This window comes from Aeromonas sp. QDB03, from assembly GCF_027707985.1.
In the GTDB taxonomy this organism is placed as follows: Bacteria; Pseudomonadota; Gammaproteobacteria; order Enterobacterales; family Aeromonadaceae; genus Aeromonas; species Aeromonas hydrophila.
Genome location: NZ_JAPCJG010000003.1, coordinates 118220 through 342260, shown reverse-complemented (window position 1 = coordinate 342260; position 224041 = coordinate 118220). Strand labels below are relative to the sequence as shown.

At 63.3% G+C, this 224041-nt stretch carries 223 protein-coding genes, 1 other RNA gene, 3 pseudogenes and 2 riboswitches (1 of these 229 only partly in view); of the genes and pseudogenes, 142 read left to right on the top strand and 85 right to left on the bottom strand.

Features of this window, described 5'->3' with window-relative positions; genetic code table 11:
- Window positions 1–2520: the 3' portion of a class I adenylate cyclase gene (locus tag PG900_RS10835; RefSeq protein WP_043125655.1), read on the top strand. The gene continues 15 nt to the left of window position 1, outside the view; only the last 2520 of its 2535 coding nucleotides appear in the window; its start codon lies off the left edge, out of view; it ends in the stop codon at window positions 2518–2520.
- A gap of 123 nt (window positions 2521–2643) precedes the next feature.
- Here the strand turns inward: PG900_RS10835 and PG900_RS10830 are convergent, their stop codons facing one another.
- Window positions 2644–3297: an alpha/beta hydrolase gene (locus PG900_RS10830; protein WP_270831449.1), complete on the bottom strand. Its 654-nt coding sequence runs from the start codon at window positions 3295–3297 to the stop codon at window positions 2644–2646.
- Window positions 3298–3311: 14 nt separating this feature from the next.
- Complete coding sequence (cyaY, locus tag PG900_RS10825) at window positions 3312–3626, bottom strand: iron donor protein CyaY (protein WP_043125653.1); 315 nt, start codon at window positions 3624–3626, stop codon at window positions 3312–3314.
- Between the two features lie 73 nt (window positions 3627–3699).
- Between cyaY and lptM the strand changes: the two genes are divergently transcribed.
- From lptM to PG900_RS10795, 6 genes are all read left to right on the top strand, one after another.
- The gene (lptM, locus tag PG900_RS10820; RefSeq protein ID WP_017408874.1) at window positions 3700–3876 is read left to right on the top strand and encodes an LPS translocon maturation chaperone LptM; all 177 of its coding nucleotides are present in this window, start codon (window positions 3700–3702) and stop codon (window positions 3874–3876) included.
- 20 nt (window positions 3877–3896) lie between these two features.
- The gene (gene lysA / locus PG900_RS10815) at window positions 3897–5147 is read left to right on the top strand and encodes a diaminopimelate decarboxylase (protein WP_042066089.1); all 1251 of its coding nucleotides are present in this window, start codon (window positions 3897–3899) and stop codon (window positions 5145–5147) included.
- 65 nt (window positions 5148–5212) lie between these two features.
- The gene (gene dapF, locus PG900_RS10810; RefSeq protein WP_011704447.1) at window positions 5213–6043 is read left to right on the top strand and encodes a diaminopimelate epimerase; all 831 of its coding nucleotides are present in this window, start codon (window positions 5213–5215) and stop codon (window positions 6041–6043) included.
- An 80-nt stretch (window positions 6044–6123) separates the two neighbouring features.
- A complete protein-coding gene (locus PG900_RS10805) occupies window positions 6124–6804 on the top strand; it encodes a DUF484 family protein (RefSeq protein ID WP_016349251.1) in 681 nt (226 codons plus the stop codon).
- Window positions 6797–7774 (top strand): tyrosine recombinase XerC, encoded by a 978-nt coding sequence (xerC, locus tag PG900_RS10800; RefSeq protein ID WP_270831448.1) that lies wholly within the window; start codon window positions 6797–6799, stop codon window positions 7772–7774. Before PG900_RS10805 ends, xerC begins: the two co-directional genes overlap by 8 nt.
- A 40-nt stretch (window positions 7775–7814) precedes the next feature.
- Complete coding sequence (locus tag PG900_RS10795; RefSeq protein ID WP_270831447.1) at window positions 7815–8525, top strand: HAD-IA family hydrolase; 711 nt, start codon at window positions 7815–7817, stop codon at window positions 8523–8525.
- Between the two features lie 98 nt (window positions 8526–8623).
- On the opposite strand, the gene PG900_RS10790 is transcribed toward PG900_RS10795, so the two are convergent.
- Window positions 8624–9025 carry an STY0301 family protein gene (locus tag PG900_RS10790; RefSeq protein ID WP_254197874.1) on the bottom strand — a complete coding sequence of 134 codons (402 nt, stop codon included), beginning with the start codon at window positions 9023–9025 and terminating at the stop codon, window positions 8624–8626.
- A 41-nt stretch (window positions 9026–9066) separates the two neighbouring features.
- Entirely contained in the window at window positions 9067–10593 is a 1527-nt protein-coding gene (locus PG900_RS10785) for a mechanosensitive ion channel family protein (protein WP_039212899.1), read from the bottom strand.
- Window positions 10594–10726: 133 nt separating this feature from the next.
- On the opposite strand from PG900_RS10785, the gene PG900_RS10780 reads away from it, so the two are divergent.
- The gene (locus PG900_RS10780; protein ID WP_161772480.1) at window positions 10727–11122 is read left to right on the top strand and encodes a hypothetical protein; all 396 of its coding nucleotides are present in this window, start codon (window positions 10727–10729) and stop codon (window positions 11120–11122) included.
- 7 nt (window positions 11123–11129) lie between these two features.
- On the opposite strand, the gene PG900_RS10775 is transcribed toward PG900_RS10780, so the two are convergent.
- The 3 genes from PG900_RS10775 to PG900_RS10765 form a co-directional block, all read right to left on the bottom strand.
- Window positions 11130–11900, bottom strand: coding sequence for a gamma-glutamyl-gamma-aminobutyrate hydrolase family protein (locus PG900_RS10775; protein ID WP_270831446.1), 771 nt, complete (start codon window positions 11898–11900; stop codon window positions 11130–11132).
- Between the two features lie 360 nt (window positions 11901–12260).
- Window positions 12261–13070, bottom strand: a complete 810-nt coding sequence (yidA, locus tag PG900_RS10770; RefSeq protein ID WP_118882022.1) for a sugar-phosphatase — start codon at window positions 13068–13070, stop codon at window positions 12261–12263.
- A gap of 104 nt (window positions 13071–13174) precedes the next feature.
- Window positions 13175–14845, bottom strand: a complete 1671-nt coding sequence (locus tag PG900_RS10765; RefSeq protein WP_333563441.1) for a DUF342 domain-containing protein — start codon at window positions 14843–14845, stop codon at window positions 13175–13177.
- A gap of 285 nt (window positions 14846–15130) precedes the next feature.
- On the opposite strand from PG900_RS10765, the gene PG900_RS10760 reads away from it, so the two are divergent.
- From PG900_RS10760 to PG900_RS10750, 3 genes are all read left to right on the top strand, one after another.
- Window positions 15131–16105 (top strand): HlyD family secretion protein, encoded by a 975-nt coding sequence (locus PG900_RS10760; protein ID WP_270802158.1) that lies wholly within the window; start codon window positions 15131–15133, stop codon window positions 16103–16105.
- Complete coding sequence (locus PG900_RS10755; RefSeq protein WP_041217707.1) at window positions 16098–17027, top strand: ABC transporter ATP-binding protein; 930 nt, start codon at window positions 16098–16100, stop codon at window positions 17025–17027. Before PG900_RS10760 ends, PG900_RS10755 begins: the two co-directional genes overlap by 8 nt.
- A 109-nt stretch (window positions 17028–17136) precedes the next feature.
- Window positions 17137–18231 carry an ABC transporter permease gene (locus PG900_RS10750; RefSeq protein WP_270802108.1) on the top strand — a complete coding sequence of 365 codons (1095 nt, stop codon included), beginning with the start codon at window positions 17137–17139 and terminating at the stop codon, window positions 18229–18231.
- A 71-nt stretch (window positions 18232–18302) separates the two neighbouring features.
- On the opposite strand, the gene PG900_RS10745 is transcribed toward PG900_RS10750, so the two are convergent.
- Both PG900_RS10745 and PG900_RS10740 read right to left on the bottom strand, forming a co-directional pair.
- Window positions 18303–19460, bottom strand: a complete 1158-nt coding sequence (locus PG900_RS10745; RefSeq protein ID WP_270802106.1) for a competence/damage-inducible protein A — start codon at window positions 19458–19460, stop codon at window positions 18303–18305.
- A 58-nt stretch (window positions 19461–19518) separates the two neighbouring features.
- A complete protein-coding gene (locus tag PG900_RS10740; protein ID WP_016349264.1) occupies window positions 19519–20757 on the bottom strand; it encodes an HD-GYP domain-containing protein in 1239 nt (412 codons plus the stop codon).
- Window positions 20758–20901: 144 nt separating this feature from the next.
- On the opposite strand from PG900_RS10740, the gene metA reads away from it, so the two are divergent.
- Window positions 20902–21855, top strand: coding sequence for a homoserine O-acetyltransferase MetA (gene metA, locus PG900_RS10735; protein ID WP_011704462.1), 954 nt, complete (start codon window positions 20902–20904; stop codon window positions 21853–21855).
- Window positions 21856–21863: 8 nt separating this feature from the next.
- Here the strand turns inward: metA and PG900_RS10730 are convergent, their stop codons facing one another.
- On the bottom strand, window positions 21864–22382 hold the full coding sequence (locus PG900_RS10730; RefSeq protein ID WP_270831445.1) for a cyclin-dependent kinase inhibitor 3 family protein: 519 nt from the start codon (window positions 22380–22382) through the stop codon (window positions 21864–21866).
- A 159-nt stretch (window positions 22383–22541) separates the two neighbouring features.
- Here PG900_RS10730 and PG900_RS10725 point away from each other — a divergent pair, with 159 nt between their 5' ends.
- The gene (locus PG900_RS10725; protein WP_270831444.1) at window positions 22542–23012 is read left to right on the top strand and encodes an Lrp/AsnC family transcriptional regulator; all 471 of its coding nucleotides are present in this window, start codon (window positions 22542–22544) and stop codon (window positions 23010–23012) included.
- A gap of 57 nt (window positions 23013–23069) precedes the next feature.
- On the opposite strand, the gene PG900_RS10720 is transcribed toward PG900_RS10725, so the two are convergent.
- Window positions 23070–25043, bottom strand: coding sequence for an LTA synthase family protein (locus PG900_RS10720; RefSeq protein ID WP_270831443.1), 1974 nt, complete (start codon window positions 25041–25043; stop codon window positions 23070–23072).
- A gap of 259 nt (window positions 25044–25302) precedes the next feature.
- On the opposite strand from PG900_RS10720, the gene PG900_RS10715 reads away from it, so the two are divergent.
- From PG900_RS10715 to PG900_RS10705, 3 genes are all read left to right on the top strand, one after another.
- On the top strand, window positions 25303–25560 hold the full coding sequence (locus PG900_RS10715; protein ID WP_029304479.1) for a DUF2442 domain-containing protein: 258 nt from the start codon (window positions 25303–25305) through the stop codon (window positions 25558–25560).
- 246 nt (window positions 25561–25806) lie between these two features.
- On the top strand, window positions 25807–27774 hold the full coding sequence (locus PG900_RS10710) for a TonB-dependent copper receptor (protein ID WP_076361619.1): 1968 nt from the start codon (window positions 25807–25809) through the stop codon (window positions 27772–27774).
- A gap of 123 nt (window positions 27775–27897) precedes the next feature.
- Window positions 27898–29517 (top strand): alpha-amylase family protein, encoded by a 1620-nt coding sequence (locus tag PG900_RS10705; RefSeq protein ID WP_175610281.1) that lies wholly within the window; start codon window positions 27898–27900, stop codon window positions 29515–29517.
- Window positions 29518–29571: 54 nt separating this feature from the next.
- On the opposite strand, the gene PG900_RS10700 is transcribed toward PG900_RS10705, so the two are convergent.
- The gene (locus PG900_RS10700; protein ID WP_175610280.1) at window positions 29572–30105 is read right to left on the bottom strand and encodes an MgtC/SapB family protein; all 534 of its coding nucleotides are present in this window, start codon (window positions 30103–30105) and stop codon (window positions 29572–29574) included.
- A gap of 24 nt (window positions 30106–30129) precedes the next feature.
- Window positions 30130–31572, bottom strand: coding sequence for a RimK family protein (locus PG900_RS10695; protein WP_270831442.1), 1443 nt, complete (start codon window positions 31570–31572; stop codon window positions 30130–30132).
- Window positions 31573–31758: 186 nt separating this feature from the next.
- On the opposite strand from PG900_RS10695, the gene PG900_RS10690 reads away from it, so the two are divergent.
- The 3 genes from PG900_RS10690 to PG900_RS10680 are packed head-to-tail and all read left to right on the top strand — an operon-like array spanning window position 31759 to window position 33279.
- Window positions 31759–32217: a GNAT family N-acetyltransferase gene (locus PG900_RS10690; RefSeq protein WP_270831441.1), complete on the top strand. Its 459-nt coding sequence runs from the start codon at window positions 31759–31761 to the stop codon at window positions 32215–32217.
- 13 nt (window positions 32218–32230) lie between these two features.
- Complete coding sequence (locus PG900_RS10685) at window positions 32231–32476, top strand: DUF3624 domain-containing protein (protein ID WP_270831440.1); 246 nt, start codon at window positions 32231–32233, stop codon at window positions 32474–32476.
- Window positions 32477–32532: 56 nt separating this feature from the next.
- Window positions 32533–33279 (top strand): SDR family oxidoreductase, encoded by a 747-nt coding sequence (locus tag PG900_RS10680; protein WP_270831439.1) that lies wholly within the window; start codon window positions 32533–32535, stop codon window positions 33277–33279.
- Window positions 33280–33340: 61 nt separating this feature from the next.
- Here the strand turns inward: PG900_RS10680 and PG900_RS10675 are convergent, their stop codons facing one another.
- Window positions 33341–34813, bottom strand: coding sequence for a C69 family dipeptidase (locus PG900_RS10675; RefSeq protein WP_270831438.1), 1473 nt, complete (start codon window positions 34811–34813; stop codon window positions 33341–33343).
- A 465-nt stretch (window positions 34814–35278) separates the two neighbouring features.
- Between PG900_RS10675 and PG900_RS10670 the strand changes: the two genes are divergently transcribed.
- Window positions 35279–35731: a hypothetical protein gene (locus PG900_RS10670; RefSeq protein WP_202011703.1), complete on the top strand. Its 453-nt coding sequence runs from the start codon at window positions 35279–35281 to the stop codon at window positions 35729–35731.
- Window positions 35732–35929: 198 nt separating this feature from the next.
- Here PG900_RS10670 and PG900_RS10665 read toward each other — a convergent pair whose 3' ends face one another.
- Window positions 35930–36511: a hypothetical protein gene (locus PG900_RS10665; RefSeq protein ID WP_270831437.1), complete on the bottom strand. Its 582-nt coding sequence runs from the start codon at window positions 36509–36511 to the stop codon at window positions 35930–35932.
- A gap of 211 nt (window positions 36512–36722) precedes the next feature.
- Here PG900_RS10665 and PG900_RS10660 point away from each other — a divergent pair, with 211 nt between their 5' ends.
- On the top strand, window positions 36723–37898 hold the full coding sequence (locus tag PG900_RS10660; RefSeq protein ID WP_081086414.1) for an iron-containing alcohol dehydrogenase: 1176 nt from the start codon (window positions 36723–36725) through the stop codon (window positions 37896–37898).
- A 132-nt stretch (window positions 37899–38030) separates the two neighbouring features.
- Here PG900_RS10660 and PG900_RS10655 read toward each other — a convergent pair whose 3' ends face one another.
- The 3 genes from PG900_RS10655 to PG900_RS10645 all read right to left on the bottom strand — a co-directional run bounded on the left by PG900_RS10655 (window position 38031) and on the right by PG900_RS10645 (window position 40369).
- On the bottom strand, window positions 38031–38660 hold the full coding sequence (locus tag PG900_RS10655; protein WP_270802080.1) for a glutathione S-transferase family protein: 630 nt from the start codon (window positions 38658–38660) through the stop codon (window positions 38031–38033).
- 107 nt (window positions 38661–38767) lie between these two features.
- A complete protein-coding gene (locus PG900_RS10650; protein WP_011704479.1) occupies window positions 38768–40036 on the bottom strand; it encodes an O-acetylhomoserine aminocarboxypropyltransferase/cysteine synthase family protein in 1269 nt (422 codons plus the stop codon).
- A gap of 156 nt (window positions 40037–40192) precedes the next feature.
- On the bottom strand, window positions 40193–40369 hold the full coding sequence (locus tag PG900_RS10645) for a hypothetical protein (protein ID WP_011704480.1): 177 nt from the start codon (window positions 40367–40369) through the stop codon (window positions 40193–40195).
- Between the two features lie 100 nt (window positions 40370–40469).
- Here PG900_RS10645 and sgrR point away from each other — a divergent pair, with 100 nt between their 5' ends.
- Genes sgrR through PG900_RS10630 form a run of 3 tightly spaced genes read left to right on the top strand, consistent with a single transcriptional unit; the run spans window position 40470 to window position 43379 of the window.
- Window positions 40470–42203: an HTH-type transcriptional regulator SgrR gene (sgrR, locus tag PG900_RS10640; RefSeq protein WP_270831436.1), complete on the top strand. Its 1734-nt coding sequence runs from the start codon at window positions 40470–40472 to the stop codon at window positions 42201–42203.
- 35 nt (window positions 42204–42238) lie between these two features.
- Window positions 42239–42634 (top strand): acyl-CoA thioesterase, encoded by a 396-nt coding sequence (locus tag PG900_RS10635; protein WP_011704482.1) that lies wholly within the window; start codon window positions 42239–42241, stop codon window positions 42632–42634.
- A 31-nt stretch (window positions 42635–42665) separates the two neighbouring features.
- A complete protein-coding gene (locus tag PG900_RS10630; protein WP_270831435.1) occupies window positions 42666–43379 on the top strand; it encodes a hypothetical protein in 714 nt (237 codons plus the stop codon).
- Window positions 43380–43443: 64 nt separating this feature from the next.
- Here the strand turns inward: PG900_RS10630 and PG900_RS10625 are convergent, their stop codons facing one another.
- Window positions 43444–44187, bottom strand: coding sequence for a lipase secretion chaperone (locus PG900_RS10625; protein WP_270831434.1), 744 nt, complete (start codon window positions 44185–44187; stop codon window positions 43444–43446).
- Window positions 44184–45095: a lipase family alpha/beta hydrolase gene (locus PG900_RS10620; RefSeq protein ID WP_270802072.1), complete on the bottom strand. Its 912-nt coding sequence runs from the start codon at window positions 45093–45095 to the stop codon at window positions 44184–44186. The genes PG900_RS10625 and PG900_RS10620 overlap by 4 nt, the downstream gene beginning before the upstream one ends.
- 290 nt (window positions 45096–45385) lie before the next feature.
- On the opposite strand from PG900_RS10620, the gene PG900_RS10615 reads away from it, so the two are divergent.
- Together PG900_RS10615 and PG900_RS10610 are read left to right on the top strand one after the other, a co-directional pair.
- Window positions 45386–45811 (top strand): hypothetical protein, encoded by a 426-nt coding sequence (locus PG900_RS10615; RefSeq protein ID WP_270802156.1) that lies wholly within the window; start codon window positions 45386–45388, stop codon window positions 45809–45811.
- Window positions 45812–45832: 21 nt separating this feature from the next.
- Window positions 45833–46447: a superoxide dismutase gene (locus PG900_RS10610; RefSeq protein ID WP_270831433.1), complete on the top strand. Its 615-nt coding sequence runs from the start codon at window positions 45833–45835 to the stop codon at window positions 46445–46447.
- A 53-nt stretch (window positions 46448–46500) separates the two neighbouring features.
- On the opposite strand, the gene PG900_RS10605 is transcribed toward PG900_RS10610, so the two are convergent.
- The 3 genes from PG900_RS10605 to PG900_RS10595 form a co-directional block, all read right to left on the bottom strand.
- A complete protein-coding gene (locus tag PG900_RS10605) occupies window positions 46501–47478 on the bottom strand; it encodes a SanA/YdcF family protein (protein WP_270802065.1) in 978 nt (325 codons plus the stop codon).
- A 211-nt stretch (window positions 47479–47689) separates the two neighbouring features.
- The gene (locus PG900_RS10600; RefSeq protein WP_270831432.1) at window positions 47690–50437 is read right to left on the bottom strand and encodes a collagenase; all 2748 of its coding nucleotides are present in this window, start codon (window positions 50435–50437) and stop codon (window positions 47690–47692) included.
- Between the two features lie 504 nt (window positions 50438–50941).
- A complete protein-coding gene (locus PG900_RS10595) occupies window positions 50942–51265 on the bottom strand; it encodes a fimbrial protein (RefSeq protein WP_270831431.1) in 324 nt (107 codons plus the stop codon).
- Between the two features lie 93 nt (window positions 51266–51358).
- Window positions 51359–51444: riboswitch (cyclic di-GMP riboswitch) on the bottom strand.
- Window positions 51445–52471: 1027 nt separating this feature from the next.
- Between PG900_RS10595 and PG900_RS10590 the strand changes: the two genes are divergently transcribed.
- The 6 genes from PG900_RS10590 to PG900_RS10565 all read left to right on the top strand — a co-directional run bounded on the left by PG900_RS10590 (window position 52472) and on the right by PG900_RS10565 (window position 58443).
- The gene (locus tag PG900_RS10590; RefSeq protein WP_029301865.1) at window positions 52472–53014 is read left to right on the top strand and encodes a fimbrial protein; all 543 of its coding nucleotides are present in this window, start codon (window positions 52472–52474) and stop codon (window positions 53012–53014) included.
- A gap of 99 nt (window positions 53015–53113) precedes the next feature.
- Window positions 53114–53503 (top strand): hypothetical protein, encoded by a 390-nt coding sequence (locus tag PG900_RS10585; protein WP_029301866.1) that lies wholly within the window; start codon window positions 53114–53116, stop codon window positions 53501–53503.
- Window positions 53504–53570: 67 nt separating this feature from the next.
- Window positions 53571–56105, top strand: coding sequence for a fimbria/pilus outer membrane usher protein (locus PG900_RS10580; protein ID WP_333563440.1), 2535 nt, complete (start codon window positions 53571–53573; stop codon window positions 56103–56105).
- A gap of 10 nt (window positions 56106–56115) precedes the next feature.
- Entirely contained in the window at window positions 56116–56847 is a 732-nt protein-coding gene (locus PG900_RS10575; protein WP_270831430.1) for a fimbrial biogenesis chaperone, read from the top strand.
- Between the two features lie 4 nt (window positions 56848–56851).
- The gene (locus tag PG900_RS10570) at window positions 56852–57880 is read left to right on the top strand and encodes a fimbrial protein (protein ID WP_270831429.1); all 1029 of its coding nucleotides are present in this window, start codon (window positions 56852–56854) and stop codon (window positions 57878–57880) included.
- Window positions 57881–57891: 11 nt separating this feature from the next.
- Window positions 57892–58443, top strand: coding sequence for a fimbrial protein (locus PG900_RS10565; RefSeq protein ID WP_270831428.1), 552 nt, complete (start codon window positions 57892–57894; stop codon window positions 58441–58443).
- Window positions 58444–58445: 2 nt separating this feature from the next.
- Here PG900_RS10565 and PG900_RS10560 read toward each other — a convergent pair whose 3' ends face one another.
- The 7 genes from PG900_RS10560 to PG900_RS10530 all read right to left on the bottom strand — a co-directional run bounded on the left by PG900_RS10560 (window position 58446) and on the right by PG900_RS10530 (window position 67050).
- On the bottom strand, window positions 58446–59678 hold the full coding sequence (locus PG900_RS10560) for a winged helix-turn-helix domain-containing protein (protein ID WP_259230848.1): 1233 nt from the start codon (window positions 59676–59678) through the stop codon (window positions 58446–58448).
- Between the two features lie 301 nt (window positions 59679–59979).
- The gene (locus PG900_RS10555; protein ID WP_270798270.1) at window positions 59980–61386 is read right to left on the bottom strand and encodes a 2-succinylbenzoate--CoA ligase; all 1407 of its coding nucleotides are present in this window, start codon (window positions 61384–61386) and stop codon (window positions 59980–59982) included.
- 10 nt (window positions 61387–61396) lie between these two features.
- On the bottom strand, window positions 61397–62326 hold the full coding sequence (gene menC / locus PG900_RS10550) for an o-succinylbenzoate synthase (protein ID WP_270831427.1): 930 nt from the start codon (window positions 62324–62326) through the stop codon (window positions 61397–61399).
- The gene (menB, locus tag PG900_RS10545) at window positions 62326–63186 is read right to left on the bottom strand and encodes a 1,4-dihydroxy-2-naphthoyl-CoA synthase (RefSeq protein ID WP_039215084.1); all 861 of its coding nucleotides are present in this window, start codon (window positions 63184–63186) and stop codon (window positions 62326–62328) included. The genes menC and menB overlap by 1 nt, the downstream gene beginning before the upstream one ends.
- Window positions 63179–63949, bottom strand: coding sequence for a 2-succinyl-6-hydroxy-2,4-cyclohexadiene-1-carboxylate synthase (menH, locus tag PG900_RS10540; RefSeq protein ID WP_270831426.1), 771 nt, complete (start codon window positions 63947–63949; stop codon window positions 63179–63181). The genes menB and menH overlap by 8 nt, the downstream gene beginning before the upstream one ends.
- The gene (gene menD / locus PG900_RS10535; protein WP_270798267.1) at window positions 63939–65669 is read right to left on the bottom strand and encodes a 2-succinyl-5-enolpyruvyl-6-hydroxy-3-cyclohexene-1-carboxylic-acid synthase; all 1731 of its coding nucleotides are present in this window, start codon (window positions 65667–65669) and stop codon (window positions 63939–63941) included. The genes menH and menD overlap by 11 nt, the downstream gene beginning before the upstream one ends.
- Before the next feature lie 34 nt (window positions 65670–65703).
- On the bottom strand, window positions 65704–67050 hold the full coding sequence (locus tag PG900_RS10530; RefSeq protein ID WP_270798266.1) for an isochorismate synthase: 1347 nt from the start codon (window positions 67048–67050) through the stop codon (window positions 65704–65706).
- 207 nt (window positions 67051–67257) lie between these two features.
- Here PG900_RS10530 and PG900_RS10525 point away from each other — a divergent pair, with 207 nt between their 5' ends.
- Both PG900_RS10525 and PG900_RS10520 read left to right on the top strand, forming a co-directional pair.
- On the top strand, window positions 67258–68163 hold the full coding sequence (locus PG900_RS10525) for a 1,4-dihydroxy-2-naphthoate polyprenyltransferase (RefSeq protein ID WP_024943656.1): 906 nt from the start codon (window positions 67258–67260) through the stop codon (window positions 68161–68163).
- Window positions 68164–68269: 106 nt separating this feature from the next.
- Window positions 68270–68485: a DUF6500 family protein gene (locus PG900_RS10520; RefSeq protein WP_029304506.1), complete on the top strand. Its 216-nt coding sequence runs from the start codon at window positions 68270–68272 to the stop codon at window positions 68483–68485.
- A 79-nt stretch (window positions 68486–68564) separates the two neighbouring features.
- Here the strand turns inward: PG900_RS10520 and PG900_RS10515 are convergent, their stop codons facing one another.
- A complete protein-coding gene (locus PG900_RS10515; protein ID WP_270798265.1) occupies window positions 68565–69962 on the bottom strand; it encodes a PepSY-associated TM helix domain-containing protein in 1398 nt (465 codons plus the stop codon).
- A 274-nt stretch (window positions 69963–70236) separates the two neighbouring features.
- On the opposite strand from PG900_RS10515, the gene PG900_RS10510 reads away from it, so the two are divergent.
- Window positions 70237–70632 (top strand): hypothetical protein, encoded by a 396-nt coding sequence (locus PG900_RS10510; protein WP_024943653.1) that lies wholly within the window; start codon window positions 70237–70239, stop codon window positions 70630–70632.
- 30 nt (window positions 70633–70662) lie between these two features.
- Here the strand turns inward: PG900_RS10510 and PG900_RS10505 are convergent, their stop codons facing one another.
- Both PG900_RS10505 and dbpA read right to left on the bottom strand, forming a co-directional pair.
- Entirely contained in the window at window positions 70663–70953 is a 291-nt protein-coding gene (locus tag PG900_RS10505; RefSeq protein ID WP_016349308.1) for a YkgJ family cysteine cluster protein, read from the bottom strand.
- Window positions 70954–71025: 72 nt separating this feature from the next.
- A complete protein-coding gene (gene dbpA / locus PG900_RS10500) occupies window positions 71026–72402 on the bottom strand; it encodes an ATP-dependent RNA helicase DbpA (protein ID WP_270831425.1) in 1377 nt (458 codons plus the stop codon).
- Window positions 72403–72966: 564 nt separating this feature from the next.
- Between dbpA and PG900_RS10495 the strand changes: the two genes are divergently transcribed.
- Entirely contained in the window at window positions 72967–74172 is a 1206-nt protein-coding gene (locus PG900_RS10495) for a NupC/NupG family nucleoside CNT transporter (RefSeq protein WP_016349310.1), read from the top strand.
- A gap of 92 nt (window positions 74173–74264) precedes the next feature.
- On the opposite strand, the gene PG900_RS10490 is transcribed toward PG900_RS10495, so the two are convergent.
- From PG900_RS10490 to PG900_RS10475, 4 genes are all read right to left on the bottom strand, one after another.
- Complete coding sequence (locus PG900_RS10490) at window positions 74265–74765, bottom strand: metal-dependent hydrolase (RefSeq protein WP_039215114.1); 501 nt, start codon at window positions 74763–74765, stop codon at window positions 74265–74267.
- Between the two features lie 92 nt (window positions 74766–74857).
- The gene (locus PG900_RS10485; protein ID WP_270831424.1) at window positions 74858–75415 is read right to left on the bottom strand and encodes a cytochrome b/b6 domain-containing protein; all 558 of its coding nucleotides are present in this window, start codon (window positions 75413–75415) and stop codon (window positions 74858–74860) included.
- Between the two features lie 48 nt (window positions 75416–75463).
- The gene (locus tag PG900_RS10480; RefSeq protein WP_011704515.1) at window positions 75464–75733 is read right to left on the bottom strand and encodes a PepSY domain-containing protein; all 270 of its coding nucleotides are present in this window, start codon (window positions 75731–75733) and stop codon (window positions 75464–75466) included.
- A gap of 121 nt (window positions 75734–75854) precedes the next feature.
- A complete protein-coding gene (locus PG900_RS10475) occupies window positions 75855–76307 on the bottom strand; it encodes a YaiI/YqxD family protein (protein WP_011704516.1) in 453 nt (150 codons plus the stop codon).
- Between the two features lie 105 nt (window positions 76308–76412).
- Between PG900_RS10475 and zntB the strand changes: the two genes are divergently transcribed.
- Both zntB and PG900_RS10465 read left to right on the top strand, forming a co-directional pair.
- Window positions 76413–77405: a zinc transporter ZntB gene (zntB, locus tag PG900_RS10470; RefSeq protein WP_168967975.1), complete on the top strand. Its 993-nt coding sequence runs from the start codon at window positions 76413–76415 to the stop codon at window positions 77403–77405.
- Window positions 77406–77414: 9 nt separating this feature from the next.
- Complete coding sequence (locus PG900_RS10465) at window positions 77415–77933, top strand: mechanosensitive ion channel domain-containing protein (RefSeq protein ID WP_043162330.1); 519 nt, start codon at window positions 77415–77417, stop codon at window positions 77931–77933.
- 42 nt (window positions 77934–77975) lie between these two features.
- On the opposite strand, the gene PG900_RS10460 is transcribed toward PG900_RS10465, so the two are convergent.
- The 11 genes from PG900_RS10460 to PG900_RS10410 form a co-directional block, all read right to left on the bottom strand.
- Window positions 77976–78224: a hypothetical protein gene (locus PG900_RS10460; RefSeq protein WP_011704519.1), complete on the bottom strand. Its 249-nt coding sequence runs from the start codon at window positions 78222–78224 to the stop codon at window positions 77976–77978.
- A gap of 63 nt (window positions 78225–78287) precedes the next feature.
- Complete coding sequence (locus PG900_RS10455) at window positions 78288–78863, bottom strand: DNA-J related domain-containing protein (protein ID WP_270798258.1); 576 nt, start codon at window positions 78861–78863, stop codon at window positions 78288–78290.
- Entirely contained in the window at window positions 78860–80647 is a 1788-nt protein-coding gene (locus PG900_RS10450; protein ID WP_270831423.1) for a cation:proton antiporter, read from the bottom strand. Before PG900_RS10450 ends, PG900_RS10455 begins: the two co-directional genes overlap by 4 nt.
- A gap of 176 nt (window positions 80648–80823) precedes the next feature.
- Window positions 80824–81345, bottom strand: a complete 522-nt coding sequence (locus PG900_RS10445; RefSeq protein ID WP_005308438.1) for an MltR family transcriptional regulator — start codon at window positions 81343–81345, stop codon at window positions 80824–80826.
- 114 nt (window positions 81346–81459) lie between these two features.
- Window positions 81460–82605: a mannitol-1-phosphate 5-dehydrogenase gene (locus PG900_RS10440; RefSeq protein ID WP_270831422.1), complete on the bottom strand. Its 1146-nt coding sequence runs from the start codon at window positions 82603–82605 to the stop codon at window positions 81460–81462.
- Window positions 82606–82642: 37 nt separating this feature from the next.
- Window positions 82643–84565, bottom strand: coding sequence for a PTS mannitol transporter subunit IICBA (locus PG900_RS10435; RefSeq protein WP_270831421.1), 1923 nt, complete (start codon window positions 84563–84565; stop codon window positions 82643–82645).
- Window positions 84566–85019: 454 nt separating this feature from the next.
- The gene (locus PG900_RS10430; RefSeq protein WP_270831420.1) at window positions 85020–86066 is read right to left on the bottom strand and encodes a DUF418 domain-containing protein; all 1047 of its coding nucleotides are present in this window, start codon (window positions 86064–86066) and stop codon (window positions 85020–85022) included.
- A 21-nt stretch (window positions 86067–86087) separates the two neighbouring features.
- Window positions 86088–86681: a TetR/AcrR family transcriptional regulator gene (locus tag PG900_RS10425; protein WP_270831419.1), complete on the bottom strand. Its 594-nt coding sequence runs from the start codon at window positions 86679–86681 to the stop codon at window positions 86088–86090.
- Between the two features lie 188 nt (window positions 86682–86869).
- Window positions 86870–88891, bottom strand: coding sequence for an exoribonuclease II (locus PG900_RS10420; protein WP_139392106.1), 2022 nt, complete (start codon window positions 88889–88891; stop codon window positions 86870–86872).
- A gap of 100 nt (window positions 88892–88991) precedes the next feature.
- A complete protein-coding gene (locus PG900_RS10415) occupies window positions 88992–89891 on the bottom strand; it encodes a LysR family transcriptional regulator ArgP (RefSeq protein ID WP_011704527.1) in 900 nt (299 codons plus the stop codon).
- Between the two features lie 267 nt (window positions 89892–90158).
- Window positions 90159–90782, bottom strand: a complete 624-nt coding sequence (locus PG900_RS10410; RefSeq protein ID WP_270798135.1) for an acyl-homoserine-lactone synthase — start codon at window positions 90780–90782, stop codon at window positions 90159–90161.
- Window positions 90783–90844: 62 nt separating this feature from the next.
- On the opposite strand from PG900_RS10410, the gene PG900_RS10405 reads away from it, so the two are divergent.
- The 3 genes from PG900_RS10405 to PG900_RS10395 all read left to right on the top strand — a co-directional run bounded on the left by PG900_RS10405 (window position 90845) and on the right by PG900_RS10395 (window position 94567).
- Window positions 90845–91627, top strand: coding sequence for a LuxR family transcriptional regulator (locus tag PG900_RS10405; protein WP_005315931.1), 783 nt, complete (start codon window positions 90845–90847; stop codon window positions 91625–91627).
- A gap of 212 nt (window positions 91628–91839) precedes the next feature.
- A complete protein-coding gene (gene lysE / locus PG900_RS10400) occupies window positions 91840–92460 on the top strand; it encodes an L-lysine exporter (protein WP_011704530.1) in 621 nt (206 codons plus the stop codon).
- Between the two features lie 127 nt (window positions 92461–92587).
- A complete protein-coding gene (locus PG900_RS10395) occupies window positions 92588–94567 on the top strand; it encodes a bifunctional 2',3'-cyclic-nucleotide 2'-phosphodiesterase/3'-nucleotidase (protein WP_270798278.1) in 1980 nt (659 codons plus the stop codon).
- Window positions 94568–94641: 74 nt separating this feature from the next.
- On the opposite strand, the gene PG900_RS10390 is transcribed toward PG900_RS10395, so the two are convergent.
- From PG900_RS10390 to hslR, 8 genes are all read right to left on the bottom strand, one after another.
- Window positions 94642–95118 (bottom strand): glycine zipper 2TM domain-containing protein, encoded by a 477-nt coding sequence (locus tag PG900_RS10390; RefSeq protein ID WP_005308463.1) that lies wholly within the window; start codon window positions 95116–95118, stop codon window positions 94642–94644.
- Window positions 95119–95255: 137 nt separating this feature from the next.
- Window positions 95256–95708 (bottom strand): GNAT family N-acetyltransferase, encoded by a 453-nt coding sequence (locus tag PG900_RS10385; protein ID WP_039215349.1) that lies wholly within the window; start codon window positions 95706–95708, stop codon window positions 95256–95258.
- Between the two features lie 119 nt (window positions 95709–95827).
- Window positions 95828–96223: a nitrous oxide-stimulated promoter family protein gene (locus PG900_RS10380; RefSeq protein ID WP_244089522.1), complete on the bottom strand. Its 396-nt coding sequence runs from the start codon at window positions 96221–96223 to the stop codon at window positions 95828–95830.
- Between the two features lie 112 nt (window positions 96224–96335).
- Window positions 96336–98138: an aminopeptidase P family protein gene (locus tag PG900_RS10375; protein ID WP_270798128.1), complete on the bottom strand. Its 1803-nt coding sequence runs from the start codon at window positions 98136–98138 to the stop codon at window positions 96336–96338.
- 33 nt (window positions 98139–98171) lie between these two features.
- Window positions 98172–98837 (bottom strand): GntR family transcriptional regulator, encoded by a 666-nt coding sequence (locus PG900_RS10370; RefSeq protein WP_270831418.1) that lies wholly within the window; start codon window positions 98835–98837, stop codon window positions 98172–98174.
- 175 nt (window positions 98838–99012) lie between these two features.
- A complete protein-coding gene (gene pckA / locus PG900_RS10365) occupies window positions 99013–100638 on the bottom strand; it encodes a phosphoenolpyruvate carboxykinase (ATP) (RefSeq protein WP_011704536.1) in 1626 nt (541 codons plus the stop codon).
- A gap of 155 nt (window positions 100639–100793) precedes the next feature.
- Window positions 100794–101678, bottom strand: coding sequence for an Hsp33 family molecular chaperone HslO (hslO, locus tag PG900_RS10360; protein ID WP_024943636.1), 885 nt, complete (start codon window positions 101676–101678; stop codon window positions 100794–100796).
- 108 nt (window positions 101679–101786) lie between these two features.
- Complete coding sequence (gene hslR / locus PG900_RS10355) at window positions 101787–102185, bottom strand: ribosome-associated heat shock protein Hsp15 (protein WP_206819274.1); 399 nt, start codon at window positions 102183–102185, stop codon at window positions 101787–101789.
- 214 nt (window positions 102186–102399) lie between these two features.
- Here hslR and exeC point away from each other — a divergent pair, with 214 nt between their 5' ends.
- The 12 genes from exeC (at window position 102400) to exeN (ending at window position 113956) form a co-directional block, all read left to right on the top strand.
- Complete coding sequence (gene exeC / locus PG900_RS10350) at window positions 102400–103248, top strand: GspC family type II secretion system variant ExeC (RefSeq protein WP_272481873.1); 849 nt, start codon at window positions 102400–102402, stop codon at window positions 103246–103248.
- A 21-nt stretch (window positions 103249–103269) separates the two neighbouring features.
- Window positions 103270–105306: a GspD family T2SS secretin variant ExeD gene (gene exeD, locus PG900_RS10345; RefSeq protein ID WP_227290201.1), complete on the top strand. Its 2037-nt coding sequence runs from the start codon at window positions 103270–103272 to the stop codon at window positions 105304–105306.
- Window positions 105306–106811, top strand: coding sequence for a GspE family T2SS ATPase variant ExeE (gene exeE / locus PG900_RS10340; protein WP_016349336.1), 1506 nt, complete (start codon window positions 105306–105308; stop codon window positions 106809–106811). The genes exeD and exeE overlap by 1 nt, the downstream gene beginning before the upstream one ends.
- Window position 106812: 1 nt before the next feature.
- Window positions 106813–108033: a GspF family T2SS innner membrane protein variant ExeF gene (gene exeF / locus PG900_RS10335; RefSeq protein ID WP_010635230.1), complete on the top strand. Its 1221-nt coding sequence runs from the start codon at window positions 106813–106815 to the stop codon at window positions 108031–108033.
- A gap of 116 nt (window positions 108034–108149) precedes the next feature.
- On the top strand, window positions 108150–108581 hold the full coding sequence (exeG, locus tag PG900_RS10330; RefSeq protein WP_270831417.1) for a GspG family T2SS major pseudopilin variant ExeG: 432 nt from the start codon (window positions 108150–108152) through the stop codon (window positions 108579–108581).
- Window positions 108582–108744: 163 nt separating this feature from the next.
- Window positions 108745–109296 carry a GspH family T2SS minor pseudopilin variant ExeH gene (gene exeH, locus PG900_RS10325; RefSeq protein WP_270798121.1) on the top strand — a complete coding sequence of 184 codons (552 nt, stop codon included), beginning with the start codon at window positions 108745–108747 and terminating at the stop codon, window positions 109294–109296.
- Entirely contained in the window at window positions 109293–109652 is a 360-nt protein-coding gene (exeI, locus tag PG900_RS10320) for a GspI family T2SS minor pseudopilin variant ExeI (RefSeq protein ID WP_073348808.1), read from the top strand. Before exeH ends, exeI begins: the two co-directional genes overlap by 4 nt.
- A 44-nt stretch (window positions 109653–109696) precedes the next feature.
- Window positions 109697–110344 (top strand): GspJ family T2SS minor pseudopilin variant ExeJ, encoded by a 648-nt coding sequence (gene exeJ / locus PG900_RS10315; protein ID WP_270798275.1) that lies wholly within the window; start codon window positions 109697–109699, stop codon window positions 110342–110344.
- Window positions 110334–111347 (top strand): GspK family T2SS minor pseudopilin variant ExeK, encoded by a 1014-nt coding sequence (gene exeK, locus PG900_RS10310; RefSeq protein WP_270798120.1) that lies wholly within the window; start codon window positions 110334–110336, stop codon window positions 111345–111347. The genes exeJ and exeK overlap by 11 nt, the downstream gene beginning before the upstream one ends.
- A gap of 119 nt (window positions 111348–111466) precedes the next feature.
- Window positions 111467–112651, top strand: coding sequence for a GspL family type II secretion system protein ExeL (gene exeL / locus PG900_RS10305; protein ID WP_011704547.1), 1185 nt, complete (start codon window positions 111467–111469; stop codon window positions 112649–112651).
- Complete coding sequence (gene exeM / locus PG900_RS10300) at window positions 112648–113139, top strand: GspM family type II secretion system protein ExeM (protein ID WP_270831416.1); 492 nt, start codon at window positions 112648–112650, stop codon at window positions 113137–113139. Before exeL ends, exeM begins: the two co-directional genes overlap by 4 nt.
- A 61-nt stretch (window positions 113140–113200) precedes the next feature.
- Window positions 113201–113956, top strand: coding sequence for a GspN family type II secretion system protein ExeN (exeN, locus tag PG900_RS10295; RefSeq protein WP_011704549.1), 756 nt, complete (start codon window positions 113201–113203; stop codon window positions 113954–113956).
- A gap of 60 nt (window positions 113957–114016) precedes the next feature.
- Here the strand turns inward: exeN and PG900_RS10290 are convergent, their stop codons facing one another.
- Window positions 114017–114832: a helix-turn-helix transcriptional regulator gene (locus tag PG900_RS10290; RefSeq protein ID WP_270798119.1), complete on the bottom strand. Its 816-nt coding sequence runs from the start codon at window positions 114830–114832 to the stop codon at window positions 114017–114019.
- Between the two features lie 191 nt (window positions 114833–115023).
- On the opposite strand from PG900_RS10290, the gene tyrS reads away from it, so the two are divergent.
- Window positions 115024–116292 (top strand): tyrosine--tRNA ligase, encoded by a 1269-nt coding sequence (gene tyrS, locus PG900_RS10285; protein ID WP_270798118.1) that lies wholly within the window; start codon window positions 115024–115026, stop codon window positions 116290–116292.
- Window positions 116293–116462: 170 nt separating this feature from the next.
- Here the strand turns inward: tyrS and yrfG are convergent, their stop codons facing one another.
- On the bottom strand, window positions 116463–117119 hold the full coding sequence (gene yrfG / locus PG900_RS10280) for a GMP/IMP nucleotidase (protein ID WP_270798273.1): 657 nt from the start codon (window positions 117117–117119) through the stop codon (window positions 116463–116465).
- Window positions 117120–117256: 137 nt separating this feature from the next.
- Here yrfG and nudE point away from each other — a divergent pair, with 137 nt between their 5' ends.
- From nudE to PG900_RS10265, 3 genes are all read left to right on the top strand, one after another.
- Window positions 117257–117865, top strand: a complete 609-nt coding sequence (nudE, locus tag PG900_RS10275) for an ADP compounds hydrolase NudE (RefSeq protein ID WP_270798117.1) — start codon at window positions 117257–117259, stop codon at window positions 117863–117865.
- 37 nt (window positions 117866–117902) lie between these two features.
- Window positions 117903–118715, top strand: coding sequence for a 3'(2'),5'-bisphosphate nucleotidase CysQ (gene cysQ / locus PG900_RS10270; RefSeq protein ID WP_270798116.1), 813 nt, complete (start codon window positions 117903–117905; stop codon window positions 118713–118715).
- Between the two features lie 412 nt (window positions 118716–119127).
- A complete protein-coding gene (locus PG900_RS10265; protein ID WP_201886967.1) occupies window positions 119128–120399 on the top strand; it encodes an aromatic amino acid transport family protein in 1272 nt (423 codons plus the stop codon).
- 77 nt (window positions 120400–120476) lie between these two features.
- On the opposite strand, the gene PG900_RS10260 is transcribed toward PG900_RS10265, so the two are convergent.
- The 3 genes from PG900_RS10260 to metJ all read right to left on the bottom strand — a co-directional run bounded on the left by PG900_RS10260 (window position 120477) and on the right by metJ (window position 122011).
- Entirely contained in the window at window positions 120477–120815 is a 339-nt protein-coding gene (locus PG900_RS10260; protein WP_010635217.1) for a tRNA-binding protein, read from the bottom strand.
- Window positions 120816–120899: 84 nt separating this feature from the next.
- Complete coding sequence (locus PG900_RS10255; RefSeq protein WP_270798115.1) at window positions 120900–121652, bottom strand: AraC family transcriptional regulator; 753 nt, start codon at window positions 121650–121652, stop codon at window positions 120900–120902.
- 35 nt (window positions 121653–121687) lie between these two features.
- Window positions 121688–122011: a met regulon transcriptional regulator MetJ gene (gene metJ / locus PG900_RS10250; protein WP_005308521.1), complete on the bottom strand. Its 324-nt coding sequence runs from the start codon at window positions 122009–122011 to the stop codon at window positions 121688–121690.
- A 294-nt stretch (window positions 122012–122305) separates the two neighbouring features.
- Here metJ and metB point away from each other — a divergent pair, with 294 nt between their 5' ends.
- Together metB and PG900_RS10240 are read left to right on the top strand one after the other, a co-directional pair.
- Window positions 122306–123469: a cystathionine gamma-synthase gene (gene metB / locus PG900_RS10245; protein ID WP_270831415.1), complete on the top strand. Its 1164-nt coding sequence runs from the start codon at window positions 122306–122308 to the stop codon at window positions 123467–123469.
- Window positions 123469–125937, top strand: a complete 2469-nt coding sequence (locus PG900_RS10240) for a bifunctional aspartate kinase/homoserine dehydrogenase II (RefSeq protein WP_270831414.1) — start codon at window positions 123469–123471, stop codon at window positions 125935–125937. Before metB ends, PG900_RS10240 begins: the two co-directional genes overlap by 1 nt.
- 658 nt (window positions 125938–126595) lie before the next feature.
- Here the strand turns inward: PG900_RS10240 and ppc are convergent.
- Together ppc and argE are read right to left on the bottom strand one after the other, a co-directional pair.
- A complete protein-coding gene (gene ppc, locus PG900_RS10235; protein ID WP_270831413.1) occupies window positions 126596–129229 on the bottom strand; it encodes a phosphoenolpyruvate carboxylase in 2634 nt (877 codons plus the stop codon).
- Between the two features lie 215 nt (window positions 129230–129444).
- Window positions 129445–130590, bottom strand: coding sequence for an acetylornithine deacetylase (gene argE, locus PG900_RS10230; RefSeq protein WP_270798112.1), 1146 nt, complete (start codon window positions 130588–130590; stop codon window positions 129445–129447).
- A gap of 268 nt (window positions 130591–130858) precedes the next feature.
- Here argE and argC point away from each other — a divergent pair, with 268 nt between their 5' ends.
- The 6 genes from argC (at window position 130859) to PG900_RS10200 (ending at window position 137251) form a co-directional block, all read left to right on the top strand.
- Complete coding sequence (gene argC, locus PG900_RS10225; RefSeq protein WP_270831412.1) at window positions 130859–131866, top strand: N-acetyl-gamma-glutamyl-phosphate reductase; 1008 nt, start codon at window positions 130859–130861, stop codon at window positions 131864–131866.
- A 23-nt stretch (window positions 131867–131889) separates the two neighbouring features.
- Entirely contained in the window at window positions 131890–132669 is a 780-nt protein-coding gene (argB, locus tag PG900_RS10220; protein ID WP_016349359.1) for an acetylglutamate kinase, read from the top strand.
- A gap of 25 nt (window positions 132670–132694) precedes the next feature.
- Window positions 132695–133606, top strand: coding sequence for an ornithine carbamoyltransferase (locus tag PG900_RS10215; RefSeq protein ID WP_268029622.1), 912 nt, complete (start codon window positions 132695–132697; stop codon window positions 133604–133606).
- A 54-nt stretch (window positions 133607–133660) separates the two neighbouring features.
- Window positions 133661–134896 carry an argininosuccinate synthase gene (locus PG900_RS10210; protein ID WP_011704563.1) on the top strand — a complete coding sequence of 412 codons (1236 nt, stop codon included), beginning with the start codon at window positions 133661–133663 and terminating at the stop codon, window positions 134894–134896.
- A gap of 209 nt (window positions 134897–135105) precedes the next feature.
- Window positions 135106–136488 (top strand): argininosuccinate lyase, encoded by a 1383-nt coding sequence (gene argH / locus PG900_RS10205; protein ID WP_270798109.1) that lies wholly within the window; start codon window positions 135106–135108, stop codon window positions 136486–136488.
- 127 nt (window positions 136489–136615) lie between these two features.
- A complete protein-coding gene (locus tag PG900_RS10200) occupies window positions 136616–137251 on the top strand; it encodes an FMN-binding negative transcriptional regulator (protein WP_270798108.1) in 636 nt (211 codons plus the stop codon).
- Window positions 137252–137324: 73 nt separating this feature from the next.
- Here the strand turns inward: PG900_RS10200 and PG900_RS10195 are convergent, their stop codons facing one another.
- The 5 genes from PG900_RS10195 to PG900_RS10175 all read right to left on the bottom strand — a co-directional run bounded on the left by PG900_RS10195 (window position 137325) and on the right by PG900_RS10175 (window position 140579).
- Window positions 137325–137786, bottom strand: a complete 462-nt coding sequence (locus PG900_RS10195) for a hypothetical protein (RefSeq protein ID WP_270798107.1) — start codon at window positions 137784–137786, stop codon at window positions 137325–137327.
- Between the two features lie 200 nt (window positions 137787–137986).
- On the bottom strand, window positions 137987–138199 hold the full coding sequence (locus tag PG900_RS10190; RefSeq protein ID WP_016349365.1) for a hypothetical protein: 213 nt from the start codon (window positions 138197–138199) through the stop codon (window positions 137987–137989).
- A 108-nt stretch (window positions 138200–138307) separates the two neighbouring features.
- Window positions 138308–138649: a DUF1294 domain-containing protein gene (locus PG900_RS10185; RefSeq protein ID WP_043168168.1), complete on the bottom strand. Its 342-nt coding sequence runs from the start codon at window positions 138647–138649 to the stop codon at window positions 138308–138310.
- A complete protein-coding gene (locus tag PG900_RS10180) occupies window positions 138646–139236 on the bottom strand; it encodes a sugar O-acetyltransferase (RefSeq protein WP_270831411.1) in 591 nt (196 codons plus the stop codon). Before PG900_RS10180 ends, PG900_RS10185 begins: the two co-directional genes overlap by 4 nt.
- Window positions 139237–139316: 80 nt before the next feature.
- Window positions 139317–140579 carry an MgtC/SapB family protein gene (locus tag PG900_RS10175; protein WP_016349368.1) on the bottom strand — a complete coding sequence of 421 codons (1263 nt, stop codon included), beginning with the start codon at window positions 140577–140579 and terminating at the stop codon, window positions 139317–139319.
- A gap of 209 nt (window positions 140580–140788) precedes the next feature.
- On the opposite strand from PG900_RS10175, the gene PG900_RS10170 reads away from it, so the two are divergent.
- The 6 genes from PG900_RS10170 to cbl all read left to right on the top strand — a co-directional run bounded on the left by PG900_RS10170 (window position 140789) and on the right by cbl (window position 146648).
- Window positions 140789–141790, top strand: a complete 1002-nt coding sequence (locus PG900_RS10170) for a sulfate ABC transporter substrate-binding protein (RefSeq protein WP_029304545.1) — start codon at window positions 140789–140791, stop codon at window positions 141788–141790.
- A 56-nt stretch (window positions 141791–141846) separates the two neighbouring features.
- The gene (locus PG900_RS10165; protein WP_270831410.1) at window positions 141847–142422 is read left to right on the top strand and encodes an RBBP9/YdeN family alpha/beta hydrolase; all 576 of its coding nucleotides are present in this window, start codon (window positions 141847–141849) and stop codon (window positions 142420–142422) included.
- Window positions 142423–142701: 279 nt separating this feature from the next.
- Window positions 142702–143541 carry a sulfate ABC transporter permease subunit CysT gene (gene cysT, locus PG900_RS10160; protein ID WP_005308571.1) on the top strand — a complete coding sequence of 280 codons (840 nt, stop codon included), beginning with the start codon at window positions 142702–142704 and terminating at the stop codon, window positions 143539–143541.
- Window positions 143538–144434 (top strand): sulfate ABC transporter permease subunit CysW, encoded by an 897-nt coding sequence (cysW, locus tag PG900_RS10155; protein WP_270831409.1) that lies wholly within the window; start codon window positions 143538–143540, stop codon window positions 144432–144434. Before cysT ends, cysW begins: the two co-directional genes overlap by 4 nt.
- A gap of 22 nt (window positions 144435–144456) precedes the next feature.
- Window positions 144457–145524, top strand: coding sequence for a sulfate/molybdate ABC transporter ATP-binding protein (locus PG900_RS10150; protein WP_011704575.1), 1068 nt, complete (start codon window positions 144457–144459; stop codon window positions 145522–145524).
- A gap of 176 nt (window positions 145525–145700) precedes the next feature.
- Window positions 145701–146648 (top strand): HTH-type transcriptional regulator Cbl, encoded by a 948-nt coding sequence (cbl, locus tag PG900_RS10145; RefSeq protein WP_011704576.1) that lies wholly within the window; start codon window positions 145701–145703, stop codon window positions 146646–146648.
- Window positions 146649–146720: 72 nt separating this feature from the next.
- Here the strand turns inward: cbl and gbpA are convergent, their stop codons facing one another.
- Window positions 146721–148145, bottom strand: coding sequence for an N-acetylglucosamine-binding protein GbpA (gbpA, locus tag PG900_RS10140; protein WP_242796386.1), 1425 nt, complete (start codon window positions 148143–148145; stop codon window positions 146721–146723).
- 62 nt (window positions 148146–148207) lie between these two features.
- A riboswitch (cyclic di-GMP riboswitch) is annotated at window positions 148208–148293 on the bottom strand.
- A 265-nt stretch (window positions 148294–148558) separates the two neighbouring features.
- A complete protein-coding gene (locus PG900_RS10135) occupies window positions 148559–150256 on the bottom strand; it encodes a methyl-accepting chemotaxis protein (protein ID WP_270831408.1) in 1698 nt (565 codons plus the stop codon).
- A gap of 295 nt (window positions 150257–150551) precedes the next feature.
- On the opposite strand from PG900_RS10135, the gene PG900_RS10130 reads away from it, so the two are divergent.
- The gene (locus tag PG900_RS10130; protein WP_270831407.1) at window positions 150552–152399 is read left to right on the top strand and encodes a M3 family metallopeptidase; all 1848 of its coding nucleotides are present in this window, start codon (window positions 150552–150554) and stop codon (window positions 152397–152399) included.
- A gap of 76 nt (window positions 152400–152475) precedes the next feature.
- On the top strand, window positions 152476–153267 hold the full coding sequence (locus PG900_RS10125) for a substrate-binding periplasmic protein (RefSeq protein WP_270831406.1): 792 nt from the start codon (window positions 152476–152478) through the stop codon (window positions 153265–153267).
- A 13-nt stretch (window positions 153268–153280) separates the two neighbouring features.
- Here the strand turns inward: PG900_RS10125 and PG900_RS10120 are convergent, their stop codons facing one another.
- Window positions 153281–155476 carry a glycoside hydrolase gene (locus PG900_RS10120; RefSeq protein ID WP_270831405.1) on the bottom strand — a complete coding sequence of 732 codons (2196 nt, stop codon included), beginning with the start codon at window positions 155474–155476 and terminating at the stop codon, window positions 153281–153283.
- A gap of 332 nt (window positions 155477–155808) precedes the next feature.
- On the opposite strand from PG900_RS10120, the gene PG900_RS10115 reads away from it, so the two are divergent.
- Both PG900_RS10115 and PG900_RS10110 read left to right on the top strand, forming a co-directional pair.
- On the top strand, window positions 155809–156471 hold the full coding sequence (locus tag PG900_RS10115; protein ID WP_270831404.1) for a hypothetical protein: 663 nt from the start codon (window positions 155809–155811) through the stop codon (window positions 156469–156471).
- A gap of 20 nt (window positions 156472–156491) precedes the next feature.
- Window positions 156492–157835 (top strand): zinc-dependent metalloprotease, encoded by a 1344-nt coding sequence (locus PG900_RS10110; RefSeq protein WP_270831403.1) that lies wholly within the window; start codon window positions 156492–156494, stop codon window positions 157833–157835.
- Between the two features lie 95 nt (window positions 157836–157930).
- Here the strand turns inward: PG900_RS10110 and PG900_RS10105 are convergent, their stop codons facing one another.
- Window positions 157931–161101 carry a S41 family peptidase gene (locus PG900_RS10105; protein WP_270831402.1) on the bottom strand — a complete coding sequence of 1057 codons (3171 nt, stop codon included), beginning with the start codon at window positions 161099–161101 and terminating at the stop codon, window positions 157931–157933.
- A 260-nt stretch (window positions 161102–161361) separates the two neighbouring features.
- On the opposite strand from PG900_RS10105, the gene PG900_RS10100 reads away from it, so the two are divergent.
- The 6 genes from PG900_RS10100 (at window position 161362) to PG900_RS10075 (ending at window position 166098) form a co-directional block, all read left to right on the top strand.
- On the top strand, window positions 161362–161838 hold the full coding sequence (locus PG900_RS10100) for a L,D-transpeptidase family protein (RefSeq protein WP_024944607.1): 477 nt from the start codon (window positions 161362–161364) through the stop codon (window positions 161836–161838).
- A gap of 148 nt (window positions 161839–161986) precedes the next feature.
- Complete coding sequence (locus tag PG900_RS10095; protein WP_270831401.1) at window positions 161987–162706, top strand: AzlC family ABC transporter permease; 720 nt, start codon at window positions 161987–161989, stop codon at window positions 162704–162706.
- A 2-nt stretch (window positions 162707–162708) separates the two neighbouring features.
- On the top strand, window positions 162709–163050 hold the full coding sequence (locus PG900_RS10090) for an AzlD domain-containing protein (protein WP_010635181.1): 342 nt from the start codon (window positions 162709–162711) through the stop codon (window positions 163048–163050).
- A gap of 116 nt (window positions 163051–163166) precedes the next feature.
- Window positions 163167–164693 carry a YjjI family glycine radical enzyme gene (locus tag PG900_RS10085; protein ID WP_270831400.1) on the top strand — a complete coding sequence of 509 codons (1527 nt, stop codon included), beginning with the start codon at window positions 163167–163169 and terminating at the stop codon, window positions 164691–164693.
- 37 nt (window positions 164694–164730) lie between these two features.
- Window positions 164731–165582, top strand: coding sequence for a YjjW family glycine radical enzyme activase (locus tag PG900_RS10080; protein WP_270831479.1), 852 nt, complete (start codon window positions 164731–164733; stop codon window positions 165580–165582).
- Window positions 165583–165774: 192 nt separating this feature from the next.
- Entirely contained in the window at window positions 165775–166098 is a 324-nt protein-coding gene (locus PG900_RS10075; protein ID WP_011704589.1) for a DUF1820 family protein, read from the top strand.
- A 42-nt stretch (window positions 166099–166140) separates the two neighbouring features.
- On the opposite strand, the gene PG900_RS10070 is transcribed toward PG900_RS10075, so the two are convergent.
- From PG900_RS10070 to PG900_RS10060, 3 genes are all read right to left on the bottom strand, one after another.
- Entirely contained in the window at window positions 166141–167064 is a 924-nt protein-coding gene (locus PG900_RS10070) for a LysR family transcriptional regulator (RefSeq protein WP_017408990.1), read from the bottom strand.
- A gap of 60 nt (window positions 167065–167124) precedes the next feature.
- Entirely contained in the window at window positions 167125–168321 is a 1197-nt protein-coding gene (locus PG900_RS10065; RefSeq protein WP_270831399.1) for an amino acid aminotransferase, read from the bottom strand.
- 169 nt (window positions 168322–168490) lie between these two features.
- Window positions 168491–168766: a metal/formaldehyde-sensitive transcriptional repressor gene (locus tag PG900_RS10060; RefSeq protein ID WP_005308614.1), complete on the bottom strand. Its 276-nt coding sequence runs from the start codon at window positions 168764–168766 to the stop codon at window positions 168491–168493.
- Window positions 168767–168837: 71 nt separating this feature from the next.
- On the opposite strand from PG900_RS10060, the gene dmeF reads away from it, so the two are divergent.
- Window positions 168838–169794: a CDF family Co(II)/Ni(II) efflux transporter DmeF gene (gene dmeF / locus PG900_RS10055; RefSeq protein WP_270831398.1), complete on the top strand. Its 957-nt coding sequence runs from the start codon at window positions 168838–168840 to the stop codon at window positions 169792–169794.
- A gap of 63 nt (window positions 169795–169857) precedes the next feature.
- Here the strand turns inward: dmeF and PG900_RS10050 are convergent, their stop codons facing one another.
- A complete protein-coding gene (locus PG900_RS10050; protein ID WP_103828475.1) occupies window positions 169858–170268 on the bottom strand; it encodes a hypothetical protein in 411 nt (136 codons plus the stop codon).
- Between the two features lie 281 nt (window positions 170269–170549).
- On the opposite strand from PG900_RS10050, the pseudogene pulA reads away from it, so the two are divergent.
- A pseudogene (gene pulA, locus PG900_RS10045) lies at window positions 170550–173036 on the top strand (pullulanase-type alpha-1,6-glucosidase); the annotation flags it as partial.
- 242 nt (window positions 173037–173278) lie between these two features.
- Here the strand turns inward: pulA and PG900_RS10040 are convergent.
- Entirely contained in the window at window positions 173279–174142 is an 864-nt protein-coding gene (locus PG900_RS10040) for a helix-turn-helix domain-containing protein (protein ID WP_270831397.1), read from the bottom strand.
- A 173-nt stretch (window positions 174143–174315) separates the two neighbouring features.
- On the opposite strand from PG900_RS10040, the gene PG900_RS10035 reads away from it, so the two are divergent.
- From PG900_RS10035 to PG900_RS09770, 54 genes and pseudogenes are all read left to right on the top strand, one after another.
- Window positions 174316–174591, top strand: a complete 276-nt coding sequence (locus tag PG900_RS10035) for a helix-turn-helix domain-containing protein (RefSeq protein WP_187593171.1) — start codon at window positions 174316–174318, stop codon at window positions 174589–174591.
- A gap of 11 nt (window positions 174592–174602) precedes the next feature.
- Window positions 174603–176624 (top strand): transposase domain-containing protein, encoded by a 2022-nt coding sequence (locus PG900_RS10030; RefSeq protein WP_270831396.1) that lies wholly within the window; start codon window positions 174603–174605, stop codon window positions 176622–176624.
- Between the two features lie 55 nt (window positions 176625–176679).
- A complete protein-coding gene (locus PG900_RS10025; protein WP_270831395.1) occupies window positions 176680–177618 on the top strand; it encodes an AAA family ATPase in 939 nt (312 codons plus the stop codon).
- On the top strand, window positions 177618–177875 hold the full coding sequence (locus tag PG900_RS10020; protein WP_270831394.1) for a hypothetical protein: 258 nt from the start codon (window positions 177618–177620) through the stop codon (window positions 177873–177875). The genes PG900_RS10025 and PG900_RS10020 overlap by 1 nt, the downstream gene beginning before the upstream one ends.
- Window positions 177875–178096: a hypothetical protein gene (locus tag PG900_RS10015; RefSeq protein ID WP_270831393.1), complete on the top strand. Its 222-nt coding sequence runs from the start codon at window positions 177875–177877 to the stop codon at window positions 178094–178096. Before PG900_RS10020 ends, PG900_RS10015 begins: the two co-directional genes overlap by 1 nt.
- A complete protein-coding gene (locus PG900_RS10010) occupies window positions 178093–178416 on the top strand; it encodes a hypothetical protein (RefSeq protein WP_270831392.1) in 324 nt (107 codons plus the stop codon). Before PG900_RS10015 ends, PG900_RS10010 begins: the two co-directional genes overlap by 4 nt.
- A 15-nt stretch (window positions 178417–178431) precedes the next feature.
- The gene (locus tag PG900_RS10005) at window positions 178432–179040 is read left to right on the top strand and encodes a DUF3164 family protein (protein ID WP_270831391.1); all 609 of its coding nucleotides are present in this window, start codon (window positions 178432–178434) and stop codon (window positions 179038–179040) included.
- Window positions 179041–179048: 8 nt separating this feature from the next.
- Window positions 179049–179297: a hypothetical protein gene (locus PG900_RS10000; RefSeq protein ID WP_270831390.1), complete on the top strand. Its 249-nt coding sequence runs from the start codon at window positions 179049–179051 to the stop codon at window positions 179295–179297.
- Window positions 179287–179571: a hypothetical protein gene (locus PG900_RS09995; protein ID WP_017410073.1), complete on the top strand. Its 285-nt coding sequence runs from the start codon at window positions 179287–179289 to the stop codon at window positions 179569–179571. Before PG900_RS10000 ends, PG900_RS09995 begins: the two co-directional genes overlap by 11 nt.
- Entirely contained in the window at window positions 179564–179794 is a 231-nt protein-coding gene (locus PG900_RS09990; RefSeq protein WP_270831389.1) for an ANR family transcriptional regulator, read from the top strand. The genes PG900_RS09995 and PG900_RS09990 overlap by 8 nt, the downstream gene beginning before the upstream one ends.
- Entirely contained in the window at window positions 179794–180489 is a 696-nt protein-coding gene (locus tag PG900_RS09985; RefSeq protein WP_270831388.1) for a DUF2786 domain-containing protein, read from the top strand. The genes PG900_RS09990 and PG900_RS09985 overlap by 1 nt, the downstream gene beginning before the upstream one ends.
- A gap of 108 nt (window positions 180490–180597) precedes the next feature.
- Window positions 180598–180735, top strand: coding sequence for a hypothetical protein (locus PG900_RS09980; protein WP_270831387.1), 138 nt, complete (start codon window positions 180598–180600; stop codon window positions 180733–180735).
- Window positions 180736–180820: 85 nt separating this feature from the next.
- A complete protein-coding gene (locus tag PG900_RS09975) occupies window positions 180821–181117 on the top strand; it encodes a hypothetical protein (RefSeq protein WP_270831386.1) in 297 nt (98 codons plus the stop codon).
- An RNA gene (locus PG900_RS09970) (hammerhead ribozyme type II) lies at window positions 181116–181180 on the top strand. The genes PG900_RS09975 and PG900_RS09970 overlap by 2 nt, the downstream gene beginning before the upstream one ends.
- Before the next feature lie 39 nt (window positions 181181–181219).
- Window positions 181220–181471, top strand: a complete 252-nt coding sequence (locus PG900_RS09965; RefSeq protein ID WP_270831385.1) for a hypothetical protein — start codon at window positions 181220–181222, stop codon at window positions 181469–181471.
- Window positions 181447–181695 carry a hypothetical protein gene (locus PG900_RS09960; protein WP_270831384.1) on the top strand — a complete coding sequence of 83 codons (249 nt, stop codon included), beginning with the start codon at window positions 181447–181449 and terminating at the stop codon, window positions 181693–181695. Before PG900_RS09965 ends, PG900_RS09960 begins: the two co-directional genes overlap by 25 nt.
- The gene (locus PG900_RS09955) at window positions 181692–181949 is read left to right on the top strand and encodes a hypothetical protein (protein ID WP_264098375.1); all 258 of its coding nucleotides are present in this window, start codon (window positions 181692–181694) and stop codon (window positions 181947–181949) included. Before PG900_RS09960 ends, PG900_RS09955 begins: the two co-directional genes overlap by 4 nt.
- On the top strand, window positions 181939–182445 hold the full coding sequence (locus PG900_RS09950; RefSeq protein ID WP_270831383.1) for a hypothetical protein: 507 nt from the start codon (window positions 181939–181941) through the stop codon (window positions 182443–182445). The genes PG900_RS09955 and PG900_RS09950 overlap by 11 nt, the downstream gene beginning before the upstream one ends.
- On the top strand, window positions 182435–183061 hold the full coding sequence (locus tag PG900_RS09945) for a gp16 family protein (RefSeq protein ID WP_270831382.1): 627 nt from the start codon (window positions 182435–182437) through the stop codon (window positions 183059–183061). The genes PG900_RS09950 and PG900_RS09945 overlap by 11 nt, the downstream gene beginning before the upstream one ends.
- A 1-nt stretch (window position 183062) precedes the next feature.
- The gene (locus PG900_RS09940) at window positions 183063–183494 is read left to right on the top strand and encodes a hypothetical protein (protein ID WP_270831380.1); all 432 of its coding nucleotides are present in this window, start codon (window positions 183063–183065) and stop codon (window positions 183492–183494) included.
- A gap of 88 nt (window positions 183495–183582) precedes the next feature.
- Window positions 183583–184056, top strand: coding sequence for a Mor transcription activator family protein (locus PG900_RS09935; RefSeq protein WP_270831379.1), 474 nt, complete (start codon window positions 183583–183585; stop codon window positions 184054–184056).
- Window positions 184057–184212: 156 nt separating this feature from the next.
- Window positions 184213–184689 (top strand): glycoside hydrolase family protein, encoded by a 477-nt coding sequence (locus PG900_RS09930; RefSeq protein WP_270831378.1) that lies wholly within the window; start codon window positions 184213–184215, stop codon window positions 184687–184689.
- 1 nt (window position 184690) lies between these two features.
- A complete protein-coding gene (locus tag PG900_RS09925) occupies window positions 184691–184999 on the top strand; it encodes a hypothetical protein (protein WP_126882419.1) in 309 nt (102 codons plus the stop codon).
- Window positions 184984–185595: a hypothetical protein gene (locus tag PG900_RS09920; RefSeq protein ID WP_270831377.1), complete on the top strand. Its 612-nt coding sequence runs from the start codon at window positions 184984–184986 to the stop codon at window positions 185593–185595. The genes PG900_RS09925 and PG900_RS09920 overlap by 16 nt, the downstream gene beginning before the upstream one ends.
- Entirely contained in the window at window positions 185592–185834 is a 243-nt protein-coding gene (locus tag PG900_RS09915) for a TraR/DksA family transcriptional regulator (protein WP_042007613.1), read from the top strand. Before PG900_RS09920 ends, PG900_RS09915 begins: the two co-directional genes overlap by 4 nt.
- Entirely contained in the window at window positions 185824–186147 is a 324-nt protein-coding gene (locus tag PG900_RS09910) for a DUF2730 family protein (protein ID WP_005301745.1), read from the top strand. Before PG900_RS09915 ends, PG900_RS09910 begins: the two co-directional genes overlap by 11 nt.
- 11 nt (window positions 186148–186158) lie before the next feature.
- On the top strand, window positions 186159–186455 hold the full coding sequence (locus PG900_RS09905) for a VpaChn25_0724 family phage protein (protein ID WP_005301742.1): 297 nt from the start codon (window positions 186159–186161) through the stop codon (window positions 186453–186455).
- Between the two features lie 17 nt (window positions 186456–186472).
- Window positions 186473–186721, top strand: a complete 249-nt coding sequence (locus tag PG900_RS09900; protein ID WP_270831376.1) for a hypothetical protein — start codon at window positions 186473–186475, stop codon at window positions 186719–186721.
- Complete coding sequence (locus tag PG900_RS09895; protein WP_270831375.1) at window positions 186718–186849, top strand: hypothetical protein; 132 nt, start codon at window positions 186718–186720, stop codon at window positions 186847–186849. The genes PG900_RS09900 and PG900_RS09895 overlap by 4 nt, the downstream gene beginning before the upstream one ends.
- Before the next feature lie 2 nt (window positions 186850–186851).
- Window positions 186852–187436 (top strand): DUF3486 family protein, encoded by a 585-nt coding sequence (locus PG900_RS09890; protein WP_005301732.1) that lies wholly within the window; start codon window positions 186852–186854, stop codon window positions 187434–187436.
- Complete coding sequence (locus tag PG900_RS09885) at window positions 187436–189025, top strand: terminase large subunit domain-containing protein (RefSeq protein WP_270831374.1); 1590 nt, start codon at window positions 187436–187438, stop codon at window positions 189023–189025. Before PG900_RS09890 ends, PG900_RS09885 begins: the two co-directional genes overlap by 1 nt.
- Entirely contained in the window at window positions 189022–190602 is a 1581-nt protein-coding gene (locus PG900_RS09880) for a DUF935 domain-containing protein (protein ID WP_270831373.1), read from the top strand. Before PG900_RS09885 ends, PG900_RS09880 begins: the two co-directional genes overlap by 4 nt.
- Complete coding sequence (locus tag PG900_RS09875) at window positions 190595–191386, top strand: phage head morphogenesis protein (protein WP_270831372.1); 792 nt, start codon at window positions 190595–190597, stop codon at window positions 191384–191386. The genes PG900_RS09880 and PG900_RS09875 overlap by 8 nt, the downstream gene beginning before the upstream one ends.
- A gap of 369 nt (window positions 191387–191755) precedes the next feature.
- The gene (locus tag PG900_RS09870) at window positions 191756–192703 is read left to right on the top strand and encodes a phage protease (RefSeq protein ID WP_270831371.1); all 948 of its coding nucleotides are present in this window, start codon (window positions 191756–191758) and stop codon (window positions 192701–192703) included.
- A 15-nt stretch (window positions 192704–192718) separates the two neighbouring features.
- A complete protein-coding gene (locus PG900_RS09865; RefSeq protein ID WP_270831370.1) occupies window positions 192719–193618 on the top strand; it encodes a Mu-like prophage major head subunit gpT family protein in 900 nt (299 codons plus the stop codon).
- Window positions 193619–193730: 112 nt separating this feature from the next.
- Window positions 193731–193985 (top strand): hypothetical protein, encoded by a 255-nt coding sequence (locus tag PG900_RS09860; protein WP_270831369.1) that lies wholly within the window; start codon window positions 193731–193733, stop codon window positions 193983–193985.
- A gap of 3 nt (window positions 193986–193988) precedes the next feature.
- A complete protein-coding gene (locus PG900_RS09855; RefSeq protein WP_270831368.1) occupies window positions 193989–194501 on the top strand; it encodes a tail needle knob protein in 513 nt (170 codons plus the stop codon).
- A 34-nt stretch (window positions 194502–194535) separates the two neighbouring features.
- A complete protein-coding gene (locus PG900_RS09850) occupies window positions 194536–195084 on the top strand; it encodes a hypothetical protein (protein WP_270831367.1) in 549 nt (182 codons plus the stop codon).
- A gap of 3 nt (window positions 195085–195087) precedes the next feature.
- Window positions 195088–195522, top strand: coding sequence for a gp436 family protein (locus PG900_RS09845; protein ID WP_270831366.1), 435 nt, complete (start codon window positions 195088–195090; stop codon window positions 195520–195522).
- Window positions 195522–196079 (top strand): phage virion morphogenesis protein, encoded by a 558-nt coding sequence (locus tag PG900_RS09840; RefSeq protein WP_270831365.1) that lies wholly within the window; start codon window positions 195522–195524, stop codon window positions 196077–196079. Before PG900_RS09845 ends, PG900_RS09840 begins: the two co-directional genes overlap by 1 nt.
- Window positions 196076–196690 carry a hypothetical protein gene (locus PG900_RS09835; protein WP_270831364.1) on the top strand — a complete coding sequence of 205 codons (615 nt, stop codon included), beginning with the start codon at window positions 196076–196078 and terminating at the stop codon, window positions 196688–196690. Before PG900_RS09840 ends, PG900_RS09835 begins: the two co-directional genes overlap by 4 nt.
- Window positions 196691–196698: 8 nt before the next feature.
- A complete protein-coding gene (locus tag PG900_RS09830) occupies window positions 196699–196878 on the top strand; it encodes a DUF2635 domain-containing protein (protein ID WP_264098352.1) in 180 nt (59 codons plus the stop codon).
- A 2-nt stretch (window positions 196879–196880) separates the two neighbouring features.
- Window positions 196881–198371, top strand: a complete 1491-nt coding sequence (locus tag PG900_RS09825) for a phage tail sheath subtilisin-like domain-containing protein (RefSeq protein WP_270831363.1) — start codon at window positions 196881–196883, stop codon at window positions 198369–198371.
- 10 nt (window positions 198372–198381) lie between these two features.
- Window positions 198382–198738 carry a phage tail tube protein gene (locus PG900_RS09820; protein WP_270831362.1) on the top strand — a complete coding sequence of 119 codons (357 nt, stop codon included), beginning with the start codon at window positions 198382–198384 and terminating at the stop codon, window positions 198736–198738.
- A 2-nt stretch (window positions 198739–198740) separates the two neighbouring features.
- Entirely contained in the window at window positions 198741–199112 is a 372-nt protein-coding gene (locus PG900_RS09815) for a phage tail assembly protein (RefSeq protein ID WP_270831361.1), read from the top strand.
- Window positions 199113–199251: 139 nt separating this feature from the next.
- On the top strand, window positions 199252–201006 hold the full coding sequence (locus PG900_RS09810) for a phage tail tape measure protein (RefSeq protein WP_270831360.1): 1755 nt from the start codon (window positions 199252–199254) through the stop codon (window positions 201004–201006).
- Window positions 201007–201017: 11 nt separating this feature from the next.
- Complete coding sequence (locus PG900_RS09805; protein WP_270831359.1) at window positions 201018–202424, top strand: DNA circularization protein; 1407 nt, start codon at window positions 201018–201020, stop codon at window positions 202422–202424.
- A complete protein-coding gene (locus PG900_RS09800; RefSeq protein WP_270831358.1) occupies window positions 202417–203496 on the top strand; it encodes a phage baseplate assembly protein in 1080 nt (359 codons plus the stop codon). Before PG900_RS09805 ends, PG900_RS09800 begins: the two co-directional genes overlap by 8 nt.
- The gene (locus PG900_RS09795; RefSeq protein WP_270831357.1) at window positions 203490–204044 is read left to right on the top strand and encodes a phage baseplate assembly protein V; all 555 of its coding nucleotides are present in this window, start codon (window positions 203490–203492) and stop codon (window positions 204042–204044) included. Before PG900_RS09800 ends, PG900_RS09795 begins: the two co-directional genes overlap by 7 nt.
- Window positions 204045–204050: 6 nt before the next feature.
- A complete protein-coding gene (locus PG900_RS09790) occupies window positions 204051–204503 on the top strand; it encodes a phage GP46 family protein (RefSeq protein ID WP_111588212.1) in 453 nt (150 codons plus the stop codon).
- A complete protein-coding gene (locus PG900_RS09785) occupies window positions 204493–205560 on the top strand; it encodes a baseplate J/gp47 family protein (protein WP_270831356.1) in 1068 nt (355 codons plus the stop codon). The genes PG900_RS09790 and PG900_RS09785 overlap by 11 nt, the downstream gene beginning before the upstream one ends.
- Window positions 205545–206126, top strand: a complete 582-nt coding sequence (locus PG900_RS09780) for a YmfQ family protein (protein WP_270831355.1) — start codon at window positions 205545–205547, stop codon at window positions 206124–206126. Before PG900_RS09785 ends, PG900_RS09780 begins: the two co-directional genes overlap by 16 nt.
- Window positions 206127–206128: 2 nt before the next feature.
- Window positions 206129–208702 carry a tail fiber domain-containing protein gene (locus PG900_RS09775; RefSeq protein WP_270831354.1) on the top strand — a complete coding sequence of 858 codons (2574 nt, stop codon included), beginning with the start codon at window positions 206129–206131 and terminating at the stop codon, window positions 208700–208702.
- A gap of 118 nt (window positions 208703–208820) precedes the next feature.
- Window positions 208821–210380, top strand: a pseudogene (locus PG900_RS09770) (alpha-1,6-glucosidase domain-containing protein); the annotation flags it as partial.
- Between the two features lie 192 nt (window positions 210381–210572).
- Here the strand turns inward: PG900_RS09770 and PG900_RS09765 are convergent.
- Window positions 210573–212990, bottom strand: coding sequence for a zinc/cadmium/mercury/lead-transporting ATPase (locus PG900_RS09765; protein WP_257685461.1), 2418 nt, complete (start codon window positions 212988–212990; stop codon window positions 210573–210575).
- A 217-nt stretch (window positions 212991–213207) separates the two neighbouring features.
- On the opposite strand from PG900_RS09765, the gene tpx reads away from it, so the two are divergent.
- Window positions 213208–213708: a thiol peroxidase gene (gene tpx / locus PG900_RS09760; protein ID WP_016349389.1), complete on the top strand. Its 501-nt coding sequence runs from the start codon at window positions 213208–213210 to the stop codon at window positions 213706–213708.
- Between the two features lie 63 nt (window positions 213709–213771).
- Here tpx and PG900_RS09755 read toward each other — a convergent pair whose 3' ends face one another.
- Window positions 213772–214590, bottom strand: coding sequence for a transporter substrate-binding domain-containing protein (locus PG900_RS09755; protein ID WP_257685462.1), 819 nt, complete (start codon window positions 214588–214590; stop codon window positions 213772–213774).
- Window positions 214591–214759: 169 nt separating this feature from the next.
- On the opposite strand from PG900_RS09755, the gene PG900_RS09750 reads away from it, so the two are divergent.
- On the top strand, window positions 214760–215980 hold the full coding sequence (locus PG900_RS09750; protein WP_257685463.1) for a DEAD/DEAH box helicase: 1221 nt from the start codon (window positions 214760–214762) through the stop codon (window positions 215978–215980).
- Window positions 215981–216155: 175 nt separating this feature from the next.
- On the top strand, window positions 216156–217649 hold the full coding sequence (locus PG900_RS09745) for an alkaline phosphatase D family protein (RefSeq protein ID WP_257685464.1): 1494 nt from the start codon (window positions 216156–216158) through the stop codon (window positions 217647–217649).
- A gap of 73 nt (window positions 217650–217722) precedes the next feature.
- On the opposite strand, the gene PG900_RS09740 is transcribed toward PG900_RS09745, so the two are convergent.
- The 6 genes from PG900_RS09740 to PG900_RS09715 form a co-directional block, all read right to left on the bottom strand.
- Window positions 217723–218511 (bottom strand): hypothetical protein, encoded by a 789-nt coding sequence (locus tag PG900_RS09740; RefSeq protein ID WP_257685465.1) that lies wholly within the window; start codon window positions 218509–218511, stop codon window positions 217723–217725.
- On the bottom strand, window positions 218508–219824 hold the full coding sequence (locus tag PG900_RS09735) for a sphingomyelin phosphodiesterase (RefSeq protein WP_257685466.1): 1317 nt from the start codon (window positions 219822–219824) through the stop codon (window positions 218508–218510). The genes PG900_RS09740 and PG900_RS09735 overlap by 4 nt, the downstream gene beginning before the upstream one ends.
- Before the next feature lie 207 nt (window positions 219825–220031).
- Complete coding sequence (locus PG900_RS09730; protein WP_257685467.1) at window positions 220032–221591, bottom strand: methyl-accepting chemotaxis protein; 1560 nt, start codon at window positions 221589–221591, stop codon at window positions 220032–220034.
- Window positions 221592–221828: 237 nt separating this feature from the next.
- On the bottom strand, window positions 221829–222659 hold the full coding sequence (locus PG900_RS09725) for a CPBP family intramembrane glutamic endopeptidase (RefSeq protein WP_106553402.1): 831 nt from the start codon (window positions 222657–222659) through the stop codon (window positions 221829–221831).
- A 163-nt stretch (window positions 222660–222822) separates the two neighbouring features.
- The gene (locus tag PG900_RS09720) at window positions 222823–223113 is read right to left on the bottom strand and encodes a hypothetical protein (RefSeq protein WP_011704604.1); all 291 of its coding nucleotides are present in this window, start codon (window positions 223111–223113) and stop codon (window positions 222823–222825) included.
- A 63-nt stretch (window positions 223114–223176) separates the two neighbouring features.
- Complete coding sequence (locus tag PG900_RS09715) at window positions 223177–223551, bottom strand: YacL family protein (protein WP_029304568.1); 375 nt, start codon at window positions 223549–223551, stop codon at window positions 223177–223179.
- A 182-nt stretch (window positions 223552–223733) separates the two neighbouring features.
- Here PG900_RS09715 and PG900_RS09710 point away from each other — a divergent pair, with 182 nt between their 5' ends.
- Together PG900_RS09710 and PG900_RS09705 are read left to right on the top strand one after the other, a co-directional pair.
- The gene (locus tag PG900_RS09710; RefSeq protein ID WP_270798084.1) at window positions 223734–223886 is read left to right on the top strand and encodes a sugar diacid recognition domain-containing protein; all 153 of its coding nucleotides are present in this window, start codon (window positions 223734–223736) and stop codon (window positions 223884–223886) included.
- Window positions 223873–223983: pseudogene (locus PG900_RS09705) on the top strand (sugar diacid recognition domain-containing protein); the annotation flags it as partial. The gene PG900_RS09710 and the pseudogene PG900_RS09705, both read left to right, overlap by 14 nt.
- Window positions 223984–224041: the final 58 nt, after the last annotated feature.

The window sequence follows — 224041 nt, the reverse complement described above, 5'->3', positions numbered from 1 at the left end:
GACACGCTGGTGGCGCGCTACGACGAACTCAATCGTCTCAAGACGCAACGGGCGCTAGGTCTCATGAGTCGCTACGGGCAGCAGGTTTTTCAGCTGCTACCCGTCATGCTGCACTTCAATCACCCCCTGTTGCCCGGTTATGTGGCGGGGGATGTGCCGCACGGCATCTGGAGTTTTACCGCCAACGAAGCCCAGCAGGCCTTCATCGAGGACCTGTGCCAGAACGCCAACTGCCTGAACGGCCTCACCACCCATGACAAGTCGATCCAAGGGCTCTACTCCATGGGCAGCACCTCGTCCATCGGTCAGTGCTGCCACTCGGATCTCGACATCTGGGTCTGCCACGTGGCCGGTTTGTCGCAGGAGCGGCTCGAGCTGCTGGATCTCAAGTGCCAGCAACTCTCCAAGTGGGCCGAGCAACGCGGGGTCGATCTCAACTTCTTCCTGATCCCCGAGGACAAGTTCCGCCAGCGCAACGATGCCCAGATGCAGGGTGAGAGCTGCGGCAGCGCCCAGCACCTGCTGCTGCTCGACGAGTTCTACCGCAGCGCCATGCTGATCGCCGGCAAGCGGCTGCTCTGGTATCTGGTGCCCAGCGAGTATGACGACCACTACGACGACTATGTCAACGGCCTGTTCGCCCACGGCAAGCTGAGCCAGGATGACTGGCTCGATCTCGGTGGCTTCAACCGCATTCCGGCCGAGGAGTACTTCGGCTCCGCTCTCTGGCAGCTCTACAAGGGCATCGACTCCCCCTACAAGGCGGTGCTCAAGTCGGTGTTGATGGAGGCCTACTCCCACGAGTATCCCAACACCCGTCTGTTGTCGGTGACCAGCCGCGACTGGTTCCAGCACAACGAGGGGATGCACTACCGGCTCGACAACTACTGCCTGATGCTGGACAAGGTGACCAACTACCTCAAGTCCATCGGCGACATGCAGCGGCTCGATCTGGTGCGCCGCTGCTTCTATCTGAAGGTGTGTGACGGTCTCAGCCATCCGAAGGAGGAGCACTCCCCGGCCTGGCGCCGCGAGCAGATGACCCAGCTGGTGGCCTACTGGGGCTGGAGTCAGGAGCGGTTGCACCATCTGGATCACCGCCAGGAGTGGAAGGTCGAGGACGTCAAGGTGGCTCACGCCGAGTTGCTGGAAGCCCTGATGCAGAGCTACCGCAACCTGATCCAGTTTGCCCGGCGCAACAACATCAGCGAGTCCATCAACCCGGAAGACATCGGCATCCTGTCGCGCAAGCTCTATGCCGCGTTCGAGAGCCTGCCGGGCAAGGTGCAGCGCATCAACCTCAAGATTGCGCCGGACTTGAGCGAGCCGGATCTCAGCTTCGTGCAGGTGCCGCACGGCCGCTTGAACCGCGCCGGCTGGTATCTCTACAAACATTCGCTGGAGCCGGCAGACATCATCGGCCGGGCGCCGCTCGAATATAACGGCTACATCAGCAAGCTGGTGTCGTGGGCCTACTTCAACGGTCTGTTGACGCCCCAGTCCCGGGTGCACCTGTTCAACCAGGGCTCGGATCTGCACATCGACAACCTGCACCAGTTCTGTCGCGATCTGTCCGGCACTTTCCCGGTCAAGTATCCTCGCGCCACCAACCTGGCCCTCAGCCGGCCGTGCGAAATTCGCCAGCTCTCCATTTTCCTCAACCTGGAGACGGACCCGACCAGCCACTGGGTGGGCCAGGTGATTGAATTCGACGCCAATGCCGCCGACGTCTTCTCGTTCGGCCGCAACCAGGAGTGCCTGGTGGGCTCGGTGGACCTGGTCTATCGCAACTCCTGGAGCGAGATCCGTACCCTGCACTTCCAGGGGGACGAGGCGGTGGTGGACGCTCTCACCACCATCCTCGGCAAGATGCACCAGGATGCTGCCGCCCCCGAGATGATCGAGGTGTTCTGCTACAGCCAGCACTTCCGCTCTCTGGTGCGTACCCGCTTCCAGCAGCTGGTGGCCGAGTGTATCGAGCTGCGTCTGGCCCGCGACAAGCAGCAGCTGGTCAAGACGCTCGCCCTCGGCAAGGAGAAGTACGGCATCTTCTTCGAGCGGCGCGGGGTGTCGGTCAAGAAGCTGGAGAACGCGGTCGACTTCTATCGCCACATCTCCCACAACAAGCTGGATCACCTGCCGCTGCGGCTCGACAAGACCCACAGCCAGCACCTGCCCGGTATCGTCGACGCCTATGCCAGCGAGGGGCTGGTGCAGTTCTTCTTCGATACCCGGGATGCGGGCACCAACATCTATATCCTGGACGAGGCGAACCGGGTGGAGATCTACCAGCACTTCGCCGGCAACAAAGATGAGCTGGTGCAGGGGGTGAACCGCTTCTATACCTCCAGCCACGAGCGCTTCAGCGACGCGGGCCAGTTCAGCAACTTCAACCTGCCCCAGTACTACGAGATAGTGCAGATCAACGGCGAGCTGGAAGTGATCCCCTACCGCAGCCAGGGCCAGCTGCGCGACGGTGGTCAGGGGCGCGAGCTCGGCTCCGCCGCAGGCGCGGGGTAGGGCAGGGGCCGGTCCGGCGTGCGCGCAAGCGCCCTGGTCTCGGCCCCCTGCTGCACAGGATCATCGCTCATATCGAATGAAAACGGCCTGCATCTGCAGGCCGTTTGGCTATCCGCGGTTGGCTCAGCCCGCGAGGCGGGCCAGCAGCCACTGACGGATGTCGTCGAGTTGCGGGCGGCAGATCTCGTGGCGCATCGGGTACTCGTGCCACGCGGGGGAGAGACCCGCCGCCTCCAGCCGGTTCTTGGCGTCCCAGCCCATGGAGAGGCTCACCACGTCGTCATAGATGCCGTGCATGTAGCAGATGGGCAGGGCGCGGGCAGCCTCGCTCATCTCGCCGAGCAGGGCGTCGGGCGCCGCCAGGTAGGTGGACATGCAGAGCAGGCCCGCCAGTTGCTGCGGCAGGCGCAGGGCGGTGAAGGAGGCAATCACGCCCCCCTGGGAGAAACCGGCCAGCACGATGCGCTCGGGGGCGAAGCCCTCGGCCACCAGCTGCTCGATCAGCGCGGCGATGCGGGCCGCGGACTCCCTGACGTGGGACTCCACGGCGCGATCCGCCGGGTTGTCGAAGCTCTTGATGTCGTACCAGCCGCGCATCTTGTAGCCCATGTTGATGGTGATGGCGCGCTCCGGCGCATCCGGCAGCAGATGACGCACCGGCAGGTCGGCGGGCAGCGCCAGCGCATCCACCAGCGGGGCGAGGCCGGCGCCGGAATCCCCCAGCCCGTGCAGCCAGATCACCGCGTGACGGGCGCCTTCAGGATGCAGATCGATCATGGCGGGCTGCACCATCATGGGAACTGGACGGGTTCGCCCGCCTGGGTGGTGCAGGCCTTACTCAGCAGTGTCTTGAGCTCGTGACCGAAGCGGTTGTCGATCCAGGTTTCCCCTTGCAGCTCGAAGTGGAAGCCGTTCTCGCGGGTGGCGACCCAGATCTGGTGCAGGGGTTCCTGCTTGTTGATGATGACCTTGGTCTTGTTCTCGAACGACAGGGTCAAGACCCCGCCGGCACGCTCACAGTCAATATCCGGATATCCTGCGTCGACGGTGTCCTCCACATATTGGAAAAAGGCGTCGGTCAGGGCGTGATACTCGTGATCCTTCATCGGTTTATCCTGTTGCTTTTAACAATGTGAGTGCGATTATAGAGGGCCAAAAATTTTTTCGCAGCGAACCATTATGATTACCCAGCTTACCAAGTGTCTGCTTGCCACTCTTCTGTCTCTTGGTTTGGCCGCGTGTGGCCTGACGGGACCGCTCTACATGCCGCCCCCCGAGCAGCCCCAGACCCAGAGTACACCGCAAGCACAGACGCCTGCGACCGCCGAGGCTGCCCCAGAGGCCGCGCCGCAATAATTTAGGAAGGAACCGCCCCCTTGGATCACTTTAACTACGACGCCGACGGCCAGCTTCAGGCCGAACACACCTCGCTGCAACAACTTGCCGAGCAGTACGGCACCCCGCTGTACGTCTACTCCCGCGCCACCCTTGAACGCCACTGGCACGCCTTCGACAAGGCGGCGGGCGACATCCCCCATCTCATCTGTTATGCGGTCAAGGCCAACTCCAACCTGGCGCTGCTCAACCTGCTGGCTCGCCTTGGATCAGGCTTTGACATCGTCTCCGGCGGCGAGCTGTCGCGGGTACTGGCGGCGGGCGGCGATCCGGCCAAGGTGGTCTTCTCCGGGGTGGCCAAGAGCGAAGCCGAGATGCGCCTCGCGCTGGATAAAGAGATCCTCTGTTTCAACCTGGAGTCGGAAGCCGAGCTGGAGCGTCTGAACCGAGTGGCGGGCGGCATGGGCAAGAAGGCCCGGGTGTCGGTGCGGGTCAACCCGGACATCGACGCCGGTACTCATCCCTATATCTCCACCGGCCTCAAGCAGAACAAGTTCGGCATTCCCATCGAGCAGGCGCCCGCCATCTACCGCAAGGCGGCGGCCATGGCCAACATCGAGATCGTCGGGGTGGATTGCCATATCGGCTCGCAACTCACTGAACTCAATCCGTTCATGGAGGCGGCCGACAAGCTGCTGCGGCTGATCGACGGCCTGGCGGCGGAAGGCATCCACATTCACCACCTGGACGTGGGCGGGGGCCTGGGGGTCAATTACGGCGCCGAGCAGCCGCCTCATCCCAGCGAATATGCCGAGGCGCTCAAGCAGAAGCTGGCGGGCCGGGATCTGACCCTGTTGTTCGAGCCGGGCCGCGCCATCGTCGCCAACGCCGGCGTGCTGCTGACCCGGGTGGAGTACCTCAAGCCGGGCGAGACCCGCAACTTCGCGCTGATCGACGCCGGCATGAACGATCTGCTGCGTCCTTCGCTCTACGGCGCCTGGATGAACATCATCGAGGTGGACAGCCGCACTACCCACGAGCCGGCGCTGTACGACGTGGTGGGCCCGGTCTGCGAGACCGGTGACTTCCTCGGCAAGGAGCGCACCCTGGCGATCGCCGAGGGCTCCTTGCTGGCGGTGCGTTCCGCCGGTGCCTACGGCTTTACCATGTCCTCCAACTACAACACCCGTCCCCGCGCCGCCGAAGTGCTGGTGGACGGAGCGCAGTCGTTCCTCATCAGAGAGCGCGAGCAGTTGGCCGATCTCTGGCGCGGTGAGCATTTACTGCCCTGATTGTTAATGGATTTCTCTAAGCGTTCCTCCAGGTGAGAGCGTGAACAAGGGTACAGGAACGCACGATGTTGATAGATTTTTCCAAGATGCACGGGCTGGGGAACGACTTCATGGTGGTGGATGGCGTCACCCAGAAGGTGTTTTTCAGCAATGAGGTCATCAAGAAGCTGGCGGATCGCCACTTCGGCATCGGCTTCGACCAGCTGCTGCTGGTGGAGCCGCCTTATGATCCCGAGCTCGACTTTCACTACCGCATCTTCAATGCCGATGGCAGCGAGGTGGAGCAGTGCGGCAACGGTGCCCGCTGTTTCGCCCGATTCGTGCGCCTCAAGGGGTTGATCAACCGGGATCGCATCGCGGTGAGCACGGCGCGCGGCCGCATCGTGCTGCAGCTGGAAGGGGAGAACCAGGTCACGGTCAACATGGGGGTGCCCCAGTTCGAGCCGGGCAAGATCCCGTTCCGGGCCCAGAAGGCGGAAAAGACCTACCTGCTGCGGGCCCAGGAGCATACTGTGATGTGCGGGGCCGTCTCCATGGGCAATCCTCACTGCGTCATCGAGGTGCCCTCGGTGGCTGATGCGCCGGTGGCGACCCTGGGTCCCATCATGGAGCGACACGAGCGCTTTCCCGAGCGGGTCAACGTCGGCTTCATGGAGATGGTCAACGCCAGCGAGATCAAGCTGCGGGTGTTCGAACGCGGGGTGGGCGAAACCCTGGCCTGCGGCACCGGCGCCTGCGCGGCCGTGGTGGTGGGCATCAGCCAGGGCAAGCTCAAGGAGCGGGTCACCGTCACCCTGCCGGGAGGCAAGCTGACCATCGCCTGGAAGGGGCCGGGTCAGCCGGTCTATATGACCGGGCCGGCCGAGCACGTATTTGACGGTCAGATAGAGTTATAGGCACGGGCGGGGAGGCCCCCGCTCTGCCAAGCGCTAATGTCGGGGCCTTGTGCCCCTTTTTCGGATGGACCAACCAAGTTATGAGCGAACTCAAACGGCAGGAACCACTGGTGGATGAAGCCACAGTGCTGGAGTACCTGGCCCGTTATCCCGAGTTTTTCCAGCGCCACGCGGCCATGCTGGACCGGATCCGTATTCCTCACGAACGCAAGGGCACCGTCTCGCTGGTGGAGCGCCAGCTGGACAGACAGCGCGAGCGCATCGAACAGCTGGAGCAGGAGATCACCGAGCTGATGGGGATCGCCAGCGAGAACGAGCGGATCTTCCGGGTCTATGCCGATCTCTACGGCGAGTTGTACGGCTGTCAGAGCCTGTTCGAGGTGAGCGCCGTGATGGGCAAGGCGTTCGTGCAGCGGCTGCGGCTGACCGGCCTGCGGCTCTGGCTCAGCCCGAAAAAATTCCAGTTGAGCGGCCCCGAGCAGAAGTTCATGGCGGAGGGTCGACAGCTCGAGCAGCTGCTGGGCCAGCGCCTGCCGGGCCAGGATTACTACTTTGGCCGGCTCAACCAGAGCGAGAAGCAGGCGCTGTTCGGCCATGACGTGCTGGTCAACTCGGTGGCCCTGATGCGGCTCGGCGATCTCGGCGTGCTGGCCTTCGCCAGCTCGGATCCGAGCCACTTCACCCCCCACAATGACACCCTGCTGCTGGGCCAGCTCGGCCGCCTGCTGCAGCTGCGTCTGCCCGAGCTGGCGCGTGGCTAAGACGCCGGCCAGATCCCCCGCCAAGGCGCCACCAGCCGCCGAGCCACTGCCGGCTGCGCTGGCCGACGAGCTGGCGGCCTTCATCGAATACCTGCGGGTCGAGCGCCAGCTCAGCCCGCACACCCGCAGCAACTACCAGGCCCATCTGGAAGGCATGACCGCCAAGCTGGTGAAGCTCGGGGTCGACGACTGGGCCCGGCTCGAGGCGAGTCAGGTGCGCAGTCTGGTGACCCGGATGCACAAGGCGGGGCTGGCGCCCCGTTCGCTGGCCACCAAGGTCTCCGCCCTGCGCAGTTTCTGCGACTGGCAGGTGCGCCAGGGGCGACTGGTGGCCAATCCGGCGCGCGGCATCGTCACCCCCAAGCAGGGGCGGCCGCTGCCCAAGAATCTGGATGTGGACGAGATGTACCAGCTGCTCAACATCACCGACGAGCAGGATCCGCTGGCGGTGCGGGATCGCGCCATCATGGAGCTGATGTACTCCTCCGGTCTGCGGCTGGCCGAGCTGGTGGGGCTCAATCTGGCGGACGTGAAGCTCGACGAGCGCCAGCTCAGGGTGACCGGCAAGGGCTCGCGGGAGCGGGTGCTGCCGGTGGGGCGGATGGCGGTGGAGTGGCTGCACAAATGGCTCAAGCTGCGCCCCCTGCTGGCCGGCGATGAGCTGGAGGCGCTGTTCGTCTCCAAGCGCAAGCAGCGGCTGTCGGCCCGCTCGGTGCAGGAGCGGCTCGACGGCTGGGGCAACAAGCAGGCGCTCAACGCCCACGTCCATCCCCACAAGCTGCGCCACAGCTTTGCCACCCACATGCTGGAGTCCTCCGGCGATCTGCGGGCGGTGCAGGAGCTGCTGGGTCACGCCGATCTCTCCACCACCCAGATCTACACCCACCTCGACTTCCAGCATCTGGCCAAGGTGTATGACAGCGCCCATCCAAGGGCGAAGCGGGATCCCGCTACTCCGGACGACGAATGAAGAGGGCCGGGCACGCCCGGTCCCGACAAGAGGAGACACCATGCAGTTCTATCGCCGCTGGCAGCCGGTGGCCGCCATCTCGTTTGATCTCGACGATACCCTCTATGACAACGGCCCGGCCATCGAGCGGGCTGAACAGTGGATGCTGAGCCACCTGCGCAGCGAATACCTGGCCACCGCCATGCTGGACAAACCGCGCTGGCAGGCGCTCAAGCACAACCTGCTGCTGGAGCAGCCGGCACTGCGCCACGACGTCAGTCTTGCGCGCCAGCACGGCATTCAGGCCGCGCTGATGGCGGGGGGGATGGCGCAAGGGTTGGCGGAACGTGAGGCAGCGTCGGTGTTCGCCGGCTTTCTGGCCGAGCGCTCGAAGATTGAGGTGAGCGACCAGACCCACGCCCTGCTGGCCCGGCTGGCCGAGCGCTACCCGCTGGTGGTCATCACCAACGGCAATCTGGACCTGACCCGGGCAGGTCTCGCGGATTACTTCACCCTGGTCTGCAAGGCTGGTCTCGGCAGCAGGATGAAGCCGGCAGCGGACATGTTCGTAGAGGCGCAGAGGGCTCTCAAGCTGGCGCCCGGCCAGATCCTGCACGTGGGGGATCATCCACAGACTGACGTGCTGGGGGCCCGGCTGCACGGTTTCAAGGCCGCCTGGCTCAATGAGCGCGGCCAGCCCTGGCGAGAGTTGCAACTGCTGCCGGACGTGGAGCTGACGGCGCTGGACGAGCTGGCGGAACTGCTGCTCTGATCAGACCTCCCCACACGCCGGTTCGCCGCCGGCATGCATCCCCTGTCGGCCGATCATGCACCGCAGGCAGCAGTCATCGTTGGGTCGTGCCGGAGTTGTCACTCGTTGCGGCAGATCAGCCCGCGCAGTTGGTAAGGCTCGGGCTGGTTGACCCGGCAGTAGCTGATGCCGGCGGGCAGCGCCTGCTGCAGGGTGATGGCGGTCTCCCGATAGTGGCAGACCAGATAGAAGGGGCGAGGGTTGCGGCGATCCAGACTCCAGTAGTGCAGCGCGTCGCTGTCGCCGTTGTCCGGCTTGAGCTGGGCTCGCTCATCGGGGTCGCCGTCGAACAGGGCCAGGTTGTCCAGCCGGTGGCTGAGGGGCTGGTGTTGTTCCCCTTGATCGTTGCGGGTGACGGCCTGCCACCCCGGGCTGGCCCCCAGCAGCTGCTGGCGGGTTTCAATGGTCGCGGGGCAGTCAAATTGCAGGGTGGCGCTCAGGGCCAGTGCGGTCAACAGCATGAAATGCATCTCTGGTAGAAAGCCTGAGCCGCCATGCTACGTCATCGACCGCCAAACAGCGCCATCAGTTTGTCCAGCAGATCCCGTGGCGGGGTGATCTGCTTCATGGCTTCCGCCTCGCGCGCCAGCAGCTCCTGCTGCTCCTGCTGACGGGCGCTCAGCACCTTGTAGAGCGGCTCGAGCAGGGAGCCACGCTGGGCCACCAGCTCCTGGAACATGGCCTGATTGATGCGATAGGTTTCGACGGTCCCCAGGGCCCGCACCGTGAACGGGCTGGGCTCGCCGGTGAGCAGGCTCAGCTCGCCGAAGAAATCGCCGGCATTGAGGGTGCCGAGCGGCAGCTCGCGCCCTTCCACCTCCACCAGCATCTGGGCATCCCCCTTCACCAGCACGAACAGCCAGCCCGAGACCTCCCCCTGGCTCAGCATCCGATCGCCGTTGACGAAGGGGGCGAACTTGACCTGATCCGCCAGCCGCAGCAGCTCCTCCTCCTGCAGCATGGCGAACAGCGGCAGGCGGCGCAGGGTGTCGGTGCGCTCGGCGGTATGCCGCTTGTGGCGCTGATCCTTGTGATCCTGATCCGTGGTCATGAAGACGTTGAAGATGGGCGGGGTGAGGCGCCGATCGTTGCGGCGCAGGGCGGCATCGATCAGGGTGCGCACCGCCGAGTCGGTGGGATCGTCCACCGCCAGATCGGTGAGCCAGTAGCGCACCGCGTAGCGGGCGATGCCGTTTTCCACGTTCATCAGCAGGCAGTCCGGCTGCGGGCTGGCGGAGACGTGACGGATGCGGGTCTCCCGCAGAGACTGTTCCACTAGGGCGATGATCTGGGTGGGCAGGGTATCCAGGGTGATGTCGAACCAGACCCAGCGGCGCCACTGCAGGGGGGCGTTCTGCCGCCGTCCGAGCACGGTGAAGCGCTGCTTGAGCAGGTGGCTGTTGGGGATCACCACGGTCTCCCAGTTGCGGGTCTCGATGGTGGTGGCGCGCCAGTTGATCTCCACCACCCGGCCCTGGGTGGTCTCCACCTGCAGCCAGTCGCCGATGGCGATGGAGTTGTCGAGCTGGATCGAGACACCGGCCAGCAGGTTGCCCAGGGTGTCCTGCATGGAGAAGGCGATGACGGCGGTGATGACGGCGGAGGTGGTGACGATCTCGCCGAGGGCCATGCCGGAGGCGTAGAGGCGGAACAGGCACCAGCCGATGTAGCCGACCGTGATGACGATGTCGGCGATGATGCGCGGGATGCGGATCTGGCACAGGGGCAGCAGAAACTGGAACAGCAGGATCCCCCAGATCTTCACCAGCACCAGCCCGGCCAGCAGGCTGGAGATCTCCACCAGCCAGTGGTGGGGCAGCGGCAGACGAAACCAGCCCCCCTCGAACTGGATCAGCAGGATCACCACCAGGCTTATCATCACGAAACCCAGCTCGCTCACCAGCTCCCGCCGACGGCCGGGGCTGCGCAGGAAATGGGTGAAGAGCAAGAACAGGGTCAACAGGGTCCAGAACGGGTGTTCGCCAATCCACAGCAGGGTAGGTAGCGCAACGAGGTTATCGCTAAACATAGCAGCCCCTTATCATTGGTTATTTCCAGCATAGTTGGTTTCAACCCGCTAAATGGGTGCGGGGCGGGGGCAATTTATTTATGCTGGGCGCCGGTCTGACGAGGGAGTAGTACGAGTGCGCACGCTGAACAAGATGGTCTGGATTGCCGGGGCCTGGTTGCTGACGGGCTGTGATCAGCTGGCCGACAAGTATCGGGTCGAGTTTCGCGATGGCTCCTGGCGCGAGATCGCCATCACCCCCTTCGCCGACGAGGCGCGCTGGCGCGAGGGCTGCGCCACCGGCGAGGTGCTGAGCGACATGATGCTGCCGCTCAAGCGCGGCAAGACGGTCAACGGCCGCGAACAGCTGCTGATCGGCGGCGAGCTGTTCGAGCTGGACGACAGCGCCCTCTATCGCAGCAACGGCATGGTGTTTGGCCACACGCCGGATCACATCCAGCGCGGGCTGAAGGGGCTGGAGGTGTGCCGAACCCTGCGCCCGGATCGCGGTGCGCTGCCCAAGCTCAAGGCGCGCGGGTTCGGCGACTAGCCGGCTGTCAGACGCCGCTCAGGCGGGCCCGGCAGGCGTCGCCAAAGGCCTCGAAAATCTTGATGGAGTGAGGGTTCTCGTTCGCCTTCCACTCCGGGTGCCACTGCACCGCCAGCAGGAAGGGGGAGAGCGCGGGGGCGTGGATCGCCTCGATCAGCCCGTCTTCGGCATGGGCCAGCGGCTCCAGCCCCTTGGCCAGCGTCTTGATCCCCTGGCCGTGCAGCGAGTTGACCGGGATCGACGACTGTCCCATCAGCTCCGCCAGCCAACTGCCCGGCACCAGCTCGACCTGATGGCTCTCGCCATACTGATCGTCCACCGGATCATCAGCATCCTCCCGATGATCGTCATAACCCGGCTCGCTGTAGACCTTCTGGTGGATGTCTCCCCCCAGCGCCACGTTGATCTCCTGCATGCCGCGGCAGATCCCGAGGATCGGCAGGCCGCGGTCGAGGGCGGCGCGCACCAGCGGGATGTCGAACAGATCCCGGTCTCTGTCTTGCTGCTTCTCCGGGGTGAGGTTCTCCTGGCCGTAGAGGGCGGGATCTATGTTGGAGCCGGCGCCGCTCAGATAGACGCCATCCGCCAGATCCAGATATTGCGCCAGATCCTCGGTGCCGCAGCAGGTGGGTACCAGCAGCGGCACGCAACCGCTGATCTCCACCAGCGGCTTGATGTATTTGTGGGTCATCACCTGATAGGCGTGGCCATTGCGGGGCTGGGCGCCCGTGGTCATCAGTACGACGGGTTTACGCGGGGTGTGGGGGCTGCGAGTCATGATTCACCTTGGCTGTCCTTAGCGGTCCTGCGCCTTGGGCAGGCCCTTGCCGTCGTCAGCGGGGCAAGGGCATGCCTCAAGGCATGGTCGTGGGATCGGAGGTGCGTTGCACAGCCAGAATCGTCGGTCAGCCTGGGCAACGACAGCCTGGATCCTGATCCCAGTCTGCCAAGGCCGTTCAATATGTCAAACGAAATGATGCCAACATGTTAAATATATTTGCGCTCGACTGGCTTGAGTCCCATTAAAAGGGGCCTGCAGCGAGGAAGGGGAGAGAGAAGGTCGTTGTTGTGGTGGATATATTAAACATGTGGCTCTGGCGGCCGGATAGCAGAAGGGGCCCGCAGGCCCCTGGTCGTGTCAGGCGTTCAGGATGAAACGCTCGATCACCTGAGCGACCCCGTCTTCATCGTTGCGCCCCGTGGTGTGCTGGGCCAGTGCCTTGATGTCGTCGGTGGCGTTGCCCATGGCCACCCCCAGCCCGGCGTACTCGATCATGTGGTGATCGTTGCCCGCATCCCCCACCGCGATGACCTGGGAGGCATCCAGCCCCAGGTGCTCGGCCAGGGCGGCGACGCCGGTCCCCTTGTTGCTCTGCTTGTTCATGAACTCGAGGAAGTAGGGGGCGCTGCGCACCACGGTATAGCGCTGGTAGAGCTCGGCCGGCAGCTTGGCGATGGCGGGGGAGAGCAGCGGCTCGGGATCGATCATCATCACCTTGAGGATCTGCTCGTCGGCGGGCAGGGTGGCGAAGTCCAGCAGCTTGATGGGCATGTCGATGAGGCGGGATTCGTGCTCGGTGTAGGGGCTGACCCTGGGGCTGATGAGCCCCCGGCTGACCGAGAAGCCGTGCACGTTGACGCCCAGCTCGTCGGCCAGGGCGGCGATAGCGCTGGCATCGCTGCCGGTGAGCAGCTGGCTGCGGATGATGCGCTGATCGGCCACCTGCTGCACCAGGGCACCGTTGTAGCAGATGACGTAGTCATCCTGACCGGTGAGGCCGAGCTCCACCAGATAGCGGCTCATCCCCTCCAGCGGCCGGCCCGAGGCCAGCACGACGGTGACGCCCTTGGCGCGGGCGGCGGTGATGGCCGCGTGGGTGCGGGGGGAAATCTGGCCCTGGGAGTTCAACAGGGTGCCATCCATATCCAATGCGATCAGCTTGTACATCTCTCACTATCCTGCGGTCTGGCTGGCCCGCCCGATGGGGCCAATGGGAGGCCGAGTGTAGCGAAATTCGCCGCCCGGATCACGACTGACGGGTCACTCTTGCGTCACTTGTGGGGTTCGTAGGGGGTCAGCTGCAGCTGATCTTCACGGATGGCGAAGTGGATGGGGCCGTGTTCGATGTCGACCCGGTAGTGGTGGTGGGCCATCTCCACCTCGACCCCGGGGAAGGCGTGCAGGGTGGCGATGATGTCCATCTCCGCCATCAGCTTCTGCAGCTCCTCCTGGGCCGCTTCCAGCTGCTCATCCAGCAGCTTGCTCTCCTCGAGACGCTGGGTCCGGATCAGCTTGATCTTCTGCAGGGTCTGGGGATTGCGCTTGTCGCTTGGCAGTTGCAGCAGCTTGAGCAGCAGGTCCTGCAGCTTGTCCAGCTGCTCCCGGCACTCCTGCTTGCGCTGGCGCAGCGCCTGCTCCTGCTCCTTGTGGGTGAAGTAGCCGCCGAGGATCTGCAGCCGGGTCTGGTTGTGGGCCGAGGCCCCCAGGATCGGCGCCATGATGAGGCGGTTGGCGATGCTGATGCCCCCCAGCAGGTGGCCCTTGCGCATGCCGCTGTCACCCACCTTGAGATCCTGGCCGCTGCGGCTGTAGCAGTGGCTGAGCTGGGTCTGGATGTGGATGTCGCCGCCGGCCTCCAGCTTGGCGTACTGGGCATAGCTGGCGTGGATCTCGCCCTGGGCGTTGAGGTGGCAGAGGAACTCGTCACTCTGTTCGCTCTTGCGCCCTATGATGCCGTTGCGCACCGTGATGGTGCCGCTCGATTCGATGTAGCCCCCCTCGACGAAGCCGCCGATCACCACGTCGCCGCTGGTCTTTATCTTCATGCCCGGGGTGACGTCGCCCGCCACGATCAGAGCCCCTTCGAAGATGACGTGGCCGTGGCGGATATCCACCTGCTTGACGCTCAGCACGTCATCCACCTTCATGCCGTTTTTCTCCTGGCGCGGCAGGCCGGGGCGGCTGGCCAGCAGCAGATCGGGGTCATCCGGTGAGAGGAAGGTGCCCTCGCCGGCCACCATGGGGCTGTCCTTGCCATGTTTGGCGGGCAGCTCCTGGCCGGTGACGGTGAAACCCGGCACCCCTTGGGTAGCGGGGTGGCGGCGCATCAGCTGGGCGCCGGCCTTGACGGTGAGGATGGTGCCGAGGTCGCGCATGTCGACCCGGCCGTGGTCCAGCTCCTGAGGCTTGAGGATCCGTTCGGCCGGGGTCTCCACCAGTCGCTCGAAACGGGTGTCCTGACCGTTGACGGCGGCCTTGCCCTGCGCCACCGGCAGCCTGAGCAGGGTGCCCGGCGTCGCCTCCTTGGCGGCCAGCACGGCGGCGGCGATGAGCGGTGCCTGCACCCCCTGACTGATCTCGCTGCTCTGGATCGCCTGCTCCAGCTGTTCGCTGGTGAGGTATTTGCCGCCCCAGTCGGCGGTGATCTGGGCGGTGGCGCTCATCCGGTCCTTCTCCACCACCAGCAGGACGCTGGCATCGTGGCGCTGGGCGATGGGCACCGGGTTGCCGGGCAGGGGGGCGGTCGGGTTGCTCAGCAGGGTGTTGAGCAGGCTGATGGCCTGCTTGATCCCCTCCGTCAACGGTTGATAGCGGCGGCAGTTGGAGGCCAGCAGCAGCGTCTGGATATCGCTCTCCGAGATGGGGTTGGTCAGCCCGGGCACGATGCGCAGGCAGGCGTATTCCATATCGGCTGACAACAGTAACCACTCTTTGCTTAACACCCGGATCCCTTCCTTCGTCCGCATCCCAATTGGAACGGCTGCTTGTTTTCAGTTAATCGGCATTTTGTTAAAAATGCGAATCATCAACATGGTGCTGGTCTGCAGTATCCAGACATTTCTCCTTTTTGGTCAATGAGCTAAGCACAAATGGGTGAACTGGGACGAGGAAATGAAAAGTAACAGGGAGTATGCTGACGGCACCATGAGCCCGTCTGCCAGCCGCTAGCGGCTGCCGTCCGGCGGGTGAAGGGAGTGCCCCCGGGCGGATCCGCCACCGTGAGAGGAGTGTCGACCTTGCGTCATTGTCTGCTGCCCCTGGCCCTGACGGGCCTGCTTAGCGCCTGCCAGCCACAGGCATCCACCACGGCCCTCGGCACCCTGGAACGAGACCGGGTGCTGCTGACCGCCACCGCCGGCGAGATCATCCGCGCCCTGCCGGTGGCGGAGGGCAGCCGGGTGGAGGAGGGGACCCTGCTGGCCCGGCTCGATGACCGGCGTCAGCAGGCGGTGCTGGCCCGTGCCAGGGCCCAACAGGCACAGGCGCGGGCCGCCCTCGCCCGGCTGACCAATGGCGAGCGGCCGGAAGACATCGCCGCCGCCCGCGCCAGCCTCGACAAGGCGCAGGCCAACGTCAGGGAGAGCGAGCGCAACTTTGAGCGGATCGACCGGCTGGTACGCCGCAAGCTGGTGAGCCCGGCGGATCTCGACAAGGCCCGCGCCCAGCGCGACAGCGCCCTGGCCGAGCAGGACGGCGCCCGCCAGCAGCTCGACAAGCTGGCACGCGGGGTGCGGCGCGAAGATATCGACGAAGCGCAGGCCGCCCTGCTGGCCGCCACTGCCGAGGTGGCGCTGGCGGAGCGGGAGCTGGCGGATCTCTCCATCGTCGCCACCCGCAGCGGCCGGCTCGACAGCCTGCCCTATCACCTCGGCGAGCGCGTCGCGGTCGGCGCCGTGCTGGCTGCGATCCAGGCAGACGAGGCGCCTTACGCCCGGGTCTATGTGCCCGAGCCCTCCCTCGCCGGTTACCGGGTCAGCCAGCCGGTGCGGGTGCAGGTGGACGGGGTGGCGGAGCCCTTCACCGGCCGGCTGCGCTGGATCTCGAAAGAGCCCGCCTTTACCCCTTACTACGCCCTCAACGAGCAGGACAGGGCCCGGCTGGTCTATCTGGCCGAGATCGATCTGCCGGCGGGGGCGCAGGATCTGCCGAGTGGCCTGCCGCTGCAGGCCGAACCCGCCGCGCAAGGAGAGGGCCATGAGTGAGCTGGCGATCCGGGCGCTGGGGGTGAGCCGCCGTTTCGGTGATTTTCTGGCGGTGGACGGGCTGGATCTCTGCGTGCCCAAGGGGCAGATCCACGGTTTCCTCGGCCCCAACGGCTGCGGCAAATCCACCACCCTGCGCATGTTGACCGGCCTGCTCACCCCCTCGGCAGGAGAGGTGGAGGTGCTTGGTCTGCACATCCCGCGCGAGGCCGAGACCCTGCGCCGGCGGATCGGTTACATGACCCAGAAGTTCTCCCTCTATGACGAGCTGACGGCCTGGGAGAACCTGGAATTCATGGGCCGGATCCACGGCATGGGCGGCGCCGTGCTGGCTGCCCGCCTGCACGAGCTGCTGGCCACCTATGAGCTGGCGCCGCTGGCCCGGCAGCGGGCTGGCGCCATGAGCGGCGGCCAGAAGCAGCGGCTGGCGCTGGCGGCGGCGGTGATCCACCGGCCGGCGCTGCTGCTGCTGGACGAACCCACCTCGGCGGTGGATCCGCAGAACCGGCGCGATTTCTGGGAGAAGCTGTTCGATCTGAGCGAAGGGGGTACCACCATACTGGTGACCACCCACTACATGGACGAGGCGGAGCGCTGCCATCAGCTCGCCATCATGGAGGCGGGCCGGGTGCGCGCCCAGGGGGCGCCGCAGGCGCTGATGGATGCCATGAGCACCCGGGTGGTGGAGGTGCTGGCCGCCGATCTGCGGCTGCTCAAGCAGCAGCTGGTACAGCTGGCGCCGGTGCGCTCCGCCGCCCAGCTCGGCCAGCGCTTGCGGGTGCTGGTGGACAAGGAGCTGGCAGAACCGGTGGCCTGGCTGCAGCAGGCCTGCCCGGCGCTGGCCGGGGCCAGCCTGGCGCTGGTCAGACCCAGTCTGGAAGATGTGTTCGTCAGCTGCACCGGCCAGGAGCCGAGGGCATGAACAGTCTGCGACGACTCTGGGCTATTACCCAGAAAGAACTCAGGCAACTGGCCAGAGACAGGTTCACGACCTTGGGTATGGTGGTGATGAGCCCAGTGGAGGTGAATCGATGAACAGTCTGCGACGGCTCTGGGCCATCACTCAGAAAGAACTCAGGCAACTGGCCAGAGACCGGTTGACCTTCGGCATGGTGGTGATGATCCCGTTGATCCAGCTGCTGCTGTTTGGCTACGCCATCAACACCGACGTGCGCCAGATCCCGGTGGGACTGGTGGAGATGAGCCAGAGCGCGCCGGGCCGGCTGCTGGTGGAAGCGGTGAAGGCGAGCCAGGTGGTGCAGATCAAGCAGCAATACGTCGGAGTGCAGCAGGCCGAGGCGGCGCTGACCCGGGGCGAGGTGCGCGCCGTGCTGGTGCTGCCCGCCGATCTGAGCCGCCGGCTCAGCGCCGGCGAGACGGCGGGGCAGTGGCTGGTGGATGGCTCGGACACCATGATCGCCGGAGCCCTGCTCGGCCTTCGCAACATGCCGCTCTCCGATCTGAAACCCGACCTCAAGACGGCCCCCCCCACCTTCGAGACCGTGCTCTACTTCAACCCGGCGCGCCGTTCGGCGGTCAACATAGTGCCCGGCCTGCTCGGGGTGATCCTCACCATGACCATGATCATGTTCACCTCTGCGGCCATCGTGCGCGAACGGGAGCGCGGCAATCTGGAGCTGCTCATCACCACCCCGGTCGGCTCGATGGAGCTGATGCTGGGCAAGATCCTGCCCTATATCGGGGTGGGGCTGATCCAGGTGGCCATCATCCTCGGACTCGGCCACTTCATCTTCGATGTGCCAATCAACGGGGCTCTGAGCCAGGTGCTGCTGGCGACCTTGCTGTTCATTGCCGCCAGCCTGACCCTGGGGCTGCTCATCTCCACCCTGGCGCAGACCCAGCTGCAGGCGATGCAGATGACGGTGTTCATCCTGCTGCCCTCCATCCTGCTGTCGGGCTTCATGTTCCCCTACGAGGGGATGCCGCTGCCGGCCCAGTGGATTGCCGAGGTGTTGCCGGCCACTCACTTCATGCGGCTGATCCGGGGCATAGTGCTGCGCGGTGGCGAGCTCGCCGAGCTGCTGCCTGACGTGCTCTGGCTGGCGGGGTTCACCCTGCTGGTGCTGACCCTGGCTGCCCATCGCTTCAAGAAGAGCCTGGATTGATGCCCCGCGAGGGGTGAGAACCTGGCTGCTTGCTGCTTGCTGCTTGCTGCTTGCTGCTTGCTGCTGGCCTGTCAGCGGCTGGCGGTACGGGCCAGGGTGCGGTAGTCGCCTAGCACCGGCAGCCCCTGCAGTTGGCGGCGCAGCATGTCGAGGGCGGCGAAGGCGAGGATCCGGCGGCCGCTGTCGGGATCCGGGTGGCTGACCTTGAGGGTCTGGCCGTGCAGTTGCCCATCGACGCAGAGCAGCAGCGGCACGCCGTCCGGGCCTGCGCTGCCTATGGTCAGGCTGAGGGGGGCTGCGGGCGCCGCCAGCTGCGCCAGCTCGCTGGTCAGGGCGTGGCTGAAGCTGGCCGTCAGGGCCGGATGCGGGTGGCACATGGCCAGCAGGGCGCCCCGGCTCTCTCCCTCCTGCAGCGTCAGCGGTTTACCCCCCAACAGATCCAGGATCTGCCGCGCCGGCTCCTCATCGCCCCGCCCTACCAGCCAGGGCTCGATGGCGGCGAGCAGCCGCGCCTCGGCGGTGTCCATGTCCGCCGTGCTGGCGCCGTGGCCGATAAGCTTCAGCTCGATAAGCGGCATGGAGGAGCGGTAGCCGAGCTCGATGCCGGCGGGCCAGGGCGCGGCATCCAGCATGTCGCTGAGGGCCGACTCCGAGACGCCGAAGGTATAAAAGCGGCGCAGTTCGGTGTCGGTCTGCGCGCCGGCCAGCGCCTTGAGGCGCGGCATGATCTGCTCGCGCACCATCTGCTTGAATTCGAACGGCACGCCCGGGGTGAAGAAGAGCCGGCTTGGACCCTGATGGCCTGTGTGGGTGACCACAAAGCCGCAGGCGGTGCCCACCGGGTTGTCGAGGATCTCGCACCCCTGTGGCAGCCAGGCCTGCTTGGCGTTGCTGGCGGGCATGGGCCTGCCGCGGCTGGCGTAGCGCGCTTCGATGGTGGCGAGCCAGTCCGGGAACAGGGTGAGCGGCTGGTCGAAGGCCTCGGCCGCCGCCTGGGCGGTGAGATCGTCGGCGGTGGGGCCGAGCCCACCGCACACCAGCACCACCTCGGCACGGCTGGCGCTCTCTGCCAGCACGGTTTTCAAGTCCTTGAGGTTGTCCCCCACGGTGACGCGGCGGCGCACCTGCCAGCCCTGCTCCAGCAGCAGGGCGCTGAGCCAGGCAGCGTTGGTGTCCACCACCAGACCCGTCACTATCTCGTCTCCGGTGCTGATGATTTCGATGCGCATGGCGGGCTCCTCGGGGCTGACGGCTGGGCTTGGGGGGCCACCTGGGTGGCCGGGTCGATCAGGGCTTGGTGTGTTCGAAGTAGTAGCTGATGCGGGTGCGCGGGTTGAGGTACTCAAACACCGCCGGCGGCAGCCGTTTGGGATGGATCACCTTGGCGATGGAGAGCTCGGCCTGCTGCAGGTCGATAATGGCGGCCTCCTGGCGCGGGATGCGTGGATCGTACACCAGTACCGAGGGGTAGAGCAGGCGGGAGGCGTTGACCGACATCACCAGCCCCACCTGGCCGTTGGAGAGCTGCACCACGCTGCCGGGCGGGTAGATCCCCATCAGCCGGATCAGCATGCTGAGGTACTCAGGATTGAACTGGGCCTTGCGCTGCTTGTAGAGGCCGCTCAGGGCCGAGTAGGGCACCTTGGCCTGCATGTGGCAGAGGTTATCGTACTCGTTGATCAGCGACACAATCTGGGTGAGCGGATCGAGCTGCCCCTTCTTGAGCCCCTCCGGTCCGCTGCCGTCCAGGTATTCGTGGTGGTGCAGCACTATCCCCTTCGCCTCGGCCGGGAAGTCCTTGGCCAGATTGAGCAGATCCAGCCCGTAGCGTGGGTGCTGGGCCATCAGGTTCTGCTCCGGCTTGGTGAGCGGCTCGGTCTTGCGCAGGATCTGGCTCGGGATCTTCAGCTTGCCGATGTCGTGGAACAGGGCCCCCATGCCGACCTGGCGGATCTCGTCGGCCGACATGTTGCACTCCTTGGCCAGCAGCATGCTGAGCACGCTGACGTTGAGGGAGTGGAAGTAGAGGTTGTTGCCATCCTCGCTGTCGGAGACCAGGTGCAGCACCATCTCGTCCACCGACAGCAGCTGCTCGGTCATGGCGTTGATCAGCTCCTGCGCCTCGCCGATGGCGTTGAGGGGGCGGGACTGGATCTTGCTCATCACGTTGCGTACCTGGGCCAGCGACTGCTGGAACTGCTTCTCGCACTGCTGCAGATCGCGGCGATACTGCTGCAGCTGCTCGATGCGGCGCTCTTTCTCCAGCTGCATTTCGGCCTGACGCTGGGAGGTATCCGGCGCCTCCACCGGCTGGGCCTGGATCTGGTTCAGCGGTTTGGGCGGGGCGTCGCTCTTGTCGGGGATGATGGTCACGAGTTTGAGACCGAGCCGGCGAATGAGCTCGATCTCCTCTTCATTCTTGAGTTTGAAGCTGGAAAACAGGAAGGGGTGTTCGCGCCAGCCAAGTGGCAGAGAAACGTAATTGCCGACTTGCAGCCGGTCTACTGAAATCTTGATACCTGTCATTGTCTTGGATGCGAGAGACACACTGAGCCGTATGCTAGTCAAAGGTGGGGGTGAATACAAAAGGTATCTGATGACAGGGTGGGTGCTTTATTATAGGCTTCTGGATGTCCAGACATATTTACCGATGCAGTACAGGGAGTAAGCATGCCGATCAAGATCCCGGATCAGTTACCCGCCGCCGAAGTGCTGGGGCAGGAGAACATCTTCGTGATGACGGAATCCAGGGCCGTCACCCAGAACATCCGCCCGCTGCGGGTGTTGATCCTCAACCTGATGCCCAAGAAGATTGAAACCGAGATCCAGCTGATGCGGATGCTCTCCAACTCGCCGTTGCAGGTGGACGTGGATCTGCTGCGCATCGACGATCGGGAGTCGAAGAACACGCCCCAGGCGCACCTGGAGAACTTCTATCACGACTTCGAACAGGTGCGCGGCAACAACTACGACGGCATGATCATCACGGGGGCGCCGCTCGGGCTGGTGGAGTTCGAAGAGGTGGTCTACTGGCCGCGCATCGTCGAGATCATCGAGTGGTCCCATCAGCACGTGACCTCCACCCTGTTCCTCTGCTGGGCAGTGCAGGCGGCGCTGAAAGCCCTGTACGGCATGGAGAAGCAGACCCACGGCGAGAAGCTGTCCGGGGTCTATCGCCACCACCGGCTCGACGAGCACGAACCGCTGCTGCGCGGCTTCGACGACGAGTTCGTGGCGCCACACTCCCGTTACGCAGCGTTTGATGGGGATCTTATCCGCGCCCACACCGATCTGCAGATCTTTGCCGAATCGGCAGAGGCCGGGGTCTATCTGGCGGCCACCAAGGATTGTCGTCAGGTATTCGTCACCGGTCACCCGGAATACGATGCGCTGACCCTGGATGGTGAATACCAGCGGGATCTGGCGGCCGGGCTTGAGCCCGTCATTCCGGTCAACTACTACCCGGACAACGACCCGACCCGGACCCCGCGCGCCAGCTGGCGCAGCCACGGTCACCTGCTGTTTTCCAACTGGCTCAACTACTACGTCTATCAGCTCACCAGCTATCGCGTCGAGGATATCGGCAAGGTGTTTACCTATCAGCAGAACTCGCCGTCGAGGTAGGGACTGGCTCAGTCGCCCTCGGCCAGCCGCGCCGCCAGCCCGTCGAGCCACTGGCGGTGGCAGGCCAGGGTGAAGGCCTTGGGGCGATGGGCCCGGATGGCGGTCATCGCCTCCTGCTGGGGCTGGCCCAGACTCATCAGCAGGGCCGCCGCCACCAGCCCGGTGCGGCCGCTGCCGCCCTTGCAGTGGATGACCAGGTGCTTGCCGTCCCGCAGCAGTCCGATAAGGTCCGGCAGAGTCTTATGCCAGGCGGCCTCGAAGGCGGCATCGGGAGCCTGATCGTCCTCGATGGGCAGCTGGAACCAGCGCATGCCGGTGGCCTCGATCTGCTGGCCAAGCCTGCCCAGTTCGAGGCGGGCCAGCTCGGCGTCGGTCATCAGGGTCAGCACGCCGTGCGCCCCGGCCAGCTTGAGCTGGCTCAGCGCCAGCGGCAGCGCCACCTGCTGGGTGCCGGGGCAGGGGGTCAGCAGCAGCTGGCCATCGACGCGGGGGACTTCCTGGCTCCAGAAGGGGTGAGACGGGTGCATAAAGATCCTTATGACGCCAGCAACGGCGGGGCAAGCCGGGCCTGACCCGGTTTTTGAGTGCGCCAAAGCATAGGGGGCGCGGCCCCGATGTCAATCTGCGTTGTGTTCGGCCCGGTTTACGGGCAGAGTCTAAAAAATTGAGCGGTTCAAGGAGTAAAGATGAGAAACCTGGATCAACTGGATTTGGATATCCTGGCCCATCTGTTTCGCGATGCGGGCATGACCAACAAGGATCTGGCCGCGCTGGTCGGGGTGGCACCGTCCACCTGTCTGGAACGGGTACGCAAGCTGCAGCAGGACGGGGTGCTCAAGGGCGCCCACTGCGAGGTGGATTACCAGGCCCTCGGCGGCCACATCCAGGCCATTGTGTCGCTACAGCTGGCCCGCCACAGCCGCCAGATCATCGATGCGTTTCGCGACGCCATCCTGGCCCTGCCCGAGGTGATCAGCCTGTTCCACATGGGCGGCAAGGATGACTTCCTGGTGCATCTGTGCGTCGCCGATACCGAGCACCTGCGCAACTTCGTGTTCGATCACTTCACCTCCCGCGAAGAGGTGGTGCACCTGGAGACCTCACTGGTGTTCGAGCACAAGTTCAGCCGCTCGCTGCCCTGCTTCCTCAACACCTGACCCCCCGTCTGCCTCCTACAAAAAACCCGCCAATCGGCGGGTTTTGTTTTATTGCGCTCAGTTCAGCACGGTGCGGGTATCCGGCGCCGTCCGGTAAAGCCCCTGCTTGTAGGCGAGGCTGCCCCACAGCGCCAGGCCGAGGGCCGCATCCTTCATGGTGGCCGGCTGCGGCGCTGGGGTGAGCGTCTCTGTCGCATCCTCATAGATGAAGCCTTCCGGCGCCCGCTCCGGCTGCAGGATCACCACGTCCTTGCCGCGCATCAGGGCAAAATTCTTGTCGTACTGCATGATGGCGCGCCCCGGCCAGTCGGCGGGCATGCGGGTCAGATCCTTGCCGAGCATGGGGTAGTCGGCGCTGATCCCCATCAGGGAAAGCAAGGTCGGCGCCATGTCGATCTGGCTGACGATGCGCGGATCCTGTCTCGGCGCTATGCCGTCACCCACGATGACTCCCGGAATGTGGAAGCGGGGGATGGGCACCAGGCTGGCGCCGCTGGCGCCGCTGACCCGGCTGTCGTGATCGGCGATGACCAGGAACAGGGTGTCCTTCCAGTAGTCCGACTGCTTCGCCTTCTTGAAGAACTCGCCGATGGCGTAGTCCGCGTACTTGGCGGCGTTGTTGCGGGTCTGCTTGGGCTGTTCATAGAGGGCGATGCGATCGTCGGGAAACTCGAACGGATCGTGGTTGCTCGAGCTGAACACCAGGCTGAAGAAGGGTTTGCCCTGCTTGCTGAGCGCCCGGAAGGTCTCGTCGGCCTTGGCCATCAGATCTTCGTCAGAGGCGCCCCAGGAGCCCTCGAACACCGGGTTCTTGAAGTCCTTCTGCTCGACGATGGTGGTGAAGCCGTTGCCGAGGAAGAAGCTGCGCATGTTGTCGAAGTGGCTCTCGCCGCCGTAGATGAAGCTGGTGTCGTAGCCCCGCTGCTTGAGCAGATCGGCGATGGTGAAGAAGTTGGTCTGGCTGCGGCCGAGCTTGACCACGGCCTGGGCCGGGGTCGGCGTGAAGCCGGTCAGTACCGCCTCGATGCCGCGTACCGAACGGGTGCCGGTGGCGTAGAGCTGCTCGAACGCCCAACCCTCTTTCGACAAGGCATCGATGTTCGGGGTGAGCGGCAGGCCGCCGAGGGAGCCGACGAACTGGGCGCCCAGGCTCTCCTGCAGCAGGATCACCAGGTTCTTCGGCTTGCCGCCGTAGCTGGCCTCGTTGAAGGTCTGGCTGGGCAGGGTGTCGGAGCTGAATTCATGGGATTCGCGGCCGCTCTCCTGGCGAACCAGATCCAGAATGCGCTGGCGGGGCAGCTCGCCGTAGAACTGGCTGGCATCCTCCTCGGCCCGCATCTGCTTGATGGCGAAGAACAGGGAGTAGGAGGAGTTGACGGTGAGCGCATTGACCAGCGGATCGCTGGCAAACGCCACCATGGCCGGGTTGAGGGCGCGGTGACCCAGGCTGGAGCGGGCACCGAGAAAACCGATAGCCAGAATGAGCAGGGCGAAGGCGGGCCGCCAGTACCAGCGCGGGAAGCTGATGCCGCGCAGCAAGCGGCCACTCAGCCACCAGCCGCCAGTCAGCACGGCGCCGCTGAACAGCAGTGCCAGCAGCAGCTCGCCCTTGCGGCCGGCCCACAGCATGGCGAACACCTCTTTGGGATAGATGAGGTATTCGATGTAGAGGCGGTTGGGCCGCACCCCGTACTCGGTCACGAAGGAGGGGGTGGAGATCTCCAGGAAGAGCAGCAGCCAGAGCCCCAGGGTCAGCCAGACCCGGATGAACTGCAGCCAGACACGGCCCACGGCATGGGGGCCGGCCAGCAGCAGGGTGAACACGGCGGGCACGCCCCACAGCCAGCAGAGGGTGGCGAAGTCGACCCGCAGCCCCTGCAGCAGCATCTCCTGCCAGCCGGCGACGGCGTCGACCCGTTCCAGCTGCCAGAGGCCGAGCGCGAGCCGGCTAATGGAGAGAGAGACGAGTGCGATCAATGAAAAAACGGCGATGGGCCAAAACGGTCCCAGCCATCGTCTGATAGTGGTCATTGTTGTTCCTACAAGCCTGTTTGCACCCGTCCACGGGCGCATTGTTTTTATATTGCAGGGTTATGACAGCGGGCCCGAGGAAAGGTTGCGTGTAGGTGCTGTTTAAAAGGATGTTTTGGCACGATTTATGATTTTTATGTGAGGGCGCGCAGGGATCGAAGACAGCATAAACGGCTGGAGAAACTGTGATCCTGCCGGCAAAGCGGTGCGGGGGGCTTATCTATAATGGCGCCGAATTTTCTCAATCGGAGCCGAAGGGATGCCGGTCTTTATCGATGTGGAATATTTGCAAGGGTGGAGCCTGTTCGTGGTGCTCTCGGACGGTACCACGGGGGCGCTGGACCTGACTCCCTGGCGCACCCAGCCGCTGTTCGCGGCGCTGGATTCGGAGCGGCGCTGCGCTCGGGTCTTCATCAATCGCCACCACCAGCTGGAGTGGCCCGCCGGCTGTACCCTGTCGGCCCACGAGGTCTATCACCTGATCAAGCCCATCGACGAGCGGGAAGCGTTCAGCTAACCCCCTGTTTTTGTGAACCATCCCAAGATTCCTGTGACGGGAATGTTTGAACGTTTGCCTTCCTTACCCAATTTGGGTAAAACCTGCGCAACATTTTGCCAACCCTAGCTTGGCTTCGCCTCAGAGGGCTTGCCGCCACTGCGCCGCAGGCCTTTTTTGCAGCCTGACGGCAAACCTTCCAGCAGCTGCATGGTTTTGGCGGTTGGAATTAAAACAACAATATAAACAGAGAGATAAGGAAAGAGTATGGCTTGTCATATGCGCACCCCGCTGGCCCTGCTGGTGGGCGGTTTTGCCTGTCACGGCGCCGCCGGCCAGGAGCCGGTCCAGCAACTGGAGCCCATGGTGGTGGTCGCCAGTCGTCCCGCCAGCACCCTGGAGGTGACCCTGGATCCCAAGAAACCGGGCTCCCCCATGCCGGCGGCCGACGGTGCCGGTTACCTCAAGAACGTCACCGGCATGAGCATGGTGCGCAAGGGGGGCTTGGGTGGCGATCCCGTACTGCGGGGAATGGGCATGTCCCGCCTCAACGTGCAGATGGATGGCGGCATGCTGGCCGGTGGCTGCGGTGGCCGGATGGACCCGCCCACCGCCTACGTCTTTCCTCAATCCTTCGACCGGATCCGGGTGCTGAAGGGGCCGCAATCCCTCGAGCAGGGGGCGACCCTGGCGGGCACCGTGCTGTTCGAGCGGGACAGGCCAGAGTTCACCGCCCCCGGCGTCAAAGCCGAGGCGTCGGCGCTCTATGGTAGTTTCGGGCGCGACGACCAGATGCTGGATGCCACCGTGGGGGCGCCGCAGGGCTATCTGCGCGGCCAGTTCACCCACTCCGACAGCGATGACTATCGCGACGGCCACGGCGACAAGGTGCGCTCTTTCTACCGGCGCGAGAACGGCACCGCCCAGCTTGGCTGGACTCCCAGTGAGCACACCTGGCTCGAACTCACCGCCGAGCGCAGCAACGCCCGCGCCGCCTATGCGGATCGCACCATGGACGGCCCCATGTTCGATCGGGAATCCTTCGGCCTCAAGCTCAGGCAGGAGCAGATCAGCCGCCACTGGCAGCGCAGCGAATTGACCCTGTGGGACAACGACATCGACCACATCATGGACAACTTCAGCCTGCGTCCGAACAGCGGCATGAAGATGCTCTCCAACCCGGACCGGCGCAACACCGGCGGGCGCTGGGCCAACGACATCGCCCTGCCGGCCGACTGGCTGCTGACCGCTGGGCTCGACAGCAACCGGGATCAGCACCGCAGCCGGGGCGGCGTCGACTATGCCACCAAGGATCGCCAGCGCACCCTGCGCTTCGAGCAGCAGGGCGGCTTTGCCGAGTTGGGCCGCCAGCAGGGGGCTCACAGTTACAAGGGGGGGTATCGGCAGGACAGGGTTGAGACTACCCGTTACGGCGCGGGGGATCAGACCCTCTACAGCGATACCCTGACCCTGGACAGCGGCTTTGGCCGCTACGAATACCAGTGGTCGCCGGCCTGGTCGAGCTACCTGGCCTGGGGCCAGGCGAAACGGGCTCCGGACTACTGGGAGCGCAGCAAGGACAGCGTGCCCTTCATCCTCAACCCCGAGCGCAGCCGCCAGTGGGACGCTGGGCTGGCCCTGCGCAGCCGCGAATTGGATCTGACCCTCTCCCTCTTTAGCGCCGACATTCAGGACTATCTGCTCTATAACAACAAGTCGAACAAGGTGCGCAACATCGACGCCCAGACCCGTGGTGGCGAGCTGGAAGGACGCTGGCAGTTTGCCGAGCAGTGGCGCCTCGACGGCGGTCTGGCTGTGGTCTACGGCGAAAACCAGAGCGATCACCTGCCGCTGGCCCAGATGCCGCCGCTCGATGGCAAGCTGGCGCTGGGCTGGCAACCAGCCGAGGCGTGGAACCTGACCCTGCTGGGCCGCGCCGTGGCCGCGCAGGATCGGGTCGATGTGGGCTCCGGCACCGTAGCCGGTCAGGATCAGGGGGAGACCCCGGGCTTCTTCACCATGAACCTGAGCGCCGCCTGGCAGTTCCAGCCGGGCTGGCAGCTGTCGGCCGGGGTCGACAACCTGTTTGACACCTTCTACTACGAGCACCTCTCCAAGTCGGTACACGCCAGTCAGGCCGGGCTGGGCTACGAGCAGGTAGGGCGGATTCCGGAGCCGGGCCGCGCCTACTGGCTCTCGGTCAGTTACCGTTTCGCCTCGGCCGGCGTGCTCTAGGTCGGCGCGCCAACCGACTGAGCCAGGTAACGTTTTCAGTCACAGACCCGTGCGGACGGGGCCGCTATCATGGCCCCAGTGCGGCGCTTTGGGCGCCGATACCACCACAGCGGGAACATAACAATGAAACAAGGAACGTTGCGCCATGGCGGCCTCATCGGGGCCGCCCTGTTATTGACGGCTTGCGGCAGCGGAGGCGGGAGCGGCTCCAGCGAGCCCCTGCAGCCCCCGGTCACCAACCCGCCGCCGGCCACCGCCAGCCGCGCCTGCTACGGCAATGATCAGCCTGCCTGCAATCTGCGCACCTATCAGGTGATGGTGGAGTCGTTCGTCGACGGCGACGGCAGCGCCAACTACGGCGTCGGTTACGGCCCCTCCCAGCACAACGGCGATCTGCAGGGGGTCATCGACAGCCTGGACCATATCAAGAGCCTCAACGTCAACGCCATCTGGCTGACCCCGGTGTTTGACTCCTGCGCGGGACAAGGCGGTGACGACAAGCTCGATGCCACCGGCTACTTCGCCTGCGACTTCTTCAACGTGGACCCCAACTTCGGCAGCAACGTCCAGCTCAAGAAGCTGGTGGACGGAGCGCATCAGCGCGGCCTCTACGTCTTCCTCGACGGGGTGTTCGGCCACGTCAACAAGGTGGGGGTGAGCAAGCCTTCGCCCGAGGGACGGCTGCCCGCCCTCAAGAGCGGCGGAGCCGGTTATCCCGGTCAGCTGGTGGATTACAGCCAGCCCCAGAGCCTGGCCTACTTCAAGGAGGTGGCCCGCTATTGGGTCGAGCAGTACGGCATCGACGGCTGGCGCCTCGATCAGGCCTATCAGCTCGGCCTCGACGACTGGCGCGCCATTCGCAGCGAAGTGGAACGGGCCAGCGCGGCGCGCAAGGCCGCCGGTCAACAGTGGGGCACCCTCGGCTACATGGTGGGCGAGGTGTGGAAGGGCGCCGACGAGATCCGCGCCCAGGCGTATGGGCCGAGCGACAACCCGGCGCTCTCGTCGGCGTTCGACTTCCCGCTGCGCTACGGCCTGGTGCAGGCGCTGGCGGTGGAGGAGTCCGGCAAGGGCGGGCAGGGGGCCAGCGTGCTCGACGCCAGCTGGAACAAGGTGGAGAACTACCCGAACCACGCCATGCCCAACCTGATGCTGGGCAACCACGATCTGGTGCGCTTCGGCGATCTGCTGGAGCGCGGCAACTTCAATCCGGCGGACTACTGGCAGCGCCACAAGGCGGCCTTCAGCTTCCTGGCAGCCCGCTCTGGCCCCATCACCCTCTACTACGGCGAGGAGTTTGGCGACGAGGTGCCAGGCTTTGCCAAGCAGGTGGGAGGCGACTGTGCCGCGCAGGGGCTCTGTGACGATCACGTGGCCCGCAGCGATGGCAAGGTGCCCGGTGTCACCGGCTTCGTGCCGAGCAGCGAGCAGAGCGAGCTGAAACAGTGGCTCAGCCAGCTGCTGGCCCTGCGCGCCGCCCACCCCGCCCTCTATCAGGGGGAGCGGGTCAAGCTGGTGGCCGAGGGGAGCGTCTATGGCGACATCAAGCAGACGGCGGCAGAGCAAGTAGTCTACCTGCTCAACGTCTCAAGCACGCCCCAGAGCTACGCGGTGCCGGTCGGCAAGCTGCGCAGCGGCAGCGCCCTGGTGGATCTGCAAAGCGGCGAGAGCCTGGCCATCGGCGGCAGCAGCGTGACGGTGGACTTGCCACCGCTGAGCGGTCGCTTCCTGCTGGTGCGCTGAGCGAGGTTGGCAACAAAAAGGGCTCCGTGATGGAGCCCTTTTTCGTGGTGGAAGTTACTTCTCGATGCCGCTGCCGAGCTCGTCCTGATGGGGGGCAGCCTGTGCGTGGCCATTGCCGTGCCGCCAGCTCTCCAGCCGGTTGTGCACCCCGCGGCGCAGGCTCTTGAAGCTGGTCTCCAGATAGTCGACACCGACCAGAATGGAGAGGGTGACGCCGGTGAGCAGCAGCGCTTGGTGCAGCATCTGCATGCCGATGAGGGCGCCGAGGGCGGCCAGCATCCAGACGGTGGCGGCGGAGGTGACCCCCAGTACCTGACCATCCCGGGTCATCATCACCCCGGCACCGAGAAAGCCGATACCGGTGATGAGCTGGCCCAGCACCCGCGCCTGATCGGCGCTCTGGGGGCTGAGGGCGGCGCCGATGGCGAGAAAGCAGTAGGTGCCGAGGATGATGAGCGAGGAGGTGCGGATGCCGACCGGCTTGCCGCGTAGCTGGCGCTCCAGCCCTACCAGAGTGCCGCACACCAGACAGACCAGGATGTTCTCCCAGCCAAGGGGCGCTATGTCCCACCAATCAGTCGTCATCATATCCACCTCTGCTATCGATGCTTGTTATCCGGCCGCGCTCTGCCCCCGGTTTTCCAGCCGCTGGCGGAAGGCCCGGGCGAGGCGCTCGTAGAGGTCCTTTGCCTCTCTGTCCTCAATATCGCCACGTATCCAGGGATTGTCGATGATTTCCAGCAGCACGCAGTCCCGATCCTGCTGGCGCAGATCCACCCCGAACAGGCCGTTGCCGAGCTGATGCACCGCACGGCGGGCGGTCTGCAGCACCCGCTCCGGCACCTCGTTGAGCGGCAGCGCCTCGATGCGGCTCATGTCGAGGGGGTGCTTGCGGCGGCGGATGCGGTTGCCGGGCTCGGGGCGGAAACGGCGGCAGGCAAACAGCGGCGAGCCGTCGAGAAAGCCGATGCGCCAGTCGAACTCGGCGGGGATCCGGCTCTGCACCAGCAGCAGGGCGGAGCGGGCCAGCCCCTCGTCCAGCAGGCGGGCCAGTTGCTGCTCGTCGCTGGCCATGGCCAGATCGCGCCCCTGCGCCCCGTCGGGCACCTTCACCATCAGCGGCAGGCCGAGCCGCTGTACCAGTTCGTCCACGTGGTGGCGGCCGCGGCGGGTCACCACCATGGTGGGCGGCATGGGCACGCCGCTGCGTACCATCAGCTCGTAGAGGTAGAGCTTGTTGCTGCAGGCGAGGATGGCGCGGGAGCTGTCGATCACCGGCATCTTGAGCTGCTCGGCGCGGCGGGCAAATTCGAAGGTGTAGTGGCCGACTGCAGTCTCCGAGCGCAGCCAGAGGGTATCGAACTCCGGCAGCCGTTCGATGGCGGACGGCGCCAGGATCTCGGCCCGGATCCCCTGCGCGGCGGCCGCCAGGATGAAGCGCGTCAGCGCCAGCGCATCGCTGCTGGCACGGCCGTCGTTGGGGTCGACCAGAATGGCGAGCTGGTAGAGCGGCGCCGCCTGCTCCTCGTCGCCGGTGCCCACCAGTGCCTGGGCGTGGTGCAGCATCAGCGCCTTCTCGCTCGTGCTCAGCGCCAGCGGTGACAGGCTCTGCTGCTGGCGCACCGACCAGCCGTGGCGGCCGCGCTTGAGGGTCAGCTCCTGCAGCGGCAGCTGGCTGAGGCCGTAGTAGTAGCGGGCCAGCCCCGCCAGCTCGCTCTGTTCGCACTGGCCGAAGATGGCGCGTACCCGGATTCGGTCCTCGCTCTGCTGGGCCAGCCAGCCCTGCAATTTTCGCCACAGCTTGGCCGGTGGCTGCTGCGGCTGCAGTTGGCTGATGGCTTGCAAACCCGGCAGGCAGTGGTGGCCGCGGGCCTGGGCCAGCAGCGAGCAGTAGTAACCGGCACTGAGGTGCTCCAGATTGCGACAGAGGTTGATGATGCGGGGGCGGCCGCCGGTGGTGGGCACTCCGTGTTGCAGGTAGGTGCGGGCGGTCAGCAGATAATCGGCATGGCAAGGCCAGTCGCCCGGCTCTTCGACGATGACGTAGGTACTCATTTTTTCGGCTCCACAGATGAAACTGCCTTAAACGGCAGGATCCCCAGTGGGCTTCGATGCACCGACAAGCACGACAATGGCGCGAGGGGAAACAAGAGGTTACAGTGCCTAATATGCCGCCTTGGTAACTTGTGATACAAGTCGCATTTTTGGTGATGAAGATAAATAACCGAACAAGGACTCCCCGTGTTGACCGTGCGCGCGGCCCGGACCGATGATCTGGGCGCCATCGTTAAGCTGGAACGCTACTGTTTTCCCCCCGAAGTCGCCTTTGGTCGCAGCCGCTGGCACTATCTGCTGACCCACGCCAAGGGGCGTACCCTGCTGGTGCTGGACCAGCAGGAGCAGCTGATGGGCTACCTCTGCCTGCTGGAGCACAGGGGCTGGGATCGGCTGATCATCCAGACTCTCGCCATCCGCTGGACCATCCGCCGGCAAGGCTGGGCCCGCCGCCTGCTGGAGCAGGTGATCCAGGAGGGCAAAGAAGCCGGCTGGGGAGCGATCCGGCTGGAGGTCGGCGATGCCAATGAAGAGGCGCAGGCCCTCTATCGCGAGCTGGGTTTTCGGCCCAGACAGAAGCTGCCGGACTATTATGGCCACGGTCAGCACGCCCACCGGCTGGTGCTGGCACTGAAGCCGGCCTGAGAGAGGAGAGGGGATGAGCTGCGACAACTGCCTCGCCACTGCCATCAAGGCCAAGCTGGGGCGCTGCCCGGTTTGCGCCTGCCAGACCTTCGTCATCGGCCTGATCGGCTGGCTGGTCTGGTGGTGGTGTGGCGCCGACACCTCGGTCAACGCCCTCACCGGCCTGCTGTTCGCGCTGGGGGGATCGGGCCTCTTTCTGCTCCACCTGCTGGTGTTTGTCTGGCGCAAGGTGACCGGACGTGAATTGAGCGATGAATGAATCAGATTGATTTCAAACAGGTAAATAACAATAGCGCTGTAGATATGGAGGTTCAGATGATAGCAATGGTAACGGGCGCCTCGTCCGGATTTGGTGAGTCCATCAGCCGTCAGCTGGTGCAGGCGGGCTACCGGGTGATCGGTACCGGCCGCCGCGGCGAACGGCTGGCTGCCCTGGCCGACGAGCTGGGCGCGCAGTTCCTGCCGCTGGTGTTCGACGTGCAGGACAAGGCGGCCACCCGCGCCGCCATCGACGGGCTGCCGGCCGAGTGGCGCGAGGTGGATCTGCTGGTCAACAACGCCGGGCTGGCGCTGGGGCTGGAGCCGGCCCACAAGGCGGATCTGGAAGACTGGGAGCAGATGATCGCCACCAACATCAGCGGTCTGACTCTGCTCACCCGATTGCTGCTGCCGGGCATGGTGGTGCGCAATCGCGGCCACGTCATCAACATCGGCTCCATCGCCGGCACCTACCCCTATCCGGGCGGCAACGTCTACGGCGCCACCAAGGCGTTCGTGAAGCAGTTCAGCCTCAACCTGCGCGCCGATCTGGCGGGCACTGCCATCCGCGTCACCAACGTGGAGCCAGGCCTGTGCGGCGGCACCGAGTTCTCCAACGTGCGCTTCCACGGTGACGATGCCAAGGCGGCTTCCGTCTATCAGGGGGTGCAGGCGATCCAGCCACAAGACATCGCCAATACCGTGCTCTGGGTGAGCCAGCAGCCGGCCCACGTCAACATCAACAGCATCGAGATCATGCCGGTGGCGCAGACCTTCGGCCCGCTCAATATCAGCCGCCGCTGATGGCGGTAGTTGACGAAATGAAAGAGGCTCCCTTGGGAGCCTCTTTGCGTTGGTGAGCCGATTACAGGCTCATGATCTTCTTGAACTCTTCCGGCGAGTACTTCTGCTCGGTGCGCTTGGTGAGATCCGTCATCAGCTTGTAGCGCAGCTCTTTGGCCATCTGATAGGTCTGCTCCAGCTGGCCATAGGAGTAGTCGGCGGCCAGCCCGATGGCGGTAGCCTTGTCGCTGGCATAGGCCTGCTTCAGGCTCTTGTCGAGCAGGGCCACCTCCTTGTAGAGCTTGCTGCTCTCCTTGCTCCAGACGCCGCGCAGCAGCGGCAGGTACTTGTCCGGATCGGCGCTGGCCAGCGCGGTCAGGCTGCGGAACTGCCAGTAGGCGGAGTCATCGGAGTAGCTGTCGCTGCCGGTGCGATAGGGCAGGGGGTAGGACTCCAGGGTGTTGTAGAGCGGCACCATCACGGACTCGGCCAGCACGCCGTAGCTCTGCCAGATAAGCCCCTGCAGCTCTTTGGGCATCTCCTTGCGCAGCTGGATGACGTGGGATTCCAGCTGGCGATCGATGCGGATCGGCCGCTCCGCCTTGCCCGCCAGCGGCGTGCCGTCATAGGTGGCGCTCAGCAGCCTGGCCACGTCCGGCACGGCGATGGGGGCATCCGGCTTCATAAAGAGCGGATATTGCGCCTGCCGGGTCGGCTGCGGGTGGCTGGCGGTCAGCATCTTCTGGCCGAGCCACTCCCGATCCACGTTGTAGGGGTCGGCGATGACCCCGAACGCCTTGGCGAAGTTGAACTCTTTCGGGTCGGCGTTATCCAGCAGTTTGTGTTCGCGCACGAACTCCAGCAGCCTGGGCGAGTGCAGTACATCGGCGCCGTCGAGATTGACGCCGTGGATGCGCAGGCCGTTGGCCACCATGGCATAGCTGTCGTCCGGCACCCGCACCGCGATCCAGTGGTGGCCGGAGCCGATCTCCATCAGCCAGGCCTCGTTCACATCCGCCAGATAGAGGCTGTTACCCTCACCGGCGCCATATTGCTCCACATAACGGCCGAGCAGCTCGACCCCCTCCTTGGCCGTCCTGGCCTGCGGCAGGATCAGGGTCGGGATGATGGCCTCGATGACCCCCTTCTCAATCAGCGGATCGGCTTTCTGGGCCTTGTCGTTGACCTCGGCGCTGGTGGTGGCCGAGATGGCGACGTTGAATTCGTTGATGCCGCGCTCTTCATAATATTTGCCGGCCGGGTCGCTGGACGTCGCATCCCAGTCGCGGATGGCGGAATAGGCGAAGAAGGCCTTGGGCATCGGTACTTCCAGCCCGTTGCCCAGTTTCCAGACCTTGCCCTCGTTCTGCTGGGCGGGCCGGAAGGCGAGGTACTTGTTCCAGTTGTTGACGCCAAAATCCTCGTTTCTGGCGATCATCACGCTGCCATCGGCACTGGCACCCTTGCCGACGATGAGGCCGGTACAGGCGTCGGCACTGGTGCCAAGCAGGGTGAGCAGGGTGGCGGAGAGAAGACTCAAGGTGTGTTTTTTCATGGGATTGCCCGAAGCGTAACTGTGGGTGAAAGCCAGGCGGTGGGATGCAGGTCTGCCGCAGTGCGATCAGCCGCCGATAAGCTGCCGGGGGATCGTGCTGCTCATGGTCGATGACGCAAACATTTCATCCATAACACTGCTTGCTGGTCGTTTTGTGCGCCGAAATTGTATGCCTCGCTGGTTGTTTGTTTTGTGATCTATGAGTCGTTCCTTTGCTTTGTCTGGTAAAGCGTGAAAAAGGCAGCGATATGCACCAGAAGCTGCCGATTGGGCAGCGCAGCGTCATGATTCTGACGTCGAGATGGTCATGGATCAGCTCGCGAGCCCGTGCGAGCCGGGATCTGCACCAATCTGGCAAGTTGGCCTGCAACTTGCTGGTTTTATTGCCAATGATGGGGCCTGGCGCCTCATGCCATCGAATCAGCGACCTCGTCATGCCGGATCGGCATGCAGACTGGAGCCCCCATGGATATCAAACCCTACAGCCAGCAGCTTGCCCAGAGCGCCTCCAACAACCGTGCTCTCGCCACCCTCAGCAGTGCCGACAGCGGCCAGGGTGGCGGCTGGGAAGATCTGGTCAACCTCTCCTCCCAGCGGATCACTGGTCAGGCCCAGCAGGCGCTGACCTATGAACACCTGGCCAAGAACAGCAAGCTGCCGCCGGCGCTCGACATCGGCTCCGACAAGGGGGGCGTGATGCAGCAGCTGGTGGACAAGGCGCTCGGCTTTGATCGCAAGAAATTCAACGAGATAGAAGAGAAGCTCAAGACGATTGCCGACAACAAGCAGCTGACTGCCGAAGAGCGGGCGGCGCAGAGCAAGCCGCTCAACGAGCAGCGGGACGCCATGTTGCAGGATGCGATGGACCGCCTCACCGGCAAGAAGAGCAGCGCCAAGGAAGAGACCAAGAGCGCCTGAACGGTGGGATGACTCGAACGGCAACCCATGGTCGGTGGGGGCAATCACTTGCCCCTGTCCGGGCACCATGAGTGGGTTGCCGATGCGGCGCAGCACGGGCCGCTCTGCGCCGCCACCACGGCAGCAAAAAAGGGAGGGCGGCTGCCACTCCCTTGGTGACCGGACGGCGTCCGGCCGCTGCATCGGCTCAGGCCGTCGCTACTTCTTCTCGGGCAGGATGCCGATCCCCACCGCCTGGGTCTGCACGGCCTTGATCTGGTCGCCCTTGGCGATGAGCGCAAACTGGGCCGGGTTGTGCACCTTGAGCACCAGGGTGTGATCCACCCCCTTCACCGTGATGGTCTGCTGCCCCTTGTCGACCGCGATGACGTCGCCATAGAGAGTGACCTTTTTGCCGATCCCGGCGCCCGGCTTCTCACCTGCTTCGGCCTTGTCGGCCGCCACTTCCACGATGCGTTTTCTCACCCCGGCGGTGCCCTTGAGCAGCTCCAGATCCAGCATCTGCAGGTAGCGGAGTGCCACCACGTCGCCCACCTTGAGGTTGGCCAAGTTGGTGACCTGCTCACCGGCGACGATGTCGAACTCCTCGCCGGCGGCATTTTTCAGGCTGACCTTGCGGCTGGCCATGTCGATGGCGGTGACCGTGGCCTGGGCCGAGACGGCTTCCACCAGGTTGGCCTTGCCAGGGGCCGTGGTGACTTCGGTTGCCACCTCGGCAGCCTGCGCCAGACAGGTCGAGAGGGAAAGCAAACCGGCAATCCATGCATGCTTGAGTTTCATGTGTCAGACCTTATGAACAAAAGAGTGGGGAGGGCAGGAGCGGGGCGATGAGAGTGGAACACCCGGTTCCCAGAGAGACCATAGCAGAGCGGCACAGAAACAGGAGTGGCGCCGCATCACATCTTTCCGCTAGCCCGGCCCCCACTGTGCAATTTGATAGCCGGCTCCCGTTTTTTGACCTGCCGGAGCCACAGGCGCACAATTCCCCTGCATGCATTCAACCGAGGGCTCTGCCGTGTACAACTTCCAATATGCCAATCCTACCCGCGTCTGTTTCGGTGAAGGCCAGATCGCCAGGCTGCCGGAGCTGATCCCGGCCGGCAGCCGTCTGCTGGTGCTCTACGGCGGTGGCAGCATCAAACAGAACGGGGTCTATGAGCAGTTGACTCAGGCGCTGGCGGGACGGGAGTGGCTGGAGTTTCCCGGCATCGGCGCCAACCCCCAGTACGATCAGCTGATGGAGGCGGTGGCCCTGGTCAAGCGCGAGCGCATCGACTTCCTGCTGGCGGTCGGCGGTGGTTCCGTGGTGGATGGCAGCAAGTTCGTGGCCGCCGCGGCCTGCTTCGAGGGGGCGGATCCCTGGGAGATCCTGCTGCACAAGGCCCCCATCAAGGGGGCGCTGCCACTGGGCTGCGTGCTGACCCTGCCGGCCACCGGCTCGGAAAGCAACCCGGCCGCCGTGGTGAGCCGCGGGGAGGCCAAGCTCTCCTTCATGAACCCGCTGGTGCAGCCGGTGTTTGCGGTGCTGGATCCCACGACCACCTACAGCCTGCCGCCGCGCCAGGTGGGCAACGGGGTGGTGGATGCCTTCGTCCACATCATCGAGCAGTACCTCACCTTCCCGGTGGGGGGCGAGGTGCAGGACCGGCTGGCCGAAGGCCTGCTGCAGGTGCTGGTGGACAACGGTCCGCGCGCGCTGACGGAGCCCACCAACTACCAGGTGCGCGCCAACCTGATGTGGGCGGCCAGCCTGGCGCTCAACGGCCTCATCGGTCGCGGTGTGCCGCAGGACTGGTCTACCCACGCCATCGGTCACCAGCTCACCGCCCTGCACGGGCTGGATCATGCCCAGAGTCTGGCGGTGGTGCTGCCCTCCCTGCTGCGGGAGCAATCGGCCCAGAAGCAGGAGAAGCTGGCCCAGTTCGCCGAGCGGGTATGGCACTCCAGCCGCGAGGACAAGGCGCTGCGCATCGAGGAGGCGATCATCCGCACCGAGCAGTTCTTCCAGCAGATGGGAGTGGGCACCCGCCTCGCCGACTACGGTCTGAGCGAGAGCTGCATCCCCGGCATCTGCTCCAACCTCAAGCGTTTCGGGCTGACCGCCCTCGGGGAGCAGCAGGACATAGATCCGGACAAGGTAGCCAGGATCCTGTCCCACGCGCTTTAAGTCAGGGGACTCGCGCCTCGCAATCAGAGTGGCGCGGATCCTTTCTCACACGCCCTGATCATCTGGCTGTCGAGCAGAAAAAAACGCCCCGATCATCGGGGCGTTTTGCATGGTGTCACCAGGCGCGGCCGTTTATCCGGCGCTGCGGTCCAGCTCGCGCTCCAGCGCTGCCGCCTTCTGGCGGGCCGGGTGAGTGTTGAGTCGCTGCCAGTAGGCCTCAAGGTGCGGGAACTGGGCCAGCTGGCCGCTCTGGGCCAGTAGATCCACCAGGAAGGAGTTCAGGATGTCGGCGCCGGTGAGGCGATCGGCCACCAGATAGCGGCGGCTTGCCAGCACCTCATCGAGGTAGCCCAGCACCTTGGCGCACTCGGCCTTGGCGTAGTCCGGCAGGAAGCGCATCGGGCTGCCGTCCTTGCGCACGAACATGTCGAGCAGCAGCGGCAGAATACCCGAGCTCTCGGCGAAGTGGAGCCACTGCAGATACTCGGCATACTCCGGGCTATCGGTAGCCGGTGCCAGCCGTTCCGGGGCGTGGCGGGCGATCAGGTACTCGGTGATGGCACCGGATTCCGCCAGCACCCGGCCGTCGAACTCGATGACCGGCGACTTGCCGAGGGGGTGGATGGCCTTGAGCTCGGGCGGCGCCAGAAAGGTGGTGGCATCGCGCTGATACGCCTTGATCTCATAGGGCAGGCCCAGCTCTTCGAGCAGCCAGATGATGCGCTGGGAGCGGGATTTGTTCAGGTGGTGCAGGACTATCATGGAAACCTCGACGCAGTGACGGAAGGCGGTGATACGCAGCGGTGCGGTGGCAGGTTCACCGCTGGCCAAAAAGAGCGGGCTGGATGCCCGCTCCTGCGTTGACTGACTCAGGCCTCCAGCGCCTGATCCAGATCCGCCAGTATGTCCTCGATGGCCTCGATCCCCACCGACAGCCGGATCATCTCAGGCTTCACTCCGGCCTTGGCCTGCTCCGCCTCGCTCAACTGGCGATGGGTAGTGGAGGCGGGGTGGCAGGCCAGCGACTTGGCGTCACCGATGTTGACCAGCCGCTTGAAGATCTTGAGCGCATCGTAGAAGCGCACGCCCGCTTCATAGCCATCTTTCAGACCAAACGAGAGGATGGCCGAGGGGCGGCCGGCCATGTATTTCTCCGCCAGCAGGTAGTGGGGGTGACCCGGCAGACCGGCGTAGCTGACCCAGGCCACCTTGGGGTGATGCTTGAGGTGATGGGCCACCCGCAGGGCGTTATCCACGTGGCGCTCCATGCGCAGGCTCAGGGTCTCCAGCCCCTGCAGCAGCAGGAAGGCGTTCATCGGCGCCAGCGCCGCGCCGGTATTGCGCAGCGGCACGGTACGCACCCGCCCGATGAAGGCGGCCGGGCCAAAGGCCTCGGTATAGACTACCCCGTGATATGAAGGTTCGGGTTTGGTGAGTTGGGGGAAGCGCTCGGCGTGATCCGCCCAGGGGAACTTGCCCGAGTCGACGATGACGCCACCCAGCGAGTTGCCGTGGCCGCCGACGTATTTGGTCAGGCTGTGCACCACGATATCGGCGCCGTGTTCGATGGGTTTGCACAGCACCGGAGTGGCGACCGTGTTGTCGACGATGAGCGGCACGCCACGGGCGTGGGCCACCTTGGCGAAGGCCGCCAGATCGACGATGTTGCCGGCCGGGTTGCCGATGCTCTCGCAGTAGACCGCCTTGGTCTTGTCGTCGATGAGGGCGGCGATGGCCTCGGCACTGTCATCCTTGGCGAAGCGCACCTCGACCCCGAAACTCGGCAGCATGTGGGCGAACAATGTGTAGGTGCCGCCATAGAGCTGGGGTGTGGAGACGATGTTGTCACCGGCGGCGGTCAGCGCCTGGATGGCGTAGGTGATGGCGGCGGAACCCGCCGAGACCACCAGGCCGGCGATGCCCCCTTCCAGCGCGGCCATCCGTTGCTCCAGCACATCGTTGGTGGGGTTCATGATGCGGGTGTAGATGTTGCCTGGTACCGCCAGATTGAACAGATCCGCCCCGTGCTGGGCGCTCTCAAACTCGTAGGCCACCGTCTGGTAGATGGGCACGGCAACGGCCTTGGTGGTGGGGTCGCTGGTAAAGCCGTGGTGCAGGGCCAGGGTCGCATCTTTCATCACACACTCCTTGTTGGATGTTGCTGGGTAGCAGTTATAGATGGATAGACGTCCAATCTATCAGGCCCAGCGTCGATGTAAACCACCCAATCCGGCAAAGCAATTGCGCCCGCTGGTGAACTGCGTTCTCCCTTGCGCGATCCGGGCGAGAGGGGCTCAGAGGCGGCGGCGATACTCCCGATCGTCGATCTGGTTCATATCCCACTGCATCAGGCGGTTTAGCTGGCTCATGGGATCCTCGATCAGGGTCAGCGGCCTGGGCAGGATCCGCTTGAAGTAACGGCGCAGGATCTGCTGGATCCGGTTCGGTTTGATGGGGTTGGCATGGCTCATGATGGTGCTCCTCTGCTGTGGTTCTCACGTTCGCCAGCAGTATTGAGCTAAAATGCGGAAGTAAAAACTGATGACTTTCAGCAACAGGATTTCCCCTTTTATGCCCACCAGTCGCCTCTACCAGCAATTCCAACGGCTCGCCCAGCAGCTTGGCTGCGACGAGCGGGAAATAAGCCTCGCCGAGGTGGCGGATCTGCTCTGCTGCACCCCGCGCAATGCTCGCCTGCTGCTGCGCCGCATGCAGGATCAGGGCTGGCTCAGCTGGGCGGCAGAAGCCGGGCGGGGGCGGCGCTCCCGGCTCACCCTGCTCGACAACCAGGAGAGCCTGACCCGGCGCCGGCTGCGGGATCTGCTGAGCCAGGGCCAGCTGGCGCAGGCGGTGCGGCTGGCCGGAGATCGCCTCGATCTGCTCACCCCGCTGCTGATCGAGCAGCTCGGCCAGGCCACCCGGGAAGGGCGCCAGATCCTGCGGGTGCCCTACTACCGGCCGCTGCCGCGCCTGCTGCCCACCGGCCCGCTGCGCCGCTCCGAAATCCACCTGAGCCGCCAGATCTTCAACGGCCTGACCCGGCGAAATGAGGAAAATGGGGAAATCGAGGGGGATCTGGCCCACCACTGGGAATGTCTGGGCCCCTGCCACTGGCGCTTCTACCTGAGGCCGGCGGTGCGCTTTCACCATGGCCGCGAGCTGGTGGTGGAGGATGTGGCGGAGAGCCTGCTGGCCCTGCGGGATCGCCCGCTGTTCGCCCATCTGGCGCGGCTGGAGAGCCCCTGGCCGCGCACCCTGGATCTTCATCTCGACAGCCCGGATCCTCTGCTGCCCCAGCTGCTGGCCGAGCCGGTGGCGGCCATCCTGCCGCGCGAGCTCAAGGGGGAGGCGGGCTTTGCTCTGCAACCGGTGGGTACCGGCCCCTACCGGGTGACCGCCAACGATCCACTGCAACTGTGTCTCGAGGCATTCGACGACTACTTCGGCCTGCGCGCCCTGCTCGACGAGATCGACATCTGGATGCTGCCGGAGCTGGCGGAGCGGCTGGAGAGCCACCTGCAGCTGGGGCGCGACAGCCCCGAGCTCGGCACCATGCGCGGCGAGTCCGAGCTGGAATCCGGTTGTTACTTCCTGCTGCAGGACGACAGATCCGCATCCTTGCAGGATCCCGCCCTGCGCCAGTGGCTGGCCGGCCTGCTCAACCCCATCGCCCTGATGGCGCGGGTCGCCCCCGAACTGCAGCGGGGCTGGACCAGCGCGCTCGGCCTCTTGCCCCACTGGCGCGAGGCGCAGCCGGCCCCGCTGCCGATGCCGGAGCAGCTGCCGCGTCGGCTGGTGCTGGCCTGCTTCAACCAGCACCTGGAGTTCAACGAGTGCGCCAACGCCATGAGCAGCCTGCTGGCAGAGCAGGGGATCCGGCTCGAGGTGCGCACCCTGGACTACGGCCGCTGGGTAAGCGGGGTGGACGAGGATGTGGATCTCTGGCTCGGCACCCTCAACCTGGAGCACGAACATGCCTTCGCCCCCTACGCCTGGTTGCAGGGCACCCCGCTGCTGAGCAAGGTGTGGGGCAGCCAGCAGCGTCTGTGGCAGGGGCTGACGCAGTGGCGTGCCAGTGGCGAGGAGCCGGGGCCGCGCGCCCTGCTGGCAAGCGTGCAGCAGCAAGGCTGGTTCGTGCCGCTGTTTCACCACTGGCTGGAGCTGGAGAGCCGGGTCGGCGTGCACGGGGTGCGGATGACGGCGCTCGGCTGGTTCGATTTTCGCAGCGCCTGGCTGCGCCCGGAGCTGGCCGTCGGCGCCGGCGATACGACGGGGGAGCTTGAGTCCAAAGGCGGGCCGCGTTAGCCTGAGCGCGGTCCAACGACAAGGAGTCGATATCCATGCTGGAAATGCAGATCCAACCCCGTTTTCAAGAGACAGATGCCCTCGGCCACATCAACAACACTGTGCCGGCGGTCTGGTTTGAATCGGCCCGCGACCCGCTGTTTCGCATCTTCTCCCCCGAGCTGGATGTGCACAACTGGCATCTGATCATCGCGGGCTACACGGTGCAGTTCAAACGGGAGCTGTTCTACGGCCAGCAGGTATTGATCAAAACCGGGGTTCGCCGCATCGGCTCCAGCTCCTTCACGCTCTGGCAGGAAGCCTGGCAGGGGGACGAGCTGGCGGTGACCGCCGAAACCACCCTGATCCATTTTGACTACCAGTCCCGCCAGTCCATCCCCCTGAGCGATCGCCACCGGGAGGGGCTGCGGGCCTGGCTGATAGAAAGCTAACCTTGGCCCACCGGCCAATCACAGGACACTTATGCGCAATACCGTGATCGCCCTGAGCCTCGGCTTGGGACTGGGGCTCTGCTCCCTGCCTTCCGTGGCGGCCTCCCTCGCCGAGCAGTTCTCCCTGATGGAAAAGGGGGCCGAGAGCGCCCTCGATACCCGTCTGTTCAGCCACGATGGCGTCGACATCAAGGCCTGGGTGGATGGCGTTCCCGTCATCATCGCCGTGCCCATCATGAACGAGCAGGGCAAGCTGGAAGGGGAGAGCCGCTACTACTTCAAGGGCGGCAAGCTGTTCGGGGTGAAGGAGCCCGCCGCCCAGTTCGCCTTTGACGACGGTGGCAAGCTGACCCAGTGGCTGGACGAGAAGGGGCAGCCCGCCGAGTTCGTCAGCAAGATGAGCATGCAGCAGCGGGAAGTGTGGCTCACCAAACGGGCGGCCGAGCTGGGCCAGCTGTTCGCACCGAGCGCCGCCGAACAGAAGGCAGCCAAGGGGGGCGTCAAGCTCAAGGGGGCGGAGCTGGCCCACTGGCTCTGCAACGGCAAGCTGATGGCGCTGGCCGGGGGGGACAAGGTGACCTTCGAGCAGGCCAAGCTCAAGACCCGCGCCGAGGGCATCGAGGGGGAAGTCTCCCTGCGCCAGGAGAAGGGGTGGCAGAATCTGAGCCTCAAGTGCGAGGTGCAGGGTACCCAGGTGACCCGCCTCACCTGGCAACCGCTGCCGGGTGCCAACAAGCCGCAGTAAGCGCGGCAGTATCAAAGCAAGGGGCCCAGATATGGGCCCCTTTTTATTTTGGTTATTGTGGCGGTTACTCGCCCAGCCTGAGCCGGGTGAGGGCTTCCACCCGCCGCCATTGGTCGGGCTCGAACCAGCGCGCCAGGATCTCCGGCTGCTGTTCGGCCCGCCGATCGGCGGGCAGGGACTTGAGTTCGGCCAGATAGCCGGCCAGCTGCTGCTCGAACCCCTGCTGGTTTTGCGTCAGTTGATGCAGCCGGTCCGCTGCTTCCGGCCCCAACTGCTCGCGCAGCACGGTGTCGCGCTCGGCCGCGGGCAGCCGCTCCAGACTCTGCAGGTCGCCGAGCAGGCGACTGTTGGCCTCCGCCTCCCGAAACCACTGGGGCTGCTCCGCCAGCCAGAGCTCGAGCTCGCTCGCCAGCAGCTGCTTGTCGGCATCGCCAGCCTCCGCCAGCGCCTTGCGGCGCAGGGTCCACTGCTCCATCAGTCGATCTTCGGCAAACAGCTGCTCCTGCTCGGCCGGGGTGAAGCTCTGCTGGCGCAACTGCTCGCGCTCGTCGAACAACACCTGCAGGCTGGCCAGGCCCGGATCGGTCGGTACCGTCAGGCTGCCCTCGGCGGCGAGAAAGGCTTCATAGCGGGCCTGCAGTGAGTTCTCATCGGGCGAGGGGGCAGCCTGCCTGGGCAGGGGGGAGCTCGACCCGGCCTCTTGCACCGGGGGAGCGGCCGAGGTGGGGCTTGGGGTGGGCCACAGCTGCCAGCCGCCCAACAGAAGGGCCGCTCCCAGCGGAGCGGCCATCAGCCATGCCTTGCTCATAGTCCCAGTCTCTGCAGGCGGTTGGCGTGCTGGCGATAGAGGCTGACCGGGTCGGTCTCAAACAGGTGGCGAATGCCGAACGACTGGTTCACCTCGTCCAGGTGGTTCATCCGGTAGTCGGTGCCGATCACCTTGCCGAGGTGGCTGCTGCACACCCCGACCAGGCCGTCGTTGGGCTCCTTGAAGAAGCTGCCGGTCAGCGCCAGCGCCGGATCCACCGGATCCAGGATGTTGGTCATGGTGCCGCGCCCGCTCCAGGAGAAGTAGTAGACCCCGTTGGCGGCCTGCATGGGCCCTTCGCCGCAGTACTGGCTGGGCAGCCCCTCCGGGTAGCGCTGGTTGAAGCGCTGGGCGCCGGCGCTGGTGAGGGCGTCGAGGGCGGCGAGGGGATCCTGCGGCAGCTGGCTGCCCCCGGAGAGCAGCGAGATGACCCCGGACAGGGCGGAGGCGGCAGCCACCGCCAGCTTCTCGGCCACCGAGCCCGGTGCCACGTTGGCGCGCACCAGATCGGCGATCTCCGAGCCGTAGTTGACCCCGCCCACGCTGGTGGCGGAGGCAACCAGCTCGGGGGCGACCGAGGCGACGTAGCGAATGGTGGGGCCGCCGTGGGAGTGGCCGATGAGGTTCACCTTGTCGGCCCCCGTGATGGCGAGCACCTGCTGTACCTGCTTGAGCAACTGCTCGCCGCGCAGCTCGGAACTCTGGGTGGCGGAGACCTGGGCCACGTAGACCATGGCGCCATCCCGGGTCAGCGCCTGGGGGATGCCGTAGAAGTAGTCGACCCCGAGCAGCTTGTCGAAGCCGAACAGACCGTGCACCAGCACTATGGGGTAGCGGGTCTGGGTATAACCTGCCGCCTGGCCCAGCATGGGCAGGGCGCACAGCAGCCCCAATAGCCATTTTTTCATCTTGTCCATCCTTGTGAATAAGGTTGCCGCAGCGGCAACCACCGGCCTCATGCCAGTACCGACCAGCATGACGGAGCGGGACGTTTGCATCTGTGCAAATGATCACCAAACAGACAGATTCAAAAAAGCCCTACCCATATGGGCAGGGCTGTTGGCGGTGCCGGCACAACTATCCCTTGTGTTCGCCGCTCACATAAGTTAAATAATAATTATTATCATTTGCGGTGTTGAGGATCATGGCGGCGAGCTGGGTAAGAGGATGGGTGGGGACGGAGGAGAGCGACAGCAGCATGGTGCACTGGAAGGTGCAGACCATGAGCGGCAATCGCCACTTCGATGCCGGTGAACATGGCAAGGCACTCTCCTGCTATCAGCAGGCGCTGTGGCTGGCCCGCCAGCAGTTTACCGGCTGGCACGACGTGGACGAGGCGGTCGCCGCGCTGGTGGTGGCCCACCACAATCTGGCGGATCTGCTGATTGCCATGGCGCGGCCGGAGCGGGCGGCCGACCTGCTGTGCCACATCCACGACTGCCTGCTCGCCACCAGCCAGTCGCCGGCCAGCCCCGATCCTCTGCGGGATGCGGCCCTGCGCCACACCCGCAGCACCCATGCCGAGCTGCTCGCCTTCCTGCGCAAACACGGCAACCACGACGGCATCCGCCGCTGCCTCGGTCAGTGCCTGTGCCAGACCGGGTCCGCCCGCCAACTGCATTAATCACAATAAACAGAGGTGACCATGAGCCATACCCTGCCAGCCCTTGCCTATGCCTATGACGCGCTGGAACCCCATATCGATGCGCTGACCATGGAGATCCATCACAGCCGTCACCATCAGACCTATATCAACAATCTCAATGCCGCCCTGGCCGATCTCCCCGAGCTGGCGGCGCTGCCGGTGGAGGAGCTGCTTGCCCGCTTCGACAGCCTGCCTGGCAAGGTGCAGGGGGCGGTGCGCAACCACGGCGGCGGTCATGCCAACCACAGCCTGTTCTGGCAGGTGATGAGTCCGCAGGGCGGCGGCGAGCCGGCCGGCGAGCTGGCCGCGGCGATCGATCGGGACCTGGGCGGGCTGGAGGCCTTCAAACAGGCCTTTACCCAGGCGGCGCTGAGCCGTTTTGGCAGCGGCTGGGCCTGGCTGGTGGTCGATCAGGGCGGCAAGCTGCAGGTCGTGAGCAGCGCGAACCAGGACAGCCCCCTGCAGGATGGACTGGTGCCCATTTTGGGGCTGGATGTGTGGGAGCACGCCTACTACCTCAAGTACCAGAACAAGCGTCCCGACTACATAGCCGCGTTTTACAAGGTGATCGACTGGAACGAGGTGGCGCGGCGTTACGTGGCGGCACTGGCCTGATCGCCGGAAATACCGAGTCCAATGAAAGAGACCCGCCTGTTGGCGGGTCTCTGCTATTGAGGGGTCGGCGCGCTGCTAGTTGGCGGCGCCGCACTGGCAGCCGGATTATCCATGGGCGTTGGCTTGCTCGGTGCAGCTTCGCTGGTGGCCGAGGCACCGCTGGTTGGTGTTGCCGCACTGGCGGCAGCCGGATTATCCACGGGCGTTGCCTCGCTCGGCACGGCGGCGCTGGTAGCCAAGGCACTGCTGGTTGCAGCCGCCGCACTGGTGGCGGTGGCAGCGCTCACTGCCGCTGCTGGCTTGGCCTTCGGCTTATGAGGGGGCGGTGCAATGGGCAGGCAGGGCTGGCTTGCCCCTATGGTGCTCAACGCCTGGCAGGGGACCGGGCCGCCGATGACGATGGGCTCGCCGAGGAACTTGGGACCCTTGTCCAGCACGTAGAGGTCGAGCAGCCCCATCAGGCGGGCGAACACCTCGCGCACCCGGGTCTTGATGCCCTGATAAGCGCTGGGGTCCACGGCGTTGAAGCCGACCGCCTCGATGCCGAAATGGCGGGCGATGAAGATGGCGCGCTCGTTGTGAAAGGCCTGCGAGACCACGGTGAAGTGGGCCTGACCGAACACCTCCTTGGCCCGCACGATGGAGTCCAGAGTCCGAAAGCCGGCGTAGTCGCTGTAGATGGCGTTGGCCGGGATGCCGGCCTGGATCAGGGCTCGCCGCATCTGGCGCGGCTCGTTGTACTGCACGGTGGCGTTGTCGCCGGAGACCAGGATGTAGTCCACCTTGCCGTTGTTGTAGAGCTCGGCGGCGGCCTTGATCCGGTACTTGAAGTAGTGGTTCGGGCTGCCGCCAATCAGGTACTTGGAGGTGCCGAGCACCAGGGCGACCCGGTTGTAGGGCACCGCATTGACGTCGTCGTAGGTGTAGTGACGGGCGTCCGAGACGGTCCACTCGCTGTAGCCCAGCAGTGTGGCGACGGAGGCCAGCAACAGGCAGAGGCAGGCGAGCAGGATCTTGGCAAACTTCTTCATGCGCGGTGCGGTTCGGGTCTGAAGTAAGAGGTGACAGAGGGTCATTCTATTACAAGTTGCCGCCGTACGTCAGGCTTGATGACCGCCGAAGACGTCACTCGGGCAGAGGTTGTCGCAGGGAGAGGTCGGCTAACTGCTTGATCCTGAGCCGATTAAAATCGTTCATAAGCAGGGGCGGCCATGGCCGCCCCTTGTCATACCCGTCTCGTCCTCAGTGGGAGGAGTCGTTGGCCTTGCACTCGTCGGAGTCCTTGTTGGCTTCCCACCAGGGCAGCAGCTCGCGGCCGAGCCACTGCTGGTAGGCCTCGCTGTCATTGGCAATCAGCTGGTCCAGCTCGGCTTCGAAGGCACTCATGGCCTGCTGCTGATCCGGGTTGCGCAGGGCCTGGGCCATGGCCAGCCAGCTGGCGCCGCGACCGGTCTCGTTCAGGAAGCGGTGCACCGTGTAGGACCAGGAGTAGACCATCTCGCCGCCCTTGTCGTAATCCAGATGCAGGATGTCGGCCAGGGCCGGACGATCGTTGGCCGGGCGGCCGGCGACGTTGTCCAGACCGCGGGCGAAGCACTGGCCGTGGGCAACGAACTCCGCCAGCCCTTCCGACCACCAGGTGGTGCGGTTGAGCGGGTAGTGGCCGAAGCTGCCGTACTGGTTGAAGCGGCCGTCCAGGTAGTGCACGTACTCGTGGCGCAGGTTCCACACCTGGAACGCTGGGCGCTTCCACTCCGCCTCGTAGGCGAAGAAGCGGGCCTGGTTGCCGGGGCGAGCCGGATCCCCTTCGAGGTAGATGCCACCGTTGTCGGTGGAGACGCCGCCGAACAGGGCACTGCCGTAGCGTTTCCAGTCGGCGGAGGAGTTGAAGACCACCAGTTCCAGCGCCTCGTTGTGATCATCCGCCACCGGCTGCCAGCCGGTTTCCATCTGCTGGTGGAACTGCTGTTCTTCGGCACCCAGTTCACGGCAGATCCCCTCGGCCTGAGCCATGGTCAGATCCTGGCCCCGCAGGCGCAGGGTCGGCGAGCAGGTGTGCTCGAACGGCAGCACGTCCTCCACCCGGACGGGGGTGCAGAGCCCGGCAAAGTCACCGCTGATGCAGGCTTCGCTAGTGCGGTCCGTGTAGGTCAGGTAGTAGGTGGAGAGGGTCAGTGACATGTCTTCCAGCAGATCCTGGCTCTGCTGACCACCGGGGATCAGGTCGTGGTGGCGAACCAGTGCGATGACGGAGTCATCCAACAGCTTGCGGTAGCCGTCAAGCTCGTCCGGGCGGGTATAGCGGGCGACCCGGTAGAGGCGGGTGTAGGCATCCAGCACGTTGTTGAGCAGGAACAGGTCTGCACCATCCCGTCCCTTCCACAACGCGAGTTCGCTCATGCCGAGGGCGTGCAGCTGCTTGCGCAGCTCGCCATCCTGCTGGCGGAAGTCGTTGGCGAAGGGGTCGCTGTAGTCGCTGGCGAAGTCGAGGAAGTTGAGCAGATTGAACAGGCCGGTCGCCCAGGCGTGCTGACCGTTGATCTCGCTGGCATGGCGGGTGCTGTAGGCCAGCATCTGGTTGAACTCGCCGAGCAGGGTGCCAAAGCGGCTCTGCACTGCCGGGCTCTTGAACTGACCGTGCAGGGCGATGCTCCAGGCACCCATGACGGCACCTACCTCGTCGCTGGCCTGCTCCGGGAAGAGCCGCGGATGGGTGCCCAGCGCCGTCAACGCCTCGGCCAGCGCCTCGGCGGCGGCCGGGCCGTCTTCCTTGTGCTTGCCGTAGTTGTGGTAGTTGTGGGCACGCACGTATTCCAGCAGCAGCTTCATGGCCGGATGGGCCGGCTGATTGGCCGCCAGCAGGCTCTGGATGCCTCGCGACACGGCCAGCAGCTTGGTGTCATCGTGACCATAGTTCTCCTGCCAGACCGGTGCGGGCTGGCCACTGGCATCCTGCACTATCTTGGCCGCTTCGGCGTCCAGCAGCTCGGTGCCCGGCAGATCCGGCTCGGAGCAGGCACGGCCGTCGGCGCGACGACAGTCGAGCTGCTCTTCCTTGCTAGCCAGCACGATGGGGCGGTTGAGCACCCGGCTCTCCTGCCACTCGGTTGTTTCCGGCAGGGTCTGCCATTCGCTGCCCCCCACCGGGTATTGATAGCCGGTGTCCTTCAAGACCACCTGCACTTCGCTGCCGGCGGGCAGGGTCTGGCGGCACACCCGGTAGCTGATGGTCTTGTCCCCTTCCTGACGGGTCTGGGGTTCATCGCACTCTTGCTGGGTCTTGGCCTGTTCCAGCAACCAGGTGTACTGGCGCCAGACGTGTAGCTCGCTCACCTGACGGGCGGCCTGGCTGCCCGCGATGGGCTGCAGGCGGAAGAAGATCTGCTCGAGGCGGCCATCCCGTTCATTGGGGGTCTCTTCCAGCACCTTCAATTGCTGCCAGTTTTGCGGCTGGTACTGCCATGCCTGCTCGGCGCAGCGACCTTCGGCGTTGAGCTCGCAGCGATCCAGCTCCTGCTCGCTGTGACCCAGGATGACCCGCTCCGCCAGCGGCAGACGATCCTGACGCGGCGCGGTCGGGGTGCCTGCCAGCGGCTCCCAGCGGCCCTGCTTCATGCCGTAGCCAAAGTCATAGCTGCTGGCCGGGACGGCCTTGCCGGCCGGCACCACCTCTTCACAGCTGAGGTAGCGGATCTGCCAGCCCTGCTCGATCTTGAGTTGCGGCTCGCCGCACTGCTGTTCTGCCAGCGCAGCCAGGTTGGCATCGCTCCAGTCGAAGCGGCGATACACCCTCAGCTGCTGATAGGGGGCGCCGCCATTGCGGGCGCTCAGCTCGTAGGTCACTTCGGTGAGACGATCCCCCAGCTGACGGCTGGATTCACCTTTGAGTTGATACTGTTGCCAGTCGGAGGGGGAGTAGTTGGCCAGCGCCGAAGTGGCAAACAGGCCCGGTACTGCCAGCAGCAGCAACCTGGTACCCAGATTGTTCATTTTTATCCCTTTGCTTGATTGTCTGCGTGATTGACGCGTGCAATCTAGTCAGCCCCAAAGGGATATCAACCCACCAATCAGGCCATATAAATCATTTATTTAGATTAAATCAAAACAAAGTGAGCCCCATTGGGGGCCTGGTTGATAGCAAGGACTCATCTGCCATCTGGGGGGGATCTCAGTCTGAGACCGGCAACTGTGATCAACGTCTCGTTTGAGGTTCTTTTGCCAAGCGGGGATGCGACAGTAGCAAGCTGGGGATCAAGCAGGGAAAGTGCTGATCTGCCTGTGTAGAAAGCCGAGTGTCGCAGTGAGTATCGCAGTGAAAAGGCGCCGGGCGGCAGTTGGCATGGAAATAGAGAAAAACGGGAGGGGGATTGGTGGATGGAGAGCAGTGATTAACGATGCCAGCCTAAGTGAGGCTGTGGGGGCTCATTCTTTAAAAGGCGAGCAGATCCGCCCGAGGTAATGAACAACCTCGGGCAGATGGCAGGAATGACCCGATCAGAGGTAGCTGACGGTAACGATGGCCATGTTGCTGCTGCCGGCAGACAGCTTGTACTGCATGGTGCTGCTGATGGTATTGAGGCTGCCGGCTTGCTGCAGGCTGGCCAGATCCATGGTCTGGCGCTGAGTGCCGGAATAGCAGGTCACGCTGTTGTCGGCGAAGTCGCAGGGCGCTTCGTAGATGGTTCCGGTGAAGGTGACGGAGCCATCGGCGGCGGAGGCAGTGGCAGGCAGCAAGGCTGCACCCAGCAGCATGGCTGCGGCGGCAGAAGAAGCGAAACGGATGGCGCTGTTGCGAACGGAAACGGTGGAAGTGTTCATTTTTATGTCCTTTTCGTCACATGTCGTTGTACGAAAAGGGCAACGCAATCAAAGAGAATGACACAGATACAACTGATGACATCGCTCTTCTCAGATGGCAGCTCCGCTGTCTTAGGTTATGAACCCTTAGACCGGTGGCTTTGCGTCCCGACCTTTCGACCGGTTTGCCCTTTACTCTATGTTTAGATGATAACACCCCACTTTGAGAAATCAATCGCCATAAAAAAGTGTGGGATATCAGTCACAAATAAAATTTTATATATTACCGTGACAGGAACTATATGGCCTGGTCCATATTAGGTGATGCATATCCAATTTTGTTTATCATTATTTTACACTGTCTTTCAACGAAGCCTTATCCTGTAGTGAACATGCATGACTGCCATCCGCTGAATTAAAATCAGGGCCACACTGGATGGTGGCAAGAGCAGATATATCAGCTTTTCCCCAAGTCTAATGGGTTAAAATGATTACCTGATTACCTGATTACCTGATTACCTGATTACCTGATTACCTGATTACCTGATTACCTGATTACCTGATTACCTGATTACCTGATTACCTGATTACCTGATTACCTGATTACCTGATTACCTGATTACCTGATTACCTGATTACCTGATTACCTGATTACCTGGCGATATGAGCAAGCCGTTTTAGCTATTGCTTTATGGGTATTTTTAGAATCGCCTGAAATACTTCTAAAATATTATTTTGTTGTGTTTTTGTTAATGGTTGTTAAGTGATTAAAAATATCCGATTTCAAATTATGCAATGGGTGTTTGCTATATGAGCGTTATTTATTTCATGGCGTTCGCGAATGTTCGCAATTTCTTTTAACTTGTTGTTTTATAGGTGTTTATATCTGAGTTTATAAAAATCAAAATGTATTTGATGTGCATCAAATGAGTCGTTAATTTGTCCATCAAGCAAAAGCGGAACACGGCTTTCTGCACAGACGACAAGGATGTATGTAGTTGTGCAGTTGAGGTGTAGCGGGAACTGCCCCTGATGCGGTGTGCTGCTTTTGCTTATTTAAATAGACCTTAAAAGGCACAGCTGATTATTGGCATGACCTCTCACCGGCTTAATGAGAGGTTGAGCACCAGCAGTTGCTGTGCAGTATATCGCGGCATCACTGAAGATCGTGACTCCAGCATGATTGGAGTGATGCAGTACAACACACGTTAATGTAGGTATAAACGAATGAAAGCTAACAAGATTCTGGTTGCTATGGGTGTTGGTTCCATGTTGCTGTGCGGCTCCGCTGTTGCTGCCGGTGGCGCTGGTTCAGGCAAAGTCACCTTCAATGGTGAAATCATCAACGCTCCTTGCTCCGTTGCTCCTGAGTCTGTTGACCAGGTAGTTGAAATGGGTCAGATCAGCACCAAAGAGCTGGCCAGCGGTGGCGAGTCCAACTCCAAGCCGTTCAGCATCAAGCTGCTGAACTGTGAAATCACCCCTGATCAAGACGCTGTAAAAGTAACCTTTAGCGGTGCCAAGGACCCTGTTGATCAGAGCCTGCTGGTTATCGGTGGTGGTCAAGCTGCTGGTGCCGGTATCAAGATGACCGCTCCGGGTGGTGCCCCGATCGTACTGGGTACTCCGACTGCCGCCTTCGGCCTGGTCAACGGTGACAACGAGCTGCCCTTCAGCGCCGTGCTGAAAGGTTATTCCGATCAAACTGACCACCCGCTGACTGCTGGTGCGTTCACTGCAGTGACCAACTTTACTCTCTCCTACGAGTAATAGAGTGCCTTAACGTGTGATCAGGGTTGTGGTGGTGCGAGCCACCACAACCTCACACATTCTGTCTCCTCACATCGAACCTTGATCATGAAAACTTCAATGATGGCAGCCATGGCGCTGCAGCTGGTGATGATGGCGGGGTCAGTCCACGCCAACGAACTCACGGATGGACTGGCCGAATCGGGCTGTACGCTGGAGGTGCTGCACAGCATCCCGCTGCAGGCTCGGCAACCGGGCACGCTGAAAATCAGCGGCTGTCAGGTTGAAGGGGCGACGGAGGCATCACTGCCTTTTATTTCCATGTCCGTGCGCGGTGCCATGAGCGATGAGCTCGGTATTCTTAACAACGGCCAATATCACAAGGTATCCGGCGAACGCTTTATTGTTTCGGATATCGTCAACAGTGATCTGGAATTCAATTTGGGGCTCACCAGCAGTCAGCTGTTTTTTCCGGACAGTACGACGCTGTTTGAACTCAATTATATGTAAGCAAGCCAATTGCTTAGTGTAGATACCTCATTACGTGAGACCGTTATGCAATTCCTAGAGTGAAAATATGAGCGTTTCAACATCAGACTCTGTGAGAAAAAAACATTATTCAAAAATGGTTTTCATGCTATGCGTGCCCGGCCTGATGGCGGTGGCAAATCACGCATGGGCAGAAACGGAGTTTAATATTGATGCGCTCGATCTGGACGAACGGACCAAGATCGACCTCTCCCAGTTTGCCGACGAAGGTTACATCCTGCCCGGCGACTACTACCTCGAGATCGAGGTCAACAAGAACAAGCTGCCTCTGCAGAAGATCCCTTTCTACGAGACCGATACCGGCAAGGGAAAGGGTGGGGTGGCCTGCCTGCCGCAAGAGGTGATCCCCAAGCTGGCGCTGACCGACGAGGCCATCGCCAAGATCGATACCTGGCACGATGGCCAGTGTGCCAACCTGCTGGCGCTGGACGGCGTGGTAATCGCGAACGACATAGGTAACGGCTTGCTGCGCATCGCCGTGCCCCAGGCGTGGATGAAGTACAGCGATCCCAACTGGATTCCACCCGAACAGTGGGATGAAGGGATCCCGGGGATGATGCTGGATTACAACATCAACGCCCAGGTCAACGAAGGGGATGGTTACTCCAACCGCAACATCAGCAGCTACGGTACGCTGGGGTTCAACTATGGCGCCTGGCGCCTGCGGGGCGACTACCAGGCCAACGCCTACTGGGGTGACAACGAGCGAACCACGTCCGAGCTGAACCGCATCTATGCCTATCGTCCGCTGCCAAACATGGCCGCCAAGCTGACGGTGGGTGAGCAGCAACTCAACTCCCAGCTGATCGACGGCTTCCGCTATACCGGCGTCAACCTGGCCAATGACGAGCGCATGCTGCCACCGAGCCTGCAGGGCTATGCGCCGGAAGTGAGCGGCATCGCCAAGACCAACGCCAAGGTCACCATCTCCCAGTCCGGCCGCATCCTCTATGAGACCAACGTGCCGGCCGGTCCGTTTCGTATCCAGGGGCTGGACAGCTCGGTACGCGGCCGTCTCGACGTGCGGGTAGAAGAGCAGGATGGCAGCGTCAACTCGTTCCAGGTCGACACCGCGACCGTCCCCTATCTGACCCGTCCCGGCTACGTCCGATACAACCTGGCGGTCGGTGCCCCTTCCGAACAGACGGATTCGGTGCACGATGTGCACGGCCCGGCCTTTGTGACCGGTGATTTCTCCTGGGGGGTGGCGAACTCCTGGTCGCTGTACGGTGGCAGCCTGGTTGCGGGTGAATACAACTCCATGGGGCTGGGTATCGGTCGCGATCTCTATGCCTTCGGCGCCATCTCGGCTGACCTGACTCAATCCATTGCCAAGCTGCCGGGCCTGTCGACCAAGATTGGCCAGTCGGTGCGGGTGAACTACGCCAAGCAGTTTGATGAATACAACAGCTCGATCACCTTCGCCGGTTATCGCTTCTCCCAGCACAACTTCATGACCATGTCGCAGTTCCTGAGCAACAAGGAGCGGCTGGAGAAGAACGAAACGACCTCGAGCGATGACTACAACACCTGGGGTGACAAGGAGCTCTACACCATCACCGCCAACAAGACCTTCTGGGCGGAGGATGCGGCCAAGGCGCTGACCGTTTATCTGGACTACACCCACAGAACCTATTGGGAGCACGATGCCGAGGATCGCTACGGCCTCACCATCAACAAGAACGTGAACATCGGCAGCTTCAAGGATGTCTCCGTCTATGTGTCGGCCTACAAGACCAAGACCGAGAACTACGAGGATGACAAGAGCGTCATGCTGACCCTGAGCATGCCAATCGGGGACAGAAAGAGCGCGGGATACAGCGTGCAGTCCTCCAATGGCAAGATCACCCATCTGGCCACCTATCAGGATTACAGCCGGCCGGATGATACCTATCAGCTGGGGGCGGGCGTGCAGAGCAACGGCCACGCCGTGGCGCGGGGTTACTACAACCACAACAGCGACATCGGGGCGGTCAGCCTCAATGCCTACAGCGTGCAGAGCGAATACACCTCGGTCGGGGCCAGCCTGCGTGGCGGTCTGACGGCGACCCAGCATGGTGCGGCCCTGCACCAGGCGACCCGCCGTGGCGGTACCCGCATGATGGTGGATACCGACAAGACCTCCGGCGTCTCCTTCAACAATGGCCGCGCCGTAACCAACCGCTTTGGCGTCGCGGTGATCAGCGACATGACCGACTATCGCAAGAGCGATACCCGGGTGGACGTGGATCAGCTGAGCGACGACATCGATGCGATGAACGCCATCAAGCAGGGAACCCTGACCGAGGGCGCAATTGGGTATAATGCCTTCGAAATGGCCGAAGGGTTCAAGCTGCTGGCCAATGTCAGGCTGCCCGACGGTTCAGTGCCGCCGTTTGGCGCCACCGTCGTCAAGGATTCCGGCCGGGTGCTCTCGGTGATGGATGAAGATGGCCTGGTCTATCTGACCGGGGTGAAACCGAATGAAGCGTTTGAACTCTCCTGGGGCGGGGCCCGCCAGTGCAAGATAGTGGCGCCGCAACAAGTAACCGATCTGTCGATGAAGACTCTCACTTGCAAGTAATGGGATACCGATGAAAAAGCTGCTCTCTTATACCTGTCTGGCCGTGCTGGGCATGACCTCGCTCAACGTCAGCGCTGCCATCGTGCTGGACCGTACTCGCGCCGTCTATCCGGGTGGTGCCAAGTCCATCAGCCTCAACATCAAGAATGAGAACCAGAAGCTGCCCTACCTGGCGCAGTCCTGGATTGAAGATGCCCAGGGCCAGAAGATCACTTCTCCCTTCGTGGTGCTGCCGCCGGTACAGCGGGTGGACGCCAACCAGAAGTCCATCGTGCGCATCGCCAGTGTGCCGGCCATCGACAGCCTGCCCAAGGATCGCGAGTCGATCTACTACTTCAATCTGCGCGAGATCCCGCCCAAGAGCGAGAAGAGCAACGTGATGCAGATTGCCGTGCAGTCCAAGATCAAGCTGTTCTACCGCCCCGAGGCCATCCTGCCCGAGCGTGGTGCCATCTGGCAGGATCAGGTGCTGATCACCAAGCAGGGCAAGGCCCTCAAGGTCAACAACCCAACTCCTTACTACATCACCTACGTGGGCCTCGGCCATCCGCAGGGCAAAGGGAGAACCGCGATGAAGGGCTTCTCCGCCTTTATGGTTGCCCCCAAGTCAGAGCAGATGGTCACCATCCCGGAAACCCTGGGCAATGAATTTGTGATCAGCTATGTCAATGACTACGGCGGATATATGGATATCAAATACCAGTGTACAGGTAATGCCTGTAAAGCCATCAAGAGCGAGTAACGTTATGTATCGTTTCATTATCTGTGCCGGGATGATGGTTCTTGCTGCGCCAGCATTGGCGGTCAATGGTGCCGTGGTGCCAGATGCGACTCAAACATATAATATAAATCTTGATAAGGCTGATATTGTCAATAAGCCTGGAGAGAAGACTAAGCCTTTCAAGTGGGAGCTAGGTACAACCTATGGTGGTACCGTATATTGCCCAGAGCAGACTATCCCAACATCTCCAATTTATTACCGAGCTGTGATAAGTGATGGTTTGCCACAAGTTGGTGAGGGTTTTGTAAAACTCAATGAATTTCTAGATATGAAAGTTGAAATATATATAGCGGGTGAAAGGAGGGAGCTTGTCACCGCACCATTCAACAATGAGACCAATAAAGGCCGGTACGGGCCTTGTTATAAGGGGGGGAAGGTTCGCTTCAATTTTGAGAGTGGGAGTCACGGGCAGGTCACTTTTCGGGTAAGAAAGCCCATTATCAATGGTGTTCATATTGCCGACCACCAAATAGTGGAAATGTTTGGGCGATTGGGAATGACCGACTCTGGCTTCAGTGGCGACGTAATGTCACGAATCGTAATCCAGTCATCCATTCTCTATGTGCCGGAAGAGTGTGTGATCAATGGTGGTCAGACGATAGAGGTTGAATTTGGTGATCTGCCGGGTAACGGGCTGGATGGAAATAACTTTGAAAAAGTTCTGCCATTGACCTTCCAATGCAAAGGTGGTGCATTTGAGGGAAATGCACTGAAAATCAACCTCGGTATTTCTGGAAGACCAGCATCCTTTAATCAAGAGTATTTGCGAACCACCAAAGATGGCTATCAGGGGGGGGCAGTTATCCCTGATCTGGGGATCAAGTTCAAGCAGCTGGATGGTTCTCCATTGAGGTTGAATGAATTCTATCCTGTTTCCATGCAGGGCAATATCGGTGACTGGGGTTTTATTGCTGCGCCGATAACACCGGTAGGTGCTGATATTCCTGCGGGTGACTTCTACGCCACCGCCACCATCGTTGCCGAATTCCAGTGAGGAGTTGTCATATGTTGCGGACATTGTGGATAGGCCTGGCGCTGTGCCCGCTGTTGGTGGTGACGGCGGCTCCCCGTGCCGGCGATGACCTGGAGTTGCTTGGCAATACGGTCCATCTCCATGGCCGTATTATCGATCAACCCTGTGTAATTGCCCCCGAGTCGCTCGATCAGGCGGTGGACATGGGAGTGGTCGATGTCAGGGAACTCTATGCCAACGGGACCGGGGCTCAGGTGCCCTTTGTCATCCGGCTGACCAACTGCAAGCCGGGTATCTTCCGCATGGCCAAGGTGACCTTTACCGGTTCGCAGGACGCTCAGCTCAGCGGTGGCCTGGCGTTTTCGGCAGGCTCCGCCAAGGGGGCCGGCATCCGCCTGTATGACGTGACCCAGTCCCCCTTGACGCTGGGAACGCCCTCCCGTGGTTATCTGCTGGGCGGCACGACGGAGAATGAACTGCAATTCTCTGCCCGGGTGGAAGGGCACCCGGACGCGTTGGCGGCCAAGAATATCCAGCCCGGTGACTATACCGCCGTTGCCAATTTCATCGTGGCTTACGAATAAACTCAAAGGTCGTTGCGCTGAACGACCTTTGAATTGCCTAGGCTGGGCCAGGTGATAACGCCACCCAGATAATTGGAGAGGTAAATGCCGCCCGGCAGCTGAATAAATTGTGCCGTTTGTTTGGGGGGCGTCAGCGCCGCCACCAGGGTTGCCACCATGCCATTGCTGGTCAGCGCCTGCTGATCAATGAAATTGACGATGGTATTTTTTACCTCGACCGAAATATCGCCGTCATCCCGCTCTATATCTCCGACAGAATCCAGATTGAACAGTGTCTGAGCCTTGTCGTCAGTCGCAATAACGGTCGCCACCACAATTTCTCTGTTCATGGTGACAATGAACTTGCTCTTTCTGGTCATCTCCACCCAGTTGTCCGGCGCCTGACAACTGCTGTGGTATCTGACGGTCGTGTCAGCATTATGGTAATAGTTGTGGGATACATTTTTCCCCTGCTGCGCCATGGTCGTGATCACACACTGCAGCTCTTCGGCGATAGGGTGACCATTGCGCAGCATGAAGATGTTTTCCGACAATTGCTGGCTTTTATTGTCGATCGAGAAATAACTGATGGCTTCCTTGCCGACCAGAATGGATACCTGTTCGTCAGCATAATGAGGAATGCGTTTTATCGGTGGTAAGAGATCGTCAATCTTCAATTTCAGCGCATTTTCCGTATCGCTGGTCATATAAAGCGAGACATGGCTGAGATTGATGGTCCGCAAGGTGTTGGCAGTGGCATAGCTATATATCACCACTGCCAGCGAGGTGAGTGATACCAGCAGCAGCAGCAACAACACGATACGCTTTGGGCTGAAATACCTGTCATATTTTCGGCGTGTATATTGGCGGCGGATCTGGGGCGCATTGGCTGGTGCCGTCTGATTATCCGCGGGCACGGCCGATTCTTCTGTCTCGCCGACGACCTCGATAGGGGCGCAGAAGATATATCCCACGCGTGGAATGGTATCGATCGCATCCATCAAACCGAATGATTCCAGCTTTCTTCTCAATGAGAGGATCTGCCGGTTCAGGTTGGTATCGGTATTGTCCTGGTTTGGCCACAAGGCATCTTGCAGTTTGCTTCTTGGAATGACACTGCCAGCCTCATCACACAGCATTTCGAGCAGCTCGGCTTCTTTGTTGCTGAGCTTGATGTCCTTTTCTCCCTTAGAGAGTCGGAATATTGCCGCGGAGAAAAATATCTCCTCTGCAATTTTATAATTTTTGTTACTCATGTGTGACTCGCCTTACTGCCAAGGAGAGCATTTTACCACCATGCAGTCTTTGTTCAAATAATGCAAAATTGACAATATCGTTAACTATCAAACGGTTACCTTTCCATTGAAATGCATGATGGCGGATATGGTACTACAGGTAATTAATTCAGTTCAAAAAACGTGCAAAAAAATAGCCATTTATGTAATCGTTCTCACTTACTTGGGCCTGTGAGGGGGATTTTGACACCGCCAGCATTTTCTTTCGAATAATGTGCGTATTTGGATGACTCCTGCATGCCAGGTCCTGTCGCAGGAGTGATTATTGCGCCTTAAGAATATTCTGATATTGCCTGCGCTGCGGCTTGAGGTGACCACCCAGATCGGGCCAGGGGTGCCACTGGTCCGGCACCATGAAACCGGGCAGGGTTTGCCGGATCCAGGCCGCCAGATCGGCAGGGGGCACAGGTTCGCCATGCCAGTCGATGAAGGCGGCCGGGCGCTGCCCCCACTCATCGCTTGGCACCGGCACCACCAGCGCCTGCGCCACGGCGGGGTGATCCACCAGCCGCTGCTCTATGGTCTCGGGCTGGATGTTCTCACCCCCGGAGATGAAGAGATTGTCGAGCCGCCCCTCCACCACCAGTTCGCCATCGACGGTGAAATACCCCTTATCACGGGTGTGGAACCAGCCTGCCTCATCGAGCGGCCGCTCTAGCCCACCTGCTTTGAAATAGCCGGCAAACAGGGTGTCACCGCGCACGCAGATCTCCCCCTGCTGGATGCAGACCTCCCGTCCCGGCAGCGCCTTGCCCACCACGCCGGCGGTGGACGGCCGACCGGTGCAGACCTGGCTGCCCATCTCGGAGAGGCCGTAACTCACCTTGGGCACCAGCCCCATGGCGCTCAGCCGGTTCACCAGGGGCTGGGGAATGGCGGCGCCGCCGAGCAGCAGCTCGCGCAGCCGGGTACGGGCTGGATCGAAGCCCTGCGCCAGCAGCCGCCAGAGCTGGGTCGGCACCAGGGAGAGATGGGTGATGGGTTGCTGTTCGAGCCGCTCCCTGAGCGGGCGGCTGCGATCGTCCAGCACCAGGGCTGCACCCGCCAGAAAGACCCGGAACAGGATGGCGTAACCGCCGACATGAAACAGCGGCAGGGAGAGCAGCCAGCCGCACTCGGTGTCGAGTGGGATCACGGCGGCCGAACCCCGCGCCGAGGCCAGATGATTGGCCAGCCGGTGTACCACGGCCTTGGGCGTGCCGCTGGAACCCGAGGTGAGGATCATGTTGTTGAGCCGGGCAGGATCCAGCATGCAGTCACCTTCGTCCGCCACCAGCTCATGGGTGAAGTCGAGCCGCAGTGGCTGCCAGTTGCCGGTCGGGATTTCGCCTGCCGACCAGCAGGCCTTGACGGCGAGCAGGGCCGCCAGCTCCGCTTGCCGCGCCAATGGAAAGGCAGGATTGAGCGGGCAGAAGACGATGCCGCTGCGCACGCAGGCCCAGGCCAGCAACAGGTCGGGCAGGGCGCCGCGCACCACGGCGGCGAGGCGATCACCGGCCTGCAGGCCCGCCAGCGCCAGCTGCCGGCACAGGCCGTTGAGTCTGGCATCCAGCTGCTGGTAGGTGAGCGGGTCGGCGGCGTGAATGGCGATGCGGTGTGGGGCGGACCTCGCCCAGTGACGCACCGGGCAGGGTTGTTGAGGGTGGTGATGGTCAGATAGCGGTGGCATGCAGGCCCCTTCAATCACGGTGAAACAGGGGCTCCAGCAGGCTCAGGTCGGGTTTGCCGGCCGCGTCCAGCAGATCGGCGGCCAGCCAGCGCCGGGTATCCAGGCCGGGGGCCTGATCCGGCGCCCATTCACCCGCCAGATGGAACAGCTGGTTCAGGCCGAGGCCGGATTCGAAGCAGGAGGAGACGATCACCTTGAGGCGCAGCTCGCGAGCGCGGGCAACCAGCGCCTCGCAGTGGGCCAGGGAGCCGAGCAGGGTGGGCTTGAGCACCAGGGCGCGCAGCTGGGGAATGGGCTCCCACGGCTTGCCCTGGGCCAGCAGCTCGTCGATGGCCACCGGCATGCCGGTACGGTTGGCCACGAAGGCGATGTCGGCAAAGTCGGCGCAGGGGTCTTCCAGGTACTCGATCCGGTTTGGATCCAGATGGCCGCAGAAGGCCCAGGCCTCCTCGCGGGTCCAGCCCTGGTTGGCGTCCAGCACCAGCTTGAGGGTAGGGATGCGGTCGCACAGCAGGCGGATCAGCGCCAGCTCGTCGCGCATGGGATAGCGGGCCACTTTCAGCTTGGCCTTGCTGGGGGTCTTGTGCAGCCAGTTCTTCCAGTGTTTGAGCAGCTCCTGGGGGGAACCCTGGATAAGCGGATAAGGCTCCGGCAGCGGGGTGGTCTGGGCAGGCCAGCAGCGGCGGGCGCAGTCCAGCCCGAATTGCACCGAAGGGAGTTGCGGGGTGATCTCCTGCCCCGCCGCCAGCAGTTCCAGACAGGCGATGGCTTCGGCTTGCGCCTCGGCCAGGCTCTCGCGGGAGAAGCCGGGCAGGGGGGCGATTTCCCCCCAGCCGTCGTCAACGCGGACCAGCAGGCCCTCTCGCGCCACCTCCACCTTGCCGTGAAAGGCCAGGGGCTGGGTAAAAGGCAGTTGGTAGCGATAGAGAGCGAGTGTCATCAGGGATTCCGCTTGTATTTGGAGAAGTCGGGACGGCGTTTCTCGTTGAACGCGTTGCGCCCTTCCTGACCCTCTTCGGTCATGTAGAACAGCATGGTGGCATTCCCCGCCAGCTCCTGCAAGCCGGCCTGGCCGTCGCAGTCGGCGTTGAGAGCGGCCTTCAGGCAGCGCAGCGCCATCGGGCTGTTCTGCAGCATCTCGCGGCACCAGCGCACGGTTTCACGCTCCAGCTCCGCCAGCGGCACGACGGTGTTGACCAGCCCCATGTCGAGGGCTTGCTTGGCATCGTACATGCGGCACAGGAACCAGATCTCGCGGGCCTTCTTCTGGCCGACGATGCGGGCCATGTAGGAGGCACCCCAGCCGCCGTCGAAGGAGCCCACTTTCGGACCGGTCTGGCCGAACTGAGCGTTGTCGGCGGCGATGGTCAGATCGCACATCATGTGCAGCACGTGGCCGCCACCGACCGCGTAGCCGGCCACCATGGCAACGACCGGTTTCGGGCAGGTGCGGATGTCGCGCTGGAAGTCGAGCACGTTGAGGTGATGGGTCCCCTCGTCATCGCGATAGCCACCGTAGTCGCCACGGATCTTCTGGTCACCGCCGGCGCAGAAGGCCTTCTCGCCAAAGCCGGTCAGGATGATGGTGCCGACCTGATCGTCGTAGCGGGCATCGGCCAGCGCCTGCAGCATCTCTTTGACGGTGCGGGGGCGGAAGGCGTTGCGTACCTGGGGGCGGTTGATGGTGATCTTGGCAATGCCATCGTCGGACTTGTGATAGAGGATATCCTCGTAACCGGCGGAGCAATCACGCCACTCGACGGGGGCATAGAGTTCCGCTTCAGTCATTGCTTCAATCATGACGCTTCTCTTCTTGTTGTTGGTTGACCCACTCCGCGAGGAGCCGGGCAAAAGTCTCAGGCTGGTGGGCATGCAGATTGTGGCCGCCATCCAGCTCCAAGTGGTTGATTTTGCGATGCTGACTCGCCATGAGGCAAGCCAGCTGATGGAATTTGTGATCCCGCTTGCCGCTCACGTAGGTGACCGGCAGCGCACCTTGCACCAGCCAGTCGCCGAGATCCGGCTGCTGGCCCAGGGAGGTGGCGCGCAGCATGGCGGCCACGGCCTTGCCGTCGTTGCCAAGGCGGCGGGCTATCTGGCGGGCGCGGGCATCCTCGCCCAGATCGGCGAACACCCCCTGCCGATACCAGTCGGCCAGCACGGTCGCCAGGGGCTCCTGCTCGAAGCGCCGGGCCCAGCCCTCATCGTGGGCGAGACGGGCGGGCCGCTCTGCCGGTGGTAGGCCGGGGTGGCAGTTCTCCAGCAGCAGGGCCTGCAGCCCAGCCGGCGACTGGCTGGCGTGATAGAGGGCGAGCCGCCCGCCCAGCGAATAGCCCACCAACAGGTAGCGACAGATGCCGCGCGCGGCCAGCTCGTCGCACAGCCAGCGATGGGCCTGCTCGAACCCCGCTACCCGCACTGCCTGGTTGCTGCCGTGGCCCGGCAGATCCAGCTCCAGGCTGGGGAGGTCGGCCAGGGCCGCCTGCACGGGTTGCCAGTCGTTGGCATCGCCGAGCAGGCCGTGCAGCAGCACCAGCGTCGGCTGGTCGGCACTAGCTGCCACGGATCGCGCTTCCCAGTGCCTTCAGATCCTCGGCGACTTCGCTGCTGGGGACCTTGATTTCAATCAGCGTTACCCCCTTTTCCAGTGCGGCGGCGTAATCCCGTTCAAAGTCGGCGAGGGTGGCCGGCGCCCGGTAGTGGAGGCCGAACATGGCGGCAGCGTGTTCGAAGTGCAGGCCGTGGGGCAGGCAGTAGTAGGTCTCCAGCAGCGCGTCCTGGGTCGGCACCGGCAGCATGCGAAAGATGCTGCCGCCGTCGTTGTTGAGCAGGATCACCACCAGCGGCCGGCTCGATTTGCCGAGCAGCGCCAGGCTGTTGAGGTCGTGCAGGGCGCTGAGATCGCCGAGCAGCAGGGTGGTGGGCTCATTGTTGCCCGATCCGACCGATTGCGCGAAGCCGTAGGCGGTGGCGATGAGGCCGTCGATGCCGGAGGCGCCGCGGTTGGTCATCACCCGGCTGGGGCCCTTGCCCACTTCGCCGAGCATGTCCATCAGCCGGGCCGGCATGCTGTTGCCGACAAACAGCTGGCCCCTGATCAATTGGTTCAGGCGGTGGCACACCCCGAGCTCGGAGAAACGCTCGCAGGCACTGCGCACCTGCTGGCTCACGGCCTGCTGGCGCTCCGCCAGCCGGTGCCAGGGCAGGTGCGGGTGCGCCACCGGATGGGCGGCGGCAAAGGCGCCGGGTTCGCACAGCAGGCGGCGGCGCAGCCGGTAGTCCGGGTCGAGCCGGGCTGGCTGCGGGTCGATGAGCCAGTATGCCTGCCAGGGCTGCTGCTTGATGAACTGACCGAGCCGCTTGGAAATGAGGCGGGCGCCAAATTGCAACAGCACCTCGGCCCGGGCCAGTTCGGCCACGAAGCCGCTGTGTTGCAGGGCGAGATCGGCGTGCACCAGGTTGCGGCCATCAAAGCGCAGCTGGCTCTGCAGGTCAGCCAGCAGTGGCCAGCCGAGCCGCTCGGCCAGGGCGGCGACCGCCTTGGCCTGGGCGGGATCCTGGATGCGGCCGGCGATGATGAGGCCGCGCTTGCCCTGCAGCTCGTCCCAGTCGGGCTGATGCGGGCAGGGGGCCTGCGCCAGTTGCCAGGGGCTCCAGGGCTCGGACGAGCGGAGCCAGTCGCCGAGGGGGGCCAGGTAGGCGGAGAAGTCCAGATAGGTGTCGCCCGGATAGAGGGGCTCCGGGTACATGCAGTTGAAGTGCACCGGCCCCGGCGTGCGCGCCTGCTGGGCCAGCGCCTGATCCACCGAGCTCAGCACGAAGGCGGCCGGGATGGTGGCGGTGGGGCTCGGCAGGTTCTGCTGATAGACGGGGTAGCGGCCGAAGATCCCCTGCTGATCGATGGCCTGGTTGGCGCCGTTGTCGATGAGTTCGGGCGGCCTGTCGGCAGAGAGGATGATGAGCGGCACGCCGGTGAGTTGCGCCTCGGCCACCGCCGGCCAGAGGTTGGCCACCGCGGTGCCCGAGGTCATGATCACCGCGACCGGGCGGCCGCTGCCCTTGGCCAGCCCCAGCGCCATGAAGCCGAGGCCGCGCTCGTCAAAGTGCAGATGGCGGCGAAAGCCGGGGTGGGCGGCGGCCGCCATGGTGAGCGGCGCCGAGCGCGAGCCGGAGGCCAGCGCGATGTCGCGCACGCCGAGGCGAAAGAGCTCCTCCAGCAAGAGGGAAGACCAGACGTGGTTGAAGGTGGCATGGTGGCTGGCAAACTCTTGACGCGCGGACATGAGGCTCTCGCAGTGAGGAAACGGTGAGAAAACGCTATCCCAGCAGGGAGAGCACGTTGGCGATCTTGTTGTCGAGTTCGGCCCACTCGGCGGCAGGCTCTGAACCCGCGACGATACCGGCGCCGGCAAACAGGGTGATGGCCTGTGCCGTGATGCGGGCGCTGCGGATGGCGACCGAGAACTCCGAGGTCTCCCGGCTCAGCATGCCGCAGGCGCCCGCATACCAGCCGCGATCATAGGGCTCGCGCTCGCGGATGAAGGCCAGCGCCGCCTCGCGCGGGGCACCGCCCACCGCGGGGGTGGGGTGCAGCGCTTCCAGCAGTTGCCAGTCGCAGACACCGGGCTTGAGCTCGGCCTCGATGTCGCACTTGAGGTGCTGCAGCAGCCGCAGTTTGAGAATGCGCGGCTCGGTCAGGCTGGCATCCGTGGTGAGCGGCGCCAGCCGGCTGAGGATGTCGGCGTGTACCAGCCGGTTTTCCAGCCGGTTCTTGCTGTCGGCCAGCAGCTCGGCGGCCAGTTGGGCATCAACCTCTTCGTCGCCGGAGCGGCGGATGGTGCCCGCCAGCGCCTCGGTGAAGAGGTGCTGATGTTCACGGCGATAGAGCCGCTCGGGGGAGCAGGCGATGAAGCTCTGCTCGGGCGAAAACTGGAAGCCGAAGTGAAAGCAGTCCTGACCGTGCTGTGCCCAGCTGGCCAACAGCGACCAGGGGGCGACGGCCTGCGGGTCGACCGCGTGCGTCGCACCGTCATGGGTGAGCCGGCTCTGGCGCGACAGCACCACCTTGGGGGTGTGGGCCTGGAAGTCGGGGGCGGTAACCTGCTCGACCAGGGTCTGCCACTGTGGCTGGCTCGGGCAATCTTCCCGCTGCCATGAATGACGAGTCAGCGGCGGCAGAGGGGCTTCCGGCCGAAGGGCGTCGAGGGCAGCGGCGGCGGCCTGCAGTTCGGCCTCGAAGGCGTCGCTGCCGGTCTGCTCTGGCAACCAGAGGTTGAGGCAGAGGGTGACGCACTCGCCACGGCGCACCAGCTCGATGCGGGGCAGCACGAAGCGGCAGGGGCCGAACCCCTGCCAGCCGGGCTGGGTGGGGTCGAACGCCAGTCCGCCATAGTAGCGGGGGCTGTCGTCATGGGGCTGGCTGGTCTGTTCGCAGACCTGACGGATCGCCTGGGATTCAGTCAGCTCGCTCAGGCAGCCCAGCGCCACGTATTCGGGACGGTCGTGTCCTCTGGCATGCCAATAGATACGGGGATAGAGGGTCTGCGCCGCGAGCCAGCCCAGAAAGGAGCCGACCTCGATTGCCACGCGCAGCCGTACGAAGCCGCTGGCATTGCCGTGACGCAGGGCGTCCAGTTGTTGCTTGATATGGGTCTGAGCCAACATGGATTTCGTCTATGAGCCGATAGTGACGGTCCATCCTGCAGAAGGATGCCGTTGGTTTATGCCAAAGGAGCGATTATTCCTATATATTATCTGCCCATTCGTCCATGTAAATCGCCCGGGGAGCTACCTCCCGAGGGGCCAAGTATACCGAAATCCGGTTCGATAACCCTTAACACGATCAATATCTGATTGTTTGGCCATCACAATATGACAAATACCTTATCTATTTGGTTGCTGGCGGCGCGTTTGCGAACGTTGCCGCTGGCGTGCTCCTCCATTTTGCTGGGTTCCGGGCTTGCGGCCAGCCGCGGTGCCTTCGACGGCACCATCATGGCACTCTCCCTGCTGACCGCCATTCTGCTGCAGATCCTCTCCAATCTGGCCAACGATTATGGGGATGCGGTATCCGGGGCGGACAATGGCGAGCGGATCGGCCCCCAGCGCGCCGTGGTCTCCGGCCTCATCACCCGCCGGCAGATGTGCGTGGCCATGGCGCTGACCGCGCTGGCCGCGGTGGTCAGCGGCCTCGCCCTGCTGGGCTGCGCTTTTGGCGATCAGTGGCTGCAGATCCTCACCTTCGTGCTGCTCGGCGGCGCCGCCATCGTCGCCGCCATCACCTACACGGTGGGCAAGACCCCTTACGGCTATCGCGGCTTCGGCGACATCTCGGTGTTCCTGTTCTTCGGCCTGCTGGGGGTGCTCGGCTCTTACTACCTGTTCACCAAGACCCTGCAGTGGGATCTGCTGCTGCCGGCCACCGCCTGCGGCCTGCTGGCCACTGCGGTGCTCAACATCAACAACGTGCGCGACATCGAGACCGACGCGGTCAGCGGCAAGATCACCCTGGCGGTGCGGCTCGGTCGCAACCGGGCCATCGCCTACCACTGGGTACTGCTGGGGGCGGCGTTGCTGACCACCATCGCCTTCCTGCTGACCCAGCCCGCCAGTTTCTGGCCCTGGATCTTCCTGCCGGCTATGAAGCCACTCACCGATGCCGCCAAGACCCTGCGCCAGAGCTTCGATGGCGAGGTGCTGACCGGCGCGCTCAAGAAGACCGCCATCAGCGCCTTCCTCTACAGCCTGTTGCTCTCCATCGGGCTGGCGCTCTCCTGACCGGGTGTCATGTGATCGGCAAGGCAAAAGGGCTCCCGGACGGGGGCCCTTTTTGTTGGTTGAGGTATGCTGGCCGGCCAATCACTCATCAGGCCGGAACGCCGCCATGCGCGACTCGCTCAAACAGAAAATCATTCAGGTGTGCCATCAGAAAATCGCGCAGAAGGGGGAGACTGTCGGCGTCTCCTTCTATGCGTTTTTTGCCAACCGCAATGACGACCCCGAGTTGCTGATGGAGGCGGCGACCTGGTGGATCCAGACCCAGCGCCTCGATCACTTCGAGAAGGCGAGGAAGATCCTCCAGCTGGTGGAGCAAGCGTAAAGGCGCGCTGAAACCAGGAGGGCTCCCGTGTGGGAGCCCTCCTTGATTCGCTGCTTGGTGCGGTGCACGGTGCCGGCGACTAGCTGACCCGTGCCAGCCGGGGTGCCCGACGGCGGGCGAAGAGCAGGCAGTCCAGCAGCCAGATCACCAGCATGGAGCCGCCCACCAGCGGGAAGCAGATACCGAGCAGGATCAACAGGGCAATGGCACCGCGCATGGGGGGCAGGCTGGCCGGCAAGGGCGGGGCGGCGAGGCGACCACTGGGGCGGCGGCTCCACCAGATCCAGAGCCCGCTCACCGAGCTCAGCAACACCAGCAGGCAGATGAGCAGCATGGCCAGCTGGTGCGGCCAGCCGTAGAGCTTGCCCATGTGCAGCATGACGCCGGTTTCCACCGTCTTGGCGACCGGGCCGTAGTCTTGCCAGCGCACGTCGGCCAGCACCTTGCCGCTGTATTGATCGATGTGCAGGGTGGCATCGTTGCGCGGATCATCGGCCGAGATGGCGATGGTGTAGACGCCGCTCGCCCCGGCCGGTGGCGTGATGCTGTAGCCCGGCGTGACCTGGCGCGCAGCGGCGATCTCCACCACCTGTTGCAGCGGGATGCGGTGCTCCGCCATCACCATGCCGTCGTGCTCGCCGCCGTGACCCATGGCGCTGTGGTCGTGGGCCTTGGGCTCGGCCGAGCTGGGGATGGGGGTGTTCTCGACCGCCCAGGGGACTGTCTGTTGATGGGAATGGTTGAGGCTGCGCGCCAGGGGAGCCGACTTGGGTACCTCGTTCCACATGGCGGCCGGGAAGCGATTCCAGACGGCGGCAAACTGATCGCCCCAGAAGCCGGTCCAGGTCATGCCGCTCAAGAGCAGCAGCAGCAGGAAACCGGCTCCCCAGAAACCGACCACGGCGTGCAGGTCGCGCCACCAGAGCCGCCCGCGCTGGCTCCAGCGCGGCCACAGGATGCCGCCGACTCCTGGCCCCTTGCGTGGCCACCAGAGATAGAGCCCGCTGATGAGCAGCACTATGCCCCAGCCGGCGGCCAGCTCGATCAGCCGATCCCCTATGGTGCCGAGCAGCAGGTCGGCGTGCAGGGCGCGCGCCACCGCCTGCAGATTCCACTTGTTGTCCAGAGTGCCGAGCAGGGCGCCGCTGGCGGGATCGAGGAACAGGGTCAGCTCGTTGCCGCCCTGGCGGACGATGAACTGGGCGCTGGCCTCCGGGCTGACCGGTGGCAGGTACTTGCTCAGGCTGGCATCCGGCATGGCCACCATCGCCTTGACCAGCAGCTGATCGGCGCTGAGCGGCTGGCTGACGGGGGCGACCTTCATCAGCTCGGGGTACATCAGGTTGTCGAGCTGGGGCTTGAACAGATAGACGATCCCGGTCAGCGAGAGCAGGATCAGGAAGGGGGCGACGAAGAGACCCGCATAGAAGTGCCAGCGCCAGATGCGCTGATAGTGGTTCGCGTCCCGATTTTTCATCTCTGTTCCTTGCGCCGTGAGTTAACGTTTCAGTTGGTGGAATGTTGGTGGCGGCGCGGATGATAGCAGCAACGTTTTGTTAACTGCAACAGAACATGGCGGCTGGCCGATGTGGCGGGCAAGGGCGTGCTGAGCCGGCGGCCAGTGGGTCAACCGGTGACGCAGTCCATCCAGGCTAGCGTCTGGCAGAATGGACTTTTTGCAGAGAAATCCTTACCTTGTTGCAACATAAAAGGGTGCTTGCGCGACGAAAAATCCAGGGAAGGAGGCAGACGTGAAGTTGCAACCACACGGCCATTTCGAGATGCAGCGACGCGGTCAGGTGCTGATCTGCCGCCCGAGCGGCCCCTTCAATCTGGCGGGGGCCATGGCCTATGAGGCCCAGTTCAGCCAGCAGATCGCCAGCCTGCGCGACGCGCCCTGGGGCATTGTCGAAGTGGCGACCGAGTTCGAGGCAGCGGGCCCCGAGGTGCTGGCCCGCTTTCGCCGCCAGTTCGGCTGGTGCGCCAGCAACGGCTGCGCCTTTCTGGCGGTGGTGCTGGCGGGCAGCTTCAAGCAGTATCTGGCGGATCAGGTGTTCAGCGGTTTGCCGTTTCAGGGCGTCCGCTACTTCGAGCAGACCGACGAGGCGCTGCAGTGGCTGGAACGGCAACTGGCCGGGCTGGTCTGACGGCACGGCAGGCTGATTATTACCCCCAGCTCAATTGAGCTTGATAAACCACTTGTCCCGCTCGTCGACGCAGTCGGGTTCGCCCATTTCAAATTCACGGCATATCAAGGGGCGGACTTCGTAGATGCGGCACATCATGGTGTTGCGGTCGAGCGCCGCGCACCAGCCATCTTCCAGCCGGTGCATCACAGGCACTTCACCTTCTCGCTCTTCCACATAGCGATCCGGTACGCCGGTATCGGTAAACAGCATCACCTCGAGGCGGCAGCAGCAGGCTTCGCAGTTCTGGCAGCTCACTTCGGGTCGGGTTGTCTGGGTCATGGCATCTGCCTTGTTCTCATGGGCACGGATAAATATGAAACAGGCGCCGAACCGGCGCCTGTGTCGTGAACCTTAGCCCAGCTTGCGAGCGCGGTAGCTGCGCCCCTTGATCTTGCCTTCCTGCAGCCGCTTGAGGGCGGCGCTCGCCACCTGGCGCTTCACCGCCACGTAGGAGTACTGCTCGGAAATCTGGATCTTGCCCACATCGGCCCCGGCAATGCCGCCTTCGCCAGTCAGGGCGCCGAGGATGTCACCGGCGCGCACCTTGCTCTTGCGGCCCGCATCGATGGAGAGGGTCACCATCTGCGGTGCGATCGGCTTGATGTCGCGGCCGATCCCGGCCAGGTCGCCCTGGGGAATGGGGGCCTGCTGGTACTCCTCGATGAAGTTGACGCGCTGGGCCTCGTTCGGCTGGTAGAGGCTCAGTGCCAGGCCCTGCTGGCCGGCGCGGCCGGTACGGCCGATCCGGTGCACGTGCACCTCGGGGTCGTAGGTCAGCTCGTAGTTGATGACTGCCCCCAGTTCCTTGATGTCGAGACCGCGGGCGGCCACATCGGTAGCCACCAGGATGGTGGCGCTGCCGTTGGCGAAGCGCACCAGCACCTGATCCCGCTCGCGCTGCTCCAGGTCGCCGTTCAGCGCCAGCGCCGAGAAGCCCTTGGCGGCCAGGTGATCGGCCACGTCGTTGCAGGCCCGCTTGGTGTTGCAGAACACCACGCAGGAGCTCGGCTGGTAGTGGCTGAGCAACCAGCCGAGGGCGTCGAGGCGCTGGCCGGCCGGCACTTCATACAGCTTCTGCTTGATGGCGCTGTCTTCGTGCAGGGACTCCACGCTCACCTCGACCGGGTTGCGCTGCACACCGCGGCTCATCTGGGCGATCCCCTCCGGATAGGTGGCGGAGAACAGCAGGGTCTGCCGATCGCGCGGGGCGTGGCTGATGACCCGGTTGATGTCTTCGCCAAAGCCCATGTCCAGCATGCGATCCGCTTCGTCCAGCACCAGCGTCTTGAGGCCGTCCAGCTCGAGGGTGCCCTGCTCCAGGTGCTTGAGGATCCGGCCCGGGGTGCCGACGGCGATGTGGGCGCCAAAGCTCAGGGTGGCGGATTGCGGTGCGGTCGGGGTGCCGCCGCACAGGGTGACCAGCTTGACGTTGGGCAGGGTACGGGCAAGACGGCGGATCTCGGTGGCAACCTGATCGGCCAGCTCGCGGGTCGGACAGAGCACCAGCGCCTGCACCTCGAGTCGGTTGACATCGAGGTTGGCAAGCAGGCCGAGGCCGAAGGCGGCGGTCTTGCCGCTGCCGGTTTTTGCCTTGGCGATCAGGTCTTTGCCATCGAGTACCAGGGGCAGGCTCTGGGCCTGGATCGGGGTCATCTGCAGATAACCCAGGCTGGCGAGGTTGTCCTGCAGGGCGGGGGAGAGGTTCAGGCTGCTAAATTCGTTGTTCACAAAAAGACTCTATATCGGAGAAAACGGGCTGCGCCGTGCGCAAGGGCGCGCATTGTACCAGAAAGCGCTGCCGGGTGTGGCGGATTTTTGAACGACTGGACGGCGACGGTGGCGAGGCTGCGGCCGGGGGAAAACGGTGGCGGCATGTTGTCCGGCTCGCCTGAAAATACCCCACTGCCTTTCGGGAATTAGCTGAAAGAAGCCGGGCCATTCATCGCAAATAAGATAAACGTTTGTCATTTTGATTTGATTAAATAAATTCGCCGTAAATTTAACCTCACCGCTATGACGCCATTCGCCAGGTTTTAAATAAATGTGAGAAAGCTGTGAAAATAGCCCTTTCAGACGGAGTGGTTTATTTTCAACTTGCTGTTTATTAATGGTTTTTATGTTTATTGAACAACGATTAGATGCTTGCGTGAGCGTTTAATTAATTTAAAAACGTTTGTATTATCCAGCATGCATATTTTTACCGCAGATTGTGATGGCTATCTGATTTTTAAATATGCAAATGTCTATGATGGCGCCGGTCAAAAAATTACAAATTACTCAGGTGCTACTGGTATGGAATACGTTCACTTTGTGCTCGGACTCGTGATGGTCCTCGCTCTTGCTTTGCTGGCCAACCGCCACAACTGGAAACAGATCAAACTGCGTTATATCGGCCAACTGCTGGTGGTCGAACTGGCGCTGGCCTGGTTCATGCTGAACTCCGAAGTGGGTCTGGCGGTGGTGGGTGGCTTCGCGGCCGGCTTCACCAAGTTGATGGAGTTTGCCAAACAGGGTACCGACTTCGTGTTCGGCGGCCTGGTCAATGAAGGGGCCTTCTCCTTCTTCCTGATGGTACTGATGCCCATCGTCTTCATCTCCGTGCTGATCGGTATCCTGCAGTACATCCGTCTGCTGCCGCTGGTGATCCGCGGCATCGGTACCGTGCTGGCCAAGATCAACGGCATGGGCAAGCTGGAGTCCTTCAACGCCATCAGCTCCATGATCGTCGGCCAGTCCGAGAACTTCATCGCGCTCAAGAACATCCTGCCGCACCTGAACGAGAAGCAGATGTACACCCTGGCCGCCACTGCCATGTCCACCGTCTCCATGTCCATCGTCGGTGCCTACATGCAGCTGATCGAGCCGCGCTACGTGGTGGCCGCGCTGGTGCTCAACATGTTCAGCACCTTCATCGTGCTGTCGCTGATCAACCCCTACGAGCCGGACAACACAGTGACCGATGCCAAGGCGCTGGCCGAAGGTGACGAGCACCACAGCCCGAAGAAAGAGAACTTCTTCGAGATGCTGGGCGAGTACATCATGGCCGGTTTCACCGTGGCGGTCATCGTGGGCGCCATGCTGGTCGGCTTCATCGCCCTGATTGCCCTCATCAACTACCTGTTCGAGATGGCATTCGGCGTCAACTTCCAGTTCGTCATGGGCTACCTCTTCTACCCGATCGCCTGGATCCTGGGCATCCCGAGTGGTGAGGCGCTGCAAGCCGGCTCCATCATGGCGACCAAGCTGGTGACCAACGAGTTCGTGGCCATGATGGATCTGGGCAAGATTGCTGCCCAGCTCTCTCCGCGCACCATCGGCATCCTCTCCATCTTCATGGTGTCGTTCGCCAACTTCAGCTCCATCGGCATCATCGCCGGTGCGGTGAAGGCGCTGAACGAAGAGAAGGGCAACATGGTCTCCCGCTTCGGTCTGAAGCTGGTGTACGGCTCCACCCTGGTGAGCCTGCTCTCCGCCGTGATTGCCGGTGTGATGCTGTAATACAGCCACCCGCTCTTACCATGACAAACCCCTGCCTCGGCAGGGGTTTGTTTTTTGGGGCAACAGCAGGCGCTAGCTGGCCTGACGGACCGCTAGCCTGGCCAGTGGGCCCAGTAACCGGCGGCCAGCAGGGTGAGAGTGCAAAAGCCGGTCTCGACGGCGCCGCCGCTTTTGAGCGGCCAGCCCGGCAGCCGGTAGCGGCGCTTGCTGGGCCATAGCAGCGGAATGCCGGCCGGGGTGAGCCAGTCTCCCAGCAGGTGGCTGAGGTAGCCGATGATAAGGGCATCCTTGACGCCGGTGGGCAGCAGGGCGGGAGCCAGGCTCTGATCCAGTCCCCAGATGGCGGCGGCCACCGCCAGCAGGCTGTGGGTGAAGCCGCGATGGCCGAACAGCCGCGACAAGGGTTTGGAAATCCAGGGCAGGCGTTGCCCCAGCACCGACTTGGGGTGGTCGAGGTCCGGCAGCAGGGCGCTGGCCAGTGCGGCAGGAATGGTGTGCCACAGGCTGGCGTCGGCCAGGGCCGGCGTCAGCTGGAGTTTGTGGGCGAGCAGGGTGCAGGTAACGGAGAAGAGCAGGTGCCCTTGGGCGGTCATGATGGCTACGACATGGGGAAAATGGCGGCGCATCTTACCAGTGTCGCGGGCCATTGCAGCAAAAAACCGGGGCCCGAGGGGCAGCCCGGTCATTAACTGCGCGGATCTTCCACCTTGGCGTCGGCGGGTACCCGTTTTTTGCCCAGCACCATGGCGCGCACCAGGTCGCTGCGGGTGAGGCGGTCGGTCAGGATCACCACGGCCGCATGGACGCCAACGGCGGCCATCAGGGTGTTGGCGGCGACCTCGTGCAGCTCCTCCAGCCAGTCTTCGCCCCAGAAGGCATCCCAGGTGGTGAGCCAGCCGGTGACCACGGTGCCGACCAGCGACAGCAGCAGCAGCCAGATCATCAGGGCGCCGACCGGGTTGTGGCCGAGGTAGTAGGGGTGACGCCTCTGGGCCAGTTGACGCAGGTAGTAGCGCACCCGGGCCGGGGTCGGCCACCACTGGCCGAAGCGGGCGTAATGGGGACCGACCAGCCCCCACAGCAGGCGGATGATCAGCAGGATGCCCACTGTGTAGCCGGAATATTTGTGGGGCTTGCTGCCCTCTTCCAGCACGAAGAAGTTGAGCAGGCAGAGGGTGACGGTGGCCCAGTGAAACACCCGGATGAGGGGATCCCAGACTTTCACTTCAGACGAGGTTGTCATGGCGTGGCTCCATAGAAAGGGCCGGCAGGAGACCGGCCCATGGCCGGATTATTCGTCGATCTCTTCTTTCACTTTCTTCAGGTCGGTCGGATCGAAGTAGATCTCGACTTTGCGCTTCTCCTTGTCCCAACCGTAAATCTCGTAGCAGTTGGTTTTGGTGACCTTGAACTTCTTGATGTCGTAGCCCATCGCCTTGATCTGCTGCTGGGCGTCGGCTTCGCTCATCCACTTGCTCTTGTCGGCCTGGGTACATTGGGGATCGGCCAGGGCTGCGCCGCTCAACAGGGGGATCAGTAACAACAGGGGGGTCAGTTTCATTGCTTGCTCCTTGCGGGTGGTTGGGTCAACAGCCACAAGGTTAGTTCACCTGCCTTAAGAAAGAATTAAGCGCAAAGGGAAATGAATGGGTCTCCCCGGTGGCCGACCGGGGAGGGGGTAATCAACTCAGCTTGCCCCGGATGAGCCACTTGTCGAGGGCGTTGGCGAAGCGCTGCTTGTCGGCCGCGTTGAGGGGGGCCGGGCCGCCGGTCTGCACCCCGGCCGAGCGCAGCTCCTCCATGAAGTTGCGCATGCCGAGCCGCGCCTTGATGGTCTCGCGGGTGTAGATCTCGCCGCGGGGATTGAGCGCCTCGCCGCCGGCATCGATCACCCAGGAGGCGAGCGGAATGTCGCCGGTGATCACCAGATCGCCGGGTTTGACCTGCTGGGCGATGACATGATCTGCCACATCGAAGCCCTTCTCCACCTGCTGGGTCTTGATGAAGGGGGAAGGGGGCACCCGCAGCCCCTGATTGGCCACCAGCGTGGTCACCACCTGGGCACGGTGGGCGGCGCGGTAAAGGATCTCCTTGACCGGAATGGGGCAGGCATCGGCATCGACCCAGATGGGCATGGCAGGGCTTCCTGTGTCTGAAACGAGTGGCGCATCTTAACACGGCCGGCGCGGGGCGGCTGCCCCGGGGCTGAGTCGGGCCCGGCTTTGGTGTAAGCTGGGCCGATGAACATGAGCGAAAAGGACGAGCAGATGGATCGGGTGCCCAGTGACGTAATTTATGGCCTGACCCTGGATGGCAGGGGTGGCATGCAGCCACTGGTGGTGGGCAGCGAGATACCGGCCAAGCAGCCGGGCTGGCTGCATCTGGACTACGGCAATCCGGAGGCGGCGCGCTGGCTGCTGCAGACCCCGCTGCTCAATGATGCGGCGCGCGAGTCGCTGCTCGGCCAGAGCAATCGCCCCAAGCTGGTCCGGATGGGGGAGACGGTGCTGCTGATCCTGCGTGGCATCAACCACAACAAGGATCACAGACCGGAAGAGATGGTGGCGCTGCGCATCTACATCACCCCGGATCTCATCATCAGCAGCCGGCGCCGGCCGCTGCTGTCGGAACAGGACGTGTTCAACCAGCTCAAGCTGGGGGGCGGCGCCGATACCCCGGCCGACTGGCTGGTGGAGATCTGTGACGCCCTGACCGACCGGGCCGGGGAGTTCGTCGAGGAGCTGCACGATCAGATCCTGGATCTGGAGGAGATGGTGCTGATGCGCGACCTGCCTGCCAACGGCAGGCTGGCGCTGATCCGCAAGCAGCTCATCATGATCCGCCGCTACCTCTCGCCGCAGCGGGATCTGGTGGCGCGCCTCGCCAACGAGAAGATCAGCTGGCTGGATGAAGATGACCGCCGTCGTCTGCTGGACATCGCCGACCGGTTGCGGCGCTGGCTGGACGATCTGGATGCCGGGGTGGCGCGTACCGCCGTGCTGGCAGACGAGATCAACAACCTGATGGCGGAGGCGACCAATCGCCGCGCCTACCAGATGTCGGTGATGGCGCTGCTGTTCCTGCCCGCCAGCTTCCTGACCGGCCTGTTTGGCATCAACCTGGGGGGCATTCCCGGGGCCGAGAGCCCGACCGCCTTCTGGATCTTCTGCGGCTCCCTGGTGGCGCTGGCGACCGGGCTGGCGGTCTGGCTCAAACATCGGCGCTGGTGGTAAGGAGCAGACATGACGACATGGGAATCTTTTGGCGTGACCCTGCTGTTGCTGCTGGGCCATACCCTCATTCGCGGGCTCATTCACAAGAGCCTGCTGGCGCTGGCCCAGACCCGGCAGGTGAGCGAGAACCGGGTGCTCTACGTGGAGCACGTGTTCCACTTCCTGCTCGGCTGCGCCACCCTGCTGATCCTGGCCGGGGTGTGGGGGCTCGACTTCTCGCGGCTGGTGGTGCTGGCCTCCTCTTTCTTCGCGGTGCTGGGCGTCGCCATGGTGGCGCAGTGGTCGATCCTCTCCAACATCACCGCCAGCATCACCATCTTCTTCGCCTTTCCCTACAAGATTGGCGACCGGATCCGGATCCTCGACAAGGATGACTCGGTCACCGGGGTCATCACCGAGATTGGCCTCTTCTACGTGCGGGTGCGCGATGACAACGGCGATCTGGTCACCTATCCGGCCAACCTGATCCTGCAAAAGCCGGTCAGGCGGCTGGAGGGCAAGGGGGCGGAACCCCTGCAACCGGAATGAGAAAAGGCTCCCGCGGGAGCCTTTTTTGAGCCTGCCGATCCCTCAGCGTTCGAAGAAGCGGTAGAGGTGCTCGACCTGGATCGGGCAATCCGCCACCAGGTGCACGTGCTGGCGGGCCTCCTCGACCGAGCCGAAGTAGCGGGGGCAGCCCAGGGTGTCGGTCATCTCGTACAGCTTGCCGTCCTGACCCCTGAACTCCACGATCCAGCCGGGCAGGATGGCGTCCTGCAGGATCTCGGCTTCCTTGAAGGCTTGCTGCTGATAGAGCTGGCGAAGTTCGCTGACTGTCATGACATCCTCCCGTGACGCTTGATGCCACTTCAAGTCTAGTGGCTGCGGTCGGGGTCGGCCGGCTCATTTGGCCGATTTGAGGTGCTCCCAGGCCCAGCGCAGGCGGATGAAGGTGTCGGCATCGCCCCCGCGATCCGGGTGGTGTTGCAGCGCCAGCTCCCGCCAGCGGCGGCGGATGGCATCGGGTTGTGCCCCGGTCGGCAGGGCGAACAGGGTCAGCGCCTCGGCCCTGTGTTCATCCCGCTCACAGGCCCGCCAGAAGCTGCCGAGCAGCGTCTCCACCTCCTCCCGGTCGGTCTGCCAGAACACCTGCCAGTCGAGGTAGTAACTGCGCAGCGCCTCGCCCCGGGCGAGGGCGCTTCCCCCCTCGCGGGTGGCGAGCGGTTCGAGCCGGATATCCAGGGTGCTGATCACCAGCCACCACCCTTCGCCATGAAGTTCGGCCTGCAGCTGGTAGAGAGCGTTCATGATGAGGAAGTTGAGCCGGAACAGCTGCAGCTGCTCATCCCCCGGCAAAGGCGGAATGGCCTCCTGGCGGCGCAGCTCGGCCAGCAGTTCGTGCACCTTGTAGCTGCCGCTTGCCTGCCGCAGCAGTGTCAGCAGTGGGGCCAGCAGCGGGTTGGGCCGGGTCTCGCTCATGGGATGGCCGTCTCCTTCGGCGGCTGCAGGGCGATCAGCAGCTCCCCGGCCAGCGGCTCGACGGGGCCGGTGACGATGCGGGGCCGCCCCTTGCCGTCCAGCACAAACAGCGGAATGGCGCCCGGGTTGGCCTCCTGGTACTGGGCCCAGTCGAACGCCTCGCTCAGCCGGGTCGCCTTGATCTGGCCGCCCCGGCTCAGCAGGCCGCTCAGCCGGGCGTAGTTGATGTCGGGACCGAACAGGTTCTGGCGGGCGCGGAAGGTGGCACTCTCCCGATTGGCCTTGCCGTGCTGCTCGCTGGAGCGCAGGGAGTAGACCTTCTCCTCGCCGTAGAGGTGGGCGAAGTGCAGCACGCCGAGGGCGTTGTTGTGGCGGTTGGGGGAGAGCGCCAGCACTGTGCTGATGCTGGTGAGCGGCAGATGCAGCTCGGCGTGTTCGGATTGCGGATTGCCGAAGTAGCAGGGCAGGTTGCTCATCCGTGCCTGACGGCAGAACTCCCAGGCCGGATCGCAGAGCTGGACCGGCACCCCCTGATCCGCCAGGGCCCGGCCGATGGCCCGCGCCACCGAGTTGGCCCCGATGATGAGCCAGGTGTTGGGGGCGCTCTGGCGCATCTTGAGCAGACCGGCCAGCGGCGCCGAGGTGAGGCTCTGCAGCACCACGGTGGAGATGATCACCGCAAACACCAGCGGCACCAGCTTGTCGGCATCGGGAATGCCGGCCTGGTGCAGGCTGATGGCGAAGGAGGCGCTGACCGCCGCCGCGACGATGCCGCGCGGTGCAATCCAGCCGAGCAGGGCGCGGGCCCGCCAGGAGAGATCCGATCCCCAGGTGGAGACCAGGATGCAGAGCGGGCGTGCCACGAACTGCACCACGCACAGCAGAGCCAGCACCATGGGGCCGAGCTGCCAGAGCTGGGCCAGATCGAGGCGGGCCGCCAGCAGGATGAACAGGGAGGAGATGAGGATGACGGCGAGATCCTCCTTGAAAGCCAGCACCTCTTCCAGATCCAGCCCCTCCTGATTGGCGAGCCAGATGCCGAACACGGTGACGGCCAGCAGGCCGGATTCGTGGCTGAGCCAGTTGGAGAGGCTGAAGGTGACCAGTACCAGCGCCAGCACCCCGAACTTGTGCAGGCTGACCGGCAGCCAGTCCTTGCGGATCAGCAGGGTGGTGAGCCAGCCGGCGCCGACCCCGATGAGCGACCCTACCCCCACCGTCTTGGCCAGCGCCAGCAGGGTGTGGCCGATGAGATCCCCCTGACTGCCGAGGCGCACCGCCTCGAACACCAGCACCGCAAACAGGGCGCCGATGGGATCGATGACGATCCCCTCCCAGCGCAGGATGCGGTCCACCTCCCGGGTGGGGCGGATCACGTTGAGCATGGGGGCGACCACGGTCGGGCCGGTCACCACCAGCACGGCGCCGAGCACCATGGCGACCCGCCAGTCCAGCCCCAGCAGGAAGTAACCGGCGCTGCCGATGACGGCGAAACTGGCCAGCATGCCCACCGAGCAGAGGTTGCGCACCACCTTGCCGATCCCTTTCAGCTCGGCCAGGTGCAGGGTGAGCGCCCCCTCGAACAGGATGATGGCGACCGACAGGGAGACCAGCGGAAACAGAAGGTCGCCGAGCAGGGCGTCGGGGTCGAGCAGGCCGCTGACCGGGCCCAGCAGCAGGCCGGTGAGCAGCAGAAACAGGATGGCGGGCACCCGCAGCGACCAGGCCAGCCATTGGGCCAGCACTGAGACCAGGGCGATCCCGGCCAGGGAGAGAGCAAGCATGCAGACCTCGATTAAGGCGATGAACCTGGAGGAAGTGTAGTGGGGAAGATGGTCAGATTGACACCGGCCGGCGGCGGGAACAAGGGGGGACGCGGATCGCGCGACAGCGGGCGTCACGGCGGCATGGCCGCGGGAGAGGGGCGGGGTGTGGCCGCTGGCTGCGGCCACCAGCCGGATTAGATGGGGCTCTCCTTGTGGAGTTCGGTGACGCAGTCGGCCACCGCCAGCACCAGCGCCGAGCGCACCACCTGATCGAGCCGGTTCAGCTGCATCTGGTAGAAGGGCCAGTCCTCCTCGTTGGCGGGGGCCTCCTGCGGCATCATGCCGCCCTGGCTGACGCCGTGCAGACGTGCCAGCAGATCGCGGATGGGCTTGTCGCTGAAGCGGTAATCCTTGGGGTCGCGCACCAGAAAATCGCGGATCTTCAGGTAAGCCTCGAGATCCTGATAGCGTTCGAGAGAGATGAGGCCGAGGGCGAAGATGAGCTTGAGGCGCACCTCCAGCTGGCCGAGAGGGCCGCTCTGGTTGAGCAGGGGTTCGATGGCGTATTTGACGGCATACTCCTCCTGACGGAACGCGCGTCGCATCAGAGAGTCGACCGCCTCTTCCAGGATGGTCACGACCTCGAGAAAGAAGCCGCGAGGGCCATCCTGCTCGTTCAGTCGCTCCAGTACTTCATCTTCCTGGTGTGTGGTCATAAGTGCATTGGGTCCAGCTGACAGGGAGAGAGTGGGCCTCTCTCCCGGTTTTTATCGTGTGAGGCGCTTTGGTGGCCGGCCTTAGTGGGCCGGCGGCGACGGCGCCTCATCAGGTCACTTCAAATTGCCATAACGGGTGACGATGGCGCTGACGATGTCGCTGTCGGCAGCCAGGCCGGTGATGCGGGCCAGAGCCTGGGTCGGGCCCAGCTCCGCCAGCAGCTGTTGCAGTTCCACTGCCTGCGGGTCATCGGCGTTGCGATAGTGCAGCGCTGCGGCGATCCCCTCCTGCAGGTGATCGCTCGGCAGGCCGTACTCCAGGGTGCCGAGCAGCGGCTTCACCAGCCGATCCCCCGCCGCCAGCTTGCGCAGCGGTTGACGGCCGACCCGATCAATCTCGTCCACCAGATAGGGGTTGGCGAAGCGGGCCAGGATCTTCTCGATGTAGGCGGCGTGCAGGCGCGGGTCGAAACCGTAGCGTTGTACCAGCACGGCGCCGCTCTCCTCCATGGCGCGGCGCACCTTGCTGCGGATCAGCGGATCCTCGATCGCCTCGCGGATGGTGCGATAGCCCCTCAGCTTGCCGAGGTAGGCGGTGACGATGTGGCCGGTGTTGAGGGTGAACAGCTTGCGCTCGACGAAGGCCATCAGGTTGTCGGTGGGCTCCATGCCCGCCACCTGCGGCAGCTCGCCCTTGAACTGGGTCTGGTCGACGATCCACTCGCTGAAGCTCTCCACCGTCACTTCCAGCGGATCATCGTTGGCCGCTGCCGGCGGAACGATACGGTCCACCGCCGAGTCGACGAAGCCGATGCAGGCGTCGAGGGTGGCATGATACGCGACCGGCAGGTACTTGAGTACCTCCTGCTTGAGATGGCTGGTGCCGCGCACCATGTTCTCGCAGGCGATGACGTTGAGGGGCGTCAGGTTGCCGGCATCGAAGCGGGCCTGCAGCCCCTTGGCCAGGGTGCTGGCAATCTTGTCCAGAATGTTGGGGCCGACTGCGGTAGTGACCAGATCGGCGGTGATGATGCGGGCGATCACCTCGTGGCCGGCGGAGCTCACCGCCGCCACGTTGCGCACCACGTCCAGCTTCTGATCCGCTCCCACCACGTGCACCTTGTACTCCTGGCGGTGGTTGAGCTGGTCGATCAGGGTCTCGTTGACGTCGGCGAAAGTGACCTGGTGGCTGGCGTCAGCCAGCAGTTTGCCGATGAAGCCGCGACCGATGTTGCCTGCACCAAAATGCAATGTTTTCATGATATTAACCTCTTGAACCAAAGACGATGAAGGACGATCAGGCAGCCTGTTCGGCACCCAGCAGATCCAGGAATTCCTGGGGATCCTGAGTGCTGGCCAGCCGGTCGATGAGGCCGGGTTCGTCCAGTGCATTGGTCAGGCGGGTTATCACCTGCATGTGTTCGTCGTTGCGGGCGGCGATGCCGATCACCAGCCGCGCCACTTCATCGGCCGCCTCGCCAAAGGCGACCCCGGCCGGGTATTGGCAGATGACGATGCCGGTGCGCTTCACAAACTCCTTGGCGGCGATGGTGCCGTGCGGCACGGCGATGGATTCGCCGAGGTAGGTGGAGACCAGCTGTTCGCGCTCCAGCATGGCGTTGACGTAGTCGGGCGCCACGTAGCCCCGTTCCGCCAGCAGCTTGCCGGCAGCCCGGATGGCGGCCTCCTTGTTGTCGGCCTTGAGCCCAAGGTGCACGTCATGACGGCTCAGGGTGAACACCTCAGCGGCCTGCGGCTCGTAGCTGTCGTCGTTGGCGGCCACCAGCAGCTGCGGGTTGGCGACGTCATCGTTGGCGGCCTGGGTCAGGCTCTGTACCAGCTCCTGATAGAGACCGTTGTCGAGGAAGTTGGTGAGCGAGATGTGGTGGGCGTGCGGCGCGTGGCGACGGGCCCGCTCGGTCAGATCCTTGTGGGTGATGACCCAGTCCACCTGACCGTCGAGCTGATCGATGGCGCGGTTGGTGACGCTGATGTCGAGGCCGGCGGCCTGCACCCGCTTGCGCAGCAGGCCGGCGCCCATGGCGCTGGAGCCCATGCCCGCATCGCAGGCGACGACGATGTTGCGCACTGCCATCAGTTCACCGCCCGGCTTCTTGGCCGCTGAGGTCTCGGGCTTGGCACCCTTCATGGCTTTCATCTTGCGGGTAGCTTCACCGAGGGCATCGGCCTCGTCGGCTTCCGGCTGCTGGGCACGCACGAACACGGCGGCGACCAGGAAGGAGACGGTGGTGGAAGCGACGATGGAGAGCAGCACCCCGATGAGGGAGGCTTTCGGTGTCATCAACAGCACGGCGAAGATGGAACCCGGTGAGGCGGGGGAGACCAGACCTGCGTTGAACAGGGTCAGGGTGAACACCCCGGTCATGCCGCCGGCGATCACCGCCAGGATGAGGCGCGGGTTCATCAGCACGTACGGGAAGTAGATCTCGTGGATGCCGCCGAAGAAGTGAATGATGGAGGCACCGGCAGCAGACTGCTTGGCGGCGCCGCGACCGAACACCATGTAGGCCAGCAGCACGCCCATGCCCGGGCCCGGGTTCGCTTCGATCAGGAAGAAGATGGAGCGGCCGTGCTCGGTGGCCTGCTGGATCCCCAGCGGCGAGAAGATGCCGTGGTTGATGGCGTTGTTGAGGAACAGGATCTTGGCCGGCTCAACGAAGATGGAGGTGAGCGGCAGCAGGTTGTTGTCCACCAGGAAGCCGACGCCACCGGCCAGTACGCCGGAGAGCACCTTGACGAAGGGGCCGATCACGAAGAAGGCGAGGATCGCCAGCAGCATGCCTGTGATGCCGGCGGAGAAGTTGTTTACCAGCATCTCGAAGCCGCTCTTGACGCGACCTTCCATCGCCTTGTCGAAACGCTTGATGGCCCAGCCACCGAGCGGGCCGACCATCATGGCGCCCATGAACATGGGGATGTCGGTCCCCACGATGACGCCCATGGTGGTGATGGCACCGACCACGCCGCCGCGCTCACCGCCCATCAGCTTGCCGCCGGTATAGCCAATCAGCAGCGGCAGCAGGTAGGTGATCATGGGACCGACCAGCTTGGCCAAGGTTTCGCTCGGCAGCCAGCCGGTGGGGATGAAGAGGGCGGTAATAAAGCCCCAGGCGATGAAGGCGCCTATGTTGGGCATGACCATATTGGACAGGAAGCGTCCAAAATTCTGTATCTTGACTTTGGTATCCGGTGATAACATGTCGGGACCCCGTTTTAAGCCTGTTTGATTAAAAGTGGTAGTCGGGCTGGCCGGTTTTGCCGAACCGCCATCCCTGTCGTCTAAGCAACTTCAATCTACCAGCTTGTGATCAAATTAGGCTGAAAACGGGGTGTCTTGTGACGCAGCTCTCAAATACCCCGACCTCCCCCCTCTATTAATAGTGATGTCGATCACATTCACTCTCTGTATTTCGGCTACATTTCGATCTTTTCTGCCGCCAGCATCGTTTTTATGTGACCAGAATCACTCTTTGCTGTTTGCGCAAACTTGATGTCAATGTGATCCATTTCTCACTTTCATTATTTGTATTCAATTGGAGCAATTCGCCTGACCTGAAAAGTGAGGGTATTGACGATGGATTGGTTGAATTCACATTAAAATAACCAATGAATCAATTATTTTGTAACCCACTTTCAGTTTTTCATGATGCCCTTCAGCTGCAAAGCCGACGCATCAGCCATTCCAGCGGGCCTCGCTCGAAGCGCAGGCTCCAGAGATTGGCAAACAGCAGCGCCGCCAGGGCGAAGAGGGTGGCGGCCAGCACCACCTCAGGCAGATCCTGCCCCTGCAGCCAGCCGATCGCCTCGAGTACTCCCATGCCGAGCATGATGTGGGCCAGATAGAGGGTCAGGGTCTGCCGGCCGACCGGCAGCCACACTCGCCACCAGCGGGCCTCGGGCAGGGCGCGTCCCAGCCAGAGGCAGAGGGCGATCAGGGTGCTGGCCGCGCCCATGCCGAACAGCAGGTAGAGCGGCGCCGGGGGAATGGGCTGGGTCGCCAGCAGTGGCGCCAGCGCGGGGTTCGGCAAGAGGGTCGGCAACCAGAGCGACAGCCCCTTGGCCAGCGCCATGGCACTCACCCCGCCGGCCAGCAGCCAGCGCTGGGTGACCGGATTGGCCAGAGACTGACGGCTCAGCCAGAGGCCGTAGAGCAGGAAGCCCAGCCAGGGCACCACCGGGTGCCAGCCGTTGAACAGCAGATTGCGGATGAAGCCGGCCAGGGTCCAGAACTCGGGATAGCTGAAGCTGTGCCACTGCCAGCCCCGATCGTAATCGAGCAGGAACAGCAGGCCGACGAAGCTTGCCGCCAGCAGCGGGATCAGGGCCAGCAGCAAGGGGGAGGGAAGCCAGAGACAGCAGGCCCCCAGCAGAAAGTAGACGGCGTAGTAGTGGATGATGTCGGCCGGAAAAACCAGGTAGTTGAGCAGCCCCACGATCAGCAGGAACAGGGCCCGCCTGGCGGTATGGCTCATGGCCGCCGACCACGCCAGCTTGCGGGTCGACAGCCCCAGCCCGATGCCGGCCAGTACCACGAAGCTGGCGGCGGAGCGCCCCTCCAGCGCATCCAGCAGGGGCTTGAGCCAGGTCGGCCCCCCCGCCAACACCCCCATGGCGATGCGAAAATTCACCAGCACCATGCCGAGCAGGGCCATGGCACGGGCCAGATCCAGTCCTTCCAGTCGATTGTGCGGGGTAGTCATGGTGGTGGCTCCTTGGGGTGATCAGCGGGCCGGGCCCAGCAGCTGGTCCAGCAGGGACGGCAACCTTTGTTCCACCGGTGCCTGCTCTGGATGCAGGGCGAGGGCGTGGCGCACCGCCTGCCCCTCCAGTGCGTCCAGCAACAGCTGGGCGGTGAGGTCCGGCAGCAGGTGTGCAGCCAGCTCCCCCGCCTGCTGACCACGGCGCACTGTCGCCGCCAGGGCATCGCACAGCTGGCGCTGGTTGCTGGCGAAGGTGGCGGCCATCTCGGGGTGGCGGGTCAGCTCGGCCAGGATCTCGGTGCCGAGCAGCAGGTTCTCCGGGGTCAGCGACCAGGCGAGGTAGCCGGCGGCGAAGCGGGCCAGCGCCGCCCGGGCCGGCCCCTGGATCAGCTCATCCAGCAGGGGTTGCAGCTCGGCCGCCTCCAGCGAGGCGATCAGGGCGATCAGTTCTTCCTTGCGGGCGAAGTGGTTGTAGAGGTTGCCGAGGCTCACCCCGGCGGCGGCGGCGATGTCGCGCATGCCGGTCTGGTGGAAACCTCGCTCGATAAAGCAGCCGAGCGCCGCCTGGATGATCTGCTCGCGCCGCTGCTCCAGCCGCAGGTTGTTGGTGGTCATGGGGATGCCTCTTGCCTGAAAATTCACTGTGAGCGAACGTTCGTTCATTTGTGGATTCACTCTATGCCCGTAACGAGCAACTGGCAAGCTCGGCGCGTACAAAAAGTGATCGGCGGACTCGGCGGGCGGCATGGCCCAATAAAAAAGCCCGCAGGGTGCGGGCTTTTTGCAAGGTGGGGAAGCCTGGCTTATTCGGCCTTGGGGGCCTCGTCGGCAGGCGCAGCATCGGCTTCGCTGGTCGGGGCGACCGGCGCCGGGCCCGGCACCAGTTCCACCGCCGGCTTGGCGATGAGGGAGCGGGTCTCTTCCACCGCTTCGGTCAGCTTGACCTCGATGATCTGGCCGAGCTCGTAGACCACCTCGGTCTTGTCTAGATAGACGCGGCCGTTGTCCCAGTTGCACTCCAACCGATCCTTGTTGTCGAGGATATGGCGGGCGGGCATGAACACCACGGCGCCGTTCTCGCGCAGACGCAGCTTGAGGCCGGCGCGCATCACGTCGATGATCTCGGCGTTGAACACCTTGTCGGTGCCGGCATCGGCCTTGAGGTAGCGGACATAGAGCCAGTCGCCGATGTCGCGCTCCACCATGCGGTGCAGGCGGCGGCAGGCGGTCAAGTGCTCGGTGAGCTCTAGGTTCGGGCGCTCACCCGGGGTCTTGCCGGCGATGACGGCTTTGAGCAGGCGATGGTTGACCATGTCGCCGTACTTCCGAATAGGTGACGTCCAGGTGGCGTAAGCATCCAGCCCCAGGCCGTAGTGGGCGCCCGGCTCGGCGGACATCAGCGCATAGCTCTGGAAGCGGCGGATCTTGCCATCCAGCCAGCGGGTGTCCAGGTTGTCGATCCAGCGGCGCAGGGCGCAGAAGCCGGACAGGCTGGCGATCTCTTCCTTCTCGAACGGGGCCTCGGCGCTTTTCAGCAGATCGATGGCGCCGTCGAGGGACTCTTCGTCAAAGCCGGTGTGGACGTTGAAGATGCCGTAGCCGACCTGCTTGCCGAGCACGCGGCCGGCACAGATGTTGGCGGCGATCATCGACTCTTCCACCATGCGGTTGGCGATGCGGCGTGGCTCGACGTGGATGGCCAGCACTTCGCCGTTCTCGCCCAGCTCGAAGTCGTAGTCGGGACGATCCGGGAACACCAGGGCATGTTCGGTACGCCAGGCGATGCGCGCCTCGGTCATTGCCTTCATCAGCGGCAGCTGGGCCAGCACGCCGGCGTCGATATCCAGCTGCTTGCCGTGCTCGGCCCAGTCGGAGACGTCGTCATAGGTGAGACGGGCGTGGGAGCTGATGCGGGCGGCGAAGAACTCGGTCTCCTCCAGCAGCAGGCCATCCTCGGCGATGAGCAGACGGGCGCACAGGGTGTTGCGCTCCTCGCCCTCTTTCAGGGAGCAGAGCTCGTCGGAGAGGGTGCGCGGGATCATCGGCACGTTGCGGCCCGGCATGTAGACGGTGAAGGCGCGCTGGGCGGCTTCCTTGTCCAGCTCGCTACCCTCGGCCACGTAGGCGGTCGGGTCGGCGATGGCCACCAGCAGTTCCCAGCCGTTGTCCAGTTTGCGGATGGCCAGGGCATCGTCCATGTCCTTGGTCTTGGCGCCGTCGATGGTGAAGAAGGGGGTCGCGGTCAGATCGGTGCGCGGCAGCTCTTCCTCTTCGATCACCTTCCACTCCGGCAGATCCGCCGGCTCGACCTGGGCCAGGTTGTGGCGCGCCAGCACCACCCACCAGGGCACGTTGTGATCTTCCTGCGAGGCGATCTTCTGGGTGATCTCGGCAGAGAAGTTGCCGTCCACCAGGGCGTGACGCTTGAGGGTGGCAACCACCCAGTCCCCTTCCTTGAACTCTTTCTCGTCCAGCCCCTTCTTGACGCGGGCCTTGATGGCGTCCTTGATCAGCGGGTGATCGGCGACCACGTTGAGGCGGTCACGGAACATCTTGACCCGAGCCACGAAACGGGTGACGGACTGCTCCAGCAGGGCATCCGGCTCGGCCACTTCCTTCTCTTTTTCGGTACGGATCAGGGCGCTCACCCGGTCACCGTGCATCACCTTCTTCATGTAGGGAGGCGGCACGAAATAGCTGGTCTTCTCATCGACCTCCAGGAAGCCGAAGCCTCGATCGGAGGCGCGGATCACACCCTCTTTCTTGGGGATGTTTTCGCGGATTTGTTGCTTGAGCTGGGCCAGCAGCGGATTGTCTTGGAACATAAGTGAGGAACCTGAAGTGGAAAACCTGGGTGGAGACCTGATGACGGATCGCCCAGCACTATACGTTTTTACCCCTCCAAAGCCAAGGTGAATGGCCGGCTCAGCCGGGTTGCAGTGCCCGGCGACCCTGCTCGATCAGGCGCTGGGATATCTGTTTGTGCAGCCCCCGTTCCAGCACCCAGCGGTGCCAGTAGAGCCGCTCGACCAGATGTTGGTCCGGGCTGAGATCGAGCAGGCTGCCCTCCGCCAGCTGGCGGCGGATCTGCAATTCCGGGATCAGGCAGCAGGCCAGCCCCTGTTCGGCCATGGCGACGAAGGCCTCGGACGAGCGCACCGTGTGGCAGGGGTAGCCGCCGGGCTCCAGCCCGAAGTGGCGGGCCATGTAGCTGACGTGCATGTCGTCGCGCTGATCGAAGGCCACCGCCGGCGCCTTGGCCAGCGCAGCCAGTGTCAGCCCCTGCGGGAAGTGGCGGGCGACGAAGGCGGGGCTGGCGGTGAGCAGGTAGCGCATCTCGCCGAGCTCGTCGACGCAGCAGCCGGCCAGCGGCTGGCCGTGCAGGCTGACGGCGCCGAACGCCTGCCCCTCGCGTACCCGATCCAGGGTGCGGCTCTCATCATCCACCAGCAAGTTCAGCTCGATGGGGTGCTGCTCCAGCAGCGGGGCCAGGGCCGGCAGAAACCAGGTAGCCAGGCTGTCGGCGTTGACGGCGATGCTGACCCGGATCGGCGCCTGCGGCTCGGCGGGGGAGAGCTCGCCAGCCAGTTCCAGCTCCAGCTGGCGCACCTGACGGTAGTGGGCCAGCAGCTTCTGACCGAGCGCGGTGGCCTGCAGCGGCTGGCCGCGGATCAGTAACGGTTCGGCAAACTGCTGCTCCAGCTGCTTGATGCGCTGGGAGATGGCGGACTGGGTGATGTGCAGGCGCTGGGCGGCCCGCTCGAAGTTCTGCTCTTGCATCACCGCATCCAGCGCCAGCAGCAGCTTGTAATCCAACGCCTTCATCAGCATGCCTTATCAACAGGGGGAATTAAGAAGAGATGCTACTCAAGTGGTGGCGACAGAACAACCGGAGATCGCTGAAAATGTCGGCAGGCCAGGCGTGACAAGGGCTGCGGGGTCAAAGCGGATTTGTCACTGTGAGATGTGACAGTGGTGGTCAAAAGGTATTCAGGAGATACTCTTTTGCGTCCGTTTTTGCATGGGGTGGAAACGGGCCATAGCGAGAACTTTTAATCCCGGGTCTTACCCCGGGATTTTTTTGCGTCGTCTTTATTCGGTGACCAGTTCGCGCGCCTCGTCATAGGCACCCTGCAGGGGCTGGCCGACGGCACGGGCGAACCGCTCATCCAGATGGAAGCGGATCCCGACCCCGCACACGGCGCCCAGATCCACCGCCTGGCGGTGACCGAGCCGTTCGATGGGCAGGCCGAGACGGCGGAAGATCCGCTCTACCGGCAGGCTGACCACGGCAACCAGCTCGCGGATCCCCTGCGCCTTGGCGAAGGCATAGACCTCGCGGAAGATGATGCAGGTCAGTTCGCTGATGCCGTTGCCGAGCCGGGGAGCCCGTTCGGCATCGATGGCGAGGCGGGTCAGCTCCCACACGTCGTTGCTGCGCGGCGGGGCTTCACCGGCGAGGGCGGTAGGGAAGATGCTGGGCAGCATGTAATCCTGGGCACAGCTGAGCAGACGGATGCAGCCGCACAGCCCTTCCTCATCTTCGATCAGCACCCAGTGGGTATCAGGGGTATCGAAACTGTCCTGCTCCAGACCACGGTGGGATTCCACATCCCAGCCGAGGCGATCGGAGAAGACGCGATTGCGAAAGCGATAAAGCTCGTTTTCTACCTCCCATCTGGGGTGTTCTTTTAATTTTCCTTTGAAAACAAGCATTCAGATGTCTCCATTTCAGTGTTCGGCGCTATAATCGAGGCCCTGGCCAGGGGGGCTAGCATATGAAACAAGACCAACTGCTTGAGTACCTCGAACATTTCACTTCGGTAACGGACGGGGATCGTTTGGCCGAGTTGATCGGTCGGTTCACGCTCGGTATGGGTTACGACTACTACCGGTTTGCGCTGATCATTCCCATGTCGATGCAAAGACCCAAGGTGGTGCTGTTCAACCAGTGCCCAGACTCCTGGGTGCAGGCCTACACGGCCAACCATATGCTGGCCTGTGATCCCATCATTCAATTGGCCCGCAAGCAGACCTTGCCCATTTACTGGAACCGGCTGGATGAGCGGGCGCGTTTTCTGCAAGAGGGCAGTCTTGACGTGATGGGGTTGGCGGCGGAGTTCGGGCTGCGCAACGGAATTTCGTTCCCGTTGCACGGTGCGGCAGGGGAGAACGGCATACTGTCGTTCATCACCGCCGAGCGGGCATCGAGCGATCTGCTGCTGGAGTCCTCGCCCATCCTCTCCTGGATGTCCAACTACATCTTCGAGGCGGCGATCCGGATTGTGCGGGTCAGTCTGCGGGAAGATGACCCTCAGGAGGCCCTGACTGACCGGGAGACCGAATGCCTGTTCTGGGCCAGTGAAGGGAAAACGTCGGGTGAAATCGCCTGCATCCTGGGGATCACGGAGCGAACCGTGAACTACCACCTCAATCAGGTCACCCGTAAAACGGGGTCGATGAATCGCTACCAGGCCATCGCCAAGGGGGTGAGCAGTGGCATTTTGCTGCCCAATCTCGAGCAGGTCGTGGTCACCAACTTCCCCAAGCTGATGCAATAAAACCCGATGATTCTCGGGGTAGAGTGATTGGCTAACAATTGTCAGATCCTGCAATTGACAGTCATGGCCGAATGGCGGCCCTTCTGCCCCGAAGGGGTTATGCCTGCTGCGCACCATTAGCAAAACCAATGGCTCAGCAGATCAATGAATTTCTCTAAATAGAACTGTCCCCCTTATAGTGCCGTCCAATCACTCTGCTGGACGGTTCATCCATGTTTGCTACCACCCTGCAAGGCTTCACCCTCGGCCTTGCCATGATCATTCCCATCGGTGCCCAGAATGCCTTCGTGCTGAGTCGGGGCATCCACCGTAACCACCATCTGCTGACGGCGACCCTCTGCTGCCTGTGCGATCTCGTGCTGATCGGCATCGGGGTGTTTGGCGGGGCCAACCTGCTGGCGGCCAGCCCGATCGGCCTGGCCCTGCTGACCTGGGGCGGCGTGTTGTTTCTCGGCTGGTTCGGTATCCGTTCCCTGCGCAGTGCCTGGCGCGGGCAGGGAGCCAAGCTTGCGGACTCGCCCCAGTTGATGGGGGTCAAGAGCGTGCTGGCCATGACCCTCGGGGTGACCCTGCTCAACCCCCACGTCTACCTGGATACCCTGATGCTGCTCGGCTCCTTCGGCAGCCAGTTTGCCGAAGAGTTGCGGCCGGCCTTTGCGGCCGGGGCCATGCTGGCCTCGCTGGTCTGGTTCTACAGCCTGGCGTTCGGGGCGGCCGCCCTCTCGCCCTGGCTCGCGCGCGGCAGGGTTCAGCAAGCTATTGATACTATTGTTGGTTTCATCATGCTGGGGCTGGCGTTGCAGCTGGCGAGCGGGGCTCTGCTGGCGTCATAAGGCTATTTTTGTGCCGCACCTCATAAAAATTAATCCCGGCTTCATGCGCTGACATATTCGTCTGTTAAATTCCCGTCGCTGGTAAAGCGACACTCATAATAAAAGGGACAAGACAGTGAATAAAACCATGAAGCTGGGGGCTATTGCAGCCATCGTGCTGTTATCTGCCTGTAGCAATGAAAACGACAGCAAGGCGCAACCGGGTGAGGTTGCCCTGCGTCTGATCCAGACCTCCGATATCCACTCCAACGTGCTGGGCTACGACTACTACCAGAACAAGGAGGATCGCAAGTTTGGTCTCTCCCGCACCGCGCTGCTGATCCGCGCGGCCCGCGCCGAAAACCCCAACAACCTGCTGCTCGACAACGGTGACCTGATCCAGGGCACGCCGCTGGCGGACTACATCTTCGAGCAGTCCGGTGCCGGTTACCTCGACAAGCAGGCCCACCCGGTGTTCAAGGCGATGAACGAGCTCGGCTACGATGCCGGCAACCTGGGCAACCACGAATTCAACTATGGGCTGGATTACCTCACCAAGACCCTGCAGGGGGCCAAGTTCCCCTATGTGAACGCCAACGTGTTCGAGGCGGGTGCCTTCAAGCGTGATGCCAAGGGGCAAATAGACTGGAGCGGCAACAAGTTCACCCCCTACCTGCTGCTGGAGCGCAAGGTGAAGGATGACAAGGGGCAGCTGCAGACCGTCAAGGTCGGCATCCTGGGGCTGACCCCGCCGCAGGTGCTGCAGTGGGACAAGCGCCATCTGGAAGGCAAGGTGGTGGTGGCCGACATGGTCGAGACCGCCAACCACTATGTGCCCGAGCTGCGCGCCAAGGGCGCCGATATCGTGGTGGTGGTAGCCCACACCGGTATCAACGCCAGCAGCTACGAGGCCATGATGGAGAACTCCGCCTGGCACCTGGCCAAGGTGAAGGGGGTGGATGCCCTGATGCTGGGCCACGCCCACAAGAACTTCCCGGGTGACTTCCCGGATCTGCCGGAGGTGGACAACAAGGCCGGTACCCTGAGCGGCATTCCGACCGTAATGCCGGGTTACTGGGGCAACCACCTCGGCATCATCGACCTCAAGCTGGAGCAGGTGGACGGCAAGTGGCAGGTGAAACAGAGCCAGGCCAGCCTGCGCAAGATCGACTCCAGCGAGGGCAGCGCGGTGGATCAACGGGTGGTGGACCTGGTACAGGCCGACCACGACGCCACCAACCAGTGGCTGGATGAGCCGCTCGGCAAGATCACCTCCTCCATCCACAGCTTCTTCGCCCTGGTGCAGGATGACCCCTCAGTGCAACTGGTGAGCGATGCCCAGCGCAAGCATGCCGAGCAGTTGCAAAAAGACGGCCTGCTCAAGGAGTCCTACCCCATTCTGTCGGTGGCGGCGCCGTTCCGTGGCGGTCGCAACGGCATCAATGACTTCACCTACGTGGCTCAGGGTGACATCTCCCTGCGCAACGTCTCCGACCTCTACATCTATCCGAACACCCTGCAGGTGGTCGAGGTGAACGGGGCCACCGTCAAGGAGTGGCTGGAGATGAGTGCCGGTCAGTTCAACCAGATCGACACCGGCAAGACCGAGGTGCAGTGGCTGGTGAACGAGAAGTTCCCCACCTACAACTTCGACGTGATCGACGGGGTCAACTACGAGGTGGATATCACCCAGCCGGCCCGTTACAACAAGGAAGGGGCCAAGGTCAGCGACGGCCAGCGCATCAGCAGCCTCACCTTCAACGGCCAGCCCATCGATCCGGCCCAGAAGTTCTACGTGGTGACCAACAACTACCGCGCCAGCGGCGGCGGCCACTTCCCGGGCATCGACGGCAGCAACATAGTGCATGAAGACCCCTTCGAGACGCGCGAGATCATCGCCCAGTACCTGAAGGCCCAGTCTGCCGACAACCCGGCCGGCTTCAGCCCGGCGGCCAACAACAACTGGCACATGAAGGCCCTGCCGGCCAACGTGGACGTGCGGCTCTACTCCTCGCCCCGCGAGGAGGCCAAGCAGCTGGCCGGTGCGGATCTGGAGTACAAGTCCACCCTGCCGATGGATGACGCCCAGCACCCTGGCTACGCCATCTTCCGGCTGGTCCGTCAGTAATTCCCGGCCGACATGGCAATAAAAAAAGCCCTCGCAGTGCGAGGGCTTTTTCATGGGCGGAGGGTTCCGAGGGCTTAGTTGACCACGGCCACGTTGATGGTGCCGTTGCCCTGGGTCATGCGGACCCGGGCGCCCGGTACGAAGGTGGGGCTGGCCTTCTGCACCACCACGATGGATTCGCCGTTCTCTTTCTTGATCTCGAGTTCGACGCCGTCCACCTGATTGAGCTTGTCACCGGCCGCCTTGCCCGCTGCCGCACCCGCGATGGCGCCACCGGCCGCGGCGATGTCGCTGCCGCGCCCGCCGCCAATGGTGCTGCCGAGCAGGCCGCCGACCACGGCGCCGCCGATGGTGCCGATCAGCGAGTTCTCATCGGCCTGGATCTTGACCGGGCGGGTGGAGAGGATGGTGCCGTAGCTGACGGTCTGCACCTGCTTGGCTCGATCCTTGGTGTAGACGTCACCGGAGTAGACGTCGCTGTTGGCACAGCCGCTGAGGGTGGTGGCGGTGGTGGTGGCCAACAGGGCGATGAGGGTAATGCGTTTCAACATGATGGGCCTCCTGGGCTGGCATCTAATCTGGTTTGTTCGGTCAGTGATTCAACTCTACGCCAACCGGATTGAGCATGAAACCAGCAAAGTGTAACCAATTATAAGGCCCGGGCCCCGCAAACCCCGTCACTGCCGGCTCAGTCGAGCCGTTTTTCCAGCAGCAGGCGATCCTCGCCCGGGCCGAAATAGTCGCGCTCCTCGGCCAGTTGTTGATAACCGAGTCGAAAGTAGAGGCGCTGGGCCGGATTGGCCGGATCCACCGTCAGCCTGACCCGCTCGATCCCCAGTGTCAGCAGTGACTGCTCCACCTGCAGCATCATGCGTTCGGCCAGGCCGAAGCCGCGTGCCTCCGGCAGCACCGCCAAGGAGAGCAGCCAGCCCTGCGACCGATCCTGTCCCAGTCCGCCCAGGGCATAGCCCAGCAGCTTGCCATCCAGCTCGGCCACCAGCAGCAGCTCGGGCCACAGATCCATGGCCTGGCGGAAGAAGAAGCCGGGATAGACATCCTCCCCGAATACATTGACGTCGATCTGCCAGATGGCGTGCATGTCGGTGTGGCGCGCCACTCTCAAAACGGGGGGCTGGTGCATCCGGGCTCCTGTGGTGTCGTACGTGCTGCCGGGCGGCAGTCAAAAGGAGCCACAGGGTAGTGGGCCCGCCGGACTGATGCAAGCGGGTCTGGGGCGCTGAGCGGCAGGGCCGCCCCGGCTCAGGGCGGCAGGGGACGGCTGCCCGGTCGTTTGGGGGCCTTGCGGCGGCTGTCCAGCAGGTGGCGCAGGGCCAGCCAGGGGTGATGCCACAGCATGCGCGGGCCGCTCCACTTCATCACCAGCTGGATCTGCTTGCGCATGGCCGGGGCATAGCAGTGGATGTGGCAGTTGGCACAGGTGGGCTTGTGGCCGTGACCATAGCGGCAGCGGCGCAGCCGCTGGTGGGCGAACTCCTGCAACTGCTGGCAGTGCCGGCAGGCGGGGTCCTGATGATGGTGGTCGCAGTAGAGGCGGATCATGGCGCTGACCGTCTGCTGCTCCCGCTTGAGCCTGGGATGCACGGGCGCCTTGTCGGCACGGGCCGGGCGCGCGGGGGGGGAGTGATGGGTCGTCATGCAGGGCATTGTCCGGACCTGGGGCGGCGGGGTCTTGATACAGGTCAAACCGGCGGGCAAAAAAACAGGGCCCGTGGGCCCTGTTTCATCAGACAAGTAGCGTTGTCTGCGCTTAGATGAGGCTGGTTGCCTGCTCCAGCCAGGCGAGATCCTCGCCTTCCAGCAGCGGGCTCAGGCGGCGGTAGACCTCGGCGTGATACTCGTTGATCCAGCGGAACTCGGCCGGGCTCAACAGGCTGCGATCGATGAGGCGGGTATCGAACGGTACATAGGTCAGCCGCTCGAAGCCCAGCATCGGCAGTTCGCCGATCTGCTCCTGCTCGGTGACCACCACCAGGTTCTCGCAACGGATGCCGAAGGCATCTTCCCGGTAGTAGCCAGGTTCGTTGGAGAGCACCATGCCCGGCTGCAGGGCCACCAGGCTGCCCTTGGGGGCGATGCGCTGCGGGCCTTCGTGCACGCTCAGGAAGTGGCCGACACCGTGGCCGGTACCGTGGTCGTAGTTGTAACCGGCCTGCCACAGCGGCTGGCGGGCCAGCACGTCGAGCTGGATGCCGGCGGTGCCGCGCGGGAAGCGGGCCTGATCCAGCGCGATGTGACCCTGCAGTACCCGGGTGAACATTGCCTTGTGCTCGTCGGTCAGCTCACCCACCTTGATGGTGCGGGTGATGTCGGTGGTGCCGTCCAGATACTGGGCGCCGGAGTCCACCAGATAGATGCTGTCCTGGCCAAAGGTGCGCGGAGTGCCGTTGGTATGGCGGTAGTGGCACATGGCGGCGTTGGGGCCGAGCGCCGAGATGGTGTCGAAGCTCGGCTCAACATAGTGCTCCTGCTCGCGGCGGAAAGCTTCCAGCTGATCGGCCAGGGTCCCTTCATCCACCCCGTCGAACTCGCCGCTGGCGATCAGCCGATCCAGCCAGGCCAGGAAGCGGGTGACGGCGACGCCGTCGCGCAGATGGGCGGCGCGCATGCCGGCCAGCTCCACCTCGTTCTTGCACGCCTTGGGCAGCATGGTCGGGTCCTGACCGGCCACCAGGATGGCGCCCGCCTCTTCCATGACCAGCTGGGTCCAGGCGTTGGCGGTGTTGGGATCGGCCAGCACCTTCTGCTGGTCTTCACCGATGCGCTGTAGCACGTCACCCAGCTTGTCGATGGGGTAGACGGAGACATCCTGCCCCACGTGCTGACTGAAGGCGAAGCAGTCGATCTTGTCGGTGTCGACGAAGAAATCCATGGTGGCGTTGGCGTAGAGTACCGCAAAGCCCAGCACCACCGGCAGCCGATCCACGTCGCGACCACGCAGGTTGAGCAGCCAGTTGATGGGCTCGGCCTGGGTCAGCAGCACCGCATCCAGAGCGCGCTTGCGCAGATCGCTGGCCAGCATCTCGCGTTTGGCCTGGCTGGACTGGCCCGCCAGCGCTTCACTGTAGAGGATGGCCGGGTTCTTGGTGGGGGCGGGGCGATCGCTCCAGTGCAGATCGATGGGGTTCTGCTCGACCCGCACCAGCTCGATGCCGCGCTCGGTCAGCACCGCCTTGGCATTGTGATACCAGGCCAGGCTGTGCAGGCGGGCATCGAAGCCGACCCGGGAGCCGGACGGCAGCTGATCCGCCAGCCACTGCACATGGGGATCTTCCACCAGATGGAGAAACTCGAAGAGCTCGGCCGATGCCTGCATGCGGGCCTGCACCGTGTAACGACCGTCGATGAACAGGGCCGCCCGCTGCGCCAGTATGATGGCGAGGCCGGCGGAGCCGTTGAAACCCGTGATCCAGTCCAGTCGCTCGGCGTAGGCGGGAATGTACTCCCCCAGGTGCTCGTCGTCGTGGGGGACGATGAAGGCGTCCAGCTCCATCATGGCCAGTTCGGCCCTGACCTGGGCGACGCGGGTTTCAATAATCTCGAAATGATTCATGTCGTTAATGCCAGATTGTTGTGATGTGAGTGTTCAGTGGTTGTGGCCGCTGTCCAGGAGCCGCTTGATGGACTGGCCGGCCGCCTCGATATGTTGCTTGAGCAGTACCACCGCCTCGTGCTTGCGGCGGGCGCGGCACAGCTCCAGCAGCTGGGCGTGCTCGCGCTCTGCCTTGTCGACGCCATCGCTGGCGAACAGCAGCTCGAAGCGCACATAGCGGTCACAGCTCAGATTGATCTGGGCGATCAGCTCCAGTGCCTGGGGGCGGCCGGCGGCCTGATAGAGGGTGGCGTGAAAACTGTGGTTCAGTTCGGCCCAGCGTTCGATCTGGGTGCCCGACTCGAGGGCCTGGTCGAACTGGGCGAGGATCGCCTGCGCCCTGGCGAAGGTCTCCTCCGTCATCAGGTCGACGGCGTGGAACAGGGTATCGGCTTCCAGCAGGGCTCGCAAATAAAAGAGCTCCTCGATGGCCGCGGCGTCCAGCATGGTGACCACGGCGCCGCGGTGTGCCTCGAACTTCACCAGCCCCTGCGCTTCCAGCTGCATCAGGGCTTCCCGCACCGGAATACGGCTCACCGCCAGCTCCTTGGCGATGGCGTCCTGACGCAGGGGGGCGCCGGCGGGAAACTCACCGCGCAGGATCCGGCCACGGAGGTTTTCCATCACCATTTGGGTACGGGTCTTGTAGGGTGGGGTCATGATCGGGTCACAGGGGAATCGTTACAAAATTGTATATTGTATAAAGTTGGGCTGAATCTAACGCGCAAGGGCCCACAAGGCAAGGTTTGGCAGGAGTCAAACGCCGCACTCTGCTCAAAAAAATACCGGCCAGCTGGGCTGACCGGTATGAGATTGGCAGTAAACGGGCTGGCTGTTACAGCTGCGGACCTGCCGCTACCAGACGCTTGCCCTCTTCATTGTCGGTGAAGCGCTCGAAGTTCTTGATAAAGCGTCCTGCCAGGTCAACCGCCTTGGCGTCCCACTCGGCCTTGTTGGCGTAAGTGTCGCGCGGGTCGAGGATCGCCGGGTTCACGTCGTGCAGGGCGGTCGGTACTTCCAGATTGAAGATCGGCAGCACCTTGGTCTCGGCCTTCTCGATGGAGCCATCCAGGATGGCGTCGATGATGGCGCGGGTATCCTTGATGGAGATGCGCTTGCCGGTGCCGTTCCAGCCGGTGTTGACCAGGTAGGCTTCCGCGCCGGCGGCTTCCATCCGCTTCACCAGCTCCTGACCGTACTTGGTCGGGTGCAGGGAGAGGAAGGCTGCGCCGAAGCAGGAGGAGAAGGTCGGGGTCGGTTCTGTGATGCCGCGCTCGGTACCGGCCAGCTTGGCGGTGAAGCCAGACAGGAAGTGGTACTTGGTCTGCTCTTTGGTCAGCTTGGAGACCGGGGGCAGCACGCCGAAGGCGTCGGCAGTCAGGAAGATCACCTTGTTGGCGTGACCCGCCTTGGAGACCGGCTTGACGATGTTCTCGATGTGATAGATGGGGTAGGAGACCCGGGTGTTCTCGGTCTTGGAGCCATCGTCGAAGTCGATGGTGCCATCGGCCGCCACGGTCACGTTCTCCAGCAGCGCATCGCGACGGATGGCGTTGTAGATGTCCGGCTCGGCTTCCTTGGAGAGCTTGATGGTCTTGGCGTAGCAGCCCCCTTCGAAGTTGAACACGCCGTCGTCGTCCCAGCCGTGCTCGTCATCGCCGATCAGCTGACGCTTGGGATCGGTGGAGAGGGTGGTCTTGCCGGTACCGGAGAGGCCGAAGAAGATGGCTACGTCACCGTCCTGACCCACGTTGGCGGAGCAGTGCATGGAGGCGATGCCGCGCAGGGGCAGGAAGTAGTTCATCATGGAGAACATCCCCTTCTTCATCTCGCCACCGTACCAGGTGCCGCCGATGAGCTGGATCTTCTCGGTCAGGTTGAAGGCGACGAAGTTCTCGGAGTTGAGACCCTGCTCCTTCCAGTTCGGGTTGGTGCACTTGGCACCGTTCATCACCACGAAGTCCGGTTTGAAGGTTTTCAGCTCTTCATCGCTCGGGCGAATGAACATGTTTTTCACGAAGTGAGCCTGCCAGGCCACCTCGGTGATGATGCGCACGGCCAGGCGGGTGTCCGGGTTGGCACCGCAGAAGCCGTCGACCACGAACAGGCGCTTGCCGGAGAGCTGTTTGGTCACCAGGGATTTCAGATGTGACCACACTTCCGGGCTGATGGCTTTGTTATCGTTTTTACCCTGGTCAGACCACCACACAGTATTCTGGGTAGTGGCGTCTTTGACGATATATTTATCTTTAGGGGAGCGGCCGGTGAAGATGCCGGTATTGACATTGACGGCGCCCAGTTCGGTCACCACGCCGCGCTCGAACCCTTCCAGGTCGGCACGTGTCTCTTCCGCGAACAGCTGGTCGTAGGAAGGGTTGCGCAGGATTTCAGTGGAGTTCTTGATACCGTACTGGTCCAGTCCTAATTGCTTGGCCAGGGTGGGTTCTGCCACGATTGTCATTGTATTCTCCTGGGTTCAGAGGTTGGTAGGGTTCTATCTGGCGTTCATCCTATCACTTAGGTGGTAGAGTTTAGCGATCGCCATCAAACTTTATAAAATAGGGTATTTTTTTGTTATTTAAGTTAAAGTTAAAGGCGGGTTTTGCCCGCCTTCAATTAGTGTAACTTGTTTGCATCATTACCGGGAGCCCTGCTGAACAGGGTTTCGACGTCGATCCCATCAAATTGGTACTGGGCGCCGCAATAATCACAGTGCATGTCGATCTTGCCGAGCTCCTGCACCATCTCCATCACCTCTTCCTTCTCTATCTGCAGCAGAGCCCCTTCGCAACGGGCGCGGGAGCAGGTGCAGCGGAACTCGACCGCCTGCGGATCGAACACCCGCACCTTGTCCTGGTGGTAGAGGCGGTAGAGGATCTCTTCCGCTTCCAGACCGAACAGCTCTTCATCCTTGATGGTGCTGGTGAGCTGGGTCAGGTGCTCGAAATCGTCGCTGTGATCCTCGCTCTGGGCGGGCAGCTCCTGCAGCAGGATGCCGGCGGCGCGCGGCTCACCCTGGTGGTAGCCGGTGCGGATCCACAGCTTGGTCGCCAGCTGTTCGGACTGGGCGAAGTAGTGCTCCAGGCAGCCGGCCAGGGTGTCGGCGTCCAGCGCTATGATGCCCTGATAGCGTTCACCCTGCTCCGGGGTGATGGTGATGACCAGCTGGCCTTCTCCGATCAGGCTCTGCAGCTTGTCGTCGCTCGGCAGTTCCCCTTCATAGCGGGCCACGCCACGCAGCTGCTGGTTGTTGTCGCCGTTGATGACGGCCAGCCGTACCGGGCCGTTGCCCTGCAGCTGCACCGTGATGGAGCCTTCGAACTTGAGGGTGGCGGTCAGCAGGCTGGTGGCGACCAGCAGTTCACCCAGCAGTTTTTGCACCTGTACCGGGTAGTTCTGGGCCTCAACCACGTGGCGGTAGGTGTGGTCCAGCTGGACCAGCTCGCCCCGGACTTCGTACTCTTCGAACAGATAGCGATACAGGAGATCTTGGTTACTCATCATGCATTCCTGGGTTCTTCGGTGGGGTAAATAGATAAAAACATTAATAAACAGCTGGTTAGGAACTTATTCCGGCAACTGTCGTCATAAAAGGGCCATCTTGGCGGGTCAATATTGCTTGACCTTGATCAGCTGGCGCCGCTCCTGCTTGTCGGGGCGACGCTCGGGGCTTGGCGCAAACTGGCTGTTGAAGCGGCGTGCCTCGCTGTTTTCGGCCCGCTTTTTCAGGCTGGCCTCGGTCTCTTCATAGAGCTGCTGGGCCAGCGGGGCGGATTTGCGCTGCTCGCTCACCTCGAGCACCCGCACTTCCCGTTCGTCCTGACCCTGCCAGCAGCGAATGAGAGCGCCGACCTCGACATGCTTGCCCGGTTTGCTGCGCTGGCCGTTGTAATGCACCTTGCCCCCTTCAATCTGGTCGCGGGCCAGGCTGCGGGTCTTGTAAAAACGTGCCGCCCACAACCACTTGTCGAGACGGACCAGGGTTGGGGTTTCTGCGGGGTTCGGCATGAATCGACTCCGGAATGGCTGAAAGGGGTGCCTGATTATACCAGAGGCGGGCCCCGGGATAGAAACAGGGGGGCTGATGGTGTGACGGAATGTCAATTTTCGCAGCTTCATCCCATCCGGTCGGTTGTCTCTGGGTCCATTGCCGTACACAATAGCCAACCGATTTGGATGCCAGAAAATATTGATAAACATGACGCTACCGTTCAGGGATGACTTGTTGAGCTCCCTTCTGGCCCGTTGTAAAACCGTGCCACTCTCCCGATTCAGCCAGCCTCTGTTCTGGCTTCTGCTGCTGTTGCTGGCCCACCAGTGTGCCGGTCTCACCTGGCGTCTGCTGGATCTCGGCAGCCGGCCCGTCAGCCAGTCCTGGCAACCGTCGGTGGTCGCCAATCAGAGCCAGGGTGCAAACCGGCTCGACCTGAGCGGCGTCAGCCGGCTGGCACTGTTTGGCAAGGCCAAACAGCAGGCCCAGGCGGCCGATGTTGTCGCAGCCGATGCTCCCAAGACCCAGCTCAATGCCCAGCTCAACGGCGTGCTGGCGAGCTCGGATCCCGCCAAGTCCATTGCCATCATCGCCCACAACGGGCTGCAGAACTCCTACGGCATCGGTGATCTCATCGATGGTACCCAGGCCAAGATCCGCCAGGTGTTCCCGGATCGGGTCATCATCGAGCGGGACGGCCGCGACGAAACCCTGATGCTGGACGGGGAGGAGTACGGCAAGCCGCTGCCCAAGCCGGGCAACCAGGACGGCAAGCTCTCCTCGGTACGCAACGAGCTGATGGGCAACCCCGGCAAGATCACCGATTACCTCAATATTTCCCCGGTCCGGGTCGATGGTCGCATGGTCGGCTATCGCCTCAATCCGGGCAGCAATCCGGAACTGTTCAATCAACTGGGGCTGGTCGCCAACGACATGGCGGTCAGCATCAATGGGCTGGATCTGCGGGATAACGCTCAGGCCATGCAGGCGATGCAGCAGGTGGCTGGCGCAACGGAAATGACCGTCACCGTCGAGCGGCAAGGACAGCTCTACGACGTTTATGTCGGCTTGTCAGAATAATGATTTGGAGTAGCACCAAGAATGATAAATAAAGGGAAGGGCTGGCGTCTGGCCACCGTGGCTGCGGCGCTGATGATGGCAGGTTCTGCCTGGGCCACCGAATATTCCGCCAGCTTCAAGAATGCCGACATCGAAGAGTTCATCAACACGGTCGGCAAGAACCTGAACAAGACCATCATCATCGAGCCTTCGGTGCGCGGCAAGATCAACGTCCGCAGCTATGACCTGCTCAACGAAGACCAGTACTACCAGTTCTTCCTGAGCGTGCTCGATGTCTATGGCTTCGCCGTGGTCCCGATGGACAACGGCGTGCTCAAGGTGGTGCGCTCCAAGGATGCCAAAACCTCCGCCATCCCGGTGGTGGACGAGAGCAACCCCGGCAGCGGCGACGAGATGGTGACCCGGGTCGTGCCGGTGCGCAACGTCTCGGTACGTGAACTGGCGCCGCTGCTGCGCCAGCTCAACGACAACGCCGGTGGCGGCAACGTGGTCCATTACGACCCCTCCAACGTGCTGCTGATCACCGGCCGTGCTGCCGTGGTCAACCGGCTGGTGGAAGTGGTGCGTCGGGTCGACAAGGCGGGCGACCAGGAAGTGGACATCGTCAAGCTCAAGTACGCCTCTGCCGGCGAGATGGTGCGGCTGGTGACCAACCTCAACAAGGATGGCAACAACCAGGGCGGCAACACCTCCCTGCTGCTGGCACCCAAGGTGGTGGCCGACGAGCGCACCAACTCGGTGGTGGTGAGCGGCGAGCCCAAGGCGCGCGCCCGCATCATCCAAATGGTGCACCAGCTCGACCGTGACCTGCAGAGCCAGGGCAACACCCGGGTCTTTTATCTGAAATACGGCAAGGCCAAGGATCTGGTGGAGGTGCTCAAGGGCGTCAGCTCCAGCATAGAGGCGGACAAGAAGGGCGGCGCGGCCACCACCACAGGGGGTGGCGGTGCCAGCATCGGAGGCGGCAAGCTGGCCATCTCCGCCGACGAGACCACCAATGCGCTGGTGATCACCGCCCAGCCGGACGTGATGGCCGAGCTGGAGCAAGTGGTCGCCAAGCTCGACATCCGTCGTGCCCAGGTGCTGGTGGAGGCGATCATCGTCGAGATCGCCGATGGCGACGGCCTCAACCTCGGGGTGCAGTGGGCCAACACCAATGGCGGCGGCACCCAGTTCACCAATACCGGTTTGCCGATTGGTTCGGTGGCCATCGCGGCCAAGGATTATAAGGATAACGGGACCACCACAGGCCTGGCCTCGCTGGCCAAAGAGTTCAACGGTATGGCGGCCGGTTTCTATCACGGCAACTGGGCCGCGCTGGTGACGGCTCTGTCGACCAACTCCAAGAGCGATATTCTCTCCACCCCGAGTATCGTCACTATGGACAACAAGGAAGCCTCCTTCAACGTCGGCCAGGAAGTGCCGGTGCAGAGCGGCTCCCAGAGCTCCACCACCAGCGATCAGGTGTTCAACACCATCGAACGCAAGACGGTGGGTACCAAGCTGGTGGTGACGCCGCAGATCAACGAGGGGGATTCCGTACTGCTCAACATCGAGCAGGAGGTCTCCAGCGTAGCGAACAAACCAGCCGAGGGAACTGCAACACTTGGCCCGACCTTCGATACCCGCACCATCAAGAATGCGGTGCTGGTGAAGAGCGGCGAGACCGTGGTACTGGGCGGCTTGATGGACGAGAAGACCAGCGAAACCGTCTCCAAGGTGCCGCTGCTCGGCGATATCCCGGTGCTGGGCTATTTGTTCCGTTCGACCAATAACAGCACCTCCAAGCGCAATCTGATGGTCTTTATCCGGCCCACCATTTTGCGGGATGCCAACATTTACACAGGTGTTTCCAGCAACAAGTACACCGAGTTCCGGAACGAACAGGTGGAAGCGGCGGCACAGGAGGGCTACCTCACCTCGCCCAAGCGCCAGGTGCTGCCCGAGTACAGCCAGGGTGTGGCAACATCGCCCGAGGCACAAAAGCAGATTGAACAGATGAAGCAGCACCAGCAGGCGACGATCGAATCGGTGCAGCCATTCGTGGGTAACAAGTAATGGCGGCATACCAGCTGGATGGCGTCGACATGCCGGCAGCCCTGCCCGAGCTGCCGTTTGCCTTCGCCCGCAACTTCGGGGTGATCCTGACCGAGCGGCAGGGGGCCCCGGTGCTGCTCTGCCGCCAGGGCGTGACGCCGCAAACCCTGCTGGAAGTGCGGCGGGTGGCGGGCTGCGCCTTCACGGTGGAGCAGATGGACGGCGAGGCCTTCGAAGAGCTGCTGATGGCCCACTACCAGCGTGACTCCTCCGAGGCGCGCCAGCTGATGGAGGATCTCGGCAACGAGATGGACTTCTTCGCGCTGGCCGAAGAGCTGCCCCAGAGTGAAGACCTGCTGGACGCCGACGACGACGCCCCCATCATCCGCCTCATCAACGCCATGTTGAGCGAGGCGATAAAAGAAGAAGCGTCCGACATCCACATCGAGACCTTCGAGCGGGCCCTAGTGATCCGCTTCCGTATCGATGGGGTGCTGCGGGAGATCCTGCGTCCCCATCGCAAGCTCGCCTCCTTGCTGGTGTCGCGCATCAAGGTCATGTCGCGGATGGACATCGCCGAGAAGCGGGTGCCGCAGGATGGCCGCATCTCACTGCGCATCGGCGGCCGGGCGGTGGACGTGCGGGTTTCCACCATGCCGTCCAGCTACGGCGAGCGGGTGGTACTGCGTCTGCTCGACAAGAACAACGTGCGGCTCGAGCTCAAGCAGCTCGGCATGACGCTGGCCAACCGCAACATCATCAGCGAGCTCATTCGTAAGCCTCACGGCATCATTCTGGTGACGGGCCCGACCGGTTCGGGCAAGTCCACCACCCTGTATGCGGCGCTCTCCGAGATCAACTCGCGGGATCGCAACATTCTCACGGTGGAAGATCCTATCGAATATGACCTCGAAGGGGTTGGCCAGACCCAGGTCAACAGCAAGGTGGACATGACCTTCGCCCGCGGCCTGCGCGCCATTCTGCGCCAGGATCCGGACGTGGTGATGGTAGGGGAAATCCGTGACCTCGAAACTGCCCAGATCGCGGTGCAGGCGTCGCTGACCGGTCACCTGGTGATGTCGACCCTGCACACCAACACCGCCATCGGTGCCATCACCCGGATGCGGGACATGGGCATCGAACCCTTCCTGCTCTCCTCCTCACTGCTGGCGGTGCTGGCCCAACGGCTGGTGCGCACCCTCTGCCCCGATTGCCGCGCGCCGCGCCCCATCACCGAGCAGGAGCGCATTGCCATGGGCATCGAGCTGGCGCCGGATCAGCAGGTGTGGCGGCCAGTGGGCTGCGAGCAGTGCAACCACACCGGCTATCGCGGCCGAACCGGCATCCACGAGCTGGTGGTGATCGACGAAGCGGTACGCGAGGCGATCCACAGCGCCAGCGGCGAGCTGGCCATCGAGCGGCTGATCCGGGGTCACACCCCCAGTATCCGCCGCGACGGCATCGACAAGGTACTCAAGGGGCAGACCAGCCTCGAAGAGGTGCTGCGCGTGACCCGGGAAGACTGAGATGGCTGCATTCGAATACAAGGCCCTCGACGGCAAGGGACGCAACAAGAGTGGCGTGCTGGAGGGGGATTCCGCCCGCCAGGTACGCCAGCTGTTGCGCGAGCAGGGGCTGACCCCGCTCGAGGTGAACGAGACCACCGAGAAGGCCAAGCGCGAGGCGAACCGCTTCGTGTTGTTCCGCCGTGGTGCCAGCACCGCCGAGCTGGCGATGATCACCCGCCAGCTGGCTACCCTGGTGGGGGCCGGTCTCACCATCGAAGAGGCGCTCAAGGCCGTCGCCGAGCAGTGCGAGAAGGCCCACCTGCGCAGCATGGTGGCCACGGTGCGCAGCAAGGTGGTGGAGGGCTATTCGCTGGCCGATTCGCTGGCGGCCTTCCCCCATGTGTTCGATCAGCTGTTCCGCTCCATGGTGGCGGCCGGCGAGAAGTCCGGTCACCTGGAGAAGGTGCTCAACCGCCTCGCCGACTACACCGAGCAGCGCCAGCACATGCGCACCAAGCTGCTGCAGGCGATGATCTACCCCATCGTATTGACCTGCGTCGCCATCGGCGTCATCTCCATCCTGCTCACCGCCGTGGTGCCCAAGGTGGTGGCCCAGTTTGAACACATGGGTCAGCAACTGCCGGCCACTACCCGCTTCCTCATCGGTACCAGCGAGCTGATGCAGCACTACGGCCTTTGGTTCCTGTTGCTGCTGCTGGTGGGTGGTTTTGTCTGGCGCTGGTGGCTGACTGACGACAAGCGTCGCCGTCACTGGCACCAGCTGATCCTGCGCCTGCCGGTGATCGGCCGGGTCAGCCGCGGTCTCAACACCGCCCGCTTCGCCCGTACCCTGAGCATCCTCAACGCCAGCGCCGTGCCGCTGCTGGAGGGGATGAAGATCTCCGGCGAAGTGCTCTCCAACGACTTTGCCCGCATGCGCATCGGTGAGGCCACCGAGCGGGTGCGGGAGGGGACCAGCCTGCGCAAGTCGCTGGATGAAACCAAAATTTTTCCGCCCATGATGCTGCACATGATCGCCTCCGGCGAGCAGAGCGGCGAGCTCGACAACATGCTGGAGCGGGCGGCGGACAACCAGGATCGGGAGTTTGAAACCCAGGTGAACATCGCCCTCGGGGTGTTCGAACCCATGCTGGTGGTCTCCATGGCCGGGGTGGTGCTGTTTATCGTGATGTCGATCCTGCAGCCGATCCTCGAGCTCAACAATATGGTGAATATGTAAGGTTCGGATGTTCGAATACGCTTCGCTATTCGAGCCTGCCAGTCCAATCGAGCGATCGTGGTTTAACAGTTAATCGTTGATGGTTCATGCCATCTCATTTCGTGAGGGAGTAAGTCATGCAAAAGCGTCGTCAATCGGGTTTTACCCTGCTGGAAGTGATGGTGGTCATCGTGATCCTGGGGATCCTGGCCAGCCTGGTGGTGCCCAACCTGATGGGCAACAAGGAGAAGGCTGACCAGCAGAAAGCGGTCTCCGACATAGTGGCGCTGGAAAACGCCCTCGACATGTACAAGCTGGACAACAACCGCTACCCGACCACCGAGCAGGGGCTGGACGCGCTGGTCAACAAGCCGACCGCCGCACCTGAGCCGCGCAGCTACCGCGAAGGGGGCTACATCAAGCGCCTGCCGCAGGATGCCTGGGGCAACCCGTACCAGATGCTGAGCCCGGGTCAGTTCGGCAAGATCGACATCTTCTCCATGGGGCTGGATGGCGAAGCCGGTACCGATGACGACATCGGCAACTGGAACCTGAAGGACTTCCAATAAGTGATCCCGCCACGTCGCGCTCACCGAGTCATGCCGAGGCTGCCTGAATGAAGGTGGCCTCTTCTGCCCGTCGCCAGGCCGGTTTTACCCTGCAGGAAGTGTTGCTGGTGGCCATGTTGATGGGTCGGCTCGAGGCCACTGCCATGCAGTTGAGGCTGGCGCCATGAAACATAGTCGCCAGGCCGGTTTTACTCTGCTGGAAGTGTTGCTGGTTGCCATGTTGATGGGGCTGGTTGCCACTGCCGTCACCCTCAGCATGGGCGGCGCCAGGGGGGATAGAGAGCTGGACAAGCAGGCGCACCGCTTCATGGCCGTGCTGCAGCAGGCGCAGGAGTACTCGGTGATGGATGGCCGGCTGGTGGGCCTGCGTGTCGAGGACAACAGCTGGCAGTTCATGCAGCGCGCGGCCAAGGATCGCAAGTGGCAGGTGATGAGCGGTGACAAGCTGCTGGATCGGGTCGAGTTGCCCGACAACATGCGGCTGGCCATCGAGCTCGAGGGCTTCAGCTGGCGGACCGAATCCGACGAGAAGTACGAGAAGGGGCGCGACGAGAAGGAGCGCACGCCGCAGGTGTTCATCTTTCCCGGTGGGGAGCTGACCCCCTTCGTGCTGACCCTAACCCAGCAGGACGACGATCTGCGCTATGTGCGCACGGTCAAGGCGGACGAATTCGGCCGCCTGCGCCTGCTGCAGGACGAGGAGGAAGAGGAATGAACGCCCGCGGCATGACCCTGCTGGAAGTCATGGTGGCGCTGGCGGTGTTTGCCATCGCCGGGCTGGCGGTGATGAAGACCGCCAGCGAGCACCTCTCCGGCCTCAACTATCTGGAACAGAAGACCCTGGCGACCTGGGTGGTGGAGAACCAGCTGGTGCAGCAGAAGCTCGAAGCCAAGTGGCCCGGTGACAGCTGGGTGGAAGGGGACGAGCAGATGGCGGGCCAGACCTGGTACTGGCGCTATCGCGGCGTCGCTACCGCCGACAGCAACTTCAAGGCGCTGGACATGGAAGTGCGTACCGCGCCCAAGGCCGAGAGCCCGGTGGCCATGATTCGGACCTATATCAGCCGATGAACCTGCATCAAGGTGTCTCCATGATCCGGAGCCAGCATCAGCCGATGAATCTGCAGCAACGTGTATACATGACCCGGCGTCAGGAGGGGTTTACCCTGCTGGAGATGCTGGTGGCCATCGCCATCTTCGCCGGCCTGAGCCTGGGCGCCTATCAGGTGCTGCAAGGGGTGCTCACCAGCGACGAGGTGGCCAAGCGCAAGGAGGCTCGTCTCTCCGAGCTGCAACTGGCCTTCTCCGTGCTGGAGCGGGATATCACCCAGATGGTGCCGCGCAGCGGCCGCATCGACGGCGAGAACAACAAGGTGCTGCTGGCGGCCTCCCGTTTCGGCCAGCAGAGCGACGACTGGGGCATGGCCTTCATGCGCGGCGGCTGGCTCAACCCGGACGGCATGCTGCCGCGCTCCGGCCTGCAGCGGGTCGGCTGGCGCCTCAAGGATCACAAGCTGGAGCGGCTGAGCTACCTCTACCCGGATCCGGTGATCGGCACCGAGCCGCGCATTCAGCCGATGCTGGAGCGGGTGACGGCGCTGCGGCTCTACTTCTACGACAAGGGCGCCTGGAAAGAGGAGTGGACCCAGCGCAACGTGCTGCCCTACGGGCTGGCGGTGGAGCTGGATCTGGAAGACTACGGTACCATCCGTCGCCAGTTCCTGATCGGGGCCGGTGGTCAGAGGGCAGAGAATGGTAACTGATCGTCGTTTTTCCCGCCCCGGCCGCCAGGGGGGCATGGCCCTGCTGGTGGTGCTGCTCATCCTGTCGGTGATGGTGATCATCGCCAGCAACATGAGTGGCCGCCTGCAGCTGGAGCTGCGCCGCACCGCCAACCTCACCGCCGGCAAGCAGGCCTGGTGGTATGCCATGTCGGCGGAGGCGCTGGTGAGCAAGGTGCTGGCCCAGGATTTCAAGGACGACCCCAACGTGGTCAGCCTGGGGCAGAACTGGGCGCGCCAGGATGCGGTCTTCCCGGTGGATGACGGCAAGCTCACCGGCCGGGTGCGGGATCTGCAATCCTGCTTCAACCTCAACAGCCTGAGCGTGCCGTTGAAAGACGGGATCAGCGGCGACGATCTGGAGAAGCAGCCCTATCCGGTCAAGGTGTTCAAGGCGCTGCTCAAGCAGCTCGAGGTGGAAGATTACGAGGCGGTGCAACTGACCGATGCCATCCGCGACTGGACCGACAAGGATACCGTGCTGGTGTCGAGCTACGGCGCCGAGGATGCCTATTACGAAGGGCTCACCCCCCCATATCTGACCGCCAACCAGTGGATGCTCGGCACCGACGAGCTGCGGGCGGTGCGCGGGGTGAGCGCCAAGCTGTACGCCCGGCTGGCGCCCTATGTGTGCGCCCTGCCCAACGACAAGCTGGTGGTGAACGTCAACACCATCCGCCCGGAGCAGTCGGCCCTGCTGGTGGCGCTCTATCTGGACAAGGTGGGGCTGGACGATGCCAAGCGGGTGCTGACCAGCCGTCCCCAGAAGGGGTGGAAAAACAAGAAGGAGATGACGGACCAGATGCCGGTGCAGGTGAGCAACATCCAGGGGCTGGATGCGGCGCTGGACGTCAAGAGCAGCTATTTCGAGGCCAGGCTGATTGCCGAGGTGGGTGACACCCGCGCCCGGCTGGAGAGCGTCTTCGTGCGCGGCAAGGACAACAAGCTGGTGATGCTGCGCCGTCTGAACGGTGGCGCCGAATAACAAGGGAGGCGGGCGACGGCCGTTGGCCGGCCCGCGCCATCCCCCGATTGGACTGCAGCCCATGGCTGCGCGCCCGCCCATCCCGAGGGATGCGAGCGAGCATGGCAGGAGAGACATTAGTGAGCGAGAGTCTGGTCATCCGTCTGGGGACCAATGCGCAGCAGCCGGTCGAGTGGCTGGTGTGGTCGGGCGGGGAAGAGGAGGTGATCGCCTCCGGTACCCTGGCCTCGGCCCATGCCCTTGGCGAGCTGCAGGAGCGGGCCGGTGGCCGTCCGGCGGTGGTGCTGGTGCCCGGCAGCGATCTTATCTTCCGGCGGGTGAGCCTGCCGGGCAAATACAGCCGCCAGTCCGCGGCCGCCTTGCCCTATCTGCTGGAGGAGCAAATCGCCTCCGACGTGGATGAGCTGCACCTGGTGGTGCTGGGTCATCAGGGGCACGAGGTGGACCTGATGGCGGTCGACAAGGAGAAGATGCAGACCTGGCTCGGCTGGCTGGAGCAGGCCGGTCTCAAGAGTCGGCAACTGCTGCCGGACGTGCTGGCGCTGCCGCAGGCGAGCGAGGGCTGGTCGGCGCTGCAACTGGGCAAGGAGTGGCTGCTGCGCCAGGGCCCCTGTCAGGGCATCGTCGCCGACGAGCCGCTGCTGGCCATGCTGCTGGCGGCGGAGCCGGCGCCGGTGACCATTCACAGCCATACCCCGCCGCCGGCCATTGCGGCGGCCAGCTGGCAGGCGGCCGATCCCGAGCTGCCCATGCTGCTGCTGGCCCGGGGGGCGCTCGCCAGTCAGGCCAACCTGCTGCAGGGCCCCTACCGACCGCAGACCGAATACTCCCGCTACTGGCAGCAGTGGCGCAAGGTGGCGGTGGTGGCCGGAGCGCTGTTGGTGGTGGCGTTTGCCCAGCGCGGCGTGCAGCTCTATCAGCTGGCGGAGCAGGACAAGGCGCTCAAGGCGGAGATCCGGCAGGTCTACACCCGGATCTTCCCGGGGGAGAGCCGCATCGTCAACGTGCGCAGCCAGATGACCCAGCACCTCCAGCAGCTGGGGCAGACGCCGCAGGACGGGGTGTTGATGGTGCTGACCGAGCTGGCCCCCACCTTCGCCGAAGTACCCGGCCTCAAGCCCGAGGTGCTGCGTTTCGACGCGGCCCGCGGCGAGCTCAGGCTGCAGGTGACGGCTCCCGGTTTTGCCGAGATCGAGCGTTTTCGCGAGCTGGCCGGCAAGCGCTTCGACGTGCAGCAGGGGGAGGTGCGCAGCACTGAAGGTAAGGTTGAAGGGGCACTGGTGCTGAAGGGTAAATCATCATGATGGACAAACTACAAGGCTGGTGGCGCGGTATCAGCGCCCGCGAGCAGCGGCTGGTGGCGGTGGGCGGCAGCGTGCTGTTGATCGGCTTCTGCTACTGGGTCATCTGGCAGCCCATCGGCAATCGCATCGATGAGCGCGAGCGGCAGGTATTGAGCCAGCAGCAGACCCTCGCCTGGTTGAAAGAGAAGGGTGAAGAGGTGCTGGCGCTGCAGGGTGGCCAGGGCCGCCAGCTCGATACCAGCGGCACCCTGGAAGGGGTGGTCAACCGCACCGCCTTCAACCAGAAGATCAAGATTGCCCGGTTGCAGCCTCAGGGCCAGGAGCTGCAGGTGTGGATCGACACGGTGGCGTTCGATGACCTGCTGATCTGGCTGGCGACCCAGGCAGATCGCCATGGCGTGCAGGTGCAGGTGATCGAGGTGGCCCGCGAGAATCTGGCGCCCGGCCTGGTCAAGGTACGCCGCTTGCAGCTGAGCCGTCCCCAATGAAACAACGCGTCCCGAGCAGGGCCATATGCCTGAGCGGGCGTTTGCAGTCGAGTCGTTTTCTATGAAGCAAAGAGTGCTGATTGCCGTGCTGTTTCTGGCGGCCTATCTGGTTTTCCTGCTGGCCAAGCTGCCGGCGTCTCTGGTGGTGCGCTACCTGCCGCTGCCGCCCCTGGTACAGCTGGAAGGGGTGAGCGGCACCCTCTGGAGCGGCCAGGTTGCCCGCCTGCAATACGCCAGCGAGTCGCTGACCCAGCTGCGCTGGGAGCTCAACGGCTGGTCGCTGCTGCGTTTTGCCCCTGAGGTGTCCCTGCGCTTTGGCGAGCGCAGCGGCCTCAACGGGCAGGGGGTGGTTGGCTGGAGCGGCGCCGCCTTTGGCCGCGACATCACCCTCAACGTGCCGGCCCCCTGGCTGCTGGCGCGGGTGCCGATGCAGTTGCCCGTGCCGGTGACGGTGGCTGGCCAGCTGCAGCTCAAGCTCGATCAGGTTGCCCAGGGCAACCCCTGGTGCGACAACCTCTACGGCAACCTCTACTGGTACGGGGCCGATGCCGATACCCCGGCCGGCAAGCTGGTGCTGGGGGATCCCGAGATCAAGCTGACCTGCATCGACTCCCGGCTGGTGGCCGAGCTCAAGCAGGGCTCGGAGGCGGTGCAGGTGCAGGGCAAGCTGGAGCTGCAGGCCAATCGCCAGTACCTGTTCCAGGGCACGTTGAAACCGGGGCCCGATCTGCCGGAGCAGATGAAGCAGGGGCTGCCCTTCCTCGGCCAGCCCGATGGTCAGGGGCGCTTCCCGCTGCGCTACCAGGGCCGCATCTGACGGCCTTGCTGTCTGATCTGGCATGCATCAACACCACCCCGCCCCGGCGGGGTGGTGTCGTTATGGGGTGGTGCTGGCCGGCGCCGTGATGAGGTGATTGAGGAAGAAGCGGAACAGCTCGGCCCGCGAGCGCAGGTGCAGCTTGGCGTAGAGGTGCTTGCGGTGATTCTTCACCGTGCCGCTGCCGATGCCGAGCGCACCGGCAATGGCCTCGGTGTCGAGCCCCTGCAACAGCAATCCCGCCACCTGACGCTCGCGGCGGGTGAGGCTCGCCCCCCCCACGCTGGCGATGGCCTGCTCCACGGTCGCCTTGAGATCAGTGCCGCCTGGCAGTGCTGGACTCTGTGCCAGCAGGGCGGCTTCCTCCCGCCAGTGCTGGCGGCACAGCGAATGCACCAGCGGGAACAGTGCCTCCAGCCTGGCCAGCTCGTCACGGCTGAGGGAGCTGCGCTTGTCGAGGCGGCCCAGAAACAGCATCAGGGTGAGGCCGCCGCGCACCGGCAGGATCAGCCCCACCTCCTCCTGCCAGCCGGTAGCCTGATAGAAGTGGTGGCGATACTCGGGGTCGAGCCGCCCGCGCGACACCTGTGCCAGGGTCCAGACCCCGGCCCCCAGACCCTGTTCCAGCGCCTGCATAAAGGGATCCTGACTGAAGTGGCGGGTGAGGTAGCGATCGAACAGCAGGGCCCGCTGGTGGTGCAGGTTGTCGTAGAGGTAGACGGGGCGCTGCCCCACCCCGAGCAGCAGGGCACAGTCGAACGCCACCTGCTGCTGGATCAGGCGTACCAGCGCCGCCGGAAAGGCGCTGCCGTGCAGGGCATCGACCACCTCGGTCATGCTGCGGGTCATGGCATCTGTGGCAAGAGTCTGGATCATGGGTACTGGTTCATGGCGATGGCTTCCGGGTGGCGGGCAGGCTCCCCGCGATGGTCGTGCGATGGTCGTGCGATGGTCACACGATAGCCGGATGCTAGCACGAGAGTGGCAAAACTGTCCCCTGGGGGACATATTCGGTACGAGCCAGAGCGGCGAGGATGTGGGCTTTTCCCCCTGTTGTTGGAGACCCCATGATCAACCCCCACCTGCTCGATGAGCTGACCCGACGCGGCCTGGTGGCCCAGAATTCCGATCCGGTGGCGCTGGCCGACCATCTTGCCACTCCGCGCACCGTCTACTGCGGGTTCGATCCCACCGCCGGCAGCCTGCACATCGGCCATCTGGTGCCGCTGTTGATGCTGCGCCGCTTCCAGCTGGCGGGCCACACCCCGGTGGCGCTGGTGGGCGGTGCCACCGGTCTTATCGGCGATCCCAGCTTCAAGGCGACCGAGCGCAACCTCAACAGCGCCGAGACGGTGCAGGGCTGGGTAGCCAGCCTGTCGGCCCAGATAAAAGCGCTGCTGCCGGCCAGCGAAGGGCTGGCGGCACCGCTGCTGGTCAACAACGCCGATTGGATGGGGCAGATGTCCGCCCTCGATTTTCTGCGCGACATCGGCAAACACTTCTCGGTCAACGCCATGCTGGCCCGCGAATCGGTGCGCCAGCGGCTGGCCCGCCCGGATCAGGGTATCTCGTTCACCGAGTTCTCCTACGCCTTGCTGCAATCCCAGGACTTCGCGGTGCTCAACCAGCGGCTCGGCTGCACCCTGCAGATCGGCGGCAACGACCAGTGGGGCAACATCACCAGCGGCATGGATCTCACCCGCCGCCTCCATCAGGCTCAGGTCTATGGCATGACGTTGCCGCTTATCACCAAGGCCGACGGCACCAAGTTCGGCAAGACCGAAGGGGGCGCAATCTGGCTCGACCCGGCGCTCACCTCGCCCTACGCCTTCTACCAGTTCTGGCTCGGCACGGCGGATGAGGATGTCTACCGCTTCCTGCGCTACTACAGCTTCATGCCGCTGACCGAGATTGAGGCGCTGGAGGCGGAGGATGCGAAGCGACAGGGGCGCAAGCTGGCGCAGCAGGTGCTGGCCGACGAGCTGACCGAGCTGGTGCACGGCAAGGGGGCGCTTGCGGCAGCGCAGCGCATCAGCGAACTGCTGTTCAGTGGCGAGGTGGCCCGCCTTGGCGAGAGCGATCTGGCCCAGCTGGCGCAGGATGGCATGCCGGGCTGGCGTATCGAGGGGGAAACAGATCTGGTGACCCTGCTGGTGGAGAGCGGTCTGGCCAACTCGAAGAGGATCGCCCGCGAGCTGCTGGCGGCAGGTGCCATCAGCCTCAATGGCGAGATCCGCCGGGATGAGCCACTGACGGCGGCCGACCGGCTGTTCGGCCGCTACCTGCTGCTGCGCCGGGGCAAGAAGCAGTACCGGCTGGTGACGTGGCTGGGGTGAGTCGATCCGGGATCGACAAGGGCTGCCTGGGCAGCCCTTTTGTTTATCCGTCAGTTCGAGAGCCTTGTAGCCCTGTTGGCTTACATGGCCAGCGGCAATAACTCGGCGTAGTCGCGGAAGGGATGGGGGAGGCGGTGCCTGGTTGCCCGGATGCTCACCTGCATCTCGGCTTACCCGGCCAGCGGCAATAACTCGGCGTAATCACGGATCGCCGGGAAGGCGGTGATGTGCTGCTCGGGCTGGCAACTGTCCGGGTTCTGGATGGCGAGCTGATAACCGATGCCGTAGTCGGCGGCGGCGCGCAGGATCCGCTCGCTGTCATCTACAAAGAGAGTGCGGGCCGGGTCGAACGCCAGCCGCTCGGCCAGTGCCTGCCAGCAGTGCTGGCTCTCCTTCGACCAGCCCAGCTCGTGGGTGCTCACCATCAGATCGAGGTGGCCGGCCAGCCCCAGCTGCGCATCCTTCACCGACAGGCTGGCGGGGTGGGCATTGGTGAAGAGCACCAGCTGCTTGCCGGCGGCCCGCAGGGCGGCCAGGAAGGGGATGACGTGTGGCCGCCACTGGATCTTGGCCAGGATTTCCTGCTTGAGGGCGCGGATGTCGAGCCCCAGCGTCTCGCTCCAGTAGTCCACGCAGTACCAGTTGAGGGTGCCGCTGACGGCCTGGTAGTGCGCCTCGATCTGCACTCTGGCCTCGGCCAGCGGCAGGCCGAGTCGCTCGGCATAGCGCTCGGGTACCAGCTGTTGCCAGAGGTGGTTGTCAAAATGGAGATCGATCAGGGTGCCATCCATATCGAGCAGGACAGTGTCTATCTGGTGCCAGGGCAGTGGGGTCGGTGGTCGGGTCGAAACGGGCGGGCATTATAACGGATTTTTACCGCCGCTTTCCCACCCTTGCCCCGTGGTGTTCGAGAGGGGAGTCGTTTACTCTTGAAACACGATTTTTTAACGAGCAGCCAGCCCCGATGAGTGACCTCCACCAACGCAAACCCGTCCACCTCAGCGTCGACACCATGGCGCACGACAAGAGCAAGCCGGAGATCCTCAAGGCCGAGATCGTGGCCGAGAGCCGGCTGTTCAAGGTGGAGTCCCTCCATCTCAAGTTTTCCAACGGCGAGGAGCGGGTCTACGAGCGGATGCGCGGTGGCAACCGGGGCGCCGTCATGGTGGTGCCGCTGTTCGATGCCCACACCCTGCTGCTGGTGCGCGAGTACGCGGCGGGCACCCACTCCTACGAGCTGGGCTTTCCCAAGGGGCTGATCGACCCGGGTGAAGATGCCTTTGAGGCGGGCAACCGGGAGCTGATGGAAGAGGCGGGCTTCGGCGCCAACAGCCTGACCCTGCTCAAGCAGGTGTCGCTGGCGCCGGGGTACTTCTCCAGCCGGATGGACATCTTGCTGGCACGGGATCTCTTCCCCGAGCTGCGGGTGGGCGACGAGCCCGAGCCCCTCGAGGTGATCCCCTGGCCGCTGAACCGGATCGACGAATTGCTGGCGCGACCCGACTTCACCGAGTCGCGCAGCATCAGTGCGCTGCTGCTGGCCCAACGCTGGCTGGCGGAGCAGGCAGAGTAGCCCGCAGACGGGCAGTTTGAATACAGAGGATAACAAGATGCAGGAGTTGTTGGCCTGGGTGCCGGGGGTCAAGGAGATCGCGCGCGAAGCGGGCAGGATCCTTCACGAAATCTATCACGGCGGTCAGTTCGAGCGTCAGCTGAAGGAGGATGCGACCCCGGTCACCAGTGCCGATCTTGCTGCCGATGCCTACCTCAAACAGGCGCTGTCGGCGCTCACTCCCCATGTTCCCGTGCTGACCGAAGAGGCGGCCGACATCCCCTTCAGCCAGCGCGCCAACTGGCGCCAGTACTGGCTGGTGGATCCCCTCGACGGCACCGGCGAGTTTATCGCCGGCAGCGGCGACTTCGCCACCCTGATCGCCCTGGTGCAGGACAATGTGCCGGTGCTCGGCGTCATCTATGCCCCCGAGTCGAACGTGCTCTACTGGGCGGTGCGCGGTCATGGCGCCTTCAAGGAGGCGAACGGCGAGGTGCATCCCATCAGCGCCATGCACCACGAGCACGATCAGCCCGATTCGCTGGTGGTGGCCATCAGCCGCCGCCAGAGGCTGGAGAACCTGACTCGCCGTCTCAACCCGGCCATCAACTACGAGCTGATCCCGCTCGGCTCCAGCTCGCTCAAGTCCTGCCTGGTGGCGGAAGGGGCGGCCGACTGCTACGTGCGGCTCGGCCCTACCGGCGAGTGGGACACCGCCGCCGCCCAGTGCATCGTCGAGGCGGCCGGTGGTCGCATCCTCAGCCTGGCGCTGCAACCGCTGCGCTACAACGAGACGGAGTCGCTGGAGAACCCGGACTTCATCGTGATGGGGGATCCGGATCTCGCCTGGGGCAGCATTCTGGCTCACTGAGCGGGTGAACAGGTCATCATTGACGGCAATCAGGCGGCCCCATGGCCGCCTGATTGCTTGGTGTGATCCGCTGGTTTCATCGGGAATGAACAGAAATATCCGCTGGCAAAGCGCGGGAATGACAGTGAATCATCACAAGAGAGGGCGGCGGAACGGCACGATTTTTCAGGTAATTCTGCAAACGATCGATTGGCCAAAATAAAAAATTGACCATGAATGGAAATTTGGTTTTAAATTTCGTAAATTTAACAAAATTAAGTTTTATTCATTTATGTGACCCCGATTCCATTCCCAATCTCACTGGCTGAAGCCCGTAATGGTAGTGATATGTTTCAGGGTGGATTTTTGAGAATTAAATCCCGATAAACCACAATGAACTCAGATTAAAACACTGACAAGAAGTGAATTAGTAATGAGTTTGTCTGTAGACGTCACCAAGGAGCTGTCCGGTTCCTGCTCCACCACCGTCAGCGCCACCCCCTGGCGCCGCCACGACACCCACTGGGTCATCAGCCTGTTTGGTACCGCCGTCGGCGCCGGCATCCTGTTCCTGCCCATCAATCTGGGTCTGGGCGGGATCTGGCCCCTCATCATCGTCTCCGTGCTGGCCGGCCCCATGACCTTCCTGGCCCACCGCGGGCTGGCGCGCTTCGTGCTTTCCTCTTCGCGCCCCCACGCCGACTTCACCGAGGTGGCCCAGGAGCACTTTGGCAAGATGGCCGGCCGCCTCATCTCGGCGCTCTACTTCCTCTCCATCTTCCCGATCCTGCTCATCTACGGGGTCGGGCTGACCAACACAGTGGAGAGCTTCATGATCAATCAGCTCGGCATGGATGCCCCGAACCGGGTGATGCTCTCCGGCCTGCTGGTGTTCGCCATGATCGCCGTGATGCTGGCCGGCGAGAAGGCGATGCTGCGCGCCTTTGCCGTCATGGTCTATCCGCTGGCGGCCATCCTGGCGGCGCTCTCCTGCTACCTGATCCCCCAGTGGCAGTGGCCGCAGCTGGGCAGCTTGGAGGGCGGCAGCTTCCTCAACACCGTCTGGCTGGCGCTGCCGGTCACCGTGTTCGCCTTCAGCCACGCTGCCGCCATCTCCGGCTTTGCCAACGTGCAGCGCCGGGAGTACGGCGAGCAGGCGGAAGCCAAGAGCAGCCTGATCCTGCGCAACACCACTGTCATGCTGGTGGGCTTCGTGCTGTTCTTCGTCTTCTCCTGCGTGCTGAGCCTCTCGCCGGCCCAGCTGGCCGAGGCCAAGGCCCAGAACGTCTCGGTGCTCTCCTATCTCGCCAACATCACCGACAATCCGGTGATCGTGACCCTGGGGCCGCTCATCGCCTTCATCGCCATCAGCTCCTCCTTCCTCGGCCACTTCCTCGGGGCCCGCGAGAGCCTGAAAAGCCTGATCGCCAAGCCCACCGGCCTGTCGCTGGCCAAGGCGGACCGGCTCGGCATCGCCCTGATGTTCTTCTCCATCTGGGGCGCCGCCATCATCAACCCGGGGATCCTGGGGCTGATGGAGACCCTCTCCGGCCCGGTGATCGCCATGATCCTGTTCATCATGCCGGTGGTGGCCATCTACAAGGTGGAGGCGCTGGCCCGCTTCCGCCAGCGCTGGGCCAACGGCTTTATTCTGCTGACCGGCGCGCTGGCGGTGTCGGCGCTGATCTTCAGTCTGCTGAAGTAACGGCGCGCAACCAGCCGCAAAGCAAAAGAGAGAGGCGACCCCAGGGTCGCCTCTCTTGTATCGGTCCGGTGGTGGCTTCAGCCAAGCTTGGCGCCGTTTTGCACCGCCTGCTCGGGGATGGCGATCACCACGGCGCCGTCCGGCCGGTAGAAGCCGGTCAGCAGAAACTCCGACTGGATCGGGCCTATCTGTTTGGGGGGGAAGTTCACCACGGCGACGATCTGGCGGCCCACCAGCTCCTGCGGTTGGTAGAGATCGGTGATCTGGGCGCTGCTCTTGCGCACCCCGAGCTCGGGGCCGAAATCCGCCCACACCTTGTAGGCCGGGCGGCGCGCCTCGGGGAAGGGCTCGACCCGCACCAGGGTGCCCACCCTGAGCTCCACCATCTCAAAATCCTGCCAGCTTATGGTCTGCATCTTGGCTCCTCGTTGCCCATACCTTGCATGAGCCTCAGCATGCCTCGAAACGACCTGCGCCGTCTTCGGCAAACGGCCGCCCGGTTACGGCAAGCGGCCGTTTTGTTGGCGCCAGCGGGAAGGGGTCAGTCCGGTTTCGGCCAGGAAGCGCTCGGCGAAGGCCCCCTGATTCTGGTAACCGCAGCGGCTGGCCACGTCGCCGACGGGCAGGGCGGTGTGGGCGAGCAGGGTGCGTGCCAGCGCCATGCGCCGCGCCCGGATGTAGTGGGAGACGCTCATCCCCACCTGCTGCTGGAAGGCGTGCTTGAACTGGCTCTGGCCGAGGCAGGCGATGGCGGACAGCTGCTCGTTGCTGAGGGGCTCGGCGAGATGCGCCTCGATATGGCGCTGCACCTTGCCGATGCGCGGGGCGAGGCGGGCACGGCCGCGCGAGCCTGCCTGCTGCGCCTCTGCCAGCAGACCCAGCCACACCTGCTCCATGCCGGCCACGTGGCGCCCCTCGGCCACCATGCGGTGCAGGAAGGCGAGGTAGTGGCGCTGGGCCTCGTCCAGCTCGATGAAGGGGCGCTCACCCAGCTCGCCGGGCAGCCAGTGGCTCTCCTGCACCAGAAACGAGAGCGCCGGATCGGCGGCATAGTCGTGCCGCTCACCGGGGGCGATGATGCAGGCAAAGCCGGGTGCAAGCCGCCGCCCCTGGCCCTGCACCTCGATCTCGATGGGACCGTCGAGGGGGATCACCAGCTGGGCATGGTCGTGGCTGTGGCTGCAGATGTCGCTCTGGTAGCGACGCAGGCTGAAAGGGGCGGATAGCGATGACGCGGCCTGGGGCCGCGTCATCGAAGGGGGTTTGCTGTTTGGCATCTGCTGCAGGATTACTCGGCGTCGAAATCTTCGATCTCTTTGCCCAGCGCTTCCATGATGGCACGCGCCTCGGCAGGGACGCTGTCCGGATGATCCTTGCGCAGATCTTCGTCGCAGGGCAGCGGCTGACCGGTGAAGGCGTGCAGGAAGGCTTCGCAGAGCAGCTCGCTGTTGGTCGCATGACGCAGGTTGTTCACCTGGCGACGGGTGCGTTCATCGGTCAACACCTTCAGCACCTTGAGCGGGATCGAGACGGTAATCTTCTTGACCTGTTCGCTCTTCTTACCGTGTTCCGCGTAGGGGCTGACGTAGTCGCCGTTCCACTCTGTACCCATGATCCACCTGTTCTCATTTAGCCGTGAGCGCGGATTTTAACCCTTAAGGAATTTAATGGCAATCCAACAGCAAAGCCATTTAGACGTCTGGAAGTGTTGACGGCCTTTTTAAGCTGGCGTAGTGTGGTTCACCATGAGCCTGCAATGGCGGGATGGCGCGTGGCAGAAACAGCATGCCAGCGTGTGAAGAGACATCAAGGAGAGTGACATGACCCACAAGGCCACCCAGGCGGTACTTTGTATCGGAAGATCGAGACAGAACGATCGCACAGTCACGGCGCCAAGGAGAGCATCATGAGTCATAAAGCCACACTGGCAGTACGCACCGGGATTGAGACAGACACACAGCACGGTGCCGTGGTGCCGCCCATCTACCTCTCCAGCAACTACACCTTTGCCGACTTTGGCGAGCCCCGTCAATACGATTATGCCCGCTCCGGCAACCCGACCCGCACCAATCTGGCGGACGCGCTGGCGGCGCTGGAAGGGGGCGCCGGCGCCGTGGTGACCGGCACCGGCATGGGGGCCGTTCATCTGGTCACCACCGCCCTGCTCAAGGCGGGGGATCTGCTGATCGCCCCCCACGACTGCTACGGCGGTACCTGGCGCCTGTTCGAGTACCTGGCGGCCAAGGGCCATTACCGGGTGCAGTTCGTCGATCAGGGGGATGCGGCGGCACTAGCCGCCGCGCTGGCCCAGCAGCCCGCACTGGTGTGGGTGGAGACCCCCTCCAACCCGCTGCTGCGGGTGGTGGACATCGCCGCCATCGCCGAGGCGTCCCACGCGGCGGGCGCCAAGGTGGCGGTGGACAACACCTTCCTCTCGCCACTGCTGCAACAGCCGCTGGCGCTGGGGGCGGACCTGGTGGTGCACTCCACCACCAAGTACATAAACGGCCACTCCGACGTGGTGGGCGGGGTGGCGATCGCCAAGGATCACGAGCTGGCCGACTCCCTGGTGTGGTGGGCCAACTGTCTGGGGCTCACCTCCGGGGCGTTTGACTCCTACCTCACCCTGCGCGGCCTGCGCACCCTGGCCCCCAGGTTGCGCGCCCATCAGGAGAACACCGACCGCATCCTCGCCTTCCTGCAGCAGCAGCCACTGGTCAAGCGCATCTATCACCCCAGCCTGCCGAGCCATCCGGGCCACGATATTGCGCGCCGTCAACAGTCCGGCTTCGGCGCCATGCTAAGTTTTGAGCTCGATTGCAGCGAGGTGGGCATTCGCGCCTTCCTGGCGGCCCTCACCCTCTTCTCGGTGGCCGAATCCCTCGGCGGGGTGGAGAGTCTGGTGGCCCATCCGGCCAGCATGACCCACAGGGCCATGACCCCGGCCGCCCAGCAGGCGGCAGGCATCAGCAACCAGCTGCTGCGGCTGTCGGTCGGTATCGAACACGGTGAGGATCTGGTGGCCGATCTGGCCGCAGCGTTTGCACAGGCACAGCAGGTGGCGAAGTAATGGAACAGCAGCAACAAGGAGAGATCGCGGTGGCAACAGAAGCAGGCTTGAAGCGACGTCACGTCCACAAATTCGGTGGCAGCAGTCTGGCGGATCCGGTCTGTTATCGCCGGGTCGCCAGCATTCTCGAACAACAAGCCGAGCAGCAGGGGGGCGGGCGAGAACTGGTGGTGGTCTCCGCCGCCGGCAAGACCACCAACCGGCTGATCCAGCTGGTGGAGCTGGCCGAAGCCGGGGATGAAGCCGCCGGCGAGGCCATCTCGGCCCTGCAGGCCTATCAGCAGAGCCTGATCGACGGCCTGCTGGAAGGGGAGCTTCACCTCGCTCTGAGCCAGCAGCTGGCCGACGACATGCAGCTGATCGCCAAGACGCTTGAGGGGCAGTTTGACCGCTTCGAGCGCAACGGCCTGCTCGCCTTTGGCGAGGTGTGGTCGGCGCGCCTGTTGGCGGCCTTGCTCACCAGTCGCGGCGACAAGGCCATCTGGCTCGATGCCCGCAGCTTCCTGCGCGCCGAGGATGGTGCCTTGGTCAAGGTGGATACCGCGCTGTCCAGCGAACTGCTCAAGGCACGGCTGGCGGAACACGCCGGGCGCATCGTGGTGACCGGCTTTATCGCCGCCGACATGGAGGGACGCTCCCTGCTGCTCGGCCGCAACGGCTCCGACTACAGCGCCAGCCTGTTGGCCCTGCTGGCGGACGGCGAATCCACCACCATCTGGAGCGACGTGGCCGGGGTCTACAGCGCCGACCCGCGCCGGGTCAAGGAGGCGCGCCTGCTGGAGCGCCTGAGCCTGGCTGAAGCGAACGAGCTGGCCCGCCTCGGCTCCTCGGTATTGCACTCGCGCACCCTGCAGCCAGTGGCCGACAGCCGCCAGCGCCTCACTTTGCGCTGCAGCTACAACCCGGATGAGGGCTGCACCCACATCCTGCGCCGTGCCCCGCGCTCCGGCGGCGCCCGCATCGTCTCCTCGGTGGATCAGATTGCCCTGATCGAGCTCAAGGTGCTGCCGCAGACCCATTATGAGCAGACGGTAGCAGCCATCGAGGCCCATCTGGCCCGCCATCGCCTCAACCCGCTCACCCTGCAGCGTCAGCCGGATCGCCGGATCCTGCGCCTCGCCTACACCCTCGAGGTGGCGCAGGGGGCGTTCGAGCTGCTGCGCGACTTCCAGCTGCAGGGCAGCTTCACCGGTCTTATCCAGCGTGAAGGCTACAGCCTGGTGGCGCTGGTGGGGGCCGGCGTCACCGACAACGCCGAGCAGTGCCACCGCTTCTACCAGCTGCTGGCGGATCAGCCGCTGGAGTTCGTGCAGGTGGCCAAAGACGGCCTGAGCCTGGTGGCCGTGCTGCGCCAGGTGGTGCTGGAGCCACTGCTGATCGCCCTGCACAGCGCCCTGTTCAGCCGCCCGAACCGGGTCGGTCTGGTGGTGTTCGGCAAGGGCAACATCGGCGGTCACTGGCTGAATCTCTACGCTCGCGAGAAGGCGCGGCTCGAGCATGAACTGAACCTGGCGCTCACCCTCTACGGGGTGTTCAGCTCGGAAGGGGGACTGCTGGATGAAGAGGGGCTGGATCCGCTCAAGGTGCAGGACAACTTCAATCCCAAGCCGCTGGTCTGGCCCGAGCTGCTGGCCCAGCTGGAGCAGCACGGTTTCGATACCCTGATTGCGCTGGACATGACTGCCAGCGAGACGGTGAGCCGCTACTACCCGGACTTTGCCCAGCTCGGCATTCACATCATCGCCGCCAACAAGTTTGCCGGCGCCGCCGACAGCGAGTTCTACCAGCGCATCAAGCAGACCTGCCGCGACCATCAGGTGCAGTGGCGCTACAACGCAACCGTCGGTGCCGGGCTGCCGATCCAGTCCAGCATCCAGATGCTGCGCCAGAGTGGCGACCGTATTCAGGGGGTCTCCGGCATCTTCTCCGGCACCCTCTCCTGGCTGTTCCAGCAGTATGACGGTACTCGCCCCTTCTCCGAGCTGGTGGACGAGGCGTGGCAGCACGGCCTGACCGAGCCGGATCCCCGCGAGGATCTCTCCGGCCAGGATGTGCGCCGCAAGCTGCTCATTCTGGCGCGGGAGGCGGGCTTCGAGCTCGACTCCGCCGATATCGAGCTGGAGAACCTGGTGCCTGTCTCCCTGCGCAAGGTGAGCACGGATCAGTTCATGGACAGGCTCAAGGAGTTGGATGACCCGATCCAGACCGCCTTCGAGGGGGCACGCCGGGTCGGCAAGGTGCTGCGTTACGTCGCCCGCTTCGAGCATGACGGCAAGGCGCGGGTCGGGCTGGAGGCACTGGAGCCCCACCACCCGTTCGCCAACCTGCTGCCATGCGACAATATCTTCGCCATCGAGAGCGACAGCTATCGCACCAACCCGCTGGTCATTCAGGGGCCGGGCGCAGGCCGGGAAGTGACGGCCGCCGCCATCCAGTACGATCTCTGGCAGATTTGTGCCAGCCTGTAACAGCAAACAAGCCGTTCAGCAAAAGAGGCGCCACTGGCGCCTCTTTTTATTTTATTGTTTAGCGCCAGGTTTTTAGGTCTGCCGGCTGATTTCCCTATCCCGTAAGCGGCCCGTTTTTTAGCTTCTTCAACAGGTTGCTGGCAGGAGTCAGGTAATAACCGGACTTGCACATGTAGCATGAACGGGCATTGCTCCCGCACAGACTGGTCAAGAACGGGTACGGTATTGGTTCCCCCTCTTATTCGCTGAGGCGAGTACGCTTGTCCAGGTCGCGAGACAGGATGTCGAGCGAGTGGCGCCGGGCCATGGATGGCCCGTCGGCGCGTGCCGTCGGACATGCGGGTGAGCCGAAGGTACCCGACGTAGTCGGGCGAAGAAGCGGGGGAGAAGACCTTTGGTGACTTTGGGTCTTTCCAAAGTCACTCGCCCCAGCCCGAAGGGCGGGCGACACCCCTTCGAGACCTGCAGGCTTGCATCCACCATCCTATAAAGCTGTAAAGCGAGCGATTGCGCCTGATAGTTAATCGACCCTGCGATTCCATGGCAACGCCTAACAACCAAGGATTCTCCAGCAACCCGGTTCTAGTGGGCCCTGTAGATATGACAAAGGGCGCCGAGACGCCCTTTGTCATTGAGGGGAGCTTGATAGCCCCGACTATCAACCGGTGTTGCGCATACCGGCTGCGATGCCGGCGATGGTAACCATCAGCGCCTGATCCAGCTCGGGATGCAGGGTCTCGGCATGGTTGCGCGAGCGACCCAGCAGCTCGACCTGCAGCACGTTGAGCGGGTCTGTGTAGGGGTTGCGCAGCTTGATGGACTCCTTGATCCAGGGCTGGTCGTCGAGCAAGTCGCCCTGCGGGCGCAGCTCCAGCACCACCTGGATGGAGTCAGCAAGCTCCTGACGCAGCTGTTTGCCCAGACCCCACAGCTCTTTGGGCACCAGCCGGGTGTCGTAGTACTCGGCCAGCCAGACGTCAGCTTTTAGGAACACCATCTCCAGCATCTCGAGGCGGGTGCGGAAGAAGGGCCACTGGCGGCTCATCTCTTCCAGCACGCCCTTTTGACCGTCGGCGATAGCCTGCTGCAGCCCCTTGTGGGCGCCGAGCCAGGCCGGCAGCATCAGCCGGTTCTGGGTCCAGGCGAAGATCCAGGGGATGGCGCGCAGGCTCTCGACCCCGCCGTTGGGTTTGCGCTTGGAGGGGCGCGAACCGAGCGGCAGCTTGCCGAGCTCCATCTCCGGAGTGGCGGCGCGGAAGTAGGGCACGAAGTCCGGATGACCGCGCACGATACTGCGGTAGTGATCGCAGGAGACGGTCGCCAGCTGCTCCATCACGGCGCGCCAGCACTCCTTGGGCTTGGGCGGTGGCAGCAGGTTCCCCTCCAGCACGGCGCTGGTGTAGAGGTTGAGGCTCTGGATGGCTACTTTCGGCAGGCCGAATTTGAAGCGGATCATCTCGCCTTGTTCGGTCACCCGCAGGCCACCGCGCAGGGATCCCGGCGGTTGCGACAGGATCGCCTGATGGGCAGGAGCACCACCACGGCCGACGGTACCACCACGGCCATGGAACAGGGTCAGGCGCAGATTGTTCGCCTCGGCCAGTGCCACCAGGGATTCCATGGCGGCGTACTGGGCCCAGCCGGCGGCCATCATGCCCGCGTCCTTGGCGGAGTCGGAGTAGCCGATCATCACGTACTGACGGCCCTGGATGTAGCCGCGATACCAGTCCACCGACAGCAGGCGCTCCATCACGGCGGTACCCGCCATCAGGTCTTCCTGGGTCTCGAACAGCGGGGCGACCGGCATGCGGAACTTGCAGCCAGCCTCTTTCAGCAGCAGCTGCACCGCCAGCACGTCGGACGGTGCGCCAGCCATGGAGATGATGTAGATGCCGAACGCATCGGGATCGTGCTGGGCGATGACCTTGCAGGTATCCAGGGTCTCGCGGGTCTCGTCGCTCGGCTCCCAGTCGGTCGGGATGAGCGGGCGGCGGGAGTTGAGTTCGCTCAGCAAGAAGGCTTGCTTGTCATCTTCGCTCCACTCGGCGTAGTCGCCCATGCCGAGGTAGCGGGTCAGCTCGGAGAAGACCTGGCCGTGGCGCTCGCCATCCTGGCGGATGTCCAGCTTGACCAGGTGGATGCCGAAGCAGGCCAGCTTGCGCAGCACGTCCAGCAGCATGCCGTCGGCGATGTTGCCCATGCCGCAGGCGTGCAGGGAGTGGTAGCAGAGCTCCAGCGGCTCGCGCAGCTGGGCGGTGGTCTTGACCAGATCCCGGCTCTCGCTCGCCTGGCCCTGCACCTTGGCGGTGAGGAACTCCTGGGTCTCGCGCAGCTGTTCGCGCAGCTCGCGTACCAGGGCGCGGTAAGGCTCGGGGTGATCGCCGACCCGCTCGCGCACGGCGTCGGTGCAGTCGGACATGGAGAGCTCGGAGGTGAGTTCCTTGATGTCCTTGTAGAACAGGCTCACCGCCATCCAGCGGCCCAGCTCCAGCACTTCGGCGGTCACCTTGGCGGTGACGAAGGGGTTGCCGTCGCGGTCGCCGCCCATCCAGGAGGTGAATTTGACCGGCGCGGCATCCAGCGGCAGCCGCACACCCAGGTGGTGTTGCAGCCGTTCGTCCAGATTGCGCATGAATTCGGGGATGGCCGGCCACAGGCTGTTTTCCACCACGGCGAAGCCCCATTTGGCTTCGTCCACCGGGGTTGGGCGCTGTTCGCGGATCTCGTTGGTGTGCCAGGCCTGGTTGACCAGCTGTTCGATGCGATTGAGGATCTTGTCCCGCTCGCGGGGCAGCAGATCGGAGAGCTCCAGCGCCTCGAGGCAGTCGTTGAGCTGCACATGCTTGTGGATCAGGGTGCGACGGGTCACCTCGGTGGGGTGAGCGGTCAGCACCAGATCGATGTCCAGCTCGCGCACGGCCTGGATGATGGCCTCTTGCGACAGGTTGGAGGCTTTCAGCTTGTCGAACATCTGCTCCAGCGGATCCGGGGTGCAGACCTGCTCTTCGCAGCGACGGGAGATGGTGTGGAACTGTTCGGCCACGTTGGCCAGGTTGAGAAACTGGCTGAAGGCGCGGGCCACCGGCAGCAGCTCGTCATCGCTCAGGTTGCGCAGGGTATCGAGCAGACGTTCCCGGTCTGTCTCATTGCCTTTGCGGGAGGATTTGGCCAGCTGGCGAATGGTTTCGATCTTGTCGAGGAAGGCCTGTCCCTGATGATCCTTGATGGACTTGCCCAGCAGTTGACCCAGCATGCCTACGTTGGCGCGTAGTGCGGCGTACTTTTCGTTCATTCCACATCCTTATCTTGTTGGTGCCTGACACCCATCCGGGGTGAGAGACGACCTCACTTATTGTTGTGCGATTACAACATATGCTCCGTCATCTTAGGGTGACAATCTACCCAGATTGTCTGCGCAAGGTCAAATAACAGGCCGATTCAGAACATGTATTTCCATCACCTGTCCCGAGGTGCGATGTCATGTAACTTACTTACATTCCCGTCAATTCAGAGACAGAAATGGCGGATCAGGTGCTGCAATACGCGGGTGGTCGGCTTGACGAACGACAGATCCAGATATTCGTCCGGCTGGTGGGCCTGGGCGATGTGGCCGGGGCCCAGCACTATGGTTTCACAACCGAGCTGCTGGATGAAGGGGGCCTCGGTGCAATAGTTCACGGATTCGGCGGCCCGCCCGCTCGCCCGCTCGGCCTCGCGCACCAGCTCGGAGTCGCCGTTGCAGGCGTAGGCGGGGATCGGCTCGTGCAGGTGCTGCAGGTGCAGGCAGCCAGGCTGGTGAATTTCGATGGGGGAGAGCGCCTCTTTGAGCATGCCCATCAGTTCGTCGGGGCCCACCTGCGGGGTGGGGCGCATGTCGATGTGCAGTTCGCAGCAGCCGCAGATGCGGTTCGGGCTGTCGCCCCCCTGGATGTAGCCGAGGTTCAGGGTCGGTTGCGGCACGGCGAATCTGTGGTCGGCGTACTTCTCCTTCAGGCTGTGCTGCAGCTTGAGCACCTGGCCCATGGCCTGGTGCATGATCTCCAGCGCGTTGATGCCGTTGGCGGGATCCGAGCTGTGACCACTCTTGCCGGTAATGCGGATGGCTTCCGACATGTGCCCCTTGTGGGCCACCACCGGCACCAGCCCGGTCGGCTCGCCGATCACCGCGTAGTCGGGTTTCAGCTCAGCTGCGGCAGCGATGGCCCGGGCCCCCGCCATGGTGGTCTCTTCATCGGCGGTAGCCAGGATGCGCAGCGGCTTGTTGAGCGTCTTGAGATCGATCTCCTTGAGCGCCTCGACGATAAAGGCGAAGAAGCCCTTCATGTCGATGGTACCGAGGCCATAGAGGCGGTTGCCCTCTTCGGTCACCTTGAAGGGATCCTTGCGCCAGGCGCCCTCATCGAACGGCACCGTATCGGTGTGGCCCGCCAGCAGCAGCCCCCCTTCGCCCTGACCTATCGTCGCCACCAGATTGAATTTGCCCGGCAGATCGGGCAGGGCGGTTACCTCGCATTGAAAACCGAGCTGACCGAACCAGTCGGCTAGCAGCCGGATCACCGCCTCATTGCTCTGATCCCAGCGGGGATCCGTGCTGCTGATGGACGGAATCGCAATAATATTCTTGTAGAGTGAAAAAAAATCCAGATTGGCCACCTGCTCCTCCTTGCTTCCCCGGAATGTTTCTGTTAGAAAATACAAATGCAAAGTGAGTGCATGAATATTCTGTAAGTTTGCCTGAATACGTGGCTCATCGACAAGGCTTCTAGTTGTAAGGGAAAGTTAATGTTCTGTCACCTGATCTATAACCGACGACACACACCCGCCTGAATTGCCCCTCCGCACTTGTGCATGGGGCATCGAACCCCCTTGTGCACCGCAGCACCATGCTGTGAATCTCGAACTCTGACTTGGAATACTCAACATGCTTAACACCGTTATCGTCGGTGCCAGTGGCTACGCGGGAGCCGAGCTGGCCGCCCTGGTCCAGAACCATCCACAACTCAAGCTGTTCGGCCTCTATGTTTCCGCCGGCAGCCAGGACGCCCACAAGCGTTTCTCTTCTCTGCATCCCCAGTGGGTCGGCGCGCTCGATCAGCCGCTGCTGCCGCTGGACGAAGATGGCATGACCCGGATCCTGACCCAGGCCGATCTGGTGCTGCTGGCCACCGCCCACGAGGTGAGTGCCGAGCTTGCACCCAAGTTTCTCGCCAAGGGGCTGCCGGTGTTTGATCTCTCCGGCGCCTTCCGGGTCAGGGATCAGCAGTTCTACGCCTCCTACTACGGCTTCACCCACGACAGCGAGCAGTGGCTGGATCAGGCCGCCTACGGCCTGGCCGAGTGGAATGCCGCAGCGGTCAAAGCGGCCCAGCTGATTGCCGTGCCAGGTTGCTACCCGACCGCCTCTCTGTGCGCCCTCAAGCCGCTGCAGCAGGCAGGACTGATTGCCAAGGGGTGGCAGCCCATCATCAACGCCGTCTCCGGGGTCTCCGGTGCCGGTCGCAAGGCAGCCATCAACACCAGCTTCTGCGAGGTGAGCCTCAACCCCTACGGCACCTTCAACCACAGGCACCAGCCGGAGATCAGCCACCACCTCGGCAAGGAGGTGCTGTTCCAGCCTCACCTTGGCAACTATGTGCGCGGCATCCTGGCCACCATCTATGTGCAGCTGGCGGATGGCGTGACCCCCACTCAGGTGGATCAGGCCTTCCTCAAGGCTTACGAAGGCAAGCCGCTGGTGCGCCTGACCGGCCAGATGCCCTCCATCCGTGGTGTCGCGGGCACCCCGTACTGCGACCTCGCCTGGCAACAGCAGGGCAACATGCTGGTGGTGGTATCCGCCATCGACAACCTGCTCAAGGGCGCCGCCTCCCAGGCCATACAGTGCATAAATATCAAGTTTGGATTTGAACCGGCCACCGGCCTGATTTAAGGACTCAAGGAAGGATCGCAACGATGGACAAGCAGACTCTGGTAATCAAGTTGGGTGGCGCACTGATCGAGAACGACGAGGCGCTGACCGCCCTGTTCGCCACCCTCAAGACCTTTCTGGACGAGCAGCACAGACCCCTGGTGCTGGTGCACGGCGGCGGCTGCCTGGTGGATGACCTGCTCAAGGGGCTGGGTCTCACCTCCACCAAGAAGAACGGTCTGCGGGTGACCCCGTTCGAGCAGATCCCCTTCATCGCCGGCGCGCTGGCTGGTACCGCCAACAAGATGATGATGGCCAAGGCCATCGCCACCGACATCCCGGCGGTGGGGCTCTGTCTGGCGGACGGCGGCCTCTGTCAGGTGACCCAGCTCGACCCGGCACTCGGCGCCGTGGGTGACTGCCAACCGGGCAACCCGGCGCTGGTGGCGGGGATCCTGGGGCAGGGCTTCTTGCCGGTGGTGAGCTCCATCGGCATCACGGCCCAGGGGCAGTTGATGAACGTCAACGCGGATCAGGCGGCCACCGCCATTGCCGAGGCGCTGGGCGCCGACCTGGTGATGCTCTCCGACGTGAGCGGCATCCTGGATGGCAAGGGCAAGCTGGTGCCCCAGCTCGACAAAGTGACCGCGCTGGATCTGATGGAGAAGGGGGTGATCAGCGACGGCATGGCGGTCAAGGTGAAAGCCGCCCTGCATGCCGCCGAGACCCTGGGCAAACCGGTCTGTGTCGCCAGCTGGCGCTACCCGGATCAGCTGCTCAAGCTGCTGGCTGGCGGCGCCGTCGGCACCCAAGTCACCCTCTGATCTCCACCGGAACAAGGAACATCCGATGCAACATCTTCTGAAAGACAGTGATCTGAACAAAGCCCAGATTGAGGCGCTGATCGCCCTGGGCAAATCGGTCAAGGCCGATCCGAAAAAGTACGGCCAGGCGCTGGCCGGCAAGAGCGTGGTCACTCTGTTCGAGAAACCCTCCCTGCGTACCCGGGTCACCTTCGACATCGGCATCGCCAAGCTGGGTGGCCACAGCGTCTATCTGGATCAGCAGAACGGCGTGCTGGGCAAGCGGGAGTCGGTGAAGGATTTCGCCGCCAACCTGTCGCGCTGGTGTGATGCCATCGTCGCCCGGGTGTTCGATCACCAGACCCTGGTCGAGCTGGCGGAGCACGGCACAGTGCCTGTGGTGAACAGCCTGTGCAACCTCTACCACCCCTGCCAGGGGCTGGCGGATTTCATGACCATCAGCGAACACTACGCCGATCTGTCGAAGGTGAAGCTGGCTTATCTCGGCGATGGCAACAATGTCAGCCACTCTCTGCTGCTGCTGGGGGCGACCCTGGGTACCGACGTGACCCTGGTCTGCCCGAAAGGCCACGGCCCGGATACCCAGATCTTCCTGCAGGCCCAGGCACTGGCGGCCCAGTCCGGTGCGACCATCCACATCAGCGACGACGTGGCGGCCATCGAAGGGTTTGACGTGGCCTACACGGATACCTGGGTCTCCATGGGTGACAACACGCCAATGGAGCAGGTAAAAGATATCTTTATGCCTTATCAGATCAACCAGGCCCTGCTCGACCGTACCGGCATCCAGCACGTGCTGCACTGCCAGCCGGCGCACCGGGAGCTGGAGATTACCTCTCAGGTCATGGACGGGCCTGGCTCCCTCATCATGGACGAGGCAGAAAACCGGATGCATATCCAGAACGCCGTGCTGCTGACCCTGCTTGGGCACAAATAACGGCAACCGACCCCAAATAACACCCTTTTATCGAATCATCATGGAGAGAAGTAAATGAGCGGAATCAACAAGATCGTACTGGCTTACTCGGGCGGACTGGATACCTCGGCCATCATTCCCTGGCTGAAGGAAAACTATGATGCGGAGATCATCGCCTTCGTCGCCGACGTCGGTCAGGAGCGTGACGATCTGGAAGGGATCGAGCAAAAAGCCATCGCCTCCGGCGCCACCAAGTGCATCGTCAAGGATCTGCGGGAAGAGTTCGTCAAAGAGTACGTCTACCCGACCCTGAAGACCGGCGCTGTCTATGAGGGCACCTACCTGCTGGGTACCTCCATGGCCCGTCCGGTGATCGCCAAGGCGATGGTCGAGGCCGCGCTGGCGGAAGGGGCCGATGCCATCTCCCACGGTTGCACCGGCAAGGGCAACGACCAGGTACGTTTCGAAGGTGCGGTCGCCGCTCTGGCGCCCCAGCTGAAAGTGATCGCCCCGTGGCGTCTGTGGGACATGCGCTCCCGGGAAGATCTGCTGGCCTACCTGGAGACCCGCAACATCCCCTGCAAGGCGACCCTGAAGAAGATCTACAGCCGCGACGCCAACGCCTGGCACATCTCCACCGAGGGTGGCGAGCTGGAGAGCACCTGGAACGAGCCGTCCGAAGCGGTCTGGCAGTGGACCGTGCCGGCCGAGCAGGCTCCGGATCAGCCGGAGTACGTCAAGCTGACCGTGGCCCAGGGTGAAGTGGTGGCCGTTGACGACCAGCCGCTCAGCCCGCACCAGATCCTGACCACCTTGAACGAGCGTGCCGGCAAGCACGGCGTGGGCCGCATCGACATCACCGAAAACCGGATGGTGGGCATGAAGTCCCGCGGCTGCTACGAGACCCCGGGCGGTACCGTGATGGTCGCCGCACTGCGCGCCGTGGAAGAGCTGGTACTGGATCGCCCGACCCGCGCCTGGCGGGAAAAGCTGGGTGCCGAGTTCTCCCATCTGGTCTATGACGGCCGTTGGTTCACTCCGTTGTGCAAGGCCATTGTCGCCTCTGCCAACGCCATTGCCGAAGATCTCGACGGTGAAGTGGTGCTGAAGATGTACAAGGGTCAGGTCACCGCGGTGCAGAAGAAGTCGCCGAACAGCCTCTACTCCGAAGACTTCGCCACCTTCGGCGCTGACGAAGTGTACGACCAGAGCCATGCCGAAGGCTTCATCCGTCTCTACACCCTGGCCAGCCGGATCCGCGCCATGAAGGAGCAGCACCAGGCCATCGGTGGCGATCACACCCACGGCTAAGCAAGCGCGATAACCCGTTGATTCCGTTGAGGGGGCATGGCCCCCTCTTCTATAGGTTGAGGGCATGGCTCCTGAGCCATCATCGGCGGGTGTGACAAGAGCGGCAGCGCCTCGACCGCTTCTGTGAGATAACAGGCTCGCAGAAAAACAGGGCACGATTTCAAGCTCGGTGGCCAGGGGCCGCTGACAACGCATTCAAGGAGAGCAGTATGGCACTTTGGGGTGGACGCTTCAGTCAGGGAGCCGATAGCCGGTTCAAGCAGTTCAACGATTCGCTGCGGTTTGATTACCGGCTGGCGGAGCAGGATATTCAGGGCTCCATGGCCTGGGCCAAAGCGCTGGTCAAGGTGGGCGTGTTGACCGCTGATGAGCAGGGCAAGTTGCAGCAGGCGATGGAAGTGCTGCTCGCCTCGGTACAGCAGGATCCCCAGCAGATCCTGAGCTCGGACGCCGAAGATATCCACTCCTGGGTCGAGAGCCAGCTCATCGCCGCTGTCGGCGATCTCGGCAAGAAGCTGCACACCGGCCGCTCGCGCAACGATCAGGTCGCCACCGACCTGAAACTCTGGTGCAAGGCCCAGGGCGAGCTGCTGCTCGGCTCCATCACCGCCCTGCAACAGGGGCTGGTCGCCTCCGCTCGCGAAAATCAGGCCGCGGTACTGCCCGGTTACACCCACCTGCAGCGGGCCCAGCCGGTCACCTACGCCCACTGGGCACTGGCCTATGTGGAGATGCTGGAGCGGGATTACTCCCGGCTGCAGGATGCCCTCAAGCGCCTCGACACCAGCCCGCTCGGCTGCGGCGCGCTGGCGGGCACCGCCTACGCCATCGATCGCGAAGCCTTGGCGCTCGACATGGGCTTTGCCGGCGCCACCCGCAACAGTCTGGATTCGGTCTCCGATCGGGATCACGTGGTGGAGCTGATGCACGTGGCGTCCCTCTCCATGACCCACCTGTCGCGCTTTGCCGAAGATCTCATCTTCTACAACACCGGCGAGGCGGGGTTTGTCGAGCTGTCCGATGCGGTCACTTCCGGCTCGTCGCTGATGCCGCAGAAGAAGAACCCGGATGCGCTGGAGCTTATTCGTGGCAAGACCGGCCGGGTGGTCGGCGCCCAGATGGGCATGCTGATGAGCCTGAAGGCGCTGCCGCTGGCCTACAACAAGGACATGCAGGAAGACAAAGAGGGGCTGTTCGATGCCCTCGACACCTGGCACGACTGCCTCGACATGGCGGCGCTGGTGCTGATCGATCTGAAGGTCAATGGCGAGCGCACCATGGCGGCGGCCCAGGGCGGCTACGCCAACGCCACCGAGCTGGCGGACTATCTGGTGGCCAAGGGAATTCCGTTCCGTGAGGCGCACCATATCGTCGGCGAGACCGTGGTCTACGCGATCCAGGTGAAGAAGCCGCTGGAGGAGCTGACCATCGGCGAGTTCCAGCGCTTCAGCCCGGTGATCGAGTTCGACGTCTACCCCAATCTGGAGCTGGAAGCGACCCTCGCCAAGCGGGTTGCCAAAGGCGGCGTCGCCCGCGAGCAGGTTGAGGCAGCCCTGACTGCCGCCGAAGCTTGGCTGGCCAAGCGCGGCTGATTGCCGAATTGGATAAAACGAAGAGGGCTCAGGCCCTCTTTTTTATGTCTATGCCATCGCCTGCCACTCCCGATTGCGCAAGAATGGGCTTCTGCATGGACGCCAATGCCTCGCTCAAGGAGCCTTTATGTATCAACCACCCCATTTTGCCGTTACCGACTCCGAGACCCTGCACCAGCTGATCCGGGCCTATCCGCTGGGGGCCCTGATCACTCATGGTGAAGAGGGACTGGATGCCAACCATCTGCCGTTCGAGTTGGATGCTGGAGAAGGGGAACATGGTGTCCTGCGTGCCCATGTTGCTCGCAACAACCCGCTCTGGCAGGAGGTGAAAGACGGCGACGACGTGCTGGTGATCTTCAGGGCTGCTGATAGCTACATCTCCCCCAACTGGTATCCGGGCAAGCATGAGCATCACCAGCAGGTGCCGACCTGGAACTACAGCGTGGTGCATGCTCACGGTCGCATCCAGATCCGCGACGATGCCCGCTTCGTGCGCCGGCTGCTGGCAAATCTGACTCGTCACCATGAGGCCGGAGAGCCGACCCCATGGAAGATGGCGGATGCGCCGCGAGACTATCTCGAAACCATGGTGCAGGCGGTTGTCGGCATCGAAATCGAGATAACCGGGCTGGTCGGCAAGTTCAAACTGGGTCAGAACAAGGAGGCGGCGGATCGCCTGGGAGCGGCCAATACCTTGCAGGAGCGCGGGCAGACCGCGCTGGCTGAGGCAATGCTGAGTCCACCTTCCTCACTACCCTAGCGTGGCAGCATGAGGTCCGGCCCGACAAAAACGGCAACCTCCAGGTTGCCGTTTTTCATGGTTCCACTCCCGTTCACGCGCTGGCATTGAGCAGCTTGCCGACGCCTTCCCCCTTGCCGTTGGGCAGGGTTTGCTTGAAGGCGTAGAGCAGTTGATCGAGGTTGAGGTCGCTGTTGCCAAGGGAGCCCTTGAGGGTGTCGAGCTCGCTCTGCAGCGCGTCGAGGCGGGTGCTCTGGGTGCCGTCGGCCAGCTGGGTGCGGGCGGCGTCGATGGCCTGGGACAGCGACTGGCCCGAGTACTCCTGACCCAGGGTCTGCATCAGCGCCCCCATGAAGTGATTGATGGCGGGGCGGTTTTGCTCGCTGTTGGCATCCTTGACTCCCAGCCGCTGGAACAGGCTCTGCACCGTGGGGGCGAGCCGTTCTTCCTGGACGGGGGGCTCGGCCTTGGCCTGTGGCGTGCCATCGCCGAGCAGCTTGCTGCCGAGCTTGAGGGCAAGGGAGGCGAGGGGAAGCAGGGTGCTGATGGCGATCATGATGTCACTCTCCGTACGACTGATGTCATGACGGAGCAGGGAATGGGCCAGCTTGGCGAAAATTCAGCCTGAAAATGGCAGGGGACTGATCCAGCTGTGAATTTAGTTTTTGCCTGGCAGGAGGCGGGTGAGCACAGGAGGGGGCGGCGGCAAACCCTTGCAGCCCGGGGGCTGGCCGGTTTGCCGCCCGGCTTGCCGGATCAGAGCTCCTTGAATGGGCGGCGCTTCTCCTCCTCGATGACGATGGCCTCCAGATTGGCGATGCGCTCCTGCAGCTGGTTGATGAGCACGTCCTGTTTGCCGAGGCGGTCGGTGATGCGAATATCCCCCAGCTGGTAGCGGGCCCGCTTGCTGAGAAAGCCGAACAGTGCGCTGATGAAGACGATCAGCACGATACCGGTCCACATGGTCATGAGTGACTCCTTGCCGATGAACAAACGAGAAAACAGCCTGATTGCCTTCTGTTGTCTCATACCCGATTGCCGGCTGCAATGGCCGACAATCGGGCACTGCGACCCGCGTCAGATCGTCTGCCAGAGCGGGCGGCCGAGCCAGAGCCCCCACAGGGTGAGGTGCAGCAGCACGATGAACCAGAACACCCTGCGATAGCTCCCCTTCTGGGTCTTGTGACGCAACCAGTGGCGGGCCACCAGGGCACCTGGCCAGCCGCCGAACAGCTCCAGCAGGTGGAGCCGGGATTCGGGGATGCGCCAGCCACCGCGAATGGCCTGGCGCTTGTCGTGGGCGTAGGCCAGCACCGTCAGCAGGCTCATGGTGGTGACGATGGCCAGCGGCCACCAGTTGGTGTCGACCAGGCCGAGCCAGGCGGTCCACAGCAGGGGAAGCAGGGCGAGCCAGATCACAGGGCCAGCTCCCAGCCACGGGGGGCATCCGAGCTCAGGCTGCGGATCACGCGCGCCGGGTTGCCCACCGCCACCGAGTCGGCCGGGATGTCGCGGGTGACCACGGCGCCGGCTCCTATGATGGAGCGCGGCCCTATGGTGACGCCGGGGCAGATGATGGCGCCGCCGCCAATCCAGCAGTCATCGCCGATCCGCACCGGCTTGTTGTAGGCGGTCCAGTTGCGTCGTTCCAGATAGTCCATGGTGTGGGTGGCGGTGTAGATCTGCACGTTGGGGGCCAGCAGCACATGGCTGCCGATGTGCACCTCGCCCACGTCGAGAATAGTGATGTTGAAGTTGAAGAAGGTCTTCTCGCCGATGTGGATATTGCGGCCGAATTCGCAGGTGAAGGGAGTGCTGATCCAGCAGGTGTCGGGGCAGTGGCCGAACAGCTCGCCGCACAGGCGCTGGCGCAGGGCTTCGTCACCGGCCGAGGAGGCGTTGAGTTGTGCCAGCAGCGCCTGACCACGGATCCGGTCGTTCGCTATCTCCTCGCTCTGGCTGTCCAGGGCGCCGCCCGCCAGTACCTTGTCCCAATCGCTTGCCATGCTACAGCTCCTCTCATGTGCCAAGAGGAGCCAGTATACGCGAGCACTCTGGCGGCGTCAGGCTGTCACTTGCTGCAAGCTCAGGCGCCGGGCCAGATCAGCGGCAGGATCAGCAGGGCCGAGACGAAGTAGGGCAGCAGTACCCGCAGCCCCAGCCGGCGGCCGCCGATCCCCAGGGCCAGCAGCCCCTTCACCAGCGAGTTGACCAGCCCGGCCAGCAGGATGCCGCGGGCCGCCACCTCCAGCGCCAGCTCCTTGTGGGAGAGCTGGGAGAGCGACAAGGTGATGGCGTCCACGTCGGTGATGCCGGAGACCAGCGACAGCAGGTAGACCCCGGAGTTGCCCACCTTGCTCTGCAGCAGGGTGGCCATGAAGCCGATCAGTGCCAGCAGCAGGCCGAACTTGATGGCGGTGGCGAGATCGAGCGGGTTGCTGGTCTGGGGCTGCACCGGGCCGTCGGTCAGCTCCTCGCGCTGGCGCCAGAACCAGAAGGCGAAGCCGTAGACGGTGGCCGCCAGCAGCAGCAGGGGCGCTGCGAGGCGCATCGCCAGCTCGCTGTGAATGAGCAGCACCAGTACCAGCAGCCGCAGCCACATGGTGGCCCCCGCCAGCAGGATGCCAGTGGCCAGCAGCCGCTCCAGCCCGCCCTGCTCCTTGTTGAGGCGGGCAAACTGCAGGGTGAGGGCGGTGGAAGAGGCGAGTCCCGCCAGTATGCTGGTGAGCACCAGCCCGGCGCGGGTGCCGAGCAGGCGTACCGCGAAGTGGCCGCAGAACGAGATGCCGGCGATCACCACCACCATCAGCCAGATCTTGAAGGGGTTGAAGGCATCGAGTGGCCCCATCTCTTCGTTGGGCAGCACCGGCAACAGCACCAGCGAGATGAGCAGAAAGCGCAGGGTGGCGTGAAATTCGGTCTCGCTCAGAAACAGCATCCCCTGCTGGATCTTGCCCTTGAGCCCCATCAGCAGGGCTGCCAGCACGGCGCAGGCCACCGCTTCGCTCGGGCTCAGCAGCACCGACATCAGCCCCAGCAGATAGGTGAGCAGCATGGCCACCGAGCTGGTGAGACCAAACTCCCCCTGCCAACGCTGGGCCAGCCAGACCGAGAGGCCGCAGCCCGTCACCACCGCCAGCAGACCGAGCAGCGGCAGCCAGGGGCCCAGGGTGGGCAGCAGCAGGGCGCATACCCCGCCGAGCAGGCCGATGAGGCCGTAGGTGCGCATCCCGGCGATGCGCTGGTTGTCCCCCAGCTGGCGCACCTGCCAGCCCCGCTCCAGACCGATGATGAGGCCGATGGCCAGCGACACCAGGGCGCCATTGACGGGTTCTGCATTGATCCACATAACGACTTCCTTTTCGTCATCTGCCTGCCTTGTTTCCATGATGGCACAGCCGGCACCGGGCCAGCGCGGCCTGGCTCACAGAGTGTGCGAATGGCGCCCGGGCCCTCCTGATATGAGCAAATGAGATAAGCAAAGCGTTATTTCTTGGTTCTCGGCATAACAAGCCCGCGGCATGCTGCATTCAACCCAACGAGATATGGAGTATCCCCATGAAACTGCGAATGACCGCCCTGACCCTGCTCTCCCTGCTGGCCCTCGGTCAGGCCAATGCCGCCGAGATCCGCCTGCTCAACGTCTCCTACGATCCGACCCGCGAACTGTTCCAGGAGTACAACGGCGCCTTCGCCAAGGAGTGGAAGGCGAAGACCGGCGACGATGTTGTGGTCAGCCAGTCCCATGGCGGCTCCGGCAAGCAGGCGCGCGCCGTGGTGGACGGGCTGGAGGCTGACGTGGTGTCGCTGGCGCTGGCCTACGACGTCGATGCCGTGGCCAAGCAGGGGCTGATCGCCGCCGACTGGCAGAGCCGGCTGGCCAACAATGCGGCGCCCTATACCTCCACCATCGTGTTCCTGGTGAGAAAGGACAATCCCAAACAGATCAAGGACTGGGATGATCTGGTGCGCAAGGACGTGGCCATCGTCACCCCCAACCCCAAGACCTCCGGCGGGGCGCGCTGGAACTACCTGGCTGCCTGGGGCTATGCCCTGAAGAAGAGCGGCAGCGAGGAGGGGGCCAAGCAGTTCGTCGGTGATCTCTACAAGAACGTGAAGGTGCTGGACTCCGGCGCCCGCGGTGCCACCACCAGCTTCATCGAGCGGGGCCTTGGCGACGTGCTGCTGGCCTGGGAGAACGAAGCCCTGCTGGTGCTGGGTCAGCCCGGCAATAGCGACAAGTTCGAGCTGGTGGTGCCGTCGGTCTCCATCCTGGCCGAGCCGCCGGTGGCGGTGGTGGACAAGGTGGCCAAGAAGCACGGCACCGAGGCGGTGGCCAAGGCTTACCTCGACTACCTCTACTCCGACGAGGGGCAGCGCATCATCGCCAAATATCACTATCGCCCCAGCAACCCGGCGATCCTGAAGGAGACCGCGGCCCAGTTCCCGCAACTGGCGCTGTTCACCGTCAAGGATCTGGAAGGGGATTGGGACAAGGCGCAGAAGAAGCACTTCGCCCAGGGCGCCCTGTTTGATCAGATCTACCAGCCGGGTCGCTAAGCGGCCGGCCATCGCCAACTTAACTGGCCCCTGTGCCAGCTGATAGGAGCACCAAGATGAACAAGATCCTCCTGGTTCCTGGTCTGCACAACAGTGGGCCGGATCACTGGCAGAGCCGCTGGCACCAATACTTCCCTCACTGGCAGCGGATGGTGGGGTTGCCGTGGGATCGGCCTGACCTCACGGTCTGGAGCGCCAAGCTGGCGAGCAAGCTGCGCAGCCGGCGCGGCCGGGCCCACCTGGTTGCTCACTCCTTCGGTGCGCTGGCGGCCATCACGGCGGCGCGCCAGCAGCCCGACAAGGTGGCCTCGCTGTTCATCGTGGCCCCGGCGGATCCGGCCCGCTTTGGCTTGCCAGACGAACTGCTGGCAGGGTCGCTCAAGGTGTCGGCCCAGCTGGTGGCCAGCCGCAACGATCCCTGGATGAGTTTTGAGCGGGCCGAGTACTGGAGCCGCCAGTGGCAGGTGCCGCTGTTCGATGCCGGCGAGGTGGGCCACATCAATGCCCAGTCCGGCCACGGCGAGTGGAATCAGGGGCTCAACCTGCTCGGCACCCTCTATCGACGGGCCGAGATGGTGGTGGAGCCGACGCCGGCGCTGTGGGAACGGCGGGCGGCCTTGAGTTTTCGCTGAGCGGCGAGCGTTGATCACAGAGGTTTGGAACAGAGAAGGGGGGCAGGCACCCGACACCACGACAGTCTGATTTGGATAGCTTGGTACATTGCACGACGCTCCATTTTTAGGTCTTTTATTTATATAAAAGACCTTTTTTTCATTTTATGGCTCTAAAAGCCTTGTGCGCCGCTGTTAGACAAAAAAGTGCTTAGCAAAGGCGTTATTGGTGTTTGTTGCCCCAAACAGGAATGCGCAGAATCGCTGTATCTAATGTTTTTCATAACAAACGGATGCGTTATGCGATTTGGTTCTTACTCCGTGCTGCCGGGCTTCGGCCCGACCCTCGGCTTCAGCCTGCTCTATCTGGGTGTGCTGGTGCTGCTGCCGCTCTCGGCGCTGGTGCTGTTTGCGGTGAACAATCTGACCCTGGCCGAGTTCTGGCAGGTGATAGGTTCGCCGCGGGTGCTCGCCTCCTTTCGTCTGAGCTTCGGGGCTGCCCTGGTGGCGGCGCTGCTCAACGCCCTGTTCGGCCTGATCCTGGCCTGGGTACTGGTGCGCTACACCTTCCCCGGTCGTCGACTGGTGGATGCCCTGATCGACCTGCCGTTCGCCATGCCCACCGCCGTCTCCGGCATCGCCCTGTGCGCCATCTTCGCCCCGAATGGCTGGATCGGGCAGTGGGTCGCCCCGTTTGGCATCGAGCTCGCCTACAACCCCATCGGCGTGGTGATTGCGCTCACCTTCATCGGGCTGCCGTTCGTGGTGCGCACCCTGCAGCCGGTGCTGCGGGAAGCCGAGACCGAGCAGGAGGAGGCCGCCGCCAGTCTGGGCGCCGACCGCTGGCAGACCTTCATCCGGGTGCTGTGGCCGACCCTGGTGCCGGCCCTGCTGACCGGCTTTGCCCTGGCCTTCGCACGGGCGGTGGGGGAGTACGGCTCCGTCATCTTCATCGCCGGCAACCTGCCGATGGTGTCGGAGATTGCGCCACTGATGATCATGAGCCACCTGGAGGAGTACGACTACGCCGGCGCCTCCGCCATCGCCGTGGTCATGCTGCTGATCTCTTTCATTTTGTTACTGCTTATCAACAAGTTGCAGGCCTGGAGCTGGGCCCGTATCGGAGGGAGCCGGATATGAACGCATCCAACGCAAGCCTGGCGCTGGCAACGGGCGAGGCGGCGCCGACCACCTCGGTGCGCCAGCCCCCCGTTATCCGCGAGCCGGTCTGGGTCAAGTGGCTGCTGATCACGGTCGGCCTCGGCTGGTTTGCCGCCCTGCTGCTGCTGCCGCTGGCCACCGTCTTCATCCAGGCGCTGAGCCCTGGCTTGGCCTTCTTCTGGCACGCCATCAGCGAGCCGGACGCCCTCAGTGCCCTCGGTCTCACCGCCCTGGTGACCCTCTGCTCGGTACCCCTCAACCTGCTGTTCGGGATCGCCGCGGCCTGGGCCATCGCCCGTTTCCGCTTCCCGGGCCGGCAGCTGCTCATCACCATCATCGATCTGCCGTTCTCCGTGTCGCCGGTGATCGCGGGGCTGATGTTCGTGCTGATGTTCGGCAGCCGCGGCTGGTTTGGCGAATGGCTGAGCGAGCACGACATCAAGGTGATCTTTGCCACCCCAGGCATCATCCTGGCCACCACCTTCATCACCGTGCCCTTCGTGGTGCGCGAGCTGCTGCCCCAGATGGAGGCGCGCGGCCCGGAAGAGGAAGAGGCGGCCATCATGCTGGGGGCGAGCGGCCTGCAGATGTTCTGGCGGGTCACCCTGCCCGGCATCCGCTGGAGCCTGATGTACGGCCTGCTGCTCTGTACCGCCCGGGCGGTGGGGGAGTTTGGCGCCGTGTCGGTGGTCTCCGGCCACATTCGCGGCCAGACCAACACCCTGCCGCTGCACATCGAGATCCTCTACAACGAGTACCAGACCGGCGCCGCCTTCGCGGTGGCCAGCCTGTTGGCCCTGTTCGGGATCTTCACCCTGCTGGGGGAAACCCTGCTGGCCCGGCTGCGTGCCCAGCCCACTTACTCTCACTGATCATCGAATTCAAGAGGCTGCCATGAGCATTCAGGTACAAGGACTCAACAAGCATTTCAACCAGTACGCGGCGCTGGCCGACATCAACCTCGACTTTCACGACGGTGAGCTGGTGGCGCTGCTCGGCCCCTCCGGCTGCGGCAAGACCACTTTGCTGCGGATCATCGCCGGGCTGGAGCAGGCCGACAGCGGCAGCGTCATCATTCGTGGTGAGGATGCCTCGGATCTGCACGTGCGCGAGCGCAACGTCGGCTTCGTGTTCCAGCACTACGCCCTGTTTCGCCACATGACGGTGTTCGAAAACGTGGCGTTTGGCCTGAGGGTCAAGCCGCGCAGCGAGCGACCGGCCGAGGCGGCGATCCGCGCCCGGGTCAAGGAGCTGCTGGATCTGGTGCAGCTCAGCCACGTGGCCGCGCGCTACCCGACCCAGCTCTCCGGCGGTCAGCGTCAGCGGGTCGCGCTGGCCCGAGCGCTGGCGGTACAGCCCAAGGTGCTGCTGCTGGATGAGCCGTTCGGCGCCCTCGATGCCCAGGTGCGCAAGGAGCTGCGCCGCTGGCTGCGGGAGCTGCACGACGAGCTGCACGTCACCAGCCTGTTCGTCACCCACGATCAGGAGGAGGCGCTGGAGGTGGCGGACCGGGTGGTGCTGATGAATGCCGGCAAGGTCGAGCAGATCGGCACCCCGGCCGAGGTCTACGACCAGCCCGCCAGTTCCTTCGTGCACAGCTTCCTCGGCAGCGTGAACCTGTTTCGCGGCCGGGTGGCCGGGCAGGGGCTCGGCATCGGCGAGCAGCTGCTGGGCGGGCCCATCAGCTCCCAGCTGGCGGAGGGCAGCGCGGCCGTCGCCTATGTCCGTCCCCACGAGCTGGAGATACTGCCGGCGGATGCGCCGGGCGGCATCAGCGCCACCATCACCCGCCTGCTGCCCATGGGGCCGCGCATCCGGGTGGAACTGCGTGGCAATGGGGATACAAACGGTGCACACTTCGAAGCCGAGCTGAGCAAGGAGGCGGCCCGCGCCTTCAGCCCGGGCCAGGGGGTGCGGCTGGTGGCCAAACAGGCTCAGCTCTACCCGGATTACCAGATTTGAGGGGCAGGCCCCTGGCGGGCCGCGCAGGCAAGCAGCGTGACCATGGCGGGGTCTGCCCGCCTGGGGTACAACAGGGTCAGTATGGTGCTCAGAGTTCAGGCTCGGGCGGCCAGACAAGATAACAACAAGGCGGCGGGGAAGGCCCCGACCGGCCGGTCAGCGCAGGAGGCGATGACGTGAATTTTCAGCAGTTGCGAATTATCCGGGAGGCGGCACGGCGGGATTACAACCTGACCGAGGTGGCCAATGCCCTGTTTACCTCCCAGTCCGGGGTCAGCCGCCATATCCGCGAGCTGGAAGAGGAGCTGGGGATCGAGTTGTTCATCCGCTACGGCAAGCGGCTGCTCGGCATGACCGAGCCGGGCAAGGAGCTGCTGGTGATCGCCGAGCGCATCCTCAACGACGCCAACAACATCCGCAAGCTGGCCAGCACCTTTGCCAACCGCGAGTCGGGCCGGCTGCTGGTGGCGACCACCCATACCCAGGCCCGCTATGCCCTGCCACGAGTGGTGAAGGCGTTTCGCGAGCAGTTCCCGCTGGTGCAGCTGGAGCTGCGCCAGGGCAGTCCGGAGGAGATAGTGCGGCTGGTGCAGACCGGCGAGGTGGACATCGGCATCAGCAGCGAGCAGCTCGACAAGAGCGAAGGGGTGGTGGCGTTTCCCTACTACCGCTGGCACCACAACATAGTGGTGCCGGAGCAGCATCCGCTCACCGCCGAGCGGGAGCTGACCCTGGCGGCGCTGGCCCACTGGCCCATCATCACCTACCAGGCCGGCCTGACCGGGCGGGCGCGGGTGGACGAGGCGTTTGCCGAGGCCGGCATCGCTCCGCAGATCCTGTTGACCGCGCAGGACTCCGACGTCATCAAGACCTATGTCGAGCTGGAGATGGGAGTAGGTATTCTCGCGGACATGGCGTTCGACACCCAGCGCGACAAGGGGCTGGTGCAGCTGGACGGCAGCCGGCTGTTTGCGCCCCACACCGCCTGGATCGGTCTCAAGCAGGGGCAGTTCCAGCACAACTTCGCCTGGCAGTTCATCCAGCTCTGCAACCCGGAGCTGGCGCTGGCGGACATTCAGGCCCGCGCCATGGGCAGCGAGGCGGCCATCGATTTCCAGATCTGAGGTGGAGCATCAGAGAAAACGGGGAGCCAGTGGCTCCCCGTTTTGTTGATGGTGTCATGCTGTGCCTGCGGCTCAGTTCACCTGGATCCAGGCATCCTGCCAATTGGTGCCGACCCCGGGTTCATACTGGGCGGCACTGGCCGACCACTGGCTGCACCAGCCGCGATAGGGGAAGGGCTTGCACTGGTAGACCTTGCCGTTCTTGGGCTGCAGCACCTTGGTACCGTCGGTGTAGGACTTGAGCCCGTCCGGGAAGGTGAACTGGTAGTCACCGCCGGCGGCCGGATCCTTGAGCATCAGATCCAGGGTCTGCTGCACCGCATCGCCACCGGCCTTGGGTTTGCCCTCGATCACCAGCTGGTGGTGACCGGCGCTGAGCCCGGTCAGCGGCATGGTGAAGCTGTGGGTGCTGTCCTTGATGTCGGCGCTGGTCTGCCCCTTGGCGGCCCCACCGTGATCATACAGGGTGTTGGTGACGGTCAGATCGCCCTCGGCGGCCACGGTAAAGTTGAGGGTAAGCTTGCCCTCGTCGAGCAGGTAGTCGCTCTCCAGGCCGCTCACGCTGACGCCATTGCTCACCGGCGGCTGCTGTTGCTCGAGCTGGATCTCGACCCGCTCCAGTGCGCTGCCGGCCTTGAAGTAGACCGGGTTCTGGCCGTAGACGGGGTTGAACTGGCCTTCGCCGCTCTGCTGGCCGGCCCGGATCTGGCTCTGCTCTGCATTGATCTTGGTCGCCAGGGCGTGGGTCCAGTTGTTCTTCTGGCCCTGCTCCGGGCTGGCGATGGTCAGCTCGGTCTGCAGATCGGGGCGCACGCCGTTGGCGTCGAACACCAGGGTTCTGGCCTTGTCGCCGACCGCCAGCTCGGTGGAAGGATAGATGGTGCCGCCCTGGCTCCAGGCCAGCGGCGGCTGGGTGCCGCCCTTGAAGTTGGCGTCGATCACGTTATAGAAGCTGTTGCTGGTGTCCCCCACTTCCCACACCCCCAGGATCACCTGATAGCCGGTGCGCTGGGGCAGGTTGCACTGGTGGGTGACCTGCTTGGGCGGCTGGGTCATGTTGCCGTCCACCATGCAGAAGGGGGTGAGCTCGAAGGCGGCGCGGGTCAGCGGCTGGTTCGGGTTCCAGTCCTGCTTGGTGAGGTAGTAGCGCCAGTTGCGGGTGACGTGGTTGGCGGTGAAGGTCCAGCTGATGGCGAAGGGGCCGGCCTGCACCTCGCGGCGGGTCCAGCGGTCGCTGGTCTGGGCGTTCAGCTCGCGCCAGCTGGCACTGCCGGCCGAGGCGATCTGACCATCGGGCGGGCCGGCCTGCGGGAAGCCGGAGGGGCCTTCCACGCTCTGGGGCTCCCATTGCACCGCGCCGCACTGGCTGTTGCCGCCGGTCTTGCATAGGTAGTTGCGCGATTCCGGCTGGCTGATGTAGCCGTGGGCGAGCACGCTGCCACTGACCAGCAGGGCCAGGGTCGCAGCGACGTGATTGAGTTGGATTTTTGCTGCCATACATTCCTCTGTTCGACAGATGTGGGCAGTCAAGTTGGCAGGGGGAGTTCCCCGAAGCACGATGTGGCAACCCCGCTATCCTGGACGACATGTCTTTAGACCGGAGGCTTTGCGTCCTGGCCTTTCAACCAGTTTGCCAAATGACTACATAAAGGGTCATGGTGTCGCGTTTGGCGACAACCCATCATGGCTATTTTTGATTAAATAATTAAGTGTAAATCTTTACAGCTTGACCTCATCGGAGTAGAGAAAACACTTAACTGTTTGTTTTTAAATGGTGGTTAACTGAGCGCCGCCGCATCAATGTCGTCGAACTGGTCGACAAGATGCAAAAAATCCACATTTTTCATCAATGAAGAACGCCCCCGCCAGCCGGGCTGACGGGGGCGTGCGCTGCGACAGGGCAGGACGGATCAGTGGCGAGCGCGGGGACGTTCAGCCGGGCTCACCTGCCGATGCAGAGGGGCGAGCCGCTGCTCCAGCTGCTGGTCGATGGCGCTGCCGAGTTTGAATACCGCCAGCCGCTCGTCCAGGCTGCGCGAAAGCCCGGCCAGCAGCTCGCTCTCCTGGGCCAGCTGGGAGGCGGACTGTGACATCTCCAGCGCCGAGTCGTTGATGCCGCTGACGTTGCGGTTCATGTCCTCCGCCACCATGCTCTGCTGTTCCGCCGCAGTCGCTATCTGGGTCGCCATGTCGCTGACGTGCTGGATATGGTTGACGATGAGGGAGAGATCCTGGCCCGCCTTCTCCGACTGGCTGACGCTGCTCTCCGCCAGCTTGCGGCTGGCGTCCATGGCGCTGGCGGCGGTCACCGCCCGCTGTTGCAGCTGGCCGATGGTGCTCTGGATCTCCTCGGTGGACTGGCGGGTGCGGCTGGCCAGCTGGCGCACCTCGTCGGCCACCACGGCAAACCCGCGGCCCTGCTCGCCGGCGCGGGCCGCCTCGATGGCGGCGTTGAGGGCCAGCAGGTTGGTCTGCTCCGAGATGGCGCTGATGACCGCCGTCACCTCGCTTATCTGCATCACCCCCTCTTTAAGCTGGTTGACCTGCAGGGTGGCCTGTTCCACCTCGGTGGCCAGCGCCTGGATGCCGTGTACGCTGGCGTGCACGTCCCGGTTGCCGAGGCCGGCCTCGCTGGTGGCGTCCTGGGTGTCGCGGGCGGTGTTCTCGGCGTGGCCCGCCACGTCGGAGATGGTGGCGCTCATCTCGTTCATGGCGGTGGCGAGCTGGGCCAGCTGATCCCGCTGGCTGTTGACCGCCTGGTTGGTCTGTTCGGCGGAGGCGGCGATGCGCAGGGCGGCATCCGCCACGTTGCGGGCCCCCTGGCTTGCTTCCAGCAGGGCGCGGCGAATGGCGTCGAGCCCCTGGTTGGTGCAGCTGGCGACGGCCCCCAGCTCATCCTTGCCGTGCACCGGGATGCTCACCACCAGATCGCCGGCGGCCACCTGCTGCATGGCCCGGTTGATCTCGGCCAGCGGGTTGACGATGGAGCGGCTGATGGCAAAGCCCAGCAGCCCCATCAGCAGGGTCACCAGCAAGGTGGCGCCCCCCATCAGCTGATACTGGGACCAGATGGTGGCCTGGATGTCCTGCAGCAACACGCCGGAGCCGAGGATCCAGCCCCAGGGCTGATAACCGGCCACCAGCGACATCTTCTGGGCCGCCTCGCCGGAGGGGGAGATCCACTTGTATTCCAGCCGGCCGCTGTGGCCCCCCTTGCCGAGATCCACCATCTGCTGCCAGTGGACGCCGGCGGTGGCGGTGCCGCTCTCGCCCATCTGCTGGCCGACCAGCTCGGGCCTGACGGGGTGCACCACCATCCGGCGGTTCTCGTCCAGCACGAACAGGTAGTTGTCGCCGTCAAAGCGCATGCTGTTGAGCATGGCCTTGGCTTCGGCCTGGGCCTGGGGGGCAGGCAGGGTGGTCGCCAGCGTCTGGATCCGGCTCATGGCCAGATCCAGCACGGCCTGCAGCCTGGCTTCCCGTTCACTCATCAGGTTGCGATGCAGGGCACTGACCGAGATGAGCAGCAGTGCGATGAAACCGATCAGCGCCAGTGAGAGCAACAGCATCAATTTGCGGCTCACGGCAATATCACCGAGCTTGAACATAGTCTCTTCCTTAACTTTCCCGTGCGGGTCTGGTGGTGGCCAGTCTGTTGGCTGGCCCTGATTATTTTGTTATTAACATTTAATTAACTTTCAATGGCTTGGGCCCATAAAACGCCAATTGAGCAATTTGACAATCAGTATAGCCAGCAGACAGAAACCCTCGCTTTTGGTAGCGTGATGGCGCGCATCCCGGCGCACTATTTGTCTGCTCAATTTGCAGAAAATGTGAATGAGTTGGCATTTCACCAAAAAGGAGTGGGCGCCCTCGTGGCCGCCCCATAACAAGAGGGAAGTTATGAGTTCCATTGCCAGGAATTATCTCAATCAGCTCAACGCCGACTACCTGCAGGTACACAGGCGCAAGGAGGATCTGTTCTGGTCCACCTACATGGGCACCAGCGACGATCAGGCCGGCTTCACCGCCGCCGAGCAGGCCTACAAGGCGTTCTGCGCCGATCCGGCGCGCCTGCCGGTGTTGCGGCAGATGCAGGCCCAGGCCGAGGAGACCGAGCTCAAGCGCGGTCTGGGGGGCTGGATCGCCTTCTTCGAGTGCAACGTCATCGAGGATCCTCAGGCCGCCGCCCTGATGGACGAACTGGTGGCCGCCGAGGCGGCGCTGTTTGCCCGCCGCCGGGAGCTGAAGCTGACCTTGCTGGATGAGCAGGGCCGGCAGGTGGCCGGCAGCCTGCCCGCCGCCAGCACGGCGCTGGCCGCTAGTAGCGACGAGGCGGTGCGGCAAAGCGCGCTCGCCATGTTCCACACCCTGGAGCAGTGGGTGGTGGACAACGGTTATCTGGCCATCGTCGCGCTGCGCAACCGCTTCGCCCGCGCCATGGGTTATCGCGACTACTTCGACTACAAGGTGCACAAGAACGAGCAGATGAGCCCGGTGCAGCTGTTCGCCATTCTCGACGACTTCATCGCCGGCACCGAGCAGCGGTTGCACCAGAGCCTGGCCGAGTTGAAAGCGGCCAAGGGGGAGGCGGCCCTGCTGCCCCACAACCTGCGCTACAGCGTGAGTGGCGACGTGACCCGCCAGCTCGACCCTTACGTGCCCTTCTCGCGGGCGCTGCAGGACTGGGTCGAGAGCTTTCGCCGGCTCGGCATCCAGTACCGCGGCGCCACCCTCACCCTGGATCTGCTGACCCGGGAGGGGAAATACGAGAACGGCTTCTGCCACGGCCCGGTGCCGAGCTTCTGGCAGGAGGGGGAGTGGGTGCCGGCGGTGGTCAACTTCACCAGCCTGGCCAACCCGGCCCAGGTGGGCAGCGGCTGGAGCGGGCTCAACACCCTGTTCCACGAGGGCGGCCACGCGGCGCACTTTGCCAATGTCACCGGCAACGCCCCCTGCTTCTCCCAGGAGTTCCCGCCCACCTCCATGGCCTACGCCGAGACCCAGTCGATGTTCTGCGACAGCCTGCTGGACGACGCGGACTGGCTCAAGCGCTACGCCAGAAACGCGGCGGGGGAGCCGATCCCCGATGCGCTGATCAAGGCGATGATCGAGGCGCGCCAGCCGTTTCGCGCCTTCAATGAGCGCCAGATCGCGCTGGTGGCCTACTTCGAGCGGGATCTCTACGCCATGCCCGAGGCCGAACGCACCCCGGCCGCCGTGCTGGCACTGGCCCGCCGCTGGGAGCGCCAGATCCTGGGGGTGGAGAGCCCGCGCCCGCTGCTGGCGATCCCGCACCTGCTCAACCAGGAGTCGGCCTGTGCCTATCACGGCTATCTGCTGGCGCTGATGGCGGTGGAGCAGACCCGCGCCTACTTCCTCAAACGCGACGGCTACCTCACCGACAACCCGCGCATCGGGCCGGATCTGGCCGCCCACTACTGGGGGCCGGGCAACGGCATGACCCATGACGAGACGCTGCAGAGCCTGACCGGTAAGGGCTTCAGCGCCGGTCCGCTGGCCCGGGCCTGCAACCAGAGCGTGGCCGAGGCGTGGCAGCAGGCAGAGGCCTGCATGGCGGCGGCCCGCCAGCGTCCGCCGGTCGGCGAGGGTGAGCCGCTCAATGCCCGCATCCGGGTGGTTCACGGCGACCAGCTTATCGCCGACAATAGTGGTTCCGAAGCGGCCATGCTGGCCGACTTCGAGCGCTGGATCCGCGACCACTACCAGGAGACGGTGACCAGCCACTGAGGTGCAAGCCGGTGAGCATGCGTTATGTCAGACCCCTGCCGCGGCAGGGGTCTGTTTTCATGGGAAGGAGTCGAGGGTGGGAACAACAGCGCGGTGGCGGTGGCTTCTGGTCACGCTGCTGCTGACGGGAGGGCTGGCGAAGCCGGCCCGGGCACTGCAGGCGCTGACCGAGCAGATGCCCCCTTACAACTATCAGCTGGCCGGTCAGCCGATGAGCGGTTTCTCGGTGGATCTGCTGCATACCCTGCTGGCGCGCAGCGGCCTGACGCTGCGCGGTGACATCCAGCTGCAGCCCTGGGCACGGGCCTATCAGAATGCCCGCTATCAGGCGGGCAGCATCCTCTTCTCGGTGGCGCGCACCCCGGAGCGGGAACAGCAGTTCCAGTGGGTGGGGCCGGTCGGGCCGCGCACCATCAGGGTGTGGCGGCTGAGCTCGCGCACCGACATCCAGCCCCGCAGCCTGCAGGAGGCGAGCCACTACCGGATCGCCGTGGTGCGCAATTCGGCCTCGGCCCAGCAGCTGATCCGCCAGGGGCTGGCGCCGGTCAGCGTCAACAGCGAGGAGGACAAGTTTCGCATGCTGCTGCGCGGCCGGGTGGAGCTGGTGACGGCGCTGGATCTGGGGGCCGCCTTTCACATGCACCAGCTGGGGCACGGCTTGGATGCGCTCACTCCGCTGTTCGTCTATGACGACGGCGAGCAGTACTACTTCGCCCTCAACCTAGCGACGGAGCCGGCCAAGGTGCAGGCCCTGCAGCGGGCCCTCGACCAGATGCGTCAAGATGGCTCGCTGGAGGCGCTGCGCCGGCGCTGGCTCAACCTGCATGCATTGCCGCCCGCCCCGGTCAGTGGGGCAACCCCCTCCTGATGGCGGCCCGGGTTCAGCCCTGGATCTTCAGCACGCTGACCGGTTTGTCCTTGAGCGCCACCAGCAGCTGGCGGCCCGGCAGCTTGTGGCCGTCGATCATGATGGAGCTGTGGCCGAAGTTGGCCACCAGCCGGCTGCCGTCGGAGAAGCGGGTCTCCTGCACCCGGCCCACCCCGTCACGCCAGCGAAAGCCCACCAGCGCCTTGTCCCACAGCGCCTCGTGCAGCGGGCCGAACTGGCTGTCGAGCCTCACCAGCTCCGGCAGGCGGCTCGCCAGCGTGCTGCGACTCAGGTTGACCAGCGGCGGCGTGTTGTAGAGCAGGCCGAGCAGGGCGCGCTCCTCCTTGATGCCCGGGAATTTCAGGTTGTCCAGCAGCCAGTGGTGGCTGTTGAGCACGGAGTCGTGGAACACCGCCTGATAGAGGGGCAGCCGATCCGCCGGGTTGAACACCGTCTTCAGGTAGCGCGGCTTGAGGCGGGCAGGCTGGAAGAAGACCTGCGGCGCTTCGTCCGGCCACCACTTGCCGAGGTAGTAGGGGGACTTGGCCTGCTTGCGCATGGCGGTATCGGTCCAGCCAAAGCCCCAGCTCTGGATGCCGTGGGCAAACAGCAGCGGCTTGCTGGTGAGGGCGTTGCCATCCTCCGAGCCCAGCACCAGCCCGAGCCGCTCTCCTACCCAGCTCATGCGGGCGTTGCGGTCGGCGATCATCGCCTGGCTGCCCTGCTGGTGGGCCGGGTTGTAATCGTTGGAGGCCATGGCGGTGCCGTCCACGTCGAGGAACAGGCTGTTGATGCCGCTGGCCTTGGCCAGCTCGCTCATGCGGCTCTTGGCAAACGGCAGGGTGCAGCCCGGATTGAGATAGACCCCCTCGCCACCAAAGCCTGGCTTGGGCTTGCCGTTGGCCTCGACGATGGCGCAGCGCTTGCCGATCTCCGGCGGCAGCTGGGCGGTGAGCCAGCTGTCGTTGGTGCCGGGCGCGATGGCGGTATCGTAGGAGTCATAGCTGCCCACCAGATAGCCCTGGCGCTGGGCGGCGGTGAGGGCATAGCCCTGCTGCAGGGCTGCCGTCCATTGCGGGGTGCCGAGCCACAGCTTGCGCAGTCCCGCCTGCTGCAGCGCCTCGATCACCGGCAGCGACAGCCCCTGGCCCCAGCGCTCCTGCGCCACCAGTTGCTCACCGAACTGGCTCTTGACCCACTGCTGGCGCAGGGCCAGCACCTTGCTCTGGGCCTGTGGGCCCTGCTGGGCAGGCAGCGGCAGCTGGTCGGCAATCAGCCGGTTGAGACCCGCCATGATCAGCGCCTGCTGCCAGGGTTCTGGCGCCTTGGCGGCCAGCGCCTCCCGCTCCTCGCTGTTGAAGCCTCGCAACCACTCCGGCTTTTGCCGGAGCTTGGCCTGCAGCGCGGGCCACGCCTTCACATCTTGCCGATCGAGCAGGGCATCGCCCCACAGGTAGACATGGCTGGCGCCGATCAGCCGCCGCCCGGCGGGAATGCGGGCGACCTTGTCGGCCAGAGACTGCCAGGCCCCCTCGCTCTGCAGCCACGCCCGGTAGCGGCGGGCGCCGGCCAGCCAGTCATCCCCCACGCTCAGCCGCACCACCATAGGCGCCTGCTGGTTGAAGCTGCTGAATTCATGGCTGGCGCTCAGTTGCAGCCGGCCTCCCTGGCGGCTGAAGCGAAGCCGGTTGTCGTAGGGGGTCTGCAGGATCCAGCTGTAGGTCTGCTTGCCGGCATCCTGGCTCCAGAGCGGCAGCTTGAGGTCGTAGTGGGTGTTGAGTTCGGCCAGCTCGTCGCCGACATAGCCGAGCCAGTCGCTGTCGCGCACCGAGAAGCGGCTGCCCTCGCCGAAGGCCAGGGAGAGGTGGGTCTGGTTTTTCGGCAGGCTGAACCAGGCCAGCTGACGGGGACTGTCGCTGACCAGCGTCAGCAAGAGGTCGTCGCCATCCAGCTTGACCTCCACCCTGGCGTCCTGGGCGGGCCAGTGCCAGCTGGCCTGCTGCTCCCCTTGTTGCAACTGATCGACCTGGCGGGCGGGCTGGCCGGCGCTGACCGGGATCTGGTTGACCGAGATGGCCAGGGTATCGGGATCGATGCGGTAACGCTGGGTCTCGCCCTGCAGCGTCAGGGGGGCGGCGGCCAGCGGCGCCGCCAGCAGTGAAATCAACAGCCAGCCCAGTGCTGGCGCCCGTATCGGCAAACCGTTCATGCAACATCCTTGACCTGATTGATGCCATCAGGGTACGCCGACGCCTGCCCCCCGGTACAGCCAAATCTGCTTAACCCATATGGGGTGAATGGCCTCATTACAGCCCTTTTTGGAGCCATTTTCATGCGGCAAAAAAGCATCATTCGAACCCTCTCTCAGCCCCCGCCAGCACTGACTTGCGCGACTCATCCTGCGGGGGTGAACCTCCCGCGCCCATTTTTTCGACGCCCCATATAGGGGGGTGCCAGCCTGCTCGACGGTTTCTAGCATGCCTGCTCACTTTGAACGCAATTCATTGTTTTATAAGGATTGTTTTTGACTGGAGTATCAGTATGAAGAGAGCGAAATGGAAGCCTTGGCTGGGGTTGGGCGCCCTCTTGGCCGGGGTGATCGGCTGGTACCTGTGGCCGCAAGCAGTGGCGCCCGGTCAGGCGGCGGCAGGGGATGAGGAGCACGCGGCGGATAGCGGCCCGCTGGCGGAGCTCGCGCCACTCGCCGTCATGCCTGCGCCTGTGCTCAAGCCGGCGCCGGTCGCGGCCCCTACCAAGCCGGATCGGCTGCGAGAAGATGGCAGCCAGCAGCTGGAGACCCCCTGGCAGGCGGCCGAGGTGGATGCGGACTTTCCGCTGGCGGAGCCCGGCGATGCGGTCGAGCAGCCCCAGCCGATCGCCCTGCAGGGCAGCGACCTGGAGCGGGCCCAGGTGGGTGACAGCGTAGCCCTGCCAATGCCGGACGGCAGCACCCTGCAGGCCAGGGTGACCAAGGTCGAACTGCAGCGGGGTGGGGAGCGCAACTGGCAGGGGGAAATTCGGGTCGACGGTGACAGCTATCCGGTCAATTTCACCGTCGGCAAGCAAGCGACTTTCGGGTTCATCGGCACGCCGCAAGGCAGTTACTCCGTCGAGACCCTGGGAGGCAAGGGCTGGGTTTACAAGAACCCGCCGCTGGATCTGGGTCATGGCGGCGATGACGCCCTGATCCCGACTCACCAATAACAACAGAAAAGGAAGATCACATGCAGAAAACCACCTTGGGGATCATGATTGCGGGATTGCTCGGGGCGACCCCCGTGCTGGCGGAAACCATCGACCTGATGGTGCTGCACAGTCCGGGGCTGGCGGCCCGCTATCAGGGGGACGCCCAGACCCGGATCCAGCACATGATCAACGTCACCAACCAGATCTATGCCGCCAGCGGCCTGGATCTGACGGTGCGGGCCGTGCACGACCAGCAGGTCAATTACCCGGATGGCGGCACCGACAAATCCGCGCTCAACGCGGTGACTTACCAGCAGGATCCGGCTTTCAAGCAGGTTCCGACCCTGCGCACCCGCTATGGCGCCGACATGGTGGTGCTGATGCGCCCCCAGACCGGTGACCACGGCAGCTGCGGGCTGGCCTGGGTTGGCGGTTCCGCGACCTATACCGATGGCAGCAAGGCGTATGCCGATGGGGATGTCTCCCAGGATGCCGGCAGCATGTTCAGCCATGTCACGGCCACCGGCTGTGGCGACGTGGTGCTGGCGCACGAGCTGGGTCACAACATGGGGCTCAACCACTCCCGCCTGCAAGATGGCACGGGGGGCACTTATCACTATGCGTTGGGGCACGGGGTGCGGGGTTCCTTCGCCACCGTGATGGCTTATCCCTCCAGCTTCGGGGTCTACAGCCACGAGTACAAGTTCTCCAGCCCTGACCTGATCTGCAAGGGGCAGCCGTGCGGCGTGGATTACCGGGATCAGGCCAACGGTGCCGATGCGGTGCGGGCGCTGAAGGTGACGACGCCGCAGATCGCCGCCTTCTATCCCACCATGGTGACGGAAGCGCTGCCGGATCTGGGCGAGCTGGAACGCTCCCTCGAGACCCGACGTCAGGATTTGGCGGCGGCCCAGGAGCACTACAGCCAGCAGGTGGCGGCCAGAACCGCTCTGCAGGATCGCCAGCAGACGCTCAAGGGCAACTTTGATCGCTACCAGCGCGAGCTGAGCCAGCTGAACCAGCGCAACCGGCAGACGGTGCAGGAGATCAACCGGCTGGTGCGCGAGCACAACAGCTACAACGGCAGCTACGGCCCGCAAGAGTATCGCCGGATCCGCGCCATCCAGGCGAGCCTGAGCGCCCGCATCGATCAGCTGCACGATGAGAACAACGCCATCATTCGCCAATCCAACGAGATCAGCCAGCGCTACCAGGCCGAGGTGAACGAGTACAACGGCAGCTGGGATCGCTACAACCAGCTGGTGGCGGCGGTGAAGAGTGCCGACGGTAAGGTGGACGAGGCGCGCCGCGAGCTGGAGCTGGCCGAGCACAGGTATCAGCTGGCGCTGGCCCGCCAGCCGGCCGAGACGCAGCCGGCCTGATGCAACAAGGGCGCCCCGCAACAGGCGGGGCGCCCTTGATGTCTGTCAGAGGAGCCGACCGGGCAAGCCCGGCCGGCTTTTTTTGCTGGCCGATGTCAGTCAACCTGTTTGGCTGCGGGTTTCGCATTCACCGTCAACTGGGCGAGGGCGGCCTGCACTGCGGCTGCCAGCTGGGGATCGCGCCCCGCCAGCATGTCGGCCGGAGTCAGCGCCACCTGCACGTCCGGGATCAGCTCCTGATTCTCGTACAGGCTGCCGTCGGGGTTGCGCAGCCCCAGGGTCGGGATGCCGTAGGCGAGGCCCGGGATCAGCCTGGAGGTGTGGGCATACACCATGGTGCCGGTGCCCGGCACCGGCTCACCGACGATGGGGCCCACCTTGAGGGTGCGGTAGTACTGGGGAAAGGCCGATCCTTCCGAGTAGCTGCCCGCATTGACCAGCACCACCGAGGGCTTGGTCCACTGGCGGGTGGCGGCGTCCGTCTCCCCCTTGCCAAGGCGTGGCCAGCTGCGGGCCATGCCCTGGGCGCTGCCGCTGCCGGTCAGGAACTCCACCAGGGTGTTGGCCAGATAGCCCCCCTTGTTGAAGCGCACGTCGACGATCAGCGCCTCGCGGTTGCGTTGGCGACCGAGGGCGTCGGCCACCACCTCCTCATAGACGGCGCTGCTCATCTCCGGCAGATAGACGTAGCCGACCCGCCCCTGGCTCAACTGCTCCACCTGGCTGCGGCGCTTGGCGATCCAGCCGTCGAGCTGCAACTGATACTCCTGCTGCAGGTCGATGGCGGTGACCTCCAGCTGGCTGGGCTCCTTGGCCCCCTTGGGCTGCACAGTGAGCGCCAGCCGCTGGCCGGCCTGGTGGTTGAGCAGGGCATCCAGCTCGTTGAGGCTGTGCAGCTCGGTGCCGTTGACGGCCAGCAGGCGGGCTCCCGGCGCCAGGTCCGTCTCCTGCTCCAGCGGGCCGCCGGCCAGCAGGGCGTCGAGCTCGACCACCCCCTGTCGCTCGCGCCAGTAACCACCGAGGCTGGCGGTCTCGTCCGGCATGCGCAGGGAGGGGGCCGGACCGCTGCCCCAGGTGTGGGAGACATTGAGCTCGCCGGCCAGCTCGGCCAGCAGGTTGCCGAAGTCACGATCGTTGCTGATGCCGGGCAGCAGGCGGCGATAGGCGGCCACATAGCCGTCCCAGTCCACCCCGTTCATGTCGGCCCGGTAGAACTCGTCCCGGGTGAGGCGGGTGATCTGGTCGAAGGCGGCGCTCATCCGGTCCTGCCAGCTGGCGGTGATCAGCAGATTGAAGGGGTGGCTGCTGGGCTCGCCGGAGCGGGTATCGATGAGGGCGATTTCCCCCTCCCGCACCAGGGTGGCGAGGCTGGCATCCTGGTTGAGGCTGGCCAGTGCCGGCCCCGGTTGCTCGGCAAACAGCAGCTTGGTTTCCCCCTTGCGCAGATCCTGGGCATAGCCCTTGATCTCGCTCTCGCCGTTGGCGTCCATCACCTCCACCAGATAGATCAGATGATCGTCGACGATGCGGCTGGCGAGGATGGGGCCCTCTGGCTGCAGCTGGAGTGCCTCCCGGTGGGCCAGCCGATCGGCTTCGAAGCCGTAACCGGCCTTGGGCGGCGCCTGTTCGGCGATGAAGTCGCTCTTGGCGGCGCGACTGCTGTAGAGGCCGAGCAGGCTACCGCCGAGGGGCTCGCCATCGGCACCCAGCACCCCGTACTTGGTGGATTGCCAGTAGAGGATGCCGCCGTCCTGACTCCAGGCAGGATCGCCATCCCGATAGCCGTTGAGGCTGACGTTGACCGGTTTGGCCTTGGCATCCCGGGTATCGATGACGGCGATCTCCTGCTGGGCGGAGTCGGGCTGGATGGTCAGCGCCAGGTGGCGCGAATCGGGGGCAAAGGCCAGCTCCACCGCGTGGCGGGAGGGGTTGAACTCGGCGGCGACCAGCTGGCGCTGCTTGCCGCTGGCCAGATCCAGCAGGTGGACGGCCTGGCCGTCCACCACGAAGGCGAGCTGTTTGCCGTCGGGGGAGAGGGTCGGCACGCTGATGGTGGCGCCCGGGATGGCCAGCAGTTTCTCCTCGGTCAGGGTGCCGGGGTCGCTGAACAGCTTGTCCGGCTGCCCCTTCTTGAGGCGATACAGCGCCGCCGGCCCCTCCTGCTCGGAGAGGTAGATGAGCTCCTGCTCTTTATCCAGATAGCGCGGCGCCGACTGCTCGCTGGGGTGGCGGGTGAGCTGGCGTACCCGCTCGCGCCGGGTGTCGACCGCGTAGAGATCCCCCTGGCTGACCAGGATCACCTCTTCCCCGTCCTGGCGGGCGATGGCCTCGTCGACGGGGCCGGGTTGCCAGCTTTGCTCGGCCGGTACCTTGGCGAACAGCGGCTGGATGACGAGCTTGCGCGGGGTGTCGCTGCCGGCATCGAGGCGGTAGAGCTCCCCCTGCCAGGACCAGACCAGATCCCCCTGGCGGGAGGCACTGAGGCCGCGCACCGGATGGCCCTTGAAGTGGGTGAGCTGGCGATCCTGGCCGCTGGCCAGATCCCGTTGCCAGACGTTGAAATCGCCGCTGCGCTCACTCAGGTAGTAGAGCTGCTTGCCCTGCTCACCCCAGACCGGATCGCTGGCGGCCACCCTGTCTTCGGTCAGCTGGCGATGCTGCTTGCCGTCGAACAACCACAGGCGGGAGACGGCGAACGAGTGCTGGTGCTTGCGAAACGGCTGATCCATGCCCGGCATCTGGTAGGCCAGCTGGTTGCCGTGGGGGCGGGCCAGGGTGGCGGGCAGGGGCTGGGCCGGGGTCAGCGGGCCGCCGGCAACCGGCGTCCAGTAGAGGTTGCCGGCCTGGTAGCCTTCCGCCACGAAGTGATCGGCGTCGGGGTCGGTCAGCCGCTGGCTGCTCAGCAACAGCTGCTTGCTGTCGGCGCTGAAGGCCTGGGGCAGATCGGGGCGCGAATCCCGGGTCAGCCGCACCATCTCGCCGCCGTGGCTCGGCACCACGAACACGTCTTCGTTGCCGTAGAGATTGGCGGCAAAGGCTATGAGTTTGCCATCCGGCGACCAGATCGGGCGCTGGCTCAGGTAGTTGCCGTCGGTGAGGGGCATGGCGGGGCCGCCATCCCCCGCGCTCAGGTAGACGCGGCCCTGCCAGGTGAAGGCAAGCTGCTTGCCGTCGGGGGAGAGGGCGGGCTCGCGCAGCCAGAGCGGCTCGGCCGCCTGCAGGGAGGTGCAGAGCAGCAGGAGCAGCAGGGAGAGTCGGTATCGCATCGTGAGGTTCCTGAGAGGTGAAAAGCGCCTTATCTTCCCCCAATGTCCCGCCCGGGACTATCCCGAGATAGGGGGGTTATCCCGTTGTTTTGGCAGTTAATTGTAACAATCTATAAAAGATGGCGCGGGATATGTTTCTCTGGATATATTGAGTATTGATGGCGATCCAATATGATGGCGCTCGCCCGCCACACGAGGCGGTGCAGTTCAGATGATTTGGTAACAGAAAAGCCCTTACCAGAGGCTTGCCGAGGGATGGAATGAGAGCCGTATTACTGTGTTTGCTGGGGCTGTGGCCCGCATTGAGTTTTGCCACCCTGTCCGCCGATATGGTGGTGGTGAAGAAATCGAGTTATAGCCTGACCCTGATGAAGGATGGCAAGGAGGTCAAACGCTACTGGATCGCTCTGGGTCCGGCTCCCAAGGGGCACAAGCAGCGGGAAGGGGATCAGCGCACGCCGGAAGGCCGTTACATCCTCGACTACAAGAAGACCAACTCCAACTATTACAAGGCCATCCACATCAACTACCCGAATCTGGACGACATCAAGGCGGCCAACGAGATGGGTGTGCGACCGGGTGGCATGATCATGATCCACGGTCAGCGCAACAGCATAGGCAACACCCGCCTGCAGCCGTCCAACTGGACCAATGGCTGCATCGCCATGCTCAACAAGGATCTGGACGAAGTGTGGAACGCCATTGAACCCGGCACCCCCATCGTCATTCAGCCCTGACTCTCTGCAGCGCGCCACCTTCGGGTGGCGTTCTGTTTTTTGGGCCCTCTGTTCTGCTTCATCCTCTCTTTACCCGCAGCCTCTTGGTATCCGTCCCCGTGCTGTGCTAGTTTTTCCGGCTCGCCGTGGACGCAACAAGGATGATCCCATGCCATCAGCAACCTGCTCCCGGCCCGTCGGGGCCGAGAGTACCCGCGCGCTCTGGTGGCGCGCTTCCATCGATATTCTGCCGCTCTCCGTCTCGGTGATCCCCTGGGGGATCCTGTGCGGCGCCCTGGCGCTGCAGGTGGGGCTGAGCCCGCTGCAGGCCCAGCTGATGTCGCTGCTGGTCTATGCCGGTGCCGCCCAGCTCTCGGCCACCACCCTGTTCGGGGCGGGCACGCCGCTGCTGCCCATCATAGGCTCCACCTTCGTCATCACTTCCCAGCATCTGCTCTACGGCTTCACCTTTCGCCGCGACGTGCTGCCGCTCTCCCTGCGCTGGCGCGCCAGTCTGGCCTTCTTCCTGACCGACGAGATGTTCGCGGTGGCGCTCAAAGACCGGGAGCGCAGCGGCCGTTTCGATCCGGCCTATGCGCTCATCGCCGGCTTCGTCTTCTATCTGTTCTGGAATGCGGCGACCCTGCTCGGCATCGCCGCCGGCCAGTACATCGACGGGCTGGATCAGATGGGGCTGGATTTTGCCATCGCCGCCACTTTCATCGCCATGACCATTCCCGCCATGAAGAACCTGCCCATGGTGGCGGCTACCCTGGTGAGCGGTGCCATGGCGCTGCTCACCAAGCCGCTGCTGGCGGAGGTCTACATCATCATCTCGGCGCTCTCCGGCATGCTGGTGGGTTATGTGCTGCACCGGATGAGGAGGTAATCATGAGCTGGCTGATGATAGGCCTGCTGGCCCTGATCACCTTCTTCAACCGCTTCGCCTTCTTCTCGCGGCTGACCCGCTATCAGCCGGGTGCCGAGATGGGGGCCTTCCTCAGCTTCTCGGCCCAGTCGGTGCTGACCGCCATCTGGTTGCCCATCGTCTTCAGCTACCAGCCGGGCACTGGGCTGAGCTGGGATCCGGACTATCTGGTCGCCACCTTGCTGGTGACGGCGCTGACCCTGCTGCGGCTGCCGACCCTGCTGGTGGTGGTGGTCGGCATGGGGGGCTTCTTCCTGCTGCGCTGGCAGGGGGGCGTGGCACAACTGCTGCCCTGGCTGGGCTAGGCCCGTGATCTTGCATGGCGGATGTCTTTATTGGATATCCGCCATGTTGTGAATGTTACTTCAAAAAACACCTCTCAAGTGTGAGGATTTAGCTCCCATCCGTCGAGGAGCGAGCCATGTCCTTCACCGAAACCTGCCAGCGCATCGTGCGCGATCCCCTGCTGTCACCGGCCCAGAAGAGCCATGCCCTGGCGCTGGCCGCCGAGAATGCGCTGCCCTATCCCGAGCTGCCCGCCGAGGTGAGCGAGGCGATGGCCAAGGGCTTTGTCTGCGACATGTTCGAGGGGCACGCCCCCTACAAGCCGCGCTATGTGCTGCCGGATTACGAGAAGTTTCTGCGCCAGGGCTCGGCCTGGCTGGAGCTGGCACCGCCGCAGGATTTCGACGAAGCGCTCGATGCCCTGCGCATCCTCTACCACCACGTGCCCTCCGTCACCGGCATGCCGGTCTGGCTGGGCCGGCTCGACCACCTGCTGCTGCCCTTCGTCGGCGAGCTGGATGACGAGGCGCTCTATCGCAAGCTGAAGGGATTCTGGATCTACCTGGACCGGGTGCTGCCGGATGCCTTCATGCACGTCAACATAGGCCCGGATGACAACCGGCTCTGCCGCCTGATCCTGCGCATCGACGGCGATCTCAAGCTGGTGGCCCCCAACCTCACCCTGTTCCACGATCCGGCGCAGACCCCGGACAGCCTGCTGCTGCAGGGGGTGAAGAACATCGCGGCCTGCAGCAAGCCCCACATCGCCAACTACCCGCTCCATCGCAACACCTTCGATGAGCGCGGCTTCGGCATCGTCAGCTGCTACAACGCCCTGCCCCAGGCGGGTGGCGCCAACACCCTAGTGCGGGTCTCCCTCAAGCGGGTGGCCGAGCAGGCCCACGGTATCGACGACTTCCTGGGCTGCCTGTTGCCCCACTACTGTCGCCTCGCCTCCCGTCTGATCGAGGCGCGTGCCGCCTTCCTGCACCAGGAGTCCGGCTTCTTCGACAGTTTCCTGGTGCAGGAGGGGCTGCTGGAAGAGGATCGCTTCGTGCCCATGTTCGGCATCTACGGCATGGCCGAGGCGGTCAACCTTCTGATGGATAAGGAGAATCTGCCGGAGCGCTACGGCCGGGACGAAGAGGCGAACCAGCTGGGCTATCGCATCTCGGCCCAGCTCGCCCGCCACGTGAGCGAAACGCCGCAGCGCCACGCCTGGGGCGGCCGCGCCCTGCTCCACTCCCAGGGCGGGCTCAGCGTGGATCGCGGGGTGACCCCCGGGGTGCGCATCCCCTATGGCGAGGAGCCGGATCCCGCCAGCCACGTGCTGGCGCTGGCCCCCCACCACGGCTTCTATCACTCCGGGATCAGCGAGATCCTCACCCTGGATCCCACCATCCGCCAGAATCCGCAGGCGCTGCTGCAGCTGTGCAAGGGGGCGCTCGCTATCGGCATGCGCGAGTTCACCGCCAACGTGGCGGACAGCGACCTGGTGCGGGTGACCGGCTACATGATCCGCAAGAGCGACGTCGCCCGCTTCGCGACCGAGGGCTCGCGGCTGCAGACCACCTGCCTTGGCGCCGAGGCGAGCGAGCTGACCGGGATCCGCCAGCGGGCGCCGCGGGTGGTGGGGCGCGAGGCGACCCTGTGTGACTACTGAGTGCGGCAGGCGGGCAGGGGCGGCGCGCACCGCGACGGTGAGCCGCTGGTTGCCCTTCTCCTGCGTGGACGGCCCCGGCAACCGGCTGGTGCTGTTTCTGCAGGGCTGCAACTTCGCCTGCCCCGGCTGTCATAACCCGCACACCATCGGCCTCTGCGATCACTGCGGTGACTGCGTGCCCGGCTGCCCGAGCGGGGCGCTGACCCTGCACGAGGGGCAAGTGAGCTGGCAGGCGGCGCACTGCACCGACTGCGATGCCTGTCTCGATGCCTGCCCCCGCAGCGCCAGCCCCAAGACCGCCACCATGACGGTGGCCGAGGTGCTGGCCCTGCTGCGCCGCTACGGCCCGCTGCTGACCGGGATTACCGTCTCCGGCGGTGAGGCCACCACCCAGTTGCCGTTCGTGATCGCGCTGTTCACGGCCATCAAGGAGGCGGCGGATCTGGCTCATCTCGACTGCCTGCTCGACAGCAACGGTTCGCTCGCCGAGGCTGGCTGGCAGCGGCTGCTGCCGGTGCTGGACGGCGCCATGATCGATCTCAAGGGGTGGGGCGACTCTGTGCATCACACGCTGACCGGCTATGGCCGCGAGCGGGTGCTGGCCTCGCTCACCCTGCTGGTGCAGGCGGGCAAGCTGGCGGAGGTGCGCCTGCTGCAGGTGCCGGGGCAGAGCGATTATCTCGCCGCCGACGGCACGCTGGAGGACGGGCTCGCCGCCTTCTTGCGCGCCCTCGGGCCCGTGCCCATCCGCCTCAACGGCTTTCGCCATCACGGGGTGCGCGGGGCGGCGCAGGACTGGCCAGAGGCGACGCGAGAGGAGCTGGAGCAACTGGCCGCTGCGCTGGCGGTGGCCGGGCTCGGCCCGGTCAGCCTGCCGCCACTGCTCTGAATAGCCGGATGCTAATCAGCTGATCGCAAAGGGATTTACTACTACAAGGCAAGATTGGACGGCGAACCGAGCGGTTTGGCGTGGCTTTTTTGCTGCCTGAGTCTTGAGATGACGTAACTGTGATTGCTGTCTATTTGAGCTCTGCGAGGTGGCGGCTAGAATGGGTCAATCGCCCACCATCAACAGACGAACATGAGTGAATCCAACGCCTTATATCGAGTGCAGTTCATTTGTCACAACGAGCGTTACGAAGTCTATGTCAGGGAAGTGAGCCAGGGTCAGCTGTTCGGCTTCATCGAGATCGCCAACTTCGTGTGGGACAACCACACGGCGCTCATCGTCGACCCCAGCCACGAGAAGTTGAAGAGTGAATTTGCCGACGTCAATCGCACCATGATCCCCATGCACCACGTGCTGCGGGTCGATCAGGTGCGCAAGCAGGGGGCCGCCCGCATCACCGAACTGGGCAACAACGTCTCTCCCTTCCCCAGCCCCATCTACACCAAGAAACCCTGACACCCGCCATGTCCGGCCGGCGTGTGCCGGGCATGGTCGTCCTCATCCCAGCTCGCGGGCCAGTTGCAGGATGCGCTGGCGAAACCAGCGCCGGGCCGGTTCTTCTCCGGCCGGGCCGTACCACACCAGGCTGTGGGTGACGGCGCCGTAATCGAAGGGAACCGGCCTGCTCACCAGAGCGTGGGGGGCCGCCTGCTCGGCCCAGCCACCGATGGCGGTGAGGATCAGATCGCTCTGGCGCAGCAGGGCTGCCGCACTGCCAAAATCCGGCAGGATGGCGGCGATCTGCCGGCGCACCTGCAACTGGGCCAGGCTCTGTTCGAAGAAGGGGTTGGCCAGCTCCTGATCGCGAATGGCGATATGGCGCCAGCTCAGGTAGGCATCGAGATCCCAGGATCGCGCCAGCGCCGGGTGATCCGCGCGCAGCAGGCAGACCAGCTTGTCCTCGCGCAGGGTCTCCCACACCAGCCCTTGCTGGCGGGGTAGCGGCTGGCTCTGATCGTGGGGCAGGATCACGAAGTCCAGTTTGCCCGCCGCCAGGGCCGCCAACCCCTGCTCATCCTTGTTGCGAATGTCGGGCACCAGGCCCGGCACCTCGCGCATCAGCTGCGCCAGGATGGGCCCCATGGGCCAGACCATGCCGCTCTCGCGCAGGGCGAATTTCAGCTGCCCCTGCCAGCTGGCGGGATCGAACCCGCCCTGGCCGGTGAGGCCGTTCAGCTCGCTCAGCAGCCGGTGCAGGGTGGGGCCGAGCCGCTCGGCGAACGGGGTCAGTAGCAGCTGGTTGCCCTGGCGGTAGAGCAGCTGATCGCCGAGCAGATCCCGCAGCTGGTTGAGGGTCTTGCTGACGGTGGAGGGAGTGGTGCAGAGCCGCTCGGCGGTGCGGGTGACGCTCTGGCTGTCGAGCAGCAGGTGCAGGGTAACCAGATGGCGACCGCCGAGGCGGGAGAGGGCAATGAGATCCATAACGGTTCCACAAGCAAACGGGACAAACAAAAAGCCCCGCCTGAGCGGGGCTTGCGGGGATCAGCCCTTGAGCACGGCTGCCATGGCGTCGGCCACGTAGTCGACGTTGCGGCTGTTGAGGCCCGCCACGCACATGCGACCTGAGCGCACCAGGTAGACGGCGAACTCCTCGCGCAGGCGATCCACCTGCTCCGGGGTGAAGCCGGTGTAGCTGAACATGCCGCGCTGGTTGATGAAGTAGCTGAAATCGCGGCCCGGCACCTTGGCGCTCAGCACCTCGAACAGCTTCTGGCGCATCGCCTTGATGCGGGTGCGCATCTCGGTCACCTCACCGACCCACATGGCGTGCAGTTCGGGCTGGCTCATCACCGCTGCGGTGATCTGGCCGCCGTGGGTGGGGGGGCTGGAGTAGTTGCGGCGCACGGTGGCCTTCATCTGGCCCAGCACCCGGCTCGCCTCTTCGGCATCCTGGCAGATGACCGACAGGCCGCCACAACGCTCGCCGTAGAAGGAGAGGTTCTTGGAGAAGGAGTTGCTGACGAAGAAGCTGACGCCGGCGGCCACCATGGCGCGAATGGCGTAGGCATCCTCTTCCAGCCCGTCACCGAAGCCCTGATAGGCGATGTCCATGAAAGGAATGAGATTCTTCTCGACGACCAGCGCGATCACCTGATCCCACTGGGCACGGGAGAGATCCACTCCGGTCGGGTTGTGGCAGCAGGGGTGCAGCAGCACGATGCTTTTCGCCGGCAGGCTGCTCAGGCAGTCGATCATGGCGTCAAACTGCACGCCGCCGGTGGCCGCATCGTAATAGGGGTAGTCGTGCACCTTGATGCCGGCGCCCTCGAACATCGCCTTGTGGTTGTCCCAGGTGGGATTGCTGACCCACACCTCGGAGGTCGGGAAGTAGCGCTTGAGCAGATCGGCGCCGATCTTCAGCGCGCCCGAGCCGCCGATGGTCTGGATGGTGGCGATGCGACCTGCCTTGACCGCTTCGTGGTCGGCACCGAACAGCAGGTGCTGCACCGCGGTACGGTAGTTGGCGGCGCCTTCCATCGGCTGGTAGGGGCGCGGGGCCGGGTCGGCGGCGCGCTGGGCTTCGGCCTGCTGTACCGAGGCCAGCAGCGGAATGCGGCCCTGCTCGTCGTAATAGAGGCCGATCCCCAGGTTCACCTTCTGCTCGCGGGTGTCTTTGTGGAAGGTCTCGACCAGGGTCAGGATGGGGTCGCCAGCATAGGCATCGACGTGTTCAAACATGGGGGGTCCTTGCGAAATGGAATCCAGGGTATGGCGATCAATGATCGGCGGTCATCATGGCGTAAAGCCGGCGAGGGCTCAAGTCTGAAAGGGGCGGGGGCCGTGGGGCCGACGCCGCCCAGCCGTAAACGGGATGAGGCGGGGCTACGCATGGCCCCATCCACCGGCCCTACTTCAGATAGGATCGCAATACCCGCACCACCTGATCCAGATCCTCCAGCCGCTCGGCCGGGGTCGCCTCTTCGGCGCCCAGATGCTCGCGCATGTGGCCCTCCAGCACCTCCAGCATCAGGCCGTTGACGGCGCCGCGAATGGCCGCGATCTGTTGCAAGATGGCGGCGCAGTCGCTCTCCTGCTCCAGCGCGCTCTCCAGTGCCCCTGCCTGCCCCTTGATGCGGCGCACCCGCGCCAGCAGCTTCTTCTTGCCGTGAATGGTGTGTGACATGCAGGATCCTCTCGATCAATAAAACTATACTGGGGTATAGTATATTGCATTGTCGTCCTCAGGAGAAATCCATGTCATCCCTCGCCTCATCCCACTGCCACCAACCCGTCGTCCACGAAGGGAATCCGCTGGCCGAACAGAAGACCCGCTGGGCCGTGCTGCTAACCGTCATCATGATGGTGGCGGAGATCGGCGGCGGCTGGTTCTACAACTCCATGGCGCTGCTGGCCGACGGCTGGCACATGAGCTCCCATGCGCTGGCGCTCGGCCTGTCGGTGCTGGCCTACCGCGCCGCCCGCCACTTCGCCCGCGACCACAGATTCAGCTTCGGCACCTGGAAGATCGAGGTGCTGGGGGGCTTTACCAGCGCCCTCTTGCTGGTGGGGGTGGCCGGCATGATGCTGTTCGAGTCGGTGTTCCGGCTGCTGGATCCCAGCCCGATCCACTATCAACAGGCCATCGTCATCGCCATCGTCGGCCTGCTGGTGAACCTGGCCTGCGCCTGGCTGCTCAAGGATGACCACGGTCATCACCATGGCCACGGTCACGACCACCATCATGATCATCACGACCACGACCACGACCACTCACACGATCATCACGGTCATCAGGATCTCAACCTGCGCGCCGCCTACATCCACGTGCTGGCGGATGCGGCCACCTCGGTGCTGGCCATTCTGGCGCTGGTGGGGGGCATGCTGTGGGGGGCTGACTGGCTGGATCCACTGATGGGCATAGTGGGGGCCGGGCTGGTGGCGGTGTGGGCCTGGGGCCTGCTGCGCGACTCCGGTCGAGTGCTGCTGGATGCCGAGATGGATGCGCCGCTGGTGGCGGAGATCCGAGAGGTGATCGCCGAGCTGCCGGACGCCGAAGTGCGCGATCTGCACGTCTGGCGGGTGGGCCAGCAGCAGTATGCCTGCGTGCTCTCCTTGCTGATGGCGGTGCCGGTCTCCGCCAGCGAGATCCGCGCCCGGCTCGCCATCCACGAGGAGTTGGTGCACGTCACCATAGAGGTGAGCGCAGCCTGATCCTGGCCGGTTGGCCTCCCGCAACAGCAGGAAGGGGCCAAGGCCCCTTTCTGTTTGTCTGGCTCAGTGCGGCTGGCCCTGCACATCGTCGGGTTTGTGCTGCCAGATGGCGCCGAGCAGCAGCTTGAGCAGCAGCTCGGGTGGGTTGTCCAGCAGCCGGCCCGACTCCAGCAGCAGGTGGCCGTCGGCCCGAAAGCCGAGGCTGGCGTGGATGGTGCCCTCCTCGCCGCACACCTGGATCAACCCGCTCAAACTGCCGCGCTCCCCCGGCTGGCAGCGCAGCCGCAGCTCCCGTGGCTCCCCCAGCAGGGTGAAGGCCCGGGCGAGGGGTGGGGTATCCTCATAATCCGGCCAGTTGAAGAAGTGGTACTGCTCGGCGAGCGTCCCCGCCTGCTGACAAAATTGGTCAAACAGCTGGGCAATCTCTTGATACTCCTGGTCCAGCCGCCTGGCCTGCTCCTCAATCCGCTTCATCTGTCGTGGCTCCCTCTCTCTTGCCGTATCCACTTATCCATTTGATCGGAAATCAATTTTTCCAGACATCATGGCTCTGCCCGCAGGTATGTGCCGAATCGGGCGGCAGGTCTGTGAGCCCGATCCGATTTTCGTTATGAAAACGTTATCTTGTTGAAAGCGGTTAACTTTTTTGCCCCCCTGCTCACATTTGAAACGATTTCTGCTGATTAATATGGCACCGCTCGGCAATGACCGGGTACTCGGATATCGAGACTAACTACAGCGGGAATTATAAAAAAATGGATATGAAAAAGACCAAAGTGGCGCTGGTAACAGCCTCACTGCTCGCGCTTTTGTCCGGCTGCAATGACAACAGCTCCTCCCCCTCCACCCCTGACCCCACGGACGGCCCCGTCGCCCGTCTGCCCAATGTGCAACCCCCTGCCGAGCAACTGGTGGCCGGGCCCGATCAGGCGGTGATCGCTCTGGTGGATACCCAGACCAGTGCGGCCCGCGGGGTCACTGGCCCCTTCGCCAACTACAGCCTGCACCTGTGGAACAACGACGCCTGCAGCGCCACCGCCGAGAGCGGCCTCAACGCAGGCTGGGACGACAAGGTCAACACCCCGGCCGCGGCCGACGGCTTCGGCCCGAGCTGGGTGGTGCCCCTTAGCAAGCTGGAAGGCTGCATCAACTTCATCGCCCGCAACGGCGATCTGGCCAACCTGACCGGCAGCGACATGAAGGTGGTCTTCAGCGATCATCCGGACCGCACCGTGGCCATCGTCGCCGGCAAGAACGAGATCTTCGGCAGCCGCGCCGAGGCCTTCACCGCCGCCTTCGGCGTGGCGGGCGCCAGTGCCCACCTGATCGACGGCAACACCCTGATCTGGCAAGGGGGCAAGGACAAGCCCCATGTGCGCCTCTATTACACCGAGTCCGGCACCATCAAGGCCAACGCGGAAGGGGTGTTCGACTTCCCCTACATCACCCTGACCCCGACCAGCCTGACCGCCGAGCAGCAGGCCAAGTATCCGCATCTGAAGGATGCTGCCGCCTTCGCCCTGCCGGCTGGCAAGGACCTCAAGCCGCTGCTCAAGGGTGAGCTGGTGGCCATCGGCACCGATGCCGACGGCATTCTGCAGGGGGCGACCCTGGTGCAGAGCGCCGGTGCCCTCGATGCCCTCTACAGCGAAGCGGCCACCAAGCTGACTTATGGCGCCGTGGTCGAGGGGGGCAATGTCACCTTCCGGCTGTGGGCGCCGACCGCCAAGTCGGTCAAGCTGGCGCTGTTCGACGGCCAGCACAAGCCACTCGGCGAGCGCACCATGACCCTGGACGAGGCCAGCGGCAGCTGGAGCGTGCAGGGTGGCAGCGAGCTGGTGGGCAAGTTCTACCGCTACGACATCCAGGTCTATCACCCGGTCAGCCGCAAGCTGGAATCCTATCAGGTGACCGACCCCTACTCCCTGAGCCTGGCGATGAACTCCGAGTTCAGCCAGGTGGTGGATCTCAACGATCCGGCCCTCAAGCCGGAAGGGTGGGACAGCCTCAAGGCGCCCCACAGCCAGCAGAACCCGGCCGACATCACCATCTATGAGGCCCATGTCCGCGATCTGACCGGCAACGACGACTCCACCCCGGCCGAGCACCGCGGCAAGTTCCTCGGCCTGACCGATACCGACACGGCGCCGGTCAAGCACCTGCAGGCGCTGGCCAAGAGCGGCGTCAGCCACCTGCACCTGCTGCCGGTGTTCGACATCGCCACCGTCAACGAGGATCCGGCCAAGGTCGCCAACATCAGCGACGACTTCGGCAAGCTGTGCCAGGTCAACCCCGAGGTGCAGAACTCCAAGTTCGCCGGCTACTGCAGCAGCGGGCAGACCATCGAGGCCGTGCTCGGCGACCTGCAAGGGAGCGACAGCAAGGAGAACCCGCAGGTGCAGGAGCTCTACGGTTATCTGCGCGGTGTCGACTCCTTCAACTGGGGTTATGACCCCTACCACTACACCACCCCGGAAGGCTCCTACGCCACCAACGCCGAGGGCAGCCAGCGCATCCTGGAGTTCCGCGAGATGGTCAAGGCCATCAAGCAGAACATCGGCATGAACGTGGTGATGGACGTGGTCTACAACCACACCAACGAGGCGGGCCTGGGGCCCAAGTCGGTGCTCGACAAGATAGTGCCCTGGTACTATCAGCGCCTCAATCCGGAGACCGGCTCGGTGGAGAACTCCACCTGCTGCTCCAACACGGCGCCGGAACACGCCATGTTCGCCAAGCTGATGGATGACTCCCTGGTCACCTGGGCGCGCGACTACAAGATCGACGCCTTCCGCTTCGACCTGATGGGCCACCACCCGAAAGATCAGATGGTGCAGGCGCTGGCCGCGGTGAAGAAGGTCAACCCGGAGATGTACTTCTACGGCGAGGGCTGGAACTTCGGCGAGGTGCAGGATGACAAGCGCTTCGTGCAGGCGACCCAGAAACACCTGGCCGGCACCGGCATCGGCTCTTTCTCCGACCGGCTGCGGGATGCGGTGCGCGGCGGCAGTCCGTTCGACGGCGGCGACACCATTCGCAAGACCCAGGGCTTTGGCAACGGCGCTCTGGTGGATGCCAACGAGATGGACGGCGTCGATCGCGCCACTGCCCTGCATCAGGCCGATCTGGTGCGCCTCGGCATGGCCGGCAACCTCAAGGACTTCATCCTGACCGACAAGGACGGCATGCCGAAGAAGGGCTCCGACATCGACTACAACGGTCAACCGGCGGGCTACGCCCAGTGTATAGGACCTATTGAATTGATCACTGGGGATGGTTAGGGAATAAGTGGGATCTTGAGGGAATAGATGGGATCGGGAAACCAGAAGGAAAGCGGCCTGTAGAGCGATCGAAACTCTGCAGGCCGTTTTCGTTGGAGCGGATCCACGAAATGATCATCGGATCCAAAAGCGGCGAAAAATCGCTAGTGAATTGATCACAGCTGATTTGATGAGGCCGGGTTTAAACAGGCTTTAAACCGACATCACGTTTCGTTGATGATGCGCACAACGCGGCCGATTACCTTGCATGCTTCATCAGCATCGACAGGCAGCGTGATTGGCTCATAGCGCGGGTTCTCGCAGTTCAGGCTCCATCCGCCCGGGATCTTTTGCACATTGCGAATGAGCGCAGCGCCGTCGACTTCTACGACCATGAGGGAACCATCAGCCAGGCGGTTGTCGCGGCTATTGATGATGACGGTATCGCGGTGCTTGATCCGCTGCGCCATGCTGTCGCCGTTCTGCACAAAGAACGCCAAATCGTTTGGCTCAAACCCACGCCATTTCAGCCACTTGGAAGAGACCGGGAAGGTGCCACCCATCTCATTCAAGAAAAGCTCTGGCTCTTCAATGAAAAAACGAAGTTCAACAGCGTCATCCTGTTTTATTGTTTTGTAACTTATTGATTCTTCTGCAACTCTACTTTCTCTATCAAAGATTTTCGCAAAGCCTCCAGCGACTGCTCCCACTGCTCCCACTGCTGCTGCGGCACCAATAAATGGAAAACCACCCGCAGCCGCCATCGGCCCGCCAGCCACTGTGGTAATGGGGGCACTTAACGCTGCACCAGCACCAGGAGCCCACGTCGCCACTCCACCCTGGCTCGGCGGCGATACCTGATCCCTCACCGCCTTGGGTAGCACAGAGACGTGATACTCGAACGCCTTGGTGCCAGAACGCTTGCGCCGGGTCCCCTCCTTCCCTTTCGCCCACTCGTCCAGGATGTCCCTGGTACGGCGGTCTGTCGTAGGCATTCCTTCCAGCCCTGCCACCTCTTTTGCAGTTACCCACAATTTCCGATTCCCACCCTGGGAATCGGAAATCACTTCCGATTCATGTTCACTCATTTCCGAATCCCGTAACAAATTGTTTCTATTGGCTTTGTATGCGTGTCGAGGAGTGATTCCGAAAAGTCGAATCGGAAATAACGGAAAAATAAATTTCCGATTCGCTTGATCTCACGTCCGTTTCGTCTTTATAGTCTGGTTAATAAGACGAGTAACCAGACGGAGTTACAAAGATGAGTTACCAAGTTAGCGAAATAGTCTCGCAGAAAAAGACACCGGAGGGGAGCGGAAATGTTGACTGGCATCGTGCTGATGTCGTCGCCGCTCTCAAGAAAAAGGGGATGACCATCTCCGCGCTGAGCCGTGCCAACGGACTGGCGGCCAGCACACTGGCAAACGCCTTCCGCTTGCCGTGGCCGAAAGGGGAAAAAATCATCTCTGGTGCTCTTGGTCTTGAACCAAAAGACATCTGGCCTAGCCGTTATCAAAACCTGCAACAGGCCAGTTGAGGAGCATCGCGATGGAGTGGTTCACCTCATCTGAGTTGGCAGGCACAGCAGGCATGCCAACAACAGACCGCCAAATCAGAAACATCATGAAGGATCTGGCTTCATCCGATCCTGAGAAAGCCCGCCAGCGCGAAGGGAGCAAGGCCACCGAATACCACATCAGCATCTTGCCGCCGGTTGTCCAAGCTGCCCTGCTGCGCAAGTCAGGCAAGGTCAAAGTCGGCGGCATGACGCTGGATCTGCCAAAGCCCCAGGCGTCGCGCTACTGCAAAGAGCAGCTCTGGGCCAACTGGGGCAAGGCCAACGATAAGGCCCACGCCAAGGCCAAAGACCGCCTGAAAGCGGTGCAAGCCGTGCATGCCCTGGTGGCCAGCGGCAGCACCCTGATGGAGGCCTACCAGCATATCTCTGCCGAGTTCGCCATCGCCCTGCCGACCCTGCGCCGCTACTGCGCCGCCGTGAAGGGATTCGATGATTGCGACTGGCTGGCCGTGCTGGTGCCCAAGCAGCAGCAAGCCGCCACCGAAAGCCGCGCCGCCCGTCTGGCCCCCGTCAGCGATCAAGCCTGGGAGTTCTTCAAGGGCGACTACCTGCGCCGCGAGCAGCCGACCGCTGCCGCCTGTTACGAACGGTTGAAACTGGCCGCCCGCGATCAGGCCTGGGCCGTGCCCAGCCTGACCAGCCTGATGCGCCGCCTGGATCTGGAAGTGCCCAACCCCCAGCAGGTGATGCTGCGCCAAGGCGAGCACGCGCTGATGCAGCTCTACCCGCCGCAGGAGCGCACCATCGAAGGGCTGGACGCCATGGAGTGGATCAACGGCGACGGCTACCTGCACAACGTCTTCGTGAAGTGGTTCAACGGCGACGTGATCCGCCCCAAGACCTGGTTCTGGCAAGACATCTACAGCCGCAAGATCGTGGGATGGCGCACCGACATCAGCGAGAACACCGACAGCATCCGCCTATCCCTGATGGACGTCTGCAGCCGATACGGCATCCCGCGCGAGATCACCATCGATAACACCCGCGCCGCCGCCAACAAATGGATGACCGGGGGCGTGCCGAACCGCTACCGCTTCAAGGTCAAGCCAGACGACCCGCTCGGCCTGATCCCACAGCTTGGCATCAAGCTGCACTGGTCCAGCGTGCTGCTGGGCAAGGGCCACGGTCAGGCCAAGCCGATCGAGCGCGCCTTTGGCAACGGCGGTCTGGAAGAGTTCATCGATAAAACAAGGGCTATGGAAGGCTGCTACACCGGCCCCAACCCCATGGCCAAGCCGGACAATTATGGTGAACGGGCGATGGACGCAGCCGAGTTCCTGCGTCTCGTGGCCGAAGGGGTTGCCCAGTACAACGCCAAGCTGGGCCGCGAGACAGAAGCCTGCCGGGGCGTCATGAGCTTTGACCAGGCCTTTGCCCAGAGCTATGCCCAGGCCACCGTGCGCAAGGCCAGCCGCGAGCAACTGATGATGATGATGCTGCAGGCTGAGGCCACCCGCGTCAGCCAGCACGGCACCATCCGGCTCGAAGCCGGCGGCGCTATCGCCAGCCGCAGCAACCGCTACTACCACCCCGACCTTGCTCAGTACGTCGGGCAGAAAGTGGTGGCCAAGTTCGACCCCCAGCGCCTGCACGAGGCGGTGATCGTTACCACCCTGCATGGCCAGACCATCTGCGAAGCGGAGTGCCTGGACAAAGTCGCCTTTGGCGACACCCAGCAGGCCCGCGAGCACAAGCTCCGCCGAACCCAGTTCGTCAAGGCCAACAAGGCCGCCGCGCTGGCCAAGAAGGGGATGTCGGCCCTCGAAGCCGCCGCCCTGCTGCCCAGCATCAGCGACGAGCCGGCCCCCGAAACCAAGGTGGTGGAGATGGTGCGCCCGGTCGCGCTCGGCAATGCCGCCCTGGCGGTGCAGTCCGCACCGCTGGCCGCCAGCCAACCCCAGACCGAACCCGCCCCAGTCGTCGACTACGAGGCTCGCTATATCGCAGCCAACGAGCTGGCCCTGGCCACGTTGAAGAAAAGCCGGATTTAACCGGCGTTTACCCAAGAAAAAAGCGGCCTGTGGGGCCGCCTGAAAGGAGATTTACATGTCAAACGTAGTCACTTTAGACCAGAACAGCAACACCGGCAGCGACGTGCTCGCCCGCGTCAAAGCCCTGCTGGAACAGAGCACCGTCACCCAGGCGCAGATCGCCAAAGAGATCGGCGTCTCCGGCTCGACCGTCAACCAGCTGCTCAACGGCAACTACAAGGCGGACCCGACCGCGATGGTGCAGAAGCTGGCCAACTGGCTGACCGCCCGTGACCAGCGGGCCGATGCCCCCCGCGATCCCGGCTTTGTGATGACCGAAACCGCCAAGCAGATCATGGCCGATATGGGCTATGCGCTGACCACCCAGAGCATCGTCATCATTCACGGCATCTCTGGCGTGGGCAAGACCACCGCCCTGCGCGAGTTCCAGCGCAACAACAACAACGTCTGGGTGATCACCACCAGTCCGAGCCGCGCCACCATGACCGAATGCCTCTACGAGCTGGCCATGGAGCTGGGCATGGACAACGCCCCGCGCCTGCGTGGCCCGCTGGCCCGCGCCCTGCGCCGTCGACTGCGCAACACCAAGGGCTTGATCGTGGTGGACGAAGCGGACCACGTAGACCGCCCCACCCTGGAAGAGCTGCGCATCCTGGCCGAGGAGGTCGAGGTGGGCCTGGTGCTGGTCGGCAACAGCCGGGTTTACACCCAGCTCACCGGCGGCCCGCGCTCGGAAGACTTCGCCCGCCTGTTCTCCCGCATCGCGATGAAACGCGCCCTGACCAAGGCCAAGAAGGCCGATGTGCTCGCCTTTGCCAGCGCCTGGAACATCACCGGTGCGGCCGAGCTGGATCTGCTGCTGCGCATCAGCGAACGACCGGGGGCCCTGCGTCTGGTCAGCAAGAACCTGAAGCTGGCGGTGATGTACTCGGGCGGTGAACCGCTGACCGAGCAGATCCTGCTGCACACCTTCAACAAGCTGGAGGGGGAGTGATGGAAAAGGAATATCCAGAGTGGGTTCACCACGTTGGGATGGGATATCAGGATGGCCGTAGAAATAAAGCATGGTGCGGATCCAATGATCGTCCCTTCTTCATTGACCCAGGTCACGCAGCATTGAATGGCCTTCATCAGGGGCGGTTGGTCGCATGCCCTGAGTGCGTAAACGCCATATGGGAAGCCCTTAAAAATGGGCACGACGATATCTCCCATGAGTCAGATGCCGGAATTGAAAACGAGGATGGGAATTGATGAACGCAAAACCCCAACCGACGACCTTCTACGGCGTGACAACTGACCAAAAATGGACCCACGTCAACCTGCTGAGCGGCATCAAGGGCCGCGAGGTGAGCCGCTGTGATGGCGAGGTGGTGATCCAGAGCGAGAAAGGCTGGGCCATGCCCTACGACGAAGACCAGCTGCACCTGTTCTGGGCGCCGCTGGCCCGTGATTCACAAGGAGAGAACGCATGAACATTCGCACCAACAGCATCGGCGTCATCGCCCAGCGCGTCATCGCCACCCTGCGCAAGAACGGCTGCCAGGTGCTGGCCGTCAAGGCCACTCAGGTCCGCCCCATGATCGAGATCGCTTACCCCACCGACGAGCTGAAACGGGACGCGCTCGAACTGAAAGAGCAGGTCAACGGGCTGCGCCGCCGCGCCTACGCCGCCCGCCTCGGCGGCTGCATCGTCCACTGGCACGAAGACCTGCCGCAAGACGATTTCGAACTGACCGGCAACATGACCGCGGTCGAGTACCTGCACCACCGTGCCGCCGGTTTCCCGGCTTAACAGGAGAACACAGCAATGACCAACCAACCCGACAACCTGCGCAAGAACGCCCTGGGCCACTTCGTACCGGAGTCCCTGATCGCCCCGCTCGACCTGCTGCGCGATGACCTGGTGACCCGCCTGTGCAACGAGGCGCACGAAGAGAAGCTGCGCCTGTTGGCCCGCAAGGCCTGCATCGCCCAGGAGATCGAAGCCTTCATGGATCTGTCGGCCGCCGAGTACGGCGTGCAGTACGGCGGCACCAAGGGAAACGTCACCCTCACCAGCTTTGATGGCCGCTTCCAGGTGGTGCGGGCCATCGGCGAGCACCGCAAGTTCGACGAGCGCCTGCAGACCGCCAAAACCCTGATCGACGCCTGCATCGGCCGCTGGAGCGAGGGCAGCAGCAGCGAGATCCGCGCCCTGGTGGACCACGCCTTCCGCGTCAACAAGGGCGGCCATGTGGACGTCAACCAGGTGCTCAGTCTGCGCAAGCTCGATATCCAGGATGTGGAGTGGAAAGAGGCGATGAAAGCCATCGCCGACGCCATCACCGTGGTCGGCAAGGCCGAGTACATCCGGTTCTACGAGAAGACCGGCACCGGGGCCTACAAGGCCATCGTCATCGACTGGTCGAAGCTGTGAGGCCCGCCATGAAGAACCTGACCCCCGAAGTGATCAAGCAGTTGGCGCTGGCCCAACTGCTGGCAGACCAGAGTGAAGACCAGGGCACCGAGTTTGAAGATGGTACCTACGAGCAAGGGGTGCGGGATGCCCTGGGCTGGATGTGCGGGCTGCTCGACAACCCGCCCTACAACCCCGACGAGTGGCCCGTCACCGAACAAGAGCTGGCCATCATGACCGAAGGCCTCGGGCTTGTCGGGATAGACGATGGAGTTTGAAACCCGCTATGGCCCGCTGTACGTCACCCGCCACGCCATCGAGCGCTGGGTGCAACGTACCGGCCGCAGCGAACTGGAAATGCTGGGCGCCCTGTCACGGGCATGGCGCCCAAGCAAACGCCAGCTGCGGCGGATCCGGCAGCGCGAGGCGGGATGGAGCCCGCGCCGGATCCTCGAATGTGACGATGCCTATTTCATCTTGAAGAACGGCTCCATCGTCACCGTGTACGACAAGCAACAAACCCGATTTGAACAGGAGTTACACCATGGCTAATGCAGTGTTGAAGGGCGACGAGATCGCCCGCAATCCCAACGGTTATCTGGCGCTGGCCCACCGCGCCGCCGAGTTCGAACGCAAAGGGCGCTATATCGCGGCCCAGGAGCTGTGGGTGATGGCCAAGAAGGCGGCCAAGAACATCACCAACCAGCACTGGGCCCAGTCCCGCGTCGACCTGTGCATGACCTGCATCCACCGTTTCGGCAAGCGGGAGGCGTGATGAGCGACAAACGCATTCTGGCCAAGATCAAAAAATTGATGGCCATGGTGGAGCGGGGCAACCCGCACGAATCTGCCAACGCGATGAAGAAGGTGCAGGCGCTGATGGCTGAGCATCAGCTCTCCAGTGAAGACGTCGCCCTGAGTGGCATCGACGCCAACAAGGTGAAGGCCGCCAACAACAGCGAACGCCAGCCGAAATGGAGCCTGTTGCTGGTCAGTCTGGTGCGCCAAGCATTCGGGGTCGAAGCGATTATGTGCCATGAACAGGTTGGCTGGGGACGCAACACCGCCGAGGTGATGTTCATTGGCCCAGCGGAGCGGGTGGAGATCGCCGGCTACGTCTACACCGTGCTGGCTCGCCAGCTCAAGGCAGCCAGGGCCGAGTACATCAGCAGCCTGAGCAAGCGCATGAAGACCAGCACCAAGACGGCCCGCGCCGATCTGTTCTGCGAGGGCTGGTGCAACGGGGTGTATCACAAGATCTCCGCCCTGGTGCCGAGCGAACAGGAGAGCCAACTGGTTGCCCAGTACATCGATAAGCATCACCCGAACCTGAGCGCCGGTGAGTCCCGCGCCGCCAAGGCAACCAAGCGTGATCAGTCCGCCTCGCTCCATGGCTGGATTGCCGCGAAGCAGGTGGAGCTGAATGCTGGTGTCGGTGGCCAGGAACAAGCCAAGTTGGGGGCAGCATGAACGGTGAAGCCGCCTTCTGGGTGCTGGTCAATGTGATGGCCCTGTTCTATGGGGCCTTTGTCGCCGGTCTGTTCACCGGCCTGTTCCTGGTCAACTGAGGTACCTGATATGTCGAATGTGAAATACCTGCTCAATACCAGCGTGGACGATGGCAAAAGCACCCTGGAGTGCCAACTGCGCAGCAACCCGCAGCAGGCGCTGGCTGATGCACAACTGGCCATCGACTTCATCAACCAGTATGGCTAAGCCGCGAAGCACCGCTCCCGGCTGGCCATGCTGACCACCATCGTCAACAAGGCGCGTAAGAGCCTGACCAAACAGGGGGCCTGAAATGGCAGACCAGAAGAACTACATCATCAGCACCATCAAGGATATCGCGGTCAAGATCCCGGCTGAAAAGCTCGATGCATTCTTCATCGATCTGCGGGCAGCCATTGGCCAACAGCAGGCAGTGATGAATACCGCGGCTGCTTTGCTTGGTGAAGAAGGCCGCCAGCAGATGATCGATGCATTGCGTGAAGCGATGGTCTGGGTTGATGACGGTAAAGCCGAAGTCACTTCAACCATCACCCTGAACAAGACGCCGATCGCCAGCGTCACCGTCGGTTACTCGGCGCCAGGACAATAAGCGAAACGGGGGGCTTCCCCCGTCTGCCCAGCGTGGTGGCTGGGCACTGATGAGCAGCCGACCGGGCCCGGTCATAACCCACTCACGATACGCGAGGACGCTATGACCCGAAATGTGCTGAACAACCTGTTAAACCGGCTCTATGGCGAGATGGCCATCGCGCTGGAATGGAAAGAGAAGCTGGTGCTGCAGCGCCGGTTTACTGCCCTGTCACGGGGCGCAAGGAAGTACCACGCCAACGACATTGCCGGTGATGCCCTGCGCGGCGCCGAGCAGTTGCTGGCAGAGCTGGAGGCCGAGCGCCTGCAGTGGGATGGCAAGGGGGCCGTATGCACGGTGAATACACGCCACTGATGAAGCCCGGCTTGCTGGCTAAACGGCTGGCATCTGGCAAGGCCAAGCTGGACCCCGAGATGGGGCTGGAAAAGCTCTGCAGCGGTTGCAACGAATACTGGCCGCAAGACACGGCCTTCTGGTCAGTGTGGAACAGCGCCAGATCCTGCGATGGGCTGCAGCACTACTGCAAGGCCTGCGAGGGGGAAATCGCCGTCAAGCGTTGGAAGGAGAAAGCAGCATGAAGCTGACCGCCTACCAACGCCGCCAGGTGGATTACGTAAAGGCCAATATGCCCGGCATGGTCACCCGCCAGCATAAGGGTATGAGCCGGGCCGCCGTGAAGGCGGCCAAGGCCGAAGACGACCAGAAGGCCATGGCCTGGCTTGATCGCACAGTGCCCCGCTGGCGAGAAGGCAAGCCGCCCAAGACCAACAAGATTTATGTCGCTGCGCTCTCGGTGAGCGATGCGGATGAGGAGCAAGACGATGATGAATAAACACAGCTGGGAAGCCCTGGCGCAAAAGATCAAGCAGGTTCCGGACTACCGCCACAAGAGCGCGGCCATGTTGGCCGAGGCATTGGGAGAGTGTTCTGAGCGGCAGATGCTGAGATGGATCCGCACCCTGACCGATAAGGGACTGATCGAGCCCCGTTCGCTGATCACTTACGATGGGTTGCTGACGGTGCGCCGCATCCAGCGTTATCTGGCCCAGCATCAGGGCACTGTGTACCTGGGTCTGCTGGCTAAAGAGGTCTATGGTGCCGGCAACAATTACTCCTGGCTGCGCTGGCTGATCCAGAAGGCGGTGGCGGAAGGCTTCGAGCTGGATGCTTCGCGCATTAGCAGCGAAACCATCCCCACACAACTGCGGGCCAAACGCCGCGAAGTGGAGGGAAAGCCCCGTTTTATCAGCTGGGAAGAAGTTGACCCCGAGCACCTGCAGCGGTTCGTCGCTCTCCATCAATACATCGGAGGCCGCCATGCAGCCTGATGCCAAGCGTCTGCTTACCCTGGTGCACGTTGGCCGCCGCGAACTGGGGCTGGATGATGAGGACTATCGTGCCCTGCTGGAGTCGGTCACCGGATCCCGCTCGGCCAAGGGGCTCAAGGCCGCACAACTTGAGGCCGTGGTCACCGCCATGAAGGGGTTGGGGTTCAAGGTGAAGGGCAACACGACTGGCCGCCGTTCGCCGCCCAGCGCCGCCCATGTGCAGGCCCCCGAGGTGCGCAAGCTGCGGGCTATCTGGATCACCATGAACAATGACGGCCTGCTGCACGATGGATCTGAGGATGCCCTGGGCAGCTTTATCCGCCGGATGACGGCCAATGCCAACGGCGGCGTGGGCATCAACCGGGCGGAATGGCTCACCTCCATCCAGGCAGAGCGGGTGTTGGAGGCGCTGAAAAAGTGGCACATTCGGCTGATGACCGATGCCATATTGAACCGTGGTGATATCATGCCGGAGAGCAGCTCCCACCGGGACGATGCCCAACCCGGCTATGACCTGGTGAGGAAGGTGTATGAAACACCAGGCTGGCGAGCAGGCGGCAGGATGGTGATCGATGGCAGCATGCCGGTTAACGGGTTACAGCTGGAGGAGAGTTGAGGTGTCAAAGATAAACGGCTTCGGCATGGCGGTGTTGGGGATCATTGCGTTGGTTGGCAGCGGTGTTGCGTATCTGGCCATGCCCGCCAAGCAACAGGTTGATATCAGCATTCAGGGTGTCAATGATGGCGTTGATCGCACTGAACAGGTGAAGGCCAACTTCACAGAACTGGCGGCCAACTGCCCCGCCGTTATCAAAGCCAAGTCGGTGGTGGTGATGCACGAACAAGGTGAAGCTTTGTTTTGGCGAAACGAGAAGCTTGGCTGGCAGAGCGATTTTTACTTCAAGGCAGTTGACCACCGTGGCGAAACCCACCATTTCTATCTCCGTGAAGACGCACCGCGCGAACTGATGGTATTTGCCAAGCAGGCAAGTCTGGACTGGTGCGGTATCGACGCGATGATGAAGGACTACTATCTGATCGCGCTATAGCCGTCCCCTTGGGAGCCCCGATCCAGGAGGTTATGATCTCAACACCCAGCCATGCTGGGTGTTGTTTTATCTGGCGCTCGGAGGCGATATGAAACAGACACACGACAAGCAGACCATTGACCTGTTTGGCATCGGCGTTGACCTGAATGCCATCGATCCAGAAACCTATCGCATGCTGAGCGACGAGACCGCACCGGGGTGGAGCGAACAGTTGCGCGGCATGTTCGATACCATTGAATCTGTGGTAGACAAGCATCGCGATGACAAGATGCTGCCATTCATCATGCTCTCCGAGTTCTGCCGTACCTTTGGCGGAGCCCCTTTCTATGTACCGAACGGCAAGACGCTGGCCACCGTGCTGCGCTCTATCCAGATATGGAAAGAATTCACCGGTAACAACGTGTTCGAGCTGTCGCGTAAATTCGGTGTTTCAACCCGTGAGATTCAATTCGTATTGGCCAGAATGCGCCGTTCTGAAATGCGGAAGATCCAGGGGGATATGTTTACTGGCATGGATGCCGTCGCGGATGGCCATGGCCGGAGAAATGGCAGAGCGTATTAGCCAGCAATTACCATCACGAAATAAGCGGCCCAAGTGGCCGCTTATTTTTTTATGGATTATTCACAATGGCGTTTTTCGCTTGTGAAGTCCGTCAGTGTAATGACGGGCTTCATAAATAGCACACTGGATTAAATTCATTGCCTGTCCAGGTGTGCCATGTCCTCTATTTATTCCCTTCTCAAATTTGAAGAAGCCTGGCGAGATAAGCCATATCTCTGCACGGAAGGTTATCCCACCGTAGGCTTTGGTTTTCGCATCGGGCTGAAGGGCGCCAACATCAAGCATTATCAGTTCACCTTGCCGGTACGAGCTGGTGAAGCCTGGCTAGACTCGTTGCTCGACGAACTTGAGCTGGAGATGCGCCGATTGCCACAACCACAGCTGGCGTTGGCACTGACCGCTTGCACCCCTTATCCAGCTCGGCAGGCCATCTTGAAGTCGATGGCCTACCAGATGGGCGTGCAGGGCTTGGCCGCCTTCAAGAACACCCTGCAGGCGGTGATTGAGCAGCGTTGGAACGATGCGGCCGCCGGCATGCTCAACAGCCGTTGGGCCAAACAAACCCCAAATCGGGCCAAACGCCACGCCGAGCAGATGCGCACCGGCCTCTGGGCACCGGAATACGGAGCCTGATATGGGACGCAACTGGCAGTGGAGTTTTGACCATGGCCGCAGCAAGCGGCTGGAGCTGGAGCGGGCCATGGCAGAGCAGGGCGTGGCCGAGTGCGACATTGATCGCACCGTCCCGCTGCATAGCCGCGATGGCACCATGCAAAGCCAGTTCGCCAAGGGCTGGTGCTCTGTAACCCCCGCCGAGATCTACGCCGCCCGGAATCGTCACCGTTTCAAAATACTCACGACCTGCAACGACAAGGTGGCGGTGCACTGCGCCAATTTGCGGGCCCTCTTCAAAAAGGATGAATCCTCATGCCATTCCCGTTAATCCCAGCCCTGGCCGCGTTGGCGGTGCAGCAGGGGCCCGCCTTGATCCGGGGGATAGCCGGCCTGTTTGGCGGCAGCGATACCGCGAACAAGGTAGCCGACATGGTCGAGCAGGTCTCCGGCATCGGCCTGACCGCCGCCCAGCAGCAAGCCAGCATCGAAGAACAGCTCGGCCGCATCACCGATCCGACTGCGCTGGTCGAGTTGCAAAAGCTCAAGATCGAGTTGGAGAAAGAACAGACCCGCCGCCAGGAGCTGCAGTTGGCCGACAGCCAGGCCGAGCAGGCCACTACCCAACAGACCATCCGTGAAGGGGATGGCAACAAGGATGAGTACGTGCGCCACACCCGCCCGCTGATGGCGCGCCAAAGCTGGCAGGTATCGGCCATTTACGTGGTGCTGTTCAGCGTGCTCAAGGCATTTGGTTATGGCGATGGCCCTGACTTTGACATGGTGCTGTTGCTGCTGACCCCGGCCTGGGCCTATCTCGGCCTGCGCACCCTCGACGGCTTTGCCCCCCATCCCAAGGCCAGCGGCCAGAAGGTTGGCGCCGCCATCACCAGCACCGTCTCCAACCTGCTGACGAGGGCCAAATGACCGACCTGTTTGACCGTGCCCAACAACAAGAACAAGAGAGTCGCGACAGAGCCATCGCCAACCAGCTGGCCAGACGCGGTACCGAAACCCCTGACCAGGACGCCGCCGGCAACCGCTTCTGCCTGAGCTGTGGGGAACAGATTGCCAGTGAACGGCTGGAGGCAGCGCCAGACGCCGTGCGCTGCGTCCCTTGCCAGAGCTGGAGCGAGAGCATGGGGAGGCATCGCCATGGAGTTTGACTGGATCCCGAAGTGGTGGGGCGTCATCACCACCGGGGTGGCGATCCTGGCCACCATCGTCATGTTGTGGCTGAGCAAGACCTTTGCCCGCCGCGAAGAACTGAAAGAAGTGAGCACTGCCATGGACGAGCTGACCACCCGCGTTACCAGCCTCGAAAGTCGCGTCGACAACCTGCCGACCCAGGAGCAGTTCTATGAGCTGGGCATTCAGCTCGAAGGGTTGCGGGGGGACATCAAGGCCCTCACCGCCCAGCTCAAGCCCACCAATCACCAGATCAACCTGCTGCTCGAACAGCGTTTAAACGAGAAATAAACGGGGGTTATATGACGTCGATGAGAGAATTTGTGGTGTCGGATCAGCGCCTGCTGATCCTGCGCAGCTTGCGGGAAATGGCCGGCTACTCGGCCAACGAATCGATCCTGGATTCGTGCCTGGAAGAGTATGGCCATAGCTGCAGCCGCGATGTGGTGCGCAACCACATCCGCTGGCTGGAGGAGCAGGGCCTGCTGACGGTGGATGAGGTTGGCAAGACCCTGGTGGCCAAGCTGACCGGCCGGGGTGACGACGTGGCCACTGGCCAGGCCGTGGTGGATGGCGTCAAGAAACCGCGTCCGGTGTGACCATGAGGGAGCTGCTGATGAAAATGAAAAGCGCCCTGGTGGGGCTGGTGCTGGGTGGCCTTGGTGGATTCTCTCCGCTGATTCTCCGTAACTGGAGAGACCCAGCATCGCTGGATGAAGCGATTGAACGCCATGTTCGTCAGGTCAGGCGCGCCAGCCGCTACCGCTCTGCCTTCAATGGCGGGCTGCCGTCCGTCAAGCGGGCCCAGCGTCTGGCCAAGGCCAAACGGGCCACCCGCCGCGCTCGCAAGCTGGGTCACGCATGAAAGCTCGCCTGCTGGATATCGCCGCCATGATGTTGTTCGGCTACTTGCTGGCGCTGGCCATTGTTGGCGATCCCGTCTCCGCGCTCTGGGGCTGCACGGCCCCGTTCATTGACAAGCTGCTGGGGTAACCATGACCACCAAGACCAAAAACACCAAGAGCAAGATCCAGCAGCTGCCGGAAGATATCCGCAGCCAGCTGGCGGCCATGCTGCGCTCTGGCTCCATGTCACAGAAGGCCATCCTGGAAGAGGTTAACCAGCTCATCCTGGAAGCCGGCCTGCCGCCGGAAGAGCAGATCAGCCGCACCGGGTTGAACCGTTACTTCAAGCGGATGGAAGAGGCCGGCAGCCGCATGGCACAGGCCCGAGAAGTGGCCGAGGTGTGGACGGCCAAGCTCGGTCAGGCCCCGACCTCCGAGCTGGGCAAGATGCTGCAGGAGTTTGTGCGCACCATGGCGTTCGAAACCTCAATGAAGATGATGGACGCCAGCGAAGGGGAAGACGGCAAGATGATCGACCCAAAATCGCTGGGGCAGCTCGCCCTGGTGATCCAGCGCGTCGAAGCCGCCGCTATGACCAGCCATAAAGTCGAGAAGGAGATCCGCGCCGCGTTCGCCGCCGAGGCCGCCACCGCTGCCGAGAAGATTGTGACTCAGGCCGGGGTCTCTGCAGAGACGGCCGCCGACATCCGCAACAAGATCCTGGGGATAGCGTGATGAACCACCTGACATCGGCTGAGAATGCCCTGCGCAACCAATCCGCGGCCGCCATCATTGGCGGCCAGTTCGACCCCAACGAGGTGCTGCTGCCATATCAGAAGCGCTGGATTGCCGACACCTCGCCGCTCAAGATCGCCGAGAAGAGCCGGCGTACCGGTCTCACCTGGGCAGAGGCGGCCGATGCTGCGTTGAACGGCTCGATGGCCGCCAGCGCCGGCGGCTGTGACACCTTCTATGTCGGCACCACCAAAGACATGGCCCGCGAGTTTATCGACGCCTGCGCCATGTGGGCCCGCGCCTACAACTGCGCCGCCAGCGACGTGGGCGAAGAGGCGCTGGGGAATGAAGACAAAGACATCCTGGTCTATGTCATCAACTTCGCCAGCGGCTTCAAGATCAAGGCGCTCAGCTCGAACCCCAGCAACTTGCGGGGGATGCAGGGCAACGTGGTGATCGACGAAGGCGCCTTCCACAAAGCCCTTGCCGCCATCCTCAAGGCCGCGCTGGCGCTGACCATGTGGGGCAGCAAGGTGCGCATCATCTCGACCCACAACGGCATCGAGAACCTGTTCAACACCCTGATCATGGATAGCCGCGCCGGCAAGAAACGGTTCAGCGTGCACCGCATCGACATCGAGACGGCCATCAACGAGGGGCTCTATCAGCGCATCTGTCAGGTCACCAAGAAGGCGTGGACCCAAGAACTGCAGGATGAGTGGCTGCGCAACCTGCTGCGCGACACCGCCACAGAAGAAGATGCGCGGGAGGAGTATTACTGCGAGCCCAAGAGCGGCGGCGGTGCCTACCTGCCCCGTGGCCTGCGCGAACGGGCCTGCCGGGTAGATGGGCCGGTGCTGCGCTTCACCGGCTCGGCCACCTTCAACAGCGCCAGCGAATCGGAGCGCAACGCCGAGATGCAGGAGTGGCTGGAGGCCGAAGCCTTCCCCGAGCTGATGAAGCTGGACCGCAGCCATCGCCACGCCCTGGGCGAAGACTTCGCCCGTTCCGGTGACCTGACGGTGTTTGCCCCGATCCAGGTGCTGCCGGATACACGCCGCCGGGTGCCGTTCACCGTCGAGCTCAAGAACACCCCGTTCAAACAGCAGGAGCAGGCCCTTTACTTCATCTGCGATCGCCTGCCGCGCCGCGATGGCATCTGGCTCGATGCCCGTGGCAATGGCCAATATCTGGCCGAACAGGCCGCCTATCGCTACGGCCAAGAGGTGGTACAGGTGATGCTGTCGGTCGGCTTCTACCGCGAGAACATGCCGCGCTTCAAGGCGGCCTTTGAAGATGACGAACTGGAGCTGCCGCGCCACGAAGACATCATCACCGACCTGGGGCAGATCCAGATCTACCGGGGCACCCCCGGCATCGACGACAGCCGCACCCAGGGCAGTGATGGCAACAAGCGTCACGGCGACTCGGCGGTGGCCATCTTCCTGGCCTATCTGGCCAGCCGGGCAGAGAACCATATCTACGAACTGCACCGCATCGCCAAGGTGGGTGCCCCCCAGAAAGACCAGGACGGGCAACGGCAGATGGCCCTGACCCGTGGCCTGCGTAACGGAGGCGGATTACTGTGACCACCATTCTCGATGCACGGGGAAACCCCATCAAACCCGACAAAACAGTGCTTAGCGAGAATATCGCTGAGGCCCATACCACCAGTGTGCGCAATCCGCGCCCCAACAGCGTTGCCAGTACCATCACTCCGCAGAGGTTGGCTGGTCTGCTGCGATCGGTGGTGGATGGCAACAATCCGCAGGATTACATGACCCTGGCCGAGGAGATCGAAGAGCGAGATCTCCATTACGGATCTGTCCTTCGTACCCGCAAGTTGAAAGTGGCGCAGATTAAACCAAGCGTTGAGGCAAGTGGAGATAGTCCAGAAGAAAAAATGTTGGCTGATGAAGTTCGAAAAATCATGGAAGGTGACAAGATTCCAGAGCTTCTTTTCGACTTGCTTGATGGTCTTGGTAAGGGGCTCGGAGTTTGCCAAATACTTTGGCAGACTACGGCCACGCGTTGGACTCCTAACGCATATGAATGGGTCGATCCTCGCTACCTACGGCCGGATGCCGACACCCTGAGCGAGATCCTGCTGATCAGCGATGATGCGCCACAGGGAAAACCGCTAAAGCCATATAAGTTCATCGTGCATAAGCCGCGGTCAAAATCCGGCAGTGTATGGCGCAATGGTTTGGCTCGTCTATGCGCTGTGATGTATATGCTCAAGTCGTTCACTATCCGTGACTGGTGGGCTTTTGCTGAGGTATATGGCATTCCTATCCGGATCGGGAAGTACGGTGCAAACGCCACACCTGAGCAGATAAATACGCTCAAGAATGCGATCGCTACAATTGCGTCTGATGCGGGTGCTGTTATCCCTGAGGGGATGTCTATTGAGCTGGTAGAGACTGCCAAGGGCAATGGCGGCAACACTCTTTTTGAGAATCAGGCCCGCTGGTGCGATGAGCAAATCAGTAAAGCTGTGCTCGGCCAGACCATGACCACTGATAACGGCAGTAGTCGTTCTCAGGCAGAGGTTCATGATGAAGTAAGGCTGGATATCGCAACATGGGATGCGCGCCAGCTGGAAGCAACCATCAATGAGTATTTGATTAAGCCATTCATCATCCTGAATTGGGGCGCAAAAGAAGATTATCCGCGCGTCACTATTCAGGTTCCTGAGCCTGAAGACCTCAAAATATTTGTTGATAGCGTAACTCCGCTTATCGACCGTGGCCTCCGTATCAGTGAAAGCGCTGTTCGCGACAAGTTTGGAATGGCAGAGCCAGAAGCTGATGAATCTGTGCTGCAACCCATGTCAGTGATGGAGGCAGCCGCCGTGCAGCCGCTGGCCCTGAACCGCCAGCAGCAACTGCCGTCGCAACAGCGCCTGGCCATCAACCGGATCCAGCAGCCGAACGAACAGGCCATCGACCAGTTGACCGAGGAGGCGATGAGCGACTGGGTCGAGGTGGGCGGCGATGACTTCATGAACCCGATCATCGAACTGGCCGCCACGGCCGCCAGCTTCGACGAGTTCAATGCGGGCCTGCTGGCCCTGCAGGAGTCGTTGAGCGCCGAGCAGTTCACCCGGCAGCTGGCCGACTACACCTTCCGCTTGCGCGGCATGGGGGACGTGCAAGATGCCTGAGCCCAAGGCGTCCGCCTTTCCGCCAAAAGAGGCGCTCGACTGGTTCAAGAAAAAGGGGCTGCAGCCTGGCTTTGACTATCGCGACGTGTGGAAGGAAGAGCATGCCAACGCCTTCACCGTGGCCAAGATGCTCAACGCCGATCTGCTGGTCGAGGTGCGGGCCCTGGTCGAGCAGGCGCAGGAGCAGGGGCAGACCTATCAGCAGTTCGCCGCCGCCATCAAGCCGCTGCTGGTCAAATCCGGGTGGTGGGGCATCCAGCAGATGGACGACCCCGCGACCGGTGAAACCAAGCAGGTGCAGCTCGGCAGCGAGGGGCGCATCAAGACCATCTACCGCACCAACATGCGCACCGCCCGCGCTGCTGGCCAGTGGCAGCGCATCGAGCGCACCAAGCGGGCCATGCCTTACCTGGTCTATCAGCTGGGGCCTGCCCGCGAGCACCGCGCCCTGCATGTGAGCTGGAACGGCATCACCCTGCCGGTGGACGATCCCTGGTGGCAAACCCACATGCCGCCGAACGGCTGGGGCTGTCACTGCTGGGTGCGTCAGATCAGCAAGTTCGAATACGCCAAGCTGGAGGGCACCCAGGGCTATCAGTTCGCCGCTCCGAGCGATGGCAACCGGGAGTGGGTGAACAAACGCACCGGGGAAGTGGAGGTGCTCCCCAGCGGTATCGAGCCTGGGTGGAACTACAATCCAGGCAAGGCCCGACAGCAAGCCTTGAAAGCCGACTTGGCAGCCAAAGAACAAACCATGCGTCAAACGCTCTCAGCGCCGCTGTGAGCGTTTTTGGCTACCAGCGCATGACTGTGAAGTCCACCGCTCAATCTGAAGCGATTTAAAGGGTGTTTAAAGATGGTTGTAGTGGGTGTTGAACCTGCGATTTCGATTCATCATCCAATGTGACACTTCTCCCCGTTCGCGATCCTGTGTACCCTGTTGATGTCCGGTCATCATCCTGACGTCTCTACCAGCGCTTCTTCTCCCTGCTGGTGAACTGCCCTCCCTCTGCCATCCCGCCCCATCCATTCACAGCGAAAACCGTCATTACACTCGCCAGGGCTCACTCCCGCATCATCGATTCGTCTACACAACTTGTTCATTCAACCCACTCAGCCACCTGGCGGGAGGTTGTTATGTGACGGAGCGATCATGCCCAAGACCTATCTTGCCCTCTGCTTTGACCTGTCTCGCCAGACTGTCCGTGACGAAAAGGTCTGGTTGCCATTGATCCCCCCTGGGGTATTCGGCGGCAATGATGGGCGTACCTGGAACAACAGCAATCCGGATGCCGTGGTGGCCTCGTTCACCAAGAAGCGTCCGTTCGACGTTGAGCACGCCACCCACATCAAAGGCCCCAAGGGCGAGAAAGCTCCTGCTGTTGGCTGGATCCTCGCCCTGCAGAACATCGGCGGCGAAGTGTGGGGCATGGTGGACTGGAACAGCGAAGGGCGCGAGATGCTGGAGAAGAAGGAATACGCATTCTACTCTCCGGCCTTCACCTTCGACGACGCCGGCACCGTGCTGAGCATCGCCAGCGTTGGCCTGACCAACGAGCCCAACCTCGATCAACTCCCTGCCCTGAACCGTGAGGAAACTCCAATGCCCTTGCCCGTTGAACTGACCCAGGCCCTGGGTCTGGGTGCTGATGCGGATACCGCGTCCGCGCTCACCGCCATCAATACCCTCAAGGCCGATCATCAGCTGGCCCTGAACCGTGCCAATGCCGGCCCTGACCTGACCAAGTTCGTCCCGAAAGAGACCTACGAGCTGGCCCTGAACCGCGCCACCACCGCCGAGGACAAGGTCAAGCAGACCGAAGAGGCCAAGCTGGGTGCCCTGGTCGATGACGCCATCGCCGCCGGCAAGATCGCCCCGGCCAACAAAGAAATGTTCCTGGGCATGTGCCGCCAGGAAGGTGGGGTCGAGCAGTTCAAGAAGTTCGTCGAGGCCGCGCCGGTCATCGCCGATGCCAGCCAGGTGAAGACCAATGAGCAGCAGACTGGCGAGCTGAGCAAAGACGAGCTGGCCATGTGCCGCATGATGGGCGTCAAGCCCGAAACCTGGAAGGCCACCAAGGCCGCCCAGAAAGCCCAATAATAGGAGCCCGCTAACATGGCACTTACTCAAGCACAAATCGTTGAAGCCCTGACGGTAGGCGCCAGTTCCGCCTTCGTCGAAGGCCTGAGCGTCACTACCCCGACCTGGAACAAGATTGCCACCAAGGTGGGCAGCACTGGCAGCGCCGAGAACTACGGTTGGTTGAAAGACCTGCCAGGCATCAAGGAGTGGGTCGGAGCCCGTATGCTGGTTGAGCTGGGATCCCATGGCTACCAGATCGCCAACAAGACCTATGAAGCCTCCATAGTCATCAAGCGCGAAGACCTCGAAGATGATGCGATCGGCAAGTATGGCGTTATCTCCAACGGCTGGGGCCGCAAGATCGGTCTGTTCCCGGATCAGAACTGTTATGGCCTGTTGAAAAACGGCTTCTCGACCCTCTGTTTCGATGGCCAGAACTTCTTCGATACTGACCACCCGTTCGAAACCGCGACGCCCAGCACCTTCTCCAACGTAGTGGGTGATCCTGCTGCGACCGGCGCTCCCTGGTTCCTGATCGATAACACGCAGATCCTGCTGCCAATCATCTTCCAGGAGCGTCGCCCGTTTTCCCTCGAATTCGTCGGTGCTGACAGCGAATATGCCTTCTTCCAGAACAAGGTGGCAATGGGTCCGGATGGTCGCCACGGTTATGGTTTTGGCCTCCCTCAGACTGCCGTTGGTTCTAAAGAAGCGCTGACCGTCGCTAACTTCGAAGCGGGCAAGCTGCTTATGGCCAGTTACAAAGAGACTGATGGGGTTACTCCGCTCGGCACCATGGCCCGCCTGCTGGTCGTCGGCCCGAGTAACGAGTCTGCCGCCCGCGAAATCCTGGATCGGGCAAATCTGGAAAACGGCGAGTCGAACATCAACTACAAGAACGTCGAGCTGCATATCAGCCCGTTCCTGCCGTAATCGGTGACCCGCAGGCCTGGGCAGAGCTTCACGGCGATGAAGCCCAGGCATTCATCAACCCAGCCTGGGTGGAGCTTCCAAGCGTCGAAGCCCAGGCTCCCAGGAGAACCCCATGGCCACGACCACCAAGACGCTGAGCACGACCGCCTGGGTGCTGGTCTCCAGTGCTGTCAGCGGCACCATGGAAAACCAGACAGGCCAGCTGGTGATTTTCCGCACCGGCAATACCCTGCCGGCGCCCACTGAAATGGTTGGCCTGACGCTGGAGCGCGGAAAGCGTGAAAGTTGGAGCTTTGACCCGGCCCAGAATATCTATGCCCGTGCGCGGCAACAGCCAGACGGCCCGCTGGTTGTGGTGGAGGGATAACCCATGTTTGGCGACAACTTCCTCAAGGGCCCCAGCACACCGTTGCCGGCGCGCAAGAAAAGCGAAGTGCGTTGGTCTGGCTTGACCGGTGTTTCTATCCCCGGTGATACCAACCGCGATCTGGTTGCCTTGCTCAAGGCCTTGCCGGCGCCTGCAGCTGGCACGCTGGCCCCGTTTTTTAACACGACCAGCGACAAGCTGAACGTCTACAACGACAACGCCAGTGTGGCTTTCAAGCTCAACCTGGAAGGCAGCTGGACCGGCGGCAGTACCAACCGTTCCATGCAGCTCGACTTTGCCGGTACCAATGGCAACCGCCTGGTGGCCAGTCGTGATGTCGCCGTCACCAGTGATGTCATCACCCTGGCGACCTTCTTCTCTATCGACAAGAACGGCTTTATCGCGCTCAACGGCACCAAGCCGGTGATTCGCAGCAATGGTGGCACCTTCAACCTGACCGGCGTGCTGTTGATCGCCGAGCAAATCACCACTGAAACCGTGATATCGGCGGTGTAATCCGCCTGTATTGACCCTTTACAGGAGCATTGAAATGGCACCTCGCAAGAAAGCAGACGACAAAAGCCCGCAGCTGGCAGCTGCAGCAGTGGGTCAAAGTGCCGAGCTGGTTCAGACGCAAGCCGAACCGTTGCAATCCGTAGCGCTGGAGCAGTCAGCCGAAGCGCAAGGTGTGGATCTGGTTGCTGAGCAAGCCGCCAAGCAAGCAGAGATGTTGGCAGCGGAAGAAGCGCGCCAAGCAAATGGTAAGCCGGTTACCGAGCAAGAGGTTCATCAGCTGGCGACGGATATCACCTTGAAGGCGCTGGGCCTTGAACCGGTCCAGCAGCAACAGGCCAGTGCAGACTGGCTGCTCGGCCAGTTCGACGTCAAGGCCAAGTCGCAGGCCGGCTTCTGGCGCTGTGGTGTCCACTTCCTGCATTCCGGCGCGACCCGCGTGTTTGTGGTGACTGCCAAGGCCGATGTGCCGCACGACCACGACTGCGAGATACCGTGCTGCTACCTGACCCCGACCGAGGCCCAACGTGTTCACCAGGAATCCTGGCTGACCGTGGTACCCGGCAGCGAAGTCACCAAGGACTAACCCATGGCCATCTACGCGACGAAACAGGACCTGATCGACCGTGACGAGGGCATGCTCTACAACTTCACCCTCGACCGCTCGACTGACACCCTCAACGACACCTGGATCGATGAGGCGCTGGCCACCGCCGATGACGAAATCAACGGCTACCTGTCTCGTCGCTTTGTGCTGCCGCTGCCGACCGTGCCGGATCTGCTCAAGCGCCAGGCCGTGGTCATCGCCTTCTACTGGCTGGGCGATCGGGATAACCAGGTCACTGACCTGCTGCAGGACCGCTATGACCGGGCCATCGCCAAGGTCAAAGAGATTGCGGCCGGCAAGGTGGATCTGGGCCTTCCAACCCCTGACATGCCGCCAGAGGGTGCGGTCGGCAAGGTGGAGCTGGTGCAGGACAACGAGCGCCTGTTTACCCGCAACAGCCTGAAAGGGGTGCTGTGATGGCGATCTCGGTTGAGGTCTCAACCAGGGGAGAAGAGCTGGCCCGTTATCAGCGCCTGCTCGATACCTTGGGGCGCAGCGACCACAAGGCCGAGCTGCTGGAGAGCATTGGCGCTGTGGTTGAAAGCCAGACCCGCCGCCGCATCAGCGACGAGAAGACGGCGCCGGATGGTACGCCCTGGGCGCCTTGGTCTGCCGACTATGGCAAGACCCGCCACGGCAACCAGAGCCTGCTGCAGGGTGATGGCGATCTGCTCGACAGCATCGAGTACCAGGTGCAACGCAACCAGGTGCGTGTCGGCTCTGCCTTGGCCTATGCCGGCGTGCATCAGGATGGGTTCAGCGGGTCAGTGCAGGTGCCTGCCCACGTTCGCCGCATTAGTCAGGCGTTCGGCAAGGCGCTCAAGTTCCCGGTCTATCAGTCGGTCGGCAGCTTTACCAGGATGATGGAGATCCCCCAGCGCGAATATCTGGGCCTCTCCAGCGATAACCAGACCGAACTGCTCGCCGTGATTGGCGACTTCTGGCAAGACGTGATGAAGGAGGCAGGCCTATGAGTCGCCCGGATTTTGGCACCATCGGCAGCACTGTCAGCGCCTGCGAAGGGGTGGTGCAGTATCTCAAACCTTATCTGGAGGCCGCAGGCCCCGGCGCGGATCGGGTGATTGACCGGGTGCAAACCGTCGAGCGCCATATCGGCCGCTTCAACGAGCCGGACGATATCAAGCGCTGGATGGGGAACCGTGAGGGTGGTATCCGCATCGCCGCGATGAGGGTGGTATCGATGCGCCGCGAAGGCAACCTGATCGGCACCATCGAGTTCTCGGCCTTTGTGTTCTGCGCAGACCAGTTCGGCTATGCCAAAGACCAGCGGGCCGAAGTGATCGCCGGTCGGCTGGCCACTGCCCTGATGTGGACCGGCGGCTGGCGCGGCACCGATGCCAGCAAGGCCCCCGAAGGGGTGCGGATGGATAACCTCTACACCACCGGCATCGACAAGCTGGGGCTGGCCATCTGGTCGGTGACGTGGCGCCAAGACTGGCCGCTCGATAACCCCATCGACCCTGCCACCCTGGACGACTTCTTGCGCTTCAACTTCAAGGCTGAGCTGGCTGATGGCGCCCCTGTTTGCGAGGCCGACATCACCCTGCCAGGGCATACACCATAGGAGCAACCGTGGAACTGTATCTCAAACCGAAAGAGGGGCTGACCATCCGCAAGCCGGATGGCAGCAAGCTGGCTGCAGAGGGTGAACGGGTACCGCGCACCAGCTTCTGGCTCAAGCGGCTCGCCGATGGCGATGTCGTCAATGTGAAACCGGCCGCCAAGGCCACCAACAAGAAAGCGGAGAAGTGACCATGGCTCTCGGAACCATCCCCAATGACGTGCGCGTGCCGCTCGTCTACATCGAGATCGACAACTCGCAGGCCCTGAGCGGCAACATTGCCCAGGATCAGAACGTGCTGCTGTTCGGCCAGATGACCGATGCCGGCGCAGATGCGGGCACCGCCGCCCCGCTGACGGTCACAGAAGTACCGGTCAGCGAGTCAGCCATTGATGCCCTGTTCGGTGTCGGCTCCATGATGGCGCTGGCCGCCAAGCGTTATCGCAAGGCCAACAGCTACACCCGCACCTTTGCGCTGGCCTGTGGTGATATCGCCGCGGGTGCTGCCGCTGCCGGCTCCCACAAATTCGGTGGCCCTGCTACCCAGGCGGGCACCATCTACCTGTTGATCGCCGGTCAGTCGCTGCAGGTCGGCGTGGCTGCCTCGGCAACCGCTGCCACCATTGCCACCAACGTGGCCGCCGCCATCAACGCCAAGAAGAACCTGCCGGTGACGGCTGCTGTGGACGGTACCGACACCGCCAAGGTCAATATCACCGCCAAGTGGAAGGGCTTGACCGGCAATGACATCGACCTGCGTCATAACTACTACGCCGGAGAGCAGCTGCCGCCCGGGGTGACAATCACCACTGTGGCCATGACCGGTGGATCTGGCGCGCCCGATATGGCCGCCCTGATCGCGGCCATGCCGGACGAGTGGTACAACCACATCATGATGCCGTTCAACGACACCGCCAGCCTCAACACTCTGCGTGACGAGCTGCTCGAACGTTGGGGGCCGCTCAAGATGAGCGAGGCCATCGCCTATACCGCCTTCCGGGGTACCTATGGCGAGACCATCACTTTTGGCGAAGGTCGCAACGACTTCCTGCTCTCCTGCATGGGTACCAGCAAGTCACCGAGCCCCAGCTGGGAGTTCGCGGCCAGCTATTGTGGTATCGCGGCCTATCACCTGGCCATCGACCCGGCCCGCCCGCTGCAGACCTTGGCACTGCCCGGCATTCTGGCGCCGGCGAAAGCTGATCGCTTCGCCTTCGACGAGCGCAATAACCTGCTGAAATCCGGTATCGCGACTTACCAGATCCAGCCAGGTGACGTGGTGGCCATTGAGCGCGAGATCTCGATGTACCAGCTCAACAGCTACGGCGACCCGGATCCGTCTTACCTGGACATCACCACCGCGGCCACCCTGGGCAAGATTCGCTACGACACCAAAGTGATGGTCACGACCCGTTACCCGCGCCACAAGCTGGCCGATGACAACGTGCTGCCGTTGATTGATCCGGCGCAGCCGATAGTGACGGCCAAGCTGATGGAACAGGCCATTCTGGAAATAGCGCTTGGCTGGGTTGAAGCCGGCCTGATCGAAAACTTCGACCTGTTCAAAGAGACTCTGAACGTCTACCGAGACACCGCCGATCGCAATCGCCTCAACTGCGTGTGCCACCCGGACGTTGTCAACCAGCTGCGCGTCTTCGCAGACCTGATCCAGTTCAAACTGTAAGGAGAACACCATGGGACAAATCCTGGGTGAAGTGACCATTCGCGCGAATGGCAAGCAACTGAAAACCAAGGGCGGTGCCACGCTCAACCCGGGCGGCTACAGCCGCACCCAACACACCGGCCCTGGCAAGGTATGGGGCAAGAGCAGGAAGTACAGCCCGCCCAGCATCGAGCTGGTGATCGCCGCCGATGAAGATGTCGATGTCATCGAGATCAACGCCATCGAAGACGCGACCCTCACCTGGGAAGGGGATAACGGGGTCAGCTACATGATGACCAAGGCCAGTACCAACGAACCAGCCAGCCTGCGTGAAGACAGCAGCGATATCGCGGCCACCTTCTTCGGCGACAAAGTAGTGGGGATCTGACCATGGCACGGATCACCTTCCAACTCAAACATGGGATCCCGGGCAAAGGGAGCGACGAACAGTCGCTCCTTTATCGTGAAGTCGGTCTGCGTGAACTGACGTCAGCCGATCTGATTGATGCACAGCTCGATGCCGAGAAGGTCGTAGTGCAGAACGGTAAGGCGGTTGCCTATACCAGCGATGTGCTTTATGGCCTGAACCTGCTTTGCCGCCAAGTGGAATATATCGGCGAAATAAAAGGCCCGTTGCCTATGCAGCTGCTTAAGAAATTGCATGTCGATGATTTCGGTTTGTTGCAAAGCAAAGCCCAAGAATTGGATATGGCATTGACAGAGGCATTGGAAGAGCGGGGGCGATCTAATTCAGCTGGCTGATCCGGTCATGGGGCTCATGTTGGCCATGAGCAAATATATCCCCACAGCCGAGCTGAAATATTTACCCATTCGCCACTTGCTGCGCCGCTTTGACCAATTAAAGCAAGCTCTCACGCCAAGAAAATAAAAAGGAAACGCCATGGGCAAGCAACTTGTCACCGATATTGTTATTAATCTTGCTGGCAACCTTGCCAATAAGGCGCGGCAATATGGACAGAGCATGACCCAGTTCGCTGCCAATAATCAGCGAGCTATGAATATGCTCAAGATGTCGGCCTCTGCTGCTGGCCGTGGTATCGATGCCCTGGGTAATCGCTATGTGGCCTTGGGGGCGGCGGTCGTCGGTGGTTCCGCAGTGCGTGGCTTCTCGCAGCTCGACCGCCGGATCTCCCGTATCGCCATCGCTGCCGAGATAAGCCGCGAGAAGTCAGCAGAGCTGTATGACGAGATCCAGCGCGTATCCAACCTCAAGGGCATTCGCATTGACCCTGCCGAAGCGACATCCGCTATCGAAGAGATCCTGACCAAAACCGGCGATCTCGAATATGCGATTGCCAACCTGCCCAATATTGCCGCCGTGATCCAGGCAACTGGTGCTGGCGGCCTTGAGGTCGGTGGCATCTTCACCGAATTCAAGAAGCTCAACATACAGAACAATGAGGCGGCCATGAGGGCCATTGACACCCTCAACCTGCAAGGCAAGAGCGGGGCCTTTACCCTAGGCAATATGGCCAAAGAGGGTCCCAAGATATTCGCGGCCTATGCCGCCACCGGTCGCCAGGGTGCAGAAGCAGTCACCGAACTGGGTGCCGCCCTGCAGGTGATCCGTCAGGGCGTCGGCTCTGATGCCGAAGCGGTGACAGCATTCGAATCCATTATTCGTGACCTGACCAGGCCTGATACCGTCAAGAAGCTCAAGCAGCTGGGCAGTATCCAGGTATTCGACCCTGAGCAGCTCAAGCAGGGAAAAGAGGTCATGCGCTCCCTGCCGGCGCTGATTGAAGAGATCGTCACCAAGTCTGGCGGTCTCTCCAGCAAGCTCTCCATGCTCAACCTGACCGACGAAGCCAAGCGGGCACTGAAACCGGTTATCGCTGAGTTCGTCCAGACCGGCGACGTCAAGGCGTTCGACGAGTTTCTGCAACTGTCGGGTGACGGCACCACGACTCTCAACGATGCCGCTGTGGCGGCCAATGACTTTGCCGCCAGCCTGCAATTGGTCAGCAACAGCTGGAACCAGTTCGCCAACCAGCAGTTGGCTGGCCCCGTGGCAGAGCTGGCGAATGCCATCAACAGCCTGGAACCGGATGCCGTGCAAAACTGGCTGGAGACTGGCAAGAACATCGCCCTGGTGGTCGGTGGTCTGGTGGCCGTCAAGAAGGGAGTGGATGCGGTGCGCTGGACCAAGGGCGTTTGGGATGCAGCCAAGCCCAGCAAGGGCGGTACCGGTGGTATGGGCGGTGCCATGGCCGATCTCGGCGCGACTCCCGTCTATGTGGTCAACATGCCAGGCGGTGGTATGGGTGGGCCGGATCTCGGCGGCGGTGGGCAAGGCAAGCCAGGTACCAAGCCGGGTCGATTCAGTCCTGCCGGCCTTGTTCAGTTCGGTACCGTCGCGGCGGGTATCAGCATGATCCCAGATTTCTCACCCATCAATATCAGCCGGGCCAATGGCATGTCGGCCAGTGGCATTCCCCAAGCCCCCGGCATTCTTGATGTGTTCGATGAGATGAAGGCCTTTTTTACTAGGGACATCAGCGCCAGCCCGCGCCCTGATAATTTGTCTGGCACCCTTGATATCAACGTCAGGGATGATCGCATTACCGTCCGTACCCGCGATACCGCACCCGGGCTGAAAGTGAATGTGGATAACGGCCCTTCACTGATGCCGTAAGCGAGGTTTGAATGAGCTTTGAAGATCGTTTGACCGCCTCGGTACGGGGCGTTGAATTCCTGCTGAATACCGTGGATGGCAAGGGCGGACGCCGCGCCATCCCCCGTGAGTACCCCAAGCGCGAAAGCGGATGGACAGAAGACAACGGCGCCGTGCTGACCAACGAGCAGATCGTCGGCAAGCTGGTCGGAAAAGACTATCTGACCCAGCTGCGCAGTCTGCTCGATGCCCTGAACCAACCGGGTACCTGCGAGATGATCCACCCCTGGTGGGGCGTGCGCACTGTGCAAGTTGGCGAAGTCAGCCACCGCCTGGACAACGAAGAAGACGGGGTGGTCTATGTCACCTTCACCGTGTGGGAAGCCGGTACCCGGTTGTTCCCCTCTGCTGCCATCGATACCGCCGCCACCCTGGGCAATGCGGCCGACGCTGCCAATGGCGCGACTGAGCAATCCTTCCTGGACTCCTTCCTGGCCGGCATCGACAACATGGGCCCCATGGTCGATACCCTGCTCGATGACCTGGACGAGTTGACCCGTGGCCTGCCCACCTTGCCGGATCAGTTCCGTGAATGGACTGATCGCCTGATGCGTACCAAGGATAGCGTCGGTAGCCTGCTGGCCTACCCGGGCGAACTGGCCCGCGAGGTAACGGGTATCGTCGAAGACATCAAGGGTGTCGTCACCGATCCCATCAGGGCGCTCTCCGTTTATGACAACGTGAGTCGCCGCTGGGAAGGTATGCGGGCAGAGCTGGCCATCACTGGCGGCCTGCCCACTGGCATCATCAGCGATGCCACTGCCGGGAGTGCGTCATCTGTGCCGACCATTGATACCCCTGGCGAGCGCGATGCGGCCATGGCCAATGGTGTGGCGTTTACGGCCTTGATCCGTCGTGCCTCAGCCACCGCTGCCGCCAGCGCCATTGCCAGTGCCAACTTTGGCAGCGATCGCGACTTTACGGCGGATCCTGCCGGTTCGGTCACTATCGGCCAATCCCTCACTGGCGATCAGGTCAACAACCAGCTGAGCCGCCCCGTGGTGATGGATGGGGTCATCGGGGCAGACCGCAACCTGCTGCTGACTGCCGATGACCTGGAGGCCATGGCCAACCAGTTGGCCGCCACCTTGGCCGAGCTGGCCATGGATGCGGTAGAGGCTGGCGAAAGCGGCGTGTGGCGCTCCTTGCGTGACCTGCGCCTTGCCCTGCTCAATGACAGCCGCGAGCGGGGTGCCCAGTTGCCGCGCCGCCGTCAGCTCACGCTGGCCACCACCAAGCCTGCCGCCTTGCTGGCTTGGCAGCAGTATGGCAATACCGAGTACCGCGATCGCCTGGTCAGCAGCAACAACCTGCGTGATCCCGCCTTCATCACCCCCAGCACCCGAATCGATGTGATCGACGAGGTGGCCAATGGCTGAGCCTATTACCCTGCGTGTCGATGGCCAGCTCTATGAGGGATGGCAGAAGGTGCGCATCACCCGCAGCCTGCGCGATATCGCCGGCGATTTCGAGCTGAGCCTGACTCGCAAATGGAACAATGCCAAGACGATGGCGATCCGCGAGGGCAGTGCCTGCACCGTGCATATCGGCACTGACCTGGTACTGACCGGCTATATCGATGACTTCATCCCCAGTTATGACGCCAAAGAGGTCAGCTGGGTGGTCAGTGGTCGCAGCAAGACCAGTGACCTGGTGGACTGCTCGGCCATCTATAAGAGCGGTCAATGGCAAGGCGTGACGCTGGACAGAGTTGCCCGTGATATCTGCCAACCATTCGGGATAGAGGTGTTGGTCGAGTGCGATCTGGGGGAGGCGTTCCCTCGCGTGGCCATCGAGCAGGGCGAGACCTGTTTCGAGCTGCTCGACCGCTTGGCCAAGCAGCGCGGGATCTTGCTCACCACCAACGAACTGGGCCAGCTGGTGCTGACTCAGGCCAGTGACAAGGTCATGGGGGCCAGCTTTGTCCTAGGTGAAAACATCCTGGCTGCCCGTGGCCAGTTCAGCATGCGCGACCGGGCATCAGAATGGATTGTGAAGGGCAGCAGCTATGGCGGCGGGCCGACGTGGGATAACACGGCCCCGGCAACTATTGGCGGCCAGAAGGCAACGATTACCGATCCTGCCGTAACCCGCTATCGCCCCCGCATCATCATTGCCGAAGACGTCACCACCGTGGCAGGGGCCAGCAAGCGCGGCCAGTGGCAGAAACAGCGCAGCATCGGCGAAGGTACCCAGACCGAGGTGACCGTCGCTGGCTGGCGCACCCAGGGCATAGAGGGTGACCGTGGCCCGCTCTGGCGAACCAACCGCCTCTGCCCCGTCAAAGACGAGATCCAGGGGCTGGATGAAAGCTGGTTGATTATCACCATCACCCTGATGGAAGACGATAAGAACGGCCGCGAAGCCATCATCAACCTGATGCCCCGCGAGGCCATGTTGATCCCGGTAGAAGTCGCCAAGAAACAGACCAAAGAGGTAACCACATGGTGACCATTCGTGATGTGCAGAAGTTGCTGGCGCCTCTGTCGCGCCGCCTGCGCCTGATTGCTGATAGGGCCAGAGTAACGTTGGTGGATGATGGCCTGCAGCGGCAGAACCTGCAGCTTAAGGTATTGGCTGACGAGGGGGCGGATGATGTGGAGCGCTTCCAGAACTATGGCCACACCAGCGTTCCGCCAGAAGGGTCTGAGGCCATCGTGCTGGGCCTTGGTGGTGCCCGTGCTGGCTTGGTAGCCATCGCGGTAGAAGATAAGTCAGCGCGCCCCAAAGACTTGGAAGCGGGTGATAATTGTCTGTACCATCTGGAAGGCCATCGCGTCATTCTGCGCAAGGATGGCGTAGTCGAAATCATCGCGAAGTCCGTCATTATCAGTGCCTCCGAAAAAATCACCATGATGTCCCCTGATACCGAAATTCAAGGCCCGTTGAAGGTGACCGGCGAGATCTCGTCCGATACGGATGTGACTACCGGCACTACCTCTCTCAAGGGTCATATTCACGATCAGTCAGGGGGAGGTCAGACATCCGCCCCCGTGTGAGGGGCGATGACCACAGCAATCACCTGGAACAACGAAACCGGCCGAGGCGATATCGAAATCACCTCGGCCGGTTTGCGTCAGGATGATGGCCTCGCCACCCTGGTGTTGCAGATCCTGTTCACCGATGCCCGCGCCGATCCCTCTGACGTCTTGCCTGATGGCACCAACGACCGCCGTGGCTGGATTGGCGACACCTTCGCTGATGAGCCATGGGGCAGCAAGCTCTGGTTGCTCGACCGGTCAAAGCTAACCACGGACGTGCGCAACAAGGCGGTGACCTATGCGCAAACAGCCCTTGAACGCCATTTAAAGCCCGATTACGCCAAGCAAGTCGTCGTCACCGGCGCTATCCCCCAGCTCCAGATGCTGCAACTCGATATTGCCATCACCCGTCCCGATGGCTCGGCCATGACCCTCAGCATCAAGCAGCGCTGGGAGGCGCAAGCCAATGCCCTATAACGTGCCCACTCTGCGCCAGATCATCGCCAGTGGTGAGCTGGATCTGGAATCCAGCCTCGGCACTGTGCTGCCCAAGTTCAGCATCGAACAGGCGCTCAATATCGCCGTCAGTGCCGGCATCCGCGATGCCTATGACCACCAGGCCTGGATCGTGCGCCAGATCATCCCCACCACTGAATCTGATGACCAGACCATCATTGAGCTGGCCCAGTTTGAAGGGGTGATCCGCAAGCAAGCTACCTATGCCGCTGGCCCTGCCACCTTGAGCGGCAACGTGCCTGCGCCGGTCGGTACAGTATTGCAGCACAAGGATGGCCGCCAGTATGCCGTGACATCCAGCGCCAGCCCCGGCAGCGGCACAGTCGCTGTTCAGGTGCAGGCCACCGCCGTCGGAGCCGCCGGAAATCTTCCGCCGGGAGAGGTGCTGACGTTGGTCACGCCTGTGCCAGGGCTGCAATCAAGCGGCGCCAGTGGGGATATCAGTGGTGGTGCCGACATCGAGCCTATCGCTGAGCTGCTGGAACGCCTGCTGTTTCGCAAGCGCAACCCGCCCATGGGGGGCGCTGTGGCAGATTACGTGGCCTGGATGCGGGAGGTGCCCGGTGTCACCAGGGCGTGGGCCTATGACGTTTGGCAAGGCGGTGGCACGGTAGGCATTGGCTGGGTTTTCGATGACCGTATCGACATCCTGCCGACCCCGACTGACACGCTTGCCATGATGGAGTACCTCTTCCGTCATCCAGACCCTGCGACCGGCGTGCTGGTTGGGCGCCCTGGTGGCATTGAGCCGGTGCCTATCGGCCCGCTGCTCAAGACAACTGATCTAGCCATCACTCCCACGCCAGACAGTACCGATATCCGCGCCGCTATCCAGCGTAATCTGGACGGTTACGAACGCACCCTGCAGCCGGGCGACACCCTGCTGCTTTCCAAAATCCGCACTGCCATTGGCACCGCCGCCGGGGTGAAAAACTACACCCTCGATCTGGCTGCTGATGTGCCGGCTGATATCGATGAATTGAACGTCATCGGGGTGATCACGTGGCCCACTCTGTAGAGCAATGGGGTGAATCACTCCAGCAGCAAATGCCCCGTGGCCGCGCTTGGCCACGTGATGTCGATGCTTCATTGCCGAAGTATGTCATGGGCTTTGCCAAGCGCCTGGCCGCTCTGGAACTCAGTGCCGACCAGCTACTGCTGGAGATGCGACCCGAGACCACCAACCTGTTGTTGCCAGAGTGGGAAGCCTATCTGGCGCTGCCGGAGTGCGAGGCCGCCGAGCAGTCATTCGAACGCCGCCGCGCCGCTGTGGTCGAGAAGTACCACCGCAAAGGCGGCCTGCAGACCTGGATGATTGAGCAGATCGCCGCTGCCCTGGGCTTCACCGTCAAGGTCTATGAGCAGTGGCCCCATCACGTGCTCAGAGACGTCAACTATCCACTCTATCCCGCCTCTACGCGCTTCGTGCTGCGCGTGGACGTGCTCGACATGCCAGAAGACCGCTTCACCGTGCTGGACAACGTGCTGACCCCTTTGCGTGGCAACGCACCCCTGGTGCTCGAATGCGTGCTCAATCGCCTGAAACTGGCTGGTTTTTACTACGACTTTAACTATGAGGTGTAACTATGTACTGGCCTGACACTGGAACTGGCGTAGATACCGAACCGGCGCGCAAGCCTGTTGCATCTGCGGTGCGAAAATACTTCACGGAAGGCGGTGCGGGTGTGCCTCCTACAGTGCCAGGCGGTGACTGGTTCAATGCCATCACCAACGAAGTGCTGAACGTGCTGGACGCTGCCGGCATTGACCCGAGCAAGACGGATGATGACCAGCTGTTGCAGGCCATTCAATGGCATGCCTCTGAGGCTGAAAGCTCTCTACGGCAGGAGCTTGCTGGCATAGGTGGCGCCTCACTTATAGGTATTTCTGCTGACCGAACTCAAGCAGATAAGAATGCTGAATGGATCAGTATTACTGATGCTCCGTACAGCGTTAAATTCGACAATGTTACTGATAATACTGCTGCCCTGAACGCCGCATTCCAGAGCGGAAAGAAAATCTGTATCCCAGACCCTGGTGAAGGGAACTTTGCAATGGCCACCGGTACCGTCTACTACGACAGCCGGACGACTATCATGGGGCCAGGGAAGTATCGCCCTGTCATCAAGGCCTCAGCCTCCATGCCGGGTGAGTTGGACCTCATTGCTCCTGTCAATGAGACATACAGCACGTTCAGCTATCTGCGCAGCTGCCTGATGTTTGATCTGTGCGTCGATGCTAACGGCTTCAATCGCGCAAAAACACCTGGATATGTTGGTGAGTGGGGTAGAGCAATTCGCATTGGGGCTATCTATGACTCCATGTTTGTTAGGGTTAACGCCATCGGCGGTCCGCAGCACGGCATTGATGTAGCTTGCTGGAAGGACAATCTGGTTGGTATTGGTCATGCTGGGGTTCCAGTTGGTCGCCCTTTCAACGTAGTTCTTTCTGACTGCGACACCACCGACTGGGTATATGATGACGGGCTTACAACTCACGGCTGCTATAACGTACTGATAGAGGGCCACACCAGCCGAATCACGGACGCGGCCAAGGCCGCTCGCACATACACAAATACACAGAAAGCAATCGAGATCGACGATGGTAGCCATGGCGTGGTTTTGAATGCACCAAGGGCCTATGGTAACGGGACAAAAATCATGGCGTTTTCCGTGGCAACGCACGGTAACGCCCCGGCTGCATATGACGTGACGTGGAATGATCCGTGGGCACATGGATGCATGACTGGGATAGGTGGGTGGGCAGACCCAGTTACCGACGCAACCTATGACACGCCAAACTGGCGCGCGCGGAAAATTGAAGTGAATAACTTTGTTTTCATCAAGCCAACCCTTGATGACGGCAGCACCATATTCCCCAGTAGATTTGTAGACTTCCAGAACTTCATGGACTGCAAGGTTAACGGAGTATCTGTATACATAGCTGACGATGATGGTTCGTATTCTGCTCCCGCTTCAATGGTGAACATTGGCCCGGCAGCAAACATAGATATCAACGATGTAAATATATATCGAGTCCCGGCAATTCCATCAGGAACATACATTTTCAATCGGGATATAGGTTGGTTACGTACCGCCCCTGGATCACGAGACATACGGGTAAACGGATTTAGTGTCGATAACGTGGGTTACATGAACCGCATCATCGGGGATTCAGGGGGCAACGCACTAACAGTGTGCAAGCGGATTAACTGTGACGCTATCCCGTCAGATGGTCAGACAAAAACAGCGATATTCTCATCTGCGCAGGCCGAGTTCTCAGATGTCACAGTTCCAGTTGGAATGGTGCCATACCGGATTGGTCGCGGGTTTACTGCGTACCCAGGTGGTAACTACGCGCTAAATCAAACTCTGCCTGATAGCGTAACCATCGGAGGGTACAAGATATTTTCTGAAACCCTTGCAGATGGCACTCAGGCAAAGCCAGGAATATTGTTCGACAACCAGTTTTATAGCGGCACTTTCAATGTGGGGAAGGGTTCTGTTGCGTTCAGAACCTCTGCCGCCAAGGAAGCGGGGTTCTCTGTCTGCGCGTACCACGATGACACCAATCAATACGTGCCGATAGTTTCGGTATGGGATCGAGCGGCGATAAGGTCTTTTGAACCTGGTGTTGATAACACCACGGCAAACGGAAGGAATACGGCTCGCTGGGCAACTGGATATTTCGCCACAAACATCATAGTGACGTCTGATTCCAGAGAAAAAACACCACCATCAAACATAGATGACGCGCTACTAGATATCGCAGACGAAATCAGTATCAATGTGTGGAAGTGGCTTGAATCTATCACTAAGAAGGGTGACAAGTCAGCTCGCTGGCATTTTGGCCCAATCGCTCAACAGGTTCGTGATGCATTCGAAAAGCATGGGCTTGATGGTTGCGACTACGGACTCCTTTGCTACGACAAGTGGGACGATGCGTTTATTGATATTATGGAGACGGTTACCCATGAAGACGGGGAGGTCGTCGAGCGCCCAACCGGGGGGAAAATACAGGTTCAGTGGGCTGGAGACCGCTGGGGTATACGTCCTGACCAGTGCCTGTGGCTTATTGCTTCAGCGGCACGTCGTAGAGCCGATCGAGCAGATCGTCAGATTGCTTTGATTGAAGAGCGTCTAAATTCTGCTGGACTGTGATAATAGAAGGCCATTTGGGCCTTTTGTTATCTCTTATTTAGCTCTTCCCGCTAGAGTAATGATCACTAACCCCAATGTTCAATACTCTAGCTTTCTTTGATCAATCCACTCGCGCTGCTACACCCAGGATCCGACCGAAATCCAGAACTACGTCGACAAGCACGACAACCAGACCCTGTTCGACAACCTGATCTACAAGGCGCCGCAAGGGGCCGATCTGGTGCGGATGCAGGGGGTATCGCTGGCCACCGCCATGCTGGGGCAGGGCATTCCCTTCACCCACGCCGGTGTCGAGCTGCTGCGCTCCAAGTCCATGGAGCGGGACAGCTACGACTCGGGTGACTGGTACAACCGGGTCGACTATACCCTGGCCGACAACAACTTCGACAAGGGGCTGCCGCGCAAGGACAAGGATGGCGACAACTATCCGCTGATCGAGAAAGTACTCGGCAAGCACGTCAAGCCGAGCGGTGCCGACATGGCGACCATGGTGGGCTTCTATCAGGAGCTGGCCGAGCTGCGTCAATCTTCCCGTCTGCTGCGTCTGGGCAGCGGTGCCGAGGTGATCAAGCGGGTCGACTTCCGCAATACCGGCCCGGATCAGGAACCCGGCCTCATCGTGATGACGGTGGATGACGGCATCAATGCGGGGGCGGATCTGGATCCGGCCATCGACGGTCTGGTGGTGATGATCAACGCCACCAATGCTCCCCAGAGCGTCAGCGACTTCCGGGACGGCAATGATCAGCCCATCGACCTGACCAGCCTGCAGTTGAGCCCGACCCACCACGGCGGCGAGAGCATCGCCCGCGATGCGGCCGTCAATGGCGGTACCCTGACCCTGGGTGCCTGGTCGGCAGCGGTGTTCGTCAAGCCGCAGAGCGGTGCCCAGGGCAGCGGCCTGCCGGTCGGCAAGAAGACTGATCTGAGCACGGTACCGCCGTTTGGTGACACCGCCGTCTATCTGAAGGGGTTCCTCAATGAGTGGGGCAACACCAACCAGATGACCTTCAGCAGCAACTTCATGTACGAGTTCACCACCGAGGTGAGCAGCGACAAGCTGGGCACCACCAACGTCAAGATCGCGGATGCCAGCTGGGGTCCCCTCAACTACGGCAGCTGCAATGCGGGCGACAAGCTGGTGGTCGGCACCCCGCTGACCCTTTGCAAGGGCGGCGATACCGGCAACATCGGGCTCGATCTGGCCAAGGTGGGCAGCTACAAGTTCGTGTTTACCGCCATGAACAAGGACAAGCCTACCCTGAGCGTCAGCTTCACCGAGCCGGTGCAGAGCTGCAAGGTGCTGGACACGGTGGCGGGCAATCCGCTCGGCTACAACCTGTTCGTCAAGGGCGAGCTCTCCGGCTGGGCCGCTCAGCCCCAGTACCAGTTGAGCTACAAGGGGATGGAAGGCGATCTCGCCATCTATCAGGCGGCCTTCAACTACACCGGCAGTACCGAGTTCAAGGTAGCCAACGAGGACTGGAGCAAGGAGTACCTGCTCAACGGCGGCGGCGCGGTGACGGCGGAGACGGGTTATGCCATCGGCTTCTCCCAGCCGGGCAGCGCCAACAACAGCATCACCTTGCCGCAGGGGCTGTGGAGCGTGCTGGTGAAGGTTGACCCGGCCGGCACCAAGGCCGGTACCGCTGTGATCCAGGAGTGCAGCGCCAAGTAGCCATTCCCATCGAGCCCGGGGCTGGCTCGGCACCCCAGGGTTGAATTCCACCTCGCCAAGGGTGGGATAACTCCGAGAGAGTAAGCAAAGCGCGACTGCCGACCGGCAGCCGCGCTTTTTCTTTACTGTGGGCGAGGCAATAAAAAAGCCGCCCCGTTGGGGCGGCTGTTGGTTGTGCCGTCAATGGCCGGCTTAGCGCTTGCGCAGCAGGCGCAGGGCGTTGGCGGTGACCAGCGCGGTGGCGCCGGTGTCGGCCAGCACCGCAATCCACAGGCCGGTGATGCCGAGCAGGCTGGTGACCAGGAAGATGGCCTTGAGCCCCAGCGCCAGCGCTATGTTCTGGTGGATGTTGGCCAGTGCCGCGCGGGAGAGCCGGATCATGGCGGCGACCCCGCCGAGCTGGTTGTGGGTCAGCGCCGCATCGGCGGTCTCCAGCGCCACGTCGGTGCCGCCCCCCATGGCGATGCCAATGCTGGCCCGCTTCATGGCCGGGGCGTCGTTGATGCCATCGCCAATCATCGCGACTTTCTGGCTGAGGCCGAGCTTGGCGATTTCATCGACCTTGCCCTCCGGCAGCAGGCCGGCGCGCCAGCCCATGCCGAGCTCGCCGGCGATGGCCTCGGCGGCGCGGGGGTTGTCGCCGGTCAGCATGATGCTCTGCAGGCCGAGCTGGTTGAGCTCCTGCAGCGCCGCCGCTGCTTCCGGCCGGATCTGGTCGCGCAGGGCCAGCAGGGCGGCCGGGGCGGCGTCAGGCTGACCGAGCACCACCACCGTCTTGCCTTGCTGCTCCAGGGTGGCGACCCGGGCCTGCATCGCTGCATCCAGGGTGGCGACCCGGCTCGGCGCCAGCAGCTGCCAGAGGGTGCCGTCGATGCGACCTTCCACGCCCATGCCGGGCAGGGCGCGCAGCTCCTGAGCCGCGGCGAGGCTGAGGCCCCGCTCGCTGGCCGCCGTCACCACGGCGCGGGCCAGCGGGTGGTGGGAGCCCTGCTCGATGGCCGCCGCCAGCGCCAGCAGCTCGGCCTCCGACTGGCCATTGAGGCTCACCAGTTCGGTCAGCTGCGGCTTGCCCAGGGTCAGGGTGCCGGTCTTGTCGAAGGCCACGGTATCGATGTGGGCCAACCGCTCCAGCGCGGCGCCCCCCTTGATGAGGGCCCCCTGCCGGGTGGCTGCCGCCAGCGCCGAGGTGACCGCCGCCGGGGTGGAGATGACCAGGGCGCAGGGGCAACCGATCAGCAGCAGCGCCAGCCCGCGATAGACCCACTCGTCCCAGCTCTGGCCGAAGGCGAGCGGTGGTACCAGCACCACCAGCAGGGCAACCAGCATCATGGCGGGGGTATACCAGCGGCTGAAGCGGTCGATGAAGCGCTCGATGGGGGCGCGCTGGGTCTCGGCCTCTTCGATGAGATGCAGGATGCGGTCGATGGCGTTGTTGCCGGGCTCGGACACCACCTCGAGGCGCAGCACCCGATCCGCCGCCAGACTGCCGGCGGGGACCTTGTCACCCTGACGGCGCTCCACCGGGATGGATTCGCCGGTCAGGGCGCTCTCGTCAAAGGCGCCGAGGGCGTCGAGCAGGCGGGCATCGGCGGCCAGGCGGGCACCCGGGGCGATTTCGATGATGTCGCCGGGACGCAGCTGGTCGGCAGCGACCTCTTCCCGCACCTCGCCCTCGGCAGTGGTGCGGATGCGCAGCGCCTTGTCGGGTACCAGCGCCATCAGGGCGGTGACCCCGGCGCGGGCGCGGCCGGCGGCGTAGGCCTCCAGATGTTCGCCCAGCATGAACAGCAGCAGCACCATGGCCGCTTCGGCGGTTTCGCCGAGGAACAGGGCGCCCACGGCGGCGACCGTCATCAGGGTTTCGATGGCGAAGGGGGAACCGCTCTTGGTCAGCGCCCACGCCTTGCGGGAGATGGGCCACAGCCCCCAGAGGGTGGCCAGGGTAAACAGCGGCTGACCGATCTGGCTCGGCAGCAGGGCCGCCACCAGCATCAGACCGGCCAGCGACAGTGGCTGCCAATACTTGGCGAGCAGGGTCTGCAGCGGGTTGCGCTCGCGGCCGGGCTCCTGCTTGCCGCTGCGCTCGCCCTTGAGCTGGAAGCCGGCGGCCAGCACGGCGGCGGTAACGGGATCGGGGGAGAGGCCGGGGGCCAGATCCACCACCAGCTTCTCGGTGGCAAACAGCACGCGGGCCTGTTGCACGCCGCTCACCCGGCTGACGGCGGTCTCTATCTTGCGGGCGCAGCTGGGGCAGTCCATCCCCAGCACCTGCCAGCTGTGGCGGCGGCTGTTCTGCTCGGGGGCGTCCAGCGGGGGTTCTGCCGCGACGGCATGCTCATGGTGGTCGTGCTCCCCGGCATGGACATGCTGGGCATGGGCGGGCGGTGGAGTGGCGCAACAACCCCCTCTGGGGGGCTCTTCCCCCTCGGGAGCGTCGCTGGCGGCATGATCCTGATGATCATGGGGGGCCTGACTCGCGCAGCAGCTGACCGGTGCGGCCTGGTCGCAGCAGTGGCTGTCGTGCTGGTGCTCAGCCTGGGGGGCCGCGGTCTTGCTGACGGCCTTGATGGGGGCGGCGGCGTGTTGATGGCTGCAGCAGGATTTGCTCATGATGAGTCCCTCTTGGATGGATCCCGCCGGTGCGAGATCTTCGATAACTGAGCCGAGTGTAAACCTTGGTGTTAAGTCCAAGGTCAAGCCCCTTTCTCCCGCTCCTTGCCGCAGGCTGCCGGTAGAGGTGATATCCCTGTGGTTGGCGGGTGTTTGTCCCCGCCCGGCAAGCCTATACTGGAGGGCCTGATCCTCCCTCGATAATCAAGGACATAACATGAGCAATTCCGTTACCCTGCAAGGCAACCCCGTCTCCGTCGCCGGTCACTTCCCGGTTGCTGGCGAGCAGGCCAAGCCGTTCTCCCTGGTGGCCAAGGATCTCTCCGATCTGACCCTGGCGAGCTTCGCCGGTCAGCGCAAGATCCTGAACATCTTCCCGAGCGTCGATACCCCGACCTGTGCCACTTCCGTGCGCAAGTTCAACGAGCAGGCCAGCGCGCTGAACAACGCCGTGGTGCTGTGCATCTCCGCCGACCTGCCGTTCGCCCAGTCCCGCTTCTGCGGCGCCGAAGGGCTGGACAAGGTAGTGACCCTCTCCACCCTGCGTGGTGCCGCCTTCCTGCAGGACTACGGCGTGGCCTTCTCCTCCGGCCCGCTGGTGGGTCTGGCTGCTCGTGCCATCGTGGTGCTGGATGAAGAGAACAAGGTGCTGCACAGCGAGCTGGTGGCCGAAGTCGCCGACGAGCCGAACTACGCCGCCGCTCTGGCCGTACTGTAAGCAGGCAGGCTGACAACAATCCCGCCGGGGCATGGCCCCGGCGGGATTTTTTTTATGGAACAGTCAGGGGGATTTGGTCACGTCTTTGGCGGGTAGTGGCTCAGGGTGGGGTTGCCACTCGACATAGGGGCGGTGCAGCCTTGAGTAGATCTCTGCCAGCTTGCCGGAGGCGGCGAGCCGCTCGATCGCCTCGCCGAGGAAACGATCCGTTTCATCCCCGGCAGGCCCCTTGGCGATGATGAAGACATCTTCGAAATCCCCCAGGTGTTCCCGGTGAATGTTGGTCAGCTTGAGCTGGCGCAGCATCAGGTCGGCCTCCTCCTGGGCCCAGATGAAGGCGTCGATGCGCCCACGCGAGAGCTTGCGCAGCGACTGCTCTATGCTCATCGACCGTTGCAGCGGAATGGGCAGAAAGCCGGGGGTCGCCTCGATCAGCAGATCCCGCTTGGTGGGCACTATGCCGTAGGCCATGTCGGGGGTGATGAGGTGGTCGGTATTGCTGTAGAGCACGTGGGTGACCTTGCCGAAGCTGCGGGTGCTGAAGCGATAGGGCAGCAGGTCGGCATCCTGCAGATTGCGGATGGCGGGCAGGCTGAAGTCGGCGGTGCCGGCGATCACCCCGGCCATGGCCCGGGCGAGGGGATAGATGGTGATCCGGATGCTCACCTCGGGGTAGAGATCATCGATGGCGCGCACCAGATCGACGAAGGGGCCGGTCTTGTCGGCGTTGATGAGCCCCGGCAGCTCGCCGAGGTGGGCGTTGAGGATGCGTACCGGTTTGGCGGCGGGGGCTGCCACCGTGTCGGCGCGAGAGAGGCTGAGGCTGGTCAGCCCCGCCAGGCAAAGCAGCAACAACAGCAGCAGAGAGGGATGTCTGGTCATGGTCTGGTCACGTCCCCGGGGGAGGTTCCCTGAAGTGTAGTCAGGCCCGCTTTGCGCATGGCGGGCCGTGAGTGGGCCCTTGGCCGCGATGGATGGGATTTTACTTATGGTCGGCCGCTCACTAGACTTCGCCCCCACCTCCCTATTCTGTCGATAGCTGCGTAGCCCCATGACTTTTGATGAACTTGCCCTCGTCCCCGCCCTGCTGGCGACCCTGCCCGCCGACCTCAAGTGCCCGACCCGGGTGCAGCAACTGGCCATTCCCGCCGCGCTGGCGGGTCGGGATCTGCTGGCACTGGCCCGCACCGGCAGCGGCAAGACCCTGGCATTCGGCCTGCCGCTGCTGCAGCGCCTCGATCCGGCCTGCGATCGGGTGCAGGGGCTGGTGCTGGTGCCGACCCGCGAGCTGGCGGTGCAGGTGAGCGAGGCGTTGCAGGGTCCGGCCGCCGGGCTGGGTCTGCGGCTGGTGACCCTGTGCGGCGGGGTGGCGCAAGAGCTGCAACAGGCCGAACTGGCGTTGGGGCCGCAACTGCTGGTGGCGACCCCGGGGCGGCTGCGGGATCTGCTGGCCCAGCAACTGCTGGGACTGAGCCAGCTGCGCCATCTGGTGCTGGACGAGGCGGACCGGCTGCTGGAGATGGGCTTCTGGCCCGACATCCAGTGGCTGCTGAATGCCATGCCGGTCGAGCGTCAGACCCTGCTGTTCTCGGCCACTCTGCCGGCCGAGCTGGATGCGCTGGCGACCGGTCTGCTGACCGAGCCGGTGCGGGTGGAGGCTGATCCCCGCAACAGCGTGGCCGACGATATCGAGGAGCGGCTCTATCTGGTCAACAAGAGCAGCAAGGTGCCGGCGCTCATCAGCCTGCTCAAGGCTCACGAGTGGCCGCAGGTACTGGTCTTCATCAGCGCGCGGGACGACGCCGACGGGGTGGCCCGCAAGCTGGCCAAGGCGGGCATTGCGGTGGCGGCCCTGCACGGCGAGAAGGAGCAGGCGGTGCGTGAGCAGGCGCTCGGCGACTTCAAGGCGGGCAAGGTGCGAGTGCTGGTGGCCACCGATCTGATGGCGCGTGGCATTCACGTGGAGGCGCTGCCGCTGGTGATCAACCTGGATCTGCCCGCCAGCGCCCCCGTCTACGTGCACCGTATCGGCCGTACCGCCCGGGCCGGACGCAGCGGGCTCGCCATCTCGCTCACCTGCCATGGCGAGGCCGACACCCTGGCGGCGATCCGCATCCTCACCGGCCGCGAGCTGCCGCTGGCGGAACTCGCCGGCTTCCCGGTCACCGATCAGCCAGCCAGCGGGGAGGGCAAGCGCGCCCCCCGTGACAAGCAGGCCAATCGTCGTACCCAGACCAAGCGCAGCGCCAAACAGTTCAAGAGCAAGGGCTGAGGTCATTGCTGCCGCCTTGCTCCGTTTCGCGACAAGCAAGGTGATCACAACGCCGCACCCAGGCCAAACGCAGCGCCAAACAGTTCAAGGGCAAGGGCTGACCTGCCCGCTTGGGCAGTACCAAAGGACGCCCGTTTCACTATGCTCCATGGGTTCAACCACGGAGGGATAGGCAATGGCGAGTCTGGTGATGGGGCCCCTGCTGGGGCTCGAAGCGGAGACGCAATACAGTATCTGTTTTTTGGCGGGGCCTGACTGCAAGGGCGCCGGGGTCAGGATCAACGGCAGCCTGCTGGCCGCCGGCAAGCAGGCGGATACCCCCAGGGGTGGCTTCTGGCGGGTCAGCTGGACGGCGACTCCGGCCGAGGCGGGTTCGAGCGTGGAGTACCAGATCCTGCTGGACGGGGAGCCCGCCAGGGATCTGGCCGGTGAGGATCGCTGGCAGTTTCATCTGCCTGGGTCGGCGGAGCGGGTGCGCATCGGGTACGCCTCCTGCAACGGCTTTTCCGACTTCAAGCTGCTCACCTCCACCCCGCAGCCCTATGTGATGTGGGACAAGCTGGCCGCCGAGCACGCCACGCACCCCTTCTCGCTGCTGCTGATGGGGGGCGATCAGGTCTATGCCGACTCCCTCTGGACCACGGTGCCCAGCCTCAAGGCCTGGAACGAGCTGGACATGGCGGAGAAGGTCAAACGCAAGGCCACTCGCACCATGGAGGAGCAGCTCGATCGCTTCTACTGCGACCTCTACTGCAAGCAGTGGGGGCGGCCTGAGGTGGCGCGCCTGCTAGCCCGGATCCCGAGCGCCATGATGTGGGACGACCACGACATCTTCGATGGCTGGGGCAGCTATCCCGAGTCGCCAGACAATCTGCAGGGCTGCGACGTCTACCGGGTCATCTATGCCGCCGCGTCCCGCTATTTCCGGCTGTTCCAGCTGCGCTCCGTTGCCAACGTCTCCCTGCTGGATCCGGTCAAGCTGGGCCACCACTCCTGGCGGCTCAGTTTTCGGGGCTACCAGATCCTGGCGCTGGACAACCGGGCCAATCGGACCCGCGCCCAGGTGATGAGCTCGTCTCAGTGGGAGCAGATCAACGACGCGCTGGCCGCCTGCGACGCGGGCCACCTGCTGGTGCTGGCGGGGGTGCCCGTGGTCTATCGCGACTTCTCCTTCACCGAGGCGGCGCTGGATGCCACCCCCTGGGAGGAGGAGCTGACCGACGATCTCAAGGATCACTGGCGGGCCAAGGATCATCAGGGGGAGCGGGCCCGGCTCATCATGCGGCTGCTGGACAATGCCAGGATCCGGCGCCAGCAGGATGCTGGCTGCAAGACCCTGATCCTCTCCGGCGACGTGCACGTGGGCTGCCTCGGGGTGATCCAGGACAAGCGGGAGGGGGTGCTCAACGTGCACCAGCTGGTCTCCTCCGGTATCGTCCACCCCTGTCCCACCCAGTTCCAGTGGATGGGGATCCTGGCCATGACCAACGACAATGCCGAATACCTCGACGAGAACCGGCTGATCCGCGCCGAGCTTATCAAGCCGTTCGGCGCCCCCGTCTACCTGCGTACCCGCAACTTCGCCACCCTGCTGATGGGCACCGACAACAAGTTGTGGGCCAACTGGCACTGTGAGAACGGACTGGCGGCCAGCTACCCGCTGGCCTGATGGCGGGAAAATGCGAAGGGCCCTGCCGGGCCCTTTTTCTTGTGAGGATCAGATACCTCAAGCCGTTGCCCGCTCAGGGCTGATCCGGCGTTTGGGCGAAGAAGTCGCGCCGAAACTGGCCGAGTACCGCTTCCCTGTGCTGCTGCCAGCTTGCCTCGTCCATGTTGCCCCGGCTGGCCGCCAACTGCTGCTCCAGCTCGGTCAGCTGCTGCTGGTAGTGGCTGCGTTGCGTCAGCTGCTGTTGTCGGCTGGCGGCAAACTGCACGGTCGCTTCGGCCTGCCCGGTCGGCAGGAAGTGGCGAGCCAGGGTCGCCAGCTCCTCGTCCCCCCACAGCTGGCGCGCCTGCTGCAAGCGGGCGGCCGGATTGAACAGCTCAGCCGCCAGATCCGGGTGCTCCGCTGCCCACTCATCCTGCAAGCGGGTGAGGGCGGCCAGTCGCTCGGCCAGCGGCAGCTGCTCGTGCTCCTGCGCCAGCTGCTCGAGTGCCAGGGCGTAGCGCCCCTGCAGCCGGAACAGGCTCTCCCCCTCGCTCAGCCATTGGGCCTCTATCGCTTCCAGATTGGCCAGCCGCTCTGCCAGCGGCTGCTCGCTGTCGCTCACCTCGCTGGCGAGCTGCCGGTTCATCTCGTCCGGCAGCTCGCGCCAGCTGGCAGGCGCAGGTGCTGGGCCATCTGGCACGGTGGTGGCGGCAACCGGGCCGGTAGCGGGAGCCAGGGCTGGCAGTGTCTGTGGCGACGCTGCGGTGGCTGGCTGAGCGAGCTGGCCGGTGTGTGCCGGCCTCGCTGGCGCCTCCTGCCAGCTTAGGTTGAGCAGCAACAAGGCCAGCACTGCCAGTGCCAGCAAGCCGTAGCGGCGCTTCATCGGCTGATCTCTCCCTTGACCGGGAAGTGATCGGAGAGGTTGCTGGCGGGCCAGAGGCTGCCATCGCTGCTGCGCGGGATCCAGACACTGTTGAGGTTGTGGCGCACGGCGCCGTATTCCCGGCTCACCACCAGATAGTCGAGGTACTCCACGTTGGCGCCGCCGGAGAGCGGGCCGCCGGCATAGGGGTTGATCCTGGGATCGAAGGTAGCCTCGGTGTAGCCGCCATAACGGGGCTCGTCGGCATTGAGGTTGGCCAGCATGCCGGCGTAGTCGTCGGCAAACTTGCGCTTGTTGACGTTGAAGTCGCCGCCATAGATGACGGTATCGCTGGCGGGAATATTGAGGCTGGCGGCCAGGGTGCGCATCTGGCCGAACTGGATCTGGCGCAGCCGGCGCGCCTCGTCGGTGTCGAAGCTGGCGGTGTGGGTGGCGAACAGATGCCAGGCCTTGCCCCCCTTGATCACTTCGGCGTACATCACCCCCTTGTCGGCGAAGCAGTCGGTGCCGGTGCACTGGGGATAGACCAGCTGGGCCTCGCGCACTATGGGGTAGCGGCTGACGATCACCACGCCGCCGTCGTGGATGTTGACCCCCGGCTTGTCGAGCACCCTGGTCTGGTACGGGTACTCTTTCGCCAGCGCCTGCAGGAAGCCCTCGCGGCGCCCGTCGAACACCTCCTGCAACAGCAGGGCATCATAGCCCTTGAGGTACTCGGGCAGCAGCGCCAGCCGCTCGCCGATGCTGGAGGCGATCACCGGCAGCGCCCAGACGTTGTAGCTGGCCACCTTCAACTTGGCTTCGTCAGCTTCGGGCTGCTCCACCTGCCTGTGCGGGGTCAGCATGTAGTGCAGATCGTCGTAGCGGCCGGTGAACTTGGCGGCAAAGGCCAGCTCCTGTGGCCCGCTCAGACGGTGGATGGCGCGATCGCTCTGCCAGCCGGAGTTGTCTGCCGGCGTCTCGCCGCCGTGTTGCAGGGTGCTGTTCCACCAGGTGCCCTCCATCTTCTGGTTGAGGCGATAGGTGTCACCGCCGGGAGTGGTGACCCGGGTTTCGAACAGATAGCTCTTGCCCGCCTTCACCCCCTCGTAGCGGTTGAAGCTGAGCACCATGGCGCTCTCCCAGGGGCCCAGCTCGGTTCTGTGCTGAAGCCACTGGCTGCCGGCCTGCAGCTGGCCGGAGCCGCTCTGGCGGATCTCCAGCTGGACTGGATCCGGGCTGTTGTTGGTGAGGTAGACGTCGGTGTCGGCCAGCGCCTGCAGCGGAAACTGGCTGGCCAGCAGCAGGGCGGCATAACTGAGGGGTTTGTGCATCATGAAGTCCTTTTGGTCGAGGCACGCTGGAAAGTGACTGTTATGGCGGGCACAGAGGTCATTTCATTTACATTTTTGTTACAAATAAATGAAAGGCCCCATATGGGGAGGTGTTAACCCATGGGGTTGGCAACGGCCAAAGGGGCGGGGGAGGTCAGGCGAACGAGGTGAAACGGGCGTGCCGGGCGGCACGCCCCTGCAAGGCGGTCAGTGCTGGAACTGGTTGATCAGGCGGGAGAGGGCATGCAGCCGCTCCACCAGCAGGGTGATGCCGTCGAGGGCCTGGCGGCTGTTGTCGGCGGTGTGGCTGGCCAGCTGGTGGATCTGGTGGATGCCCTTGTCCAGGGTGCTGGTGACATCCGCCTGCTGGCTGACGGCCTGGGCAATCTCGTCGCTGGTATGGGTGACCCGGGCCAGCATGCGGTTGATCTGGTTGAGTACCTCGGCGGTGGTCCCCACGTGCTGCTGGCAGCGGTCCGAGGTCTGGGCGCCCTGGCTCATGCCGTCGGCCAGCTGACGGGTCGTCTGCTGCAGTGCCTGGATCATCTCGTTGATCTCGCCGGTGGAGCTGCGGGTCTTCTGGGCCAGCGCCCGGATCTCGTCGGCCACCACTGCAAAACCACGTCCCTGTTCGCCGGCCCGCGCCGCCTCGATGGCCGCGTTGAGGGAGAGCAGGTTGGTCTGATCGGCGATCTGGCTGATCACCTCCAGGATCCCGCTGATCTTCTGGCTGTCGCCGGTCAGCCTGGCCAGCACTGCGTGGTTGGCATCGAGCTCGTGATGGAGCTGATCGACCGAGGACTGGGTGGTGGACAGCGCCCGCAACCCCTCGGTGGAGACCTGCTGCACCTCGCCCACCAGCTCGCTGGCCTGATGGGCGTTGCTCGCCACGTCGCGAATGGAGTGACTGAGCTCGGTGATGGCGGCGGCCAGCTGCTCGCTCTGGGCTCGCTGCTGCTGCAGGTGGATGTCGATGGTCTGGATATTGCCCCTGTCATCCTCGGCAGCCTGCAGGATCTGCTGGTTGGTGTCGGCGCTGCGTCCCACCACTGCCTTGAGCTCGGCCCGCTTCATGCGCAGCGCCAGCTCCAGGGCCGCCAGGGTGTCCCGCCGCCTGGTGTAGAGCACCTGGCAAAGCGGGGTGCCCATCTCTTCGCCGGCGGTGCGGGCCAGCCGGTTGAGCCGCTGCTGCAGGCGCCAACCGTGTAGCATCTGGGCCAGCAGGGCCAGTGCACCTGGCGCCCCCCACAGCGGATTGCCGCTGATGATGACCGCCAGCAGGGTGAGCAGGGCGCCGCCCGACAGCAGCAGGGTGAGCAGGCCGGGTTCGAGGGCGAGCCGGCTCAGCCAGGGCAGCGCCTTGCCTGCCCGGATGCGGGCGTAGAGCTGCTCCGCCCAGGCGATGTCGTGTTCGCTCGGGCGGGTGCGCACCGACTGGTACTCGATGATCTGTCGCTGCTCGTTGAGGATGGGAGTGACATAGGCGTTGACCCAGTAGAACTTGCCGCTCTTGGCGCGGTTCTTCACCAGCCCCATCCAGCTTTTGCCCTGGCGCAGCCGCTGCCACATGTCGGCAAAGGCGGCCTTGGGCATGTCGGGGTGGCGTACCAGATTGTGGGGCACCCCCTCCATTTCGGCGGGGTGATAACCGGCCACGTCACAGAAGTGCTGGTTGGCGTAGGTGATGTGGCTGGCGGGGTCGGTCGTCGAGATCAGTGACAGGTGGTCGGGGAAACGTATCTCCCCCTCCCGTTGGGTTGTGGTCATGAGTGCATCCTGATTGAGCCAAGTAACTGATAGATTTGTTTTTATTTTTTGTGATTGTTACCGGCCCATTCTAGGGGGCAGCAAGCGCGCTATCTTGGCTTGGGTCAATTAATCGCCACTCTCGCTTAGCTAAATAGGGCAAATGAAAGGTGCATCTGTGCAGGCGGATGGCAAAGGGAGTGTTGGCGTGCACCAAGGGGGCAGAGGTTGCAGGCGCCCCGCAGGGGGCGCCCGGGATCAGCGGCTGGCCAGCGGGTAGGTAAAGAGGGCCAGGTGGGCGAAGTTGAACAGGAAGTGGATCGCGATGGCGACGCCGAGGCGCCCGCTCAGCAGGAAGGCCAGGCCATAGCAGGCGCCTGCCAGCGCGGCGAACAGCACCAGCAGCGAGCCGCCGGCCAGGTGGGCGGCGCCGAACAGCAGACTGGCCACCAGCACCCCAAGCCAGCGCCGGCTGTGTGCGGCGATCCCCTGTTGCAGGAAGCCGCGAAACAGCGCCTCTTCCGCCACGCAGGTGAACAGCAGGTTGTTGATGGCAAACAGCCACCACCAGCCGGGCAGGCCCACCTCGGGCTTGAGGGCCCCCAGCTGCCAGGCGGCGATCAGCAGGGCCGCCAGCGGCACCAGCAGCAGTGCCAGCCTGCGCCACTGAATGGCACCGCCCGGGCCCAGCAGGGCGGGCCAGGCCAGCAGCAGACCGAAGAAGACCAGCGGCTTGTCCAGGTTGAGGTACATGTTGAACGGCACGCTGGCGGGGCCGGCTTGTACCTGATCCAGCACCTTCAGGTTGGTGAAACCGGGGATGAGGTGCAGCATCAGCGCCACCGCCCACAGCAGCACGGCGCCCAGGGCGACGGCGCGCCAGGGCTGGGGCAGGAAGGGGGTACGCCAGGCCAGCAGCAGGCCCGCCGCGCTGGCCAGCAGGGCGATGGGGCTCAGGTGGCCGAGGCCGAGGGCCGCCAGCAGGGCGACGGCCAGCATGATGACGCCGGGCAGCCGTTGCCGGGCCAGACAGAGCAAGACGGCCAGCGCCAGTGCTCCCCAGATGAGTGAATCAGGTAGAGGTAACATTGAGTCTCCAAGGCCGATGAAAGTCCCGCACCTTAACAATGGGACATCCCATGAGACAAGGCTTAATAAGCTGGTCGGATCCCGTGTTCGGCTGGCTGCCAGGGCGCGCGGCCATAAAAAAACCGGAGCTGGGCTCCGGTTTTGGCAAGGGTGACAAGGCGTCTCAGCGGCCGGATTCGGCGATCACCCGAGCAATGATGTCGGCACGCTTGCTGGCTTCCAGCTCGCCCAGGGCGATGAGGCCAGCTTTGAAGATTACATTCTTCGGCAGGCTGACGTCGTCCAGGGTGGCGATGGCTTCGACGTGCATACCGTTCAGACGGCTGGCATCGCGCGGGCTCAGGTTGACCTGGGTGTTCAGCACCTGCTTGCCTTTCTTCTTGGCAGGGGCGGCTTTTTTCGGTTGTTCCTGCTCGTCTTCCGGCAGTTCGTCATCAAAATCGTAAATAGACATAGTCAATCCTGTTGGTTAGGCAATGGGGCATGGTTGCCCGATGTCGTTTTTCAGAGGGGTCGATCAGCCCATATCCTCGTTGCGGATAAAGGCGCGCCAGGAGCCGAGCACCTGGGCAAAATCTTCCAGCCCGCACATGGCCAGCTGTTCATCATCGTAGTAGGCGAGATCGTCGAGATCCTCATCCTGCTCGATATTGAGGACGTTGGCTTTCACCTCGGCTTCCTCGTGGGTCAGCAGCAGGGAGTAGTCGCCGCCCAGCAGCCGGTATTCGACGCGAGTCCGGCTGGAGAGCTGATCGATGATGGCGAACAGCTCGTCGAGTTTATCCTCGTCCTTGCCCACTTCGTCGATCAGCCACTGGCCGATGGCCTCATGGCCCATGGAGAACCGGGCGCGATAACCGCCGAACGGATCGCGGCGAAATTCATAATCCATAGTTCAGTCCATAGCGGAAGGGTGAGTCGTCATGGGCAGGGCAAATCCTGCTCCATGGCGGGGCGCATATAGCGTAAAGTGGCCTATTCTAGCGAGCCCCCCCTCGCTTGTCTTGAAGATGTGGCATCTTTGCCCCGCTACCGGCGCTTTGTGACCGGTCCGGCCCCCGCTTTGGAGATGTGATGCAGCTAAACGATACCCTCGCGCGCCAGATTGTCAGCCGGGCGATGAAAATCCTGTCGTGCTCGGTCGAGGTGATGGATGAAGCACTGCGACTCATCATCGCCTCAGGCTATTCCCGGTTCATTCAGCGGAGTACCTATGCAGCTCAATGACACCCTCGCACGGCAGATTGTCAGTCGGGCGATGAAGATTCTCTCTTTTTCGGTCAACGTGATGGACGAGCCACAGAGACTCATCATCGCCTCAGGCTATTCCCGGTTCATTCAGCGGAGTACCTATGCAGCTCAATGACACCCTCGCACGGCAG

Coding starts and splice junctions, on each gene's coding strand:
- PG900_RS10670 (WP_202011703.1), top strand. CDS start 35,279: ATGGATATCAAACCCTACAGCCAGCAGCTTGCCCAGAGCGCCTCCAAC.
- PG900_RS09945 (WP_270831382.1), top strand. CDS start 182,435: ATGCAGCCTGATGCCAAGCGTCTGCTTACCCTGGTGCACGTTGGCCGC.
- pckA (WP_011704536.1), bottom strand. CDS start 100,638: ATGACAATCGTGGCAGAACCCACCCTGGCCAAGCAATTAGGACTGGAC.
- PG900_RS09765 (WP_257685461.1), bottom strand. CDS start 212,990: ATGAGCAAATCCTGCTGCAGCCATCAACACGCCGCCGCCCCCATCAAG.
- lptM (WP_017408874.1), top strand. CDS start 3,700: ATGATTACCCAGCTTACCAAGTGTCTGCTTGCCACTCTTCTGTCTCTT.
- PG900_RS10525 (WP_024943656.1), top strand. CDS start 67,258: ATGACAAATACCTTATCTATTTGGTTGCTGGCGGCGCGTTTGCGAACG.
- PG900_RS09870 (WP_270831371.1), top strand. CDS start 191,756: ATGCCCAAGACCTATCTTGCCCTCTGCTTTGACCTGTCTCGCCAGACT.
- cysW (WP_270831409.1), top strand. CDS start 143,538: ATGAACGCATCCAACGCAAGCCTGGCGCTGGCAACGGGCGAGGCGGCG.
- PG900_RS09855 (WP_270831368.1), top strand. CDS start 193,989: ATGTTTGGCGACAACTTCCTCAAGGGCCCCAGCACACCGTTGCCGGCG.
- PG900_RS10265 (WP_201886967.1), top strand. CDS start 119,128: ATGAGTTTGTCTGTAGACGTCACCAAGGAGCTGTCCGGTTCCTGCTCC.
- PG900_RS10190 (WP_016349365.1), bottom strand. CDS start 138,199: ATGACCATGTGGACCGGTATCGTGCTGATCGTCTTCATCAGCGCACTG.
- cyaY (WP_043125653.1), bottom strand. CDS start 3,626: ATGAAGGATCACGAGTATCACGCCCTGACCGACGCCTTTTTCCAATAT.
- PG900_RS10040 (WP_270831397.1), bottom strand. CDS start 174,142: ATGAGTGAACATGAATCGGAAGTGATTTCCGATTCCCAGGGTGGGAAT.
- PG900_RS10390 (WP_005308463.1), bottom strand. CDS start 95,118: ATGTTGAAACGCATTACCCTCATCGCCCTGTTGGCCACCACCACCGCC.
- PG900_RS10105 (WP_270831402.1), bottom strand. CDS start 161,101: ATGCGATACCGACTCTCCCTGCTGCTCCTGCTGCTCTGCACCTCCCTG.
- exeD (WP_227290201.1), top strand. CDS start 103,270: ATGATAAATAAAGGGAAGGGCTGGCGTCTGGCCACCGTGGCTGCGGCG.
- PG900_RS10660 (WP_081086414.1), top strand. CDS start 36,723: ATGCATTCAACCGAGGGCTCTGCCGTGTACAACTTCCAATATGCCAAT.
- PG900_RS09935 (WP_270831379.1), top strand. CDS start 183,583: ATGAAACAGACACACGACAAGCAGACCATTGACCTGTTTGGCATCGGC.
- PG900_RS10385 (WP_039215349.1), bottom strand. CDS start 95,708: ATGCACCAGCCCCCCGTTTTGAGAGTGGCGCGCCACACCGACATGCAC.
- PG900_RS10430 (WP_270831420.1), bottom strand. CDS start 86,066: ATGACTACCCCGCACAATCGACTGGAAGGACTGGATCTGGCCCGTGCC.
- PG900_RS10590 (WP_029301865.1), top strand. CDS start 52,472: ATGAAAGCTAACAAGATTCTGGTTGCTATGGGTGTTGGTTCCATGTTG.
- PG900_RS09815 (WP_270831361.1), top strand. CDS start 198,741: ATGGCACGGATCACCTTCCAACTCAAACATGGGATCCCGGGCAAAGGG.
- PG900_RS10215 (WP_268029622.1), top strand. CDS start 132,695: ATGCAACATCTTCTGAAAGACAGTGATCTGAACAAAGCCCAGATTGAG.
- PG900_RS10505 (WP_016349308.1), bottom strand. CDS start 70,953: ATGACCCAGACAACCCGACCCGAAGTGAGCTGCCAGAACTGCGAAGCC.
- PG900_RS10060 (WP_005308614.1), bottom strand. CDS start 168,766: ATGTCACACACCATTCACGGCAAGAAGAAGCTGCTGGCGCGGGTGCGC.
- PG900_RS10110 (WP_270831403.1), top strand. CDS start 156,492: ATGCAGAAAACCACCTTGGGGATCATGATTGCGGGATTGCTCGGGGCG.
- PG900_RS09860 (WP_270831369.1), top strand. CDS start 193,731: ATGGCCACGACCACCAAGACGCTGAGCACGACCGCCTGGGTGCTGGTC.
- PG900_RS10010 (WP_270831392.1), top strand. CDS start 178,093: ATGAACATTCGCACCAACAGCATCGGCGTCATCGCCCAGCGCGTCATC.
- PG900_RS10180 (WP_270831411.1), bottom strand. CDS start 139,236: ATGGCAAGCGATTGGGACAAGGTACTGGCGGGCGGCGCCCTGGACAGC.
- exeE (WP_016349336.1), top strand. CDS start 105,306: ATGGCGGCATACCAGCTGGATGGCGTCGACATGCCGGCAGCCCTGCCC.
- PG900_RS10580 (WP_333563440.1), top strand. CDS start 53,571: ATGAGCGTTTCAACATCAGACTCTGTGAGAAAAAAACATTATTCAAAA.
- PG900_RS10450 (WP_270831423.1), bottom strand. CDS start 80,647: ATGCTTGCTCTCTCCCTGGCCGGGATCGCCCTGGTCTCAGTGCTGGCC.
- PG900_RS09810 (WP_270831360.1), top strand. CDS start 199,252: ATGGGCAAGCAACTTGTCACCGATATTGTTATTAATCTTGCTGGCAAC.
- PG900_RS09885 (WP_270831374.1), top strand. CDS start 187,436: ATGAACCACCTGACATCGGCTGAGAATGCCCTGCGCAACCAATCCGCG.
- PG900_RS10585 (WP_029301866.1), top strand. CDS start 53,114: ATGATGGCAGCCATGGCGCTGCAGCTGGTGATGATGGCGGGGTCAGTC.
- PG900_RS09835 (WP_270831364.1), top strand. CDS start 196,076: ATGAGTCGCCCGGATTTTGGCACCATCGGCAGCACTGTCAGCGCCTGC.
- PG900_RS10620 (WP_270802072.1), bottom strand. CDS start 45,095: ATGAAAAAATGGCTATTGGGGCTGCTGTGCGCCCTGCCCATGCTGGGC.
- PG900_RS10260 (WP_010635217.1), bottom strand. CDS start 120,815: ATGCAGACCATAAGCTGGCAGGATTTTGAGATGGTGGAGCTCAGGGTG.
- PG900_RS10685 (WP_270831440.1), top strand. CDS start 32,231: ATGAGCTGCGACAACTGCCTCGCCACTGCCATCAAGGCCAAGCTGGGG.
- PG900_RS10715 (WP_029304479.1), top strand. CDS start 25,303: ATGCCGGTCTTTATCGATGTGGAATATTTGCAAGGGTGGAGCCTGTTC.
- PG900_RS09915 (WP_042007613.1), top strand. CDS start 185,592: ATGACCGACCTGTTTGACCGTGCCCAACAACAAGAACAAGAGAGTCGC.
- PG900_RS10020 (WP_270831394.1), top strand. CDS start 177,618: ATGGAAAAGGAATATCCAGAGTGGGTTCACCACGTTGGGATGGGATAT.
- PG900_RS10635 (WP_011704482.1), top strand. CDS start 42,239: ATGCTGGAAATGCAGATCCAACCCCGTTTTCAAGAGACAGATGCCCTC.
- PG900_RS10135 (WP_270831408.1), bottom strand. CDS start 150,256: ATGTTCAAGCTCGGTGATATTGCCGTGAGCCGCAAATTGATGCTGTTG.
- PG900_RS10100 (WP_024944607.1), top strand. CDS start 161,362: ATGAGAGCCGTATTACTGTGTTTGCTGGGGCTGTGGCCCGCATTGAGT.
- PG900_RS09785 (WP_270831356.1), top strand. CDS start 204,493: ATGCCCTATAACGTGCCCACTCTGCGCCAGATCATCGCCAGTGGTGAG.
- PG900_RS10745 (WP_270802106.1), bottom strand. CDS start 19,460: ATGCGCATCGAAATCATCAGCACCGGAGACGAGATAGTGACGGGTCTG.
- PG900_RS10090 (WP_010635181.1), top strand. CDS start 162,709: ATGAGCTGGCTGATGATAGGCCTGCTGGCCCTGATCACCTTCTTCAAC.
- metJ (WP_005308521.1), bottom strand. CDS start 122,011: ATGGGTACAGAGTGGAACGGCGACTACGTCAGCCCCTACGCGGAACAC.
- PG900_RS09955 (WP_264098375.1), top strand. CDS start 181,692: ATGAAGCTGACCGCCTACCAACGCCGCCAGGTGGATTACGTAAAGGCC.
- PG900_RS09890 (WP_005301732.1), top strand. CDS start 186,852: ATGACCACCAAGACCAAAAACACCAAGAGCAAGATCCAGCAGCTGCCG.
- PG900_RS10070 (WP_017408990.1), bottom strand. CDS start 167,064: ATGGATCTCATTGCCCTCTCCCGCCTCGGCGGTCGCCATCTGGTTACC.
- PG900_RS10515 (WP_270798265.1), bottom strand. CDS start 69,962: ATGAAAAATCGGGACGCGAACCACTATCAGCGCATCTGGCGCTGGCAC.
- PG900_RS10455 (WP_270798258.1), bottom strand. CDS start 78,863: ATGAGCGAGACCCGGCCCAACCCGCTGCTGGCCCCACTGCTGACACTG.
- PG900_RS09925 (WP_126882419.1), top strand. CDS start 184,691: ATGGGACGCAACTGGCAGTGGAGTTTTGACCATGGCCGCAGCAAGCGG.
- exeF (WP_010635230.1), top strand. CDS start 106,813: ATGGCTGCATTCGAATACAAGGCCCTCGACGGCAAGGGACGCAACAAG.
- PG900_RS10000 (WP_270831390.1), top strand. CDS start 179,049: ATGAAGAACCTGACCCCCGAAGTGATCAAGCAGTTGGCGCTGGCCCAA.
- PG900_RS09825 (WP_270831363.1), top strand. CDS start 196,881: ATGGCTCTCGGAACCATCCCCAATGACGTGCGCGTGCCGCTCGTCTAC.
- PG900_RS10005 (WP_270831391.1), top strand. CDS start 178,432: ATGACCAACCAACCCGACAACCTGCGCAAGAACGCCCTGGGCCACTTC.
- PG900_RS09730 (WP_257685467.1), bottom strand. CDS start 221,591: ATGACCACAACCCAACGGGAGGGGGAGATACGTTTCCCCGACCACCTG.
- PG900_RS10475 (WP_011704516.1), bottom strand. CDS start 76,307: ATGCCCATCTGGGTCGATGCCGATGCCTGCCCCATTCCGGTCAAGGAG.
- PG900_RS10030 (WP_270831396.1), top strand. CDS start 174,603: ATGGAGTGGTTCACCTCATCTGAGTTGGCAGGCACAGCAGGCATGCCA.
- PG900_RS10435 (WP_270831421.1), bottom strand. CDS start 84,565: ATGTTATCACCGGATACCAAAGTCAAGATACAGAATTTTGGACGCTTC.
- PG900_RS10665 (WP_270831437.1), bottom strand. CDS start 36,511: ATGAAACTCAAGCATGCATGGATTGCCGGTTTGCTTTCCCTCTCGACC.
- PG900_RS10415 (WP_011704527.1), bottom strand. CDS start 89,891: ATGAAGGCGTTGGATTACAAGCTGCTGCTGGCGCTGGATGCGGTGATG.
- dapF (WP_011704447.1), top strand. CDS start 5,213: ATGTTGATAGATTTTTCCAAGATGCACGGGCTGGGGAACGACTTCATG.
- PG900_RS09795 (WP_270831357.1), top strand. CDS start 203,490: ATGGTGACCATTCGTGATGTGCAGAAGTTGCTGGCGCCTCTGTCGCGC.
- PG900_RS10025 (WP_270831395.1), top strand. CDS start 176,680: ATGTCAAACGTAGTCACTTTAGACCAGAACAGCAACACCGGCAGCGAC.
- menC (WP_270831427.1), bottom strand. CDS start 62,326: ATGACACTCGCTCTCTATCGCTACCAACTGCCTTTTACCCAGCCCCTG.
- PG900_RS09995 (WP_017410073.1), top strand. CDS start 179,287: ATGGAGTTTGAAACCCGCTATGGCCCGCTGTACGTCACCCGCCACGCC.
- PG900_RS10195 (WP_270798107.1), bottom strand. CDS start 137,786: ATGATCGCCATCAGCACCCTGCTTCCCCTCGCCTCCCTTGCCCTCAAG.
- PG900_RS10065 (WP_270831399.1), bottom strand. CDS start 168,321: ATGTTTGAACACGTCGATGCCTATGCTGGCGACCCCATCCTGACCCTG.
- PG900_RS10495 (WP_016349310.1), top strand. CDS start 72,967: ATGGAATACGTTCACTTTGTGCTCGGACTCGTGATGGTCCTCGCTCTT.
- PG900_RS10655 (WP_270802080.1), bottom strand. CDS start 38,660: ATGATAGTCCTGCACCACCTGAACAAATCCCGCTCCCAGCGCATCATC.
- argC (WP_270831412.1), top strand. CDS start 130,859: ATGCTTAACACCGTTATCGTCGGTGCCAGTGGCTACGCGGGAGCCGAG.
- tpx (WP_016349389.1), top strand. CDS start 213,208: ATGAGCAATTCCGTTACCCTGCAAGGCAACCCCGTCTCCGTCGCCGGT.
- PG900_RS10170 (WP_029304545.1), top strand. CDS start 140,789: ATGAAACTGCGAATGACCGCCCTGACCCTGCTCTCCCTGCTGGCCCTC.
- PG900_RS10645 (WP_011704480.1), bottom strand. CDS start 40,369: ATGAGCCATGCCAACCCCATCAAACCGAACCGGATCCAGCAGATCCTG.
- PG900_RS10520 (WP_029304506.1), top strand. CDS start 68,270: ATGCGCGACTCGCTCAAACAGAAAATCATTCAGGTGTGCCATCAGAAA.
- PG900_RS10675 (WP_270831438.1), bottom strand. CDS start 34,813: ATGAAAAAACACACCTTGAGTCTTCTCTCCGCCACCCTGCTCACCCTG.
- PG900_RS09775 (WP_270831354.1), top strand. CDS start 206,129: ATGTACTGGCCTGACACTGGAACTGGCGTAGATACCGAACCGGCGCGC.
- PG900_RS10680 (WP_270831439.1), top strand. CDS start 32,533: ATGATAGCAATGGTAACGGGCGCCTCGTCCGGATTTGGTGAGTCCATC.
- menD (WP_270798267.1), bottom strand. CDS start 65,669: ATGTCCGCGCGTCAAGAGTTTGCCAGCCACCATGCCACCTTCAACCAC.
- PG900_RS09975 (WP_270831386.1), top strand. CDS start 180,821: ATGGCAGACCAGAAGAACTACATCATCAGCACCATCAAGGATATCGCG.
- PG900_RS10740 (WP_016349264.1), bottom strand. CDS start 20,757: ATGACAGGTATCAAGATTTCAGTAGACCGGCTGCAAGTCGGCAATTAC.
- PG900_RS09790 (WP_111588212.1), top strand. CDS start 204,051: ATGACCACAGCAATCACCTGGAACAACGAAACCGGCCGAGGCGATATC.
- PG900_RS10605 (WP_270802065.1), bottom strand. CDS start 47,478: ATGAAGAAGTTTGCCAAGATCCTGCTCGCCTGCCTCTGCCTGTTGCTG.
- sgrR (WP_270831436.1), top strand. CDS start 40,470: ATGCCCACCAGTCGCCTCTACCAGCAATTCCAACGGCTCGCCCAGCAG.
- PG900_RS09875 (WP_270831372.1), top strand. CDS start 190,595: ATGCCTGAGCCCAAGGCGTCCGCCTTTCCGCCAAAAGAGGCGCTCGAC.
- PG900_RS09710 (WP_270798084.1), top strand. CDS start 223,734: ATGCAGCTAAACGATACCCTCGCGCGCCAGATTGTCAGCCGGGCGATG.
- PG900_RS10425 (WP_270831419.1), bottom strand. CDS start 86,681: ATGACCACCAACAACCTGCGGCTGGAGCAGCGGCGCGAGCAGATCATC.
- PG900_RS10405 (WP_005315931.1), top strand. CDS start 90,845: ATGAAACAAGACCAACTGCTTGAGTACCTCGAACATTTCACTTCGGTA.
- metA (WP_011704462.1), top strand. CDS start 20,902: ATGCCGATCAAGATCCCGGATCAGTTACCCGCCGCCGAAGTGCTGGGG.
- PG900_RS09865 (WP_270831370.1), top strand. CDS start 192,719: ATGGCACTTACTCAAGCACAAATCGTTGAAGCCCTGACGGTAGGCGCC.
- exeM (WP_270831416.1), top strand. CDS start 112,648: ATGATGGACAAACTACAAGGCTGGTGGCGCGGTATCAGCGCCCGCGAG.
- PG900_RS10150 (WP_011704575.1), top strand. CDS start 144,457: ATGAGCATTCAGGTACAAGGACTCAACAAGCATTTCAACCAGTACGCG.
- PG900_RS10165 (WP_270831410.1), top strand. CDS start 141,847: ATGAACAAGATCCTCCTGGTTCCTGGTCTGCACAACAGTGGGCCGGAT.
- argH (WP_270798109.1), top strand. CDS start 135,106: ATGGCACTTTGGGGTGGACGCTTCAGTCAGGGAGCCGATAGCCGGTTC.
- PG900_RS10075 (WP_011704589.1), top strand. CDS start 165,775: ATGAGTGAATCCAACGCCTTATATCGAGTGCAGTTCATTTGTCACAAC.
- PG900_RS10370 (WP_270831418.1), bottom strand. CDS start 98,837: ATGACCCCACCCTACAAGACCCGTACCCAAATGGTGATGGAAAACCTC.
- PG900_RS09745 (WP_257685464.1), top strand. CDS start 216,156: ATGGCGAGTCTGGTGATGGGGCCCCTGCTGGGGCTCGAAGCGGAGACG.
- zntB (WP_168967975.1), top strand. CDS start 76,413: ATGAACATGAGCGAAAAGGACGAGCAGATGGATCGGGTGCCCAGTGAC.
- PG900_RS10120 (WP_270831405.1), bottom strand. CDS start 155,476: ATGAACGGTTTGCCGATACGGGCGCCAGCACTGGGCTGGCTGTTGATT.
- PG900_RS09985 (WP_270831388.1), top strand. CDS start 179,794: ATGAGCGACAAACGCATTCTGGCCAAGATCAAAAAATTGATGGCCATG.
- exeI (WP_073348808.1), top strand. CDS start 109,293: ATGAACGCCCGCGGCATGACCCTGCTGGAAGTCATGGTGGCGCTGGCG.
- PG900_RS09900 (WP_270831376.1), top strand. CDS start 186,473: ATGAAAATGAAAAGCGCCCTGGTGGGGCTGGTGCTGGGTGGCCTTGGT.
- gbpA (WP_242796386.1), bottom strand. CDS start 148,145: ATGGCAGCAAAAATCCAACTCAATCACGTCGCTGCGACCCTGGCCCTG.
- PG900_RS10050 (WP_103828475.1), bottom strand. CDS start 170,268: ATGAAGCGGATTGAGGAGCAGGCCAGGCGGCTGGACCAGGAGTATCAA.
- PG900_RS10015 (WP_270831393.1), top strand. CDS start 177,875: ATGAACGCAAAACCCCAACCGACGACCTTCTACGGCGTGACAACTGAC.
- lysE (WP_011704530.1), top strand. CDS start 91,840: ATGTTTGCTACCACCCTGCAAGGCTTCACCCTCGGCCTTGCCATGATC.
- PG900_RS10440 (WP_270831422.1), bottom strand. CDS start 82,605: ATGAAAACATTGCATTTTGGTGCAGGCAACATCGGTCGCGGCTTCATC.
- PG900_RS10785 (WP_039212899.1), bottom strand. CDS start 10,593: ATGTTTAGCGATAACCTCGTTGCGCTACCTACCCTGCTGTGGATTGGC.
- PG900_RS10530 (WP_270798266.1), bottom strand. CDS start 67,050: ATGTTGGCTCAGACCCATATCAAGCAACAACTGGACGCCCTGCGTCAC.
- PG900_RS10710 (WP_076361619.1), top strand. CDS start 25,807: ATGGCTTGTCATATGCGCACCCCGCTGGCCCTGCTGGTGGGCGGTTTT.
- PG900_RS09960 (WP_270831384.1), top strand. CDS start 181,447: ATGCACGGTGAATACACGCCACTGATGAAGCCCGGCTTGCTGGCTAAA.
- PG900_RS10625 (WP_270831434.1), bottom strand. CDS start 44,187: ATGAGCAAGGCATGGCTGATGGCCGCTCCGCTGGGAGCGGCCCTTCTG.
- PG900_RS09715 (WP_029304568.1), bottom strand. CDS start 223,551: ATGGATTATGAATTTCGCCGCGATCCGTTCGGCGGTTATCGCGCCCGG.
- exeH (WP_270798121.1), top strand. CDS start 108,745: ATGAAACATAGTCGCCAGGCCGGTTTTACTCTGCTGGAAGTGTTGCTG.
- PG900_RS09950 (WP_270831383.1), top strand. CDS start 181,939: ATGATGAATAAACACAGCTGGGAAGCCCTGGCGCAAAAGATCAAGCAG.
- PG900_RS10375 (WP_270798128.1), bottom strand. CDS start 98,138: ATGAATCATTTCGAGATTATTGAAACCCGCGTCGCCCAGGTCAGGGCC.
- PG900_RS09920 (WP_270831377.1), top strand. CDS start 184,984: ATGCCATTCCCGTTAATCCCAGCCCTGGCCGCGTTGGCGGTGCAGCAG.
- PG900_RS10410 (WP_270798135.1), bottom strand. CDS start 90,782: ATGCTTGTTTTCAAAGGAAAATTAAAAGAACACCCCAGATGGGAGGTA.
- exeJ (WP_270798275.1), top strand. CDS start 109,697: ATGAATCTGCAGCAACGTGTATACATGACCCGGCGTCAGGAGGGGTTT.
- PG900_RS09965 (WP_270831385.1), top strand. CDS start 181,220: ATGACCCGAAATGTGCTGAACAACCTGTTAAACCGGCTCTATGGCGAG.
- PG900_RS09820 (WP_270831362.1), top strand. CDS start 198,382: ATGGGACAAATCCTGGGTGAAGTGACCATTCGCGCGAATGGCAAGCAA.
- PG900_RS10290 (WP_270798119.1), bottom strand. CDS start 114,832: ATGATCCAGACTCTTGCCACAGATGCCATGACCCGCAGCATGACCGAG.
- PG900_RS09800 (WP_270831358.1), top strand. CDS start 202,417: ATGGCTGAGCCTATTACCCTGCGTGTCGATGGCCAGCTCTATGAGGGA.
- PG900_RS10210 (WP_011704563.1), top strand. CDS start 133,661: ATGAGCGGAATCAACAAGATCGTACTGGCTTACTCGGGCGGACTGGAT.
- tyrS (WP_270798118.1), top strand. CDS start 115,024: ATGATCAACCCCCACCTGCTCGATGAGCTGACCCGACGCGGCCTGGTG.
- PG900_RS10650 (WP_011704479.1), bottom strand. CDS start 40,036: ATGAAAGATGCGACCCTGGCCCTGCACCACGGCTTTACCAGCGACCCC.
- PG900_RS10790 (WP_254197874.1), bottom strand. CDS start 9,025: ATGCTGTTGACCGCACTGGCCCTGAGCGCCACCCTGCAATTTGACTGC.
- PG900_RS10560 (WP_259230848.1), bottom strand. CDS start 59,678: ATGAGTAACAAAAATTATAAAATTGCAGAGGAGATATTTTTCTCCGCG.
- PG900_RS10610 (WP_270831433.1), top strand. CDS start 45,833: ATGAGCCATACCCTGCCAGCCCTTGCCTATGCCTATGACGCGCTGGAA.
- exeG (WP_270831417.1), top strand. CDS start 108,150: ATGCAAAAGCGTCGTCAATCGGGTTTTACCCTGCTGGAAGTGATGGTG.
- PG900_RS10615 (WP_270802156.1), top strand. CDS start 45,386: ATGGTGCACTGGAAGGTGCAGACCATGAGCGGCAATCGCCACTTCGAT.
- nudE (WP_270798117.1), top strand. CDS start 117,257: ATGAGTGACCTCCACCAACGCAAACCCGTCCACCTCAGCGTCGACACC.
- PG900_RS10395 (WP_270798278.1), top strand. CDS start 92,588: ATGAAGCTGGGGGCTATTGCAGCCATCGTGCTGTTATCTGCCTGTAGC.
- PG900_RS10780 (WP_161772480.1), top strand. CDS start 10,727: ATGGTCTGGATTGCCGGGGCCTGGTTGCTGACGGGCTGTGATCAGCTG.
- cysQ (WP_270798116.1), top strand. CDS start 117,903: ATGCAGGAGTTGTTGGCCTGGGTGCCGGGGGTCAAGGAGATCGCGCGC.
- PG900_RS10095 (WP_270831401.1), top strand. CDS start 161,987: ATGCCATCAGCAACCTGCTCCCGGCCCGTCGGGGCCGAGAGTACCCGC.
- PG900_RS10700 (WP_175610280.1), bottom strand. CDS start 30,105: ATGATGACGACTGATTGGTGGGACATAGCGCCCCTTGGCTGGGAGAAC.
- PG900_RS10830 (WP_270831449.1), bottom strand. CDS start 3,297: ATGATCGATCTGCATCCTGAAGGCGCCCGTCACGCGGTGATCTGGCTG.
- PG900_RS10480 (WP_011704515.1), bottom strand. CDS start 75,733: ATGAAACTGACCCCCCTGTTGTTACTGATCCCCCTGTTGAGCGGCGCA.
- PG900_RS10085 (WP_270831400.1), top strand. CDS start 163,167: ATGTCCTTCACCGAAACCTGCCAGCGCATCGTGCGCGATCCCCTGCTG.
- exeK (WP_270798120.1), top strand. CDS start 110,334: ATGGTAACTGATCGTCGTTTTTCCCGCCCCGGCCGCCAGGGGGGCATG.
- PG900_RS10200 (WP_270798108.1), top strand. CDS start 136,616: ATGTATCAACCACCCCATTTTGCCGTTACCGACTCCGAGACCCTGCAC.
- PG900_RS10695 (WP_270831442.1), bottom strand. CDS start 31,572: ATGAGTACCTACGTCATCGTCGAAGAGCCGGGCGACTGGCCTTGCCAT.
- PG900_RS09905 (WP_005301742.1), top strand. CDS start 186,159: ATGACGTCGATGAGAGAATTTGTGGTGTCGGATCAGCGCCTGCTGATC.
- PG900_RS10575 (WP_270831430.1), top strand. CDS start 56,116: ATGAAAAAGCTGCTCTCTTATACCTGTCTGGCCGTGCTGGGCATGACC.
- PG900_RS10035 (WP_187593171.1), top strand. CDS start 174,316: ATGAGTTACCAAGTTAGCGAAATAGTCTCGCAGAAAAAGACACCGGAG.
- PG900_RS10750 (WP_270802108.1), top strand. CDS start 17,137: ATGAACAGTCTGCGACGGCTCTGGGCCATCACTCAGAAAGAACTCAGG.
- PG900_RS10485 (WP_270831424.1), bottom strand. CDS start 75,415: ATGACAACCTCGTCTGAAGTGAAAGTCTGGGATCCCCTCATCCGGGTG.
- dmeF (WP_270831398.1), top strand. CDS start 168,838: ATGTCATCCCTCGCCTCATCCCACTGCCACCAACCCGTCGTCCACGAA.
- exeN (WP_011704549.1), top strand. CDS start 113,201: ATGAAGCAAAGAGTGCTGATTGCCGTGCTGTTTCTGGCGGCCTATCTG.
- PG900_RS09930 (WP_270831378.1), top strand. CDS start 184,213: ATGTCCTCTATTTATTCCCTTCTCAAATTTGAAGAAGCCTGGCGAGAT.
- cysT (WP_005308571.1), top strand. CDS start 142,702: ATGCGATTTGGTTCTTACTCCGTGCTGCCGGGCTTCGGCCCGACCCTC.
- PG900_RS10630 (WP_270831435.1), top strand. CDS start 42,666: ATGCGCAATACCGTGATCGCCCTGAGCCTCGGCTTGGGACTGGGGCTC.
- PG900_RS10720 (WP_270831443.1), bottom strand. CDS start 25,043: ATGACCACTATCAGACGATGGCTGGGACCGTTTTGGCCCATCGCCGTT.
- PG900_RS09735 (WP_257685466.1), bottom strand. CDS start 219,824: ATGCACAAACCCCTCAGTTATGCCGCCCTGCTGCTGGCCAGCCAGTTT.
- menB (WP_039215084.1), bottom strand. CDS start 63,186: ATGATTGAAGCAATGACTGAAGCGGAACTCTATGCCCCCGTCGAGTGG.
- PG900_RS10595 (WP_270831431.1), bottom strand. CDS start 51,265: ATGAACACTTCCACCGTTTCCGTTCGCAACAGCGCCATCCGTTTCGCT.
- PG900_RS10380 (WP_244089522.1), bottom strand. CDS start 96,223: ATGACGACCCATCACTCCCCCCCCGCGCGCCCGGCCCGTGCCGACAAG.
- PG900_RS09750 (WP_257685463.1), top strand. CDS start 214,760: ATGACTTTTGATGAACTTGCCCTCGTCCCCGCCCTGCTGGCGACCCTG.
- hslR (WP_206819274.1), bottom strand. CDS start 102,185: ATGCCGAACCCCGCAGAAACCCCAACCCTGGTCCGTCTCGACAAGTGG.
- PG900_RS09740 (WP_257685465.1), bottom strand. CDS start 218,511: ATGAAGCGCCGCTACGGCTTGCTGGCACTGGCAGTGCTGGCCTTGTTG.
- PG900_RS10705 (WP_175610281.1), top strand. CDS start 27,898: ATGAAACAAGGAACGTTGCGCCATGGCGGCCTCATCGGGGCCGCCCTG.
- PG900_RS09895 (WP_270831375.1), top strand. CDS start 186,718: ATGAAAGCTCGCCTGCTGGATATCGCCGCCATGATGTTGTTCGGCTAC.
- PG900_RS09720 (WP_011704604.1), bottom strand. CDS start 223,113: ATGTCTATTTACGATTTTGATGACGAACTGCCGGAAGACGAGCAGGAA.
- PG900_RS10465 (WP_043162330.1), top strand. CDS start 77,415: ATGACGACATGGGAATCTTTTGGCGTGACCCTGCTGTTGCTGCTGGGC.
- PG900_RS09850 (WP_270831367.1), top strand. CDS start 194,536: ATGGCACCTCGCAAGAAAGCAGACGACAAAAGCCCGCAGCTGGCAGCT.
- PG900_RS10115 (WP_270831404.1), top strand. CDS start 155,809: ATGAAGAGAGCGAAATGGAAGCCTTGGCTGGGGTTGGGCGCCCTCTTG.
- PG900_RS10240 (WP_270831414.1), top strand. CDS start 123,469: ATGGAACAGCAGCAACAAGGAGAGATCGCGGTGGCAACAGAAGCAGGC.
- PG900_RS10255 (WP_270798115.1), bottom strand. CDS start 121,652: ATGACGCGGCCCCAGGCCGCGTCATCGCTATCCGCCCCTTTCAGCCTG.
- PG900_RS10445 (WP_005308438.1), bottom strand. CDS start 81,345: ATGACCACACACCAGGAAGATGAAGTACTGGAGCGACTGAACGAGCAG.
- PG900_RS10725 (WP_270831444.1), top strand. CDS start 22,542: ATGAGAAACCTGGATCAACTGGATTTGGATATCCTGGCCCATCTGTTT.
- PG900_RS09725 (WP_106553402.1), bottom strand. CDS start 222,659: ATGTTACCTCTACCTGATTCACTCATCTGGGGAGCACTGGCGCTGGCC.
- PG900_RS09805 (WP_270831359.1), top strand. CDS start 201,018: ATGAGCTTTGAAGATCGTTTGACCGCCTCGGTACGGGGCGTTGAATTC.
- PG900_RS10755 (WP_041217707.1), top strand. CDS start 16,098: ATGAGTGAGCTGGCGATCCGGGCGCTGGGGGTGAGCCGCCGTTTCGGT.
- hslO (WP_024943636.1), bottom strand. CDS start 101,678: ATGAGTAACCAAGATCTCCTGTATCGCTATCTGTTCGAAGAGTACGAA.
- PG900_RS09910 (WP_005301745.1), top strand. CDS start 185,824: ATGGAGTTTGACTGGATCCCGAAGTGGTGGGGCGTCATCACCACCGGG.
- PG900_RS10130 (WP_270831407.1), top strand. CDS start 150,552: ATGAGTTCCATTGCCAGGAATTATCTCAATCAGCTCAACGCCGACTAC.
- ppc (WP_270831413.1), bottom strand. CDS start 129,229: ATGAACGAAAAGTACGCCGCACTACGCGCCAACGTAGGCATGCTGGGT.
- PG900_RS10555 (WP_270798270.1), bottom strand. CDS start 61,386: ATGCCACCGCTATCTGACCATCACCACCCTCAACAACCCTGCCCGGTG.
- argB (WP_016349359.1), top strand. CDS start 131,890: ATGGACAAGCAGACTCTGGTAATCAAGTTGGGTGGCGCACTGATCGAG.
- PG900_RS10805 (WP_016349251.1), top strand. CDS start 6,124: ATGAGCGAACTCAAACGGCAGGAACCACTGGTGGATGAAGCCACAGTG.
- PG900_RS10570 (WP_270831429.1), top strand. CDS start 56,852: ATGTATCGTTTCATTATCTGTGCCGGGATGATGGTTCTTGCTGCGCCA.
- PG900_RS09840 (WP_270831365.1), top strand. CDS start 195,522: ATGGCGATCTCGGTTGAGGTCTCAACCAGGGGAGAAGAGCTGGCCCGT.
- PG900_RS10460 (WP_011704519.1), bottom strand. CDS start 78,224: ATGACAGTCAGCGAACTTCGCCAGCTCTATCAGCAGCAAGCCTTCAAG.
- PG900_RS09980 (WP_270831387.1), top strand. CDS start 180,598: ATGTCGAATGTGAAATACCTGCTCAATACCAGCGTGGACGATGGCAAA.
- PG900_RS10565 (WP_270831428.1), top strand. CDS start 57,892: ATGTTGCGGACATTGTGGATAGGCCTGGCGCTGTGCCCGCTGTTGGTG.
- PG900_RS09755 (WP_257685462.1), bottom strand. CDS start 214,590: ATGACCAGACATCCCTCTCTGCTGCTGTTGTTGCTGCTTTGCCTGGCG.
- PG900_RS10795 (WP_270831447.1), top strand. CDS start 7,815: ATGCAGTTCTATCGCCGCTGGCAGCCGGTGGCCGCCATCTCGTTTGAT.
- PG900_RS09990 (WP_270831389.1), top strand. CDS start 179,564: ATGGCTAATGCAGTGTTGAAGGGCGACGAGATCGCCCGCAATCCCAAC.
- PG900_RS09845 (WP_270831366.1), top strand. CDS start 195,088: ATGGCCATCTACGCGACGAAACAGGACCTGATCGACCGTGACGAGGGC.
- PG900_RS10175 (WP_016349368.1), bottom strand. CDS start 140,579: ATGTGGATCAATGCAGAACCCGTCAATGGCGCCCTGGTGTCGCTGGCC.
- yidA (WP_118882022.1), bottom strand. CDS start 13,070: ATGTACAAGCTGATCGCATTGGATATGGATGGCACCCTGTTGAACTCC.
- PG900_RS10730 (WP_270831445.1), bottom strand. CDS start 22,382: ATGCACCCGTCTCACCCCTTCTGGAGCCAGGAAGTCCCCCGCGTCGAT.
- PG900_RS10490 (WP_039215114.1), bottom strand. CDS start 74,765: ATGACCGCCCAAGGGCACCTGCTCTTCTCCGTTACCTGCACCCTGCTC.
- metB (WP_270831415.1), top strand. CDS start 122,306: ATGAGTCATAAAGCCACACTGGCAGTACGCACCGGGATTGAGACAGAC.
- PG900_RS10420 (WP_139392106.1), bottom strand. CDS start 88,891: ATGTTCCAAGACAATCCGCTGCTGGCCCAGCTCAAGCAACAAATCCGC.
- PG900_RS10775 (WP_270831446.1), bottom strand. CDS start 11,900: ATGACTCGCAGCCCCCACACCCCGCGTAAACCCGTCGTACTGATGACC.
- PG900_RS10600 (WP_270831432.1), bottom strand. CDS start 50,437: ATGAACAATCTGGGTACCAGGTTGCTGCTGCTGGCAGTACCGGGCCTG.